The sequence below is a fragment of the Mycobacterium sp. P4_H6 genome, from assembly GCF_056400845.1.
In genome coordinates this window covers 1-176,571 of sequence record NZ_JBFUKN010000003.1, presented here as the reverse complement: position 1 = coordinate 176,571, position 176,571 = coordinate 1, and the positions used below count along the sequence as shown (strand labels likewise).

Genomic DNA, 176,571 nt, shown 5'->3' with positions numbered 1-176,571 from the left:
GCGTGCTCGGCTATCACCGCGGCTGGGTCGGCGACCGCAATGTCGTCAGCGTGGGGTTCAACTGGACGATGGGTGACCATGTCACGCCGCCCAAACCGCTTGAGCACGGCCACGTCATCCAGGTGTTCGGCCTACCGAATATGCGCACCGTATTGCACTGCCTGCCGCCCAAGGACTGGACCGAACCGGGATTCATGGGCCTGGGCATGATCTACACCGCCCTGCCGGTCACCAACGCGGTGCCCGCGGTGGTCGCCGCGGCCCCGGGCATCGCCACCCTCAAGGATCTGCCGCCGGTGACCGGTCGCTTCGCCGGTTAGGTCTCGGCGAGGCTGACGCACGCCCCGACGGCGCCGGCACCCACGTGGACGGCTGCGAAAATCATGCATCACGGTGAACACCGCCATCAACACGGATGATCCCGACAGGCCGCAGCGCGATCACATCGGCCGGCGATTCGATTCCCGCGTCCGACGTTCGGAGGCGGTGTGGTTCAGGTGGCCGCAGGCACCTGTATTGACAGCAGTGGGATGGCCTGTTCGGCTGCCGTCTTGACGGTCGAAGCCTGCGACGCTTGTGCGATTGACGGTAGCCGTTATGTACTAATCAGTCAGCTATCCGGAATTGCGGCACGAAAAGGCTCAGGCACTTGCGCTTTCGACGGACGGCACCAGCGTTCGCAGTTCCGCCAAAACGCGGGTGGTCACGGACCGAGCCCACCGACGCAGGGCCCAAGCGCTGAACTTGCCTTCGGCGCTTGGTTGCCGAGGCCGACTACACCGCGGTGTGGTCTCGGCGTGACCGCTCGACAACCTCCATGGCCTCCAAGGCTCGCCGGGCATGGTCGTCACCCGCGCGGATTGCCGGTGTACCTTCACCTTCACCGGTATCGATCCGCCAGAACTCGTGCGCGATCGCCCGGATGATCGACAAGCCATCGCCATCGTCGGCGACTCCCGTCGACAGCACCGTCACTGCATCGCCGTCGACCTCCACACGCCAATAGGGTTGTCGGCCGATCCGACTGCTCACACTCGGGTACCTGAGACTTCGGATATCCCTTGCGACATGTGTGGGTCGCTGCCCCACCGGCGCCGCCGGCACGTGCCCGGGCGCGGTCACACCGCTGCACACCAGCAGGCTCGGCAGGCCCGCAGCATTCGCACAAGCGATATCGGTGTCAAGCCGGTCGCCGACAACGAGCGGCGACTGAAACCGGCCACGTGCCAGCGCATCCCGCAGGATCTCCGGCTGCGGCTTTCCCGCAACGTCAGGAATGCCGCCGGTCGCCGTGCGCAGCGCCGCCACCATCGATCCGTTTCCCGGAAGCAGCCCACGTTCGGTCGGGAACGAACTATCGAGGTTGGTGGCCAGCCACCAGGCCCCGCCTCGAATGGCCAGCGCCGCCTCGGCGAGATCTTCCCATCCCGTTCGGGTGGAGTGGCCCTGTACGACCGCCACCGCATCATCGCCCGCCGCTCGAACCGGGCACAAACCGACATCACTCACTTCGGCACGAAGCGCGTCCGCTCCCACCACGAGCACCCGTGCGCCGGGACGCAGCCGGCTCGCCAGCAGCCGGGCCGCACTCTGTGCGCTGGTGACCACGTCGTCGTCCCGGAGGCTGAACCCCATCCGGCGCATCCGGGCCGCCACCTCACCGGGTCCGCGTGAGGCGTTGTTGGTGACGAAGAGGCTCTGCACACCGAGGTCGGTCAAGGTGGCGACGGCCCCGTCGACGGGTTCGGCACCCCGGTACACGGTGCCGTCGAGATCGAGCAACAGGCAATCGTGTTCGGACACCAGCGATCCGGCCGCGACGGTCATCTCGCCCACCACTGCTGATGGATGCGCTGACACATCGCGGCGGTGAGCGATTCCGGCCCATCGTATCCGGTACGCACGGCAGCCGCCGCCGTGAAGTCCTGCCCGCAGGTGTACCCGTTGGTGATCACCAATGTCGCAATCCCGGCGGCTGCCGCGGCGCGTAAACCGACGGACGAATCCTCCACCGCGATTGCCTCTTCGGGGCGAACGCCGAGCCGGTCGAGGACCTTGAGGTACACCTCGGGGTCTGGCTTGAGACGATCGACGTCGTCACCGGTCAGCACGGCATCGGCGACGCCGTGACCGATGAGCTCATCCACCAGTGGTTCCACCCAGGCGCGGCTTCCGGTGGTCGCCACCGCGATGGTGATACCGGCATCGACCAGGCTGATGACGAAGTCCCGCAGCCCGGTGCGGGGCCGCACCTCGCCGGCCAAGATGCGGTCACGGAACAAGGTGGTCTTGGTGGCATGGATCTCGGCGGCTCGCAGTTCTGCCTCCGCATAGCCCAAGCGGTGCAGTTCGGCCGCGATGCGACGGCGCCCGCCGGTCATTTGCAGCAGTCGGCCGTATTGCTCGGGATCCCATGTCACGTCGATGCCGTGCATGGCGAAGGCGTCGTTGAACGCGGGGCGATGCCCGTCACGTTCGGTGTCGGCCAGCGTGCCGTCGACATCGAAGATCACAGCGCACAGCGATGGGCGTTCGCACATCATCGAGAACCACGCATCATGTGATACCGCAACAGCATCTGTGTGATGGCCAACGGTGTACTTCGTATTCCGGTGCCGGTGTTCCCCAGACACGTCGGCACCTCGGTGTCGGGTTCGCCGAGCGCACGCCAGATCAGTAGCTCGGCCGCGGCGTTCTCCTCCGCCGGCGCATAGCCGTGGATGTGCAGACTGTCCACCGGCCTTCCATCGGTGTCCCGGGTCAACCGCAGGTGCGCGGTCCGGGTGAGTGTCCGCTGAAGGATCTGTGCCAGGTCCGGTTGTGCGATGGTGTTGCGCAGCAACACCTCTGCCGACAGCGGAGTCCCGGGCGGATCGTCACGTCCGTCGATCCCGGCGAACCGGACGACGATATCGGCCTCGGCGCGCTGCGGCCTTATCACCGACACCGATGCGCTCTCCGCGGCCGCGAACGATTCCTGCACCTGTTCGTCGGTGTATCCACGTTCCACGGTGTCTCGCCGCAGTTTCCAGCATCGGCGTAGGTCCTCGGCCGGGTCGAGGTAAACACTGACGTCGAAGCAGGCTCGCGCCAGCTTGCTGTGCAGCGGTAGCACCCCGTGCACGATGACGAAGTCGTTGGGTTCGACCAGTTCCGGCCGGGTGCGCAGACCGGTGGTGTGATCGTAGACCGGCTTGAGCACCGGCTGACCGGTCGCCAGCAACTGAAGATGCTGTTCCAGGATGGAGAGGTAGTTGCTGTCGGGATGCACCGGGGTCAGCGCCGTGCCGGTCCTTTCGGTGCGATCGAAACGCTGGTAGTCGTCGGCGGAGAAGACAACGCATCGATCTGTTCCGAGCGTTTGCGCCAGCCCCCGTGTGAGCGTGGCCTTTCCCGCGGCGCTGTCCCCGGCGATCGCGAGCATGACCGGCCGAGGGCGACTATCGGCAGCGCGGCTGATCTTAAACCTTTTGTCGGACACGGGCGGACCTAACCACGGTGATCGGACCGGGCCAGTGTCGCCAGCGCCGATTCGACGATCGCATCCGGAGTGAGGCCGAGGTGGGCGGCCACCTCCGGACCCGGCCCGCTTTCGCCGAACCGATTCAGCCCGATGACATCGTCGCGGTCCCGCGCCAGGGCGCGCCAACCGACGGTGACACCGGCCTCTATCCACACCGCAGGTACGTCGGGCAGGGCGACGCGTCGCTCGGACAGCACCGCGGCGAGCTGCTCACGCCACATCACCGAGATGACCGCCGCCCGCAGACCACGTTCGGCCAGGAGCTCGGCCGCCACAACCGCCAGTGACACCTCCGAACCGCTGGCACCCAACAGCACATCGGGTTTATCGAGGAAACCGCCTAACGTCCGAAATCCGTTCACGCGGAGGTCTTCGAGCCCATGTTCACCCAGATTCGGCAGACTCTGCCTGGTCAAGATCAGCACGGTGGGGCCGGTGAGGTTGCGTGCCGCGATATCCCACGCGACCGCGGTCTCTCCGCTGTCTGCCGGACGCAGCACCGTCACCCCGGGGATCAGCCGCAGCGATTCGATCTGCTCGATCGGCTGGTGCGTCGGCCCGTCCTCACCGACGTGGACCGAATCGTGGGTGAAGACGTAGATGACCGGCTGATGCATCAACGCGGACAGCCGCAATGCCGGGCGCAGATAGTCGGCGAACACAAGAAATGTGCTGCCGAACGGCCGCAGGCCGCCATGTACGGCGATACCGTTCATCACCGCCGCCATGCCATGCTCGCGGATACCGAAATGTATCGTCCGGCCGGAGAAGTCATCGGAACTCACGGACCCGCCGGGAATTCCGGTATTGGTCGACGCGGCCAGGTCAGCCGATCCCCCGACGAGTGCTGGGTACCGGGACGCCAGATGATTGAGCGCAATGCCGGAGGCCTGCCGCGTCGCGATGGGCTTCTGTGTCGGCGCGTCGATACCCGACGTCTCTGCTTCGGGCGGACCCGGCACCTGATCGAGCCGGTAATCGATCGCCAATCTCGAGTTGTCCACCGTCCATTCTGCGTAGTCGCGGACCCAGCCGGCCCGTGTGGTGGCACCTTCGGCGGCGAGTCGGCCCGCGCACATGGCGACCTCGTCCGGCACGTGGAACGCGGTGCTGGGCCAGCCGCAACGCGCACGCATTGCCGCGATCGTTTCGGCACCGAGCGGGTTGCCGTGCGCCTTGGAAGTGCCTTCGACACCCGGCGCTCCGTAGCCGATGGTGGTGCGTACCCGGATGAAAGTGGGAGCCGAATCATCCTTGCGGGCAATGGCCAACGCCCGATCGATGGCATCGACGTCGTTGCCGTCGTCGACCGACAGCGTGCGCCATCCGTACGCGGCGAATCGTGCTGTCGCATCGTCGCCGCAGCTGATGTCGGCGGTGCCGTCGATGGTGATGTTGTTGTCATCGAAGAGCACCACCAGGCGGCCGAGGCCCAGGCGCCCCGCCAACGACGCCGCCTCGTGGCTGATTCCCTCCATCAGGTCACCGTCACCGGCCAGGACCCACGTTCGGTGGTCGACGATCGTGTGCTGTTCGTCGTTGCAACGAGCAGCCAGCATCCGTTCGGCGAGTGCCATACCGACCGCGTTGGCAAGTCCCTGGCCGAGCGGGCCGGTCGTGGTTTCGACACCCGGGGTCTGCCCCAGTTCCGGGTGTCCGGGCGTACGGGACCCCAGCTGACGGAATCGGGCGAGTTCGGCGGCCTCCAAGCCGTAACCGAACATATGGAGTAGTGCGTACAGCAAGGCCGAACCATGCCCGGCCGACAAGATGAATCGGTCCCGATCGGGCCAGTCCGGGTGCGCCGGATCGTGCCGTAGATGTCGTGACCACAGTGTCCACACGGCGGGCGCGGCACCCAGTGGCAGGCCGGGGTGACCACTGTTGGCGGCCTGCACAGCATCAACGGCCAGGAAGCGCAGCGTGGTGATCGCCAGTTCATCGAGCTCCGGGGTGAGCTCTTGAAGCCCGGCGGCTGTCATACTGTCGGCGGTCATCGGCTCTCTGCCCCCGGTGCCGCGGCGCTGCGCAGCGCGCCGACGCGATCGGACATCGTTCCTGATCCCTTGAAGATCGAGGATCCCGCGCAGAACACGTCGGCTCCCGACCGGGCGGCGCCCTCGATGGTTGTCAACCCGATCCCCCCATCCACCTCCAGTTCGATACCGCCTCCCCTGCGGTCGATTTCGCGGCGCGCCGCGGCGATCTTGGTTTCCATCGACGCGATGTACTGCTGGCCGCCGAACCCCGGATTCACCGTCATCACCAGCAGCAGGTCGACGAGGTCGAGGACATTGACGACAGCCTCCAGTGGGGTGGCCGGATTCAATGCCACACCCGCGCGCGCCCCCAGATCGGCGATCGCAGAAAGGGTGCGGTGCAGGTGCCGGGTCGCCTCGGCGTGCACGATGACGATCTCGCAGCCGGCCTGCACCCAGGTGGCCAGCATCGGGTCCGGGTCGTTCACCATCAGATGCGCTTCGAAACCCATAGACACATGCGGACGTCCGGCGGCGATGACATCCGGTCCGAAGGTCAGGTTCGGCACGAACTGACCGTCCATCACGTCCCACTGGACACGGTCGACGCCCGCCTTCTCCAGGTGCCGCAGCTCCTGACCGAGGTCGGAATAATCAGCGGGCAGAACCGATGCGACGATGGTGGGCGAGCGCCTGTCCATCTAACCTCCTTGAGTCAACGCGATGTTAGGAACCTGCGTAGGCCCCGGGTTCCCCCGTAACGGGGGGTTGTGCGGGTGAGATTGCGTTCCGGGAGCCGAACTTGCGTGACTCCGTCGTCTTGCACTCCTATCGTGTTGCCATGATGACAGCGACGGTTGCGGGTCCGGTTCGGGTTGTGCTCGTCGACGATCACCAGATGGTGATCGAAGGTCTCAAGGCCATGCTCACCGGATTTCAGAGCAAAGTGCGCGTCGTCGGGCAGGCGGTGGGTGTCGAGCAGGCCGTTCAGGTTGTCGAGAGTCTGGACCCCGACGTCGTGCTGTGCGATGTCCGGATGCAGGGCTCCAGCGGACTGGACCTGTGTTTGACATTGCGGCAACGCAATCCCGATCGCAGAATCGTGATGTTGTCGGTGTACGACGACGAGCAGTACCTCTTTCAGGCGATGAGAGTTGGTGCGTCGGGCTATCTGCTGAAGAGCATCAGCAGCGACGATCTGGTGCACCAATTGGAGCTGGTGAAAAACGGCGAGATGGCAATCGATCCCGGCCTGGCAGCTCGCGCGGTCGACACAGCGGCCAGGTTGCAGCGCGACGAATTCTGGCCCGGCGCCCGGCAGGGACTGACGCAGCGGGAAAGCGAGATTCTGTCGTTCATGGTCAGCGGCTTGTCCAACCGGGCCATCGCGGTCCGGTTGGTCATCGGGGACGAGACGGTGAAAAGCCATCTGCGATCGATGTACCGCAAGCTCGGTGTCGGTGACCGCACGAGCGCCGTGGCAGCCGCGTTGCGAGAGGGCATTTTCCGGTGAAGAGTGTCGCTCCCCCACAACGGGTGCCCGGTCAGGCGAACGGGCAGAACGCAGTACGTGACTTCGTCGACGCTGACGGGGAACTGGCGCTGTTGCGCGCGCTCATCGAGGCCACGTCACGGGATCCGACCGTCGAGCCTCTCGCCGCCGCCGCGGCACGCATGATCATCGACACCACCGGCGCCGATGTGTGTTTCGTCCACGTTCTCGATGACGGTGACCGCTCGGTGACGCTCGCCGGAGCGACTCCGCCCTACGACAAGGAGGTCGGGCGCGTCCGACTACCACTCGGCGCGGGCATCTCCGGGTGGGTGGCGAGCCACCGGGAATCGGTGGTCATCACCGAGGACAAGGAGGCCGACGCACGGTACGTCCCCATCGCCGCATTCAGCACATCCGGATTCACCTCGATGGTGTCGGTGCCGATGGAAACCGACCCGGGTGGACTGGTCGGCGAATTGTCGGTCTACACCGTGGAACGACGGCAATTCACGCCGCGCGACGTCGAGCTGCTCAGGGTGATCGGCCGGCTCATCGCCGGCGCGTTGCATCAGGCCCGGCTACACCGGCAGCTGTTGGCTCGCCAGCGCGCTCACGAGAGCTTCGTCGAGCAGGTCATCGAGGCACAAGAAACCGAGCGCAGGCATCTCGCCGGTGATATCCACGACGGCATCTCGCAGCGGTTGATCACCCTCGCCTATCGTCTCGACGCCGCCGCAAGGGCCATGCACGATGATGTAGATGAGGCATCCGAGCAGCTCGGCGCCGCGCGCGAACTCGTGGGACTCACATTGGAGGAGGCCCGTGCGGCGATCAGTGGTCTGCGCCCGCCGGTCCTCGACGATCTCGGATTGGCCGGAGGGCTGGCCAGTCTCGCCCGTTCGATACCCCAACTCGACCTGGAGGTCCAATTGGCGGAAAGCCGCTTGGCCGAGCATGTCGAACTGGCCCTCTACCGCATTGCCCAGGAGTGCCTGCAGAATGTCGTCAAGCATGCCGCGGCCAGTGTGGCCAAGCTCAGTTTCGTGGTGCACGACGACATCGCGATTCTGGAAATCGTCGATGACGGAGTCGGTTTCAATGCTGCCGAACATGCCGGTGGCGACCCCCAGACGCGTGGTTACGGATTGTTGTCGATGACCGAACGCGCCGAGCTGGTCGGTGGCCGGCTCACCATCCGGTCACGCCGGGGATCGGGCACCGCAGTGACCGCAACCATCCCGTTACAGCCACCTAGCCTGGGCATTCTTGTCGACTGACGTCGACGTCGGAGAGCACTCTCCGGAGCAGCATTGCTTCCTCGGTGCTGACACGTTCCACGAAGTGGGCCAAGGCGGAGTAGCGGTCGCCGGACGCCGTCGCCTGCCCCAGTGCGTCGATCATCAGCGCTACCACCATCTGCTCGAGCGCGGTAACAGGGGCGTACCGGTCTGCTCGGGATTCCCTGTGCCGTAGGGCGACACCCTTATCGGCCAGCCTCCGCAGCACCGTCAACACGGTGTTATAGGCCACGGCGCGATCCGTGACCAGCATGCTGTGCACCTGTCGGACCGTCAGCGGTTCCGATGCGCCCCAGAGCTCATCCATCACCCGGCGTTCGAGTTTGCCTAACAGTCCAGCAGTGGGCATTGGCGCGCCCTTCCATGCACCTGGTCCGTGGTCCGATTCACCGACCATAGAACCGGCGAAGGGTGGCTCGCCTCACCCAGATGGTGGATTCCACGGTGAGACAATAAACCTAACCGTTGATATTCCTATGGTGATTCTCAATAGACATGTTCAGTGACCCGTGGCAGCATCCAGGCCATGGGACACTCGTTCGGGTTGAGCGCAGGCCAGCGGTCAGGCCCGCAACTGGCAGCCGAACCGGAGCCGCACGTCGAGCTGTTACCCGTCGACGCCGTCGTCGATCTCGCCGCTGCGCGCCGTGATACCGGCGTCGACGCGGTGCTCGACCGACTCGACAGCGAACTCGTTGGCCTAGCTCCGGTGAAGACCCGGATCGCCGAGATCGCCGCGCTGCTTCTGGTCGACCGGATGCGCAGTCAGTTCGGTGTCAGCGCGCCGCAGCCCAGCCTGCACATGTGTTTCACCGGTAATCCGGGCACCGGCAAGACAACTGTCGCCCTGAGAATGGCCGATATGCTGCACAAGCTCGGCTATCTGAGGCGCGGACAGCTGGTGAGCGTCACACGGGACGACCTGGTCGGCGAGTACATCGGCCACACCGCTCCGAAGACCAAAGAGATCATCAAACGCGCGATGGGCGGCGTGCTGTTCATCGACGAGGCGTACTACCTGTACAAGGTGGAGAACGAGCGCGACTACGGATCCGAAGCCATAGAGATCCTGCTCCAAGTGATGGAGAACCACCGTGACGACCTGGTGGTCATTCTGGCCGGCTACGCCGACAAGATGGACCAGTTCTTCTCGGCGAACCCCGGGATGCAGAGCAGGGTCGCCCACCATGTCTCCTTCCCCGATTACACGGTCGCGGAACTGGAGCAGATTGCCGGCCAGATGACCGAGCAGCTCGGCTACAAGCTGTCGGCCGGCGGACGAGAAGCGTTACAGCAGTATCTGATCCGAAGGATCGACCAACCGTGGTTCGCCAATGCCCGCAGTGTCCGCAACGCGATGGAGCGAGCGCGGTTACGCCACGCAAGGCGCCTGATGAACGGCGCCGAGCAGCAGGTGGACCTGGCGGCTCTCACCACGATCGAAGCACCAGACCTCCTCGCAAGCCGCGTGTTCGAGCAGACAGACATCACGGCGGACAACTCGTGACCACCAATGCCCGGTTACGCGCGCTGGTGGAACTGGCCAACAGCGGTTCGGTGCGGGGGGCGGCCGAGTCACTCGTGGTGACGGAGTCGGCGATCTCGTCCGCGATCGGCAGTCTCAGCGCCGAAGTGGGTGTACCGCTGGTGGACAGACACGGTCGAGGGGTGCGTCTGACTCCCGCCGGGAAACGCTATGTCGACTACGCGCGCACCATCCTCGGACTCCACGACGAGGCCATCCTGGCAGCACACGGGGAGGCCGACCCCGAGCACGGCTCGATCCGGCTCGCCGCCGTGACCACGGCGGGCGAGCTCTTGATTCCCGCCCTGCTGGCCTCCTTCAGATCCCAGTATCCGGGCGTCGACTGCAAGCTGGAGGTGGCCTCCCGCACCGCAATCTGGCCGATGCTCGCCCGGCATGAGGCCGACGTCGTGGTCGCGGGTCGACCGCCGTCCGACCTGCGTCAGATCCGGCTGCGCGCGGTCAGCCCCAACACGCTGGTGCTGGTCGGATCTGCTGACACGCACCGCCGCTTCGAGCCAGCGGAAGCCACCTGGCTGCTACGGGAATCGGGTTCGGGCACAAGGGCTACCACCATGACGCTGCTCGAGGAACTGGGTATCTCACCGCCGCAGATGGTGCTGGGATCGCATGGGGCCGTTGTCGCGGCGGCGGTGGCAGGCCTCGGCGTCACGCTGGTGTCACGCCAGGCGGTGCATCGCGAATTGCAGGCAGGCACACTATCGGAGTTGCCATTGCCCGTCGAAGCATTGGACCGGCCATGGCATGTCGTCACCCAGTCCTCGTCCACCGGGTCCACCGAATTGCTCATCGCGCACCTGCTCGGCCGCCGAGATCTCGGCTGGCGACCGGCGGGTAACCCCCTTCAGCCCACCTAGAAGGGGGATGGTCGGCAGCGCTGACCGAGTTAGCTCTGGTATGTACCCAACAAGGAGGCTGCCATGGCGAACTACAAGGATCCCACCGACCATTTCCGCACCACTCTGCCGCACACCGGTGAGCATTTCATCGACGTCTACAGCTGGCCGGGATACCTGTCCATCGTCCTCGGAACGATGTCACTCGTCGGGGGCGTGGTGGCCGCGGCATATCAGCGCCACCAGTGGATTCCCACCGCAGGGGCCGTCGGCGTTCTGGCCATCGCCGGAGGTGCTGCGTGGCTCGTGATCGAGCACCGTCGCGTGCTTCGAATCGAAAGTCTTTGGGAATCCGAACATCCGGACAATATCCGCCAACTTCGCCGACCAACAGCTTAATTCCGGAGATTCTCCTGCAGCAGCGCGCGCACTGCTTCCCGTAGTGCGACAGGATCGATGGGCGACATCACGACGGCATCGGCCTGTGACCAGCTGGCCAGCCAACGATCCGCCGCCCGGCTGATGACGAGCACCACCGGCAAGCGTTGCAGTAACTCGTCTTTGAGCTGCTTGACAACCCCCATACCTCCGAACGGCGACGTTTCAGCATCCAGGATGATCAAATCGACTGTGCCGGAAGATATCTCATCCATAAGAGCGGGCTGAGTCGCGTATGCACGCAACGTGGGCGTGCCGAGACGCGCATCCGAGAATCGACCGAGCGACAGTTCGACCTGCCGGCGAGTTTCGGTGTTGTTGCTGAAAACAAGGATCTGTAGCGGGGTATAGATACCCCGTCGGGTCAAAGACTGGCTCATGTCCGCATGCTAGCGATTGATCCGGCACGCGTGAATCCCCGTCCCCTTCCCCCACATTGGGGTAACCGACCGCATGGCGACCTAGGCATCGTGGTTCTCGCCAGAACGAGAAGAAAGGCAGATTGTGAATCTGTACACACCGGTCGCCGTGCTTGCGGCGATAGGCGCTGCGTTCGCAATCGGATCTGTCGCCATGTCCCTGCTTCTCGGCCCGTCCCACTACAACCGCGCAAAAAGTGCTGCCTACGAATGCGGTATCGAACCCGTGGAGCCGGGAGCTGCGTCATCGCGATTCCCGATGAGGTACTACCTGACGGCGATGTTGTTCATCGTGTACGACATCGAGATCATCTTTGTCTACCCCTGGGCCGTCTCGTTCCACAGCCTCGGCCTCTTCGCCCTGGCTGAAATGGCGCTGTTCACGTTCACAGTGTTCGTGGCCTACGCATATGTCTGGCGGCGGGGAGGTCTGAATTGGGACTAGAAGAGCAGTTACCCGCCGGAATCTTCCTCTCAACGGTCGAGACACTTGCCGGATATGTGCGCAAAGGGTCACTCTGGCCCGCCACTTTCGGCCTCGCGTGCTGCGCCATCGAAATGATGGCGACGGCTTCGCCACGCGTGGATATCGCGCGTTTCGGTATGGAGCGCTTCTCGGCCACCCCGCGACAAGCCGACCTGATGATCGTTGCCGGGCGGGTCAGCCAGAAGATGGCCCCGGTGCTGCGGCAGGTCTATGACCAGATGGTTGAGCCGAAGTGGGTGCTGGCGATGGGTGTGTGCGCAAGCTCGGGTGGAATGTTCAACAATTACGCCATCGTTCAGGGTGTCGACCATGTTGTGCCCGTCGATATCTACTTGCCGGGATGTCCGCCCCGGCCGGAAATGCTGCTGCATGCGATCCTCAAACTGCACGACCAGATCCAGCAGATGCCGCTTGGAGTGAACCGGCAAGAAGCGGTGCGCGCGGCCGAATCGGCAGCCCTTGCAGCCACGGGAACCGGCCGCCACGAAGGTCCACCGCGGTGACGCCCGACCGCACATCGGCCGGCATGTTCGGTGCAATCGGATCCGGCGACACCTCGGGGTATGGGCGACTTGTCAGAGCCTCCGCGCAGCCGGCCGGCTCCCCGAGACCCTATGGCGGATACCACGACGAGTTGATCGACACCCTGGCCGGCGCCGTCGGCCCCGACACGTTCGGCATCGCCGTCGAACACGTGACGGTGCACCGTGGCCAACTCACCCTCACGGTGGCCCGCCGGCATATCCGTGGGATCGCCGAGATCCTGCGCGACCATCCGAAACTGCGTTTCGACCTCTGCGCCGGAGTCAGCGGCGTGCACTACCCGACCCAGGCCGGCGCCGAGTTACACGCGGTGTACCCGTTGATGTCGATCACTCACAATCGTCGGATCAGCCTCGAAGTCACTGCCCCTGACAATGATCCACACATCCCGTCACTCTATGCGGTCTATCCCACCTGTGACTGGCATGAACGCGAGACCTATGACTTCTTCGGAATCATCTTCGACGGGCACCCAGCCCTGAGTCGTATCGAGATGCCCGACGACTGGGTCGGCCATCCCCAGCGCAAGGACCACCAGCTCGGTGGCATTCCGGTGCAGTACCACGGTGCTCAGGTGCCGCCCCCCGACCAGCGCCGGGCGTATCACTGATGGGCTCGCACATGCGCAATCCCGCTGTCATCGAAGTCGGTGGACAGGACTGGGACGAGGTGCTCGCCAACGCGCACAACGCTCAGGCCGGCGAGCGGCTTGTCGTCAACATGGGTCCCCAGCATCCCTCCACGCACGGCGTGCTGCGGCTCATCCTGGAACTCGACGGCGAGATCGTCACCCAGGCCCGCTGCGGTATCGGCTACCTACACACCGGGATCGAAAAGAGCCTCGAGTACCGCACGTGGACTCAGGGAGTCACGTTCGTGACCAGGATGGACTATCTGTCACCGTTTTTCAACGAGACCGTCTACTGCCTCGGGGTCGAAAAGCTACTCGATATCACCGATGACATTCCCGAACGCGCGACGGTGATCCGCGTGATGTTGATGGAGCTCAATCGCATCTCCTCACACCTGGTGGCGATCGCCACCGGCGGGATGGAGCTCGGCGCCATGGGCCCGATGTTCTACGGATTCCGCGAGCGGGAGCAGATCCTGTCGGTATTCGAGACCATCACCGGGCTGCGGATGAATCACGGCTACATCCGCCCGGGCGGAGTGGCGATGGATCTTCCGGACGGTGCGGTAGGGCAGGTCAGGGAATTGCTGTCGAGTCTGCCCAAAGGACTACGGGACCTGGRGGACCTGCTCACCGCCAACCGAATCTGGAAGGCCCGCACACAAGGGATCGGCTACCTGGACCTCAACGGGTGCTTGGCGCTGGGAGTCACCGGACCGATCCTGCGCTCCACCGGTCTCGCCCTCGATCTCCGAAAAGCGCAGCCCTACTGCCGTTACGAGACATTCGATTTCGATGTCGTCACCGATGAACAGTGCGATTCATACGGCCGCTACCTCATTCGGGTCGGCGAGATGTATCAGTCGCTCAAGCTCGTCGAGCAGTGCCTCGACCGGTTGCGGCCGGGTCCGGTGATGATCGATGACAAGAAACTGGCCTGGCCCGCCGACCTCGAGTTGGGCCCGGACGGTCTGGGGACCTCCGGGGCGCATGTCACGCAGATCATGGGTGACTCCATGGAAGGGCTGATCCATCACTTCAAGCTGGTGACCGAGGGCTTCCGGGTGCCTGCGGGCCAGGTCTACACGGCCGTCGAATCGCCCCGCGGCGAGCTCGGAGCCCATCTGGTCAGTGACGGCGGGACAAGGCCCTACCGGGTGCACTACCGCGACCCGTCATTCACGAATTTGCAAGCGGTGGCTGCGATGTGCGAGGGCGGCATGATCGCCGACGTCATCGCCGCGCTGGCCAGTATCGATCCCGTGATGGGAGGAGTCGACAGATGAAGACGTTCTTGCAACTAGGCCTCACAGCTGATGAGAGCCACCGATTCAGCGGACGCACCTCCTACCCCGAGCATGTGCTCGCCGGGCTGCAAGCGGATGCCGAGACGATCATCGCCAGATACCCGCACACGCGCTCGGCGCTGTTACCGCTGCTGCATCTGGTGCAGTCGGTGGACTCGTGCATCACGCCCGCCGGAGTGCGGTTCTGCGCCGACAGACTCGGCCTGACACGCTCCGACGTCAGCGCCGTGGCGTCGTTCTACTCGATGTACCGCCGCTCGCCCACCGGTGACTATCTGGTCGGCGTGTGCACCAACACACTGTGCGCGGTGATGGGCGGTGACGCGATCCTGGAGTCGCTACAGCAGCATCTCGGCATGCAGGCGGGCCAGACCACCGAGGACACCCGCATCACGCTCGAGCATGTCGAATGCAACGCCGCATGCGATTACGCCCCGGTGGTCATGGTCAACTGGGAGTTCTTCGACAACCAGTCACCACGTTCCGCCAGGGACCTGGTCGATGCGCTGCGCGCCGGTCATGGTGTCACGCCGACGCGCGGCGCCCCACTGTGCACGTTCCGGCAGACCGGACGCATCCTGGCCGGGGTCGCGCAGCCCATTACGGACGCGGACCTGTGACGCCCGGTGACGCAACGGCACTGACTCCGGTCCTGAGCCGGCACTGGGCGGACCCCGAATCCTGGACCCTGGCGTCCTATCGCGAGCACGACGGTTATGCCGCGCTGCTACGAGCGTTGCGTATGGACCCCGATGAGGTCATCGACACGGTCAAACGTTCCGGACTTCGGGGCCGGGGCGGGGCCGGCTTTCCCACCGGGGTGAAATGGTCCTTCATCAAACAGGATTCGTCGGACCCGACGCCGCCGCCACATTATCTGGTGGTCAATGCCGACGAATCCGAACCCGGTACGTGCAAGGACGTCCCGCTGATGCTGGCCGCCCCGCACCTGCTGATCGAAGGCACGATCATCGCCGCTTACGCGATTCGCGCCCACCATGCGTTCATCTATGTGCGTGGCGAGGTGGTACCGGTGGTGCGCCGCCTGCGACAAGCCGTGGCCGAGGCGTACCAGGCCGGCCATCTCGGCACGAATATCCATGGGTCGGGCTTCGACCTGGACATGGTGGTGCACGCCGGTGCCGGCGCCTACATCTGCGGCGAAGAAACCGCCTTGCTGGACTCCCTGGAAGGGCGGCGTGGACAACCTCGGCTCCGGCCGCCGTTCCCAGCCGAAGCCGGACTGTACGGATGCCCGACGGTGGTCAACAATGTCGAATCGCTCGCCTCTGTGCCGTCGATACTGGCCAACGGGGATGAGTGGTTCCGCACCATGGGGACCGAGAAATCCCCCGGCTTCACCCTGTACTCGTTGTCCGGGCACGTCACAACCCCCGGTCAGTACGAGGCCCCGCTGGGCATCACATTGCGTGAACTCCTCGGTTACGCCGGCGGAGTGCGCGCCGGGCGCGCACTGAAGTTCTGGACACCGGGTGGATCATCCACCCCCTTGCTGACCGCCGAACACCTGGACGTGTCCCTGGACTACGAGGGCGTCACGGCGGCCGGTTCGATGTTGGGCACCAAGGCCCTGCAGATCTTCGACAACACCACATGTGTGGTGCGTGCGGTCCGGCGTTGGACCCAGTTCTACGCGCACGAGTCGTGCGGGAAGTGCACGCCGTGCCGGGAAGGGACGTACTGGCTCACCCAGATCTACGAGCGTCTGGAACTCGGTTCCGCGACCTCGCAGGACCTGGGTGCGCTCGCCGATATCGCGGACAGCATCAACGGAAAGTCGTTCTGCGCCTTGGGCGATGGCGCCGCCAGCCCCATCGTGTCATCGCTGATGCATTTCGGCGATGAATACCGGGCCCACATCACGCTGGGTGGCTGCCCGTTCGATCCCGCGGAGTCCACCTTGTTGGAGACACAGGAGTCGAGAATCTGATGACGGTAATCGAGCCAGTCCACGAAGCGCCGACCCGGGCGGCCGCGTCGGTGCACCTCACGATCGACGGGCAGGCCCTGACAGTTCCCACGGGAACCCTGGTCATCAGAGCTGCCGAGCTTGCCGGTATCGAGATTCCGAGATTCTGTGATCATCCACTGTTGGAGCCGGTCGGCGCCTGCCGGCAATGCCTGGTCGACGTCCAAGGTCAGCGCAAACCGCTCGCGTCATGCACCACGGCCGTCGCCCCGGACATGGTGGTCAACACCCAACTGACCTCTACGGTCGCCGCGGACGCGCAGCGTGGCGTGATGGAGCTGCTACTGATCAACCACCCGTTGGACTGCCCGGTATGCGACAAAGGCGGCGAATGCCCGTTGCAGAACCAGGCGATGTCGGCCGGCCGCACCGAGACTCGTTTCACCGATGTCAAACGGACCTTCGCCAAGCCGATCAACCTGTCCACGCAGGTTCTGCTGGACCGCGAGCGGTGCGTCCAATGCGCACGATGCACCCGATTCGCCGACCAGATTGCCGGCGATCACATGATCGACCTGATGGAACGCGGTGCCGCCCAACAGATCGGCATCGCCGAGGGTGAACCGTTCGACTCCTATTACTCGGGGAACACGGTGCAGATATGCCCTGTCGGCGCCCTGACCGGCGCTGCCTACCGATTCCGGGCCCGGCCTTTCGACCTGCAATCCACGCCCAGTGTCTGTGAGCACTGTGCGTCGGGGTGCGCTCAGCGCACCGACCACCGCCGGGGAAAAGTGGTGCGCCGGCTGGCAGCCGATGACCCTGAGGTCAACGAGGAGTGGAATTGCGACAAGGGTCGGTGGGCCTTCCACTATGCGACGCAGCCCGACAGAATTCGTGAACCGCTGATCCGGGGCGAAGACGGCAAACTGAACACGGCATCGTGGTCAGAGGCGCTGACCACAGCGGCAGCCGGCCTTCGCCGGGCAAAGCAGAAGACCGGTGTTCTCGTCGGTGGGCGGGCCACCCTGGAGGACGCCTACGCTTACGCGAAGTTCGCCCGAGTGGCGCTGGGCAGCAACGATATCGACTTCCGGGCTCGCGCACACTCCGCCGAGGAGACATGGTTCCTGTCCAACCGTATCGCCGGGCGCCCGCTGACCGTGACCTACGCCGAAATATCGGTCGCACCGGTGGTCTTGCTGGTCGGGCTGGAGCCCGAAGAGGAGTCACCCATTCTCTTCCTCCGGCTACGCAAGGCCGTGCGCAGCGGCGGCCTGCCGGTCTATTCGATCGGACCATTCGCCAGCCGTGGCCTCACCAAGATGGGCGGGCAGCTGCTGGCTGCCGCGCCAGGTGGCGAGAGTGCGGTCCTCGACGCTCTGCACCGCGGGGACATTGCCGACCTGCTACGTTCCCCCGGCGCGGTGATCGTGGTCGGGGAACGTCTGTCCGCCAGTGCCGGTTCCCTGACGGCGGCCGCACGCCTGGCCGACGGCACCGGCGCCAAGCTGGCCTGGGTCCCACGCCGCGCCGGCGAGCGCGGCGCACTGGAGGCGGGTGCATTTCCCACGCTGCTACCCGGTGGGCGCCGCACCGGCCATCCCGGCCGCGACACCGGAGCCATCATCAGCGATGCCGCACAGGGGTATCTGGCCGCCCTGGTGATCGGCGGTGTAGAGCTCGACGATCTGCCCGATCCGCAGACAGCCCGGCGAGCACTGCAGGTAACCCCGTTCGTATTGAGCTTTGAGGTCCGCGAGAGCACTGTCACGCGGCACGCCGACGTCGTTCTCCCGGTGGCACCAGTCCAGGAGAAGTCCGGAACATTCTTGAATTGGGAAGGGCGGCAACGCTATTTCGCCGCAGCGATACCCGATACCGGAGCCATGTCCGATCTGCGGGTGCTCGATGCACTCGCCGCCGAAATGGGCGTCCCGCTGAGCCTGCCCGACGACGCCACCGCACGCGAGGACCTACGCCGACTAGGTGCGCGGCCCGCCGCGCAGTCGGTGAGTCCACCCGTCCCGGCGCCCACCGGCGCCCGCCCGGGGCCGGGGCAGGCCGTCCTGTCGACGTGGCGCGAACTTCTGGATGCCGGTCTGCTGCAGGACGGCGAACCGTTCCTGGCGGGCACAGCACGCGCCGCGGTGGCCCGGCTCTCCCAGGCCACCGCCGATGAAATCGGGGTCGCTGAGCACGAAATGGTGTCGATATCGACCGCCAGAGGCGCGATCACACTGCCCGCAAGGATCACCGATATGACGAATCGGGTGGTGTGGGTACCGATGAACTCATCCGGAAGTGCGGTCAATGCTCAACTCGGCGTCACCGCCGGAGCAGTGGTGAACATCGGGAGGGCCGACTGATGCCGGTTGCCGATCTGAGCTCCTTCGGCCACGACCCGTGGTGGCTGGTGCTGCTGAAGGCGCTCGGGATCTTCGCGTTCCTGGTGGTGACTGTCTTGGTGGCCATACTGGTAGAACGTAAAGTCCTGGCCCGCATGCAGATGCGGCTCGGCCCCAACCGGGTGGGGCCGCGGGGCCTTCTGCAGTCGCTCGTCGACGGGATCAAGCTCGCCCTCAAGGAGGGGCTCATCCCTGCCCGCGCGGACAAGCCGACTTATCTGCTTGCTCCGATCATTTCCGTGGTGCCGGCGGTCATGGCTTTTGCGGTGATCCCTATGGGGCCCGAGGTTTCGATATTCGGGCACACCACCCCGCTGCAACTGACAGACATGCCGGTAGCGGTGTTGTACGTGCTCGCCGTGACCTCGGTCGGTGTCTACGGCATCGTGCTGGCGGGGTGGGCGTCCGGTTCCACGTATCCCCTGCTGGGTGGGTTGCGTTCGGCGGCTCAGGTCGTGTCCTACGAGATCGCCATGGCACTTTCGTTCGCCGCCGTCTTCGTGACCGCCGGCACCATGTCAACCTCGGGAATTGTTACCGCCCAACAACACACGTGGTTCGTGTTCGTGCTCGCGCCATCGTTCCTCATCTACCTTACCGCGATGGTCGGAGAGACCAACCGCGCACCGTTCGACCTGCCCGAGGCCGAAGGTGAGCTCGTCGGAGGTTTCCATACCGAGTACTCGTCGTTGAAGTTCGCCATGTTCATGCTGGCCGAATACATCAACATGACCACGGTGTCCGCCCTGGCAACCACCTTGTTCTTCGGTGGATGGCAGGCGCCGTGGCCGCTGTCGATGATCGACGGGGTCAACCTCGGCTGGTGGCCGCTGCTCTGGTTCACCGCCAAGATATGGATCTTCCTGTTCTTTTTCATCTGGTTGCGCGGCACCCTGCCACGATTGCGTTACGACCAGTTCATGGCACTGGGGTGGAAGCTCCTCATCCCGGCCGCGCTGGCCTGGTTGATGGTCGTCGCTCTCTCGAGCAGCCTTCCCGATCAGGGAGCCCGTGTGCCCTGGACATCCCTGGCCGGCGCTACGGCCATCTTCGCCGCCGTGCTGACCGCCACCTTGCGCACACGTGTGCGGGCACGGCGCGGCCGCGCCATCGACCCCATATCGGACCTCATCGTCCACCGGAAGGAAATTGATGTCTAAACTCGCCGGCCTGGCCGGATTCGCCGTCACATTCAAAACCATGTTCAAAAAGCCTGTCACCGAACACTATCCGGAGAGCAAGGCCCCGACCGCGCCGCGGTACCACGGACGCCACCAGCTCAACCGTTACGACGACGGTTTGGAGAAATGCATCGGCTGTGAACTGTGTGCGTGGGCGTGCCCGGCCGACGCCATCTTCGTCGAAGGCGCCGACAACACCGACGAACAACGCTTCTCACCCGGCGAGCGGTACGGAAGCGTCTATCAGATCAACTATCTGCGCTGTATCGGCTGCGGGCTGTGCATCGAGGCATGCCCGACTCGCGCGCTGACGATGACGAACGACTACGAGATGGCCGACGACAACCGCACCGACCTGATCTATGGGAAGGAGAACCTGCTGGCGCCACTACTGCAGGGGATGACGGCTCCACCACATCCCATGGCGCCCGGCAGTACTGCCAAGGACTACTACGCTCGACCGGATCAGGCGTGACCACCCTGGTGGCGGAGGCCCTACCGGTCAGCTCGGCCGGTGACGCCGTGGCATTTTGGACACTGAGTACCGTCGCGGTGGCCGGCGCGATCGGCACGGTGACAGCCGTCCGCGCGGTGTATTCGGCCATGTTCCTCGGCATGACGATGATCACCCTGGCGGCGTTCTACGTGGCGCTCGACGCCGTGTTCCTCGGTGTCGTACAGGTTGTCGTCTACACCGGTGCCGTGATGATGCTGTTCCTCTTTGTGCTGATGCTCATCGGCGTCGACCTCTCCGAATCGCTCCGTGAGACGATCCGTGGACAACGTTGCGCATCGATTCTGGTGGCGATCGGGTTCTGCGTGCTGTTGGTTTCCGGCATCGGGCAATCGGCGGGAAGCCAGTTGGTCGGTACGGGGGCAGCGAACGCGGACGACAACGTCGTGGGCCTGGCGGTGCTGATCTTCACCCGATACATCTGGGCCTTCGAACTGACCGGCGCGTTGATGATCACCGCCGCGATGGCGGCCATGGTGCTGACCTATCGCGAACGGTTCGAACGCCGTCAGACCCAGCGGGAGTTGGCCATCGACAGATTCCGCCCCGGTGGTCGGCCCACTCCCCTTCCCAGTCCGGGCGTCTACGCCCGCCACAATGCCGTCGACTTCCCCGCACGGCTGCCGGATGGATCCGGCGCTCCCGACTCCGTGGCCGGCAGCCTGCTCCCCCGCCGGGTGCCTCCGCCACAGGCCCAGGCAGGCTCACAGCTTCGGCTGCAGTTGGTCACGGTGGTCTCCGACGAAGCGCCGGTGTGGGTGGAGCGTTGGACAGACGCGGCGCCCAACGACGGTGAGGCGTACCCGGGGTTCTCAGCGGAAGGCACCGACCGATGAATCATGACCACTACCTCTACCTCTCGGCGGTCCTGTTCAGTATCGGCGCATTGGGAGTGCTCGTGCGGCACAACGTCATCATCGTCTTCATGTGCGTGGAACTCATGCTCAATGCCGGCAACCTGGCCCTCGTCACGTTCTCCCGCGCACACGACAACCTCGACGGACAGATCGTGGCGTTCTTCACCATGGTGGTGGCTGCATGCGAGGTCGTCGTCGGACTGGCGATCATCATGTCGATATTCCGCACCCGCCGGTCGGTTGATGTCGACGCTGCCAGCCTGCTGCGGGGCTGACGACGTGGGACATCTGCTGTGGTTGTCGATCGCGCTGCCTGCCGCCGGCGCCATGCTGTTACTGCTGGGCGGAAAGCGCACCGACCGCTGGGGTCACCTCCTGGGCTGCGCGGCGGCCATCGCGTCCTTCGCGGTCACCGTACGGCTGTTCATCGGAATGCTGGACCGTCCCGCAGAGGACCGAACCATCAGCCGGCTGCTGTTCTCCTGGATTCCCGCCGACGCTCTGCAGGTGGACCTCGGATTGCACGTGGACCAATTGTCGATGTGCTTCGCCTTACTGATCACGGGTGTGGGATCGCTGATTCACATCTACTCGATCGGCTATATGGCCGACGATCCCGACCGGCGCCGGTTCTTTGCGTACCTGAATCTCTTCATCGCGGCCATGCTGCTGCTCGTGCTGGCCGACAACTATCTGGGCTTGTACGCAGGCTGGGAAGCCGTCGGCCTGGCGTCCTATCTGTTGATCGGATTCTGGGATGCCAAGCCTTCCGCCGCCACCGCGGCGCGCAAGGCGTTCGTCATGAACCGGGTGGGTGACGTCGGCCTGGCAGTGGCCCTCATGGTGATGTTCGGCGCCGTGGGATCGGTGTCCTTCGACGCCGTGTTCGGCGCCGCACCGGAGCTGGGGCACGGCACCCTGACGGTCATCGGCCTGTCACTCTTGTTCGCCGCATGCGGGAAATCCGCTCAGTTGCCGCTGCAGTCGTGGCTCGGTGATGCGATGGAAGGACCGACGCCGGTCTCGGCCCTCATCCATGCGGCGACCATGGTGACCGCCGGGGTGTACCTCATCGTGCGGTCCGGGCCGGTGTTCGACCTGGCCCCGGCGGCACAGACCGCCGTGGTCATAGTGGGCGCCGTGACCTTGCTCTTCGGGGCCGTCATAGGCTGCGCCAAGGACGACATCAAGAAGGCACTGGCGGCCTCGACGATGAGCCAGATCGGCTATATGGTGCTGGCCGCCGGACTCGGTCCTGCCGGTTATCCGGTCGCGATCTTGCACCTGATCACCCACGGCTTCTTCAAGGCGGGCTTGTTCCTGGGCGCCGGCTCGGTGATGCACGCGATGAACGACAACGTGGACATGCGCAGGTTCGGCGGTCTGCGCAGAGTTCTCCCCGCCACCTTCATGACATTCGGTTTGGGATATCTGGCCATCATCGGAGTGCCACCGCTGGCGGGGTTCTATTCCAAGGACGCCATCATCGAAGTCGCTTTCGCTGCGGGGGGGTTACGCGGAATCCTGTTGGGCAGCGCCGCACTGCTCGGTGCCGGTCTCACCGCGTTCTACATGACACGAATCATGCTGATGACCTTCGCCGGCCACAGGCGTTGGCCGGCCGACGCACATCCCCACGAAGCGCCGGCCACCATGCTGTGGCCGATGATCGTGCTGGCCATCGGGTCGGTATCCATGGGTGCACTACTGACTGTCGGTGGCACACTGCATGATTGGCTTGCACCCGTGGTGGGCGGAATCGACAACGAAACGCACGCCACCACGTGGACCGTCACGGCGATGACGCTGGTCGCGGTCGCTGCGGGCGTTCTCATCGCCATCCGAATCCATGCAGCACAGGGAGTTTCGGTACATGCACCAGAAGGGTCACCCGTGACCGTCGCAGCACGCCGTGATCTCTACGGCGACACCTTCAACGAGGCGGCTTTCATACGGCCCGGCCGGCGCGTCATCGCCATCGCCTCGGACGTCGGGGAACGAGGTATCAACGGCATAGCCCTGGGGATGGCAGCGCTCGTCAATGGGGTGAGTGTCAGGCTGGGCCCGCTCCAGACGGGCTTCGTGCGGTCCTATGCGCTCAGTGTGTTCGTCGGTGCCGCCGCGGCGATCGCGACCATCGTCGGAACGAGGATCTGGTGAACGGCATCCCCTGGTTGACCGTCCTGTGGCTGGCCCCGGCTGTCGGCGCATGCATTGTCGTGCTGGTGCCGTCCGACCGGAACACCTTCGCCAAATACCTCGGACTGGGCGCGGCGCTGACGCCGTTGGTGGTCTCAGCGGCGCTGACCTCGGGTTTCGACACCACCGGGGAGCAATATCAGTTCGTCGAAAAGCACAGTTGGATACCGTCATTCGGCGCCAGTTACATTGTCGGTGTCGACGGCCTCGCGTTGTCGATGGTGGTCCTGACGGCGGGGCTGGTACCGCTGTTGATAGTCGCAGGCTGGAACGATGTACCCGTCAGTGGGCGCGCAGTTCATACCTATGTCGCACTGATACTCGCCGTCGAGGCAATGGCCCTGCTGACCTTCGTCGCTCTGGACGTGCTGCTGTTCTACGTGCTGTTCGAGGCAATACTGATCCCCACGTATCTGCTCATCGGGCGTTTCGGCGGTCCGGACCGCTCCCGCGCCGCGATGAAGTTCCTGCTGTACAACCTGGCGGGCGGGCTGATCATGCTCGCCGCAGTCATCGGGATGTACGTGGTGACCGCATCAGGTGCCGCGAGTTTCGATATCCGCGACCTGGCTGCCGGTGAGCACGGATCGAGCACCACATCCCGACTTCTCTTCGCCGGCTTCATGTTCGCATTCGCGGTCAAGGCTCCGATGTGGCCGCTGCACACGTGGCTTCCCGATGTGGTGGCAACGGCGAAGCCGGCAACCGCGGTATTGATCATGGCCATCGTGGACAAGATCGGGACATTCGGGATGATGAGGTACTGCTTGCAACTGTTTCCGGAAGCGGCCACATATTTCCGGCCACTGATCGTCGGACTCTCGGTGATCGCGATCGTGTATGGCGCAGTGCTTGCCATCGGCCAGACGGACATGATGCGGTTGATCGCCTATGCGTCGCTGTCCCACTTCGGGTTCATCACCCTGGGTATCTTCGCCATGACCAGCCAGAGCCAGAGCGGCGCCATCCTCTACATGGTGAATCACGGTGTTTCGACCGCTGCGATACTGCTCATCGCGGGTTTTCTGGTGTTGCGTGGCCGCACGCAGAGCATCGGCGGATACGGTGGGGTCCGGCAGGTGGCACCTGTCCTTGCCGGCACGTTCCTGGTCGCTGGACTCGCCAGCCTGGCACTGCCCGGACTGGCACCGTTCGTCAGCGAGTTCCTCGTGCTGATCGGTACGTTCACCCGCTATCCGGTGATGGCGGTCTGCTCGGCACTGGCGCTTGTTCTGTCCGCGATCTACATCCTGTGGATGTACCAACGGATCATGACTGGGCCCGTCACCGACAACAGTAAGCGGGTCATCGACCTGCGTCCTCGGGAACTTGCGGTCTCGGCAACGCTTCTCGCAGTTCTGCTGGGATTCGGGGTATACCCGAAGCCGGTTCTGGAGCTGATCGACCCGACGGTGGCCAACACGATGTTCATTGTCGGAGAACATGACCGCACACCCACGGACTCGATGGCGGGGCATCCATGAGCATCCCCGCGCCCAGTATCGAATACAGCTTGCTGATGCCGATGTTGATCATGCTCGGCACCGCGGTCACCGGCGTGCTCATCGAAGCACTTCTGCCGCGCTCGATCCGCTACCGCACTCAGCTTGYCGTCAGCGTCACCGGTATGGTCGCCGCCCTGGGCGCGGTGATCTCACTGACTGGGCATCGCAGCAGCGCCGTCGTCGGTTCAGTGGCCATCGATGGGCCGACACTGTTCCTTCAAGGCGGCATCCTGGTGACCGGGCTCATCGCCATCGCCCCCGTCGCGCGGGGCCGCCTGGTCGCCTTCGCTCCGCAGGGCGCTCTGGCTCCGCGTAGTGCCGCCGAACGCACGGCGGCAGGTGCCGGCGTGATCCAAACCGAGATTTTTCCGCTTCTGATGTTCGCACTCAGCGGGATGTTGCTCCTCCCCGCAGCAGCAGACCTGTTGACGATGTTCGTCTCTCTGGAGGTCCTCTCGCTTCCGCTCTATGTGTCGTGCAGCTTGGCAAGTCGCCGCCGCGTCCTCGCGCAGGAAGCCGCTTTGAAGTACTTCTTGCTGGGCGCATTCTCCTCAGCCTTCTTCCTTTACGGCGTGGCATTGCTGTACGGCTACGCAGGCACGCTGAACCTCTCGGCTATCGCAGGCACGATCCAGCAGGGTGGTGGTGACACGACGATGGCGCTGATGGGCACCGCTCTGATCATGGTGGGACTGCTGTTCAAACTCGGAGCCGTGCCGTTCCACTCGTGGGTCCCCGACGTGTACCAGGGTGCCCCCACACCGATCAGTGGGTTCATGTCGGCCGGAACCAAGATCGCGGCGTTCGGGGCGCTGCTACGTCTACTCCACGTCGCGCTGCCCGGCCTCATCGAGGCCTGGCGGCCGGTATTGTGGGCGGTCGCGATCCTCACCATGGTGGTCGGCAGTGTTCTGCTTGTCAGTCAGTTCGACATCAAACGGTTACTGGCCTACTCCTCGGTGGCCAATGTCGGCTTCATCCTCACCGGCGCAACGATGCTTGCGGGGGGTCTGGCGCCGACGATGTTCTATCTCCTCGCCTACGGCATCAGCGCATTGGGCGCGTTCACTGTGGCGGGCCTCATCCACGGCCGCGACGACACCGAGGATGCCGACATCACCCATTGGCGTGGTTTGGGGCGACGATCACCTTTCTTGGCCACCGCGTTGGCCCTGTTTCTGCTTGCCGCTGCAGGAATTCCACTCACGAGCGGATTCATCGGTAAGTTCGGGGTGTTGAAGGCCGCCCTGGAGAACGGCGGCACGGCCCTGGTGCTGGTGGCATTGACGTGCAGCGTCATTGCGGCAGTCGCCTACTCACGGGTCATCGTCGTGATGTTCTTCGACCAACCCGGCGAAGGTACGGCAGTGCCGGCGCGGCCCGGGCCTCTGGCCGCCGTCGCTGTCACGGCGGCGGCCGCGCTGACCGTGCTGCTCGGGATCGCACCTCAGACGCTGTTGACGCTCGCCACCCAGGCAGCCGAGTTCCTGCACTGATCTGCAAGTCCCGACACCCGTGCGGACCCCCAATCGGGGGTCGTCTCGCTTCTGCTCAGCGGGCATGCTCACCAGTGGAACTTCAGCCAGGACAAGGGATCGGAGCCAGCCCATGATCACTACCGAAGCAATCGCTTGCACCGTACCCGTACTGGTTGCGGGCGACAGGGTTCGGGTGTCGCAGGGCATACTCGGTCGCGTCGGCCGAGTTTCCTCGACGTCACCGGGTTACATCTTCGTCCACTACGACGATGGCGCGCGTGAGCTCGTGGATCCCACGCGGCGCCAGATATGGCTCCTGCGATGACTTCTCAAGCCGGCACGGCGACCCGCAGCACCGCGCATTGGGCAATTCTCTGGTGGCTGCTCCGAATACTCGACGTGTTGGTGGTCGGCGGTATCGTCGCCGGATTGGTCTGGGGATTCGGCCAAGCCTGACCTCGGCACTCGTCACCGCTGCCATTGTTCACCGCCGGACACGGTGGGCGAAACCACCGAGGGGTCATCACACCTGTGATGACCCCTCGGGCCCACGCCACGCTGCGTGGACAGATGCCGGCCGCGGCCCGCATCGGAGATTTCGCTGTGCGTCAGCGCAATGCAGCGCGCAGACCCGCCGCGGCACCGTTGGCCTTGACCCGGTTGAGCAACGTTGCCTGGCCGTCGGATCGCCGATCCGGATCTCCCTGCCAGGCCGACAGAGCGGGCGACACCAGGGCGCGACCGAAGGAGAACGTCAGCGGCCACGGCGTGGAGTGCCGCTGCATCGCTTTCAAGTTGTCTGTCGCCCGCTCAGGATCCTGGCCACCGGACAGGAAGGCCACACCGGCCAAAGCTCCCGGCCACGAACGCAACACTGTGACAGTGGCTTCGGCAACCTCTTCCGGGCTGGACAACCTGCCGTGGCTCTCACCCTCGATCACCATATTCGGCTTCAGAATGATCCCGGCCAGATCGACGTTCAACAATCCCAGTTCGGCGCGAACGGCGGTGTGCACCTCCTCGGTGACGTCCCGGCACACCGCGAGATTGTGGCTGCCATCCATCAACACCTCCGGCTCGACGATCGGAACGAGCCCCGCCTGCTGGCATGCGGCCGCGTAGCGAGCCAATGCGTTCGCGTTCGATCGAATCGCGCCCTGGGTCGGCGTTTCGGAACCGATGGTGAATACGGCGCGCCACTTGGCAAAGGCAGCTCCCAATTCCGCATACTCGGCCAGTCGCGCCGGCAGGTCATCGAGGCCTTCCGTGATGGTCTCCCCGTCCAGGCCTGGGCAGGCCTTGGCGCCGGTATCGACCTTGATACCGGCGAGAATTCCGAGTTCCCCGACTGCCTGCGGGAACGGCGTACCGTCACTGAAGCTCTGCTTGAGCGTCTCATCACAGAAGATGATCCCGGAAATATCGTCGGACAACCCGGGCGCCGATGCGAGCATTTCCCGGTAGTGGCGCCGATTCTCTGCGGTCGGCTCCACTCGGTTGTCTTTCAGACGCTTCGACATCGTCGCGATGCTCTCGTCTGCGGCCAGAATACCTTTGCCGGGCGCCATCATTGCGGCTGCGATCTGTCGGCAGTTAGTCATGCGCGGTGTCCTTCTTCGGGTGTGGTTGACACAAGGACGCTATCCAGGTTCCGCGGCGCCGACCTCACCTAGGAGGTGGATACCCAGGGGGACACAGTCAACTGAACACTTGATGGTCAGTGGGTAATTCTCAATAGACATGTTCACTGTTCGCTGCCACGATCGGAGTCATGAGCGAACGATGGAATGCAGGAGTGATCCCCTACGCAGAGATGGGCTACTGGCAGCCCGACTATGTGCCCAAAGATTCGGATGTGCTGTGCGCCTTTCGCATAACACCGCAGCCGGGCGTCCCGCCCGAGGAAGCGGGCGCCGCGGTCGCCGGTGAGTCCAGCACCGCGACGTGGACGGTGGTGTGGACCGATCGTCTCACCACATTCGAGCACTATCAGGCGAAGTGTTATCGCGTCGAAGCTGTTCCGAATACGCCTGGGCAGTGGATCGCCTGGATCGCCTACGATATCGACCTCTTCGAAGAAGGCTCGATCGCCAACCTCACGAGCTCGATCATCGGCAATGTCTTCGGCTTCAAACCACTCAAGGCGCTTCGCCTGGAGGATATGCGAATCCCGACCCACTATGTGAAGACGTTCCAGGGACCCGCACACGGAATCGTGATGGAACGTGAGCATCTCGGTAAGTTCGGACGGCCGCTACTGGGCGCGACCACGAAGCCGAAACTCGGTCTTTCGGCCCGCAACTACGGCCGCGTGGTGTACGAGGCGTTGCGCGGCGGACTCGACTTCACCAAAGACGACGAGAACATCTGCTCCCAGCCGTTCATGCGGTGGCGCGACCGATACCTGTTCTGCATGGAGGCCGTCAACAGAGCGCAGGCGGCGACCGGTGAAATCAAGGGCCACTACCTCAACATCACCTCGGGCACGATGGAAGAGATGTACGAGCGCGCGGAGTTCGCCAAAGAACTCGGCTCCGTGGTGGTGATGATCGACCTCACGATCGGATACACCGCAATCCAGTCGATGGCCAAGTGGGCCCGCGCCAACGGTGTGCTGTTACACCTCCACCGTGCCGGGCACGGCACCTACACAAGACAAAAAGCACATGGGATCAGTTTCCGGGTGATCTCGAAGTGGATGCGCCTGGCCGGTGTCGATCACATCCATGCAGGCACCGTGGTCGGCAAGCTCGAAGGTGACCCGTACAGCACCGCCGGCTTCTACGACACGCTCCGGCTGGACAGCATTTCCGCCGACCCCGCCAAAGGTCTGTACTTCGACCAGGAGTGGGCGTCGATGCCCGGCGTGATGCCCGTCGCCTCCGGCGGTATCCACGCCGGACAGATGCACCAACTGCTCCACTACCTCGGTGAGGACGTCATTCTGCAGTTCGGTGGCGGCACCATCGGTCACCCCATGGGTATCTCCGCAGGCGCCGAAGCCAACCGTGTTGCACTCGAAGCAATGCTCAAGGCGCGCAACGAGGGTCGCGATTTCTACGCCGAAGGTCCGGAAATCCTCAAGAAGGCGGCGGCGCGCAACCGAGCACTCGACACGGCGCTCGCCACGTGGGGCGACATCTCGTTCAACTACGAATCAACCGACACTCCCGACGTCGTGGCGACGTCGACCACTTCCTGAGCCAGAGCGGAGAATACACATGCGAATCACCCAGGGCACCTTCTCATACCTGCCCGACTTCACCGACGACGAGATCACCGCGCAAATCACCTACGCATTGGACAACGACTGGCCGTTGTCGGTGGAGTTCACCGACGATCCGCATCCACGAAATGTCTACTGGGAGATGTGGGGCCTGCCGATGTTCGACCTGAAGGACGCCGCCGGAGTGCTGCTCGAGGTCAACGCCTGCCGCACCGCCTACCCCAACACCTATGTGCGTCTCAACGCCTATGACGCTCGTCTCGGTCGGCAGACCACCGCATTCTCCTTCATCGTGCAACGCCCGGCTGAAGAGCCGGGTTTCCGCCTCGACCGAGCCGAAGGTTCCGATCGCAGGATCGGATACACCACCTTCGCCTACGCCGCGACGAAACCGTCCGGCCAGCGATACGGCAATGACAACGGCACCGACTGACATGGAGCCCGTCGATCGCATGTATACGATCGACGGGCTCCCCGTCCAGGTCAGTGCACAGGGTCCGCCGGACGGCCGGACGGTGGTGTTGCTGGACATGTCCCGCACCGCCGGATCCCCTTATCAGGAACTCAGGGACCGCCTGCACGTGGCCAAGGTGCAGACCGTCGGCATCAGCGCGCGTTTCCGGCTGTCCGACAAAGCCATCGTTGCCATCCTCGACTCTCTGAGCATCCGCTGCGCCGTGCTCGTCGGCGACGGCCCGTGCGCCGAGATCGCCTGGCTGACCGCGGCGCATCACCCGCAGCGCATCACGGGTCTGGTGGTGATCGACGGCGGCCATCCCGGAACCGCACACATCGACAGCGGGGACCACCTCTGCCCACAGGTCTTCGCCGACACGACGGCTCTGGTCAGTTCACGTGGCGCCGGCTCGATTGCGCGTGCCAGCCGGCGCCACGTTCGCGGGGACTTCAGGATCGCTGATCTGGCCGGAACACGAGGTTCACGTCATTTCATCGCCCAGCTGAGTACCGAGATCGTGATGCACACCCTGTCGGTGTAGGACGATTCACCGGTCACCTTGGCCGGTCGGTCTTCCACTTCTCTTCGACGTGCGCGTACTTCCAAACCACAAGGGCCACGATCCATGTCGCAACGAAGACACCCACGACGACGAAGCCGACGATGTTGAGGTCGACTTCACCGACCCAGTCCCAGGCACCGCCGGTCCAGCCGAGCTGACCGACCAGCACGCCGAGCAGCTCGATGCTTCCGACGATCAGTGCGATGGCGACCGACATCGCCGTGAGAGTCAGGTTGTAGTACACCTTGCGCACCGGCTCGGAAAGTGCCCACCCGTATGCGAGATTCATGAACGAGCCGTCGATGGTGTCAAGCAGGGTCATGCCCGCCGCGAACAGCACCGGCAGGCACAGTATCGCGTACCAGGGAACGCCGGCCGCGACACTGGTGCCCGCCACCACGAGAAGCGCGACCTCGCTGGCGGTGTCGAACCCGAGGCCGAACAGCACGCCCAGCGGATAGGTGTGCCACGACTGCTTGATGGAACGCGTGAATCTGCCAAGGTATCGGTTAAGGAATCCGCGGTTGTTGAGGTGCTCCTCCAGCTCGGAATCGTTGTACGTGCCATCCCGCATCTGGGCGAACACCCGAACGATGCCGACCAGGATCACCAGATTCGCGATCGCAATGACGTACAGGAAGATTCCGGAGACGGCGGTCCCGATCAACGCGGTGTAGTGATGGAGTGCCGAGGAGTCGTCTTGTACGGGTCCCACCACGGCCGTCACTCCGAAAGCCAACAGTGCCGTGAGTCCGAAGACCACAGTGGAGTGCCCGAGGGAGAAGAAGAATCCCACCGCAAGTGGGCGCTGTCCGTCGCCCATCAGTTTGCGGGTGGTGTTGTCGATGGCAGCGATGTGATCGGCATCGAAGGCGTGCCGCATACCCAGTGCATAGGCTGTCATCCCGATACCCACGCCCAGAACCTTGTCTCCGACGCTGTAATGCGCTGGAACGACAACGAGCAGCAACGTCAGCCAACCCACCGCGTGTAGGACGAAGATCGCGAGGAACATCGATGACAATCGCAGCCATTCCCTCGACGTCAGTGCGTGCCGCAAGCTCGATGACCACAGGCGACGACGTTCAACTGCCCGATCGGCCATCCGTATTCCTCAAATCGTCCCCTGTCCGACATTCCTCGACCGACGGTCGGCGCACGCTTATCGAGCCACCAGTTCGGCCTTCCGCCGCTCCACGATCCGCAAGATCATCGGGGTGAAGATGAGCTGCATGGCCAGATCCATCTTGCCGCCGGGGCACACGATGGTGTTCGGCCTCGACATGAACGAATCATGCAACATGTCCAGCAGGTACGGGAAGTCGATGCCATGCGGGTCGCGGAATCTGATGATCAGCATCGACTCGTCGGCAGACGGAATACTCCTGGCAATGAAGGGATTCGAGGTATCCACCACCGGAACGCGCTGAAAGTTGACATCGGTGTGGGAGAACTGCGGGCAGATGTAGTTCACATAGTCGGGCATTCGACGCAGGATGGTGTCCGTGACCGCCTCTGAGGTGTACCCCCGGACCACCCGGTCGCGATGCAGTTTCTGAATCCACTCCAGATTGATCACGGGGACGACACCGATCCGCAGATCGGCGTGCTGCGCGACGTTCACGGTGTCGGTGACCACCGCTCCGTGCAGCCCCTCGTAGAACAACACATCGGTATCCGGGGATATCTCCTCCCAGGACGTGAACGTGCCCGGTTCCTGTCCGTAGGGTTCTGCTTCGGCGTCGTCGTGCAGGTACCTACGGAACTTTCCGGTCCCCTGTTCGGAGTAATTACGGAACAGATCCTCGAGTTCCTCGAACAGGTTGGACGCCGGACCGAAATGGCTGAAGGTGTGATCGCCGCGCGCGTACGCCTCGGCAATCTCCGCCTTCATCTCGAGCCGGTCGAAACGGTGAAAGCTGTCGCCCTCGACATAGGCGACCTTGACACCCTCGCGACGAAAGATCTGCTGAAAAGTACGCATCACTGAGGTGGTACCGGCTCCTGAGGACCCGGTGACCGAAACGATCGGATGTATGCGCGACATGGTCCTCAGCCCGCCACTTCACGGAACAGGCCACGGGTCCCGTACAACGGAAGTGTCGTGGGCGGTTCGTAGGGTTGATCGTGGTAAGACGCAACCCGTGCCACCTCCTCGCTGGCACCGAACACCAGCGAAATGCGTTGGTGGATATCAGTCGGGACGACATCCAGGACGCGCCCCCGGCCGGTGCTTGCGGAGCCACCGGCCTGCTCGATCAGAAACGCCATCGGGTTCGCCTCGTAGAGCAACCGTAATCGTCCCGCTTTCGCCGGCTCTTTCGAGTCGCGCGGATAGAGGAACACTCCGCCGCGGGTCAGTATCCGATGCGTCTCGGCCACCAGTGAGGCCACCCAGCGCATGTTGAAGTCCTTGCCCCGCGGCCCTGATCTGCCGGCCAGGCATTCTGACACATACTGTTGCACGGCCGGCTCCCAGAATCGCTGGTTCGACGCATTGATGGCGAATTCCCCAGTAGTGGCGGGAATCTTGATGGATTCACGGGTCAGGAAGAACTCGCCGAGACTGGGATCGAGCGTGAAAGCGTGTACCCCGGTACCCATCGAAAGAACGATCATCGTCGACGGACCGTAGATCGCGTAGCCGGCGCAGACCTGTTCGGTTCCCTGCTGTAGAAAATCCTCCCGTGCCGGCTCGGCACCGGGGTTCGGGGCACGAAGAATCGAAAAGATGCTCCCCACGGAGACGTTCACATCGATATTCGACGAGCCGTCCAGCGGATCGAACACGAGCAGGTACTTCCCGCGTGGGAAGCAGTCCGGTATCCGATACGGTTCCGCCAGCTCTTCGGAGACCATGCCGGCGACGTATCCGCTCCATTCCGTGGCGCGAAGGAAGTAGTCGTTGGCCAACACGTCCAGCTTCTGCTGGGTTTCACCCTGCACATTGACCTCGTCGGCTGAACCGAGGGCCCCGCCCAGTGCGCCTCCTGCCACCCGATTCGCGATCGCCTTACAGGCCAACGCGACATCCACCACGAGGCGGTTGAGTTCGCCCGACGCTCCGGGATGCCGTCGACGCTCTTCTATGAGAAATTGCACCAAGGTGGTGCGTTCAGTCAGCATGGCTCCGAGAATGACTCGCGGGAATCTATCAGCCATCCCCAATCTGGGTGGCGGCTCGGGTGGCTCATGGTCGGAGGGCAGACAGCCAGTCACACCACGCGTCGACGCCCACACCCGTACGGGCACTGGTCTCGATCACGGCGACGCCCGGATTGACGGCCTTCAAGTTGGCGTGAAATGCCGCCAGGTCGTAGTCGAGATGAGGCAACAGATCCATCTTGTTCACCAACACCAGGTCCACGGACCGGAACATCACCGGGTATTTCAGAGGCTTCTCCTCTCCCTCGGTGATGGAGTACACCATGGCACTGGCATGAGATCCGACGTCGAATTCCGCGGGGCACACGAGATTTCCCACGTTCTCGATCACCAGGAGATCGAGGTCTTGCAGCGGAACGCGTGGTAGCGCAGAACGCACCATGGGAGCGTCGAGATGACATTCCCCGCCGAACCCGTCGGCGGTGTTGATCAGAGCTACTGCTACGCCCAATCCGCTGAGGCGGTCGGCGTCGATACTGGTCTCGATGTCACCTTCGATGACTCCGGTGCGCAGCCGGCCCTGCAGTCGGCGCAGGGTCTCTGCGAGCAGTGTGGTCTTGCCGGCACCGGGTGAAGACATCAAGTTCACCGCCGTGACATCGGCCTCGTCGAAGTCACGCCGGTTGGCGGCCGCGGTCCTGTCGTTCTCCGCGAAGATGCTTTCCAGCACCACCACCCGGTCGGCTCCCGTCACGTATCCGGAGTGGTCGCCGTGCTCATACACCGGGTCCTGGTGGTCATGACCGTGGTCATGGTCGTGATCGTGATCGTGATCGTGTTCGGTGCCGTCCTCGTGCCGATGAAATCTGCCCATGGGCTCATACCTCCGCCAAATCGAGTGAAGTGATCAGGAATTCGTCGCCTTCGACCAGGTCGAGGTGTCCGTCCGGGCAACCCTCGCATTTGAGGACGGGTTGGTCGAGAATCTGCTCGCGGCCGCACACGCCGCATCGGATCTTGGCCGGGACACGCTGGACCAGGAGTTCAGCACCTGCCAGATCAGAGCTTTCGGTCACCAGCGACCAGCAGTAGACCAGGGTTTCCGGGACGATCTGCCGCATTGCCCCGATCCGGATGTTGACCGCGCGGACAGTCCGTCCCTGCGCATGACTCTGCACGATGCGCACCATCGAATTGCAGATAGACAGTTCGTGCACCTTGTCCTCCTCAGATGAGCGACCATACACCGCAGAATGCACTACTGCCGCAACGTTTCTGAAGGAGTAACCCCCCACCTCTTGCGGTACTCCGCGGCGAAACTGCCCAAGTGGTTGAAGCCCCACCGCGTCGCCACACCGGTGACCGTCACCCCGTCCCCCGGCATCGCATCGGCAAGATCGTGATGCGCCCGCTCGAGGCGCCGGTCACGCACGTAGGTCATCGGCGACATACCCAACTCGTCCCGGAAGCCCTGCTGGACGGACCGTACGCTCATATGGACGGCGCGGGCGATCAAATCCATGGTGATCGCCTCGGCCAAATGTGCATCGATGTATTTCATCGCGTCGGCGACCACGGGGCGAACGGATTGTACTGCAGGGCGGACGAACTCCTCGTGGTACGTCGAAGGCTGAATATGCAGGAGACTGTTCATCAACAATTCCTCGATCCCGCTGATCCCGTGGCCGTGCTGCACCAGCGATCCCTCGTGGTAAACCTCGGTGTGCAGCAACTGCACTGCCGCGTGCCAGCGCACCGCCACCTCACTTGTCAGATCGAACTCCGGATGAAAGACAAGCGGCCGCGACAGCCGCCGACCGCGCAGCCGGATCAGGTATTCGCGCATCGCCGGCTCCTCGATGCGGAACAGCAATTGCGGTGAATCCTCGTCGAGTTCCATCGTCAATGGCGTACCCGGGCTGGTCACCAGTGCACAGATTGTGGTCGCTTCGAACCGATGTCCGTTGTGCGCGCACACCGCGCGTCCGTTCATGGGCATGTGCACGCCGAAGTACGGGCCCAGCACCGGAATCTCCAGCGTGGCGCGCACGTGCAGGTCGACATACAGCATGCTGATATTGCGCAACCGCACCCCGTGCATGCTCGCCGCGAACCCCGAGTCCTCGCTCTCCACCGTTATGCGGCCGGGCGCGAGTGCCTTTCCCAGCAGGGCGGCGGCCTCTCGGACATTCTCGGTATAGAAGATCTCGGAGTTTGCCAGAGCTGGCGGCACACCGCGGGAACGCACCTTCCGCCGCACCGGGTCGCTGGTCCGGCGGGTGTCGATGAACCCGAGCCTGGTCAGCCGTGACATGACCGCAACCTAACTATTCCGCGGTAGACAAATGGACCAATCTGTTAAGAGTCTGCGGCGATCATTCAATATTCCGCGACCTATTGCGCGCATTTACGAGCCTATGTCTGCGCAATTCTGACAGGAATTGCGCTAATGCGATAGGCCCGCGCCCGCCCCCGGTCTACCGTGTGAGCACCGACACACTGAACGAGGAGGATTGAGTGGCTGTACACGCTGCGCTCGCACCGGGTGCCGGCGAGGCTGACCTCCTCGCCGAGACCCCGGGTGATCGACTAATCCAACGACTCGACGACCCTGGTGTCGCGTCATCGCTGTCGCTCATCCTCGACCACATTGATTTGCTGGCAATTCTCATCGTGTCGGTCGACGGGCTTGTCCGCCGCGCCGAGGTCATCGGCGACTCGGTATCGGCCACGGTCGCCGACGCCCGTCAGGGCCTGGTCGCCGCCACGGGCGAACGCTCCTTCCCCGATATCGACGTGGCCGCGCTCACCGATACGGTCACCCGCCTGGCGTCCGCGGCACTCGACGCCGCACCCGCCCTGGATCGGTTGCTGCACTCGGCACTGATCGACCCCCAGACCGCAGATGTGCTGGCTCAAGCCGGTGACGCGCTCTTGGAAGGAAAGAAGGCGGCCGAAGCCGATTCACGTGGCCCCAAGGGCGTCTTCGGCCTGATGCGAGTGACCAAGGATCCCGACGTATCACGAGGACTCGGCTTCATGATCCAGGTGGCACGCGCATTCGGTAAGCGGTTGGCGCCGCCCACCGACAGCCCGTAGCAGCGGTCCACATCGCTGACCGCGCCCGCCGAAGAAGTCACCAAAACCATCAAACAACCTGAATCCGACAATCTTTCGAGAGGAGTTCCCATGGCGTCCGTGCTCTGGTTGCAAGGAGGCGCGTGCAGCGGCAACACGATGTCGTTCCTGAACGCCGAGGAACCCAACGTCGTCGACCTCATCGTCGACTTCGGACTGGATCTGTTGTGGCACCCGTCGTTGGGACTGGAGCTCGGCGCCAATGCCCAGAAGGTGTTTTGGGATTGCGCCCGCGGTGAGCGACCGCTCGACATCTTCGTCTTCGAGGGTTCGGTCATCGAGGCGCCGAACGGCACCGGCCGGATGGACATCTTCGCCGACCGGCCGATGAAGGACTGGGTCGTGGACCTGTGCAACGCCGCACAGATCGTCGTCGCGATCGGCGATTGCGCGTGCTGGGGCGGCATTCCGGCGATGGAGCCCAATCCGTCCGGATCCACCGGCCTGCAGTTCCACAAGCGTAAGAAGGGCGGCTTCCTCGGACCGAACTTCACCTCGAAGATGGGTTTGCCGGTGATCAATGTGCCCGGCTGCCCGGCCCATCCGGACTGGATCACCCAGATCATCGTCGCCCTGGCGACCGGTCGGGCCGGTGATATCACGCTCGACGAGCTGCACCGACCCGAGACCTTCTTCAAGACCTTCACCCAGACCGGTTGCACCCGTGTGCAATTCTTCGAGTACAAGCAGTCGACGATGTCCTTCGGTGAAGGCACCCGCACCGGCTGCCTGTTCTACGAATTCGGGTGCCGCGGTCCGATGACCCACTCACCGTGCAATCGCATCCTGTGGAACCGGCAGTCGTCGAAGACCCGGGCCGGCATGCCGTGCCTGGGCTGCACCGAACCCGAGTTCCCCCATTTCGACCTGGCCCCCGGCACGGTGTTCAAGACTCAGAAGGTCAGCGGGATGATCCCCAAGGAGGTCCCGGAGGGAAGCGACCACCTGACCTACATGGCGCACGCCGCCGCGGCCCGCATCGCGGCACCGCAGTGGTCCAAAGAAGACATGTTCGTCGTCTAACACCGCCCAGCCGCAGCCCCAGAACCGAAGTCTCGAAAGGACACCCATGACCGCGCTCGATCTTTTTGTCAGCCCACTCGGGCGCGTCGAGGGTGACCTCGACGTGCGCGTGACCATAGAAGACGGGGTGGTCACGTCGGCGTGGACCGAGGCCGCCATGTTCCGTGGCTTCGAAATCATTCTCCGCGGCAAAGATCCGCAAGCCGGCCTGGTCGTCTGCCCACGGATCTGCGGCATATGTGGCGGCAGCCACCTGTACAAGTCGGCCTATGCTCTCGACACCGCGTGGCGCACGCATATGCCACCCAACGCGACACTGATCCGCAACATCTGCCAGGCCGCCGAGACGTTGCAGTCCATTCCGCGCTACTTCTACGCGCTGTTCGCCATCGACCTGACCAACAAGAACTACGCGAAGTCGAAGCTGTACGCCGAATCGGTGCGCCGGTTCGCGCCCTACGTCGGTACCAGCTATCAACCCGGTGTGGTGCTGTCGGCCAAACCCGTTGAGGTGTACGCCATCTTCGGCGGCCAGTGGCCGCACTCCAGCTTCATGGTGCCCGGCGGAGTCATGTGCGCTCCGACCTTGTCCGATGTGACCCGTTCGATCGCCATCCTGGAGCATTGGAAGGACAACTGGCTGGAAAAGCAGTGGCTCGGCTGCTCGGTCGACCGTTGGCTGGAGAACAAGACCTGGGAAGACATCCTGGAATGGGTCGACGAGAACGAAGAACAGCACAACAGCGACTGCGGTTTCTTCATCCGGTTCTGCCTGGATGTCGGCCTGGACAAATACGGTCAGGGAGTCGGCAACTACATTGCCACGGGCACCTATTTCAAACCGTCGCTCTATGAGAACCCGACCATCGATGGGCGCAACGACGCGCTGATCGGCCGGTCCGGGATCTTCGCCGGCGGCAAGTGGACCGAGTTCGATCAGGCCAGGGTCACCGAGGATGTGACACATTCCTTCTACGAAGGCGACCGTCCGCTGCATCCGTTCGACGGGGAGACCATTCCCGTCGACCCGGAGGCCGGACGTAAACAGGGCAAGTACAGCTGGGCGAAGTCACCCCGTTACGACGTGCCGGATCTGGGCACGGTGCCCCTGGAGGCCGGGCCGCTGGCCCGCCGGCTGGCCGCCGGCGGCCCGAATCCCGCTGCGCACCAGGACAACGACCCCCTGTTCGTCGATCTGTACAACAAGATCGGGCCCAGCGTGTTCGTCCGTCAGCTGGCCCGCATGCATGAGGCGCCGAAGTACTACAAGTGGACTCGGGAATGGCTCAACCAGCTCGACCTCAAGGAGAGCTTCTACACCAAGCCCACCGAGCACGCCGAGGGCAAAGGCTTCGGTTCCACCGAGGCGGCCCGCGGGTCGCTGTCGGACTGGATCGTCATCGAGGACAACAAGATCAAGAACTATCAGGTCGTCACGCCGACCGCCTGGAACATCGGGCCGCGCGACGGCGAGTCGGTGCTCGGCCCCATCGAGAACGCCTTGGTCGGCTCCCCGATCGTCGACGTGGACGATCCGGTGGAACTGGGACACGTGGCCCGTAGCTTCGACTCCTGCCTGGTGTGCACGGTGCACGCCTACGACGGGAAAACGGGCCGCGAGCTGTCGAAGTTTGTCATCAACGGAATGGTGTGAGTCCCACGTCAACAACCCCGGACGGCACGCATCCCGGTGAGTCGGATCCACTGCTCGACCCACCGGGATGCGACGTGCTGGTCGTCGGGTGCGGAAACCTGTTGCGCGGTGACGACGGAGTGGGCCCCATCCTGGTCCGTCACCTGTGGGAACGCGGTATGCCCGAAGGACTTCGGATCGTCGACGGCGGCACCGCGGGAATGGATGTCGCGTTCCAGATGCGCGGTGCGGGCAAGGTGGTCATCATCGACGCATCGGCCACCGGCGCCGCGGCCGGAACCACGTACCGCGTCCCGGGTGCCGAGCTCGCCGAGCTGCCACCGCTGCAGGGCCTCCATACGCACTCGTTCCGTTGGGACCATGCCATCGCGTTCGCACGCTGGGCGCTGGGCGACGCATGCCCCACCGACATCACCGTCTTCCTCATCGAGGCTGCCGATGTGTCGTTCGGAGCCGACCTGTCACCGGCGGTGACCACGGCCATGGAGCAGGTGATCGAAATACTGGAATCCGAATACATTTCACCGTTGCGACCGGTCGACCCCGACGAGACCACCGTCGAATTCACCGAGGACGGCTACCTGCGTCTGGGGGCACAGCTGTCCGCGGCCCGGTTCCCGTCACACGTGGCGGCCGGAATGGTGCGCGACGAGCAACTCTGGTTGCTGCCGCTGCGCGGGCCGCGTAGCGGCGGGCTGCTGCTCAAACAGCGCACCCCCGCCGGCGACCGCGCCCTGCTGGTGCGCGAGCTGCTCGACGACAGCATTCCCGCCGGTACCCGTCGGGCATTCTGGGACGACGTGCAGGGCGCGCTGCGCATCCCGCTGGAGCACCAGAAGTGCTGATCATGGCCGACCGATCCGATACCCAGCCGCACTCCGATGACAACGAGGGCGACCAGAACGACGGAAAACCCACGCCACCACGCACGCGCAGGCGCCAGGACAGCACCGCCGACGACGCACTGGCCGTCGAGACCGTCGTCGTACCCGAACGCGGCCGATGGGCTGTCGACATCATCGTGGTGTTCGCCGACGGCATCGTGCGCAAACGCATCGACACCCACCCCACCCAGGCCCGCGCCGAGCTTTCGGCACGCATGATCAAACGGGCCGCCGAACGTGACATCCGAGGACCTCTCAATGGTTGACGCACTGGTGCAATCCCAAATCGCGGTGCGGCCACAGCCGCTGGGCACATTTCCGCTGCCGCTCGGCTACCTGCTGATACCGGCCGGTGCCGACACCGAACAGGCCCGCGCCGCGATGCTGCAGGGCCGGCTCCCCGAGCACTGGCCCCCGGCCCTGCGGGCGCACGAACTGGCGGCGGCAGGTGATCGCGAAGCGGCCGTCCGATCGCTGGCGGCCGCCGCGGGTGACACCCCCGACCCGGTAACTCTCTACAACCGTTTCGTGCTCGACCCGGATAGCGTCGACGCCGGGCAACTGCGCGCCGAACTCGGCGAGTTCGCGGTTCTGGTCGACGTGGTGGAGTTCGTGCTCGGCCGCACCGACATCCCACCGCGATCCGACGACGCCGATGGCGAAGTGGCCGCGGCGGTGTTGGCCGCCCAGGCAAGCCACGCGCTGGGTGAGCAGAACCCCGCTGCGGCAGTCGAATTGCTCGACCGGGCCATCGAGCTGAGCACCACGGCGTCCACCCCGCTGACCGGGCTGCTGCGCGGCGCGGCAGCGGCGGTGTGCCGGGACATCGGCGATGCCAGTTGCGTCCCCCGCCTGCAGCGGGCACTGGCCGATCTGGACAATGCCGACGACTTGCGAGTGGAGCGCGCCGAAGTACACCTCTATCTGGCCGGCGCACTGCACGAACAGGCGGATGACCACCCAGAAATGCTACCGGCCGCGGTTCCGCACTATCACGCGGCGCTTCAGCTCATCAAATGTGAAGATGCGCCCACGATGTGGGCCGCCGCGCACTCCGGGCTGGCCACCGCGTACCTGACCATGCCGATGGTGGAAGCCTCCGGTCAGCTACGGCTGGGGGTGGCGGCACAGTCCTTGCGGGCGGCATTGACGGTCTACAGTCGCGAAACACATCTGCAGGAGTGGTCCAGCGTCCAGCTCAACCTGGCCAACTCGTTGGTGTACACGCCTTCGCGACATCAGAAAGAGAACCTGGTCGAGGCGGTCGAGATCTACGAGTCCGTTCTGCAGACCCGCGACCGCGACACCGACCCCCTCGGCCGGGCCAGAGTCCTGGCCAACCAAGGCAATGTGCTGGCCCATCTCGGTGTCTTCGACGAGGCGAAGGCGAAACTCTACGAGGCCCGGTTCCTGTTCGAGGACCTCGGCGACAACGACTCGGTGCGCACGGTGCGCGGCGTGCTCGACGAGATCGCCCGCCAGAGCGTGCTTTCCGGGACCGACTCGGAGGTGCCGGGATGACCACCACCGTGCCGCAGCTCACCGCCGCACCGCCGGCGGTGACCGCCGAACCGACCTTCGAACAGCTGGCGACCCGAGTCGACGACGCCGTCAAGGCGCTGGAGGCACTGGATCCGGCCGCGCGCACCGTTGCCGAGGAACTCAAGGCGGCGGTCGAGGCGATCCACCGCGCCGGTCTGGTGACCATCGTGCGCAGCCTGCGAGCCGGCGATGCCACCCGGCCGGTGTTGTTCGACCTCGTCGACGACCCGGTGGTGCATCTGCTGTTGTCACTGCACCAGATCGTGCGACCGGACCCGATGACGGAGGCCGCCAAGGCACTTCAGGAGGTTCGGCCACAGCTGCAGGGACACGGTGGTGATGTCACCCTGGTGCGTATCGACGACGGCATCGCATTCGTTCGCCTGACGGGCGCCTGCAACGGGTGTTCGATGTCATCGGTGACATTGCGCAACCTGGTGGAAAAGGCGCTGGTCGAGGGCGTCGCGTCGATCAACGGCATCGAGGTCGTCCCCAATGAGCCCGAGCAGACGGTGATCGCGCCGGAATCGCTGTTCTCGACCGTTCATGCCGAGGACGGTTGGGCGCAGGCCGGCGCCGTCACCGACATGCCCGACAACGGTCTGGTCGCCAAGCTGTTGGCCACACCGCCCACCGGGCAGGAGGTGTCGGTGCTACTGGTCAGCCAGAGCGGGCAATTGTCCTGCTATGTCAACGAATGTGCGCATGAGGCGCTGCCGTTGGACAACGCGGTGTTCGACGCCGAGAACGGCACCCTGACCTGTCCGTGGCACGGCTTCTGTTACGACGCCGGTTCCGGCGAATGCCTCACGGCGCCGGAAGCCCAGCTGGAGCAGCTGCCGTTGCGGGTGAACAACGGTCAGATCTGGATCCGAGTCGGTCCATGACGAGCCTCACGGTACGGACCAGTCTTTCCCGGGCGACACCGCGCCCTGCAGGTGCCGTCGGGCCCGACATGACGGGCGGCTGGGTTCCCGAGGTGTGGTTGGGGGCACCCGCGTCGGGCGGGCTGACGCTGCCGGCTGCCAGCCCCACCCCGGCCTGGATGTACTCCCCGCGCTGTGTGTTCTTCGACGACGATCATCTGGTCGCCGCCGATTCGGGCAATCACCGGGTCTTGATCTGGAACGGTGTCCCGACCCGAGACGGACAGCCCGCCGATGTGGTGCTCGGCCAGGCCGATGCCACGTCGGAGGGACGCGCCGCCGGCGGCCGTGGCCCCGAGAACGGGATGAATCTGCCCACCGGAGTGCTGATTCACCGTGGGCAACTCATCGTGGCCGACGCCTGGCACCACCGCATCCTGGTGTGGCGTGAAATTCCCGAAGAGCACGGCACCCCACCCGATCTGGTGCTCGGCCAACCGGACCTGTCATCCGTGGAACCCAACTCCGGACATGAGTGCAGCGCAGCAACGCTGTACTGGCCGTTCGGCGTTGCGATGATCGGATCGACATTCTGGGTCGCCGACACCGGCAACCGCAGGGTGCTCGGCTGGAGCGGCGGAATACCCGAACCCGGTGAACCCGCCGATATCGTGCTGGGCCAGCCCGATGCCCGCAACCGTGAGGAGAACCGCGGCGAAGAGGTGGGCCCGCACAGCTTCCGCTGGCCACACAGTCTCACCGGCACCGACCGGCTGCTGCTGGTCGCCGATGCCGGTGATCACCGGGTCCTGGGCTGGTCGCCGCCGCCCTCCGGCGACCAGCCCGCCGATCTGGTTCTGGGACAGCCGGATTTCACGACGGCCCAAGAATGGCCGTACGGCCCCCAGAAGGGCGACCGGCTCCGTTTCCCGTACTCCGTCTGCCTCGACGCCGCCGGCGCACCGGCGCAGCGGTTGGCGGTCGCCGACACCGCCAACAACCGCATCCTGCTGTGGGACGCATTGCCGGCCGACGGCCGCCCCGCCGATCACGTGCTTGCGCAACCCTCATTCGCCGCCAATGGCGAAAATCGCTGGGACGCCGTCACTCACGACTCCCTGTGCTGGCCGTACGGTGTGTGGTTGCGCGGTGACCGCCTCGCGGTGGCCGATTCGGGCAACAACCGCATCATGATCTGGCGGCGGCACTGATGTCACCGCAGGGATTGCCCGCAGCGGCCACCCGGCACCGATTCATCGTGACCGGTGTCGTACAGGGCGTCGGTTTCCGGCCGTTCGTACATCGGATCGCCACCGAACTCGGTCTGGCCGGCGTCGTGGGCAACGACTCGGCGACAGTGTTCATCGACATCGAGGGCCCCGCTGCCACCATCGCCGAATTCGGCAAACGACTGCGTCTGGATGCACCACCGCTCGCGGTGATAGACAATGTGTCGAGTCGGCAGATTCGCTCCGATAGTCAGTGGCACAGTGGTTTCCAGATCGCCACCAGCCGTACATCGGCATCGGTCCCCACCGCCATCCCGCCGGATGTGGCGATATGTGACCTCTGCCTCGCCGAGATGTTCGATCCCGCCGACCGCCGTCATCACCACCCGTTCATCACATGCACCGACTGCGGTCCGCGATTCACGATCATCCGGGGCCTGCCCTATGACCGGCCCGCCACCACCATGGCCGGCTTCCCGATGTGCGAGCGTTGCGCCGAGGAGTACGACGACCCGTCAGACCGCCGATTCCATGCCCAGCCCATCGCCTGCCCCGACTGCGGACCGTCCCTGTGGTTCACCGGTCCGGGCGGGCGGGTCGACGGTGTCGATGCTGCGCTGGCCGCCACCCGGCGGCGCCTGGCCGCTGGACACATCGTTGCCGTCAAGGGCATCGGCGGCTACCACCTCGCGTGCCGACCCGGCGACGATGGGGCGGTCACCGCTCTGCGACGACGTAAGGCACGGGGCGGCAAGCCCTTTGCACTCATGGTCCGTGATCTCGACGTGGCGCGACAGTACGCACATATCGACGCTGCGGAAGTGCGGGTTCTTTCCAGCTCGGCGCGGCCCATCGTGTTGCTGAGGCGCCGGGATACTGCGCCGGTCGCCGCCGGCGTGGCCCCGGGAAGCCCCTTGATCGGGCTGATGCTGCCGTATTCACCGATCCACCACCTGCTGTTGACGCCGGCACCGGACTCCGGCGCCGACGCGATCGATGCCATCGTGTTGACCAGTGCCAACCGCTCCGATGAACCCATCTGCTGCACCGCCGAGGACGCCGCTCGCCGCTTACCCGCGCTGGCCGATGCCGTGCTCGACCATGACCGGCCCATCCACATACCGTGCGATGACTCCGTCGTCCGTGTCGTGGACGGCCACGAACTGCCGATCCGACGCTCCCGCGGCTATGCGCCGCTGCMCATCGACCTGGGCCGGGATGGACCGCCTGTCCTGGCCGTCGGCGGCGAGCTCAAGAACACGTTCTGCCTCACCGACGGACGCCGCGCGTTCTGCTCGGCCCATATCGGCGATATGGGCAGTGTGGCCACGCTCAAAGCGTTCACGCAGTCGGTGCGCCAGCTCAGCGAGATCCGTCGCGAGCCGGCCCGCATCGCCACCGATCTGCACCCGCGGTACGTGACCCGGAACTGGGCCGAGCACAACACCGGCGGGCGGCCGCTGGATCTGGTGCAACACCATCACGCGCATGTGGTGTCACTTCTCGCCGAACACGGCATGCTCGGCGAGCCGATCATCGGGGTCGCGTTCGACGGCACGGGTTACGGATGCGATGACACCGTATGGGGCGGTGAGATTCTGCGCCTCGACCACGACTCGCATCGGTTCACCCGCGCCGGACACCTTGCCGCCGTGCCGTTGGCCGGCGGCGACGCAGCAGTACGCAACCCGTGGCGGATGGGGCTGGCCCACTTGTGGGAGGCCCGCGTGCCGTGGCACTCGGATATGGYGCCGGTAGCTGCGGCCACCAGCGCCGAGTTGCGGTTGCTGCGAACCCAGTTCGCGACCGGCCGCGGGTGCGTGCCGACAACCAGCATGGGCCGGTTGTTCGATGCGGTGGCCTCGCTGCTCGGGGTACGCCAGCACATCGACTACGAAGGTCAGGCGGCCATCGAGCTGGAATCGCTGGCCACCTCGGCCTGCGCTGACATCGCCGTGCCGGGACCGGTGCCACTGCGGGTGGACGTGCGCCCGGACGGCGTGCTCGATCCGGTGCCGCTGATCGCGGCGTTGGCGTCGGCCGCCTCCGACGGTGCCGACACCGCCGCACTGGCATCCGGGTTCCACCACGCCGTCGCGGTCGCCGTCACCGAAGTCGTCCAACAGGTCGCCGGAGCCACCCGCACGGTGGGTCTGACCGGCGGGGTCTTCCAGAATGTGCTGCTGCTCCGATCTTGCCGGCAGCTGTTGCAGGAGACTGGGTTTCGCGTGTTGATCCACCGCAAAGTGCCGCCCAACGACGGCGGACTGGCACTGGGTCAGGCGGCGGTTTCGGTGCTGACCGCGCTGGCCGAATCCGGGCCCGATACTGCACACCACCGACTCGGCGAAAGGACACCGCGATGTGTTTAGGGATACCCGGTCGCATCACCGAAATCTGGGATGCACCCACCGGTGGACGGTTCGCCCACGTGGCCTTCGGCGACGAGGTGAAAACCGCATCGTTGGCCTATCTTCCCGACCTGGCGGTCGGTGACTACACGATCCTGCACGCGGGATTCGCCCTGACTCGTATCGACGAGCAGTCGGCGCAACTGACCCTGGCCACCATGCGCGAGTATGGGGTCTTCGGCGAGCAGGAGGTGTCATGACCACCGTGGCGCCGCAGGGGATATCGGCCCCGCTGTCCGCCGACCTGGCCGGCGCATCGCTCGCGCTGGCGCGGCGGTTCTGCGATTCCGCCACGGCGTGGTGCGTCGCCCCGGCGTTCCCGCCGCACGCCCAGCACATCGCGGTGGAGTTCGTGCACCCGGTCATCGTCGGGAAGCGGGCCCTCCCGGCGGTCGCGCTGACCGGCACCGACCTGGTCGGGCAGGTGCGGGTGTCGGCCCGGCGAGGCGATGTGGTGATCGCCGTTGCGGCCGCGGACGATCCCGTGGTCTCGGCCATCATGCGGCGCGCCCCGGCCTGGGGTGTCACCACCATCTGGATCGGCAACGGTGCCCGCCCCGCTCCAGGCGCCGCCGACCACGTGCTCTGGCTCGACGATCCGGATCCCACGCTGCCCGCGACGGGCGAATTCGTCCTGATGTACCACCTGCTGTGGGAACTGACCCATGTGTGTTTCGAACACCCCGGGCTGCTGACCGTCTCGAAAGAGGAATGCACAGAAGAGGTGTGCATCACCTGTAGCGATGAGGGCCGCCTCGCCGAGGTGATCGCCACCACCACCGATGGAACGGCAACGGTGCGCTCTGCCGACGGCACCGAAACGGTGCTGGCGACGCTGGTCGGACCGCTGGCCGCGGGCGACCTGGTGTTGGTGCACGCCGGAATGGTGATCAGCACGATGGCCGAGGAGTGACGCGATGAGCCGGCAAGATTTCGACGTCGATCCGCTCGACGAAGCGACCAATTTCCTGTACCCGTTCATCGATTCACACGAATCCGACGCCGGCGCGCTGCTGGCCGACCTCAGCAGATCGGCTCAGGCCAAAGCCGCCGACAGTGCAGCCCTTCGGCTGTCGAGCGTGCAGGCCTGCCGTGAGCTGCTCGACAAAGCCGGCGCCGAGCTGGCCCGCCGGTTCACCGCCGGCGGCAGGATGTTCACCTTCGGCAACGGTGGCAGTTCGACGGATGCCGCGACGATCGCCGCCTTGTTCGCCCAACCGGCCGCCGGCCGGCCGCTGCCGGCCTGGTCACTGGCCGCCGACCAAGCGGTGCTCACCGCGCTGGGCAACGATGTGGGGTTCGACCTGGTGTTCGCCCGGCAGCTGATCGCCAGGGCGGGCCCGGTCGATATCGCGGTGGCGATGTCGACCAGTGGAAACTCTGCCGATCTGCTGATCGCCTTGCGGGAAGCGCGTCGCCGCGGCCTCTACACCATCGGATTCGCGGGCTATGACGGTGGTGCATTCGCCGACAACCCCGACGTCGATGTGTGCTTCGTCGTCGATTCTCAGAGCGTGCACCGGATTCAGGAGTCACAGGCCCTGCTCGGCTATCAACTCTGGGTCACCGTCCAAGCGGAGGTAGGGCCATGACCGAACACGTAGCCGAATATCTCTCCTCGGGGCCATCGTTCCGGGAAGGTGAGGTGATCGAACGGATCGAGGCGTTCCGCAGGCGGCGACCCCGGCTGCGGGACACTGTCGTCACCCTCGCCCACGGCGCGGGCGGCAAGTCGTCGGCTGCGCTCGTCGACGCGGTCTTCGTCGAGGCGTTTCGTAATCCACATCTGGACTCGCTCGGTGACGGCGCGGTGATCGACCTGCCCGGCGGCCGGCGGATCGCGTTCTCGACGGACTCGTTCGTGGTTCAGCCGCTTCGCTTCCCCGGCGGCTCGATCGGGCATCTGGCGGTGCACGGCACCCTCAACGATCTGGCCATGGTTGGTGCCGTTCCGTCCTGGCTCACAGCGGCATTCGTGCTCGAAGAGGGCTTTCCGATTGCCGACCTGAAGGACATCGTCGCGGACATGGCGTCCGCGGCCCGTGCCGCGTCGGTCCAGATCGTCACCGGCGACACGAAAGTCGTGCCACGCGGCGCCGCCGACGGGCTGTACATCACGACGGCCGGCGCCGGGCTCGTGCCTGCCGGACGGGAACTGACCGCTGACAAGGTGCTGCCCGGTGACAGACTGCTCGTCTCCGGCACCATCGGCGACCATGGCATGGCGGTGATGCTGGCCCGCGGGGATCTGGCGATCGAGGCAGATATCGAATCCGATACCGCGTCGGTGAGCGGACTGGTCGAAAGCCTGCTGGCCGCGGCACCCTCGACCCGGTGGCTGCGGGACCCCACCCGCGGTGGCGTCGGAACGGTCTGTAACGAACTGGCGCAGGCGAGCGGCCTGGCGGTGGTGCTGGAGGAGAATCGGCTCCCGGTGCGGCCGGAGGTCGCCGGGGCGTGCGAGATGCTGGGCATCGACCCGCTGTACGTGGCCAATGAGGGCAAGTTTCTTGCCGTCGTCGCGCCCGCCGAAGTCGATGCCGCGCTGGCCGCGCTGCGGGCTCAGCCGGGGGGCGGCGAGGCCATCGAGATCGGCCACATCGCCGAGGAACCCGGCGCCACCGTCGTATTGCGCACCGCTTTCGGTGGCACGCGCATCGTGGACATGCTCGTCGGCGACCCACTACCCCGCATCTGTTGAGGAAGGTCACGTCATGTGTTTGGGAATTCCGGGACGGATCATCGAGATCACCGATGTCGCCAATTGTTTGGCCAAGGTCGACGTGAGCGGTGTGCGCCGGGTGATCAGCGTGCGCCTGCTGGAAAAGGACATGCCAGAACCCGACGACTGGGTACTGGTCCACGTCGGCTTCGCGATGGCCAGGATCGACGAGTCCGAGGCGCTGTTGACGCTCGCGGCCGTTCAGAAACTCGGTGACGCCTATTCCGACGAGATTCAAGCATTCGATTCATCCGCCATCATCTGAGCTGGAGACCACCATGCGTTTCGTTGACGAGTTCCGCGACCCCGCGGCAGCGCGAAAGTTATTGTCCGCCATCACCGCACTGGCCGGCGCCGGCGGACCCGACGAACACTTCAAGTTCATGGAGGTGTGCGGCGGACATACCCACACCATCTATCGGCACGGTATCGAACACCTGCTGCCCGCCAATGTGGAGCTGGTGCACGGTCCGGGCTGCCCGGTGTGTGTGATTCCGATGGGACGTGTCGATGACGCCATCTGGCTGGCCCAGCGGCCGGGGGTCATCTTCACCTGCTTCGGTGACATGATGCGCGTGCCCGGATCCAATGGCAGCCTGCTGGACGCCAAGGCCAACGGTGCCGACGTCCGCTTCGTCTACTCGCCCCTGGATGCGCTGAAGATCGCCGTCGACAACCCGGACAAGCAGGTGGTGTTCTTCGCCATCGGATTCGAGACCACCGCGCCGTCCACCGCGGTGACCGTGGTGCGCGCCCGCGAACTCGCCGTGCCGAACTTCACCGTTTTCTGCAATCACGTCACGATAGTTCCGCCGATCAAGGCGATACTGGAGTCCCCCGATCTGCGTCTGTCGGGTTTCCTCGGGCCCGGCCACGTGTCCACGGTGGTCGGCAACCGGCCGTATCGGTTCGTGCCTGCGGTGTACAAGAAACCCTTGGTGGTAGCCGGTTTCGAACCGCTGGACATCTTGGCCTCGATCGCGATGCTGCTCCGGCAGATCCGGGAGGGCCGCTGCGAGGTGGAGAACCAGTACTCCAGGGTCGTCCACGAGGAGGGCAACCCGGCCGCGCTGGCACTGATGAGCGAGGTCTTCGCGGTGCGCCCGCACTTCGAATGGCGCGGTCTGGGTTTCATCTCGCAAAGTGCCCTGCGGTTGCGCGATGAGTTGGCACAGTTCGATGCCGAGCAGCGGTTCGCGCTGCCCGGCATCCGGGTGGCCGACCCGAAGGCCTGCCAGTGCGGCGAAGTGCTCAAAGGCGTCCTGAAACCATGGGAGTGCAAGGTGTTCGGCACGGCGTGCACACCGGAAACACCGATCGGGACGTGCATGGTCTCCCCGGAAGGCGCCTGCGCGGCCTACTACAACTTCGGCCGGCTGCACCGTGATGCCGCCACGCTCATCGGCCACGGTGCGCCGACGTGACCGGCGGTGCCACCGGCACCGACGGCGCACTGATGTTCGCGCACTATGCATATGCCCCGAACCGGCTGGGCTACTGCGGACCGTCGGACGCATCACGGCTGGTCGGCGGTACTCGTGCTGATATCGAGCGCGCGGCAAGGCAATTCACCGGCGCTTGGCCGTACCTGGTGGTCCTGTCCCGGATGACGGGAATCCCCGACCCACTCGATCACCGGATCGTCGAATCGTACTGGCTCGGCGGCGGCGTGGGCGCGGAGCTGGACCCGCACGCGTTCACCGCGGCGCTGCTCGGCGTGATCGGCCCTCAGGCCGGCCACTACTGGGCGCACCTGAGCGCCGACCTCGCCGAGGAGGCCGCACCGAACCACGGCTTCCATGTCCTGGGTGTGTACCCGTGGACCCGGCTGCTGGGCAAAGGCATGGACGAGCACCCGTTGGCGGTCTTGGACAATTGCCGGATCACCTGGGGCACCGTGCTTTCCAGTGATGGTGTGACTGCCGTCGTGGAGTGTCGCAAACTGGCCTGGAACGGCTCGGCGTTGTCCCTGCCCGCCGAGTCCACCGTTCGGGTGGATGTCGGTGAGGAAGCGCCGACGGACACGCCGGTGACGACGGGCGATCTCGTCGCGATGCACTGGGGACGGGTTTGTGCCAGGCTGACCGCCGAACAGTTCGCCGCGCTGGAAACGAGTACGCACCAACAACTGCAGGCCACCAACCGCCGCCTGCGCTGGTTGCGCTGATGAGACCGCGCATCGTTCAGACCGACGGTCAGATCGGTTTCTACTGGGCCGATTCGGCCGGCGTGCCCACTCCCCTGCAGCATCTGGTGGCCGGCGACGACGAGCCCGATCGCCTCGTCGCCACTCACCTCGAGGCACTCGACGACGCGCTGATCATCGCCGCCGGGCGATTCGGCGAGCTGTTGGGCGGCGGCAAGCTCCCCACCCCACCGGAACGCGACGACCTTGCCGCCCTGTACCAGTGCCTGGACCGGCTCGTGTACGAATACGCGTCATCTGCCGACGCGTGCGCTGTGATACCGGATGTGCGGGCCGGCAAGATCATCGGCACCGCGGCGCTCTTCTCCATCTGCGCGCGATTCGCTCTCGAACTGCTGGGGCCGGCACCCCTGGACGGTGAACTCGACGAAGCGCCCATCGGGGTCATCGCCGGCTACGGCGAGATGCAGTTGGTCGATCCGAGTATGCCCTGGAAGGGCGGTCGATGGATCCTTCGGTCCGAGACCGGACAGCGCTATCCATTGACGTTGTCCACCATGCTGTTCGACAGCTCCGGGGTGAACAAGGACGCCGCGCGGCGCGAGCACCGGGACGTCATCGAGGCGTGCGTGCGCAGTGGCGCCGAGGCGGACCCACTGACCGTGGCCTGCGCACTGGACTGGCTGCTGTACGACTGGTTGATGGCGCACCGCGAGGATCCCGACAGCGCCGCCATCACCTTCCCCAAGGGCCACGATTCCGATGCAGGGGTGCTGGTGTCGGCGGCGTCCGCTTCGGTGCGCACCCGGGCCCAGTTCGATCCCGGGCTCGCGATCACCGGGTAGCGCAGCCGCTACAACCGCGCAGCTGCATACGCCGCCGTGGCGCTGTCCAGCCAGCCGCGCGCTGTCAGCGCTTCCAAAAACTGGGCATAACGCCCGGTCAGTTCGGATGCCCGTGCGGTGTTCGGTGTTCGCTCCCCCCGCCGGCGCACCATCGTCGCGACGGCTTCTTTGGCGGAACGGCCACTCGACGTCGCCGCCAGAATCGCCATGCCGAGGGCCGGTTCGTTCTGTTCGGGTATGTGGACCTGCCTGCCGAGCATGTCCGTCCGCATCTGCGACCAATACTCGTTGCGGGTCGCCCCGCCGGTGAAGGTCAGGGTGCCGTGCGTCGGGGCACCCAGCATGGTGACCCGGTCGAAACAGAGCCGTTCCAGGCATGCGACACCGAGGAGCAGGGCGGCGAACACGCCTGGGCCGGTGTCCGGCCGACCGAGCAGGAACGTCTCGGCATCCAGTGCCCGGAAAGGGAACCTCTCGCCCTGCGCGAGAAGCGGATACGCCATCGGACCGATGGGCAACCTCGCCGCCCTCGCGGTCAGGTCAGCAAGGTCGGCACCCGGGAACCACTCGGTCACCACCCCTGCCCCGCAGTTCGAAGCACCTCCGGGCAGCCACGCTCCGTCGGGGCCGCGATGACAGTAGAGCGAACCGGCCGGGTCGTGAATCAGCTGGGCTGAAACGCCTTTGAGCACCAAGGTGGTGCCGAGAACGGAATTCCAGGAGCCGATCCCGACGCAACCCGCACCGAGTTGGGCCGCACAACCATCGGTCATCCCGGCCACCACCGGTATTCCGGCGGGCACACCGGTCACCGCGGCGGCATCGGGACCGACCCGGCCGAGCACTGTGCCGGGCCGAACCACTGCAGGCAGCAGCTGTCGCGGGATCCCGAGGATGGTCAACACCTCGTCGGGCCACCGCTCCCGGACAAGGTCGTACCCGGATTTCAGCGCATTGCTGGCGTCCGTGGGGACGAGATGACCGACGAACCGAGTGGTGATCAGGTCGGCCTGGTGGCACAGCCGCGGCGCATCGTCGACCAGTTCCGGTTGTCTGTTCAGCAGCCACAACAGCTTCGGCAATGCCCAGGTGGGCTGCATATGCGTGTACCCGAGGGAACGCCACAGTGCCGCGCCGGCATCGTCGACGGCGCCCGCTTCCGTCACCGCCCGCGCATCGTCGTACATCAACGCCTCGGTGCGAGGATTTCCGGCGCTGTCGACGAGCAGTACCGAGCCGGACGTGGCGGTGACCGCGAGGGCCGCTACCGCGTCCGCGGGCAGGCCCGCCAATGCCGCTCTGGTCGCGTCGACGACCGCGGCCCACCATTGCCGGGGATCTTGCTCATGGCGGCCGGCCCCGCGGGTACTCGTCAGCGGCGCCGATCCCGCTCCGAAGACGTGTCCGTCATCGTCGACGACGAGCGCGCGTGCCTGTTGGGTGCCCAGGTCCACTCCGAGCCACAGCGGACCCGTTGAGCGCGTCAAGCGCCCGCTCGGCGTCATCGTCGACTCCTCATTCCTGTGCGCAGCTGCGTCTCGGTCAACGCGCCCATGGTGCCGTCGGATCCCGTTCGGGTGCACCCCAGATCGGGGGGTCAACCGGGGGCTGCGGTGGTGTCGCGGTCGGCAGGATCCGGGCTCAGCTCCAGTCGACGCTGAGGTACTGCGTCTCGAGGTACTCCTCGAGGCCGGCGCGGGCGCCCTCGCGCCCGATCCCGCTCTGCTTGACGCCGCCGAAGGGGGCCGACGGGTCGGAGACCAGGCCCCGGTTGACGCCCACCATGCCGGCCTCGAGCGCCTCCCCGATGCGCAGCGCCTCGGCCAGCTCGCCGAAGACGTATGCCGCGAGGCCGTATTCGGTGTCGTTGACGGTGGCCAACAGCTCGTCGAGGTCGTTCCAGACGACGATCGGGGCCACCGGACCGAAGATCTCCTCGCCGAGGAGCGGGTCGTCGGCGGAGAGGCCGGTGAGTAACAGCGGCGGATAGAAGTGGCCGCTGCTGCTCTCGGGCACCGCGGCGCGGTGCGCGATGGTGGCGCCGCGCTCCACCGCCGCGTCGACGAGCCGAGTGACACCTGCCAGCGCCTTGGCGGAGATGAGCGGGCCGATATCGCTGCCCTCCTCGGCGGGGCCGACACGGAGCGCCTCCACCGCCGCACCGAAGCGGCCGATGAACTCCTCGGCCACGTCGGCGTGGACGTAGAAGCGGTTGGCCGCGGTGCAGGCCTGACCGCCGTTGCGGAACTTGGCGAGCATCGCGCCCTCGACCGCAGCGGCGATGTCGGCGCCGGCGCTCACCACGAACGGCGCGTTGCCGCCGAGCTCCATGGAGGTGTTCACCACCCGGTCGGCGGCCTGACCCAGCAGGATCCGGCCGACCCCGGTGGACCCGGTGAAGGAGATCTTGCGGACCCGGGGGTCCGCCAGCCACGCCGTCACGATGGCTGCGGCATCGGTGCCGGGCACCACGTTGACCACGCCGTCAGGGATCCCCGCCTCGGCCATCAGCCGAGCTATCGCCAGGGCCGTCAACGGGGTCTCACCGGCAGGCTTGAGCACGACGGTGCAGCCCGCGGCGAGGGCCGGCGCGATCTTGCGGGTGGCCATCGCGGCCGGGAAGTTCCACGGCGTCACGAGGGCGGCGACGCCGACCGGCTTGTGGGTGACCAGCGTGCGGGTCCCGCCCGCCGGCGAGGAGCCGTAGTCACCGTGCGGGCGCACGGCTTCCTCGGCGTACCACCGGAAGAACTCGGCGGCATAGCCGACCTCACCGCGCGCATCGGTCAGCGACTTACCGTTCTCGGCCGCGATCAGTTCGGCGAGCCGGTCGGCGTCCCGGAGCATCAGCTCACGCACGCGGCTGAGCAACTCGCTGCGACCGCGCGGCGGAACGGCCGCCCAGGCGCGCAGGCTCCCGGCGGCCGCGTCGACCGCGGCCACCGCGTCCCTGGCGTCGCCGTCGGCGACGGAAGCGATCACCCGGCCGGTGGCCGGGTCCTCCACGTCGAAGGCCCCGGCCGAGCCGGTCCGCCACTGCCCGCCGACGAGCACACCGTGCTCGGCGGCGAGCGAGGCGATGGTGCGGGAGAGCGAGTCGCCCTCACATCGGGTGCTCAGGTCGGTCACGGATAGAGGCCTCTCAGCTCGTGGGCTCGGTGGACGCGCTCGACAGCCATGCAGGTGGCGGCCAGGCGCAGGGTCAGGCGGCGCTCCTGGGCGTAGCCCAAGACGTCGCGCCAGGTGCGGGTCATCCGGTCGACGAGACGTTCGTTGACCTCGCCCTCGCTCCACCAGTACGACTGGTTGGCCTGCACCCACTCGAAGTAGGACACGACCACGCCGCCGGCGTTGGCGAGGATGTCGGGCACGACCAGCACGCCGCGCGACTCGAGGATCCGGTCGGCTTCACCGGTCAGGGGGCCGTTGGCGCCCTCGACGATCACCCGGGCTCGGATCTCGCCGGCGTTGCCGGCGTGCACCACGCCCTCGACCGCGGCCGGGACCAGCAGGTCGACGTCGGCGGTGAGCACGTCGTCGCCAGAGATCGGCTCGGCATCGGGGAAGCCGACGATGCTGCCGGTCTCGTCGACGTATCGCTCGAGGGCGGCGATGTCGAGGCCGCTGCGGTCGTGGATGCCGCCGTAGACGTCACTCACGGCGAGCACCTTCACACCCTCCTCGGCCAGGAAGCGGGCTGCGCCGCGACCCACCTTCCCGAAGCCCTGGACGGCGGCCCGGGCACCCCGCACGTCGATGCCGGCGTGGTGCAGCGCCTCGACGGCGATCGCGACGACACCGCGGGAGGTCGAGGCGGCCCGGCCCTTCGAGCCGCCCAGCGCGATCGGCTTGCCGGTGACCACGCCCAGCACCGTGTGACCGCGGACCGCGGAGTAGGTGTCCATCATCCACGCCATGGTCTGCTCGTCGGTGCCGATGTCGGGTGCCGGGATGTCGTTGTCCGGGCCGATCAGCGGTGCGATCTCCGAGGTGTAGCGGCGGGTGATCCGCTCCAGTTCGGCGGTGCTGTACCGCCGCGGATCGACCCGCACGCCGCCCTTCGCGCCGCCGTAGGGCACGTCGAGCAGCGCGCACTTCCAGGTCATCCACATGGCCAGCGCGCGCACCTCGTCGATGTCGACGCGGGCGTCGAAGCGCACTCCGCCCTTGCCGGGACCGCGCGAGTAGTTGTGTTGTACGCGGTAGCCGCGCAGCACCTCGCTGGTGCCGTCGTCGCGGCGTAGCGGGATGCTCACGCTGATCTCGCGGCGCGGTTCGGCCAGCATCGCGAACACCGACGGGCCGAAGCCGAGCGTCCCGACGGCACTGGCCAGCTGCTCGCGGGCGTCGTCGAGGACGGTCCGCTCGCCCGCTTCATGCGCCACCGCTGTCATCGGGCCCGCTCCAGGCCTTCGGCGACGATCGTCAGCGCCTCGTCGAGCAGTTCGTCGGAGATGCTGAGCGGCGGGAGGAAACGGATGACGTTGCCCCAGGTGCCGCAGGTCAGCGTGATGACACCCTGGGCCTGGGCGTGGGCGGCGACGGCCTTGGCGAGCGCGGCGTCTGGCTTGCCGGTTGCCGGGTCGACGAACTCGGCGGCGACCATGGCGCCGCGACCGCGGACATCGCCGATGCGCGGGTCGGACTCCTGCAGCCGGCGCAGCCGGCCGATGAGGGTTTCCTCGAGCCGGCGAGCGCGCTCGAGCAGACCGTCGGCCTCGATGGTGTCGATGACGGCGAGCGCGGCGGCGCAGGCGAGCGGGTTCCCGCCGTAGGTGCCGCCGAGACCACCGGCGTGGACGCTGTCCATGATCTCGGCGCGGCCGGTCACCGCGGAGAGCGGCAAGCCGCCGGCGATGCCCTTGGCACTGACCAGCAGGTCGGGCACCACGCCGTCGTGCTCGACGGCGAACCAGGTGCCGGTGCGGCCGAAACCGGACTGCACCTCGTCGGCCACGAAGAGGGCTCCGTTGGCCGTGCACCATTCGGCCAGCGCGGCGAGGAAGCCCGGCGCCGGGACGATGAAGCCGCCCTCGCCCTGGACCGGCTCGATGACCAGCGCGGCGACCTGATCGGCGCCGACCTGCGCCTCGATCATCGCGATGGCGCGGGCGGCGGCGAGCTTGCCGTCGACCTCCTCGGCGTCGCGGAACGGGTAGGACATCGGCGCGCGGTAGACCTCCCCGGCGAAGGGGCCGAAACCCGACTTGTACGGCATGGTCTTCGCCGTCATCGCCATGGTGAGGTTGGTGCGGCCGTGGTACGCGTGGTCGAAGACCACGACGGCATCGCGGCCGGTGCGGGCGCGGGCGATCTTGACGGCGTTCTCGACGGCCTCGGAGCCGGAGTTGAACAGCGCGGTGCGCTTCTCGTGGTCGCCCGGGGTGACGCGGGCCAGCTGCTCGGCGACCGCCACGTACCCCTCGTAGGGCGTGACCATGAAGCAGGTGTGCGTGAACGCCTCGACCTGCTGGTTCACCGCGTGCACTACGCGCGGGGCGCTGCTACCAACGGTGGTCACGGCGATGCCCGAGCCGAGGTCGATGAGGCGGTTGCCATCGACGTCCTCGACGATGCCGCCCTCCGCGCGGGCCGCGAAGACCGGCATGGTCGTCCCGACGCCGGCGCTCACGGCGGCGTGTTTGCGGCGCATCAGCGCCAGCGAGCGGGGCCCCGGGAGAGCGCTGACGAGGTGGCGGGTCTGGTCGAGCGGAGGAAGCGGCATGGGTCCATGCTCGACCGGGTTTCCCATGCTGTCCAAGACCTATTCGACAATATCTCCATGCTTCTGAGGCATGGATTGCATAGGGTGAGGCCATGAGCATCGACCTGCGACTGCTGCGCTATTTCGTCGCCACCGTGGACGAAGGCTCAGCGACGCGTGCCGCCGCCGCACTGCACGTCACCCAGCCCGTGCTGTCCCGGCAACTGCGCCAGCTGGAGATACAGGCGGGGCTGCACCTGTTCGAGCGCGACGGCCGGCGACTGCGGCTTACCCACGCCGGCGACGAGTTCCTGCTCGGCGCGCGGGAGCTGCTGCGTGCGGCGGACGCGCTCGGAGAAGCCGCTCACACGCTGGCATCGGGGCGCCTGCGACGGCTACATCTCGCGGTGCCGACCACGACGCTGACCGACGTGCTGGCTCCGTTCATCGCCACGCTCGGTCGCGACGACCCGGTCCCGCTGCTGCGCGGGCTGGACCCGCGCGGCGCCGAGGCAGCGATCGCTTCCGGAGCCGACCTCGCCATCGTGCACCGCCCGCCGCCGCGGGCGCTGGCGTCACGGCCGCTCGCGGTGCTCCCCGTGCTGGCGTATGTGCGGGGCTGTGACCCGTGGGCCGACCGCGGCCGGGTCGCGCTGGCGGAGCTGGTCACCCGCAGCCTGGTCCTGCTGACCGAGGAGTTCCGTACGCGCACACTGCTCGACGCGGCCGCGGACCATGCGGGCCTGACATACGGGGAGGTCATCGAGTGCGGCAATGCCCAGGTGGCGCAGGCGCTCGCCGCGGCCGATCGCGGCGTGGCCGTCGTCTCGGACGACCCGCGCTTCGACCTCGTCCCGCTCGGCATCGATGCGCCCGGCGGCCCCGTCCGGATCCGGCTCTACGCCGCCTGGGACCGCCGCCACCACGCCGCGGCGGTCCTGGCCGGGCTCGCAGACCGGCTGGCCGCGTTCTGCGTAGCCAGGTACGGCCAGGACGTCGCCGCCGGGTGACGCCGACGCCTCCCGCCCGCGGAAGGGATACGGGAGGAAGGCGCCGGCCGGTGGGAGCCAGGTCAGGAGGTCGCGGGCGTCGGCCCGGTGCTCTGAGCGTCGATGCTCATCTCGGGCGGCTCCTGCCGGAAGCCCCGGGTGAGCACGGCGAGGTAGGCGACGCCGAGCACCATCCAGACCAGACCGAGGTACATGGCGGTGTGGCTGAGTTTCGTCAGCAGATAGAGGCACACGGCGGCGCCCGCGACGGGGACCACGACGTGGCCGAACACGCCCATCGGCTCGCCGCTGCGCCGCTGACGTAACCACATCGCCACCACGCAGAGGTTGACGAGCGCGAAGGCCAGGAACGCGCCGAAGTTGATGAACGATGTCGCGGTCGCCAGGGAGAGGTTCGTGGCGAACAGGCCGACCAGCGCGATCAGCGCGAGGTTGAACAGCGGTGTGCGGTACCGCGAGCTGAGGTAGCCGAACGTGCGCCGGGGCAGGACTCCGTCGCGGCCCATCACGTACATCAGCCGGCTGGTGCTCGCCTGGATCGCCACGCAGGAGGCCAGTCCACCCAGCAGGCCGACGACATTGAGCACGTCGGCGAAGTGCTTGCCGCCGGCGGCGGTCGCGATGGCGTACCCGGCGGTCGACTCGTCCTCGAACACGGCGCCGGGGTGGACCCACTGCAGAACCAGCGCGATGACGAAGAAGATCGCGCCACCGATGACGACGGTGAGCAGGATGCCGCGCGGCACGTTGCGCCGGGCGTCGTGCACCTCCTCGCTGAGCGTGCTGATGGCATCGAAACCGAGGAAGGAGTAGGCCGCGACGGCGGCACCGGCGGTGACCGCGCCGATCGAGGTGACCGGGTTCCACAGCGCATGCCAACTCGGGCCTGCCGAGTCGCCGCCCAGGTGGTGCACGCAGACGGCGACCAGCACGATCAGGCCGAGAACGGTGAGGGTGAGCAGCACCTTGTTGACCCGGTCGGCCAGCACGATCCCGAAAGCATTGATCGCCGTCGTGACAGCGATGATGACGACCAGCCACGCCCAGACGGGCAACACCGGGAACTGGACGTTCAGGTAGAGCGCCATGATCAACCAGGCGACCATCGGCAGGAAGAAGTAGTCGAGCAGGATCGCCCAGCCCGCCAGGAAGCCGATGCGGGAGCCAAGCAGCTTGCGGGCGTAGGTGTAGACCGAGCCGGACCGCGGGAAGGATCGGGCCAACTTCCCATAGCTCAGCGCGGTCAGCGCCATGGCGACGGTGGCCACGAGGTACGCCGTCGGGGCGGCTCCCATCGAGGCGACGGCGATCACGCCGAATGTCGAGACCACGACACCGGGCGCCATGTAGGCCAGGCCGAAGACGACGACAGAGGGCAGGTTGAGGCGGGGGACGAGGCCGGTGCGCCGGCTCTCGGCGACAGGAGCGGAGGACATGTCAGGACCGCCCTTCGGTGTCGGCGACGGCACGGCCGGCGGCGCCGCGACCGGCGCCCCAGGTCTCGGGGTCGATTTTCCCCCCGTAGAGCGGCAGCGCGACCGGGGTGTCGCCGGGGCGGAACTGTTCCCAGAGCCGGTTGAGGCCGGCGGTGCCGTGAAGGCGTACCCGGGCCGCCTCCGCGAGGTCGAGGACGTCGGTGAGCACGGCTGTCTCGGCGCCCGTCACCTGGGTGCGGACCCGACCTTCGGGGTCGGCGAGGAGGCTGCGGCCGATGCCGGTGGGGCCGGCGGCGTTGACGCTGGCGACGAAGACCTGGTTGACGATCGCGTTGGCCCGGGCCAGCACGACCTCCTGCTCGCGGTCGACGGTCGGTGTCTGCACCAGATTGAGGATCAGGTCGGCGCCGAGCCAGGCGAGCTGGCGGGTGATCTCCGGGAACCAGGCGTCGTAACAGATGGTGAGGCCGATGCGGCCGTGCTCGGGGATGTCGAAGACGACGAATTCGGTTCCCGGCGTGGACGTCTCGTACGGGCGCCACGGGGCGATCTTGCGGTACGCCGCGATACGCTCCCCCTCCGGCGAGTACACCGGAGCCGTGTTGTAGACCAGTCCGTCGTCGGCGATTTCGTAGACGCTGCCCGGGACCAGCCAGATGCCGAGCTCGCCGGCGAGTGCGGCCAGCGCGGCGCCGCGCGGGCCATCGATCGGCTCGGCGAGGTCGCGCGGGTCGACCGCCGCGGCGCCGGGTTCGACGGCCGGGGTGTCGAGGTGCAGCTCGGGGAAGACGACGAGGCGCGGGCCGGCCCGCTGCGCGACCAGCGTGCGCACGTCGGCGGCGAATCTGTCGAGGTCGCGCGTGGGCAGGGCGGGCGCCTGCACGAGCGCGATCGGGAGCGGTGCTGCCATGGGGAGGCCCTTTCGTGGTGCCGGTCACACATTTGTTAAACAAACTTTAGATAACGAATGGCGGTCGGTCAATGGGCCGGCGGGCAGACAACGAACCCTGTGCCACGATGGAGCCATGGCCAGACCTCGCGACCAGGCCGCCCGACGGGCCCAGCTCGTGGAGGCGGCGGCGCAAGCGGTGATCAGCCGAGGCGCGGCGAATGCGCGACTGCGGGACGTGGCGGCCGAGGCCGGACTGACCCCGGCCTCGGTGCTCTACTACTACCCCGACCTGGCCGAGTTGCTGGCCGCCGTCTTCGAGCGCGGCACCAGCACCTACATCGTGCACCGGCGCGACAGCGTCAACGCTGCGCAGGGTGCCTGGCCGCGCCTGCAGGCCTGCATCCGGTCGGGCGTCCCATTTCCCGGTGAGGCGGAGATGACCAGCCGGCTGCTCTACGAGCTACTGCCCGTGACGTTCCACGACGACAACGCAAACCAGCAGCAACGCCGGTTCGTCGCCGACCAGACCGAGCTCTACCGGCAGATCCTGGAGGAAGGCTCCGCCAGCGGCGAGTTCACACTTGTCGACGAGGCAGCGTTCCTCGCCCGCGGCTTCGTCGCCCTCGAGGACGGCTACGGCATCGAGGTGCTCTCCGACGCGGCCAGCGCCGACCACGTGCACGACCTGCTCGTGCGGCACGCACGGCTGGTCACCGGCGTCGTCGCGGCCGCGCACGCCGGCTAGGTTGTACGTTTCCCGCGCGACACTCCTCGCGGAATAAAGACCGACGAAGTGGTGCTGGGATCTCACATGTCGACTCCCCCACTCGGGCGCTACGGTGCTTATCTACTCGTCCAGGACTTCGAGACACGATCCCTTGCGTCGCGCGTGAAGGGCCTCGAAGACAGCGGGTATGGCACGGTGTGGATTGCCGGAAATGCACCGGGAGACTTGGCCATCCCGGAAGCCCTGCTCGCCGGATCGAACTCGATCACGGTCGGCACCGCGATCGTGAACGTCTGGGCCGAGGATGCCGACGTGGTGGCGGAAGCCTTCCACCGGTTGGACGGCCGCCATCCGGGACGGTTTGTGCTCGGCGTCGGCATCGGACACCGTGAGATGTCCGGCGACGTCTACCAGAAACCGTTCCCCACGCTGACCAAGTACGTCGATCGCTTGCTCGAACTCGGCGTCCCCGGCGATCAGATCATTCTTGCGGCGCTGCGCTCGAAGGTGTTGGAACTGTCCAAATCCAAGACCGCAGGCGCACTACCGTATTTCACCACCGTTGCACACACCGAGAAAGCACGTTCGGCGCTGGGCACCGACCGGACGTTGGCGGTGGTGCAACTCGTCGCCACAGACAACGATCGCGACGTCAATCGTTCCACCGCCCGCGAACACTCGGCGTTCTACCTCGGCCTGCAGAACTACGTGAGCAATCTGCAGGAAAACGGGTTCCCTGATCTACACGTAGGCGACGAGCCGAGCGAGGAATTGCTGCAGGCACTGGTTCCGCTCGACGGAGTCGAGGGCAGCCTCCAACGGATCGGCGAGCACTTCGAGGCTGGGGCGGATCACGTGGCCATCATGCCCCTGCCCACGGCGCACGACCCGTTCCCGGCGTTCGAGCTGTTCGCCGCGAAGCTGCAGCTTTAGCCGCGCCGGCGCGCCACGGGAGGCATCTCAGTCGAGGACCGCAGACTGGACGAGATCGGCGTAGCGCTGGTGCAGCGCTGTGCTGTGCTGTGCTGTAAGAGTCCTCCATGAGACCGGCGAAAGAAAGACGTAGGGGATCTGACGTTCGAGATCGACCCAGAAACACGTTGAGCCCGAGCCGATTCCACCAAACGTTGCCGCAGAAGACGGGAGCCCGCCGCGCTCACCCCGAATGTCCGGATTTGCGCGCGTCAATCCTCATGACCGGAAGTCGGTACCGTCGTCACCGGCCCGGAGTCGATACAGGCGGAGGGCGAGGTGCGTGTCCAGGCTGCTGGGTGCGCGGCGCCAACTCCCACCCAGGATGGTGTCGATACGGTCGATGCGTTGCCGCACCGTGCTCACATGGACATGGAGGGCCGTCGCCGTCCTGGCCAGGTGTCCGCCGTTCTCCGAGTAATGCCAAGCTGTTTCACACAGCTGCGTGTGGCGATCCAGGTCGTAGGAGATCAGCGGACCGAGGAAACGGTCGATCAGCCGGGCCACCCACTTCTCATCTCGCACACCGGAAATCGCTCCGGCCAGACCTAGGCCCACGACGTCGGAAGATCCGTGAGATCGGCCCAGCGCTCGCATCGCCGATACCACGGCGCGCGCCTCGTCGTGCGCGGCCCGCACCGCGGCAACGCCGGACGMTCTCGCACTGCCGACCAAGACCGAAAGTCCTTCGGCTTTCAACGTATCGGCGATCGTCGCGCCCCGTTTGTGCGTTTCCATGGCGGGGCAGAGCACGCAGATGTGCCCTGCATGTACCGCGACAACAGCGGGAGTGCCGGCCGTCGCGGTCTTGATCGCCGAGACCGTCGAGCTCTGCTGCACCGACGCCGGCCCTTCGCACACGTGCACATCGAGAGCTTCACCCTTGGTGAAACCGTAGGACTGCAGCCGCAGTTGCAGCGCAGGCTCCGTGCGTTCGCGCATGTTCATCAGCAGTTCGATCAATTCGAACTGTTCCCGGTTGAACGAGGCCTCCAGCGTCCGCTCGAACAGATGGGCAGTCGACACGAAAACCGATGCACGGGAGATGATATCGCGTCTCCCCCGCGCGTCCTCCGCAACGAGAGTCGCGAGATGTTCCGCTCCCGCGGATACCGCCATGACGAGCAGTGCGATGTCACCGGCTTTGACTGCGACTGCGCCCTGTTCGCGATGGGAAATCGTCGCCGACGTCCTCGCCTCCGGCGTGCACAGCCACCCGTCGGCTGCTACGGACTGCCCGACAATGAGATTGCCATCAGGATCGTGGATGCTCACCGGTCCGCCGAGGAACTCGCCGAGCACGTCGATGATGCCCACCAGGGCGCTCGAGCCGCGTAGGGCGGCCATGAGACGGTCGTCGAGGAGTAGCAGTGACTCCAGTTCGTGCTGACGGCGCTCCGTCGACGACACGGTCTGCGACAGTGCGGCCCGGAGCCCGGTGGCTTCTCGCCGGATGCGCAAGTGTTCGAAGGCAACACCAGCCTGTGCGGCGATGTCGACCAAGGCGGCCACCGACTGTTCGGAGAACTCGTGGGGCCGTCGGCATGCCACGAGGAGCGCCGCCACCACTCGGCCGCCGACCCGGATCGGCGCCCCCAGGATCGAACGAACGCCTTCACCACGGACGATGGCATCGATACCGGGCAGATGGTTCATGTTCGGGTCCGTGAGGTAGTCGCTGGTCTGCACCGGTGCATTTCCCGCAGCGACGGCTCCCAGGATGCCGGTCCCGAGCGGCATCCGGATGGAGCGGTAGGCGTCGGTCTGCACACCGACGCCCTCTTCGATGCACGTCTCGCCGCTCTCCAGGTCGTTGACGCTGAGATATGCCATGTCGGAAGCCAAGAGGGTCCGGGCGCGACGCAAGATTCCCTGTAGTACCACTCCACGGTCCCGGACGCTGGTGAGGTCCTCCGCGCACTCGCGGAGCGCGCGGCGCACGTCGTCCGTCGAGGGAGGCGCCAGCACAGGCGCGCCGCCGATCTCACACATGTCATCTGCTGCCATCTTCTGAGTCTATATATGGCACTCTGCGCTGTATGCGAGCCCGCAATCTTCCGCCAGAGTGAGTGGCGCCACAAAAGTGAAGGAGATTGCAGTGGTCGATATGAAGGTGCACGTCCTCTCCACCGGCGTCATGGAGACGGACTTGACGTGGTTGCTGCTGAAGGGTGGCCGCACCATCCGCGACCGGAACCACAAGAACGACCCGGTGGTCTGGGGAGAATGCCCCACCCATGCCGTGCTGATCGATCACCCAGAGGGAAAGGTTCTGTGGGACACCGGAGTCCCACGCGACTGGGAGCAGCGGTGGGCACCGACCGGGTTTCACGAGTTCTTTCCGGTCAGCGATCCGGCGGACGGGCCGGGTTACCTCGACACGTCGCTGGCGAGCCTGGAGCTCACCGCCGGCGATATCGACATCCTGATCTTGTCTCATCTGCACTTCGATCACGCCGCCAACGCGAAGATGTTCGTCAACCCGAAGACGCGGATCCTCGCCCAAGCTGACGAGATCGAAGGCGCACGGGGCATCACCGGATACTCCAGCGGCGCGCACATCGTCAGCGATTACGACGGCCTGGATCTGGAAGCGGTCCACGGAGATGCCGAGATCCTTCCCGGCGTGAACGTGATCCACACTCCTGGTCACACATGGGGAACCATGTCGTTGCAGCTGGACCTCGAGAACGACGGCACCAAGATCTTCACCTCCGATGCGGTGTACCTCGGCGACAGTTGGGGACCGCCTGCCACCGGCGCCGCGATCGTCTGGGACAACGTCCGTTGGCTCGAGTCGGTGGACAAGCTGCGCGGTATCGCGGACCGCACCGGGGCGGAAGTGATCTTCGGACACGACGCCGCACAGTTCAAGACACTGCGGCTCGCGCCCGACAGCTACTACACCTAGACGGGTATTGGCACTTGATTCTCTACGACTTCGGCTGCGCGAACGGACACCGTTTCGAGCATGTCTTGCCGAGTATGAACTCCGCGGCACCCGACTGCGTCGTGTGCGGCAGCGCTACCCGACGGCGAATCTCGAACGTGCACATCGGCGGAATGGCGAAGGCGGGGCCCAGCCGCGAACAAATGCCGAACACGTGGCGGGCAGTGAGGCAGGGCGACAGGGAAACCGTTGCCCGTTGGCACGAGCTCGCCCGTAAGCGTGAGRCACTCGAAGAGCGGAACCCGGAGCTGGCCGGCGACCGCCGCCCCGTGCTCGCTCACGAAGGGATCTTCGCCGACAACCCCCTCCGCGCGGGCGACGACATCCAGGCATCCGTTGCTAGCGCGCTCGCGACATCTGCGGGCAGTCGCTGCGACGGCCACGCAACATCGAAACCCACTGCAAAGGAGCGTGATTCGGCGTGAAGGTCATCGGAGCCGTACTCGAGGAAATCGGCATGTCGCGGCCCTACGCCGAGTCCCGGCCGATCCGCCTCCGTGAGGTCGATCTGGATCCGCCCGGACCGGGCGAGCTTCTGGTCAAGATCGAGGCCGCGGGGCTGTGCCACTCCGACCTGTCCGTCGTGGACGGCAACCGGGTCCGTCCCGTCCCCATGCTCCTCGGGCACGAGGCTGCGGGGCGGGTGGTCGACGTCGGGCCGGGAGTGGACGACCTGCGCCCAGGCCAGCGGGTCGTGATGGCGTTCTTGCCACGATGCGGCGAGTGCGCGAACTGTCGGACCAACGGAAGACTGCCCTGCACCCCCGGTTCGGCCTCGAACAACGCGGGCGAACTGCTCGCAGGAGGCCGCCGACTGCATCGCGACGGCGAGGTCGTACACCATCACTTGGGCGTCTCCGGCTTCGCCGACCATGCGGTGGTCGACCGTCGTTCCGTCGTGCCGGTGGATGACGACATCCCACCGCAGATTGCGGCCGTCCTCGGCTGTGCGGTCCTTACCGGGGGCGGCGCCGTCATCAACGCCGGTGATCCGCAGGAGGGCGACACCGTCGTCGTCGTCGGGCTCGGCGGTGTCGGCATGGCCGCACTGATCACCGCGGTGTCGCTCGGGCACGGCCCGGTGATCGGCATCGACGCCGTTGCCGACAAACTGGAGCGCGCCCGCGAGCTGGGCGCGACCGCCGTGTACACACCACGAGAAGCGATCGAGGCCGGCCTCAAGGCACCGATCGTCATCGAGGCGGCAGGCAACGCCCGCGCCTTCGAAACCGCGGTACAGGTGACTGGCATGGGCGGCAAGACGATCACTGTCGGCTTGCCCGCGCCCACGGCAACGGCCACCATCACCCCGCTCGGGATCACCGCGGAAGCACGCACGATCGTCGGCAGCTACCTCGGATCGGCCGTTCCTTCACGGGACATCCCCATCTTCGCCCAATTATGGCGTGAGGGTCGGCTTCCGGTCGAGGTGCTCATCTCCTCGACGATCACGCTCGACGAGATCAACCAGGCAATGGACAACCTTGCCGATGGCGCCGCCGTCCGCCAGGTGATCCTGTTCGAGAACGGAGTAAACGCATGACCGCACAACTCGTTGGGCAGCAACGGAACACGACACCACGCGAGCGGGAACTTCTCGCGACGATCCCCACGGGACTGTTCCTCGCCGGCGAATGGCGTGAATCGTCGACCGGCTCGAGATTCCCGGTGGAAGACCCCTCCACTGCCCAGGTATTGGTGTCGGTTGCCGACGCCTCGCCGGAGGACGCACGTGCCGCGCTGGGCGCAGCCGCTGCGGCACAAGAGAAATGGGCAGCGACGCCGCCGCGAGTTCGCAGCGAGTTGCTGCGCAAGGCGTACGAGGCGGTCCTCGCCCGGGCTGACGACTTCGCGATTCTCATCTCCATGGAAATGGGAAAGTCGTTGTCCGAGGCCAGAGGTGAAGTCAACTACGGCGCCGAGTTCCTCCGCTGGTTCAGCGAGGAGGCGGTGCGCATCGACGGTCGGTACACGACATCACCCGACGGCAACTCACGTCTGCTCGTGCTGAAGAAGCCGGTGGGGCCCTGCCTGCTGATCACACCGTGGAACTTCCCCCTCGCCATGGCGACACGCAAGATCGCCCCGGCGCTCGCAGCAGGATGCACGATGGTCGTCAAACCCTCGGAGCTCACACCGCTGACGACCTTGCTGTTCGCACAGATCCTCGACGAAGTCGGCGTGCCCGCAGGCGTGGTCAACGTGATACCCACGACGCAGGCGGGAGCTGCAGCAGGACCGCTGATCGCCGATCCGCGGCTGCGGAAGCTGTCGTTCACGGGCTCGACGGCAGTCGGCCAGAAGCTGCTCGAACAGGCGTCCGCCAACGTGCTGCGCACGTCGATGGAATTGGGTGGCAACGCACCGTTTCTGGTCTTCGAGGACGCGGACGTCGACGCGGCGATCGAAGGCGCGCTCGCGGCGAAGCTACGCAACATCGGACAGGCATGCACCGCGGCCAACCGCTTCTACGTGCACGAGGACGTTGCCGGCGAGTTCGTGCAGCGCCTGGCCGCCCGTTTCGAGGCCAAACGCGTCGGCCGCGGCACCGAGGAAGGTGTGGATCTGGGTCCGCTGATCGATGAGAAGAGCCGCGGCAAGGTTGCGGCCCTGGTCGAGGATGCAGTGCGCCGGGGCGCCCAAGTCGCTACCGGTGGTTCCCCAGTTCCGGGCGACGGATGGTTCTACCAGCCGACCATCCTGACCGAGGTACCGAGCGACGCGAAGATTCTCTCCAGCGAGATCTTCGGCCCCGTGGCACCGGTCGTCACCTTCCGCACCGAGGACGAGGCCGTTGCCTTGGCCAATGCGACTCCGTTCGGTCTGGTCGCATACGTCTACACACGCGACATAGGACGCACGCTGCGCCTCCCCGAGCGTCTGGAAACCGGGATGCTTGGCCTGAATTCGGGTGTGATCTCGAATCCCGCCGCGCCCTTCGGCGGAGTGAAGCACTCCGGCGTCGGCCGCGAGGGCGGCAGCGAAGGAATCAACGAATACCTGGAGACGATGTACGTCGGCATCTCCGGACTGTGATCCACATCCGGTAGAGGTGCACGCACGACAACTCAAGTCCAACAACGTTTCTCACTATCCGAAAGAAGGAAATCCACGATGAGCGTCGACAACGAGCCGAAACCCGAAATCGATGCCCCACCATCGGGGCTCAAGAAGGTGGTCGGCGCATCCATGGCCGGCACCGTGGTCGAATGGTACGAGTTCTTCCTCTACGGAACCGCGGCGACGCTGGTGTTCAGCAAGGTGTTCTTCGCGGCCGGCGGCAACGAACTCGACGCGATCATCGCGGCGTTCGCCACCTACGCCGTCGGCTTCGTCGCCCGGCCACTCGGCGGCATCGTGTTCGGTCACTTCGGCGACAAGTTCGGCCGCAAGCAACTGCTCCAGTTCAGTCTCGTGCTCGTCGGCGCGGCCACCTTCCTGATGGGTTGCCTGCCCACCTACGGTCAGATCGGCTACTGGGCTCCTGTTCTGCTCGTCGCGCTGCGGTTCATCCAGGGATTCGCCGTCGGTGGCGAGTGGGGTGGCGCGGTCCTGCTGGTGGCCGAGCACAGCCCGAACCGGTCCCGCGCCTTCTGGGCGTCGTGGCCGCAGGCTGGCGTACCCGCAGGCAATCTCGTCGCGACCGTCGTCCTACTGATCCTGACGACGACACTGTCCGATTCGGCGTTCCTCGGCTGGGGCTGGCGCGTGGCGTTCTGGCTGTCGGCCGTGATCGTCCTCGTCGGCTATTACATCCGCACGAAGGTGACGGACGCCCCGATCTTCATCCAGGCGCAAAGGGAAGCCGAGCACGTCAAGGAGACATCGTTCAGTGTCTTCGAGGTGCTCAAGCGTTACCCACGCGGCGTGCTGACGGCGATGGGTCTGCGTTTCGGCGAGAACGTCATGTACTACCTCGTGGTGACGTTCTCGATCACCTATCTCAAGGTGGTCGTCCACACGGACACCGCGCAGATCCTCTGGTGGATGCTGATTGCGCACGCCGTGCACTTCGCGGTGATCCCGCTCGTCGGGCGCCTGTCCGACACCACCGGCCGCCGACCCGTCTACATGATCGGCGCGCTGACCGCAGCCACCTGGGGCTTCTTCGCCTTCCCGATGATGAACAGCGGGCACAACGCAGTCATCCTCGGATCGATCATCATCGGCCTGGTGTTCCACGCGTTCATGTATGCCGGCCAGCCGGCGATCATGGCCGAGATGTTCCCGACGCGCATGCGGTACTCGGGTGTCTCCCTCGGCTACCAGGTGACGTCGATCGTCGCCGGTTCGCTGGCGCCGATCATCGCGGCCACGCTGCTCAGCAGATACCACTCGTCCATTCCGATCGCCATCTACCTGGCGCTGGCCTGCCTGATCACCGGCGTCGCCGTCATCGTCGCCCGGGAAACCAAGGGCATCTCACTCGAATCCATCGACGAGGCCGACGCCCGGATCCTCGCCAACGAAAAGGCCCGGGCCCACGCATGAGCGACTTCGGCCATCGTGGATTTACTCCCCTGCGTCCCGGACCCCACACGTTCACGACCGAAGGCGCACTCCCACAGCATTTTTGCACTGTTTCCGCGCGAATCTCCGCCGAAGGGCGCCTTGCTCCCGCGGCCGCACCTTGACAACAAAGATGATGTGCATCGTCCCGAATACCGTCTCCAGAGCGCGGTCCCGCGCCGCCTACGGTCGCCAAGTCGAGCAGTATCTCGAGTTGCTCGCCGGATTGACCCCAGCGCGGACACGGCCGGTGATCGCCGACGCGCCTGCCTGGCACTCAGCGCGATGGTGGGAGCGATCGTCATGGCGCGAGCCGTCGGCGACGCCGGTCTGTCCGATGACATCCTGTCCGGCACTGCCGCGGCACTCAAGGATCTTTAATCGCGGCGCCCGCGGAAGCCGGCCCGGTGGTACCCCGTACGCGCAAGCTGACAGGAAAAACTCGCGCACCCGGTTGCTCTGGGATGCCTTGATCGATGCGGGCCAGAAGCAATCGAACGGCTTCGCCGGCCATATCGTCGATCGGTTGATGGACGGTGGTCAGGTTGATCATCGCCCAGTCGGCTTGTGGCGAGTCGTCGAACCCGACCACCGAAAGTCGTTCCGGCACCGGGACCCCGAGACGGGCGGCCGCGTCCAGAGCTGCGAACGCCAATTCGTCGGTGACGCAGAAGATCGCCGACGGCGGGCGTCCAAGCGACAGTAGTTCGGTGGCCATTCGCACGCCGTGTTCGTGCGTCAGTTCAGCGCGCCGGACGTAATTCTTGGGTAACGCGATACCGCGTCGTTTGAGCGCGCGACGAGCGCCGTCCTCACGGGCGGCACCATTGGTCCGGTCGCGGGGAACCGACAGTATGGCGATCTGACGATGGCCCAACTCGGCCAAGTGGTCGATGACCATTTCTCCGGCACCCTCGTCATCGGAGAGCACCGCCTCCAGGTCCAGCGTCGGGTCGTTACGACTCAGCAGCACGACCGGGGTGCTCCGTTCGAGGACTTTGCGGACCGTGCGCGATTGCTTTCGGGCCGAAACGAAGATCATTCCGTCAACGGTTGCCGGATCGAGAACGTCGACGCTGTCGAGTTCCTTGGGAACATCAGGATCCCGAATAAGCGCCATGCGGTATCCGGCGTGGGTCAACCGATGCTGGATGGCGTCGACCACCGTCGGGTAGAAGGGCGACTTCAGATCTGCAACCACGACCCCAATTGCCCTGGAACGCTTGGTGACCAAGCTGCGCGCGGCGGAGTTGGGCACGTATCCGAGCTCCCGCGCGGCGGCGAGTACCCGTTCGGTGGTCCGCTCGGTCACGGCTGGGTCGCCGCGCATGACACGCGAGACTGTCGACTGGCTCAATCCCAAGTAGGCAGCAAGGTCGACGCTCGTCACCACGTGCTCATCCTATCGTCTTCGGCTGGCCACGGCGCCGGCCGTCAGGCCGTGTTGCGGCCTCCACTGAGATCCAGCGTCTGGCCGGTCATGTAACTTGCCTCCGCGGACAACAGCCACGTCGCGAGGGCCGAGAACTCCGCCGTGGCACCCACGCGGCCCATCGGTACCCGGGAAAGCAGAGCGGCGTTGCGCTCGGGGCTGAGGTCTTCCAGCATTCGAGTCTGCATCAACGATGGAGCGATGGCGTTGACCGTCACATTGTCGCGTGCCACCTCCTTGGCGGCGGTCTTGACAAGAGACACCACAGCGGCTTTCGAGGCGGAGTAGGCAGCCTGGAACGGATTGCCCTCACGCGCCGAGATCGACGACAGCACCGCCACCCTGCCGTACCCCTGCGCGACCAGAACCGGGATCAGAGCTGCCAGTCCATGAAAGCAGCCGTCGAGATTGACACTCATGGTCTTGGACCATCCCTCGAACGCCATCGACGGAATCGATGTCTCCGGCCCTTGGATCCCATGTGCGAACAGAGCACCGTCGATTCGGCCGTGAACGGCCAATACTCGGCTCACGGTCTCGTCCCATGCCGCGCGATCCGTCACATCGAGCGTCCAGTTGCAGCCGCCCGCACTGTCCTCGTCGGTGACGGCGATATCCGTGCTGACCACCGACGCACCCTCACGGATGAGCCGTTCGACGGTGGCCGAACCCAATCCGCCCGCGGCCCCGGTAACCAGGATGACGCGTCCGGCGAATCGGCCGGCATAGAAAATCGACGGGTCTGCGGCGGCGAGTGCGGTCATTGCAGCACATTCCTTTGTTCGGTATCGAGGGTGGCAACAAGGTGTCGCGTGGACGTCATGAGGCGTTCCAGGTGCGTTCCGGTTCCCCACTTTTCGACGAAGGGAACGTCAGGGACTTCGACGCTGATCGGCACACCGGGCAGCTGGGCAATGATTTCACGCAGYGGGAAGTCGCCCGCGCCGGGAGCGAGACGCTTTGCGCGCGACTCGATCTGACGGTCAGACCCATGAGTATCCTGGCCGAGCGGCATGCGTGGCGGCGCGGGGTGATGAGGGACGACGGCGGGTCCGTCACATAGTTGGATGAGCTGAACCGTCCCCGCCGGAGCCGACGCCAGGTCGTCGATCGACCCACCCGCGCGAACGAAGTGCAGGACATCGAGCATGATGGCGCACCCCGTCTGTTCCGCGACAGAGACGGCCGCACCGAACGTATCGACCTTCTGATAGGAAATCGGCTCGATCATCGGAGTGATGCCGAATTCGCACGCATCCCGAACCAAGGCGGCCAGGTCGTCGATCAGCCGATTTCGTTGTTCGTCACCACCGATCACATTGAGTGCCCGGGCCCCGAGATAAGAACCCGCCGCGAGGACCGGCAGCCAATCTTCGCGGCCGCGGCTGCCGTCGAGGGTGAAAACCTCCACGTCGAACACGCTCAGATCCACGTCGGCAAGTCGCTCGACAGTCTGCGCCGCCATCGGCGAGCGCTCATTCATGGGGTACCTGGTCTCCGACGCCGTCGCAGGATGCACTCGAACGCCGATGGAGGCGAAACCGCAGTCGGCCGCAACGCCGACCAGCTCGGGTGGAGATAGGTGTAGAGCTGATAGGTGAGCCAACCCGATGGGTCGTGTCATGGGCATCCTTCGCGCGGTATGAGTTTGGCAGTTGACGCACAGGCCACGTCCTACCTATGCTGTGAATCACATCTTGACTACGTAGTCATTCAATCATCGCGGTTCCGTCGCCGCAAGTGACTACCCCCACTCCAGCACCACCCGACGAAAGCGAAAACCCGTGAACTCTTCGAATAGTCCAGCGCCGGAGGCGATTCCGATGACAGTTCGGGATGCTCTACCTGATGATGACGCCGGCTCGTCGAACAAGGCCCGCTCACGCCGCGCGGCCATGGCCAGCACGGTCGGTGCCATTGTCGACTGGTATGACTTCTTCCTGTACGGCACCGCCGCCGCACTGGTCTTCGGACCGCTTTTCTTCCCCAATGAGAACCCGACCGTAGGCACGCTCGCCTCCCTGGGTTCGTTTGCGGTCGGCTTTGTGTTCCGCCCGATCGGCGGTGCGATCTTCGGCCACTTCGGGGACCGGGTGGGGCGTCGAAAGATGCTGGTGATCACCATTTTGGTGATGGGTATCGCCAGTACCGCGATCGGCCTGCTGCCCACTTACGCCACGATCGGCATCGCCGCCCCGATACTGCTGATCCTGTTGCGCTCGGTACAGGGCATCGCGGTGGGTGGCGAGTGGGGAGGTGCAGCCTTGATGGCGGTCGAGAACGCCCCGAAGAACAAGCGCAACTTCGTCGCCAGCGGAGTGCAGATCGGGTCTTTCCTGGGCCTGTTATTGGGCACGTTGGCGTTTTCGCTCGTCACCACGTTGACCGATGAACAGCAATTTCAGTCCTGGGGCTGGCGTCTGCCATTTTTGATCAGCATCTTGTTCGCCCTCGTAGGGCTGTGGATACGTAGCGGTGTCCCAGAATCCAGGGAGTTCGCCGAACTCGAGCGAACGAAGAAGAAACAAGCTGCCCCGCTGCTGGAAGCGCTGCGGACCAGTCCCAAACAGATCCTCGCGATCATCGGCATGCGACTGGTCGATCAGAGCACGTTCTACCTCGGGTTCACGTTCTCGTTGGTGTACGTCAAGAGTTACACCGACACCCCGCCGAGCAGTGTGTTGACAGCGTCGATGGTGGCGTTGGTCCTGGCGGTGCCGGCCACTTCGTTGTGGGGTCTCCTCGCCGACCGGGTCGGCGCACGCTGGTTCTATGTCGTCGGACCGCTGTGTGCCGCGGCCGCAGGAATACCGTTCTTCCGCGCCTTGGATGACGGGTCGATTCCGATGATGATTCTCGGCTTCTTCATCCTGATCAATCTCGGACACAACATTTCGACCTCGGTACAACAAACCTGGTTCACGGATATGTTCGATGCGCGGATTCGTTACAGCGGAGCGGGTTTCGGTTACGCAGTGGCCGGGGCCATCGGCGGTTTCGTGCCACTGATCGCGACCAGTCTCCTTGCCGGCAGCGGCAACTGGTTCCCGGTCGCAGCTCTACTGGCCGCTGCCTGCCTCACGGCGCTTCTCACCTCGCTGTGGTCGTACAAATGGACCGGGCAGGGCGAACGATGACCGACATTGTCTGCGATCTCTTGGTCATCGGCGCCGGGGCCGGCGGGCTTTCCGCGGCGGTCACCGCAGCCCACCGGGGCGCCAAGGTGGTTGTCGCCGAAAAATCGGAGGTCTGCGGCGGTGCGACCGCATGGTCCGGCGGCTGGATGTGGGCTCCGCGCAATCCGCTGGCCGTCGCCGATGGTGTGCGCGAGGATGTCGAATCACCGCGGACGTATCTCAAGCATCGGCTGGGAGCGAACTTCGACGCCGCGAAAGTCGGTGCCTTCCTTGCGAATGCACCACGCATGGTCGAGTTCTTCCACGACGAGACACGGCTGCAGTTCGTGCCCGGGACCGGTATCGCCGATATCTACGGCGGCACACCGGGAGCGGGAACCGGGCACCGTTCCGTGGCGCCGAAACCCATCGACGGTTACACGATTCCCGCGGCGGTCCGGAAGAAGATGCGCTGGCAGCTCTATGAAACCTCGTTCCTGGGTATGGGCATCATGGCCGGGCCAGACCTGCAAGCTTTCCTCCATGCCACGCGGTCCCCCAACGCTTTTGGCCACGCAGCCCGTCGCGTCAGTCGTCATATCGTCGACATGGCGACCAGGCGTAAGAGCATGCAGCTTGTCAATGGAACCGCCCTGATCGGTCGCCTGATGGCGTCGGCCGACGAGTTGGGAGTCGATATCCGGGTCTCGTCGCCGGCGCGTTCGCTCATCACAGACGACACGGGGTCAGTCGTCGGCGCCCGTCTCGACGGACCCGAGGGACCGGTCACCGTCCACGCCGCACGCGGTGTCGTGCTCGCCACCGGCGGCTTCCCCGGCAACCTCGAGATGCGCAGGCAGTATTTTCCGCGCACGCCCACCGGGCGTGAACATTGGACCCTTGCCCCCGACACTGCCGACGGCGACGGAATCGCTCTCGCCGAGTCGGTCGGAGGCCGACTCGACACCAGTGTCGCCTCGGCGGCCGCGTATTGCCCGGTCTCCTTGGTCCCATACCGCAATGGCAGGACCGGGGTCTTTCCGCACATTCTCGATCGCGGAAAGCCAGGGGTCATCGGTGTACTGGCATCCGGCAGGCGATTCGTCAATGAAGCCGACGGCTATCACGACTACACCAGGGCGATGATCGACGCCGTCCCTTCGGGACAGGAAGTATCTTCCTGGCTCGTGTGTGACCACCGGTTCCAGCGCCTGTACCCGCTGGGGATGTCGAAACCACGCCCCATACCGGTCTGGCCCTATCTGAGGTCGGGATACCTCAAGCGGGGTCGCACCATAGCCGACTTGGCACGCAAGTGTGGAATCGATGCCGGGAACCTGCAGTCCACCATTGCGGCGTTCAACGAACACGCCCGACGCGGCATGGATCCGGACTTTCACCGCGGCGAAACACCTTTCAACCGAGGCTCAGGCGACCCGGACAATCCGTTCCCGAATCCGTCGCTTGCTCCCTTGGACAAGGGGCCGTTCTACGCCGTCAAGGTGGTCCCCGGCAGTTTCGGCACTTTCGCCGGCGTGGTCACCGATGCGTCCGCCCGCGTCCTCAATGACGCCGATGTCCCGATACCGGGCCTCTACGCCGTCGGATCGGATCAATCCAGTGTCATGGGCGGGCACTACCCCGCCGGAGGAATCAACATCGGGCCCGCCATGACGTTCGGGTATATCGCTGCAGAGCACGCCACGCAGTCCCAGCCCGCCGGTCGATCCGCGATGTGACCCGGGCTACACCGGTGATCACTCGCAACATGGTGTCAACCGAGGACCACTGCGCCCCAACCCGCTGCTCCGCTCGTCACGCCGCCGGTTCCCCTGCGTGTCATCCAGTGGATTAACGGCAATCGACGAGATCAGGATCACCGAGTCGGTGGACTGCTCGACCTACGAATCCGCGGAAACCCAGACCGCCATGGGATTCTCGCAGGACCCGGACACCCCGGGGCTGGCCGAGAGCGTGCGCCGGGAAAGTGAGGTGTTCGCCGAATCCGCGGCAATGATGGCCGACGCGATCGGCGCGAGGTTGGACCGGATGACCTTCGACGTCACCTTCACCGCCGCGACCGGCGACTCCGACCTCGGTTTCATGACGATCCCGAAGGGCACCGTCGCCRGCGTGCTCGGCTATCACCGCGGCTGGGTCGGCGACCGCAAYGTCGTCAGCCACCCTCAAGGATCTGCCGCCGGTGACCGATCGCTTCGCCGGTTAGGTCTCGGCGAGGCTGACGCACGCCCCGACGGCGCCGGCACCCACGTGGACGGCCAGCACCGCACCCATATCGCGCACCGTCAGCGACTGCAGCTGCGGTAGCCGCGCGGTCAGCGCCGCACCCAGCTCAGCGGCCGCATCGTGGTTGTCCACGTGGTGCACGGTGATCGAGGCGGAGCGCTCCCCCACCACCTCGGCGATCGAATCCACCATGGCGGCATGCGCTTTGGACACGGTGCGTACCCGCTGCGCCAGCACCAGCCGGCCGTCGACGTCCAGGTGCAGCAGCGGCTTGACCGACAACGCGGTGGCCAGCCAGGAGGCCGCGGTGCCGATGCGCCCGCTGCGGCGCAGGTTGTCCAGGCGGTGCACGACGATGAACACGTGCCCCCGTGGGACGGCGGCGCGGGCCGTGGCTTCGACGGCGTCGAGTTCGGCGCCGGTCGCGGCCGCGCGCGCCGCGGCCAGTGCGACGGACCCGACCCCCATGGCCGCCGACCGGGTGTTCACCACGCGCACAGCCGAACCGAATTCCCTGGCGGCCGCCGCGGCGGAACTGAACGTGCTGGACAGTGCCGCCGACAGATGTACCGCGACCACACCGTCACCGTCGCTGTCGGCCAATGCCTCCCGGTAGGCCTGCGCCAGGTCTGCCGGTGAGGCCCCCGAGGTCGTCACCTGGCCGCGGTCGAACACGTCGTTGGGAATGTCGTCGATGCCGTCGCGCAGGTCGAGGTCGTCGACGAGGACATGCAGCGGCACCTGGCGGATCGACCACTGCTTGAGTTCGTCCAGACTGAGCCGTGACGACGAATCCGTCACCACCTGGACGGTCATGACCGGTCGGAGGTGTCCGGTTGGTACGCACCGGCTTCGGCGAGACCCTTGAGCATCAGGTCGGCCACCGCGGCGTGCGCTTCGAAGTTCCAGTGGATGCCGTCGGGGTTGCCCCGCCCGCTCATCACTTCCGCACCGACGGCGGCCTTCAGATCCACCACGGGCACCTGATGCTCGTCGGCCCAACCGGTGATGGCCTTGACGATGGGTTCACGCCACCGGTGCGAATTGCCGTAGGTCTCGGCGATGTGCACCGAGGGAATGGTGGCGACCACGGGCAACCCGGGTCGGTTGAAATCCAAGGCGGCCCTGGTCATTTCCAGGTACTCCACGCTGAGGTGCGGGGGCAGCGCCGGCCGCGCCACCGGGGACAGTCGCGGCTGGAGCCAGCCGTAACCGTCGCGGGCCCACCGGCGCAGGAACGGCGGCCGGACGTAACGGATCAGTTCGCGCACCGCGGTGGGCAGCGGCGAGGGCAGCGAATCCATGCCGCAGGTCGCGAAGATCACCGCTCCGGCGCGCGGCAGAGCCGCCCAGGAACGCGGGTCCTGGGTCGCCGCCCACCACACGTCGCGGCAGGTCCACCCGATCCGGCCGATCAGTTCGGCATCCCAACCGAGTTGCTCGGCAACGATATTCGGCCAGATCCTGGGATCGTCGGCGGGCAGTCCGCCGGTCGGGCCGTAGTAGGACAACGAATCGCAGAAGACCAGCAGTGTCTTCCGGCGGGGGCTGTCAGAGGACATCGTTGGCCACCTGCGCCGAGGCGTTCCACACGTCCAGGCGCCACTTGATGGTGTCGCCCACATCGTGGCCGGACAGCTGCGCCCAACTGGCATTGCCCATACCGCCCAGCACCGGCCAGTTGTCCACCGGCAGATCCAGCAGTGCGGCCGTCAGCGCGGCGATCAGTCCGCCGTGCGCCACCAGCACCACCGGGCGATCGGGCTCGTCTGCACCCCAGCCCGGCTGTGCGGCAAGGATTTCGGTGACCAGCGGGACGCTGCGCTGTGCCACGTCGACCCGGCTCTCACCGCCGTGCGGGGCCCACCGGGCGTCATCGCGCCAGGCCAGCCGGGCACCCGGTGCCACCGCGTCGACATCGAGGTGGGTCAGGCCCTGCCAGTCGCCCAGATGGGTTTCGCGCAGCCGTTCATCGACGGACACCTCGACGCCGGACCGCTCGCCGAGTGCGGTGGCGGTGTCCAGGGCACGACGCAGATCCGAGGACACGATGACGAGGGGCTGGCGCTTGGCCAGCACCTCGGCCGCCGCATTGGCCTGCTCGCGCCCCAGGTCGGTCAGATCGGTGTCGAGCTGGCCCTGCATCCGGCTGCCGGCGTTCCACTCGGTCTGGCCGTGGCGCAACAGCACCAGCCGGCGCACGCTCACTCGCCGTCCTGCGGCGCGTCACCGGCTTCGAGATCCACCGGCACGACCGGGCAGTCCCGCCACAACCGCTCCAGCGCATAGAACTCGCGCTCGTCGGTGTGCTGGACGTGCACCACGATGTCCACGTAGTCGAGCAGGGTCCATCGCCCTTCCCGGGTGCCCTCGCGGCGCGCGGGCTTGTGCCCGGCGGCGCGCATCTTGTCCTCGATCTCGTCGACGATCGCGTTGACCTGACGTTCGTTGGACGCCGAGGCGATCACGAAGCAGTCGGTGATGACCAACTGTTCGGATACGTCGATGACGAGGACGTCGTTGCCGAGCTTGTCCGCGGCGGCGCGGGCGGCGACGGTGGCCATCTCGATGGCTTCCTGGGTGGCGGTCATGAAGGTGTCTCCTGTTTGTTGTCCCCGGTCGCTGCGCCCCTGCCCGCCGATGCGGGGTAGAGGTTGCGTTTGGACACGTACTGCACGACGCCGTCGGGCACCAGGTACCAGATGGGCCGGGACTGCTGGGCACGCAGCCGGCAGTCACTCGACGAGATCGCCAATGCGGGTACCTCCACCAGGGTGAGGGCGTTTTCGGGCAGTTCCTTCATGGCCTCGGCGATGTGCTCGCCGTCGAGTTCGTAGCCGGGCCTGCTCACCCCGACGAAACGGGCCAGGGAGAACAGTTCCTCCCAGTTCTGCCAGGACAGGATCGAGGCCAGCGCGTCCGCGCCGGTGATGAAGTAGAGGTCGGTGTCGGGATTCTGGGCGGCGAGATCGCGCAGGGTGTCCTTGGTGTAGGTGGCGCCGCCGCGTTCGATGTCGACCCGGCTCACCGAGAACCGCGGGTTGGCCGCGGTGGCGATGACCGTCATCAGGTAGCGGTCCTCGGCGGCGGTGACGTGGCGTTCGCGCTTCTGCCAGGGCTGCCCGGTCGGCACGAAGACGACCTCGTCGAGCTCGAACTGATCGGCCACTTCACTGGCGGCCACGAGATGTCCGTGATGCACGGGATCGAACGTCCCACCCATCACACCCAACCTGCGCCGTGCTGCCACGAAGAGCCAGCTTACGGCAGTGTTCGGGGCCGCTCGAACGTGCCGACGGGTCAGACCGGCAGCAGGGCGTCGATCACCGCGGCAAGCTGCTTGGCCGACCGGCATTCGTGCATCGGGATCAGGTCGGTGTAGCGCGGGACGGCGGAGTCGCCGCTGCCCCACAGGTGCCTGGGTTCGGGGTTCAGCCAGTGCGCGTGCCTGCTGGCGTTGACCATCCGGGTCAGCAGCTCGGTCTCGGGGTTGCGGTAGTTGTTGCGGGCGTCACCGAGGATGAGCAGCGAGGAACGCGGCGACAGCACGTTGGGGAAGTTCTGCGCGAACGACACGAACGCGTGCCCGTAGTCGGAGTGCCCGTCGCGGGTGTAGACGCCGGCCTCGCGGGTGATGCGCTGCACGGCGACGGCCAGGTCGGCGTCCGGCCCGAACATGTGGGTCACCTCGTCGGTGGTGTCGATGAAGGCGAACACCCGCACCCGGGAGAACTGCTGGCGCAGTGCCGACACCAGCATCAGCGTGAAGTGGCTGAAACCGGCCACCGAGCCCGAGACGTCACAGAGCACCACGAGTTCCGGCCGGGCCGGGTGTGGCTTCTTGAGGACGACTTCGATGGGTACGCCGCCGGTCGACATCGACTTGCGCAGCGTCTTGCGCAGATCGATCTGGCCGTGCGCGGACCGCCGTCGCTTGGCAGCCAGCCGGGTGGCGAGCGTGCGGGCCAGCGGCTGAACGGTCTTGCGCATCTGGCGCAGCTGTTCACCGGAGGCGCGCAGGAACTCCACGTTCTCGGCGAGCTGCGGCACGCCGTACATCTGCACGTGGTCGCGGCCCAGCTGTTCGGCGGTGCGCCGCTTGGTCTCGGCCTCCACCATCCGGCGCAGCTGCGAAACACGCTGCGCGGCCATCGCTTTGGCGATCTCCTCCTGGGTCGGAGTCGGCTCCTCGCCGTAGGGCGCGAGCAACCCGGCCAGCAGGCGTCCTTCCAGCTCGTCCAGCGCCATCGCCTTGAGTGCCTGATACGACGAGTACGAGGGGCCGCGGCTGGAGTTGTACCGTCCGTAGGCCTCCACGATCCGGGCGATCATGGCGGCCAACCGGTCGTCGAGGTTCTCCAGATCGCTGTCGGGGCCCAGCATGTCGATCAGTGCCGCGCGCATCGCATCGATGTCGTCGGGCGGCATCCCCTCCGGGCCGGCCTCGGGATCGGGTTCCTCGTCGATCACGGTCCGCGCGCCGTACGCGGCCGGCCACCACAGGTCGAACATGGCGTCGTAGGTGTCGCGATGGTCGGCGCGGCGCAGCACCGCGCACGCCAGGCCTTCGCGCAGGGCTTCCCGGTCGCCCAGCCCGAGCACGGTCATCACCCGGCCGGCGTCCACCGTCTCCGACGGACCCACCGCGATGCCCACACCGCGCAACGCCTCCACGAACTCCACCAGGTGTCCGGGGATTCCGTTGGGGGCCAGCGGCTGCGGCGGGCGGGTCCGGCGGGAGACCATCAGTTCAGCCTGAGCTCGCCGGCCGCCTTGACCTGATCGGACTGGTGCTTGAGGACCACTCCGAGCGTCGCCGCGATCAGTTCGTCGTCGATGGTGTCCATGCCCAGTGCCAGCACCGTGCGGCCCCAGTCGATCGTCTCGGCCACCGAGGGCACCTTCTTGAGCTGCATGCCGCGCATCACACCGATGATCCGCACCAGCTCCGAGGCGATGCGCTCAGGCAGCTCGGGCACCCGGGACAGCAGGATGCGCCGTTCCAGATCGGGGTCGGGGAAGTCGATGTGCAGGAACAGGCAACGCCGTTTGAGCGCCTCGGACAACTCGCGGGTGGCATTGGAGGTCAGCAGCACGAACGGGGTGCGTTCGGCCTTGATGGTGCCGAGTTCGGGCACGGTGACCGCGAAATCGGAGAGTACCTCCAACAGCAGGCCCTCGATCTCGATATCGGCCTTGTCGGTCTCGTCGATGAGCAGCACGGTCGGCTCGGTGCGCCGGATCGCGGTCAGCAGCGGACGGCTCAGCAGGAACTCCTCGCTGAACACGTCGGTCTTGGTCTGGTCCCAGTCGCCGGTGCCCGCGGTTCCGGCCTGGATCCGCAGGATCTGTTTGGCGTGGTTCCACTCGTAGAGGGCACGTGCCTCGTCCACGCCCTCATAGCACTGCAGGCGAACCAGTTCCGATCCGGTGGTCTGCGCGACGGCGCGGGCCAGTTCGGTCTTTCCGACGCCGGCGGGACCTTCCACCAGCAGCGGCTTACCGAGCCGGTCGGCCAGGAAAACGGCAGTGGCGGTGGCCTTGTCGGGTAGGTAGCCGGTTTCGGCGAGCCGCTTGGCGACATCGTCGATATCGGCGAACAGCGGGGCCGGGCGGGCAGGGAGGCTCACATGTTCTCTTTTCGCAGCGGTGTTCAGGCGGGGCGGGTCTGGCCGTCGCCCCACACGATCCATTTGGTGGAGGTCAGTTCGGGAAGCCCCATCGGCCCCCGGGCGTGAAGTTTCTGGGTGGAGATGCCGATCTCGGCGCCGAAGCCGAACTGCTCACCGTCGGTGAAGGCGGTCGACGCGTTCACCATCACCGCGGCCGCATCGACCTGCTCGGTGAACCGTTGCGCGGCAGCAAGTTCGGTGGTGACGATGGCCTCGGTGTGGCCGGTGCCGTATTCGTTGATGTGCTCGATGGCGCCGTCGACGCCGTCGACGATTTGCACCGCGATGTCCATGGACAGGAATTCCGCGCGCAACTCCTCGTCGGTGGGGTCGAGGTGCGCGGTGACCCCGGCGTCCTGCAGCGCGTTGAGCAGCCGGGGCAGCGCGGTGTCGGCGGCGGACCTGTCCACCAGCAGGGTCTCGGCGGCGTTGCAGACGCTGGGCCGCCGGGTCTTGGCGTTCAGCAGGATGCGTTCGGCCACATCGAGATCGGCCGCGGCGTGCACGAAGACGTGACAGTTGCCGACGCCGGTTTCGATGGTGGGCACGGTGGCGTCGCGGACCACCGCGGCGATCAATCCGGCGCCGCCGCGCGGGATCACGACATCGACGAGTCCGCGGGCCTGGATCAGATGGGTGACACTGGACCGGTCCGCGCTGGGCAGCAGCTGCACCGCGTCGGCGGGCAGCCCCTCGGCGACCAGGGCCTCGCGCAGCGCCCACACCAGCGCCGCGTTCGAGCGTGCCGCCGACGAGCTCCCGCGCAGCAGCACCGCGTTGCCGGATTTCAGGGTGAGCCCGAAGGCGTCGACGGTGACATTGGGGCGGCCCTCGTAGACGATGCCGACCACGCCGAGGGGCACCCGCTGCTGGCGTAGCTGCAGGCCGTTGGGCAAGGTGCTGCCGCGCAGCACCTCACCCACCGGATCGGGCAGGCCGGCCACCTGGCGCAGCCCGGCGGCGATCCCGTCGATGCGTTGCGGGTTCAGGGCGAGGCGATCCAGCATCGATTCGGCGGTGCCCGCGGCACGCGCGGCATCCAGGTCCTCGGCGTTGGCGGCCAGGATGTCGTGCGCGTGGGACAGCACGGCGTCGGCGGCGGCATGCAGCGCGCGATTCTTGGCGACGGTGCTCAGGGTGACCAGCGCGCGAGCCGCGATCCGGGCGGCCGCCGCAGCATCGTGGACCTGCTGCCGCAGGTCGGTCGTGACAGGTGTCTGCACACTCATTAAGCCAGGGTATCGGGCATCCCCGGGTCCAGCCCGGTGGGGTCCCGCGAGGTCACCCCAGGGGCGAGATCGAACACAGGGTTGCGATTTCTTCTTCGATCACGGGCCTGGACGACCCTCAGTTCGATCTCGCCCATGGGACGCCGATGGTGACTACGGTGAGCGCGTGGCGCGGGTGTGTGTGGTGGGCAGCGTGAACATGGACTTCGTTTTCGCCGTGCAGGCACTGCCTGCGCCCGGCGCGACGGTGCTGGCCTCCTCGATGGCCCGGTCCCCCGGCGGCAAGGGCGGCAACCAGGCCGTCGCCGCGTCCCGCGCCGGCGCCGATGTGGTGCTGGTGGCCGCGGTCGGCGAGGACGACACCGGTGCGGCGCTGCGTGCCCATCTCGAAGCCAACAGGGTCGACGTCGGCGGTGTCATCGCGCTGCCGGTGCCCAGCGGGACAGCGAGCATCGTGGTGGATGCGCACGCCGAGAACGTGATTGTGGTGGCGCCGGGTGCCAACGGACATCTCAGTCTGAGCTCGCCGCGTCTGCGCGATCTGGTCGCCGGCTGCGAGGTGCTGCTCATGCAGTTGGAGATTCCCATCGGCACCGCGCTCGCCGCGGCCCGGGTCGCCCGGGGCRCCGGCGCGGCGGTGCTGCTCAACGCCTCCCYGGTGGGCGCCGACCCGGCCGCGCTGGCGCAGCTGGCCGAGGTCACCGACGTCGTGATCGTCAACGAGGACGAGGCGCAGCGCTGGGACTGGCCGGTGCCCCACCTGGTCACCACGCTCGGCGCACGAGGAGCCGTGCACCGCAGCGCCGACGGGGAGGCCCGGGTCGCCGCCCCGGCCGTCGAGGCAGTGGACACCACCGGCGCCGGGGATGTCTTCGCCGGTGTGCTGGCCGCGGGCTGGGCCGCCGACCCCGCGCACGCGTTGCGCCGCGCGTGCGCCGCGGGCGCGCTCGCGACGCTGGTCCCGGGGGCCGGTGATTGCGCGCCCGATGACGAGGCGATCGAGGATGCACTGAACTGAACCACCAACAGTTGCCGTTATAGTCGGCTGCCATGACACCGCGACCGCCCGAGGGCGACTGGCTCGGTACCCCGTTCCTGAAATTCGAGCGGCAGGGCCCGTTCGGGGTGGTGCGCCTGGACCGGCCTGAGGCGCGCAACGCGATGACGCCTGCGATGTACTTCGGCATCCGGTACGCGATCAGTCATGTCGAGACCGATCCCGACCTGGCCGGCCTGTTGATCACCGGAACCGGCGACGTCTTCGCCCCCGGCGGCGATCTGGGCGGCGGTGACGGTTCCGATGACTGGATGACGTGGGGCTCGGCGCTGTCGATGGATGTGACGCCGTTCGAGTCGCTGCGCCAATCGGTCAAGCCGGTGGTGTCGGCGGTCAACGGCCTGGCCCAGGGCGGCGGCATGCAGATCGCGCTGTGCAGCGATATGGCGGTGGTCAGCGACCGCGCGACCTTCCGGGTACCCGAACTGTTCCGCGGGATCGCCGACACCTACTACAGCCAGATGCTGGCCCGGCTCATCGGCCCGGTGCGCACCCGCGACCTGATGTTCACCGGCCGCGTCCTGACCGCCGCCGAGGCCCTCGAGTGGGGTCTGGTGACCAGGGTGGTGGCCCATGACGATCTGCTCGCCGAGGCCAAAGAGGTGCTGGCACAGGTCTGCCGGACCGCCCCGGCGGCCCGTTCGGTGATCAAGTCCAGCCTGGACAACTACCTGGGTCTGTTCGACCGCATCGGCATGAAGGCCAGCTACAGCGGACCCGAGGCGCGCCAGGGTTTCGTGGCCTTCAAGGAGCGCCGCTCCCCCGACTGGGTGCACCCCGACCTTCGTGTCGACGGCCGGTTGTAGGACTAACTCTCCGGAATGTTGCGCTCGATCTCGTCGAGCCAGATGCGGGCGGACATGTCCGAGGGTGCCCGCCAGTCGCCGCGCGGCGACAGCGCACCACCGGCCGAGACCTTGGGACCGTTGGGCAGCGCCGATCGTTTGAACTGGGAGAACGAGTAGTAGCGCTGCGCGAAGACCTGCAACCAGCGCCGGATCTCCTTGAGGGAGTAGGCGGGCCGTTTGTCCAGCGGGTAGCCCAGCGGCCAGTGCCCACGTTCGGCGTCGTGCCACGCGTGCCAGGCCAGGAACGCCACCTTCGACGGACTGAATCCGAAGCGCAGCACCTGGAACAACGAGAAATCTTGCAGCACATAGGGCCCCACCTTGGCCTCGCTGCTCTGGATCTCTTCGTCCTCGCCGGTGGGCACGAGCTCCGGGGTGATTTCGGTGTCGAGCACCGACTGGAGCACCTCGTCGACCGCATCGTCGAACTGACCCGATGAGATGACCCACCGAATCAGGTGCTGGATCAACGTCTTCGGCACACCGCCGTTGACGTTGTAATGCGACATCTGGTCACCGACGCCGTAGGTGGACCAGCCCAGCGCCAGCTCGGAGAGATCGCCGGTGCCCAGCACGATGCCGCCACGCTGGTTGGCCAGCCGGAACAGGTAGTCGGTGCGCAGCCCGGCCTGCACGTTCTCGAAGGTGACGTCGTAGACCTTCTCGCCACGGCCGAACGGGTGGTCCATCTCGATGAGCATGAGCTGTGCGGTCTCCCGGATGTCGATCTCGGCGAACGTCACCCCCAGTGCCCGGCTGAGCGCGATGGCGTTGCCTTTGGTGCGATCACCGGTCGCGAACCCCGGCATGGTGAACGCGAGAATGTCGCTGCGCGGCCGGCCTTCCCGGTCCATCGCGCGAGCGGCGACGATCAGGGCGTGGGTGGAGTCCAGTCCGCCGGAGACGCCGATCACGATCTTGGGGAAGTTCAGTGCGCGTAGCCGCTGCTCCAGGCCGGCGACCTGGATGCTGTAGGCCTCGTAGCAATCCTGTTGCAGCCGAGTGGGATCCGACGGTACGAACGGGAACCGCTCCACCTGACGGCGCAGCCCGATATCACCGTCGGGCGGGTCGAGGGTGAACTCGACCGTGCGGAACGCGTCCACGGTGCCGCGGTGCGCACGGGCGTTGTCGTCGAAACTGCCCATCCGCAACCGCTCGCCGCGCAGCATCGAGACGTCGACATCGGCGACGCTGCGCCGCTCCCCCTTGGGGAAGCGTTCGGACTCGGCGAGCAGCACCCCGTTTTCGTAGATCATCGTCTGCCCGTCCCAGGACAGGTCAGTGGTCGACTCACCCTCACCGGCAGCGGCATAGACGTAGGCGGCCAGGCACCGCGAGGACGCCGAGCGGGCCAGCAGCTTGCGGTCATCGGCCCGGCCGATGGTGATCGGACTGCCGGACAGGTTGGTCAGCACCGTCGCACCGGCCAGAGCCGCCTGCGCGCTCGGCGGCACGGGCACCCACATGTCCTCGCAGACCTCGACGTGCAGCACGAAGTCCGGGAGGTCGGCGGCGGCGAACAGCAGATCGGACCCGAACGGCACATCACTGGCCCCCGTCGCTCCGCTCGCCCCGGCGTCCCCGTGGAGCCGGATCGTTCCGGTCACCCCGTCACCGGGCGCGAAGTGCCGACGCTCGTAGAACTCGCGGTAGTTCGGCAGGTAGGACTTGGGCACCACTCCGAGCACCGCACCGCGGTGAATCACCACGGCGGTGTTGTAGACCCGGTTGCGGTGCCGCAACGGTGCGCCGATGACCAGCACCGGCAGCAGATCCGCGGATGCGGCGACCACGGTGGCCAGCGCGTCTTCGACGGCGTCGAGCAGGGTGTCCTGCAGCAGGATGTCCTCGATCGAGTAGCCGCTCAGCGTCAGTTCCGGGAACACCGCCAGCCCGACGGACTCGTCATGGCATTCCCGGGCCAGCCGCAGCACCGATTCGGCGTTGGCAGCCGGATCGGCCAGGGCGGTGTGGTGTGTACAGGCGGCCACGCGGACGAAGCCGTGTCGGTAGGCGGAGTAGAAGTCCACCCGGCCATTCTGGCATTGCGCGCAACAACTCAGGTCAGGTCAGGGGCGCCGATGCCCGCCAGCTCGCAATCACCGAGGCCAGCCCATCTGCCAGCACGGGCAGCTGGGGCACCAACGTCGCACAGCTGATGAACTGCATGGCGCGGGCCGTGTCCATGAGGCGTTGCACCTGCGGATCGGTGGGCCGCAGCCCGAGCCGGACCGCGGCGGCGTCGTACTCGGCGACCGCTTCGGGGCCCAGCATCGCCAGATCCCATTCGACGGGACCGAGTGACACGTCCTCGAAATCGGAGAACTTGATGCCGTTGGTGGTGCGGATGACGTTGTGTGACGGGCCATCTCCCTGCACGGCCTGCACCGTGACACCGGGATGCCGCGCGGCGAACGCGGCCGGGTCGCAGAGCTCCGTGCGCAACGCGGCGTATTCGGCACGAGCCCGGTCGATGTCGGCGGAGCTCAACAGCTCGGACTCCTCGAGTGCGGCGAACATGCCCGGCGCCGCCTCGTTGAACGGCGCGAGGAACGGTAGCGGCGCGCGGTACCCGGAGAGCCCGGCGTGCAGTTCGGCGCTCTTGGTGATGGCCACACCGAAGTAGGGCTCGTGATCGGGTGCCACGTCGGCCAACTCCCAGAACGTCATCGGGAATCCGTCGTGGCGCACCGGGGTCCGCGGCACCAGCGGGCTGGGTGGTACGACCGGCACACCCTGGGCGTCGAGCCAGGCGACCACGTCGAGTTCACGCTGCTGACGGGCGTGCTGCAGGTCCGGCGTGTAACCCTGCGGCAGCACCACCGGCACCCGCGCCACCACGGGAGTCGGATCCAGTCGCACCACGACCGAGAACACGTCGTGCAGGACGGTCGCGGACTCGGCCTGCAGTCCGAGCGCACGACCGGCCGCCAGAGCCGCCGCCGCGGCGCGCCGGCAGCGATCGGCCAGCTGATCGGGTGAGAACCACGCCATGGGGCCACCATGCCATGCGTCGATGGGCTGGACGCGCCTATCCTCGATGAGGTGGATGCTCCCGAATTGGTCGCGGCTCTGACCGGATGCCGGGTGGCGGTCCTCACCGGTGCGGGGATGTCCACCGATTCGGGAATCCCCGACTACCGTGGGCCCGATTCCCCGCCCAGCAATCCCATGACGATCGGACAGTTCCGCTCCGACCCGGTGTTCCGGCAGCGCTACTGGGCGCGTAATCATCTCGGCTGGCGCCACATGGACGATACCGTTCCCAATGCCGGCCACCGCGCGCTGGCACGCATGGAGTCCGCCGGGGTGGTGACGGGGCTGATCACCCAGAATGTCGACCTGCTGCACACGAAGGCCGGCAGCACGCACGTGGTCAACCTGCACGGCACCTACGCCCAGGTCGTGTGCCTGAACTGCGGGCGCACCATGTCCCGCGAGGCACTGGCCGACGAACTGGAGGCGCTCAACCCGGGGTTCGCCGAACGTGCCGAACAGGTGGGCGGTATCGCAGTCGCCCCCGACGCGGACGCCGTGGTGGACGACACCTCCAGCTTCCGGTATCTCGACTGCCCGCGCTGCGGCGGCATGCTCAAACCCGATATCGTCTACTTCGGCGAGAGCGTGCCCAAGGAGCGTGTGCAGCAAGCTTTTTCACTGGTCGACGCCGCCGATGCCCTGCTGGTCGCGGGCTCGTCGCTGACGGTGTTCTCCGGCTACCGGTTCGTCCGGCATGCGGCCGCCGCGGGTATGCCGATCGCCATCATCAACCGCGGACCCACCCGCGGTGACGCGCTGGCCACGGTGAAGCTGGAGGCGGGCTGCTCGGAGCTGCTGACGCTGCTCGCCGGCGAGCTCGCATCCACGCCGACAGGCTAAAAAGTGCAGGGCATGGCCCGGATGGCGTGCACGAAATTGCCCTGCAGGTAGGCGGGTTCACCGGCGGCGATATCCGGCAACTGGTTCAGCAGCTCACCGAACAACGCCCGAAGCTGCGTCCGGGCCACATGCGCGCCCAGGCAGAAGTGCCGTCCGCCGCCGCCAAAACTCAGATGGGCGTTGGGTTTCCGGTTGAGGTCGAACCGTTCGGGGCGGTCGAAGACCTCGGTGTCCCAGTTGCCCGATGCGTAGAACATGACGACCTTGTCACCGGCCGCGATCTGCTGGCCGCCGAGTTCGACGTCGACGGCGGCGGTGCGCCGGAACGTCATCACCGGGCTGGCCCACCGCACGAACTCCTCGACTGCGCCGCCGATGCGGTCATCGAAATCCTCCATCAGCCAAGCCCGTTGGTCACCGAAGTCGGTGAGCGCCTTCAGCGCGTGGCTGCTGGCCTGTCGGGTGGTGTCGTTACCGGCGACCGCCAGCAACACGAAGAACGCCGACACCTCGGCGTCGGTGAGCCGGTCCCCGTCGACCTCGGCGTGTACCAGCGCACTGATCAGATCGTTGCCCGGGGTCTCCCGGCGATCGGCGGCCAGCGCCTGAGCGACCTGATGCAGGTAGAACTGGTTGGTCATCAGTACTTCCAGTGCATTGCGGCCGTCCAGGTAGATCGGATCGGCCCAGGACACCAACGCATCGGCAGCGTGGGCGACCTGCTGGCGCTCTGATTCCGGGATGCCCACCATGTCCGAGAGCGTGCGGATCGGAAGTTCCTTGGCGCACTGGTCGACGAAATCGACCCCGCTGCCTGCGGCCTTGAGCTCCTCGACGATCGCGCGGGCATTGGCCTTGATCGAGGTTTCGATCCGGGCCACCTGCCGCGGTGTGAACGCCGAATGCACCACCTTGCGGATCAGCGTGTGCCGCGGCGCATCCATGGCCAGGAACGACTGCGAGGCCTCCAGCAGCTCTTCGGGCACGGTGTCGAACAGCACGCCCTTCCCGGACAGGAACGTCTCGCTGTCGCGACTCACGGCCTGGATGTCGGCATGGCGCGTGACGGCCCAATAGCCGGGATCCTCGGGGTCGGGCAGGAGCGTCTCCTCGACCGGCCGGTGCCAGCTCACCGGTCGTTGCGCCCGCAGTTGAGCAAAGGACTTCTCTCGCTCAGCAGCCGTGGTCGCCCAGAACACCTTCGACGAGATGTCGATGGGGTCATATGAGCGCCGAGCGGTTGTGATCGGTGACACAGTCATGTTTGCGACAATAAGTCTAGACAGCGTGTCTAGTCAAGATGATGCCGTGGCCGATACGCTGGGCACATGGCATCGGTGACGCGGGCAACGCGCAAGTCGCAGGCCAACCGCCAGGAGCGCCGCGCACAGATCGAACGCCGGCTGCTGGACGCGACCGACCGGCTGATGGCCGATGGCACCAGTTTCACCGAGCTCAGCGTCGACCGCCTCGCCACCGAGGCCGGGATATCCCGGGCCAGCTTCTACATCTACTTCGAGGACAAGGGCGATCTGCTGCGCCGGTTGGCGCGCCAGGTGTTCGGCGACCTGACCGAGGACGCCGCCCAGTGGTGGACGGTGGCCGGACGCCGCGACCCCACCGACATCCGCTCGGCCATGGCCCGCATCATCGCCAGCTACCGGCGCCACCAACCGGTGCTCATCGCACTCAACGAGATGGCCGGCTACGACGCGCAGGTCGGTGAGACCTACCGCGAACTGCTCACCGGGATCGGCGCGCAGTTCGCCGGTGTCATCGAGGCCGGCCAAGCCGACGGATCCATCCGCGCCGCGCTGCCCGCGGCCACCACGGCCAGCAGCCTGGTGTGGATGGTGGAGCGGGTCTGTCAGCAGAACCTGCCGTCACAGCCCAGTTCCTATGACGCCGAACTGGCGGGCACGCTCACCGAAATCATCAGGGGCGCTTTGTATCTGGAGGGTTAGCCGATGCGGACGTGCTCAGAACCGCTCAGGGTGCCAGTAGACGTCCTCGGGCGTGCCCGACAGCGCATTGTCGACGGCCTGGCGGCCCTGGACGTAGCCGTAGTCCTGGTTCGACGACTCGTAACGCCAGCCCCCGAAGCGGCCCCGGCTGTAGATGCCGTGCGCGCGTAACCGCTCGTCGGCTTCGCGCAGGAGTCGATCCCGCCCCAGCGTGGGCACCGGGTAGCCGAAGTCCAGGGTGTCGGCGAAGCGGCCGACCACCCGTGCCGGGTCGGCGCCGAGCAGCTGCAGCGAGCGTTGCACACCCTCGACCGCGTCCTGCGCCGATATCGGGTCGTCGGCGAAAACCGGTACCTCGCACAGGATGTTCCACCGGCCGGGTCCGGCGTTGGCCGGGTCGTAATTGCTCAGCATCGTCGCGCGGTACCAGGGCACCGATTCCGCCGGGCAGTACAGCCAGGTCTTGTCCGCCAGCGTCGCCGGTGGCGGACCGTCATATCCCAGGCCGACTGCGTGAACTCTGCTGGCGCGCAGGGTCTGCGCCGGCTCGGACCAGCCGATCCAGCCCAACGCGGCGGTGACCGGGGCGGTGCTGATACAGAACCGGAACGCCACCGTGCTGCCGTCGTCCAGGTGCGCCTCCCGGGCGACGGGGTCCACATCGAGCACCCGGGTCCGCAGCCGGACCGAAGCCGGTGTCATCAACCGGTCGTGCACCGCCTGCCACAGCGCTCCGGTTCCCCCGACCGGATACGGAAACGTCGACGCCGGTGGCGGCGGCCCGCCGGCCAACCCGAGCACCGGGACATTGCGCGCGGCGCTTCCGCTGCGCAGCGAGGTCCATTCGTGGTCGACGTCCTCCAGCGGCAGGGTCCACATCTTGCGGTTGTACGGCTCGAAGAACTCGTCATAGAGCCGGCTGCCGAAGTTGTTGCGGTAGTAGTCGGCAAGATGGTCGACCGGGGCGTCCGGGTCCAGATCCGTGGGCAACTCGGTGAGCTGCTGCTGAATCGGCGTGGGCACCAGGCTTTGTGGCCCGTCGCCGTACAGCCACACCCAGCCGTTGCGGGTGACGTGGTTGAGCCGGACGCCGCTGGCCTCGACGGCACGGTCGAAGTCGGCGAAGTGACTGTGCAGCACATGGCCACCCAGATCCCAGGTGAAGCCGGCGTCGTCGGTGACCGAGGCGGACATCCCGCCGAGCCGATCCCCGGCGTCCACCACGAGGTGGTCGATACCGAGTTCGGTGAGGCGGACCGCGGCGCCGATACCGGTGGTGCCGGCGCCCACTACGAGAAACGTTGGCACAGCGACAGGATCGATGTTCGGCACAGCCTCAGAAATCGACGACCTGGCGGATCGGTTCGAAACCCTCGGCGAACGGGCGCCTGCACAGAAATCCGTAATGCTCGGCCGCGCTGCGCACCCACGACGCGCTGACCTTCTCGCTGGCCTCGGCCTGCGAGACATGGCACATCAGGGCCTCGACCTTCTTGTCGAGGGAATCGGAGATGTCGATGAACGAGGTGGGGTTGAAGCTGACCGCCGACGGTCCGCCGTAGGCCATGATGGTCGACACCCAGCGCGCCGCACCCATGGTGCACCGCGAGACGACCCGGTGATCCTGGTGGCTGTCATTGGCCATATGGGTGTAGATGACGGTGGCCGAAACCTGCTCGATGGCGTCCTCGATGAGGTGCACGAGTTCGAATTCCTGCAGTGACACCCGGCAGTCCAGGAACCCTTCGCCCCACAGCAAGGTGTCCACGCCGAGTACTTCGACGGCTGCCAGCTGCTCGGAAACACGTTGGGCCGACCGGCCGGGGCCTTCCTCACCGCGGGTCACCACCAGCATCGCGACTTTGTCACCGGCCGCGACATGCTTAGCCAAGGCGCCCCCGCAGCCAAGTTCGATATCGTCGGGATGCGCCCCTACCGCGAGTACCGATCGACGTGTCATGCCCCTACTTCCCCTTTGCTGACACTTTATTGGGAGGGAGCATACCGCGATATTCGGCACCATGGCGGCATTAGCTCATGGCATCGTCATGCAGGGGCATTGTGATCATGATCAGCGACAACGCGGGGCGAACGCAAAGTTGCAGGCAACGCCCCATTTGTCTGCGGCAAATTTGCCAACCAGAATTAGCTGGAATTCACAGGTACCTGTGAAATGCCGGATTCGGCGGTTTCGGGTCAGGTCGCGACGAGGTCGTCGGCGTGCACGGCGGGACGCCGCAATTCCGGTGGCAGTTCGCGGGTGGAGCGGCCGATCATGTCGGCCAATTCGGCCGCGTCATAGGCCACCACACCGCGGGCGACCGTCTCCCCATCCGGCCCGCGCAGTTCGACGACGTCATCGCCGTGGAATTTGCCGGATACCGCGGTGATGCCGGCGGGCAACAGCGATCGCCTGCCCCGCACGACCGCGTGCACCGCACCTTCGTCCAGTGTGAGCGCGCCGCTGGCCTCGGCCGCGTAGCGCACCCAGAACCGCCGCGCCGACATGCGTTCGGGGCGCGGAGCGAAGACCGTGCCCACCGACGCGTCGTCCAGAGCGGCCGCGGCATCGGCCGCTGCGGCCAACAGGACCGGCACCCCGGCGTCCGCGGCGAGCAGGGCCGAGGACAGCTTCGAGGCCATCCCTCCGGTGCCCAGACTGCTCCCCCGCCCGGCGATCACACCGTCGAGGTCACCGTCGGCGGCCACCTCGGGGATGAACCGGGCGGGCTTGTCGGCCGTGGCCTTGCGCGGGTCACCGTCGTAGAGACCGTCGATATCGGAGAGCAGCACCAGCGCGTCCGCGCCGACGAGGTGTGCCACCAGTGCCGAGAGCCGGTCGTTGTCACCGAAGCGGATCTCGTTGGTGGCCACCGTGTCGTTCTCGTTGACGATCGCCACCGCGTGCAGTGCCCGCAGCCGATCCAGTGTGCGCTGAGCGTTGTTGTGCTGCACCCGCATCGCGATATCGTGCGCGGTCAGCAATACCTGCCCGACGGTGCGCTCGTAGCGCGCGAACGCCGCGCTCCAGGCATTGACCAGAGCCACCTGCCCGACGCTGGCGGCGGCCTGCTTGGTCGCCAGATCGCTGGGGCGCCTGCTCAATCCGAGCGGTTCGATGCCCGCCGCGATCGCGCCCGAGGACACGATGATGACATCGGAGCCGGCCTTCATCCGGCCTTCGATGGCCTCGACCAGCCCGGCCAGTCGCCCGGCGTCGAACACCCCGGACGGGGTGGTCAGTGCCGTGGTGCCGATCTTGACGACGACACTGCGTGCTGTCCGGACGGCCTCCCGGTGCAGGCTCACGACTCGTCCACGTCGGGGAGACGACGCTCCCGGCGGGCAGCCTTACGTTCGGGCGCACCGATGCGGTCGGTCTGCTCCAGACGCAGATCGGTTCCGCGACCGGACATCTGGGTGTCGATTCCGGCCAGGGTCTGCGGCTCCCAGTCGAAGGTGACGTCGCCGATGGTGACCGCGCACCCGGGCTTGGCGCCCTGCTTGAGCAGCGCGTCCTCGACGCCGAGGCGGGCGAGGCGATCCCCGAGGTAGCCGACGGCCTCGTCGTTGTCGAATTGGGTCTGGTTGATCCAGCGCTCGGGCCGGGCGCCACGCACCACGAAACCGCCCTGGCCGTCCGGGGTCACGGTGAAACCGGTCTCGTCGATCGCGATCGGGCGGATCACGGGGCGGCGCGGAGCCACCTCGGGCTGCGCGGCACGGTAGGCGGCCACCATGTCCCACAAAGCGAAGATCAACGGCCGCAAACCATCCCGACTCACCGCCGAGATCTCCAGGACGGGCCAGCCGAACTTCTCGGCGACCTCCTCGTGGACGAAACCGGCGAGCTCGCGAGCGTCGGGAACGTCGATCTTGTTCAGCACCACCGCGCGCGGACGGTCGGCGAGATCCCCGAGCGTCGAGTCACCCTGCAGGGTCGGCTGATAGGCGGCCAACTCGGCTTCCAGGGCCTCGATATCGGAGATCGGGTCACGGCCGGGTTCCATGGTGGCGCAGTCGACGACGTGGACCAGCACCGCACACCGTTCCAGGTGACGCAGAAAATCCAGGCCGAGACCGCGGCCGGCGGAGGCGCCGGGAATCAGGCCGGGCACATCGGCGACGGTGAAGGTGTGGTCACCGGCGGACACCACGCCCAGATTGGGCACCAGGGTGGTGAACGGGTAATCCGCGATCTTGGGTTTGGCCGCCGAGATGGTGGAGACCAGCGAGGACTTGCCCGCCGACGGGAACCCGACCAGGCCGACATCGGCGACGGTCTTGAGTTCCAGGGTGAGATCGCGGGCCTGGCCCTTCTCGCCGAGCAGGGCGAACCCGGGGGCCTTGCGGGCACGTGAGGCCAGTGCCGCGTTGCCCAGACCGCCGCGGCCACCGACCACGGCTTCGAAGCGGGTGCCCGCACCGACGAGGTCGGCGATCATCCGGCCGTCTTCGCCGAGCACCACGGTGCCGTCGGGAACCCTGACCTCGAGATCGCCGCCGATGGCGCCGTCACGGTTACTGCCGGCGCCCGGCTTACCGGACGAGGCGACTATGTGCGGATGGAAATGGAAGTCCAGCAGGGTGTGCACCTGCGGGTCCACCACCAACACGATGGAGCCACCGCGGCCACCGTTGCCGCCGTCGGGTCCACCGAGGGGTTTGAACTTCTCGCGGTGCACCGAGGCACAGCCGTTGCCGCCGTTGCCGGCCTGCGCATGGATGACCACGCGATCGACGAAACGGGGCATGAGATAAGTCCTTCCGAAAAACGAAAGCTGCTGCGAGTTTCTTCAGAGAACCCGCAGCAGCTTCACGTTCGCAGAAAGTCCTCGGTTTATCAGGCTTCCGAGCGCACGAGACGGACGATGTTGACCGTCCGGCGGCCGCGCTTGGCGCCGAATTCCACGACGCCGGGCGCCGTGGCAAACAGGGTGTCGTCGCCACCGCGGCCGACGTTCACGCCCGGGTGGAAGTGGGTGCCGCGCTGACGGACCAGGATCTCGCCGGCCTTGACCACCTGGCCGCCGAAACGCTTGACGCCGAGCCGCTGGGCGGCTGAGTCGCGACCGTTGCGAGAGCTGGAAGCGCCCTTCTTATGTGCCATGTCTGTTCGCTCCCGTTCTTACTTGATTCCGGTGACCTTGAGCACCGTCAGCTGCTGACGGTGGCCCTGGCGCTTGTGATAGCCGGTCTTGTTCTTGAACTTGTGGATACGGATCTTGGGGCCCTTGGTGTGCTCCAGGATCTCGCCGGTGACGGCGACCTTGGCCAGGTCGTCGGCCGAGGTGGTGACATCGGCGCCGTTGACGACGAGAGCAACCGGCAGAGAGACCGACGAGCCGGGCTCGGACTCGATCTTCTCTACCTTGACAATGTCCCCGACGGCGACCTTGTACTGCTTGCCGCCAGTCTTGACGACTGCGTACGTGGCGTTATCGGCTGCCATCGTGGATCTACCTCTGCTTCGTTCGTCTGGGCGCGCGCAAATTTCGAACATGCGCGTGCGGGTCTTGGGTGCGGGCCGAGCCAGCAGTTGCGGCTGCAAGCCCCGCGACAACTGGTCAAGGGTACGTGACCAGCGGGTAGAGGGTCAAACCGCCTGTTCGATACCGTCTATCCGGCCGGTGGACCTGCCGGTCGGGCCGCCGCCCGCCTGCGGACCCGGCCCCTAGGGGCAGCCACCGCAGGCTCGTAGGCGGCCGATTCGGCGTCCTCGGAGTCGTCATCCTCATCGGAATCGTCCTCGTCGGAATCGTCGTCATCGTCGTCTGAGTCGTCCTCGTCATCGGAGTCGTCGTCCTCGTCCGAATCGTCCTCGTCCGAGTCATCGTCGTCGTCGAGGACCTCGATCTCGTCGTCGTCCTCTTCGTCGTCGTCATCGTCGAGGTCGAGATCGTCCTCGTCGGACTCGTCATCGGAGTCGTCCGAGTCCTCGGCGGTGCCGGACTCCTCGAAATCGGCGGTCGCTTCCTCGGTGTCGTCGGTCTCTGCACCGTCAACGGTCGGCTCGTCGGATTCGATGGCGTCGTCTTCGGCGTCGGCGGGCACCTCGTCATCCGGCCCGTGATGGCCGGCCGCCATCGCCTTGAACATCGGATGCTCTCCGGCCGCGTGGGCGGGCACCTTCGCCATCTGGATGTCGTCGGCGACCTCTTCGGGCTTGGCCGCCTTCTTGCCACGCTTGCTGCGCCGGCTGTTGCCGGAGCCCGGTTCGGACTTGCGCCCACCGCCATTTCCGGACGGCGCCGACGAGTCCACCGGATCGGCGTGCAGATGGATGCCGCGGCCCGCGCAATGCGTGCAGGTCGTGGAGAACGCCTCGATCAGGCCGGTGCCGAGCTTCTTGCGGGTCAGCTGCACCAACCCGAGCGAGGTCACCTCCGACACCTGGTGGCGGGTGCGGTCGCGGGCCAGCGCTTCGGTCAGCCGGCGCAGCACCAGGTCCCGGTTGGACTCCAGCACCATGTCGATGAAGTCGATCACGATGATCCCGCCGATATCGCGCAGCCTCAGCTGGCGCACGGTCTCCTCGGCGGCTTCCAGGTTGTTCTTGGTCACCGTCTGCTCGAGGTTGCCGCCCGAGCCGGTGAACTTGCCGGTGTTGACGTCCACGACGGTCATCGCCTCGGTGCGGTCGATGACCAGGGTGCCGCCCGAGGGCAGCCACACCTTGCGGTCCATCGCCTTGGCCAGCTGTTCGTCGATGCGGTGCACCGCGAAAACATCCGGGCCGTCGGGCGCGCTCGGCTCGTACTTGGTCATCCGCGGAACCAGTTCCGGCGCAACGGCATTCACGTAGTCACTGATAGTTTTCCAGGCATCGTCGCCGGACACGATCAGACCGGAGAAGTCCTCGTTGAACAGGTCGCGGATGACCTTGACCAGCACATCGGGCTCTTCGTAGAGCGCTATCGCGGCGCCGGCCTTCTTCTTGGTGACCTCGGCGGCGTTGGCCTCGATCTCTGTCCAGCGCTCCTGCAACCGGTTCACGTCCGAGCGGATGTCGTCTTCCTTGACGCCCTCGGACGCGGTGCGGATGATCACGCCGGCTCCGGCCGGGACGACCTCGCGCAGGATCTCCTTGAGGCGCTGGCGTTCGGTGTCGGGCAGCTTGCGGCTGATCCCCGTCGAGGACGCACCCGGCACGTACACCAGGTAGCGGCCGGCCAGCGAGACCTGCGTGGTGAGCCGGGCACCCTTGTGGCCGACCGGGTCCTTGCTGACCTGGACGACGACGTAGTCGCCGGGCTTGAGGGCCTGTTCGATCTTGCGCTGGGCACCACCGAGACCGGCGGCCTCCCAGTTGACCTCACCGGCGTAGAGCACGCCGTTGCGGCCACGGCCGATGTCGACGAACGCCGCCTCCATCGAGGGCAGCACGTTCTGCACGATGCCGAGATAGATGTTGCCGACCAGCGAGGCCGAGGCGGCCGAGGTGACGAAGTGTTCGACCACGACGCCGTCCTCGAGGACCGCGATCTGGGTGTAGCGGGCGCCCTCGTGCGGCGGTTCGGTGCGGATCTTGTCCCGCACGATCATGGTGCGTTCGACGGCTTCGCGGCGGGCCAGGAACTCGGCCTCGCTCAGGATCGGCGGACGCCGGCGCCCGGCGTCGCGGCCATCGCGGCGGCGCTGACGCTTGGCTTCCAGCCGGGTGGACCCGGAGATGCCCTGGATCTCGTCGGGGTCGCGGCCGGCCTTGGCCGCCTTCTCCCTGGGGGCACGCTCGTGCACGACGGTGTTGGGCGGATCGTCGGGTGCCACGGCCTCGTCGGAGTCGCCCGCACCCGACTTGCGGCGGCGGCGACGTCGACGGCGACGGCTGCCCGCCTCCGAGCCCGTGCCGTCCTCACCGCCGTCATCATCGGAATCGTTGTCCTCGCCCTCGGAATCCTCGCCATCGGAATCCTCGGAACCGGCCTGCTCGGCGCCATCGGTCGCGGCGTCGTCATCGGCGTCTTCGCCGTCCTCGGCGCTCTGCTCACCGCGTCCACGGCCACGGCCACGGCGGCCACGGCGACGCCGCCGGGCGGCGGGCCGTTCGGACTGGTCATCGTCGCCGGCATCGTCACCGTCAGCGCTGTCGGCTTCGTCGGTGTCGTCGTCGGCGTCATCGACGTCGTCGGGTACGGGTACCGGACGCGGCTTGAACGCCGTGACCGGCTGCGGCGCCACGAACAGCGGCAGGTACGGCGCGGGTTCAGCGGACTTCTCGGCATCCTCGTCAGCCGCCTCGGCGACCGGCGGGGCCTCCAGCAGCAGCCGGGACTCAGGCTCCTCGACGACCGGCTGCGCGGGCTCCGGCTCGGCGGCCGGCGCCTCCGCGGCGGGCGTCTCGGCCACCGGCGTCTCCGGGGCTGCGATGTCCGCCGGGGTGTCGGTGGCCGGGACCTCGACCGCGGATGCGGCGGCTTCGGCGTTGAGGACCTCGCGGACCTGTTCGGCCTGGGCCCGCTCGACCGTCGAGTGTGGGCTGCGCGCGCGACCGTCCAACTCGGCGAGTGCATCGACGATGCGCTTACTGGTGGTTCCCAGCACGCGGGCCAGAGAGTGGACTCTCAGCTTCGCGGGCAGCTCTTCGCTGCTCTGCGTGTTCTCGGACAGGTCTTGGGTAGGGGCATCTTCGGCCACAAATTCTCCTCAAGCCCCCGGGCGCGTCGTAATGACGCGGCCACGCGAGGGCTTCCGCTATGGGTCCGGGGAGCTTCTCCCGAACTTGTTATGGTCTCGCCCCGAGCGGTTCGCAATGAACAAACTCGGCGCCTGGCTGAATGATGGCTGGACGCTCTGGCGCCGCACCGCTAACGCGATGGTCGCGCTCGTCGAAGTCTTCATCCGGGTGACCGACCCTGTTGTGGCGCCGGTCTCCCGGGGTAAGTATCCCACACCGCTCGCCAGAATCTGACGAAGCGGTGAGAACGTGGGGTTAAGGGCCGGTCAGTTCCGGGAACCAGAGGGCGATTTCACGGGCGGCCGACTCGGGCGAATCGGAGCCGTGAACCAGATTGTCCTGGGTGACAAGTGCCAGGTCACCGCGGATGGTGCCGGGGGTCGCCTTCTCCACCGGATCGGTCCCGCCGGCGATCTGACGGAAGGCCGCGATGGCACGCGGGCCCTCGACGACCGCGGCCACCACCGGACCGGAGGTGATGAATTCGAGCAGCGAACCGAAGAACGGCTTGCCGTCGTGCTCGGCGTAATGCTGCCGGGCGAGGTCGTCGGAGACGACCTTGAGTTCGAGAGCGGCAAACGTCAACCCCTTGCGCTCGATCCGGCCGATGATCTCACCGATCAGGTGCCGCTGTACGCCGTCAGGCTTGATCAAAACAAGGGTCCGCTCAGTCACGGCGCACAGCCTACCGGGCAGTAATGACTAGTCCCGCTCGGGTGGCGGAGCAGCCTGCTGAAAGGGCAGCAGGCCGCGGTCCTGACGGCGTTTGACCTCGCTACGCAGGTAGATCATCAGCGCCCACACCCCGGCGAAGACCACGCCGATGAACCCGATCGCGCCGTGGATCAGCGCACCGGCGATGAACACCGCCTGGATCCCGAGGTTCACCCAGATGATGCCGGGCCTGCCCTGCACCCCGGACATCAGCACCAGCACCACCGCCATGCCGATCAGGAATGTTCCGCTCAGCGCGGTCAGACCGTTCTCCCCCGCCGACACCACCGGCAGGGCCAGCAGCACGACGATGGCCTCCAGGATCAGCGCGGCGGCCATGATGCCGCGGAAGCTGCGCCACGGGTCGCCGGGAACCGGCGCCTGCGGTGTCGCGTCGGGATCGGGCACATCCCCGCCCGGTGCGGTGCTCATTGCGGGTCCCGGCCGAACAGGGTGCGCGCTGCACCCGCCGTGACGACCGAACCGGTGATGACCATGCCGCTCCCCGAATATCCTTCGCCGTCATTGCCCGATTCTTCGACCAGAGCCGTCGCGGTCTCGATGGCATCGGGTAGCGCGGCGGCCACGACCACCCGTTCCGGGCCGAATCGTTCCTCGGCCTTGGCGGCGAGTAGTTCCACGTCCATCGCCCTGGGTGAACCGTTGTCGGTCACCACGATCATGTCGAAGGCCGGCTCCAGGGCCGCGAGGATGCCGTCGACGTCCTTGTCCGCCATCACCGACACGACGCCGACCAGATAGCGGAAATCGAACTCGTCGCCCAGGGCCTGGCTCAGCGCCGCGGCGCCCGCCGGGTTGTGGGCGGCATCGATGAACACCGTCGGCGCGCTGCGCACCCGCTCCAGCCGGCCCGGACTGCTCACCGAGGCGAAGCCGGTGCGCACCGCGTCGACATCGAGCTGACGGTCGGCGCCGGCCCCGAAGAACGCCTCGACCGCGGCCAGCGCGAGCACGGCGTTGTGCGCCTGGTGCTCACCGTGCAGCGGCAGGAAAATCTCCGGGTACACCCCGCCCAGGCCCTGCAGGGTCAGCAGCTGACCGCCGATGGCGACGTGGCGTTCCAGCACCGCGAACTCCGAATCCTCGCGCGCCACCGCGGCATCGGCGCGCACGGCCTCCGCCATCAGCACTTCCATCGCCTCGGGGACCTGCCGGCCGATGATCGCCACGGTATCGACGGGAACCAGGTCGTCCTCGGCCTTGATGATGATTCCGGCCTTCTCCCCGGCGATCTCGGCGATCGTGTCACCGAGATAGTCGGTGTGGTCCAGCCCGATCGGGGTGATCACCGCGACCGGCGCGGCGATCACGTTGGTGGCGTCCCAGCGCCCACCCAGCCCGGTCTCCACCACCGCCACATCGATCGGCGCGTCGGCGAACGCGGCGAAGGCCATCGCGGTGAGCACCTCGAACTTGCTCATGCGCGGACCACCGGCCGCCTCGGACTGCTGGTCCACCAACTCGATGAACGGTTCGATCTCCCGGTAGGTCTCGACGTACTGGGCCGGAGTGATCGGTTTGCCGTCGATGGAGATGCGCTCGACCGCCGACTGCAGGTGCGGGCTCACGGTGCGCCCGGTGCGCCGGTGCAGTGCGGTCAGCAGGGCATCGACGATGCGGGCCACCGAGGTCTTGCCGTTGGTGCCGGCGATGTGGATCGCCGGGTAGTTGCGCTGTGGTGAGCCGAGCAACTCAAGCAGTGCGGAGATGCGGGTGGTGCTGGGCTCGATCTTGGTCTCGGGCCACCGCTGGTCGAGCAGATGCTCGACCTGCAGCAGCGCCGCGATCTCGTCCGGTGCGGGTTGGGTCATTGCAAACCCGCGAGGCGGGCGGTGATCCGCTCGACCTCTTCGGCCGCCAACTGCCGGCGTGCCTTGATCTTGTCGACGACCGCGTCGGGCGCCTTCGCCAGGAAGGCCTCGTTGCCGAGTTTGCCTGCGGTCTGGGCGAGTTCCTTCTGCGCGGCGGCCAGATCCTTCTCCAGCCGTTTGCGTTCGGCAGCGACGTCGACGGTGCTCGAGGTGTCGAGTTCGACGAGCACCGTGCCCCCGGTCACCCGCACCTCGACGGCCGCCGACGGGGTGAACCCGTCCGCGGGCTCGGTGAGCCAGGCCAACGCGGCGATCGCAGGCAACTGGGCGTCCAGACCCACGGCATCGATACCGACCACCTTCGCCGGCACCCGCTGCCGGTCATTGAGACCCTGGTCGCTGCGGAACCTGCGCACCTCGGTGATCAGCTTCTGCATGTCGGTGATGCGTTGCGTGGCAACGGAGTCCACAGCGACACCGGATGGCGACGGCCATTCGGCGATGACGATGGACTCCCCGTCGGTGAGCGTCTTCCACAACGTCTCGGTGACGAACGGCATCACCGGATGGAGCAGCTTGAGCAGACTGTCCAGCACCGTGGCCAGTACCGTGGCCGTGTGGGTGGCATGGTCGTCCTGCCCGAACTGCACCTTGGCCAGCTCCAGGTACCAGTCACAGAACTCGTCCCAGGCGAAGTGGTAGATCGCCTCGCAGGCCCGGCTGAACTCGTAACCCTCCAGAGCCGAATCGGCTTCGGCGCGAACCTCTTCCAGCCGACCGAGGATCCAGCGGTCGGCGTCGGTGAGCTCCGAGGGTGCCGGCAGTGGGGCCAGCTCCGCACCGTTCATCAAGGCGAACTTCGTCGCGTTGAAAATCTTGGTGGCGAAGTTGCGCGACGCCCGGGCGTGATCCTCGCCGATGGAAAGGTCCCCGCCGGGGCTCGCCCCGCGGGCCAGGGTGAAGCGCAGCGCATCCGCACCGAATTTCTCCACCCAGTCCAGCGGGTCGATGCCGTTGCCCTTGGACTTGCTCATCTTGCGGCCGAACTCGTCGCGGATCAGCCCGTGCAGGAAGACGTTCTGGAAGGGGACCTGGGGCCGACCGGCTTCCCCCTCGGGCACTGTGCCATCGCCGGACACGAAGGTGCCGAACATCATCATGCGCGCCACCCAGAAGAACAAGATGTCGTAACCGGTGACGAGAACACTTGTCGGATAGAACTTCTCGAGCTCGGGTGTGCGCTCGGGCCAGCCCATGGTGGAGAACGGCCACAGCGCCGAGGAGAACCAGGTGTCCAGCACGTCGGGATCCTGCTCCCAGCCCTCGGGCGGGGTCTCGTCCGGACCGAGGCACACCTGCTGCCCGTCGGGCCCGTGCCAGATCGGGATGCGGTGGCCCCACCACAGCTGCCGCGAAATGGTCCAGTCGTGCATGTTGTCCACCCAGGCGAACCAGCGCGGTTCCAGGCTGGCGGGGTGAATCACGGTGTCGCCGTTGCGCACCGCGTCACCGGCGGCCTTGGCCAACGATTCGACCTTGACCCACCACTGCAGGCTCAGCCGCGGCTCGATCGGTTCGCCGCTGCGCTCGGAGTGCCCGACGCTGTGCAGGTACGGGCGCTTCTCGGCCACGATGCGCCCCTCGGCCGCGAGCGCCTCGCGCACCGCGACGCGGGCCTCGAACCGGTCCATCCCGTCGAACCGGGTCCCGGTGCCGGTGATGGCGCCGGCCTTGTCCAGGATCGACGGCATCGGCAAGTTGTGCCGCACCCCGATCTCGAAGTCGTTCGGGTCGTGGGCGGGGGTGACTTTGACTGCGCCGGTGCCGAACTCGGGGTCGACGTGGCCGTCGGCCACCACGATGATCTGCCGGTCCAGGAACGGGTGCGCCAACGTCTGGCCGACCAGGGCACGGTAGCGGTCGTCGTCGGGGTGCACCGCGATGGCGGTGTCCCCGAGCATCGTCTCCAGTCGGGTGGTGGCGACCACGAGGTGCGGCTCATCGTCCTTCATGGAGCCGTACCGGAACGACACCAGTTCACCCTCGACGTCCTCGTACTTGACCTCGAGGTCGCTGATGGCCGTCTGCAGTACCGGGGACCAGTTGACCAGCCGTTCGGCCTGATAGATCAGCCCGGCGTCGTAGAGCCGTTTGAAGATGGTGCGCACCGCGCGGGACAGACCCTCGTCCATGGTGAACCGGTCGCGGCTCCAGTCCACGCCGTCACCGAGGCGGCGCATCTGGCCGCCGATGGTGCCGCCGGATTCACGCTTCCAGTCCCACACCTTGTCGATGAACAGTTCGCGACCGAACTCCTCTTTGGACTTCCCGTCGACCGCGAGCTGCTTCTCCACCACCGACTGGGTGGCGATACCGGCATGGTCCATCCCCGGCAGCCACAGCACCTCGTAGCCCTGCATGCGGCGGCGCCGGGTCAGCGCATCCATCAGGGTGTGGTCCAGCGCATGGCCCATGTGCAGGCTGCCGGTCACATTCGGCGGCGGCAGCACGATCGAATAGGCGGGCTTGTCACTCTTGGGATCGGCAGTGAAATAGCCGGCGTCGACCCAGCCCTGATACAGCTCGCTTTCTACCGCGCTCGGCTCCCAGGACTTGGGGAGGGCATCGGCACGGTCACGCGGGCTGTCGGTCACCCGTCGATTCTAGGGAAACCGCGCCGGGCTATTTCTTCCCACCCAACAGGCCACCCAAAATGTCCCCGATGACATTGCCCTGATTGCCGCCCTGGCCGCCGCCACCGAGCACGCTGCCCAGGATGCTGCCCAGCGGATTGTTACCACCGCCACCGGCGCCGCCGAGAATGCTGCCGAGCACATCGCCGAGCCCACCGCCGGACGGCGCGGACTGCGGCTGCGTGGGGGCGGAGTTGCCGGAGAACTGCTTGCCGATATAGGCCAGCACGATCGGCGCCAGGATCGGCAAAAGCTTCTTGATCAGGTCGCCGCTTCCGGCGCCGGTGCCGGCCAGCGCCGAGGCGACCGAGTTGCTGTCGTTGCCGCCGAAGATGTTGGCGACGATCTTGTCGCCCTCACCGGCGTCCACATCGTCGACCTTGACCCCGCCGTCGAGCAGACCACTGGCCGCCTGCGAGCCCACCGCGGCCTCCAGGTCGGTCGAGTCGATGTCATCGGCCTGGACGTTGGCCTGCAATCCACCCACCAAAGCCGGCACCAGCGTCCGGATGGCGCTGTTCACCTCGCCTTGGTCTGCCCCCAGTTTCGCCGCAATGTCCTGTACGGGAATTTGTGCGAAGAGTTCATCCAGACCGGCCATTTCCCACTCACCTCTGTCGATGTCAGGTACCCCTGAGAGGGACCCTAGCCCTTATCGATCATGGCCCACAGGCGTTCGGCGCGGCCCCGATTCATACCGCCCGAATCAGTTGAGGCGAGCGGTCTCCAAAGTCACCCCTGCGGCGGGCAGCCGGGTCAGCAGCGCATCGCCCATGGCGGCGGCCGGGGTCAGCACCCCACGCAGATCCGAGAGCTTGTCGCGGTCGAGCGCGAGCGCGAGCCCGCACTCGCCGAGCAGCACCGCGGTGGCCTTGTACCCGGGGTCGCCCTGTTGGGCGATGGTGGCCCGGTACCGTGCGCCGGTGGTGGTCGTGGTGTACGTCTCGGCGCGGTAATGCCCCTTCTCCCGGGTGCGCTCGCTGGGACCGGTGCCGGCCTTGGGCAGCACGCGCTCGAGCAGGCCGCTGGGAACCTTGTTGATGTAACGGGTGCCCAGCCCGAACATCCCCACGTTGACCGCGGTGTCCAGCGCGGCAGCCACCGGCGCGATGACCGAGGAGCCCATGCTCATCTGCTCGGAGTACCGGAACGTGCGCCCGTACGCCCAGTCCAGCAGGGCATTGCTGCGCCGCACGATTCGCGAGTTGGGTGCGGCCATCGCGAACGCACCGGTCCAGACGCCATCGAGTTCGGGGGCGATCTCACGGCCGCGCCGCCACGGATTGTCGGACTGGTGGCCCAGATCCGGCTCGGCCCCGCGGTCGGTGGTCAGCGTGTAGGGGTCTGCGAGATCGCCGCGTGACTGCGGGTTCTCCGCGGCGGTCCGCATGAACTCGACCATCGAGGCAACGGTGCCGCCGGACACGCCTCCGGCGAACGAGCGCAGCACCAGGCTGGTCTCGGCGAGTTCGCCCGCGCCGTCCTTGCGCACCCGGTCGTGCAGCGCGTAGACGGTGATATCCGAAGGGACGGAATCGAATCCACAGGAATGCACGATGCGCGAACCGGTGTCGACGGCCTGCTTGTGGAACTGTTCGGCACTGTCCCGGATGAACAGCGTCTCACCGGTCAGATCGGCGTAGTCGGTGCCGGCCGCCACACACGCCTGCACCAGCGGCAGTCCGTACTTCGTGTACGGCCCGACGGTGGTGATGACCACCTGGGTGCGCGCCGCCATATCGGCCAGCGTGGACGGTTGCGCGGTATCGGCCTCGATCAGCGGCCAGTCCTGCGCCTCGGCGCCCAGGGTGTCCCGGACATCGCGGACCTTGACCAGCGAGCGACCGGCCAGCGCGATCCGGGCACCTTTCCCGGCCTCGGCGAGGTACTGCGCGGTGAGCTTGCCGGCGAACCCGGTGGCACCGTACAGGACGATGTCGAATTCGCGCTGTGAGGAGGTCATGGGTCCCGAAGCTACCCGAGGACTTCCGGCGGGCCCACCTCCCGACCGAACAGATGGTTGCCCAGGAATGCGGTGACCACCTGGTACCAGATCTTGGCGTGCTGCGGGGCCCCGACCCAGTGCCCCTCCGACGGGTAATAGAGGAACTGGTGGGCACTGTTGCCGTCGTCGTCGGCGGGCAGACCGGACAGGCTCAGCAGCTCGTACCAGAGCCGCAGGCCCTCCCCGATGGGCACGCGGTAGTCCTTGTCACCATGGATGACCAGCATCGGTGTGCGGATGTTCGCCACGTGGTGGTGCGGGGAATTGCGCTGCGTCATCTCCTCGGTCATCTCGCGCACCCACCAGTAGGCGCCGTCGGTCGTGTGCCCGAACTGATCCAGCGCCCACAGGCTTGCATGGGTGACGATGGCATCGAAGCGGTCGTTGTGTCCGGCGATCCAATTGGCCATGTAGCCGCCGAAGGATCCGCCCATCGCCGCGGTGTGCGACTCGTCGACCCGGGGGTGCGCGCAGGCGGCGTCGGTGACCGCCATCAGATCGGTGTAGGGCGCCGCACCCCATGCTCCCCAGCCGCGTTGGATGAAGGCCTGGCCGTATCCGGTCGACAGCGCCGGGTCCGGCAGCAGCACGGCGTAACCCTGCGCTGCGAGCAGCCATGGGTTCCACCGCCAGTGCCAGGCGTTCCAACTGGCCAACGGTCCACCGTGAATCCAGAGGAGCAACGGCGCCGGATCGGGACCTTGTTCGCCGGGGCCGTCGGGCAGCACGAGCCAGGACCGGATCGTGGCGCCGTCCTGCGCGGTGGCCGTCACTTCTTCGACATGCCCGGGCAACTCGGGCAGCTGGACGCAGGGCAGCACCGTGACGGAACCGCCGGGGTCGATGCGCACCGGGTGCGGCGGGCTCAGATAGGAACTGCGCAAGGCGAATATCGCCCCGCCTGCGGCGGCCTGCACATCGCTGTAGGTGAAATCGTCGGCGGTCAGCCGGGTCACCGCGGCCGTGCCGGGATCGACGGCGAAGACCGGTCCGCGCCCGCCCTCGTCGGCGGTGACGATCAACTGTGCGCCGTCGGCGGACCAGGTCACCGATGTCGGCCAGCGGTCCCAGTCGCCGAGTTCCACCCACGCCTCGCCGAAGCTCATGCAGCACAAAGTGATCCGCGGCGCCCGGGTCGGCGTGGAGGTTGTCTCGCGGAGAAAGGCCAGCCGGCTTCCGTCCGGAGAGATGGCAGGCTCCCCCAGATCGGCGCCGGGATCCTCGGCGACCGTGGTGTGCCGGCCGGTGGCGGCATCGATACGCACGAGGTGCGAGCGCAGCGCCACCCCGGGTGCCGCGGCGTTCCATGCGGTGACCACGAAACTGCCGTCGGCGCTGACATCGAGTGCCGTATCGCGCAGGGCGCCGCCCGGTCCGGGAGTCAGGTCGCGCTGGCCGTCGGCGTCGAACAGGTGCGGCTGGCCGGGTCCCAGGTCGTGATCCCAGTGCCGCACCGGATATCCGGTGTGCAGGATCGCCGACACCTTGTTGTCCTTGCGCAGCGCGCGCAGCCGCTTGTCCTCGTCCAGATCCCTCGCCGCGGGCAGGACCGGTGCGGTGACGACGGTCCGCGCGGCGCGCTGCGCGGTGTGCACCGCGGCGACCCCGCCCGGCAGCGCGAGCTCCTGGACCGCCTCGCCGCCGGCCGCCGGCAATCGCCACAGTGCCGCCGGCGGCTCGTCCTCCCCGGCCCGTGGCCGGACCGCGACGAACAACAGGTCACCGCCGGCGGTGAAGGCGGGTGCGGACTCTCCCTTGGCGCCGCGGGTCAGCCGTCTGGCGGGCTCGACGCCTTGTGGGTCCAATTCCCATAGGGCGGTGAGGTATTCGGTGCTGTCGTGGTTCAGTTCGCTGATCGTGGTCACCACCCGGTCACCGCCCGGGGCGACGGCGAGCCCGGCCACCCTGGGCAACGCGAAATAGGCATCCAGGTCATGGAACGGTGTCATGACATCACCGTATCGCTGGATCCCTCTCCCGGGTTCTCCGTGGCCTACAGGACCTCGGCGACCCGACCGGTGGCGTCCGCACGCACCTGCTTGTCACTGCGCTCACCCTGCACGTTGATGAGTATCTGCAGCTCATCGGCGAAGGGCAGATTGCGCTTGACGACGACGGACTGCACATCGCCGTCGGCGATACCGCTGGCCCCGATCGCATTGCCGATCGCGGTCATGATCGCGGTGGCGGGCACGTCGGTCACCGCAAACAGGTTCTGCTGCAGCGCCTCGGTGTCGTCGTCGTAGTCGACGGGGCGCAGGTCGCCGACGTGGCCCGCGGTGTAGGTCCATTGGTTGAGCTCCGTGGGCGCGGCCGGGTCGATGGCCTGCACGGTGATCAACTGCTGGGTGATGACGATCTCGACCACATTCATCGGGCCGGCACCGACACGCTCGGAGATGGCGCCGAGCGCCGTGTCGATTCCCTCGACGGTCACCAGGTCGCCGGCGGCGATCTCGGTGAGTCCGTCGGCGGTGTCGCTCAGTTGCTCGACGGCGGTGGTCGCGGCGTCGGTGATGGCCCTGATGTCGTCGATCTTGGAGCATCCGGTCAGTACCGAGATCGAGAGTGCGGTGGCGGCCAGGCCGAGGCCCAGGCGGGTGAATGTCGTCATGGCACAGAGCGTGTTGAGTGGCCGACGCTACCGATCCCAACTTCGGAGTGCGTCGCACCTCTTCACGCGGAATTAACTCGCCTTGACCGCTCGGACACATTCGCGCAGTTAGTTTCAATCCGGTACACCGTCAGTACCTCAAGGCCACTGTCGTTAAACGCAGTGCCTCCCCCACCCCATCCCCCAGAAACGATCGGCGGAGGTCCTTTTGACACCTGAAGTGGAGGACGCCCTCTCGACGATGGCGGCCGTCAACAACGAGTTCTTCTACTGGATGTCCATCGCCTTGATGATGCTCATCCACGCAGGCTTCCTCGCCTACGAGGTCGGCGCGTCGAGGTCCAAGAACGTGCTCGCCACGGCGATGAAGAATCTGCTGGCCTTCGCCACCATCGTGGCATCGTTCTTCTTCGTCGGCTGGTTCCTGTACAACGCGATGCCCAGCGGTTTCATCGAGATGACCGACGCCGCAAGGGCTGCGCTCCCGTGGAGCGACAATATGGGCCCGAACGTCCAGGACCCGGCGAGCGGCATCTTCTGGGGGGCCTTCGCGCTGTTCGCCGCCACCACCGGTTCGATCATGTCCGGTGCTGTGCTGGAACGCATTCGGACCAGCGGCTTCCTCGTGCTCACCGTCATGGTGGGGTCGGTCACGTGGATCATCGGTGCAGCCTGGGGGTGGCACGGCGCCGGTTGGATGCTCACCAAGCTCGGATTCCACGATGTCGGTGCGGCCGGGTGCGTGCACATGATCGCCGGTTTCGCGACGCTGGGCATCCTGATCAACCTGGGGCCGCGCATCGGGCGTTTCCTGCCCGACGGCACACCGGTGACCATCCGCCCGCACAACCTGCCGCTGACCATGGTCGGACTGATGATGATCTTCACCGGCTTCTTCGGCTTCCTGATGGGCTGTGTCATCTACGGTCCCAGCGGCTACGCCACCATCTACGGAAGCCCGACGACGTTGAGCGCCTTCGCCTTCAACACCCTGATGGGCCTGGCCGGCGGCATCATCGGCGCCTATGTCACATCGCGGGGCGAGCCGTTCTGGACCATCTCCGGTGGCCTCTGTGGCGTCATCGGCGTGGCATCCGGAATGGATCTGTACCACCCGGCGCTGGGCTTCCTCATCGCGCTGGGCGCCGGCGCCCTCGCGCCGTACCTCGGAAAGCTGTTGGAAAAGTTCAAGATCGACGATGTGGTCGGCGCGGTCTCCGTGCACGGCGGCATCGGCCTGTACTCGGTGCTGATGGCCGGCGTCTTCCTCTCGGGCTACCCGAACACCGACGGCAACCCGTCCGTCTCGTTCTGGGGCCAGGCGGTCGGCGCGGTGGTCTTCGCCGCACTCGGCTTCATCCCCGCCTATCTGGTCTCGCTGGGCCTGAAGAAGGTTGGGCTGCTGCGCATTCCGCCGGAGGTCGAGGAGCAGGGGCTGGATCTCAGCGAGGTTCCGGCCACGCCGTACCCGGAAGGTATCCCGATCACCGCGATGCGCACCAACGGTGCCGTGCTGGTGGTCACCGAGGAGGTCAAGTAAATGTTCAGTCCCATCGACAGCTACGACGACGCGGGCGTGGTCTTCACCTTCGGCGGATACTCGCTCGGCGTGTGGATCGTGTTCATCCTCGCGGTGTTGCTCTTCATCGGCTTCTTCGTCCGGATGATCCAGCACGAGAACGCCGCGTACCGGGCGATCATCGAGCACAAGCCGGTGGAGCCCGGCCCGGTGGCCGAAGGAGAACCGACGACCTACTGATCGAGCACACCGAAATCGCCCGGATCCTCGAGGATCCGGGCGATTTCTCGTACAGGCGGCCTGGCTGTCAGGCGGACCGCAGCCACTGGACCGCACGGTCGCGGTACCCGATGATGCCCTTGTAGTCGGCGATGTCCTCGGGCAGCTCGGCCAGCACCGCCGCCGCGCGCACCCGCCAGGCGTCGACGGCGGCGATATCGGCCAACGGCAACATATAGGTGCGGATCAGGAAGCAGATCGACCCCGACTCCGGCAACCGGATCAGGTGCTGCACCTCGACCCGAAGATGCACCAGCCGACCGAACTCCTCGTCGGTGACGCCGTTGATCATCGTGCGGTCGGGCCCCCACTCGTGATACAGCTCGGTCGAGACGTCAAGGCGGCGACCGATGGTCAACGTCCAGTTGGTGCGCCGGTAGGTCTCACCGGGCTGCAACCGCATGAGGAAATCCCTGGCGCGGGTGATCACGCCGGTGGCCCGCAGCCGGGGCACCGGCCCGTGGATCTCCAGGAACGTCATGCCGACGTCGAACCCGAACGACCAGTCCGCGGCGAAGGTGACCACGCCGGCGTCACCGAACAGGTCACCGTCGCGTTGGTCGAGCAGGACGATGTCCTCCTGCACCTGGCCGGCGATATAGGCAAGCGGTTCGGCGGGCAGCGTGCTCTCATCGCCGAGGATGAAGTCCTGTTCGATGCCCAGTCTGTCGTTACGCCAGCGCCACCCGGTGCCGTGTCGCTGCAGGGACATGCTGTCGGGGTAGCCGTTCGCGAGCTCGCGCATCAGGGTCAGCATGGCGTCCCAGCAGGCTGGGCGCATGTGTGGCAGCACCGCGTTGCGGGTGGGATCGGTCGCGAGAACGGCTGCCCGCTCGGCCAGTTCGTGTTCGTATTCGCTGTCGACATCGACCACCCGCTCACCCCAGCGCCCGACCGGGGTGGGGACCGCCGAGCCTGCGGGCTCGACATTGGTGCTGTAGCGGTAGGTGTCCGCGGCGAACGGGAAAGGAAAGGTACGAACGAGATCGGGTGTCGAGATCACAGTGCTACCTCCAGGGTTTCGTCGCCACCACGCGACACGCAGGCCATCAGCGCGTCGCCGGCCTCCTTCTCGGCGTCGGTCAGGTACAGATCGCGGTGGGTGATCGTTCCGGCCGAGACCGGGAGTCGGCATTCTCCGCACACCCCCCGGCGGCACAAATTGGGCACCTCGAAGCCACGGCGCTCCAACTCCTCCAGCAGCGAGACACCGGCGTCGACGACGAACTCCTCGCCGGTGGAGGTGACCCGGGCCGCGAACGGCTCACCCGGATCGAGCGCGTCGGATCCGAAGTGTTCCAGGTGAATCCGGCTGGCCGGCCATCCCAGATCCGCGGCCGCACCGGTGACGTACTCGATGAACGAGGCCGGTCCGCACACATAGAGGTGGGTGCCGAAGGGTTGGTCGGCCAGCGCGGCCAGCAGCTCGTCGGTGAAGGCCGCACGCGCGGTATGCATCGACGCATGCTCGCCGAGTCCTGCGACGACGTCGGCGTAGGCCGCCCGGCCCTCCCGGTGGATGTAGAGCACCCGGACGTCCCGTCCCCACAGCTGCGCGCTGCGCAGGTGCGACACCATCGGGGTGATGCCGATGCCCGCGGCGACGAGCAGGTGCCGGCGCGCCCGCAGCACCGGAGCGAACGCGCTGCGCGGCAGTCCGGCGGCGACGGTGTCGCCCAGCGCCAGCTCGTCGTGGATCCACCGTGAGCCCCCGGCGCCCTCGTCACAGCGCAGCACCGAGATCACATACGCGGTAGGCGAATTACCATCGCCGGTCAGTGAATAGGCGTTGGCACTGCCACCGCAGTCCACGACGATGTGGCTGCCGGGCGTGAACGACGGCAGGGCCGCCCCGTCGGGGTCGGCCAGGGTGAGGGTCCGAATGCCGCCGATCGTGTCATCGACCGCGGTGACGACGAGTTTGAGAGTGTTCACGAGACGGCCCCGGCCGGCTCTTCGGCATCGACCATGAAGCCCAGATATGTTCCGCCACGACGCGAAACATGGTAATAGACCAGGAGTTTCCGCTCGCACGATCCGCACGGCAGCACTTCGTCCAGCTGCACCCGCGCCCGGGTGACGGACCCGCAGTGCACACAGTGCACCGCGCGTGAATCGACCTCGGTGGACGCCACCGTCATCTCGTCGTCGGCGACACCGAGGCCCGTCGCGGCGCCGCGCAGGTGCAGGCAGGCGTCGGCGGGGCCGGCCATCATCAACCGCCAGCCCACCCGGGCATCGGCCAGGTCGGCCGTCAGCACCTCGATCGCCTGCCCGGCGTCGACCTGGTGCAGGCGTACCGCCGATTCACGACCGGCCGAGGCGATCTGGGCTACCCAGTCCCGTGCGATCTCGGCGCCGCCCGGCCCGAACGCGATGATGGTCCACGCACACCCGGACAGATCAGCATCGGGTCGGGTGGGGGTCAGCGCCCATCCGGGCACACTTGTCAGCTCGAGGTCCGGTCGCATGAGCCCTTTCCCGTGGACACCAGTGGTTGACGACGTTGCCCTTCAGGAAACCAAAGCTGCGTTTCGGTGATGTGACCTCGCTGTCTCGTCTGGTTGACGCGGCGCCCGATATGGTCGGCGGCATGTCCGAGCGCATCATGGTCGTCGGCGCAGGTATTGCCGGACTGGCCACCGCCGTCGCCCTGCGCCGGGTGGGCCATGACGTGACCGTGATCGAACAGCGCACGGACACCGCCACCGGTGCCGGCATCAGCATTTGGCCCAATGCCCTGGCCGCCCTGGACGTGCTGGGCCTGGGTGAGCAGGTGCGTGCCGCCGGCGGCAGGGTCAGCGCCGGTGCGGTGCGCTGGCGTGACGGCCGCTGGCTGCGCAGGCCGGCCGCCGACCGGATCGTGCGGGCCCTGGGCGAACCGCTGGTCATCATCCACCGCGGCACGCTCACCGAGATCCTGGCCGGCGCCCTGCCCGCGGGTACGGTGACGCACGGCGTGGCAGCCACCGCCCTCGAGGTGTCCCGCACCGGAGCCCGGATCACCGTGTCGGACGGGACCGTTGCCACCGTGGACGCCGTGGTGGGCGCAGATGGGGTCGACTCGCTGGTGGCACGCCACCTCAACGGCGATCTTCCCCGGCGGTACGCGGGGTACACGGCCTGGCGCGGAATCGCCTCGTACGCACTGGATCCCGATCTCGCCGGAGAGACCATGGGACCGGGGCTCGAGGTGGGTCACGTGCCGATGGGCCCCACGCACACCTACTGGTTCGCGACCCAGCGGGTGCCGCAGGGGCAGATGGCGGCGGGCGGAGAGCACGCACATCTGCAGCGTGTCTTCGGCGACTGGCCGGAACCGATTCCCGGCCTGCTGGCGTCCACCGACCCGGCGGCGGTGCTTCGCAACGACCTCTACGATCGCGCTCCCGCTGCCACGTGGGCGCGCGACCGCGCGGTGATCGTCGGTGATGCCGCGCATCCGATGCGTCCGCACCTGGGCCAGGGCGGCTGCCAGGGCCTGGAGGATGCCGCGATTCTGGCGGCGCTGACCGTCGGCGGGGAGACCGATCTGTCGAGCGCATTCGCGCGTTTCGCCGATTTCCGCAGGCGTCGGGTGCGCGCGCTGGTCCTCGAGTCACGGACCGTAGGCCGCGTCGTGAACATGCGACCGGCCGTACTCAGTGGGCTGGCCAGCCGGGCCACGGCTCTGATCCCGGAGGCGGTACTGGCCCGGCACCTGGCCTCGATCGCCGGGCGCTCGGCCTTCGTATTACCCGGCGACTGATATCAGCGCGGCTGGAAGGCCGCGGCGGCGGTCTCCACCATCTTGCACATCTTGCGGAAGTCGAAAAGCCCCAGCACTGCGCCACCGCGGATGGCCTGGCAGCCAACGGCGGCCGGAGCGGGAGTCTTGATTCCGGGGGTGCTGAAGACCGCCGGGGTGGCACCACGCGGCCCGCACTTGGGCCAGGCGCCGAGCCCCTGGGTCCGCAGCACGTTCTCGGCGACGCGGATCTGCTCGGTCCGCGAGGCCCCGGCCGGCGAGCCGACGCCACCGTTGGCGTTCCAGGTGGCCGGCTTGAACTGCAGACCGCCATAGTGGCCGTTGCCGGTGTTGATGCCCCAGTTGCCACCCGACTCGCACTGCGCGATGGCGTCCCAGTTGACGCTGTCGGCGGCGGCGGTGGCCGACATGGCCATCGGAGCCACCGAGAGCGCGCCGGTTGCGGCGGCCACCCACAGGCTCTTCGTCAGGATGTTCTTGAGGGCAATTCGGATGGTCTTCATTTGCGGTCCTTCCCCGACCGGTGACACGAGGGCCGCGAACCAGGAGTGAAGCGTTCTTGCGACGCGGTTATCTGGTGTTTCGGGTGACCGACATCACCCGTTACGGAGGGGACGGAAGTTTTAGCAGTTTCTTATGAGACAGGGGGATATCAGCGGTGTCTATGAGAAAACAATGGCGCCGGGCGTAAAGCCCGGCGCCATTGTGATTCGTCTGATATCGGGTTATCCCCGGCCACCGCAGGACGGCCAGGCACCGATGCCCTGGCTCTGCAGCACGTTCTCCGCGACGCGGATCTGCTCTTCGCGGCTGGCGGCGTGCGGCGCACCCGCGCCACCGTTGGAATGCCACGTGCCCATGGTGAACTGCAGGCCACCGTAGTAGCCGTTACCCGTGTTGATGGCCCAGTTGCCGCCCGACTCGCAGGCTGCAACGGCATCCCAGTTCACGGAGTCCGCATGTGCGGTACCTGTGGCCATAGCCATCGGGGCAACAGCGATCGCCCCGGCAAAAGTGGCCATACCGAACGTTTTGCGGATGTTCTTCAACGTCAATCCTCTCGCCAAGCGCGCGCCAAAGACGCCCGCGCGAACGCGGACGGAATGCCTGAATACACAGGCGGGGAATTTGGGGCGTGCCATCTCGGTCAGGCACGACAGTGGGAGACATAGGACGTCTCACCGGATGACACACCCGGTTGCCCGACAGGCATCTCATCCCGTCGTCGGCCCACTCACACGCAGGTTCTTGATTATGTAATTATTTGCTCCGGCTCTGGAGTTGAATTGAACGTACAAAAATCGCGCGGCGAAGTCACTTCGATGGAGAACGTGTCGCTTTCAGATCACAGGATGATCACGGCCGGGCATTCGCCCAGACCGCGCAGGTCAACACGGAATTCCATGGCGAAACCTGAATTGCAGGTCGAGACCTGTCTCGTGAGGCAGATCACAAGGTTTTTGTGAGCTGCGCCACCGGCGTCGCTTACCTACCGTGTGCAGATCGCAGGATTCCCCGAAAACGCCGCTCTTACACACCCGAAAAAGCCGCAGCGTCGCGATCTGTTCGCTGACCTACCAACCTACGCCCAGATTCAGCCGATCGGCCACTTTTGTTGCGGATGAACACCTTTGGATCGTCCGAAGTTAGATAGCGCAACTACATAGCAGCACAGCAATATTCGCATTGATTTGACCAAAACAGTTGCACCGCAGGCTTTTTCACCCCAGATAGGTGTGCAGCTGCACAGCTCGCCGACTCCCCTACGAGGCACCACCCCGAGGCGCGGTGCAAGCGGGCCGACAACCACGGCCTGCACACTTCGCATTAGGGCGCAACGGTGGCGACAACAGCCGAATCAGGCTGGTGCGCAGGACATTGACAGTCCGCGCCCCGGTGGTTCAAATCAACAGTGCGCCAGTGCATCTCGGGTAATCGGACCAGTTCCATACCGGTGGCGCAGCCGATTCCGACGTACGAGATATCTCATTCACGCGTTCGTTATTCGAACGTTATTGGAGCCGATAAACTCGGTTGAAGATAAATACGGCGAAATTCGCGTACGAATGTCAAATTTGCTGGATCAGTCGCCACAGCTGTGTACGCAATCAGCCCAGATCCTGCGGCGTGTTGACGTTGGTCAACTCGAGCCGTTGCTCCATGACGATGCGCTGGGTGTCGCCGTCATCGACCAGGGCGCGCATGCTGCGCTCGCCGGCCGCCACCAACTCGTCCGCCCGTACCGACAGCGCAGTGCGATACAGGCCGGCCAGGTAGTGGTCCCGCCCGTCCCAGGGCAGCACCACATCGGCCGCGGTCGATGCGGCGGCGACGGTCAGTTCATCGATGATGCGGGCGTTGAGGTGGGGCATGTCGACCGCGCAGACGAAGGCCCATTCCCGGCCCGCGTCCGCAGCGGCCCTCAGCCCGCGAGCCGTCGCCAACAGCGGGCCGACGCCGCGGACCTCGTCGCGCAGGATCTGGGCAGACAATTCGGGAAGCGCCTGGCCGGGCGCCGCGACGACAAACACCGGACCGCAGCGGGTGCCGACGGTGGTCACCACCCGTTCCACGAGTGTCTGACCCCGGATCACGAGGGTGGCCTTGTCCCGCCCCATGCGGCGCGAAGCACCCCCGGCCAGCACAATCCCAGCCAGGGCCGTACCGGTGGCGGGCCCCTGGGGTGCGGTCACCCCGCTGACGTTAGTCGACCGACCAGGTGTCCTTGCCGCGAAGCAGCGATTGCAGTGCGGCCGTGTCGTGCGCCTTGGCCTCACGTGCGGTGCTGATCTGCTGGCGCGCCGCGTCGTCGTAGGTCGGCTTGCTCACCTGGCGGAAGATGCCCATCACCATGTGGTCCAGGTTCTGCTCGGACAGCCGCGACAGGGCGAAGGCGTACGCCGGGTCGTCGATCGTCGCGTCGTGCACCACGAACTGATCGGCGGGCACATCGGCGGTCTTCGCGACCTCCAGGCCGAACCCGGACTTGACCACCGCATACTCACCGTCGGCACCGAAGGTGATCGGCTCGCCGTGGGAGACGTTGATCAGCCGGTCCTCGGCGCCTTCCTTGCGCAGCGCGTCGAACGATCCGTCGTTGAAGATCGGGCAGTCCTGCATGATCTCGACGAGTGCGGCACCACGGTGGGCTGCCGCGCCGCGCAGCACCTCGGTCAGGCCCTTACGGTCGGAGTCCAGCGCACGCCCGACGAAGGTGGCCTCGGCGCCCAGCGCCAGCGACACCGGGTTGAACGGGTAGTCCACCGAGCCCATCGGCGTGGACTTGGTGACCTTGCCGACCTCGGAGGTCGGCGAGTACTGACCCTTGGTCAGGCCGTAGATCCGGTTGTTGAACAACAGGATCGTGATGTTGATGTTGCGTCGCAGCGCATGGATGAGGTGGTTACCGCCGATGGACAGCGAGTCACCGTCACCGGTGACCACCCACACCGACAGGTCCTCGCGAGCCAGCGCCAGACCGGTGGCGATGGTCGGCGCGCGACCGTGGATCGAGTGGAAACCGTAGGTCTCCAGGTAGTACGGGAATCGGCTGGAGCAGCCGATACCGCTGACGAACGCGATGTTCTCCCGACGCAGGCCGAGCTCGGGCAGGAAGTTGCGGATCGTGTTGAGGATGACGTAGTCACCGCAACCCGGGCACCAGCGCACCTCCTGGTCGCTGGTGAAGTCCTTGCCCTTCTGCGGCTGGTCCGTCGTCGGTACCAGCGCAGTCTTGCTGAGGGCTTCGGTCAGGCCCAGGTCAGAGCCGATCAGGTCCGTCATGCGCTCGCTCCCACAGATTCCACGGTGGCCGCGGCCAACCGGGCGAATTTGGCCTTGTCAGTTTCCTTTTCGCGCAGCGTTCCGTCCAGCGCCGCGGCGATGATGCCCTCGACCTCGTCGGCCAGGAACGCCATGCCCTCGACCTTGGTGACCGACTGCACGTCGACCAGGTACTTGCCACGCAACAGCAGCGCGAGCTGGCCGAGGTTCATCTCCGGCACGACGACCTTCTGGTACCTGTTCAGCACCTCTTCGAGGTTGGCCGGGAACGGGTTCAGGTAGCGCAGCTGAGCGTGCGCGACCTTGATACCGCTGCGGCGGGCGCGCCGGCAGGCCTCGCCGATGGGCCCGTAGGAACTGCCCCAGCCCAGCAGCAGCAGTTCGGCGTCCCCATCCGGGTCATCGACCTGCAGATCGGGCACCGTGATGCCGTCGATCTTGAGTTGCCGCAACCGGACCATCAGGTCGTGGTTCTTGGGCTCATAGGAGATGTTGCCCGAACCGTTGGCCGATTCGAGGCCACCGATGCGGTGTTCCAGACCCGGCGTGCCGGGGATGGCGAACTGGCGGGCCAGCGTCTCGGGGTCACGCGCATAGGGCTCGAACGGCTCGCCGGACTTGGCGAACGTGTGCTCGATGGGCGGATAGGTGGTGATGTCCGGGATGCGCCACGGCTCCGAGCCATTGGCGATCGCGCCGTCGGACAGGATGATCACCGGTGTGTGATAGCCGATTGCGATACGTATCGCCTCGACGGCGATATCGAAGCAGTCCGACGGCGAGCAGGGCGCCAGCACCGCAACCGGCGATTCGCCGTTGCGGCCGTAGAGCGCCTGCAGCAGGTCGGCCTGCTCGGTCTTGGTCGGCAGGCCGGTGGACGGGCCGCCGCGCTGCACGTCGATGACGAGCAGCGGCAGTTCGGTCATCACCGCGAGTCCGATCGCCTCGGACTTCAGCGATACACCCGGACCTGAGGTACTGGTGACACCGAGGGCGCCGCCGTAAGAGGCGCCGATGGCCGCACCGATACCGGCGATCTCGTCCTCGGCCTGGAAGGTGAGCACGTTGAAATGCTTGTACTTGGACAGCTCGTGCAGGATGTCGGAGGCCGGGGTGATGGGGTATGTGCCCAGCACCACCTGGATATCGCCCAGTTGACCGGCTGCCACGATGCCGTAGGCCAGCGCGGTGTTGCCCGAGATCTGGCGATAGTCACCGGACTTCAGCTTGGCCGGGGCCACCTCGTACGTGACGGCGAAGGCCTCGGTGGTCTCGCCGTAGTTCCAGCCTGCCTTCAGCGCCAGCACGTTGGCCTCGGCGATTTCGGGCTTGCGGGCGAATTTGTCCCGGATGAAGGCCTCGCTGGCCTCGAGCTCGCGGCCGTACATCCACGACAGCAGGCCCAGGGCGAACATGTTCTTGGCGCGCTGGCCGTCCTTCTTGGTCGCACCGATGGCCTCGACGGCACCCAGCGTCAGCGTCGTCATCGCCACCGACTGCACGACGTAGTCGGAGAGCTCTTCGTTCTCCAGCGGGTTGGCGTCATAGCCGACCTTGGCCAGGTTGCGCTTGGTGAACTCGTCGGAGTTCGCGATGATCAGGCCGCCGCGGGGTAGGTCTCCCACATTGGCCTTCAATGCGGCAGGATTCATCGCGACGAGAACATCGGGACGGTCGCCGGCGGTCAGGATGTCGTAGTCCGCGATCTGGATCTGGAAGGACGACACACCCGGCAGAGTGCCCTGTGGTGCGCGGATCTCAGCGGGGTAATTGGGCTGCGTCGCAAGGTCATTGCCGAAGAGTGCGGCCTCGGACGTGAACCGGTCACCGGTGAGCTGCATGCCGTCACCGGAGTCACCGGCGAAGCGGATGACCACCTTTTCCAGCTTCTGCCGGGGCGTCCCCGTGTTGCCGTTCTGACCCACGACTTCCTGCCTTTCACACCCGCACGAATCGCGCTCAAGTCGCGGGGCGTTTGCGTCAAAAACTTTTGGTGTCACTGCCGGTAACCAGTATGGCACTTCTCTTAGGGTGACCAATGCCGGGCGAGCCGGCGACACGCGGGTTTCGTCGAGAAGAACTGCCTGTTCAGCGCAGTGAAGCAAGACGAGTTCCCGGCGCGATGTGGTCTTCATCACTTTTGGAGAATGTCATTCTCTAAGGAACTGGTTACCGTGCAGTAGCACTCTGCCGGTCAAACTTGACGGGTGTCAAGTGGATCGTTTCAACCAGGGCCTACGCCGGCGCCGAGCGCACCTGCACGCGCTTCTGCAATTCKCGGGCCACCAGCTCGCTGGCGATCTCGACGGCGCGGCGCGGATCGGCCCCGGCCGCGCGGTGGGCGACGTAACAGGCGGTGAACATGTCGCCGGCACCGGTCGTCTGCACGTCCATCACGCGCCACGCCGCGGGTACCCGCACCACGGTGCCGTCCTTATAGATGTCGCAGCCCTCGGAGCCGTAGGTCACCAGGATCTCGGGCACCCCAAGCGCCTGGGCCGTCGCGAGGTCGAAGGCGCCGTCGGCGACGATGACGGCCTCGTCCTCGGCGAGCTTGAGCACATCGAGGTGACGCAGCAGCTCCGGGGAAAAATGCCGGTCCAGTTTCAGCGGGCCGACGTTGTCGGCGCGCACCAGGCCCTGGCCGTCATAGGCGATCCGATGGCCGCGGGCCGCCAGATGAGCCAGGGTGTCGGCGGGAAAATCGGTACGCAGCAGCGGGGCCAGATGGATCCAGGTGGTGCGGGGATCGTCGGTGTCCACATCGCGCGGCGTCCACACCGGGCCGATCGCCTGGACGCCCATGTGCCGGTGATCGGTGTCGTCATAGTCCAGGCTGAATCCACTGGTCCGGTCCGACGGCAGTAGGCGCACCAGGGAGCCGAACCGCTCCAGCACCGGGTCGAAGAGCTCGTGATGCTTCTCCTCGCCCATCGCCACGATGTGGGCGGTGCCCGGCGCGGCCTCCAGCGCCACCCCGGCGAACGAAGCGCACCCACCTGGGCTCGGCGGAGCCCCATTGATGACGTCGATGGCCAGGTTCCCCAGCACTGTCACGCCCGGGACGAGCTCTGGCGCCATCAATCGATTCCCCTGCTTGTGGTTTGTCCTGTCGTCGGCACATGTTGACGTGGCCGTGCGCGGAAATGGTAGTCCGCGTCGCACCCTTTCAGCGATTCCGCAGTGTCGGCAACCGTGTGCCGATCATCACCCCGGCAGGTTGTACGGGGTGACGACCTGGATCGGAGTGGGCCGTACCGGCTCCTCGGGCAGGGCCCGGTGCTGCGCGAAGATGACCCGGATGGCCAGGCGCGCGTCGGCTCGCAGATCGTTGTGCAGCACCACCGAGAGCCTGCCCTGCCGGAGCAGCCTGCGGTTGTCGACATCCAGATCGTGGGCGACAAAGACCCGGCAGCGCCGATTCAGCGTGTCGAATGCCCCGACGGTCGCGTCGTTGCCACCGCCGGGCGAGTACACCGCCTCGATCCCGGGATGACGTTTCAGCGCGTCGAGTACCAGCCGTTCGTTGGTGGCGTCGATACCGTCGCTGTCGCTCACCTCCACGATCTCGCGTCCGGTGCCGCGCAGCCCGGACCGGAATCCCACCTCACGCTCGCCCTCGCCGCGGAATACCGTGCGACTCAACGTGATCAGCACCCCGGATGGCGCCTCACCGAGCCATTGATCCACCAGGAACGCCGCTGTCAGGCCGGCACCGTGATTGTCGATGCCCACATAGGCGCAGCGATCACTGTTGGCCACGTCGGTGGAGTAGGTGACCACCGGCACGCCGGCGGCGACGACCCGATCCACGGCCTCGGCGACCTCGGGTTCGTCCTGGGCCTTGAGGATGACGCCGTGGCTGCCTTTGATGCGGGCCAGCACATCCGCGGTCTGCGCTGCCGAGCCCGACTCCCACAGATGGAACCGGGCCCTCGGCACGGCCGGGGCAAAAGCGGGCAGTTCGGCCTCGATCGCCGCCCGGAAAGCGTCGGAGAACCGCTGCGGGGTCTGCATCACCACATCGATGAGGTAGCGACGACCGTTGAGCCGCAACTGCGCTCGCTGCTTGTCCAGGTCGGCGATGGCCTGCATCACCTCGGCCCTGGTGTTCTCGCGCACCCCGGGCCGGTTGTTGAGGACCCGGTCGACCGTCGCCTCGCTCAGGCCGGACTGCTGAGCGATCTCGCGAACCTTGTAGCGATGCATCCCGCCTCCCGCGGTGAGGTGTTTTTGACGGTTTTTTGCTGTTGATTGCGGTCGGTATCACAGCAAGACTAACTGCCATGCCCGCTTCACTCACCACTTCCGGTTGGATCACCGAGTCCGCCTGCGACCTCGCGGATTTCCGCCATCAGGTACTGCGCGATACCGACCTGGCCGACTACCCGCACGCCGTCGACGTACGGCGCAACGTCCTGGTGTACCCGGCCGCCGGTATCGCCGACGCCGATCGCCGGGCACTGCAGTCCGAGGTGATCCGCGCGCTGACCGACGGCCCCGGCGTCGTGGTTTTCGAGGGCGCTTTCGACGATGGGGTCACCGACCGCGCGTCCGCGGCGTTCGACGAGATCATCGCCGCCCAGCGTGCCCTGGGCGGGGTGGCCGGAGACCACTTCGGCAAGGCCGGCGCCAACGACCGGGTCTGGAACGCCGCGCAGAAGCTCGCCCTGCACGCGCCCGAGGTGTACGCCGAGTATTACGCCGCGGACACCCTGGCGCTGGTGTCGCAAGCCTGGCTGGGCCCGCGCTACCAGGTCACCTCACAGGTGAATGTCGTCAATCCCGGTGGCGCCGCGCAGGTTCCGCACCGGGATTACCACCTCGGTTTCGTCGATGTCGACCAGTTGACGCACTATCCGGCGCACCTGCACCGGATGTCCGCGGCACTGACGCTGCAGGGCGCGGTCGCGCATTGCGATATGCCGCTGGAGAGCGGGCCGACGATGCTGCTGCCGTACTCGCAGCAGTTCGAAGCCGGCTACGTCGCCTTCTACCGGCCCGAGTTCATCGAGTTCTTCGCCGAGCACCACGTCCAGGTGCCACTACGCAAGGGAGACGCGGTGTTCTTCAATCCGGCGCTGTATCACGGTGCGGGAGAGAATACTTCGACCGATATCAGCCGGATGGCCAATCTGCTGCAGATCTCGTCACCGTTCGGCCGGGCGATGGAATCGCTGGACCGGACGGCCATGGTCAAGGCCGTCTACCCGGCACTGCTGCGGATGCAGCGGGCCGGCCGCCCGGCCGCCGACCTGGTCAACACCGTCAATGCCACCGCCGAGGGCTACGCCTTCCCCACCAACCTGGACAGCGATCAACCGATCGGCAGCCTCGCCCCGCCCAGCCAGGTCGACACCGTGCTGGCCGCCCTGGCCGACGGACTCGAACTCGACGGACTCATTGCAGTACTGGACGCACAAGACGAACGGAGAACCCCATGACCACCATCGGCGTGATCGGACTGGGCCGCATCGGCGCATTCCACACCGAAACCCTCACCGGGCTGCCCGGAATCGACGGGTTGGTGATCACCGATGAACGCGCCGACGTCACAGCGTCGGTCGCCGCCAAGCACGGCGCCAGGGCCGTCGGCTCCGTCGAGGAACTGCTGGCCTCGGGCGTCGACGGCGTCGTGGTGGCCGCGGCCACTCCGGCGCACGCCGACCTCACCCTGGCCTCCGTGGAGCGCGGCATCCCCACCTTCTGCGAGAAGCCGATCGCCTCCACCGCCGCCGAGAGCGCCCGGGTCGCCGAAATCATCAGCGCCTCCGGCGTGCCGGTGCAGGTCGGTTACCAGCGCCGCTTCGACGCCGCCTTCGCCGCGGCCAAGGATGCGGTCGACGCAGGCACCTTGGGCATCCTGCACACCGTGCGGAGCACCACGATGGATCCCGCTCCCCCGCCGATGGACTACATCAAGGGCTCCGGCGGGATCTTCCGGGATTGCGCGGTCCACGATTTCGACATCATCCGCTGGATCACCGGTCAGAACGCCGTCGAGGTGTACGCCACCGGCACGGTGCAGGGTGACCCACTCTTCGCCGAGTACGGCGACGTCGACTCGGCTGCGGTGGTGGTGCGTTTCGACGGTGGCGCACTCGGTGTGGTCTCCAACGCCCGCTACAACGCCCGCGGTTACGACTGCCGCCTCGAAGTGCACGGTTTTCAGGACAGCGTCGCCGCCGGCTGGGATCAGGGTGTGCCACTGCTGAACACGGACCCGCGCAACGATTTCCCGTCGGGTCCGGCACACAATTTCTTCATGGACCGCTTCACCGAGGCGTTCCGCACGGAACTGGCCGGCTTCGTCGAGGTCGCCAAGGGTGGACCGGTCCGCGGCGCGACCGTGGCCGACGCCGTCGAGGTGGCCTGGCTGGCCGAAGCCGCCACCGAATCCCTGCGCCGGGGCGCCCGGGTGACCATCGCGGAGGTACGCAACGCATGAGCACGACCATCAAAATCGCTGGGGCACCGATCTCTTGGGGCGTGTGTGAAGTCCCCGGCTGGGGCTTCCAGCTCGAACCCGAACGTGTCCTCACCGAGATGCGTGGTGTCGGGCTGACCGCCACCGAACTCGGACCGGAAGGCTTCCTGCCCACCGACACCGACGAGCTGAAGTCCGTGCTGACGCAGCACGAACTGGCCTGCGTGGGCGGATTCGTCCCGGTGGTGTTGCACAAGGCGGACCACGATCCGGCCGATGACCTTGCCGGACCGCTCGATTCGCTGGTGGCCGCGGGCGCCGGCGTGGTGGTGCTGGCCGCCGCCACCGGTGCCGACGGGTACGACTCACGTCCGGTGCTCGACGAGTCGCAGTGGTCCACCCTGCTGGCCAACCTGGACCGGCTGGCCGGGATCGTCGCCGACCGGGGCCTGCTCGCCGTCCTGCACCCGCATGTGGGCACCACCGTGGAAACCCGCGCCGAGGTGGATAGGGTGCTCGCCGGATCCTCGATTCCGCTGTGCCTGGACACCGGCCACCTGCTCATCGGTGGCACCGACCCGCTGGAACTGGCCAAGGCGGTACCGCAACGCATCGCGCACACCCACCTCAAGGATGTGGACGCCGCGCTGGCCGCCAAGGTGCAGTCCGGCGAGCTGAGCTACACCGACGCCGTCAAGGCCGGGATGTACACGCCGCTCGGGACCGGTGACGTCGACATTGCCGGCATCGTCTCGGTGCTGCGCGACAACGGCTTCGACGGCTGGTTCGTGATGGAACAGGACACCATCCTGGACGGTGCGCCCGACGGCGACGGGCCGCTGGCCGATGTGCGTGCCAGCGTCACGTACCTGAACAGCGTCACGGCGTGACGCAGACCGGTCTGCGTATCGGGGTGCTCGGCGCGTCCCGCATCGCGGAGGTCGCGATCGTCGGTCCCGCGGCCGAACTCGGTCACCGCCTGGTGGCCGTGGCGGCGCGCGACCGCGGTCGCGCAGAGTCCTTCGCCGGCAAGTACGGCGTCGAGCGCGTCCTGGATTCCTACCAGGACGTGATCGACGATCCCGAGGTCGACGTGATCTACAACCCGCTGGCCAATGCGTTGCACGCGCCGTGGAATCTTGCCGCCATCGCGGCGGGCAAGCCGGTGCTGAGCGAAAAGCCTTTCGCCCGTGATCAGTCGGAGGCGGTCCGGGTGGCCGATGCCGCCCGCGCGGCCGGTGTCACCGTGCTGGAGGGGTTTCACTACTTCTTCCACCCGGTGACCCGGCGGGCGTTCCAGTTGGCGGTCGACGGTGAGCTGGGTGAGATCCGCCGGGTCGAAGCCCGGATGGCGATGCCCGCGCCCAGCGACGATGACCCGCGCTGGTCGCTGGATTTGGCCGGCGGCGCTCTGATGGACCTGGGCTGTTACGGCCTGCACATCATGCGGACCCTGGGCCGTCTGTGCCTCGGCGGTCCGGTCGTCACGGGATCGCGCGCCGAACTGCGCTCCCCCGGTGTCGACGCGCGCTGCGATGTCGAGCTCGCATTCCCCAGCGGGGCAACCGGGCTGTCCACCAATTCGATGGTGGCACCGGACTATTCGTTCACACTGAAGATCACCGGCAGCGCGGGTGAGGCCTTTGTGCACGATTTCATCCACCCGGCCCAGGACGACCGGTTGACCCTGAGCACCGCCGCCGGCACCACCGTCGAGCATCACGGCACCCGGCCCTCCTACAGCTATCAGCTGGAGGCCTTCACTGCGCACGTGCTGGGCGGCGCGCCGCTGCCGTTCGGCGCCGACGACGCCGTGGCCAATATGGCCCTGGTGGACGCCGCATACCGGGCGGCCGGCCTCGCACCGAGGTGACCCAACGGACGCAGGCCCCTGGGAACGCCCCCGGGCCTGCGCCGTCAGCCGTCACACGTCCGGGATGAGCTACCCCCGCGACGACATCCGCTTTGCCGTCCGGGAACCGGCGGCGCTGCGTGCGCCGGCCTTGGCACCCTTGGCGCCGCGTACCCCTGCGGTGACCTTTGCGCTGTCGACCTCGGAGTCGCCCGCCTCGACCGCACCCGGAACCGCCGTGTCGGTCTCGTCGACCTCCGCGTCGCCGTCGGTGCACTCATCGCCGTTCGACTCGGCGGCAGCATCGGTAGCCGGTTGCGTCACGACCGCGGTGGGCTCGGTCGCGCCGACTTCGTCCGGAATATCGGTGTCCGCGGTGACAGCCTCCGGGGCCGGGACCGCCTCGGGCGACTCCGCGCCCGACTCCCCCTCGGGCACGGCCGCAGCTGCGGGAGACGTCTCCGAGGCGTTCGCCGCCTGTTCGACTTCTGCTGCCGCCGCAGGTGTTTCGACACCGGGAAGGGTCAGCGTGACGACCTTCGCGCCCGCGGCGAGCGGCGTCGAGACCGCGTCGGCGACATCAGCGGTAGCCGCGGCGGCAGGGGCGGCCGGCGTGGCACCCAGTGCGGTGGCGACGGCACGAGGGATGGTCACCAGTAGCGTCTGGAGCAGGCCGCCGCCGAACGCGTCGTCACTGAAGGTCAGCAGGCCCGGATGGAAGCCACCCTGCGCGTCGGTGTAGCCGTTGAGGACAGCACCCGTCAGCTGGGCGGGAATGTTGATCGCGGCCGTGAGCGCATCGACCAGGCGCCCACTGCCCAGGGCCCCGACGACATCCTGCAGTGACCCACCGAGCGCATCGACGGCCCCCACGACCGGACCCAGCGCACTCGAGAGCAGCGGCAGCGCCGTGTTCAGCGACAGCAGCGCGGACACCACATCCGTGAAGTTCTGGGCCATCTTCGCCGGGATCTCGAGAAGACCCGAACCGGCCAGTGGCAGACCGATGATCATCATGATGGGCGTGGAGATCAGCCCCGCGGAAAGGGTGATGAACGCATCCGCGATCAGACCGGACCGCAATTGCCCGACAGCAGTATCGATACTGGCGGGCAGACTGTACGGATTGCTCGGCGACAGGTACTGCCCGACTCCGTCGACCACCGATCGGCCGGCGCCGACCGCGGTGCCGAGGTATCCCAGCTGATTCCGGACGAGCTGCCGCAGGATCGGCGCCGGGTCGGAGAGCACGTCCCCGCCGAGCGCGCCGACGTTGTCGATGGCGTCTTGGAGGACTGACACCCACAGCGCGATGGGGTTGGCCTGCGCAGTGAGCGTGAAGGCCTGCGACGAGACGGCCGGAACCGCCGGTACGGAGAGCAGCGGGTTCGACGGTTGAATGGGCATGACCGCGATCGACGCGGCCCCCACCAACGCGACTCCGGTTGCCAGGTACGGCCTTACTGCAGCGTGCATGGATCCTCCTCTGGTGTGCCCACACATGTGAACGCCGAGTAATTTACTCAGAAGTAAGTTGACAAGTGAGGGCTTCACGTCAAGTCGACGTGGCCTCGCTTCACCCCCGCGCACACCGGCAAATGCCCACTTCATTCGGTCCATTCACGGCGGGAACCGCCTGCTGCGCAGCATCGTTCGCGCGGGCAACCGTCACAGGAGGAGCGCCGGTCGCCGATTTCGGCACTGGCGTCCCAGGAAGATGGCCGGCGACCCAGGTATTTGTCATCGCAATGTTCCAGGTCGCACCGCCTTGCGCGGCGATCACCCGGCACCCTCGGATCCGACGTTTGCTGACGAACGCCGTCAGTGCGCCCGCAGTCGGCAACGACCGGCGGGCCACCCGGATCTGGTCAAAATTAACTAAAACGTAAATATCGGCAAACTGATGGCACTCACCGCGACTTTTCCGGGCCGCCGCGGATCAGATGTGTGCTCACGAACGAACCGCGCGCGCCCGCCGTGGGGCGGACGCGCGCGGTTCGAGGATGACTAGTGCGTTTCGTAGCGGTCGGCCAGACCCGTCAGCGTGGATTCGATGCCCTCGGCGTTCTTCTTGTGGAACCCGAGCAGTTCCACCACGAACGGCACCTTGGCCGTCGAGTAGTCGAACGTCTCGGTGACCTTCGTGGTGCCGGGACTCACCTCGGAGAGCTCCCAGCGCCAGCGGTGGCCCAGCGGGTGCTCCCATTCGACGAGGTGGTTCTCCTGGACCGCGGTCGCCTTCGAGGTGATCTTGTAGGGCAGGCCGTACTGCGTCATGGCGACGGTGAACTTGTCACCCTCGGTGAGCCGGTGCGGCCCCTGCACGTCGGCGTCCCGCACGGTTCCCGAACCATCGAGATCGTGGTGCCGGTGCGGGTCGGCGATCTGGTCGAACAGCGCCGCGACCGGTGCGGCCACCTGCACGCTGCGGCTCACGGTGCGCGGCCCGGCATCTTCTGTCTTCAGTGTTGACGTGGTCATGAGGGCCGGTATACCCGGCGGGCAGCGGCGCTACACGGCATGTGACGCGCTCAGCAGCACCTTGACCACATCGGTGGCCCCGCGCAGGTCGGCGAACGCCTGCGGGCCCGCACCGATCGGCTGAACTCTGCTGATGAGCGGGTCGATATCGAGGGCACCGCGGGCCAGCAGGTCGATGGCCATGCCGAACTCCTGCTCGTAGATGAAGCTGCCACGGATGGTGATCTCCTTGAACACCAGGTCGGGCGCCTGGTAGTACGGCGGCCTCGGCGCGACACCGGTGACCGTCAGCACCCCCCTGGGCCGCAGCACCCGCAGCGACGACTCGATGGCCGCCGGCACCCCGGAGGCTTCGAATCCGAACGCCGGTGCGGCACTGGGATCTTCGAACACAGCACCCGGATCGGTGGTGAGGGGGTCCATCACGTCGTCGGCACCCATCGCGACGGCCTTGGCGCCCCGCGCCGCAGAGGGCTCGAACACCGTGATCCGCCCGGCACCCATCGAGCGCAGCAGCGCGATGACGAGCAGGCCGATCGGTCCCGCACCGGAGACGAAGGCCGCGTCCCCCATGCCGATGCCCGAGTGCCACCCCGGCCGAGAATCCCTGCTGCTGGGCGTGCAGGTCGCTACCGCAGATGCCGCAGTAGTCGACGCGCAGCACCACCTCGTCGGGCGCCGGCGTCGGATCGGGGATGTCGCCGAGGTGCTCGACACCGTCGGCACCCAACAGGACTGCCTGCATCAGTTGTTCTCCGCCAATCCGCTCGGCCAGGATTCGGCGTGCACGTCGGCGGTGGCGGCCAGCACCTCGGCGAGCAGATCCTCGTCGATGGGGGTGCTCGCGGCCCGTACCGCCGAATCCAGGTGATGAGCCTTGGTGGTGCCGATGAGGGTGGTGGCGCAGCCGCTGCGCTGGATCGCGAACTGGTTGGCCAGGAACGCGATATCGGCTCCGCGCTGGGCACAGATCTCTCGCGCCCGGTCGGCCGCGGCGCGCATCTGTGCGCTCGCGGGCACGTCGGCCTTCAGTCCACCCGGGGTGAGCAGCCCGAGTGCGACCGCTGCCGCGTTGATGACCGCGGTCCCGTTCTCATCGGCGACCGGCAGCAGTCCGTCGGTGAGCTCCGTGTTGAGCAGGGTGAAGTGTGCGTAGTTCAGCACCACGTCCAGGTCGGTCTCGGTGACCGCGCGGCGCATGGTGTGCAGCGGGTACCCGGTCATGCCGATGAACCGGCACTTACCCTCGTCCTTGAGCCGCACCAGCTCGGCATATGCGTCCTCGAAAACCGTTCCCAGCCCGACGAACTCGATGTCGTGCAGTTGCAGCACGTCGACGTGGTCGCGTTGGAGCAGGCGCAGGCTGTGGTGGAAGCCTGCACGGATGCGTTCGGGCGAGAAGTCGAACTCGTCGAATCCGTACCGACCGGCCTTGGTGCCGATGATCACCGGTTCGCGGGTTCCCTTGAGCGCCAGTCCGAGTCGCTCCTCGGCCAGCCCGCCACCGTAGTAGGGCGAGGAGTCGAAGAAGTTGATCCCCGCGTCGATCGCGTCGTGCACGGCGACAATGGCCTGGCCGGCGTCGGCGGCGCCGAACATGTTCCCCAGTGGCGCGGTGCCGAATGACACCGCGGACACCTCGAGGCCGGTCTTGCCGAGGACGGCGTATTTCACGCGCGGCTCGACAGCAACGAATCTTGCAGGGCGGCGTCGGCCGCCTTGAGGACGTTGGCGGCCACTTCGATTCCCTCGATGCGACCGAGTTCGACGTCCTCGTGTTCGATGTTGACCATCATGTCGGGGTCCACCTCGTGCAGCGCGCGCAGGAACTCGGTCCAGTACGCGGTGTCGTGCCCCTTGCCCAGCGCCACGAAGTCCCATGCCGCATTCTTCGGCCATTCGTTGGCCCATTCGTCGCCGCCCAGGTTGGTGCGCGGCTCGTCCGGGGCCAGACGGCGGAAGCTGTTGTCCAGGACGCCGTTGAGCGCGGCGTGCTCGGGATTGACCCGCACGTCCTTGACCGCAGCGTGGAACACCAGCTCACCCAGGTGGCGCACCACCGCGACGGGGTCCATCTGCTGCCAGAACAGGTGTGACGCGTCGAGTTCCACTCCGACATTGGTCGCACCGGTGAGTTCCACGAGCTGGTGGATGGTCGCGCTGTTGAACACCACGTTCTGTGGATGCAGCTCGAGGGCGACCTTGACGTCATGGTCACGCGCGAGCCGGTCGGTGTCGCGCCAGAAGTCCGCGGCGAGCCGCCACTGGTGGTCGAGTACATCGAGGGCCGCCGAATTCCAGGCGTTGACAATCCAGTTGGGTCGGGTTGCGCCGGCTTCGCCGCCCGGCAGGCCGGACATCGTCACCACCCGGTGCTGCCCCAGTCGCTGGGCGAGCCGGATGGAACGCCGGATGTCCTCGGCGTGCTTGGCCCCGATCTCGGGGTTGGGATGCAACGGATTGCCGTTGCAGTTCAGTCCGGCGATACCGACACCCGAGCCCTCGAACTGGCCGAGAAAGTCGTCGCGAGCGGAGTCGCTCACCAGGATCTCGTCGAGCGTGGGGAGGTGCACCGGTGGCAGGAATCCGCCGGTGTTGAGTTCGATGCCGGTGAGGCCGAGATCGGCGATCACCGCAATCGCCTCCGGCAGGCTGCGGTCGTGCAGGATCGCGTTGTACAGGCCGAGTTTCATGATCGTGGTATCCCTAGGTGTCGGACGGAGTTCTAGACGACTTTGATGCTGGTGCCACCGGACCGGGCGGATTCTGCGACGGCGGCGACGACACGCAGGCCGTGCAGGCCGGCGTCGAACCCGGGCAGTGGCCCCATGGCTCCATCTGGGCGAGCGAAGCGACGGGGAAAGTCACAGTCGGCGATCTGGTCCAGGAAGGCGCGGGTCTGGTAGACGAACAGGTCCGCCACGCCGTGCCCGACGCCGCCGGCGTCCATCGGCAGACCGCCGCTGATGTAGGGGTGATCGGGGCCGATCAGCACCCGGCGGGCACCACCGATATCGGTGCGCACATCGTCGGCGGACAGGTGGAACTCCGCGGCCCGGTGCAGATCCCACGCCGCCGAACCCTTGGAGGCGAACAGCTCGAACGCCAGTCCGTCGGGCAGGTTGTGCGCGACCCGCGAGGCCGAGAACGTGCCGACCGCACCGTTGGCGAAGGTCGCGGTGAAGGTCGCCACATCCTCGTTCTCCACCGGTGCGAGTTCATCGCTGACCGCACCCTTGGTGTGCCCGTAGGTGATACCGACCGGCACCGGACGTTCCCGGATGACCGTCGCGAACGCCGCACCGGCGACCTCGGTGATCGGACCACAGACGAACTCGCCGAGGTCGATCAGGTGACTGCCGACGTCGGCAAGTGCCCCCGTGCCGGGTCCGCCCCGATACCGCCAGGTGATCGGCGAGGTGGGATCGAGCGCGTAGTCGCACCAGTAATGGCCGTTGAAGTGCACGAGTTCACCGATGGTCCCGGCGGCGAGTTCGCGGCGGATCTGCTCGACCGCCGGCGAGCGCCGGTAGGTGTAGCCGACGGCGGTGACCCGGTCGGAGTTCTCGGCGGCGACCACCATGGCCTCGGCCTCGGCGAGCGAACCGGCGAGTGGCTTCTCGCACAGCACATGCTTGCCGGCGGCCAGCAGTCCCTCGACGATCTCGCGGTGCAGGTGGTTGGCCACCACGACGCTGACGGCGTCGATGTCGGGCGCTTCGGCGATGGCCCGCCAGTCGTACTCGGCGCGCTCGTAGCCGTAGCGCCGCGCCGTGTCATCGGCAACCGCCTGATTGGTGTCGGCGATCGCAACCAGCCGCACATCGGGCCGATCGGTACCGAACACCGTTGTCGCGCCGCGATATCCCGCGGCGTGCGCGCGGCCCGCCATACCGCCGCCGATCACGGCGACTCCGATCGTGCTGGTCATCAGCGCACACCTTCCGTTGCGTAGGACGAGATCTGTTCCACATTCGTGTCGTCGATGAACGACGGTCCGGTCAGGATGGGCTGACCGCCCCCGAGGATGCTGCGGTTGTTCAGGTAATTGGCGAGCGTGTCGACGGCCTGATAGCCCTGCAGCCAGGGCTGCTGGTCGACGGCGAAGGCGACCTTGCCGTCCATGATGGCCGTCATGAGTTCTGGATTGGTGTCGAACGTCGCCACCGTGATGTCACGGCCCGTCGCCTCGGCGACCGGCAGCGCCGTCATCGCGTAGGAGGCGTTGAGCGTGATGATCGCGTCGATGGCCGGGTCCTGGGCGAGCTTCGCCTCGACAGTCGAGCGGGCCGAGGCCATGTCGAATCCGGAGAGGTAGACCCGCTCGGTAGGGCCACCGAACCCTGCCTCGACCCCGTTGCAGCGCTTGTCCAGAGCAGGCACGCCCTGCTCGTGCACCACGCACAGCACCTTGCTCGCGCCGGCCTGCTTGAGACGTTCGCCCGCCGCGGTGCCCGCGATGACCTCGTCCTGGCCGATGTACATCAGCGCGTCGGCGCGCTTCCAGTCGTCGTAACCGGAGTTGAAGGCGACGACCGGGATCCCGGCGGCGACCGCCTTCTTGGAGACCTCCAGGAGCGCCTCGGGATTGGCCAGATCGAGGGCGATCGCGTCGACCTTGGAGTCGATGGCGTTCTGCACCAGGGTGGCCTGTTTGTCGGGTTGCGGGTCCGAGGAGTAGCGCAGCTCGACATTGTTGGTTTCGGCGCCCTGGGCGGCGCCCTTGCGCAGGATGTCGACGAACGCATCACTGGGGTTCCAGTGCCCCACCATCGCGACGGTGTGCCGCGGCAGGTTTACGTTGACCGAGCCTTCCTCGCCGCCCTGGTCGGCAGGTTTGCCGCCGGTGCTGCTGCAGGCGGCCAGGCTCAGCGCGACGGCTGTGGCGGCCACCGCCGTCCTGATCAATCGGTTCACGACTTCCTACCTTCGTCGGTGCGGATCTAGTCCGGTCTATTTGACCGGTCTAACTCGATGGCACAACTATGAGGGCCGTCACACGGTTCTGTCAAGGGGGTGCCGCACCCTGTTCGGGAGATACTCAAATAGTTTGGCGTGCAGCGTCTTTCACGCTAGCGAGCGTTCGCGACCGGACCCGTGGTCGCCCGCGCCACCAGCCGGGGCTGCGACACCCAGGACTCCGGTTCGACCCGCCCGCCATCCAGCCGCGACACCACGGCCTGCACCGCCCGGTCGGCCTGTTCCTGCGGCTGTTGACTGACGGTGGTCAGATCGATGTGCCCCAGCCTGGCCAAGGCGCTGTCGTCGTACCCGGCGACGGAAACATCCTCGGGGACGCGGACGCCGGAGCGACGCAGGGTGTCGACGACCCCTACCGCGATACGGTCGTTGGCACACACCACCGCCGTCGCCGTCGACCCATCGGTCAGCAACTCGGTTGCCGCGGCCATCCCGGAATCCTCGGTGAAATCACCCTCGATGATCTCCGTAGCCTCTGCGAGCCCATGCCTGCGCATGGCACGCAGGTACCCGTTGCGGCGATCCGCGGCGATGACGCCGCCTCCGCCGGCAACGTGCACGATGTGCCGGTGGCCGAGTTCGACGAGATGATTCACCACCGAACCGATCCCGCGGCCGTCGGCGGTACGCACGACATCGAGCGAGTCCGCAGATATCCGCCTGCCGATGACGACGGTCGGTAGCCGCGAGCCGAGATCGGCCAGTGTCCGGGTGGACAGTTCCGAACCGATCAGCAGCAACCCCTCGGACCGGAAGTCCAGCAGGGTCTCGATCACCTTCGTCTCGTCATGGGTGGGTGTGATCGGCCCGAGCACCACCTCGTAGCCGGCCTTGTCTGCCGCAGCGACGATGTGCTCGACGATCTCGGCATGAAAGCTGTTGCGGATGTTGGTCGTTACGCCGATGAGGTGTGTCCGCCTGGCGGTCATCAGTGCCGCCGTGCGGTTCACCCGGTAGCCGAGCTCGTCGGCCGCCGCCAGCACGCGCTCGCGAGTTTCCGTGCTGGGCCCGGGCGCCTTGCGGAAGACCAATGACACCAGCGCCTTGGAGACACCGACCTTGTCGGCGATGTCCTGCATCGTCGGTCGATCCTGGCGGTCGGGCATGCACCGATGATCCGCGACAGAACTAGACCGGTCAAGCCGGACACGACTTCGGCGCGGCTCCCCGGGGTTAACCGGAGGACCGCGCCGAAGTCGTCAGTGCGTTATTTGCGTCCGAGCTCGTGGGAGAGCGCCTGCAGCTCATCGCCGCCGGCCATCTGCTGGGTCAGGTGCTCCAGCGAGATCTCGTCATACGTGCAGTCCAGCTTCTGCTTGCCACGGTTGAGCAACACGAAGTGATCACCGACCATGTGCGCATGGTGCGGGTTGTGGGTGATGAACACGACGCCGAAGCCGGCGTCCTTGGCGGCGGTGATGTACTTGAGCACCACACCGGACTGCTTGACACCCAGTGCGGCCGTCGGCTCGTCCAGGATCAGCACCCGCGCCCCGAAGAACACGGCCCGCGCAATCGCGACGCACTGGCGCTGGCCACCGGACAGCGACCCGATCGGCGCGTCCACATCGGGCAACTCGATGCCCATCTTCGACAGCTCGGCCAGCGTGGTGGCACGCATTGCGTTCGCGTCCAGCGACCACGGGAACGACTTCTTGCGCACCTCCTGGCCGAGGAAGAAGTTGCGCCACACCGGCATCAGCGGAACCACCGCGAGATTCTGATACACGGTCGCGATGCCTTTGCCGAGCGCATCAGCGGGTGACGAGAACTTCGTGGTCTCACCATCCACCAACAGTTCACCCTCGGTCTGCTGGTGCAGGCCCGCGATGATCTTGATCAGCGTCGATTTGCCTGCGCCGTTGTCGCCGAGGATGCCGGTCACCTGGCCGGCATGCACCCGCAGACTGATGTCCTTCAGCGCGGTGATGTTGCCGTAGGACTTCCCGACATTGCGGAGCTCGACCAGCGGCACCTTGCGATCGGCTGCGGCTTCGTTACTGGGAGATTCGACTGTTGCGGTCATCAGATCACTTCTTCGCTGCGTAGTTACGGAAGGCGTTGTTGGCGATCACCGCGAAGAGAAGCATGCCGCCCAGGAAGAACTTGAACCAGTCCGGATCCCAGCCCGCGTAGACGATGCCCTGGTTGGTCATGCCGAAGATGAACGCACCGATGGCCGCGCCGATCGCGGTGCCGTAGCCACCGGTCAGCAGACACCCGCCGATGACCGCGGCGATGATGTAGAAGAACTCGTTGCCGATCCCCTGACCGGACTGCACGGTGTTGAACGCGAACAGCAGGTGCATGCCCACGAACCAGGCGCAGAACCCGACGAACATGAACAGCCCGATCTTGACCTTGGTCACCGGAATACCGATGGCCCGGGCACTTTCGGCGTCGCCGCCGACGGCGAAGATCCAGTTGCCCATCTTCGTCTTGAACAGCACCCAGGTGGCCACCACGGTGAACAGGATCCACCAGAGCACGGTGACGCGGATTCCGATGCCGGCCACGGTGAACGTCGAGGAGAACACCTTCTGCGCGGAGTCCCAGCCGTCCATATCGCTGACGCTCTGGGTGGCGACCTGTCCCGCAACGAGTTTCGTCACAGCGAGGTTGACACCGGCCAGCATGAAGAACGTACTCAGCGTGATCAGGAAGCTGGGGATCTTGGTCTTCATCACCAGGAAGCCGTTGAAAAACCCGACCGCCAGCGCCAGCACCAGGGCCAGTGCCGCCCCGACCCAGAGGTTGAGGTGCAGGTTGAACGCGAGCATCGAAGCCGCCAGCGAACTGAAGGTCACCGCCACGCCGGCCGACAGGTCGAACTCCCCGCCGATCATCAGCACGGCGACACCGCAGGCCATGATGCCGATGGTGCTGCTGGCGTAGAGCACGGTCGCCAGCGACGACGCCTCCCGGAACGGAGCCGCCACGATGAAGAACGCGACGAAGATCCCGATAGCACCGATGCCTGCGCCCATCTCGGGCCGGATCAGGAAACGCTGTAGACGATTTCGTTCCTTGACGCGTTCGTCGCGGACGACCTCATGGTTTTCGAGGGTGACCTCGGTTTGAGTAGACATCTCTGCTCTTTCCGACACTGCTAGCGAGTTCCGCCCTTGGCCAGTTCGGCCACGGCGTCGATGTTGGACTTGTCGATGAAGGAAGGGCCGGTCAGCGTCGCCTGGCCGCCACCGATCAGGTTCTTGTTGGCGAGGTACAGCCACAGCGAGTCGATGGCGAGGTAGCCCTGCAGGAACGGCTGCTGGTCGACCGCCCACTGCACGTCACCGTTCTGGATGGAATCCACCAGCGCGGCATTGGTGTCGAAGGTGGTGATGTTCGCATTGCTGCCCGCGTTCGCCTTGGACTGCACCGCGGTCAGGGCGATCGGCGCACCCAGCGCGACGAAGGTGTCCACCGTGGGGTCCTGCTGCATCTTGGCCGTGATGGTCGCCTCGACCGACGGCATGTCCTTGCTGTTGACGTTCAGGATCTCGGTCTGGCCTCCGAAGCCCTCCTTGACACCGGCGCAACGAGATTCGAGGGCAACCTGACCCTGCTCCTGGATGATGCAGACGACCTTCTTGGCGCCGTCGGCGTTGAGCCGCTCGCCGGCCGCGATACCGGCGAGTTTCTCGTCCTGGCCGAAGTACTCCTGAATGCCCATGCTCTTGAAGTTGTCGAAGCCGGAGTTGAACGCGACCACCGGGATGCCCTTGTCGATCGCGGCCTTCACCGCGGGCGTCATCGCCTCGGGCTTGGCCAGGGTGACGGCGATACCGTCCACACCGCTGTCGATCGCTGCCTGCACCAGGTTGGCCTGGTTGGGCGCTTCGGGATCGTTGGAATAACGCAGTTCGATGTTGTCCTTCTTGGCCGCCGCCTCGGCGCCCTTGCGGATCAGGTCCCAGAACGAGTCACCGGGAACCTCATGGGTGATCATCGCAACGGTCATGCGCGGGGTGTCGACGGTGCCGCCGCCCCCACCCTCGCCGGCGCTGTCCTGCTTGCCGCCGCCGGACGAACAGGCCACCATCCCGAACGCCAGTACGCCCGCTCCGGCCAGTACCGCGAGCCGCTTCAACGCCATTGTTTCTCCTCGTTTCAAGATCGCCGTGTCGTCCACATCGGCCCGGCGGACCGAGTGCCGGACGCTACGCCTGCACGACTGATGTAATACGGCTCACACCCGAAAGTCAATACTTTGTCCTGACATTAGGACTGCAAGTCATTTGTTCGAACCATTTCCGCAGGCCGCCACCCCGGGAGCGCCCGTCGAACCGCGCACCACCAGTGTCGGTTCCCGAACCACATCCACCGCCTCGGCGGGCCCATCGGGATCATCGAGACGGCCGACCAGTCGCTGCACCGCGGCCGCGGCCAGGCCCATGGCGTCCTGGCGCACCGTGGTGAGGTCCACGTGGGCAAGCCCGGCCAGCGGGCTGTCATCGAATCCGAGCACCGACACCTGTTGGGGCACTGGGACTCCCGCTCGGATGAGGACATCCATGACACCGAGGGCGCACCGGTCGTTGAAGGCGAACACCGCGGTGGGCAGTTCGGATTCGGCGAGCATGGCGGTGGCGGCCGCGGCGCCTTCACGCTCGGTGAGTCCGCCGGAACGCACCTGAAGCGGCACCCCGGCGGCACCGGCGGCCCGCCGGTAGCCGCGCAGCCGCTCGGCGGCCCCCGGGGCTCGGCCACCGTCGAGATAGACGATCCGGCGGTGGCCGAGCCCGATCAGGTGATCGGTCCCGAGCACGGCGCCGGCGGCATCGTCGCTGCGCACGGCGTCGACACCGCGGACCTTGCGGGCAAGCACCACCACCGGTACCCGGGCGGCCAGCTCGTCGAGTTGCTGGGTCGGCGTCCCCGGTCCGACGAGGACCAGTCCTTCACACTGCTCATCGATCAGCGTGCGCAGCGCGCGGGTCTCGTCACGGTGCGGCGTGATACCGCTGAGCACCACGTCATAGCCGAGCTCCTCGGCCGCGACGTAGACGCCGTCGACGAGGTCGGCATGAAACTCCTGGCCGACGGTGAAGGTGACCCCGATGAGTTTGGTACGCAGCTGACGCAGCCGGCGCGCCCGGTGATCGGGCCGGTACCCGAGTTCGTCGGCCGCCCGGCGCACCCGGTCCCGGGTCTGCTCGCTGGCACCCGGCACATCACGCATGACGATGGACACCAGCGCGCGCGAGACTCCCGCGCGCGCGGCCACGTCTGCGAGCGTCGGACGTCGTTGCACGGCTGGATTCTAGAACGTTCTAGAAACATTGTTGACGAAACACGCCCGATCCGCCTACCGTCACTAGAACGTTCTAGTCGATCGGAGTCCCCCATGTCCTCCCCCCTGTCCTTCGGCCTCATCGGTGCCGGCTGGATCGGCAGCTTCCACGCCGAGACGCTGGCCGAGCGCCTGCTCAACACCCGGCTCGCCGCCGTTGCCGATCCCGTACCCGGTGCAGCAGAGAGGTTCTCGGGGGTGCGTGCCTACCAGGACCCGCTGGAGCTCATCGACGACCCCGATGTCCAGGCCGTCGCCATCTGCTCCCCCGCCACCAGCCATGCCGACCTGGTGGTCGCGGCAGCCCACGCGGGCAAGCACGTCTTCTGCGAGAAGCCGATGGCCTTGAACCTCCAAGACGCCGACCGGGCGATCGACGCGGCACGCGCCGCCGGCGTCGCGTTGCAGGTCGGTTTCAACCGGCGTTTCGCCCAGGATTTCGCCGCCATGCGGGCCCGCATCGATGCCGGCGAGATCGGCACGCCGCAGCTGTTGCGTTCGCTGACCCGCGATCCGGGTATCTCCGCCGAGGTCGCCGCCCGGGTCAAGCCATGGACGATTTTCAACGAGACGCTGATCCATGATTTCGACACGTTGTGCTGGCTCAATCCCGGTGCGCGGGTCACCGAGGTGTACGCGCAGGCCGATGCGCTGGTCCATCCGCAGTTCGCCGAGCAGGGCTTCCTGGACACCTCCGTCGTGCAGATCCGGTTCGACAACGGCGCGTTCGCGATCGCCGAGGCCAGTTTCCAGGCCGTGTACGGCTATGACATCCGCGGCGAGGTCTTCGGCTCCGGCGGTGTGCTGCAGGCCGGGCTGGCCCCCGAGCGCGCCGGCCGCATCAACACCGAACTGTTCGCCGACGCCTACACCGCGCAGTTCGCCGATTTCGCCGACCATGTGCTGGCAGGCACCGAGCCTTCCGTGACGGGCGTCGACGCCCGCATCGCACTCGAAATCGCCCTTGCCAGCCGTGAATCCGTCGAGACCAACGCGCCCGTCGCACTGAACGGAGTGCTGGCATGAGGCTCGCGGTGTGTTCGGAGATGGTCTTCACCGACCTGCCCATCGTCGACCGGGTGAAGCGGATCGACGAGCTCGGCTTCGACGTCGAGATCTGGAGCTGGCACGACAAGGACCTCGACGCGCTGGCCGCGACGGGCGCGCGGTTCTCGTCGATGACGGGCTACCTGCACGGCGACCTCATCGACCCGGACAGCGCCGAAGAGGTGGTGCGGACCGCCGAGCTGAGCATCAAAGCCGCCGAGGTGCTGGGCACTCCGCGACTGGTCCTGCATCCGGCCGAACTGGTCGACGGCCGGGCCGCCCGGCCGCGGCAACGCGCCACCGGTCAGATGTGGTCGACAGCGCTACGTGCCTTGGAACGCATCGGCGAACTCGGGGCGGCGGCCGGCGTGACGTTCTGCGTCGAGAACCTCAACACCATCGTCGACCATCCGGGCGTGCCGCTGGCCCGCGCGAAGGACACGCTCGCCCTCATCGAGGGCGTCGGGCACCCGAACGTGAAGATGATGCTCGACCTGTACCACGCACAGATCGGCGAAGGGAATCTCGTCGAACTCGTGCGGCGTTGCGGTGATGCGATCGGCGAGATCCAGGTCGCCGACGTGCCCGGCCGCTGCGAACCCGGCACCGGCGAGATCCACTACCCCGCCGTCGCGAAAGCACTGCGCGATATCGGGTATGACGGCACCGTCGGCATGGAGGCCTTCGCAGAAAGTGAGAGCACGGCAGCCCTGGAGGCGTTCCGCGCGGCCTTCTCCTGAGTGATTTCGGCGTGGTCGGTTGCGCTGAGCGCGTCCGATCACGCCGAAATCACCGGAAGTCAGCGGTCGACGAGCGTGGTCTCGAAGTAGTACCGCGAGGCGCGATAGCAGTGACTTCCGAACTCGACCGCACGACCGGAGTCGTCGAACGCCGTCCGGCTCATGGTCAGCAGCGGTGCGCCGGCTTTCTCGTCGAGCAGCCGCGCCTCGTTGCGGTTGGCCGGCTTGGCGCCGATGCGCTGCCGGGCCAGCCTGATGTGCACGCCGCGCCCGCGCAGGGCCTGGTAGAGGCCGCTGGCCTCGAGCTCCTCGGCATCCGGTGCGATCTCGACGGGCAGATGGTTCGTCATCACCGCGAGCGGCTCGCCATTGGCACACCGAAGCCGCTGGATGGTGACGATCTCGTGGTCCTTGCCGAGGTTGAGCTCGGCGGCGATCTCCTCATCGGCGATACCGCAGTGGTATTCGAGTAGCTGAGTCGTCGGGTCCTGGCCGGACTTCGCGAGGTCGTCGAACAGGCTGGTGAGCTCGACCCGGCGGTGCACGGGGTTCTGCACGACCTGGGTGCCGACACCGCGCTTACGGACCAGCAGACCCTTGTCGACGAGTTCCTGGATGGCTCGCCTGGTCGTCGGGCGCGACAACGCCAGCCTGCTCGCCAAAGCCAGCTCGTTCTCGAACCGGTCGCCGGGGGCCAGATCGCCGTTGCGGATCGACGCTTCGATCGCCTGGGCGAGCTGGTAGTAGAGGGGAACAGGGCTGGACCTGTCGAGCTCAACAGTCAAAGGCACGTCCACTCCGATCTGCGGCCGATGATCAGACAGATTAGCCGAACCATAGCATCATGACCGAAAGTTAGAATGTCAGGACAAACTATTGACATGAGTGAGTGACGCGAGGCACAGTCTTAAGAGAAGAGCCCGCCCACCATCTTCGGGAGCCACAGTGTCTTTTGAAAGGCCGTCCAGCACGGACCCGTTCGACGTCATCGCCATCGGGCGCAGCGGCGTGGACGTCTATCCCCTGCAGACCGGCGTCGGCCTGGAGGACGTCGCATCCTTCGGCAAGTTCCTCGGCGRCAGCGCGGCAAATGTCGCGGTGGCGGCCGCCCGACTCGGTAACCGGACCGCCTTGATCTCCGGCGCCGGCAACGATCCGTTCGGCCGGTTCGTCCGCAACGAGCTCGCCCGTCTCGGCGTCGACAACCGGTACGTGCACACCCACGGCGAGTACCCGACCCCGGTCACCTTCTGCGAGATCTTCCCGCCCGATGACTTTCCGCTGTACTTCTACCGCAAGCCATCGGCGCCCGACCTCCAGATCGAGGCCGCCGAGATCGACCTGGACGCCGTCCGCGACGCCCGGCTGTACTGGTCGACGGTCACCGGCCTTTCCGAAGAGCCGAGCCGAAGTGCTCATTTCGCCGCCTGGGAGGCACGCGGAAGGAAACCCCTCACCGTGTTGGACCTCGACTACCGCCCGATGTTCTGGGAGACGCCGGCCGCGGCCTCCGAGCAGGTGCAGCGCGCGCTGGGTCACGTCACCGTCGCCGTCGGCAACCGCGAGGAGTGCGAGATCGCCGTCGGCGAGACCAGCCCGCACAAGGCCGCCGATGCGCTGCTCGACCTCGGTGTGGAACTGGCCATCGTCAAGCAAGGCCCGCGCGGCGTGCTCGGCAAGACCAAACACAACTCCGTGACCGTCCCGCCGAACGAGGTCGATGTGATCAACGGGCTCGGTGCCGGAGATGCCTTCGGCGGCAGCCTCATCCACGGTCTGCTGCGCGGCTGGCCGCTGGAGAAGACGCTGCGCTACGCCAATGCCGCCGGAGCCATCGTCGCTTCCCGCCTCGAATGCTCGACCGCGATGCCGACCGCCACCGAGGTGGCCGATCTCGCCGAACAGACCGCTGTGGAGGCTGTCAATGTCTAGTCTCGCAAAAACCTACGCCGACGTGACCGATGTTCGTGCCGCCGATCCCGCCGCCGTGGCCAAGGCCTGGCAGGCCCGCACCACCCGGCCCACCGTGCGCGGCGACGGCCAGCTGATGATCGTCGCCGCCGACCATCCGGCCCGCGGTGCGCTCGCCGTGGGGTCTCGCCCCACCGCAATGAACAACCGGATCGATCTGCTGGACCGGCTGCGCGCCGCGCTCGCCGACCCGGGTGTGGACGGGGTGCTGGCCACCGCCGATATCCTCGACGACCTGCTGCTGCTCGGGGCGCTGGAGGACAAAGTGGTGTTCTCGTCCTTCAACCGCGGCGGACTGGCCGGATCCTCATTCGAGCTCGACGATCGGATGACCGGTGCGACTGCGGCCTCGACCGCGGCGGCCAAGATGAACGGCGGAAAGATGCTGTGCCGCATCGATCTCGATGATCCCGGCACGGTATCCACCCTGACGGCGTGCGCACAGGCCGTCGATGACCTGGCGGCCAACGGTCTCATCGCCATGCTGGAGCCGTTCATGTCGTCACGGGTGAACGGCAAGGTCAGGAACGACCTCTCCCCCGACGCCGTGATCAAGTCCGTGCACATCGGTCAGGGGCTCGGTTCGACATCGGCCTACACCTGGATGAAGTTGCCGGTGGTCGACGAGATGGACCGCGTCATGGAATCCACGACGATGCCGACGCTGCTGCTCGGCGGCGACCCCACCGACCCTGATGAGGCGTTCGCCAGCTGGGAGAAGGCACTGTCCCTGAACGCGGTTCGCGGCCTGATCGTCGGACGCACCCTGCTCTACCCGCCCGATGACGATGTCGCCGGCGCCGTGGCGACCGCAGTGAAGTTGGTGCGCTGACCGTGAAGAGCAAGTGGTACATCCCGGCCAACACCGCGGTCACCCCCTACACCGTCGACGTCACCCCGGAATCGGCCGGCTGGGCCGAGTCCAGCCTGCACATCGTCGACCTCGATGATGTGGAATCGGTCAGCAGGCGCACCGGTGACAGCGAAGTGATGATCCTGCCGCTGTCCGGCGGCGGCACCGTCACCTGTGATGGTGAGACCTTCGAACTGGCAGCCCGCGCTTCGGTTTTCGACGGACCCGCCGATATGGTCTACCTCGGCATCAACCAGGCCTACGTGCTGTCTGGGCACGGCCGGGTCGCCATCTGCGGTGCCCGTGCCACCCGGGCGTTCCCGAACCGCTGGGTCGCCGCCGCCGACGTGCCCGTCGAGTTACGCGGCGCCGGTAACTGCAGCAGGCAGGTGCACAACTTCGGCACGGCCACCGCCTTCGAGGCCGACTCCCTGATCGCCTGCGAGGTCATCACACCGGGTGGCAACTGGTCGAGTTACCCCGCCCACAAGCACGATGAGAACACCGAGTTCGAAACCCAGTTGGAAGAGATCTACTACTTCGAGATCGACGACAGCCCGGCTGGGACAACAGGGTTCGGCTACCACCGGGTGTTCGGCACCCCGGAGCGCCCCATCGAGGTGCTCGAAGAGGTCCGCTCCGGCGATGTCGTGCTGGTGCCGCACGGCTATCACGGCCCGTCGATCGCCGCACCCGGACACCACATGTACTACCTCAACGTGATGGCGGGTTCCGGTCCGGATCGCGCCTGGCTGATCTGCGACAACCCCGACCACACCTGGCTGCGTAGCAGCTGGGAACACCAGGAAATCGATCCGCGCCTGCCGATGCGCAAGACCCAAGGAGCCTGACCCGTGGTTTCCACCGCGCCGAAGTCAACCGAGAAGCTGGCCGCCACCGAGTCCTCCGTGCGACTCACCGTCGCGCAGGCCACCATTCGGTTCCTCGCCAACCAGTACATCGAACACGACGGCGAGCGCACCAAGTTCTTCGCAGGCTGCTTCGGCATCTTCGGCCACGGCAACGTGGCCGGGCTGGGCCAAGCGCTGCTGCAGGACGAGGTCGAATCGCGGCAAGCAGGCCGCGAACCCGGGCTGAAGTACGTGCTGGGCCGCAACGAGCAGGCCATGGTGCACAGCGCCGTCGCGTACGCCCGGCAGAAGGACCGTCGCCAGGCCTGGGCCGTCACCGCGAGCGTCGGCCCCGGCTCGACCAACATGCTCACCGGCGCCGCACTGGCGACCATCAACCGGTTGCCGGTGCTGCTGCTGCCCGCCGACACCTTCGCCACCCGGGTCAGCTCCCCCGTGCTGCAGGAACTCGAGCTGCCGGCCTCCGGCGATGTCACCGTCAACGACGCGTTCAAGCCACTGTCCCGGTATTTCGACCGGGTGTGGCGGCCCGAGCAACTGCCCGCCGCCCTGCTGGGCGCCATGCGGGTACTGACCGATCCCGTCGAGACCGGCGCGGCGACGGTGTCCATCCCGCAAGATGTCCAGGCCGAAGCGCACGACTGGCCGGAATCGTTGTTCGCCGAACGCACCTGGCACATCGCCCGGCCGCTGCCCGAGCGCTCGGTGATCGCCAGGGCCGCCGAGGTCATCGCCTCCGCCACCAAGCCGCTGATCGTGGCCGGCGGCGGGCTGCACTACGCATTCGCCGAAGAGGCGCTGGCCGCGTTCTGCGAGCAGACCGGTATCCCGGTCGCGGAAAGCCAGGCCGGTAAGGGCTCGCTGCGCTACGACCATCCGCAGAGTGTCGGCRCCATCGGCTCGACCGGCACCACCGCCGCCAACGCGCTGGCCGCCGAGGCCGATGTGATCATCGGGATCGGCACCCGCTACAGCGATTTCACCTCCGCATCCCGCACCGCGTTCAACAACCCCGATGTGCGGTTCGTGAACATCAACGTGGCCTCGCTGGACTCGGTGAAGCAGGGCGGCATCAGCGTGGTCTCCGACGCGCGYGAGGCCATCGAGGCACTGGGCCCCGCACTGTCCGGCTACACCGTCAGCGACGAATACCGCTCCCGGGTCACCGAACTCGCAACCGAGTGGGAGGACACCGTGTCCTCGGTGTATGCCACCGAAGACGGGGTGCAGCTGAACCAGAACCAGGTCATCGGCCTGGTCAACACGCTGTCCGACCCGCGCGATGTGGTGGTGTGCGCGGCCGGCTCGATGCCCGGCGATCTGCACAAGCTGTGGCGTACCCGCGACCGCAAGGGCTACCACGTCGAGTACGGCTTCTCCTGCATGGGCTACGAGATCGCCGGCGGTATCGGGGTACGGATGGGCGCGCCCGACCGTGATGTGTTCATCATGGTCGGCGACGGCTCGTACCTGATGATGGCCACCGAGATCGCGACGGCGGTGCAGGAAGGCATCAAGGTCATCCCGGTACTGGTACAGAACCACGGATTCGCTTCCATCGGTGGGCTTTCGGAGTCCCTCGGTTCGCAGCGGTTCGGCACCGACTACCGCTACCGCAGCGCCGACGGCCGGCTCGACGGCGACAAGTTGCCGGTCGATCTGGCCGCCAATGCCGCCAGCCTGGGCGCCGACGTCATCAAGGTCGCCACCGCCGCCGAGTTCGCCGACGCGGTCAAGGTCGCCAAATCCGCCGACGTGACCACGGTCATCTACGTGGAGACCGATCCCCGGATCTACGCCCCGGACAGCTTCTCCTGGTGGGACGTTCCCGTCAGCGAGGTGTCCACGCTGGAGTCCACCCAGACCGCCTACCAACGGTACTCGGACTGGAAAAAAGTACAGCGTCCACTCATCAATCCGTCCGACCGCTGAAAAGGAAACGTTCGATGTCGTCAATTCTCGTGGGCTCCGCACCCGACTCCTGGGGCGTCTGGTTCCCCGACGATCCACAGCAGACCCCGTACACCCGCTTCCTGGACGAGGTCGCCGAATCCGGTTACGAGTGGATCGAACTGGGCCCGTTCGGCTACCTACCCACCGACCCGAAGCAACTCTCCGACGAACTCGCGAAGCRCAACCTGAAGCTGTCGGCCGGCACGGTGTTCGAGCACCTGCACCAGGATGATTCGTGGGATGCCGTCTGGACCCAGATCGAGGACGTCGCCAAGCTGACGGCCGCGGTCGGCGGTAAGCACGTCGTCGTCATCCCCGAGATGTGGCGTGACCCGGCCACCGGCGCGGTCCTGGAGGACCGCAACCTCACGCCCGAGCAGTGGCGCAAGAAGACCCAGGGCATGAACGAACTGGGCAAGGCCATGTTCGAGAAGTACGGCGTGCGAGCGCAGTACCACCCGCACGCCGACAGCCATGTCGACACCGAAGAGAACGTGTACCGCTTCCTCGACGGCACCGACGGCGAGTTCGTCAATCTGTGCCTGGACACCGGGCACATCAGCTACTGCGGAGGCGACAACATCGCGATCATCCGGCGCGCCCCGGAGCGCATCGGCTACCTGCACCTCAAACAGGTCAACCCCGAGGTGCGCGCCAAGGTCGAGGCCGAAGATCTGCCCTTCGGCGAGGCCGTGAAGCTGGGCGCGATGACCGAACCGCCGCTGGGCATCCCGGAGATGCCGCCGCTGCTGGCCGAGATCGAGAAGCTCGGCATCGACGTGTTCGCCATCGTGGAGCAGGATATGTACCCGTGCGAGGTCGACGCGCCGCTTCCCATCGCCAAGCGCACCCAGAACTACCTCGGTTCGTGTGGCGTCCCATCCGTTCGTTTCAACTAGATCTGTAGGAGTTCAAGACATGTCCGAATTGCGTGTGGCCGTTCTTGGCGTCGGCATCATGGGCGCCGATCACGTCGCCCGCCTGACCAACCGGATCTCCGGTGCTCGGGTTGTCGTCGTCAACGACTTCATCACCGAGAAGGCCGAGCAGATCGCGGCCGGTATCGAAGGATGTCGCGCCATTGCCGATCCGCTCGATGCCATCGCCGACCCGGATGTCGACGCCGTGGTGCTGGCCACCCCGGGGCCCACACATGAGAAGCAGTTGCTGGCCTGCCTGGAACACGGCAAGCCCGTGCTGTGCGAGAAGCCACTGACGACCGATGTCGCCACCTCTTTGGAGGTCGTCAAGCGCGAGGCCGAGTTGGGTAAGCGCCTGATCCAGGTCGGCTTCATGCGTCGCTTCGACCACGAGTACGCGCAGTTGAAGGCGCTGCTGGACTCGGGTGACCTGGGCCGCGCGCTGGTCCTGCACTGCGCACACCGAAATCCCGCCGTCCCCAACGGATTCGACAGCGCGATGGTGGTGCGCGATTCGCTGGTGCATGAGGTCGACGTCACGCGGTTCCTGTTCGACGAAGAGATCGTCTCGATCCAGATCATCAAGCCGTCGGCCAATCCCGGTGCGCCGGAGGGTCTTGCCGACCCGCAGATCGCCATCCTGCGCACGGCATCCGGCCGGCACGTGGACGTCGAGCTCTTCGTGACCACCGGGGTCGCCTACGAGGTGCGCACCGAGGTCGTGGCCGAGAAGGGCAGCGCCATGATCGGCCTGGATGTCAACTTGGTCCGCTCGCGCAGCGACGGCAYCCGCGGCGGCCAGATCACTCCCGGTTTCCGTGAGCGCTTCGGGCAGGCCTACGACACCGAGTTCCAGCGCTGGGTCGACGCTGTCCAGCAGGGGTATCGAACCGGAGATTACACAGATGGTCCGAGCGCGTGGGACGGCTACGCCGCCGCCGCGGTCTGCGAGGCCGGCGTGAAATCGCTCATCAGCGGACTGCCCGTCGAGGTCGAGATGGTCGACCGCGCCTCCATCAAGGGGGCGTGAGGTGAAAATCGCCCTGGATCCCACACCGTTCCACCACGACTACGAGCTGTTGGACTTCCCGAAGCTGGTGGCCGAGCTGGGCTACGAGTACCTGCAGCTGACCCCGCACCGGGATTTCATCCCGTTCTTCAACCACCCGCGCGCCGATGACGATCTGGTGGCGAAGTTTCGCAAGGCCTGCGCCGATGCGGGTGTCGGCATCGCCTCGGTGCTGCCGGTGCTGCGCTGGGCCAGTCCCGACCCGGACGCCCGCGAGGCCGCGGTGCGTAATTGGAAGCGCGTCCTGCAGATCACCGTCGACCTCGGCGTCAACGTGATCAACACCGAGTTCTCCGGCCGTCCCGAGAAGGCCGAAGAATCCGAGCGGGCGTTCTTCCGGTCCATGGAGGAGCTGCTGCCCATCATCGAGCGTGAGGGCATCGACGTTCGCATCGACCCACACCCCGACGATTTCGTCGAGGACGGCATGGAGGCGCTGCGCATCATCCGCGGCGTCAACTCCGCCAACATCGGCATGGTCTACGTCGCCTGCCACAGCTTCCACATGGGCGGGAACATGGCCGAGATCATTCGAGCGGCCGGGGACACGTTGCGGCTGGTGCACGTCGCCGACACCATGGACCACCACCGCAGCCACGGCCTGCGTTACATCACCAACCCGCCGGGAAATCCGGTGCGGGTGCATCAGCACCTCAAGATCGGCGATGGCGATGTCAACTGGGACGAATTCTTCGGCGGCCTGGCCGAAATCGGCTTCTACGACCGCGAGGACACCGTGATGGTCTCATCGGTGTTCGCCGAGGACGAGACCGCGCACGAGGTGTCGCGCTACCAACTGAAGACCATGACCGAATACGTTGCGAAGTACGGAAAGTAGAAGCACATGAGCACCATCTCCCACTGGGCAGACAACAAGATCTTCACCGGCTCCTCGGATGCGACTGCGCCGGTGACGAACCCGGCGACCGGCCAGGTCACCGGCCAGGTCGCGCTCGCGAGCGTCGAGGACGCCCGCGCTGTCATCGATGCCGCCGCGGCGGCGTTCCCGGGCTGGCGCGACACCTCGCTGGCCAAGCGCACCCAGGTGCTCTTCGCCTTCCGCGAACTGCTCAACGAGCGCAAGGGTGAGCTCGCCGAGATCATCACCAGCGAGCACGGCAAGGTCGTCTCCGATGCCCTGGGCGAGGTCGCCCGCGGCCAGGAAGTCGTCGAATTTGCCTGTGGTATCCCGCATCTGCTCAAGGGCGGGTTCACCGAGAACGCCTCCACCAAGGTCGACGTGCACTCCATGCTGCAGCCGCTCGGGCCGGTGGGTGTGATTTCGCCGTTCAACTTCCCCGCCATGGTGCCGATGTGGTTCTTCCCGGTCGCCATCGCGGCGGGTAACACGGTGGTGCTGAAGCCTTCCGAGAAGGATCCCTCCGCGTCGCTGTGGATGGCGGCACTGTGGAAGGAAGCGGGCCTGCCCGACGGTGTGTTCAACGTGCTCCAAGGCGACAAGACCTCGGTCGACGAGCTGTTGACCAACCCGAAGGTGAAGTCCATCAGCTTCGTCGGGTCCACCCCGATCGCGCAGTACGTCTACGCCACCGGCACCGCCGCAGGCAAGCGCGTGCAGGCCCTCGGCGGAGCCAAGAACCACGCCGTCATCCTGCCCGACGCCGACCTCGACCTGGCCGCAGACGCCATGGTCAACGCCGGTTTCGGCTCCGCAGGCGAACGCTGCATGGCCATCTCCGCCGCCGTGGCGGTCGGACCGATTGCCGATGATCTGGTGGCCAAAATCGCCGAACGCACCACCCCGCTCAAGATCGGCGACGGCACCAAAGACTCCGATATGGGGCCCCTGGTCACCAAGGCCCACCGCGACAAGGTGGCCTCCTACATCGACGCCGGCGAAGCCGACGGCGCCAAGGTCGTCGTCGACGGCCGCAATGTGAGCGCCGACGGTGGCGCCGAAGGCTTCTGGCTCGGACCCACCCTGCTCGACAACGTCACCCCCGAGATGAGCGTCTACACCGACGAAATCTTCGGTCCCGTCCTCTCGGTCCTGCGCGTCGAAACCTATGACCAGGCGCTGGAACTGATCAACACCAACCCCTACGGCAACGGCACCGCCATCTTCACCAACGACGGCGGCGCCGCCCGACGCTTCCAGAACGAAGTCGAGGTCGGCATGGTCGGCATCAACGTTCCCATCCCGGTCCCCATGGCCTACTACAGCTTCGGCGGCTGGAAAGCCTCCCTGTTCGGCGACAGCCACGCCCACGGCATGGAGGGTGTGCACTTCTTCACCAGGACCAAGGCCGTGACCACGCGTTGGCTGGACCCCAGCCACGGCGGCATCAACCTCGGCTTCCCCGAGAACGCCTGACCTGACCCCATCTCCCGCGAGCGTGCGTGTCTGACGCCGGACACGCCGCTCGCGGGCAGTACTTTCCGCACGCTCGCGATCGAGGAGGATCCATGTCCACACCCCAGCTCGTCGCCACCGCGTGGACCAGCGCCGGCGATGTGTCACCGATGCACAACCCGGCGACGAGCCCGGTGCCGATCGCGGATCGGCTGTCGGCCATCGCCGAGGCGGGCTTCGTCGGCTTCGGACTGATCGCCGATGACCTCATTGCGGTCCGTGAGGGGATCGGATTCGCGGCGCTGCGGGACATGGCCGCCGACGCCGGACTCACCCACATCGAGATCGAATTGATCGAGCGGTGGTGGATCCCGCGCGGGCGACTCGGCCATTCCTATGATGTGCGTGATTTGCTGTTCGAGGCGGCGGACGTCCTGTGCCCGGCCTTCATCAAGATCGGCTCCGAACAGGCGGCCCGTGCCGAGGATCTCCTCGAATTGGTCGCTCCCCTGCGTGAACTCGGCGAGCAGGCCGAGTCGCGCGGCACCAGGATCGCGATCGAACCCATGCCGTTCTCGATCATCGACACCGTTCCGGTGGGCGCCGGGCTCGCCCACGCGGCCGCACATCCGGCGGTCGGGCTGGTCATTGACGCGTGGCATGTGTTCCGAGCCGGCACCACGATCGGTGATCTCGCCAGGTCACTGACCCCGGAGATCATCTTCGGCGTCGAACTCGATGACGCCGCCGAGCAGATCGTCGGCAGCCTGTTCGAGGACACCGTGCACAACCGGCTGCTGTGTGGCGACGGGTCGTTCGATCTGGTCGGCCTGGTGGAGCTGTTGCGCTACTTCGGGTTCCGCGGCCCGTGGGGCGTGGAGATCCTGTCGTCAGGGTTCCGGCAGCTCCCGGTGGCGCATGCGCTGAAGCTCGCCGCCGAATCCGCGGCCGCGGTGCTCGTCTAGACTGCGACGTCGACCCACGCGCCGTTCGAGTTCATCGACTCGACCAGCGCATCGGCCACCTGCGCCGCCCGCAATCCGTCGCCGGCGGTGGCGAGGGTGGACCGCCGTTGCCGGCTGATCGAATCGACCCACTCCTGCAGTTCGATGCGGTAGGCATCGGCGTAGCGCGGGATCCAGTCCGCCGGATAGTCCACGCCCCTGCGCCGTTCGGCGTCGGTGACGACGTGCGTCGGAAGGGTCAATGCCGCCGTGCCGGTCTCCATGACGACCTCGCATCTGGTGTCATAGCCGTACCGGGCGTTCAGGTAAAGCTCGACGGTGACCAGCACATCGGATGCCGTCCGGAGCAGGTAGATCTGCGGATCCTGCCGGGTTCCCGAGTGCACCGAGGATCTGCCGCGCTGGTAACTCACCTCCACGATCGGCGAATCCAGCAGCCACGGCACGATATCGAGTTCGTGGATGGCCGAGTTCGTGACCGTCGACGCCGAGTCACCGCCGGGATTGCTGCTGACGGTGCGGCTGACGCAGTGCGCCACCAGCGGGGCGCCGAGCTCGCCACCGGACACCCGCTCGCGCAGTGCCACATACGACGGGTCGAAGCGCCGCATGAAGCCGACCGTGACGAGGTCGAACGGAACATTCAGCGCCGCTTGCTCATCCACCAGTACCCGGCTCTCCGCGGCGGTGGGCGCGAGCGGCTTCTCGCACATGACGGGTTTGCCGGCGCGCAGCGCGGCGCGCACCAATTCGGCGTGCGTGTCGTCGCGGGTCGCGATAATCACCGCGTCCACGTCGGCGTGACCGATGAGCGTCACGCCGTCATCGTGCACACTCGCACCGAGTTCGGCCGCCACCGAGGAAGCCACGGCGGCGTCGAAGTCGCTCACCGCAACGAGTTCCGCACCCGACACCATGGTCGCGATCTTGCGGGCATGGTCTGCGCCCATCACTCCGACCCCGACAACTCCCACACGCACCGTCATGGACCGAGTATTACATACTAATGTCTTAACAAAGTGAGGCTTTGCCATCTATTCTGACGTCATGGCGAACACTGAACTGCCGCAAGCCCGCACGCCCGATCCGCGGGCAGCGCCCAGTCTGCGCTGGGGCATCCTTGGGCCGGGCTGGATCGCCCACCGGTTCGTTGAGACGCTGCTGGCCCAGACCACCCAGCAGGTGGTCGCCGTGGGCTCGCGCGGGAGGGACCGCGCCGAAGCCTTTGCCGCGCGATGGTCTGTGCCCACCGCCTACGGCAGCTACGATGCGTTGCTCGCCGACCCCGAGGTGGACGTCGTCTATATCGCCACCACACACCCGAGCCACCGTGACAATGCTGTCGCGGCACTAGACGCCGGTAAGCACGTGCTGGTCGAAAAACCCCTCGCGGTGGACGCCGTAGGTGCGCGCGATATCGCTGCCGCCGCAGCGCGCAACAATCGCTTCGTCGGCGAGGCGATGTGGACCAAGTTCCTGCCCAAATTCGACGTGATCCGTCAGCTGCTCGATGACGGCGCCCTCGGCGAGATCCGCACCGTCATTGMCGATCACGGCGAGTTCTTCACTCCCGACCACCGCATCTACGACGCCGGCCTGGCCGGCGGCCCACTGCTGGATCTCGGCACCTATACCATCGCGCTGGCACATTTCGTATCCGACGGGTTCACCTCGGTGCAGGCCCAGGGCCAGGAGGCCGAGCCCGGCCTCCACGGCCAGATCGCGGCGATACTGTCCGACGCGGCGGGCAATCAAGCGTTGCTGCACACCACGATTCTGTCCGACACCCCGACCACGGCGGCCATCATCGGACGCGACGCCACTCTGGCTCTCGACGGATCGTTCTACATGCCAGGCCCTTTCACCCTGACCCGGCACCGCGGCCACCCCAACGATCCGGGGCGCAGGCTGCGCTACGACGAAAAGCCCGGCGGCCACACCGATGGCTTGCACTTCGCCGCGGTCGACGCCGCTCGGTGCATCACCGAAGGCCGTACCGAGTCGGAGATCCATCCGTTGCGGTACGCGATCGCGACGCTGGAGGTCGCCGACGAGATCCGCAGGCAGATCGGCTGAGTCTCAGCTCAGGGTGCGAGGACGGACCCACGATCCGGTGCGTACCGATTCGGTGATCGCCTCGATGACCTGCGCAGCCGCGACGGCATCCCAGATGGTCGCGCCGACAGCCGATCCCGTCTGGACGGACCGCAGGAACCGGTGCGCCTCGATGACCTTGAGCTCGTCGTAACCCATGGCCATGGCCGACCCGGGTTGGAAAGCCGCGTACTCACCGTCGCCGGGCCCGACGAACCACGTCGTCACCGACAACCAGCGCATCCTCGACGTTGAGGCCCACCGGCCCCTCGATCATCTATCCGAAGCCGATGATGCCGACGGGGAAGTTGATCACGTCGGTGCGCACAGCGACCGAACACCGAGCATGTCCAGCATTTGTACGGGCGTGAGGACACTTGCTTCCATCTGGAGATCAGAGGGCTTACAGTGAGAGGCCCGTTCGCATCCATGTCACCGCAACGCGCCCTTTACGAAGGTCAGCAGCCGATAGAGGAAGCGATGCAACCCTGCCAACTCGGTGAGGGGCGTTGCACACCAACGACTCTCGCTATTAATCCGCGGTCGGGCTAGAACTCCAAGTCATGTGGACGCTGCTTCTATCAGTATAGGTCGACATCGTTGTTGAGGAATGTTCTGCCAGGGCCTGTGTGACGATGCCCGCATTCTCTGCGGAGTTGTGGCACTCCTTCAACTGGCTCATGACCGGCCGGTAGGAAATCGCGTCTCGGCGACTACGCGCGCGGATTGAAGGGATCGGTAATCGTGTTTCCGAGGTCGATCCACACCGTTTTGGTTTCGGTGTACTCCTCGACGGCGTGGGAGCCGTTCTCCCGGCCCAGCCCGCTTTCCTTGAAGCCGCCGAACGGGGCCACGTAGTTGGTCTTGCGGTAGTTGTTGATCCAGACGTTGCCGGCCCGCAGGCGTTTGGCCATGCGGTGGGCGCGGGCGACATCGCGGGTCCAAACCCCGGCTGCGAGGCCGAAGGGGGTGTCGTTGGCGATACGCACTGCATCGTCTTCGTCGCTGAACTTGATGACGACGGCGACGGGTCCGAACACCTCTTCGCGCGCGATGCGCATGTCGTTGGTGACGTGGGTGAAGACCGTCGGCTCGACGAACAACCCCTTGCTCAGTTCAGGACTAGTCGGCTTGGCGCCGCCGGTGGCCAGGCGCGCCCCGTCCTGTTTGGCGACCTCGATGTAGTGCAGAACCTTGTCAAGCTGGGATTGGCAAGCGACCGTTCCCATTTCGGTGTCCGGGTCGAGCGGGTCGCCGAGTTTGATCCGGGCGGTCCGTTCAGCCAGTGCCGCGCTGAACTCGTCGTAGATGTCCTCGTGCACCAACACGCGGGACCCGGCCATGCAGGTCTGCCCGGTGGCGGCGAAAATGCCGGAGATGACGCCGTTGACAGCGTTTGGCAGGTCGGCATCCGGGAAGACGATGTTGGGCGATTTCCCGCCCAGTTCCAGTGAGACACGGGCGAGTCGTTCGGCCGCGGTGACGGCGATCTTCTTGCCGACTGCGGTCGATCCGGTGAAGGCGATCTTGTCGACGTCGGGGTGAGCCGCCAGGGCGGCGCCTGCGGGTCCGGCGCCGGTGACGACGTTGATGACGCCGTTGGGGAAGCCGGCCTCCTGTGCGATGCGGGCCAGCACCAGGGTGGACACCGGTGTGATCTCGGAGGGCTTGATCACCAGGGTGTTTCCGGCGGCCAGGGCGGGGCACAACTTCCACAGCAACAGCGCCAGCGGACTGTTCCACGGGGTGATGGCGGCGACGACCCCGATGGGCTCACGCACGGTGAAGACCTGCATGTTGGGCACGCTGCTGGCCAGGGTCTCGCCGGTCGGGCTTTCGGCCACGCCGGCGAAGAAGTAGCAGTGATTCGCCAGCGCGAGGGTCTGGCCGGCGACCTCACGAATCAGTTTTCCGTTCTCCAGCACCTGGATTCGCGCGAGTTCGTCGGCGTTGCTGCGGATCAGGTCCCCGAGGGTGCGCAGCAGGGTGGCTCGTTGCAGTGGGGTGGACTGCGACCACGGTCCCGTGTCGAACGCACTGCGGGCTGCTGCCACGGCTGCGTCGACGTCGGCGTCGGTCGCCACGGGCACGTGAGCCCAGGCCCGGCCGTCGAAGGGGTTGATCGAGCTGAACGTGGCGCCGTCCGCGGCGGCCCGCCAGTCACCGTCGATCAGCATGGTGTAGAACTCGGATTCGTTTGTGGCTGTGCTGGAGTCAGTCATCAGGTCAGGGTCCTTTGAAAGAGTGATCAGGCGGAGGCGGTGGGTGCCGGCGACCGCGTTGGAGTGGTGTCGACTTCGATCCGGGGGCGGCGCGGGGTCAGCAGGATGGCGACCACCGAGATCAGCGCGGCGACGATCGTCATCAAGGCCAGCGGCCACCACCCGGTGCCGTTCTTGCCGACCAGAGCTTCGGCGATGAAGGGAGTCGGAGCGCTGAAAATCAGCCCACCCAACGCATTGCTCAGCGCGGTGCCGCTGTAGCGCACCTTGGTGTCGAACTGTTCGGCAATCAGGCTGGAGACCACCGAGTAGGTGGTCGCATGGGCACCGATCATCATGACGATGACGACAACGCAAGTCACCCAAACATTGTCACCGCGCAGCAACCAGAAGAACGGGATGGCGGCGATGATGGTGAACACCGCACCGGTGACGAAGACCCGGTGCGCGCCGAGGCGGTCACTCAGCGACGCCAGCAGGGGCAGCGCGGCCAGGTCGATCACCGCCGCGATCATCACGATGAACAGCGCCGTGCTGCGTTCGAGACCCAGCGAACTTGTGGCGTAGGTCAGGAAATACACCGAGATCACATAGAAGACGACATTGACGGACGCTTGCAGTGAGATACCCAGTGTCAGGCTCTTCTTCGCCTTGGCGAACACCTCACGCACGGGCAGCCGGGATGTGGCGCCGGCCGACTTGATCTCCGTGAACTGCGCGGATTCTTCGACGCCGAGCCGGATGGCGAGGCCGACGAGAACCAGGATGAAGCCGGCGAGAAACGGTATTCGCCATCCCCAGCTGAAGAGCTGCTCTTCGGGAAGGGTCGCCACGGCAGACATCACCGCGGTGGCCAGGACCAGCCCCAGCGGACTGCCCATCTGCGGTGCCGATCCGTAGAGGCGGACCTTCGACGCGGGTGCGTGTTCGACGGACATCAGCACGGCTCCGCCCCATTCGCCGCCGACCGCGAGCCCTTGCAGGAGGCGCAAGATGACGAGCAGCACCGGTGCCCACACGCCGGCCGTCTCGTAGGTGGGCAGCAGGCCGATCAAACCTGTGGCAGCTCCCATGATTCCGAGTGTGGCGATGAGGGTGCTCTTGCGGCCGAGCCGGTCGCCGAGATGGCCGAAGATCACGGCACCGACGGGCCGCGCCACGAAGGCGACCCCGAGGGTGGCGAATGCGGCGAGCCGGCCGCTGTGCTCATCGACGGAGGGGAAGAACAGGTCACCGAAGACCAGGGCCGCGGCGAGACCGTAGATGAAGAAGTCGAACCATTCGATGGTGGTACCGACGAGGCTTGCGATTGCTGCGCGTCGGGGTGAGCCGGCCGCACGGGTGGGAGCGCCTGAGGTGGTCGCCATGATTCCTCTTGGTGGTGGGTTGGGGGGTCAGTGGTCGAGGGCTGCAGGTGCGGATGCGCGGTTCGCAGCGGTCTGGCCGGCGATGCGGCCGAAGGCGAGAGCGCGCAGGACCGAGGTGGCTCCCGGGTACTTGTGGTGATAGATACCGGCGATCTCGCCGACCGCGTACAAACCTTGGATGGGCTCACCGGATGAATCGAGCACGCGCGTGTGTTCGTCGGTCTTTAGGCCGCCGAAGGTGAAGGTGATCGCACACGTCACGGGCCACGCGACGAACGGCGGTTCGTCCAGGGGGCGCGCCCAATTCGATTTGGGCGGTTCGAGTTCCCGGGTGGACACGCCGTCGATCGCGGTCACGTCAAGCGGTCCGGGGGTGGCCGCCGCGTTATAGCGGGCGACGGTCTCGACGAGAGCGTCGGGGTCCAGTCCGAGTCGACTGGCCAGAGCTTCCAGCGTGGAAGCCGATTCCGGGTCCCGATCAGTGAGCACGGCACGGGCGATGTTGTGCCGCATCAGTTTCTGGTCCGCGATCACGTAGGCGTACTGGTCGGCATCGCGCCAGATTCGGTAGGCGATGGCCTCGAAGGTGTTGTCCGGGGTGTCGGCGCCCTCGTCGACGAAACGTTGCGCATGGTGGTCCACCAGGATTCCATAGGGATAGACCATGATCAGCGCTTCCGCAGCGCGGGTGCGGGGATCGACGGGTTCACCGTGGAAGCGGTCGAACTGCCCATCGGTGTGGGCACCGGCGCGGATGCCCATTTCGATACCTTCGCCCTGGTTGGAACGGCCGCCGGGGGCGATCGGTGCCAATTCGTGGCCGCGGTCGCCGAGGTACCTGTCGAGCAGTGCGGGGCTGCCCTGGAATCCGCCGGAGGCAAGGACCACGGTGCGGGCGAGCAGAGACCGGCGGCGCCCCGCACCGTCGGTGGCTTCGACGCCGACGACGGAGCCGTTCTCATCCTGAATCAGGTCGTGCGCTGTGGTGTTGTATTCGATTGTGCCGCCGAGTTCTTCGACCCGTCTGGTGAAGGTCTCGACGATCGCGGCGCCACCGCCGGCAGGCATGAGTCGAGGGCCCTTGGAGGTCAGGAAGTACGTGATGTCCGACTTGGTGGCGACGCCGTTGTCGTTGAGCCACTGCATGGTCGGCTGCGCGAGTGCGGCGAGTCGGCCGACGATCGCCTTGTCAGTTTTGCCCTTGCTGAGTTCGACCATCCGGGACGCGAAGTCAGCGGCGGGAGAACCGTCTTCCTCGAGCCGAAAGAACGCACCCGTCCATGCGGTGTTGCCGCCGCGATTGGCCTTCGAGGTGCGTTCGAGAACCATCACTCGCAACCCCGGAGCCGATTGGAGTGCTTGCAGGGCGGTCGCCAAGCCACCGGCACCACAACCGACGACGACCAGATCCAGCTGATGTCCACTCACGACGACTACCTACTTTCCGTTCTGACCACGTTGGCCAGATCTGGTTCATCGGATCCGCTAGCTGGTTTGTGCTTTGCATCACCCATGGAAGCACGTCCATATTTCAGAGTCAACCCGTCTAATGGTGTACAGAAACCGTTAGGTGGTTTAGGGTGGTGGGCATGGCTGACACTGACACTGCGTCCACCCGGGCCGACGGCGGCGTTCGAAGCATCGCGCGCGCGGTCGAAGTACTGGAACTCTTCGACACCGAACATCCCGTCCGTACATTGCGTGAGCTGGTGTCTTCGACCGGGCTCCCGAAGACCACCGTGGTGCGATTGCTGTCGACGTTGGAGTCGTTGGGCTTGATCGCCGACCGTCGCGACTCCACTTATGGCGTGGGCGCAGGCTTCCTGCGCTGGGTCGCGCTGTCGCAGACCATGTGGGAGATCAGTGCCGATGCCCGCCAGATCATGACCCGGCTCGTCGACAAGTGCGGCGAAACGGTCAACGTGTACATCCGCCAGGACCTCAACCGTGTCTCCATCGCTCAGGTCGAGGGCACCACCACCGTGCGCAGTGTGGTCCAAGTGGGCGTGCCCTACGCGCTGGCCACCGGCGCGGCAGCCAAGATTCTTCTCACCGGCGCCCCGGAACACGTCATCGATAGTCTGGTCGACGCGCGCGCCGATCTGCAGCTCGAACAGTTGACCCGCGAGATTGCCGGCATCAGCGAGGCGGGGTACGCGGTCACACACGGCGAGCGGGAACTCGGCGCTTCCGCGGTCGCGGCACCGATCGTCGCCGCCGACGGCAGGGTGATCGCAGCGTTGTCGGTCAGTGGTCCGACGTCGCGCTTCACCGCGGATCGGGTGGGCCACTACGTGGACGCCGTGACGGCGGCAGCCGCGGAGATCAGCGCCGCCGGGCTCGGCAGTGTGGAGGTGTTCCTATGACCGCGAACCTGTTGGAGGGAGTCCGCGTCCTCGACTTGACCAATGTCCTGGCCGGGCCGTTCGCCAGCTATCAGCTGGCACTGATGGGGGCCGACGTAATCAAGGTCGAGCCCCCAGGCACCGGCGACCTGGCGCGTCAGCTCGGCGCCGACTCGGAGTTGAGCGCCGAGTACCTCGGCGTGTCGTTCCTTGCGCAGAACTCCGAAAAGCGTTCGGTCACTGTCAACCTTAAGTCCCCCGGCGGCAAGGAAGTCTTCGAAAAGCTGGTGGCCGAGGCCGACGTGCTGCTGGAGAACTTCCGGCCGGCGGTGATGGAACGCCTGGGCTTCGGCTGGGACCGGCTGCGCGAGATCAATCCCCGGCTCGTCTACTGCGCGGTATCGGGTTTCGGATCGACGGGGCCGATGCGTAGCCGCCCGGCCTATGACCAAGTGGTGCAAGGCCTGTCGGGCATCATGAGTATTACTGGCTCACCGGCAACCGCCCCGCTACGGGTCGGGTTTCCCGTCTGCGACAGCTTCGGCGGCATGGCGGCTGCCTTCGCGATCGTCTCCGCACTGCTGCGGCAACGTCGCACCGGACAAGGCGCCTTCCTCGACACCTCCATGCTCGATGCGGCGTTGACCTCGATGGGCTGGGTGGTCTCCGACCATCTCATCGGCGGCCGTGAACCCGCCCCGATGGCCAACGAGAACATCACTTCCGCGCCGTCAGGCACCTTCGACACCGCCGACGGCGCACTCAACATCGCCGCCAACAAACAGGAGCAGTACGAATCCCTGTGCCGCGTCCTGGAGCGTGACGAACTCATCGACGATCCGCGCTTCCGGACCAGGGATGACCGCAAACGCAATCGCGACGTGCTGCGCGCGGAACTGGAAACCTCGTTGAAGGAGCGCACGGCCGTCGAGTGGGACCGCGTGCTACTCGACACCGGCGTGCCTGCCGCCCCGGTGGTTTCGGTCCCGGATGCCCTGACCTCGGCTCAGGTCAACCACCGCGGCCTCGTCGCCACAATCGACTCACCCGCGGCTGCCGCCGACTCGCTGCGCGTTCTCGGGTCGCCGACACATGTTGACGGAACGGGTGCCTCGCCGCAGACACCACCCCCCACCCTCGGCCAGCACACCGACGAGATTCTGTCAGCCCTGGGCTATGAACGGTCCGACATCGCCCGTCTGCGTGAGGAGAAGGCGATATGAGTGCTGCCCGCGAGAAGGCCCTGGCACAGGCCTCGAGCAGCGATGTCACCGACTGGTGGTCGACGGCGATCTCCGACATCGAACCGGGGATCATTCGATTGCGCGGGTATCCCGTCGAACAACTGATCGCCGGCACCAGCTTCGCGCAGATGATCTGGCTGATGGTGCGCGGTGACCTGCCGGCGCCCGAGCACGCCAGGCTCCTCGAGCAGGCACTCGTCGCCGCCGTTGATCACGGTCCGCAGGCACCATCGATCGCCGCGGCCCGGATGGCAGCCACCTGTGGCGTCGGACTGCACGGCTCGATGTCCACCGGCGTAGGACTCCTCGGCGACATCCACGGCGGCGCAGGCCAACAATGCATGCAGCTGCTCGATGACATCCGCACCGCCACGGTAGCGGGCGACTTGGAGACCGCAGTGGCGCAGCAGGTCGCCGACCACCGGGCCACGGGCAGCTACATACCGGGTTTCGGCCACCGTTTCCACGCCCGCGACCCGCGCCGCGACCCCCTGTTGACTGCCGTCCAACAGCAGGTCGACACCGGTACCATCAGTGGCGACTACCTCAGGATCGCCGAAGAGTTGGAGCGACAACTAGCCTCAGGACGGGAACGCCCTGTGCCGATGAACATCGACGGTGCCACCGCGGTGATCTATGCCGAACTTGGCTTCGCTCCCGAACTCGGCCGCGGCCTGTTCATCCTGTCGCGCTCGGTCGGGATCCTGGCCCACTCATGGGAGGAACACCAGGGCAGCCGCCGGATCAAGGGGCCAATCCCACCGCCGCTGTTGCCGACCTACGTCGGAGCCCCCGAACGTGCCGTCGCGGCACCATCTTCGCCCTCGCAACCCCGATGACGGTAGACCTTCGGCGGCCCCTGCCCGGTATCGCCGACACCGACTTCACGAGCCTGCACGCAGCCCACGAGATCACCGGGCCGACTCAGCACCTTCCCTACTCGACACGGGCGCTGCTGGAGAACCTGCTGCAGCACCTCGACGACCACACGGTGACCATCAAGCACGTTCGCGCCCTCGTCGGCGGCGACACGTCAACGGCCATCCCGTTCTTCCCCGAGCGGATCCTGCTGCAAGACGCCTCAGGCATCCCGGTCCTGGCCGACCTGGTCACCCTGCGGGAACGCGCAATGGAACTGGGTGTCAACCCCACCGAGGTCGCACCTGGCAGACCGATGGACCTCGTCGTCGACCATGCCCTGGAACTCGACACCGCCGGCACCGCGGATGCCGCCGCAACAAACGTCAACAGCGAATACGAGCGTCACGGCGACCGATACCGATTCCTGCGGTGGGCGCAGACCCGCTTCCCGACCCTGCGGGTAGTGCCGCCCGGCATCGGCATCTGCCATCAGCTCAACCTCGAGGTGCTGGCCGACGTCGTCGCCGTCGCCCAGCATGGCGACCGTCGGCTTGCCCGACTGGACTCAGTAGTGGGCACCGACAGTCACACCACGATGATCAACGGGATCGCGGTCACCGGATGGGGTGTGGGCGGCATCGAGGCCACCGCTGCCGCGCTGGGCCAACCCATTCTGATCACGGTGCCAGGGGTGGTTGGCGTACGTCTCGCCGGTGCACTGGAGCCCGGCGTGCTGGCCATCGACGTCGCGCTCACCCTGGCCTCGGTGCTGAGGTCCCACGGGGTCGTGGGGCGCATCGTCGAGTTCCACGGACCGGGGCTGGCCCGGCTGTCAGTCCCCGACCGTGCGACCATCGCCAACATGGCCCCCGAGTACGGGGCCACCATGGCCTACTTCCCGGCCGACCCGCGCACCGTCGACTACCTGGTCACCACGGGTCGACCGGCGGCAACGATCACGACGGCACGGGCCTACCTCAACGCCCAGGGGTTGATGCACAACCCTGACCAATCAGCTTGCTACGACGAAGTTCTCATGCTGGACCTGTCGACGGTGCGGGTGACGATGGCCGGCCCCTCCCGGCCACACCAGACGTTCAGCCCTGCGTCACTTGCGCACACGGTGGACCGCGGGCCAACCCGCACCGCAGGCGGGCTCCGCGACGGCGACGTCGTCATCGCCTCGATCACGAGCTGTACCAACACATCCAATCCGCGAGCGATGGCCGCGGCGGGGTTGCTGGCTCGCAATGCCGTCGACCGCGGGCTGCGGACCGCGACGTGGACCAAGACCTCGTTGACACCGGGCTCTCGGGCGACCGCAGAGCTGCTTGCGTCAAGTGGCCTGCAGCATGCGTTGGACAAGTTGGGCTTTCAGATCGCCGGCTTCGGGTGCGGAACCTGCATGGGGAACTCCGGGCCGCTCGACCCCGACATCTCCGCCCAGATCCAACATCGCAAGTTGGCCGTCGCGGCAGTGCTGTCAGGCAATAGGAACTTCCCCGGCCGCATCCACCCCGACGTCACCCATTCCTATCTGGCCTCACCTCCGCTGGTGATCGCGATGGCGATCGCCGGGCGCACCAACATCGACGTGACCCAAGAACCGTTGGCCGTGGACAACTCTGGGACACCGGTGTACTTGCACGACATCTGGCCCTCCGACTGCGACATCGACTCCGTGGTCAGCGCCGGCGAACGATCCTCCCTCGGATTGAGTGGATCGCTCCCCCTGACGACCACCGCCTGGGACGAACTCGAGCACCCCGACGGGGAACACTACGACTGGGACGGCCAGGCAGGCATGATCCGGCGCCCACCATTCGCCGACGCGGCCCTGTCGCGTCCCATCTTCAACGGAAACCTCCACGGTGCCCGCCCACTGCTGCTGCTCGGCGACGGCATCACCACAGACCACATCTCGCCGGTAGCCCGGATCACCGCCGACAGTGCAGCAGGGCAGTGGCTCGCCGAGCGGGGTGTACGACCTGAATCATTTGGAAGTTACAGCGCTCGTCGCCTAAACCACGACGTCATGCTGCGAGGCGGCTTCGCGAATCCAACACTGCAGAACAGGCTGACGCCTGACCGTCGGGGCGCCTGGACCGCGGTTCAGCCCGACGGCACCATGCTGCCGATCCACGAAGCCGCTGCACTTTACGCCTCCCGCGGGATCGACACGATCGTCGTCGCCGGGAACCTCTACGGCGCCGGGTCGGCGCGGGACTGGGCGGCCAAAGTGACCAGGTTGCTGGGCATCAAGGCGGTGGTGGCCCGCAGCTTCGAACGCATTCACCGCACCAATCTGGTCGCCATGGGTGTGCTGCCCGTCGAGTGCCCCGACCTGCGCCCCGATGACCTCGACGGCACAGAGACCTTCGACATCACCGGGCTGACAGCCACGCCACTCACCCAGGCTCCACTACGCGTGACCGTGCACGACGCCACCACCGAGGAGCGTCAATTCGACGCCCGCGCGCGGATCGACACCACAGTCGAGGACACGTGGATACGATCCGGCGGGCTCATGGCGCACATTCTGGCCCTCGCCGGCTCCGCGCCACCACGCATCCCCTCCGGAGGCTAGCCATCCCAGGTCCAAATGTGGCAAGCCGCGATGGTTTGTCGGTACGGCCAGGCTTCGTGTTCTTCATAGATGCTGTGGTGGCTGAGGCAACCGTGCAGGATGCCGACAAGGCGGTTGCCCAAAGCGGGTAACGCTGGGCGGTGGATGTCTCAGGCGGTGCGGGGTTGGTCGTAGAAGGCGCGAGCGCCGGGGTTGCGAGTGATGGCACAGAAGGCCCACTGGTCGACGGCGTCGTAGAGTCCTTTGTTGCGAACGTGACGGGCCAAGACCGCGCGTTTTCGGCCTGACGCGATGGTCAATGGTGAGGTTCCGGCGTAGTTCATGCGATAGCTGCTACTGGTGCAGCAGACCCCCATCGCGATCATGGACGTTCATAATTCGGCAATGCACAGCCGCGGCCTGCGCACCTCGGATTCGCCCTCTCGCCAAGTAGGTAACACCGGTCTGCATTCGCGGTCACCGTGGCCATGCGTGACAAGTCGGATTGCACGCAACGAATCCGATCGAGTCGCTTAACGCCCGCTACCGCCGGGCAACCAGGACCACTTCCCCTCCTAGCGGACGCGCCCATATAGCACTACTTGACGCCCCGATCACTGCACGGGTCGGTATCGGTATCGGCAGGGCATGGTGGACGACGCAGTGAACGCACGCCCTTGAACGCGCGTTCGGGCGACTACCGTCCGCGACCGATTCCCGGCAGCCGGAGTTGCAGATCAAAACCGCCGTAACACCTTTGACGAGACGGCACGGTGGCAGCGCCTGACTGCGCGCTCCTCGATCACCCGAATCGAATTACGCTCCGGCACGGCCTGTCGGTGTTCCACAACGGGGTGCGCCCGCCTCAGGTCGGTGGTGCTGCCACGAACACGGGCGCGACCGACTTTCTGACCGCCCGGTTTCGCACCGGCTCTAGGTGGATTTGGTCTCCTGTGAATGCTGAATGACGTGTTGGACGAAGTCGGAGACGAGTGGCACCGAAGAGGCCTCCTTGAGTCGGCACACAGCAACATGGCGCCGGGCCCTGGGATCGTTCAACGAAACCCGGGTGACGTGTCCGAGCGCCTCGGGAGTCGGTGGCGCCAACGCCACTCCCATGCTCGCCGCAGCGAGCCCCACCGCCATCGCCATATCGTCAGTTTCCAGGATGACTTTCGGTCGAAACCCCGCAGTCTCGAATAGCTTGTCGGCAACGGCGCGGGCGTCGTAGCCGCGCTCGGAGAGAATGAAATTCTCATCGGCGAGTGCTGCCAGATCGACGGATTGTTCTCGCGCCCAGCGGCTCTGGTTCGATACGACGACATCAATCGTCTGCTCGAACAGAACGGTGGCCACCACCTCGGCCATTTCAGGCGGGGGCGCAATCAAAGCGATGTCGATTTCGCGGTCCACCAGCATCTGCGCGAGTCGGGTGCCACTGGCCTCACGAAAGGAGAACTGCACGCCGGGATGCTCTCCTGCGAAAGTCCCGACCACGGTCGGTACATACTCGGACCCTAGCGAGCGCAACAGACCGATACGAATGACCGGCCGCGCACTGGCCAGAGCTGCCTCACGCAGGCCGGTTCGTACCTGATTCACCGCGACACGCGCTTGCTGTGCCAGCAAGAGTCCCGCTGGAGTCAATTCTGCGGCCCGGCCGTGGCGCACCGCGAGTTCGATCCCGATGTCATGCTCCAGCCGACGGATCGACCTGCTCAATGTCGAAGGCGTCATCTTCAGTTCAGCCGCCGCGGCGGTGAAGCTCCCACAATCGATGACCTTCGTCAGATACGCCAAGTTGGGCGACAGGGCCAGAACGAGTCGCCATTCTCTCTCATGCATATTTGCACCGTATACGTGCAGAACTAGCGCTTGACGCAACATTCACCTGTTGGTTCACTTTTATCTACCGATTGATACGTCACACTCGGCCGGTGGAGGGATTTTCCTCACACCACACGGGGTGACGAGCGGCCGGTGGCGGCAGGCGGCGGGAGCGACAGCGTTCCGTCGCCGGTGCCGCCGATACTGAGAATACAAACACCCAAATTAGATCTTGAGGCGCGACATGCGCGTTCGGGATGGGGCCGCTGGTGGCCACCGAGCTCCTGCAGGGCCACCACCTGCTCGTACTCGCTCTAGCGAAAGGACAGTTTTGTCGAATACACACGCTCTCAGCGGACTTCGCGTGCTGGAGGTCGGAAACTACATCGCCGGCCCGTACTGCGGCACACTTCTGGCGGACCTCGGAGCACAGGTCACCAAGGTAGAAGACCCGACCGGCGGCGATGTGGTGCGCACATACGGAGCCATGATCGAGTCGGTCGCGGACAGCGCCGCATTTCTCACGCTGAACCGGAACAAACAGTCCATCGCGGTAAATCTCAAGACCGCCGAGGGTTGTGAGATCTTCCTCGCTCTCGTTGCAGGGGCCGATGTCCTCATCGAGAACTTGCGCCCGGGTTCCATGCGCCACTTGGGATTCGACTACGACACCCTCGCCGAAACGAACCCGGGTCTTATCTATTTGTCTGCTTCCGGATGGGGTCAGGACGGGCCGTTGGCAGCAGACGCGGGCCTCGACATCATGGCACAAGCCCGATCGGGATTGATGAGCATCACGGGCTATGCGGGCGGAGATCCCGTCAAGGCCGGAGTGCCGATCTGCGACATAGGCTGTGCGCTCTATGGCGCCATCGCCGTACTGGCGGCGTTGAACCACCGAAATGCCACTGGCGAAGGTCAGTTCATTGACGTGTCGCTCTTCGAAGCGGGCATGTCCTACGCGATCTGGGAGTTCGCCCGCTACACCGCCACCGGAGAGATTCCTCGAGCGCAAGGGTCTGTGCACCAGTCGGCCGCCCCGTACCAAGCCGTGCGCGCATCAGATGGTTGGTTCACTTTGGGGGCCGCGACCCCCAAGACATGGCTGTCCTTCTGTGAGGCGATGGGTTTGCAGGCACTCGTGGATGATGATCGCTTCCTCACCAACGCCGACCGTATGCGAAATCGCGACCAATTGATAGACATCATCGAAGCGCAGACCATCAAGCTTCCTCGCGAACATTGGCTCTCCTGCCTCGCCGCTGCGGGAGTTCCCACCGCTCCGGTGAACGACTACGAACAGGCGTTTCACGACGAGCAACTCGTCTTGCGGGACTACTTCTGGGATTCACAGACCCCCGACGGGGGCCATCTGCGTCAGATGGGTTCGCCCATGCGGTTCTCAAAGACCCCCACGGTCCGGGAGAGCGCGGGCCCGGCGCTCGGCGGCAGCACCCACACGGTTCTGACCGAACTCGGGTACACCCAGGACGCTATCGACCGCCTGACCGACCGCGGGATCGTCAGGACCGCAGAATTCGCCGAACTCTGATGGGCGCCAAGAGTTCAACGGTCACCGAAGATGCGGTGCTGATCACTGAGCAGACCGGTCCGGTCCTCACGCTGACGTTCAATCGTCCCTCCCGATTGAACGCCGCGACGAAGGACATGGAGGGCCGCCTGCTCGAAGCGTGCGCGTACGCGAACAACGACACGACCGTACGCGTGGTCGTGTTGCAGGGTGCGACCGGAAGTAAGCCCGCGTTCATGGCCGGAAACGACATCGCTGAATTCCGAGCTCTCGAGAGCGCGGACGACGTCAGAAAAACGGAAGCCGATGCCGAATGTGCATTGGTTGCCATCGAAACCCTGCGCGTACCGGTGATTGCGGCACTAGACGGTGCAGTAGTGGGGCAGGGCGCATTGCTCGCGGCCTGCAGTGACATCGTCATCGCCGGGCCAGATGTCCGGTTCGGCTTTCCGATCGCGCGAACAGTCGGAAACTGCCTGTCGACATTGAATCTCTCGCGATTGATCAGTTTCCTCGGCGCCCCTCTCACCAAGACGATGATCATGCGCGCTCAACTGCTGGGAACAGCTGACCTGCAGCGAGCGGGTGCGGCCTTTGCGACCGCTTCTACACACGAGGGTTTGCGAGATCTGACTCGGCGAGTGGCCTTGGAGATGGCGGAACTCGCGCCGCTCACGCTTTCGTACACCAAACGATCAATCCTGCAATGCCGTAGCACAATCGGTGACAACACCGATCTGGTCGTCGCCAGCTATTTGTCCCATGACTCGCGGGAAGCAGTATCCGCATTCCTGAACAAGCGAACACCCAACTGGGAAGGCCGTTGACCGTTCTACGCGGTCAAATCCCACAACACCTGATATAGGGAGCGACGCCATGCCAATCAGTCAGATCATCGCCATCTGTTGCTTAGTCCTCGTTTTCGTCATCGGCAGTCTCAGACACGTCCACGTCGGAGCACTGGCACTGGCCGCCGCAGTCGGCGTGGGCCTCACCCTCGGTGCGGAGTCCGTCACGGAGATCATGCGCGGGTGGCCTGCCGAATTGATGTTGATCCTGTTGGGAATGACATTTCTCCTCGCCATCGCGCGGGGCAACGGCACCCTCGACACCCTGGTCGACATGGCGGTCCGACGGGCCGGCACTCGGACGTTTCTCCTACCCTGGCTCATGTTCGCCATCGCCCTGTTCATAGCCAGTTTGGGCAACCCACTCGCCGCCATGGTCGTCATCCCCATTGCGATGTCGCTCGCTGCACAGAATGGTCGGGACCCGGTGCTGATGGCGCTGGGCGCTATCAACGGCTCTGTCGCGGGCTGCTTCGCCCCCACCAGCCTGTATGGGATCCTGACGGTCAGCATCGGCGAAGAGGGCGGTGTCAGCCTCAACCCGTACACCCAATTCGCTGTCGTACTGGCGATTGTCGTCCTGCTGCAGGTGGTCGCGCAGCTCATCTTCCGCCGGCACACCGAGGTGGTCACCCCGCATGATCCGGGCGCACCGGAAGGCTCTGGGGCCACGACTCCCGGTGTCCGATCGGACTCTGGGGTTGCGGTGGCCGATCAGATGACAGCCACGAGCACTCGTCCGACACTGGTCTCGACGCTGTCGGCACCGGCACAACGCGTCACGGTCGCCGGTCTCGTGGTTCTGGTGGTATCGGTGATCGGCTTGCCTCTGCTGGGCGTCAACGTCAACATCGGTGCCGTATCGATTGGGATCGCAGTCGCGATCTGTCTGCTGTTTCCGCGCGACTCACGGACCTCAATCGCCGAGATCGACTGGTCCACCATTCTCCTGGTGGGCGGTATCGTCACCTATGTCGGTCTACTGCAACGCATGGGGGCGATGGACAGCCTCGGAGTGCTCGCATCACGCATTCCCTGGCCCCTTGCCGCAGTGCTCACACTGTGCTTCGTCGGAGCGCTCGTGTCAGCGTTCGCTTCCACCACCGCGCTGCTGCCCGTCCTCATTCCGTTGTCACTTCCGCTGGTGGCCCTCGGGGACATCTCCGGTGTCGGCTTGATCACGGCCCTCGCTTTGTCGGCAACGCTGGTCGACTCGACCCCCTTCTCGACGTCGGGGGCGATTGCGGTAGCCAGTACCAGCGAAGACCAACGTCCCCGGGTCACGACGATGCTGCTGCGATGGGGTTTGTCCATGGCGGTGGTGGGTCCGGTGATCACCTGCGTTCTGCTGGTACTACCCAGTTATCTCTTCTGAAGACAAGCAACGCTTGTAGATCGTCAAGGCAGACCGCACTCGGATGGCACCGGTGCGGTCTGCCGGATTTTTCGCCGTCGGTCACTGGCGCAGCGCCTCGGAGTGCCGGCACAACAGCAGTAATTCGGCATGCACAGTTGCTGCCCGCTCGACGTCGATCACGCTGTCACGGCCCAATTCAGCACGCATCTCGGTGAATCGGCCAAGGGGTCGGACCGACATCCGCTGCCAGTCGTCCACGGCACGCGGGTCCCTTCCGCCGAGACGCACCACCGCTTCAGTCAACCTGTGATGGGTGTCGGCCAGCTGGTCTCGCATTGCCGCAGCGCCCATAGCTTCCCACCACGTGGAGGCTGTGCGGGTAGCGAGCCCGTGGGTTATCCACCCGAGGTCGAGCTCTTGATCCAAAGCCAGGTACACCCGCGCGACGTCGCAGATAGGTAGCGCCACATTGGTCGCTGTCTGACTGAGATCGAAGGCTTCGCGTTGGAGTTGCTCCCAGTGCTCGCCCGCGCCCGCAGCCAGTTCGTCGATGTGGGAACGATATCGGGCGATTGTGGCGTTGATATCTATACGTCCTCCATGGTGGCGCAACAGCCGTGCGGCGGTGTGTTCGATGAACTGCTGCACGTTGTGCAATGATTCCCACCGCCGGTCTGGGGCACCGTCGGCCTGCGCGCGTGCAGCCCGCCACATACTCCCTACACCGAACAGCTCGCGGATAACTGCATATGCGGCTGCGACCGCCGGAGTGGGCACGCCGAGGCGTTCATCAAGTTGATAGATCAACCCCGGCCCGACGTGGTTGATCAGATCGTCGGCGATCTGGGTCGCGATGATCTCGCGTGCAAGCCGGTGCTCGGCGATTTCGGTGCTGAGTCGATCTTGGAACCCGGCGGGAAAGTAGGAATGGAGGGCAGGAACAAAAATCGGATCGTCAGGAACCTGGCTGGCCAACAGTTCATCGCGCACGACGTTCTTCGAATGGGCCAGCAACACTGCGATTTCCGGACGAGTCAACCCACGCCCGTCGCGCGTTCTGGATACCAATTCGGCTCGAGTGGGGAGCATTTCGGCAGCGCGGGTGATACCACTGAATCGTTCGAAATTCTCGATCAACCGCTCGTGTCGGTTGAGCAGGTGCGCAGCTTGCGCCTCGGCCAAGCTGATCGCTTGCACCTGGTTCGCGCAGCCCCACAGCACCTCCTGCGCTACCTCGTGCTGCGCGTCGGTCAACAGGGTGCCACGCTCGCCTACGGTGATGCGCCCGGCCCGTAGGGCTGCATCCAAAGCGATCTTGAGGTTGACCTCCCGGTCGGAGGTTGCCACCCCTGCAGCGTTGTCGATGAAGTCGGCGTTGATCCGACCGCCGGCAAGGGCAAACTCGATGCGGGCTCGTTGGGTGAAGCCCAGATTCCCGCCTTCTCCGACCACTCTGGCCCGGAGTTCGTGTGCATCGATTCTGATTGTGTCGTTGGCGGGATCCGCTGCGTGAGCATGGCTTTCCCCGCTCGATTTCACATACGTGCCGATGCCACCATTCCACAACAAATCCACCTCGGCGCAGAGGATCGCACGAATCAACTCCGCCGGAGTGAGCGTTTCGGCAGTGATGCCCAGCGCGGCGCGCGCGGGTGCCGGCAGCACAATTCGTTTGGCGGTCCGCGGCCACACTCCCCCACCAGGGGACAGAGCGGCCGTTTCGTAGTCGGCCCAATTACTGGCAGGCAACTGCGCGAGCCGCTCTCGCTGAGCGTAACTGGTTTCGGGATCGGGATCGGGGTCGATGAAAATGTGACGGTGATCGAACGCGGCGACAAGGCAGATGGTGCGTGACAGCAGCATGCCATTGCCGAACACGTCGCCGGACATATCGCCGATCCCGACGGTCCTCAGGCGATCTCGGTCGACATCCAGGCCGAGGTCAGCGAAGTGACGTCGCACCGACACCCAGGCTCCGCGCGCGGTGATCCCCATCGCCTTGTGGTCGTAGCCGTCCGAACCGCCTGAAGCGAACGCGTCACCAAGCCAGAAGCCGCGCGCCACCGCAGCGTCATTGGCCAAATCGGAGAACCGTGCCGTCCCCTTGTCCGCGGCCACCACCAGATAAGTGTCTGGTCCGCCATAGACGATGGTGCGCGGCGGGGTTTCAACCGAGCTGCCGATGAGGTTGTCGGTGACATCAAGCAAACCGGCGATGAACGTCCGGTAAGCCTGCTCGGCGCTGATGGCTGGGTTCTTCCGGACGAAGGCGCCTTTCGCCCCCACCGGCACGATCGGGGAGTTCTTCACTGTTTGGGTCTTCATCAATCCGAGCACTTCAGTGCGGTAGTCCTCGGGACGGTCGGAGAACCGCAGCCCCCCTCGGGCGACGGGGCCGCTACGGGCGTGAATGCCTTCGACGTCGTCGGAATCGACGAAAATCTCCCGGAACGGCACGACCGGTCCGTGCGGTTGCAGTGCAGCCGAATCCAGCATGAACGAGGCGTGCCGCTTGGGTGCGCCGTCGGCGTCGAGCTGAAACCAGTTGGTGCGCAGAGTGGCTGAGGCGAAGGAAGCGTATGCACGCAAAATGCGGTCCTCGTCGACAGTCTTGGTGGCCTCGATCGGTGCGCTCAGGGCCTCCAGGGCCGCGCTTGCCACCTCGTTGCGGTCGCAGACATCGGGATCAAAGCGGGCGTGGAAGTACGCCACGAATGCAGACACGAAGTCGGGGTGCTCGTCCAAGGTGGCGATCAGGTAGCTCGGGGACATGCCCAGGCCCGCCTGGCGGAGGAAGCGGGCCGCCGAGCGCACCAGCATCACCGCGCGCCATCCCAGATCGGCCGACACGATCAGCCGGGCGAAGTCGTCGACCGCGAACCCGTCGGTGTCGCGGGCTTCGATGGCTTCTGACACTTTGGCGGAACTGCCCGGGTGCCATCTAGGCGGAGCCACGAAATCGAATACCGAAACCGTCACGCCGGTCCTGTGTGCTCCCACATCCAGGCTGCGCTGCCGGGCCACCTGCAATCCGAAGTGTTCGAAGAGCGCGCAGATATCAGTCAACAGCGGTTGCGGTGCCGGCCAGGCCACGACGGCGCGGACCAAATCCTTGGCTCCGGGGCGCTTGACGAACGACATCCTGGCGCCGGGAACGCCAGGGCCTCCGACAACCCGGCGGATCGCCTCGTCGATCTCGCCGTCCATATCGACTCGTGCGGCGGTGGCGACATCGTTGTCCATAACCTGCGTCCTTCCCTTGCGACGCAGACAGTGTCGGCCGGAGACACCGAAAAGTCGCATCGCCGTTATGGACAGTTGGAGCGTATGCACTATCCATTCCGTCTATAGGTGACCGGACGATCCCTTTCTACTCTCGAAGCAGACATCGACGGAAGGATGACCGAGATGACGGTGTTTGAGACCGAGGTGGGCGGCCCACAGTTACGCCAACAACGCCGGTTGATCACTGAGGTTCCGGGACCTCGCTCACAGCAACTTGCCCGCCGGCGCAACGCGGCCCTACCCGCCGGGTTGACCAGTGGCGCGCCGGTGTATGCGGCTGCGGTCGGCGGCGGCGTCCTCGTCGACGTCGACGGCAATTCGTTCATCGATCTGGGCAGTGGCATCGCCGTCACCACGGTCGGCAACGCCGCGCCGCAGGTGGTGGCCCGCGCCTCCGAACAACTCACCCGGTACACACACACCTGCTTCCTGGCCACCCCGTACGAGCCATACATCGAGGTCGCCGAGATCCTCAACCGGATCACCCCTGGCGACCACGAGAAGCGCACCGCGTTGTTCAACACCGGCAGCGAAGCGCTGGAGAACGCCGTCAAATACGCGCGCGCGGCAACCAAACGTCCCGCTGTCGTGGTGTTCGACCACGCCTTTCACGGTCGCACTCTGCTCACCATGACGATGACGGCCAAGAACCAGCCCTACAAGCACAGCTTCGGCCCTTTCGCTCCCGAGGTGTACCGGGCGCCGATGGCTTACCCCTATCGCTGGCCGTCGGGCTCGGATAACTGCTCGGCCGAAGCGTTCAGCCAATTCACCCAGCTCGTCGACGCGCAGATCGGCGCCGACGCTGTCGCCTGCGTGGTCGTCGAACCGATTCAGGGTGAGGGCGGATTCATCGTGCCCGCCGACGGGTTCTTGCGCCTGGTGGCAGACTTCTGCCGCGACCGCGGCATCGTGTTGATCGCCGACGAGGTGCAGACCGGAATCGCCCGTACCGGCGCGTGGTTCGCAAGCGAGCACGAAGGCATCGTCCCGGACCTGATCACCACCGCCAAGGGGCTCGCCGGCGGCATGCCCCTCGCCGCAGTCACCGGCCGCGCCGACATCATGGACGCCGCTCACTCGGGCGGCATCGGCGGCACCTACAGCGGCAACCCGGTGGCCTGCGCGGCCGCCCTGGGTGTCTTCGAGGAGATCGAGAGCCACAACCTGCTCGACCGCGCCCAACGCATCGGCGAGTTGATGACCAGAGAACTACGCGCCATCGCGGCGGGCACCGCCGTCATCGGTGACATCCGCGGCCGTGGCGCGATGATCGCCGTCGAACTGGTCACGCCTGGAAGCCGCAGCCCCAACAGAGACGCCGTGGCCGCAGTATCCCGACACTGCCTCCACAACGGCGTGCTGACGCTGACCGCCGGCACATTCGGC

Annotated in this window: 157 protein-coding genes and 7 pseudogenes; 83 read left to right on the top strand and 81 right to left on the bottom strand. The window is 66.3% G+C overall.

From position 1 onward, the window contains the following. Positions 1-320: pseudogene (locus AC1DTF_RS02645) on the top strand (dihydrodipicolinate reductase); the annotation flags it as partial. A gap of 454 nt (positions 321-774) precedes the next feature. Here the strand turns inward: AC1DTF_RS02645 and AC1DTF_RS02640 are convergent. Genes AC1DTF_RS02640 through rpe form a run of 5 tightly spaced genes read right to left on the bottom strand, consistent with a single transcriptional unit; the run spans position 775 to position 6,203 of the window. Continuing rightward, entirely contained in the window at positions 775-1,827 is a 1,053-nt protein-coding gene (locus AC1DTF_RS02640; protein WP_477472937.1) for an HAD-IIA family hydrolase, read from the bottom strand. Continuing rightward, complete coding sequence (locus AC1DTF_RS02635) at positions 1,824-2,513, bottom strand: HAD-IA family hydrolase (RefSeq protein WP_477472936.1); 690 nt, start codon at positions 2,511-2,513, stop codon at positions 1,824-1,826. Before AC1DTF_RS02635 ends, AC1DTF_RS02640 begins: the two co-directional genes overlap by 4 nt. A 26-nt stretch (positions 2,514-2,539) precedes the next feature. After that, positions 2,540-3,481, bottom strand: coding sequence for a phosphoribulokinase (locus AC1DTF_RS02630; protein WP_477472935.1), 942 nt, complete (start codon positions 3,479-3,481; stop codon positions 2,540-2,542). An 8-nt stretch (positions 3,482-3,489) separates the two neighbouring features. Next, positions 3,490-5,520 (bottom strand): transketolase, encoded by a 2,031-nt coding sequence (gene tkt, locus AC1DTF_RS02625; protein ID WP_477472934.1) that lies wholly within the window; start codon positions 5,518-5,520, stop codon positions 3,490-3,492. Further along, positions 5,517-6,203 (bottom strand): ribulose-phosphate 3-epimerase, encoded by a 687-nt coding sequence (gene rpe / locus AC1DTF_RS02620; RefSeq protein WP_477472933.1) that lies wholly within the window; start codon positions 6,201-6,203, stop codon positions 5,517-5,519. Before rpe ends, tkt begins: the two co-directional genes overlap by 4 nt. A 140-nt stretch (positions 6,204-6,343) precedes the next feature. Between rpe and AC1DTF_RS02615 the strand changes: the two genes are divergently transcribed. Both AC1DTF_RS02615 and AC1DTF_RS02610 read left to right on the top strand, forming a co-directional pair. Continuing rightward, entirely contained in the window at positions 6,344-7,015 is a 672-nt protein-coding gene (locus AC1DTF_RS02615) for a response regulator (protein WP_228032067.1), read from the top strand. Next, positions 7,012-8,274 carry a GAF domain-containing sensor histidine kinase gene (locus AC1DTF_RS02610; RefSeq protein ID WP_477472932.1) on the top strand — a complete coding sequence of 421 codons (1,263 nt, stop codon included), beginning with the start codon at positions 7,012-7,014 and terminating at the stop codon, positions 8,272-8,274. Before AC1DTF_RS02615 ends, AC1DTF_RS02610 begins: the two co-directional genes overlap by 4 nt. On the opposite strand, the gene AC1DTF_RS02605 is transcribed toward AC1DTF_RS02610, so the two are convergent. Beyond that, entirely contained in the window at positions 8,249-8,644 is a 396-nt protein-coding gene (locus tag AC1DTF_RS02605) for a BlaI/MecI/CopY family transcriptional regulator (protein WP_477472931.1), read from the bottom strand. The genes AC1DTF_RS02610 and AC1DTF_RS02605 overlap by 26 nt on opposite strands. A gap of 177 nt (positions 8,645-8,821) precedes the next feature. Between AC1DTF_RS02605 and cbbX the strand changes: the two genes are divergently transcribed. The 3 genes from cbbX (at position 8,822) to usfY (ending at position 11,076) form a co-directional block, all read left to right on the top strand. After that, positions 8,822-9,802, top strand: a complete 981-nt coding sequence (gene cbbX / locus AC1DTF_RS02600; RefSeq protein ID WP_477472930.1) for a CbbX protein — start codon at positions 8,822-8,824, stop codon at positions 9,800-9,802. Further along, positions 9,799-10,698, top strand: coding sequence for a LysR family transcriptional regulator (locus AC1DTF_RS02595; RefSeq protein ID WP_477472929.1), 900 nt, complete (start codon positions 9,799-9,801; stop codon positions 10,696-10,698). Before cbbX ends, AC1DTF_RS02595 begins: the two co-directional genes overlap by 4 nt. A 63-nt stretch (positions 10,699-10,761) precedes the next feature. Continuing rightward, positions 10,762-11,076, top strand: coding sequence for a protein UsfY (usfY, locus tag AC1DTF_RS02590; protein WP_477472928.1), 315 nt, complete (start codon positions 10,762-10,764; stop codon positions 11,074-11,076). Here the strand turns inward: usfY and AC1DTF_RS02585 are convergent. Beyond that, positions 11,073-11,495 carry a hypothetical protein gene (locus AC1DTF_RS02585; RefSeq protein WP_477472927.1) on the bottom strand — a complete coding sequence of 141 codons (423 nt, stop codon included), beginning with the start codon at positions 11,493-11,495 and terminating at the stop codon, positions 11,073-11,075. The genes usfY and AC1DTF_RS02585 overlap by 4 nt on opposite strands. Before the next feature lie 124 nt (positions 11,496-11,619). Between AC1DTF_RS02585 and AC1DTF_RS02580 the strand changes: the two genes are divergently transcribed. From AC1DTF_RS02580 to AC1DTF_RS02510, 15 genes and pseudogenes are all read left to right on the top strand, one after another. Further along, positions 11,620-11,979 (top strand): NADH-quinone oxidoreductase subunit A, encoded by a 360-nt coding sequence (locus tag AC1DTF_RS02580; RefSeq protein WP_477472926.1) that lies wholly within the window; start codon positions 11,620-11,622, stop codon positions 11,977-11,979. Continuing rightward, positions 11,970-12,524 carry a NuoB/complex I 20 kDa subunit family protein gene (locus AC1DTF_RS02575; protein ID WP_477472925.1) on the top strand — a complete coding sequence of 185 codons (555 nt, stop codon included), beginning with the start codon at positions 11,970-11,972 and terminating at the stop codon, positions 12,522-12,524. Before AC1DTF_RS02580 ends, AC1DTF_RS02575 begins: the two co-directional genes overlap by 10 nt. Positions 12,525-12,547: 23 nt before the next feature. Next, complete coding sequence (locus tag AC1DTF_RS02570) at positions 12,548-13,174, top strand: NADH-quinone oxidoreductase subunit C (protein ID WP_477472944.1); 627 nt, start codon at positions 12,548-12,550, stop codon at positions 13,172-13,174. Further along, a complete protein-coding gene (nuoD, locus tag AC1DTF_RS02565; RefSeq protein ID WP_477472924.1) occupies positions 13,174-14,481 on the top strand; it encodes an NADH dehydrogenase (quinone) subunit D in 1,308 nt (435 codons plus the stop codon). The genes AC1DTF_RS02570 and nuoD overlap by 1 nt, the downstream gene beginning before the upstream one ends. Then, positions 14,478-15,101 (top strand): annotated as a pseudogene (gene nuoE, locus AC1DTF_RS02560) (NADH-quinone oxidoreductase subunit NuoE); the annotation flags it as partial. The gene nuoD and the pseudogene nuoE, both read left to right, overlap by 4 nt. Positions 15,102-15,118: 17 nt before the next feature. Beyond that, positions 15,119-16,453, top strand: a complete 1,335-nt coding sequence (gene nuoF, locus AC1DTF_RS02555) for an NADH-quinone oxidoreductase subunit NuoF (RefSeq protein WP_477472923.1) — start codon at positions 15,119-15,121, stop codon at positions 16,451-16,453. Then, entirely contained in the window at positions 16,453-18,801 is a 2,349-nt protein-coding gene (locus AC1DTF_RS02550) for an NADH-quinone oxidoreductase subunit G (RefSeq protein ID WP_477472922.1), read from the top strand. Before nuoF ends, AC1DTF_RS02550 begins: the two co-directional genes overlap by 1 nt. Continuing rightward, the gene (gene nuoH / locus AC1DTF_RS02545) at positions 18,801-20,000 is read left to right on the top strand and encodes an NADH-quinone oxidoreductase subunit NuoH (RefSeq protein WP_477472921.1); all 1,200 of its coding nucleotides are present in this window, start codon (positions 18,801-18,803) and stop codon (positions 19,998-20,000) included. Before AC1DTF_RS02550 ends, nuoH begins: the two co-directional genes overlap by 1 nt. Beyond that, positions 19,993-20,496, top strand: a complete 504-nt coding sequence (gene nuoI, locus AC1DTF_RS02540) for an NADH-quinone oxidoreductase subunit NuoI (protein ID WP_477472920.1) — start codon at positions 19,993-19,995, stop codon at positions 20,494-20,496. Before nuoH ends, nuoI begins: the two co-directional genes overlap by 8 nt. Then, a pseudogene (locus AC1DTF_RS02535) lies at positions 20,493-21,242 on the top strand (NADH-quinone oxidoreductase subunit J); the annotation flags it as partial. The gene nuoI and the pseudogene AC1DTF_RS02535, both read left to right, overlap by 4 nt. Positions 21,243-21,367: 125 nt before the next feature. Continuing rightward, the gene (nuoK, locus tag AC1DTF_RS02530; protein ID WP_477472919.1) at positions 21,368-21,667 is read left to right on the top strand and encodes an NADH-quinone oxidoreductase subunit NuoK; all 300 of its coding nucleotides are present in this window, start codon (positions 21,368-21,370) and stop codon (positions 21,665-21,667) included. Positions 21,668-21,671: 4 nt separating this feature from the next. Further along, on the top strand, positions 21,672-23,552 hold the full coding sequence (gene nuoL, locus AC1DTF_RS02525; RefSeq protein WP_477472918.1) for an NADH-quinone oxidoreductase subunit L: 1,881 nt from the start codon (positions 21,672-21,674) through the stop codon (positions 23,550-23,552). Further along, positions 23,546-25,075: an NADH-quinone oxidoreductase subunit M gene (locus AC1DTF_RS02520; protein WP_477472943.1), complete on the top strand. Its 1,530-nt coding sequence runs from the start codon at positions 23,546-23,548 to the stop codon at positions 25,073-25,075. The genes nuoL and AC1DTF_RS02520 overlap by 7 nt, the downstream gene beginning before the upstream one ends. Next, positions 25,072-26,592, top strand: a complete 1,521-nt coding sequence (gene nuoN / locus AC1DTF_RS02515) for an NADH-quinone oxidoreductase subunit NuoN (RefSeq protein WP_477472917.1) — start codon at positions 25,072-25,074, stop codon at positions 26,590-26,592. The genes AC1DTF_RS02520 and nuoN overlap by 4 nt, the downstream gene beginning before the upstream one ends. 303 nt (positions 26,593-26,895) lie before the next feature. After that, positions 26,896-27,030, top strand: coding sequence for a hypothetical protein (locus tag AC1DTF_RS02510; RefSeq protein WP_477472916.1), 135 nt, complete (start codon positions 26,896-26,898; stop codon positions 27,028-27,030). A gap of 152 nt (positions 27,031-27,182) precedes the next feature. Here the strand turns inward: AC1DTF_RS02510 and AC1DTF_RS02505 are convergent, their stop codons facing one another. Beyond that, positions 27,183-28,175 (bottom strand): class I fructose-bisphosphate aldolase, encoded by a 993-nt coding sequence (locus tag AC1DTF_RS02505; protein WP_477472915.1) that lies wholly within the window; start codon positions 28,173-28,175, stop codon positions 27,183-27,185. A gap of 170 nt (positions 28,176-28,345) precedes the next feature. Between AC1DTF_RS02505 and AC1DTF_RS02500 the strand changes: the two genes are divergently transcribed. From AC1DTF_RS02500 to AC1DTF_RS02490, 3 genes are read left to right on the top strand one after another with little or no spacing between them, the layout of a single operon-like run. After that, positions 28,346-29,776: a form I ribulose bisphosphate carboxylase large subunit gene (locus tag AC1DTF_RS02500; RefSeq protein ID WP_477472914.1), complete on the top strand. Its 1,431-nt coding sequence runs from the start codon at positions 28,346-28,348 to the stop codon at positions 29,774-29,776. A 19-nt stretch (positions 29,777-29,795) separates the two neighbouring features. Then, the gene (locus tag AC1DTF_RS02495; RefSeq protein WP_149442816.1) at positions 29,796-30,233 is read left to right on the top strand and encodes a ribulose bisphosphate carboxylase small subunit; all 438 of its coding nucleotides are present in this window, start codon (positions 29,796-29,798) and stop codon (positions 30,231-30,233) included. A gap of 19 nt (positions 30,234-30,252) precedes the next feature. Next, positions 30,253-30,798, top strand: a complete 546-nt coding sequence (locus tag AC1DTF_RS02490) for an alpha/beta fold hydrolase (protein ID WP_149442815.1) — start codon at positions 30,253-30,255, stop codon at positions 30,796-30,798. A gap of 13 nt (positions 30,799-30,811) precedes the next feature. Here AC1DTF_RS02490 and nicT read toward each other — a convergent pair whose 3' ends face one another. The 6 genes from nicT to AC1DTF_RS02460 all read right to left on the bottom strand — a co-directional run bounded on the left by nicT (position 30,812) and on the right by AC1DTF_RS02460 (position 36,172). Further along, a complete protein-coding gene (gene nicT, locus AC1DTF_RS02485) occupies positions 30,812-31,924 on the bottom strand; it encodes a Nickel transporter NicT (RefSeq protein ID WP_477472913.1) in 1,113 nt (370 codons plus the stop codon). A gap of 57 nt (positions 31,925-31,981) precedes the next feature. After that, entirely contained in the window at positions 31,982-32,866 is an 885-nt protein-coding gene (locus AC1DTF_RS02480; RefSeq protein ID WP_477472912.1) for a phosphoribulokinase, read from the bottom strand. 5 nt (positions 32,867-32,871) lie between these two features. Continuing rightward, positions 32,872-33,945 carry a class 1 fructose-bisphosphatase gene (locus tag AC1DTF_RS02475; RefSeq protein ID WP_477472911.1) on the bottom strand — a complete coding sequence of 358 codons (1,074 nt, stop codon included), beginning with the start codon at positions 33,943-33,945 and terminating at the stop codon, positions 32,872-32,874. Positions 33,946-34,009: 64 nt separating this feature from the next. Beyond that, positions 34,010-34,798 (bottom strand): hydrogenase nickel incorporation protein HypB, encoded by a 789-nt coding sequence (gene hypB, locus AC1DTF_RS02470; RefSeq protein WP_477472910.1) that lies wholly within the window; start codon positions 34,796-34,798, stop codon positions 34,010-34,012. Between the two features lie 4 nt (positions 34,799-34,802). Then, positions 34,803-35,141: a hydrogenase maturation nickel metallochaperone HypA gene (locus AC1DTF_RS02465; protein ID WP_477472942.1), complete on the bottom strand. Its 339-nt coding sequence runs from the start codon at positions 35,139-35,141 to the stop codon at positions 34,803-34,805. A gap of 41 nt (positions 35,142-35,182) precedes the next feature. Then, positions 35,183-36,172, bottom strand: a complete 990-nt coding sequence (locus AC1DTF_RS02460) for an AraC family transcriptional regulator (protein WP_477472909.1) — start codon at positions 36,170-36,172, stop codon at positions 35,183-35,185. Between the two features lie 269 nt (positions 36,173-36,441). Between AC1DTF_RS02460 and AC1DTF_RS02455 the strand changes: the two genes are divergently transcribed. From AC1DTF_RS02455 to AC1DTF_RS02375, 17 genes are all read left to right on the top strand, one after another. After that, the gene (locus AC1DTF_RS02455; protein ID WP_477472908.1) at positions 36,442-37,023 is read left to right on the top strand and encodes a DUF1641 domain-containing protein; all 582 of its coding nucleotides are present in this window, start codon (positions 36,442-36,444) and stop codon (positions 37,021-37,023) included. A gap of 90 nt (positions 37,024-37,113) precedes the next feature. Continuing rightward, the gene (locus tag AC1DTF_RS02450) at positions 37,114-38,085 is read left to right on the top strand and encodes an NADH-quinone oxidoreductase subunit B family protein (protein ID WP_090363759.1); all 972 of its coding nucleotides are present in this window, start codon (positions 37,114-37,116) and stop codon (positions 38,083-38,085) included. Positions 38,086-38,131: 46 nt separating this feature from the next. Further along, entirely contained in the window at positions 38,132-39,739 is a 1,608-nt protein-coding gene (locus AC1DTF_RS02445; protein ID WP_477472907.1) for a nickel-dependent hydrogenase large subunit, read from the top strand. Continuing rightward, the gene (locus AC1DTF_RS02440) at positions 39,736-40,584 is read left to right on the top strand and encodes a hydrogenase maturation protease (protein WP_477472906.1); all 849 of its coding nucleotides are present in this window, start codon (positions 39,736-39,738) and stop codon (positions 40,582-40,584) included. The genes AC1DTF_RS02445 and AC1DTF_RS02440 overlap by 4 nt, the downstream gene beginning before the upstream one ends. A gap of 2 nt (positions 40,585-40,586) precedes the next feature. Next, positions 40,587-40,889, top strand: coding sequence for a hypothetical protein (locus AC1DTF_RS02435; protein WP_477472905.1), 303 nt, complete (start codon positions 40,587-40,589; stop codon positions 40,887-40,889). Then, complete coding sequence (locus AC1DTF_RS02430; protein WP_477472904.1) at positions 40,882-42,144, top strand: hypothetical protein; 1,263 nt, start codon at positions 40,882-40,884, stop codon at positions 42,142-42,144. The genes AC1DTF_RS02435 and AC1DTF_RS02430 overlap by 8 nt, the downstream gene beginning before the upstream one ends. After that, a complete protein-coding gene (locus AC1DTF_RS02425; protein WP_477472903.1) occupies positions 42,141-43,052 on the top strand; it encodes a NifU family protein in 912 nt (303 codons plus the stop codon). Before AC1DTF_RS02430 ends, AC1DTF_RS02425 begins: the two co-directional genes overlap by 4 nt. After that, on the top strand, positions 43,049-44,242 hold the full coding sequence (locus AC1DTF_RS02420; RefSeq protein WP_477472902.1) for an NHL repeat-containing protein: 1,194 nt from the start codon (positions 43,049-43,051) through the stop codon (positions 44,240-44,242). Before AC1DTF_RS02425 ends, AC1DTF_RS02420 begins: the two co-directional genes overlap by 4 nt. Continuing rightward, complete coding sequence (gene hypF, locus AC1DTF_RS02415; RefSeq protein WP_477472901.1) at positions 44,242-46,632, top strand: carbamoyltransferase HypF; 2,391 nt, start codon at positions 44,242-44,244, stop codon at positions 46,630-46,632. Before AC1DTF_RS02420 ends, hypF begins: the two co-directional genes overlap by 1 nt. Further along, a complete protein-coding gene (locus tag AC1DTF_RS02410) occupies positions 46,623-46,871 on the top strand; it encodes a HypC/HybG/HupF family hydrogenase formation chaperone (RefSeq protein ID WP_090363747.1) in 249 nt (82 codons plus the stop codon). Before hypF ends, AC1DTF_RS02410 begins: the two co-directional genes overlap by 10 nt. Next, the gene (locus AC1DTF_RS02405; protein ID WP_477472900.1) at positions 46,868-47,584 is read left to right on the top strand and encodes a HypC/HybG/HupF family hydrogenase formation chaperone; all 717 of its coding nucleotides are present in this window, start codon (positions 46,868-46,870) and stop codon (positions 47,582-47,584) included. Before AC1DTF_RS02410 ends, AC1DTF_RS02405 begins: the two co-directional genes overlap by 4 nt. A gap of 4 nt (positions 47,585-47,588) precedes the next feature. Next, positions 47,589-48,263 carry a D-sedoheptulose-7-phosphate isomerase gene (locus AC1DTF_RS02400; protein ID WP_477472899.1) on the top strand — a complete coding sequence of 225 codons (675 nt, stop codon included), beginning with the start codon at positions 47,589-47,591 and terminating at the stop codon, positions 48,261-48,263. Next, the gene (hypE, locus tag AC1DTF_RS02395) at positions 48,260-49,372 is read left to right on the top strand and encodes a hydrogenase expression/formation protein HypE (RefSeq protein ID WP_477472898.1); all 1,113 of its coding nucleotides are present in this window, start codon (positions 48,260-48,262) and stop codon (positions 49,370-49,372) included. Before AC1DTF_RS02400 ends, hypE begins: the two co-directional genes overlap by 4 nt. A gap of 13 nt (positions 49,373-49,385) precedes the next feature. Next, complete coding sequence (locus AC1DTF_RS02390; RefSeq protein ID WP_149442797.1) at positions 49,386-49,658, top strand: HypC/HybG/HupF family hydrogenase formation chaperone; 273 nt, start codon at positions 49,386-49,388, stop codon at positions 49,656-49,658. 13 nt (positions 49,659-49,671) lie between these two features. Next, positions 49,672-50,817, top strand: a complete 1,146-nt coding sequence (hypD, locus tag AC1DTF_RS02385) for a hydrogenase formation protein HypD (protein WP_477472897.1) — start codon at positions 49,672-49,674, stop codon at positions 50,815-50,817. Beyond that, positions 50,814-51,560 (top strand): DUF6390 family protein, encoded by a 747-nt coding sequence (locus AC1DTF_RS02380; RefSeq protein ID WP_477472896.1) that lies wholly within the window; start codon positions 50,814-50,816, stop codon positions 51,558-51,560. Before hypD ends, AC1DTF_RS02380 begins: the two co-directional genes overlap by 4 nt. Next, positions 51,560-52,384: a hypothetical protein gene (locus AC1DTF_RS02375; protein ID WP_477472895.1), complete on the top strand. Its 825-nt coding sequence runs from the start codon at positions 51,560-51,562 to the stop codon at positions 52,382-52,384. The genes AC1DTF_RS02380 and AC1DTF_RS02375 overlap by 1 nt, the downstream gene beginning before the upstream one ends. Before the next feature lie 8 nt (positions 52,385-52,392). Here AC1DTF_RS02375 and AC1DTF_RS02370 read toward each other — a convergent pair whose 3' ends face one another. The 4 genes from AC1DTF_RS02370 to gabT (AC1DTF_RS02355) all read right to left on the bottom strand — a co-directional run bounded on the left by AC1DTF_RS02370 (position 52,393) and on the right by gabT (AC1DTF_RS02355) (position 58,109). After that, positions 52,393-53,889, bottom strand: coding sequence for an FGGY-family carbohydrate kinase (locus AC1DTF_RS02370; RefSeq protein ID WP_477472894.1), 1,497 nt, complete (start codon positions 53,887-53,889; stop codon positions 52,393-52,395). A 136-nt stretch (positions 53,890-54,025) separates the two neighbouring features. Continuing rightward, positions 54,026-55,465, bottom strand: a complete 1,440-nt coding sequence (locus tag AC1DTF_RS02365) for an NAD-dependent succinate-semialdehyde dehydrogenase (RefSeq protein ID WP_477472941.1) — start codon at positions 55,463-55,465, stop codon at positions 54,026-54,028. A 44-nt stretch (positions 55,466-55,509) separates the two neighbouring features. Further along, positions 55,510-56,778 carry a Glu/Leu/Phe/Val family dehydrogenase gene (locus AC1DTF_RS02360; RefSeq protein WP_477472893.1) on the bottom strand — a complete coding sequence of 423 codons (1,269 nt, stop codon included), beginning with the start codon at positions 56,776-56,778 and terminating at the stop codon, positions 55,510-55,512. Beyond that, the gene (gabT, locus tag AC1DTF_RS02355; protein WP_477472892.1) at positions 56,775-58,109 is read right to left on the bottom strand and encodes a 4-aminobutyrate--2-oxoglutarate transaminase; all 1,335 of its coding nucleotides are present in this window, start codon (positions 58,107-58,109) and stop codon (positions 56,775-56,777) included. The genes AC1DTF_RS02360 and gabT (AC1DTF_RS02355) overlap by 4 nt, the downstream gene beginning before the upstream one ends. A gap of 92 nt (positions 58,110-58,201) precedes the next feature. Here gabT (AC1DTF_RS02355) and AC1DTF_RS02350 point away from each other — a divergent pair, with 92 nt between their 5' ends. Further along, positions 58,202-59,098, top strand: a complete 897-nt coding sequence (locus tag AC1DTF_RS02350; protein WP_477472891.1) for a LysR family transcriptional regulator — start codon at positions 58,202-58,204, stop codon at positions 59,096-59,098. A 62-nt stretch (positions 59,099-59,160) separates the two neighbouring features. On the opposite strand, the gene AC1DTF_RS02345 is transcribed toward AC1DTF_RS02350, so the two are convergent. Together AC1DTF_RS02345 and AC1DTF_RS02340 are read right to left on the bottom strand one after the other, a co-directional pair. Then, positions 59,161-60,534: an APC family permease gene (locus AC1DTF_RS02345; RefSeq protein WP_477472890.1), complete on the bottom strand. Its 1,374-nt coding sequence runs from the start codon at positions 60,532-60,534 to the stop codon at positions 59,161-59,163. Between the two features lies 1 nt (position 60,535). After that, positions 60,536-61,444, bottom strand: a complete 909-nt coding sequence (locus AC1DTF_RS02340) for a carbon-nitrogen hydrolase family protein (RefSeq protein WP_477472889.1) — start codon at positions 61,442-61,444, stop codon at positions 60,536-60,538. Positions 61,445-61,559: 115 nt separating this feature from the next. Here AC1DTF_RS02340 and AC1DTF_RS02335 point away from each other — a divergent pair, with 115 nt between their 5' ends. Further along, positions 61,560-62,171 carry a TetR/AcrR family transcriptional regulator gene (locus AC1DTF_RS02335; RefSeq protein WP_477472888.1) on the top strand — a complete coding sequence of 204 codons (612 nt, stop codon included), beginning with the start codon at positions 61,560-61,562 and terminating at the stop codon, positions 62,169-62,171. Between the two features lie 66 nt (positions 62,172-62,237). Continuing rightward, entirely contained in the window at positions 62,238-63,086 is an 849-nt protein-coding gene (locus AC1DTF_RS02330; protein ID WP_477472887.1) for a TIGR03620 family F420-dependent LLM class oxidoreductase, read from the top strand. A gap of 258 nt (positions 63,087-63,344) precedes the next feature. On the opposite strand, the gene AC1DTF_RS02325 is transcribed toward AC1DTF_RS02330, so the two are convergent. Then, complete coding sequence (locus AC1DTF_RS02325; RefSeq protein ID WP_477472886.1) at positions 63,345-65,132, bottom strand: helix-turn-helix domain-containing protein; 1,788 nt, start codon at positions 65,130-65,132, stop codon at positions 63,345-63,347. Between the two features lie 100 nt (positions 65,133-65,232). Here AC1DTF_RS02325 and AC1DTF_RS02320 point away from each other — a divergent pair, with 100 nt between their 5' ends. The 4 genes from AC1DTF_RS02320 to AC1DTF_RS02305 all read left to right on the top strand — a co-directional run bounded on the left by AC1DTF_RS02320 (position 65,233) and on the right by AC1DTF_RS02305 (position 70,566). Beyond that, complete coding sequence (locus AC1DTF_RS02320) at positions 65,233-66,036, top strand: N-acyl homoserine lactonase family protein (protein WP_477472940.1); 804 nt, start codon at positions 65,233-65,235, stop codon at positions 66,034-66,036. A 460-nt stretch (positions 66,037-66,496) separates the two neighbouring features. Continuing rightward, complete coding sequence (locus tag AC1DTF_RS02315; RefSeq protein WP_477472885.1) at positions 66,497-67,618, top strand: alcohol dehydrogenase catalytic domain-containing protein; 1,122 nt, start codon at positions 66,497-66,499, stop codon at positions 67,616-67,618. Continuing rightward, a complete protein-coding gene (locus AC1DTF_RS02310) occupies positions 67,615-69,111 on the top strand; it encodes an NAD-dependent succinate-semialdehyde dehydrogenase (RefSeq protein WP_477472884.1) in 1,497 nt (498 codons plus the stop codon). Before AC1DTF_RS02315 ends, AC1DTF_RS02310 begins: the two co-directional genes overlap by 4 nt. Before the next feature lie 78 nt (positions 69,112-69,189). Then, positions 69,190-70,566 (top strand): MFS transporter, encoded by a 1,377-nt coding sequence (locus AC1DTF_RS02305; RefSeq protein WP_477472883.1) that lies wholly within the window; start codon positions 69,190-69,192, stop codon positions 70,564-70,566. Positions 70,567-70,951: 385 nt separating this feature from the next. Here AC1DTF_RS02305 and AC1DTF_RS02300 read toward each other — a convergent pair whose 3' ends face one another. Genes AC1DTF_RS02300 through AC1DTF_RS02290 form a run of 3 tightly spaced genes read right to left on the bottom strand, consistent with a single transcriptional unit; the run spans position 70,952 to position 73,640 of the window. Continuing rightward, positions 70,952-71,977, bottom strand: a complete 1,026-nt coding sequence (locus AC1DTF_RS02300; RefSeq protein ID WP_477472882.1) for a LacI family DNA-binding transcriptional regulator — start codon at positions 71,975-71,977, stop codon at positions 70,952-70,954. Between the two features lie 41 nt (positions 71,978-72,018). Beyond that, positions 72,019-72,780 (bottom strand): SDR family NAD(P)-dependent oxidoreductase, encoded by a 762-nt coding sequence (locus tag AC1DTF_RS02295; protein WP_477472881.1) that lies wholly within the window; start codon positions 72,778-72,780, stop codon positions 72,019-72,021. Continuing rightward, positions 72,777-73,640, bottom strand: coding sequence for a sugar phosphate isomerase/epimerase family protein (locus AC1DTF_RS02290; protein ID WP_477472880.1), 864 nt, complete (start codon positions 73,638-73,640; stop codon positions 72,777-72,779). The genes AC1DTF_RS02295 and AC1DTF_RS02290 overlap by 4 nt, the downstream gene beginning before the upstream one ends. A 271-nt stretch (positions 73,641-73,911) precedes the next feature. Between AC1DTF_RS02290 and AC1DTF_RS02285 the strand changes: the two genes are divergently transcribed. From AC1DTF_RS02285 to AC1DTF_RS02275, 3 genes and pseudogenes are all read left to right on the top strand, one after another. Continuing rightward, positions 73,912-75,153, top strand: coding sequence for an MFS transporter (locus AC1DTF_RS02285; RefSeq protein WP_477472879.1), 1,242 nt, complete (start codon positions 73,912-73,914; stop codon positions 75,151-75,153). Beyond that, positions 75,150-76,871 carry an FAD-dependent oxidoreductase gene (locus AC1DTF_RS02280; RefSeq protein WP_477472878.1) on the top strand — a complete coding sequence of 574 codons (1,722 nt, stop codon included), beginning with the start codon at positions 75,150-75,152 and terminating at the stop codon, positions 76,869-76,871. The genes AC1DTF_RS02285 and AC1DTF_RS02280 overlap by 4 nt, the downstream gene beginning before the upstream one ends. 121 nt (positions 76,872-76,992) lie before the next feature. Further along, positions 76,993-77,313: pseudogene (locus tag AC1DTF_RS02275) on the top strand (dihydrodipicolinate reductase); the annotation flags it as partial. A gap of 42 nt (positions 77,314-77,355) precedes the next feature. On the opposite strand, the gene AC1DTF_RS02270 reads toward AC1DTF_RS02275, so the two are convergent. The 8 genes from AC1DTF_RS02270 to AC1DTF_RS02235 form a co-directional block, all read right to left on the bottom strand. After that, positions 77,356-78,195, bottom strand: a complete 840-nt coding sequence (locus tag AC1DTF_RS02270; protein WP_477472877.1) for a DegV family protein — start codon at positions 78,193-78,195, stop codon at positions 77,356-77,358. Beyond that, on the bottom strand, positions 78,192-78,941 hold the full coding sequence (gene octT, locus AC1DTF_RS02265) for a diglucosylglycerate octanoyltransferase (protein WP_477472876.1): 750 nt from the start codon (positions 78,939-78,941) through the stop codon (positions 78,192-78,194). The genes AC1DTF_RS02270 and octT overlap by 4 nt, the downstream gene beginning before the upstream one ends. After that, positions 78,931-79,587, bottom strand: coding sequence for a glucosyl-3-phosphoglycerate phosphatase (gene gpgP / locus AC1DTF_RS02260; protein WP_057169627.1), 657 nt, complete (start codon positions 79,585-79,587; stop codon positions 78,931-78,933). The genes octT and gpgP overlap by 11 nt, the downstream gene beginning before the upstream one ends. Next, a complete protein-coding gene (rsfS, locus tag AC1DTF_RS02255; RefSeq protein ID WP_057169626.1) occupies positions 79,584-79,970 on the bottom strand; it encodes a ribosome silencing factor in 387 nt (128 codons plus the stop codon). Before rsfS ends, gpgP begins: the two co-directional genes overlap by 4 nt. Then, positions 79,967-80,611: a nicotinate-nucleotide adenylyltransferase gene (nadD, locus tag AC1DTF_RS02250; protein ID WP_477472939.1), complete on the bottom strand. Its 645-nt coding sequence runs from the start codon at positions 80,609-80,611 to the stop codon at positions 79,967-79,969. Before nadD ends, rsfS begins: the two co-directional genes overlap by 4 nt. A gap of 68 nt (positions 80,612-80,679) precedes the next feature. Further along, positions 80,680-82,125, bottom strand: coding sequence for a vWA domain-containing protein (locus AC1DTF_RS02245; RefSeq protein ID WP_477472875.1), 1,446 nt, complete (start codon positions 82,123-82,125; stop codon positions 80,680-80,682). Next, the gene (locus tag AC1DTF_RS02240) at positions 82,125-83,009 is read right to left on the bottom strand and encodes an AAA family ATPase (protein WP_477472874.1); all 885 of its coding nucleotides are present in this window, start codon (positions 83,007-83,009) and stop codon (positions 82,125-82,127) included. The genes AC1DTF_RS02245 and AC1DTF_RS02240 overlap by 1 nt, the downstream gene beginning before the upstream one ends. Before the next feature lie 23 nt (positions 83,010-83,032). Then, on the bottom strand, positions 83,033-84,280 hold the full coding sequence (locus tag AC1DTF_RS02235) for a glutamate-5-semialdehyde dehydrogenase (protein ID WP_477472873.1): 1,248 nt from the start codon (positions 84,278-84,280) through the stop codon (positions 83,033-83,035). 166 nt (positions 84,281-84,446) lie between these two features. Between AC1DTF_RS02235 and AC1DTF_RS02230 the strand changes: the two genes are divergently transcribed. Then, entirely contained in the window at positions 84,447-85,298 is an 852-nt protein-coding gene (locus AC1DTF_RS02230) for a ribokinase (RefSeq protein WP_477472872.1), read from the top strand. 32 nt (positions 85,299-85,330) lie between these two features. Continuing rightward, positions 85,331-86,143, top strand: coding sequence for an enoyl-CoA hydratase/isomerase family protein (locus AC1DTF_RS02225; RefSeq protein WP_477472871.1), 813 nt, complete (start codon positions 85,331-85,333; stop codon positions 86,141-86,143). Positions 86,144-86,145: 2 nt separating this feature from the next. On the opposite strand, the gene AC1DTF_RS02220 is transcribed toward AC1DTF_RS02225, so the two are convergent. Both AC1DTF_RS02220 and AC1DTF_RS02215 read right to left on the bottom strand, forming a co-directional pair. Continuing rightward, positions 86,146-88,218, bottom strand: a complete 2,073-nt coding sequence (locus AC1DTF_RS02220; protein ID WP_477472870.1) for an NAD(+) synthase — start codon at positions 88,216-88,218, stop codon at positions 86,146-86,148. A 34-nt stretch (positions 88,219-88,252) separates the two neighbouring features. Next, positions 88,253-89,182, bottom strand: coding sequence for a phosphotransferase (locus AC1DTF_RS02215; RefSeq protein WP_477472869.1), 930 nt, complete (start codon positions 89,180-89,182; stop codon positions 88,253-88,255). 51 nt (positions 89,183-89,233) lie between these two features. Between AC1DTF_RS02215 and AC1DTF_RS02210 the strand changes: the two genes are divergently transcribed. Next, entirely contained in the window at positions 89,234-90,067 is an 834-nt protein-coding gene (locus AC1DTF_RS02210; protein WP_057169618.1) for an NAD-dependent protein deacetylase, read from the top strand. Here the strand turns inward: AC1DTF_RS02210 and AC1DTF_RS02205 are convergent. Continuing rightward, entirely contained in the window at positions 90,064-91,329 is a 1,266-nt protein-coding gene (locus AC1DTF_RS02205) for a cytochrome P450 (RefSeq protein WP_477472868.1), read from the bottom strand. The two genes, AC1DTF_RS02210 and AC1DTF_RS02205, sit on opposite strands and share 4 nt — an antisense overlap. A 66-nt stretch (positions 91,330-91,395) precedes the next feature. Here AC1DTF_RS02205 and AC1DTF_RS02200 point away from each other — a divergent pair, with 66 nt between their 5' ends. Beyond that, complete coding sequence (locus AC1DTF_RS02200; RefSeq protein ID WP_477472867.1) at positions 91,396-92,031, top strand: TetR/AcrR family transcriptional regulator; 636 nt, start codon at positions 91,396-91,398, stop codon at positions 92,029-92,031. A gap of 15 nt (positions 92,032-92,046) precedes the next feature. Here AC1DTF_RS02200 and AC1DTF_RS02195 read toward each other — a convergent pair whose 3' ends face one another. The 7 genes from AC1DTF_RS02195 to rne form a co-directional block, all read right to left on the bottom strand. Then, a complete protein-coding gene (locus AC1DTF_RS02195) occupies positions 92,047-93,339 on the bottom strand; it encodes a protoporphyrinogen/coproporphyrinogen oxidase (protein WP_477472866.1) in 1,293 nt (430 codons plus the stop codon). A gap of 28 nt (positions 93,340-93,367) precedes the next feature. Further along, positions 93,368-93,991 (bottom strand): PIG-L deacetylase family protein, encoded by a 624-nt coding sequence (locus AC1DTF_RS02190; RefSeq protein ID WP_057169615.1) that lies wholly within the window; start codon positions 93,989-93,991, stop codon positions 93,368-93,370. 236 nt (positions 93,992-94,227) lie between these two features. Then, entirely contained in the window at positions 94,228-95,340 is a 1,113-nt protein-coding gene (gene proB / locus AC1DTF_RS02185; protein ID WP_477472865.1) for a glutamate 5-kinase, read from the bottom strand. Continuing rightward, positions 95,337-96,785: a GTPase ObgE gene (gene obgE / locus AC1DTF_RS02180; RefSeq protein WP_057169613.1), complete on the bottom strand. Its 1,449-nt coding sequence runs from the start codon at positions 96,783-96,785 to the stop codon at positions 95,337-95,339. Before obgE ends, proB begins: the two co-directional genes overlap by 4 nt. Positions 96,786-96,874: 89 nt before the next feature. Continuing rightward, positions 96,875-97,141: a 50S ribosomal protein L27 gene (rpmA, locus tag AC1DTF_RS02175; RefSeq protein ID WP_019513236.1), complete on the bottom strand. Its 267-nt coding sequence runs from the start codon at positions 97,139-97,141 to the stop codon at positions 96,875-96,877. A gap of 18 nt (positions 97,142-97,159) precedes the next feature. Continuing rightward, positions 97,160-97,483, bottom strand: a complete 324-nt coding sequence (gene rplU, locus AC1DTF_RS02170; protein WP_057169612.1) for a 50S ribosomal protein L21 — start codon at positions 97,481-97,483, stop codon at positions 97,160-97,162. Positions 97,484-97,650: 167 nt separating this feature from the next. Then, positions 97,651-100,668 carry a ribonuclease E gene (rne, locus tag AC1DTF_RS02165; protein ID WP_477472864.1) on the bottom strand — a complete coding sequence of 1,006 codons (3,018 nt, stop codon included), beginning with the start codon at positions 100,666-100,668 and terminating at the stop codon, positions 97,651-97,653. 115 nt (positions 100,669-100,783) lie between these two features. Between rne and AC1DTF_RS02160 the strand changes: the two genes are divergently transcribed. Further along, positions 100,784-100,942: a hypothetical protein gene (locus tag AC1DTF_RS02160; RefSeq protein ID WP_156409346.1), complete on the top strand. Its 159-nt coding sequence runs from the start codon at positions 100,784-100,786 to the stop codon at positions 100,940-100,942. A gap of 21 nt (positions 100,943-100,963) precedes the next feature. Here the strand turns inward: AC1DTF_RS02160 and ndk are convergent, their stop codons facing one another. From ndk to AC1DTF_RS02120, 8 genes are all read right to left on the bottom strand, one after another. Continuing rightward, positions 100,964-101,383: a nucleoside-diphosphate kinase gene (ndk, locus tag AC1DTF_RS02155; RefSeq protein ID WP_477472863.1), complete on the bottom strand. Its 420-nt coding sequence runs from the start codon at positions 101,381-101,383 to the stop codon at positions 100,964-100,966. Between the two features lie 27 nt (positions 101,384-101,410). Continuing rightward, on the bottom strand, positions 101,411-101,854 hold the full coding sequence (locus AC1DTF_RS02150) for a DUF4233 domain-containing protein (protein ID WP_057169608.1): 444 nt from the start codon (positions 101,852-101,854) through the stop codon (positions 101,411-101,413). Further along, positions 101,851-103,254: a bifunctional tetrahydrofolate synthase/dihydrofolate synthase gene (gene folC / locus AC1DTF_RS02145; protein WP_057169607.1), complete on the bottom strand. Its 1,404-nt coding sequence runs from the start codon at positions 103,252-103,254 to the stop codon at positions 101,851-101,853. The genes AC1DTF_RS02150 and folC overlap by 4 nt, the downstream gene beginning before the upstream one ends. Further along, positions 103,251-105,908 (bottom strand): valine--tRNA ligase, encoded by a 2,658-nt coding sequence (locus tag AC1DTF_RS02140; protein ID WP_477472862.1) that lies wholly within the window; start codon positions 105,906-105,908, stop codon positions 103,251-103,253. The genes folC and AC1DTF_RS02140 overlap by 4 nt, the downstream gene beginning before the upstream one ends. Positions 105,909-105,936: 28 nt before the next feature. Next, the gene (locus AC1DTF_RS02135; protein WP_057169605.1) at positions 105,937-106,548 is read right to left on the bottom strand and encodes a DUF937 domain-containing protein; all 612 of its coding nucleotides are present in this window, start codon (positions 106,546-106,548) and stop codon (positions 105,937-105,939) included. Positions 106,549-106,653: 105 nt separating this feature from the next. Beyond that, positions 106,654-107,910 carry a saccharopine dehydrogenase family protein gene (locus tag AC1DTF_RS02130; protein WP_477472861.1) on the bottom strand — a complete coding sequence of 419 codons (1,257 nt, stop codon included), beginning with the start codon at positions 107,908-107,910 and terminating at the stop codon, positions 106,654-106,656. 11 nt (positions 107,911-107,921) lie between these two features. Beyond that, positions 107,922-109,901, bottom strand: coding sequence for a S9 family peptidase (locus AC1DTF_RS02125; RefSeq protein ID WP_477472860.1), 1,980 nt, complete (start codon positions 109,899-109,901; stop codon positions 107,922-107,924). Between the two features lie 44 nt (positions 109,902-109,945). Next, entirely contained in the window at positions 109,946-110,566 is a 621-nt protein-coding gene (locus AC1DTF_RS02120; protein WP_477472859.1) for a hypothetical protein, read from the bottom strand. A 208-nt stretch (positions 110,567-110,774) separates the two neighbouring features. On the opposite strand from AC1DTF_RS02120, the gene AC1DTF_RS02115 reads away from it, so the two are divergent. Together AC1DTF_RS02115 and AC1DTF_RS02110 are read left to right on the top strand one after the other, a co-directional pair. After that, on the top strand, positions 110,775-112,106 hold the full coding sequence (locus tag AC1DTF_RS02115) for an ammonium transporter (RefSeq protein ID WP_057169601.1): 1,332 nt from the start codon (positions 110,775-110,777) through the stop codon (positions 112,104-112,106). Next, positions 112,107-112,325, top strand: a complete 219-nt coding sequence (locus AC1DTF_RS02110; protein WP_057169600.1) for a hypothetical protein — start codon at positions 112,107-112,109, stop codon at positions 112,323-112,325. 67 nt (positions 112,326-112,392) lie between these two features. Here the strand turns inward: AC1DTF_RS02110 and AC1DTF_RS02105 are convergent, their stop codons facing one another. From AC1DTF_RS02105 to AC1DTF_RS02095, 3 genes are read right to left on the bottom strand one after another with little or no spacing between them, the layout of a single operon-like run. Beyond that, on the bottom strand, positions 112,393-113,367 hold the full coding sequence (locus AC1DTF_RS02105) for a heme-dependent oxidative N-demethylase family protein (protein ID WP_477472858.1): 975 nt from the start codon (positions 113,365-113,367) through the stop codon (positions 112,393-112,395). Then, positions 113,364-114,299 carry a PDR/VanB family oxidoreductase gene (locus AC1DTF_RS02100; RefSeq protein ID WP_477472857.1) on the bottom strand — a complete coding sequence of 312 codons (936 nt, stop codon included), beginning with the start codon at positions 114,297-114,299 and terminating at the stop codon, positions 113,364-113,366. The genes AC1DTF_RS02105 and AC1DTF_RS02100 overlap by 4 nt, the downstream gene beginning before the upstream one ends. After that, on the bottom strand, positions 114,296-114,835 hold the full coding sequence (locus AC1DTF_RS02095) for a dimethylamine monooxygenase subunit DmmA family protein (protein ID WP_477472856.1): 540 nt from the start codon (positions 114,833-114,835) through the stop codon (positions 114,296-114,298). The genes AC1DTF_RS02100 and AC1DTF_RS02095 overlap by 4 nt, the downstream gene beginning before the upstream one ends. Before the next feature lie 122 nt (positions 114,836-114,957). On the opposite strand from AC1DTF_RS02095, the gene AC1DTF_RS02090 reads away from it, so the two are divergent. Further along, positions 114,958-116,112, top strand: coding sequence for an FAD-dependent oxidoreductase (locus AC1DTF_RS02090; RefSeq protein WP_477472855.1), 1,155 nt, complete (start codon positions 114,958-114,960; stop codon positions 116,110-116,112). A gap of 161 nt (positions 116,113-116,273) precedes the next feature. Here AC1DTF_RS02090 and AC1DTF_RS02085 read toward each other — a convergent pair. From AC1DTF_RS02085 to AC1DTF_RS02055, 7 genes and pseudogenes are all read right to left on the bottom strand, one after another. Beyond that, positions 116,274-116,504: pseudogene (locus tag AC1DTF_RS02085) on the bottom strand (transglycosylase family protein); the annotation flags it as partial. A gap of 333 nt (positions 116,505-116,837) precedes the next feature. Next, positions 116,838-117,071 (bottom strand): annotated as a pseudogene (locus AC1DTF_RS02080) (transglycosylase family protein); the annotation flags it as partial. A gap of 1,149 nt (positions 117,072-118,220) precedes the next feature. After that, entirely contained in the window at positions 118,221-118,805 is a 585-nt protein-coding gene (mobA, locus tag AC1DTF_RS02075; RefSeq protein ID WP_477472854.1) for a molybdenum cofactor guanylyltransferase, read from the bottom strand. Positions 118,806-118,815: 10 nt separating this feature from the next. Beyond that, complete coding sequence (locus AC1DTF_RS02070; protein WP_477472853.1) at positions 118,816-119,895, bottom strand: 2-oxoacid:ferredoxin oxidoreductase subunit beta; 1,080 nt, start codon at positions 119,893-119,895, stop codon at positions 118,816-118,818. Next, positions 119,892-121,820 (bottom strand): 2-oxoacid:acceptor oxidoreductase subunit alpha, encoded by a 1,929-nt coding sequence (locus AC1DTF_RS02065; RefSeq protein WP_477472852.1) that lies wholly within the window; start codon positions 121,818-121,820, stop codon positions 119,892-119,894. The genes AC1DTF_RS02070 and AC1DTF_RS02065 overlap by 4 nt, the downstream gene beginning before the upstream one ends. A 310-nt stretch (positions 121,821-122,130) precedes the next feature. Further along, the gene (locus AC1DTF_RS02060; protein ID WP_200962244.1) at positions 122,131-122,976 is read right to left on the bottom strand and encodes a PfkB family carbohydrate kinase; all 846 of its coding nucleotides are present in this window, start codon (positions 122,974-122,976) and stop codon (positions 122,131-122,133) included. A gap of 126 nt (positions 122,977-123,102) precedes the next feature. Further along, positions 123,103-124,104 carry a LacI family DNA-binding transcriptional regulator gene (locus tag AC1DTF_RS02055; protein ID WP_057169592.1) on the bottom strand — a complete coding sequence of 334 codons (1,002 nt, stop codon included), beginning with the start codon at positions 124,102-124,104 and terminating at the stop codon, positions 123,103-123,105. 77 nt (positions 124,105-124,181) lie between these two features. On the opposite strand from AC1DTF_RS02055, the gene AC1DTF_RS02050 reads away from it, so the two are divergent. From AC1DTF_RS02050 to AC1DTF_RS02035, 4 genes are read left to right on the top strand one after another with little or no spacing between them, the layout of a single operon-like run. Next, on the top strand, positions 124,182-125,339 hold the full coding sequence (locus AC1DTF_RS02050; protein ID WP_477472851.1) for a phytanoyl-CoA dioxygenase family protein: 1,158 nt from the start codon (positions 124,182-124,184) through the stop codon (positions 125,337-125,339). Then, on the top strand, positions 125,336-126,343 hold the full coding sequence (locus AC1DTF_RS02045) for a Gfo/Idh/MocA family protein (RefSeq protein WP_477472850.1): 1,008 nt from the start codon (positions 125,336-125,338) through the stop codon (positions 126,341-126,343). Before AC1DTF_RS02050 ends, AC1DTF_RS02045 begins: the two co-directional genes overlap by 4 nt. Next, positions 126,340-127,212: a sugar phosphate isomerase/epimerase family protein gene (locus tag AC1DTF_RS02040; RefSeq protein ID WP_477472849.1), complete on the top strand. Its 873-nt coding sequence runs from the start codon at positions 126,340-126,342 to the stop codon at positions 127,210-127,212. Before AC1DTF_RS02045 ends, AC1DTF_RS02040 begins: the two co-directional genes overlap by 4 nt. Then, a complete protein-coding gene (locus tag AC1DTF_RS02035; RefSeq protein ID WP_477472848.1) occupies positions 127,209-128,195 on the top strand; it encodes a Gfo/Idh/MocA family protein in 987 nt (328 codons plus the stop codon). Before AC1DTF_RS02040 ends, AC1DTF_RS02035 begins: the two co-directional genes overlap by 4 nt. A 69-nt stretch (positions 128,196-128,264) precedes the next feature. Here AC1DTF_RS02035 and AC1DTF_RS02030 read toward each other — a convergent pair whose 3' ends face one another. The 12 genes from AC1DTF_RS02030 to AC1DTF_RS01975 form a co-directional block, all read right to left on the bottom strand. Continuing rightward, on the bottom strand, positions 128,265-129,650 hold the full coding sequence (locus AC1DTF_RS02030; protein WP_477472847.1) for a hypothetical protein: 1,386 nt from the start codon (positions 129,648-129,650) through the stop codon (positions 128,265-128,267). A gap of 531 nt (positions 129,651-130,181) precedes the next feature. Continuing rightward, the gene (locus AC1DTF_RS02025) at positions 130,182-130,655 is read right to left on the bottom strand and encodes an SRPBCC family protein (RefSeq protein ID WP_057169587.1); all 474 of its coding nucleotides are present in this window, start codon (positions 130,653-130,655) and stop codon (positions 130,182-130,184) included. Positions 130,656-130,685: 30 nt separating this feature from the next. Next, entirely contained in the window at positions 130,686-131,228 is a 543-nt protein-coding gene (locus AC1DTF_RS02020) for a zinc-binding dehydrogenase (protein WP_477472846.1), read from the bottom strand. 171 nt (positions 131,229-131,399) lie between these two features. Next, positions 131,400-132,329: an aldo/keto reductase gene (locus AC1DTF_RS02015; protein ID WP_477472845.1), complete on the bottom strand. Its 930-nt coding sequence runs from the start codon at positions 132,327-132,329 to the stop codon at positions 131,400-131,402. After that, a complete protein-coding gene (locus tag AC1DTF_RS02010; protein ID WP_477472844.1) occupies positions 132,326-133,348 on the bottom strand; it encodes a sugar phosphate isomerase/epimerase family protein in 1,023 nt (340 codons plus the stop codon). Before AC1DTF_RS02010 ends, AC1DTF_RS02015 begins: the two co-directional genes overlap by 4 nt. A gap of 32 nt (positions 133,349-133,380) precedes the next feature. Next, positions 133,381-134,589: a Gfo/Idh/MocA family protein gene (locus AC1DTF_RS02005; RefSeq protein WP_477472938.1), complete on the bottom strand. Its 1,209-nt coding sequence runs from the start codon at positions 134,587-134,589 to the stop codon at positions 133,381-133,383. Beyond that, complete coding sequence (locus AC1DTF_RS02000; RefSeq protein WP_477472843.1) at positions 134,586-135,572, bottom strand: substrate-binding domain-containing protein; 987 nt, start codon at positions 135,570-135,572, stop codon at positions 134,586-134,588. Before AC1DTF_RS02000 ends, AC1DTF_RS02005 begins: the two co-directional genes overlap by 4 nt. A gap of 155 nt (positions 135,573-135,727) precedes the next feature. Next, complete coding sequence (locus AC1DTF_RS01995; protein WP_477472842.1) at positions 135,728-136,741, bottom strand: LacI family DNA-binding transcriptional regulator; 1,014 nt, start codon at positions 136,739-136,741, stop codon at positions 135,728-135,730. 101 nt (positions 136,742-136,842) lie between these two features. Next, positions 136,843-137,661: an ATP-binding cassette domain-containing protein gene (locus AC1DTF_RS01990; protein WP_057169581.1), complete on the bottom strand. Its 819-nt coding sequence runs from the start codon at positions 137,659-137,661 to the stop codon at positions 136,843-136,845. A gap of 4 nt (positions 137,662-137,665) precedes the next feature. Next, a complete protein-coding gene (locus AC1DTF_RS01985; RefSeq protein ID WP_477472841.1) occupies positions 137,666-138,724 on the bottom strand; it encodes an ABC transporter permease in 1,059 nt (352 codons plus the stop codon). A 20-nt stretch (positions 138,725-138,744) separates the two neighbouring features. After that, the gene (locus AC1DTF_RS01980) at positions 138,745-139,734 is read right to left on the bottom strand and encodes a substrate-binding domain-containing protein (protein WP_477472840.1); all 990 of its coding nucleotides are present in this window, start codon (positions 139,732-139,734) and stop codon (positions 138,745-138,747) included. Between the two features lie 138 nt (positions 139,735-139,872). Then, the gene (locus AC1DTF_RS01975; RefSeq protein WP_477472839.1) at positions 139,873-140,892 is read right to left on the bottom strand and encodes a LacI family DNA-binding transcriptional regulator; all 1,020 of its coding nucleotides are present in this window, start codon (positions 140,890-140,892) and stop codon (positions 139,873-139,875) included. Positions 140,893-140,985: 93 nt separating this feature from the next. Between AC1DTF_RS01975 and AC1DTF_RS01970 the strand changes: the two genes are divergently transcribed. Then, the gene (locus AC1DTF_RS01970) at positions 140,986-141,957 is read left to right on the top strand and encodes a Gfo/Idh/MocA family oxidoreductase (RefSeq protein WP_477472838.1); all 972 of its coding nucleotides are present in this window, start codon (positions 140,986-140,988) and stop codon (positions 141,955-141,957) included. Continuing rightward, the gene (locus tag AC1DTF_RS01965) at positions 141,954-142,718 is read left to right on the top strand and encodes a TIM barrel protein (protein WP_477472837.1); all 765 of its coding nucleotides are present in this window, start codon (positions 141,954-141,956) and stop codon (positions 142,716-142,718) included. Before AC1DTF_RS01970 ends, AC1DTF_RS01965 begins: the two co-directional genes overlap by 4 nt. Positions 142,719-142,777: 59 nt before the next feature. On the opposite strand, the gene AC1DTF_RS01960 is transcribed toward AC1DTF_RS01965, so the two are convergent. Beyond that, positions 142,778-143,509 carry a GntR family transcriptional regulator gene (locus tag AC1DTF_RS01960; RefSeq protein ID WP_057169996.1) on the bottom strand — a complete coding sequence of 244 codons (732 nt, stop codon included), beginning with the start codon at positions 143,507-143,509 and terminating at the stop codon, positions 142,778-142,780. 154 nt (positions 143,510-143,663) lie between these two features. Here AC1DTF_RS01960 and iolC point away from each other — a divergent pair, with 154 nt between their 5' ends. From iolC to AC1DTF_RS01915, 9 genes are all read left to right on the top strand, one after another. Further along, positions 143,664-144,650: a 5-dehydro-2-deoxygluconokinase gene (iolC, locus tag AC1DTF_RS01955; RefSeq protein ID WP_477472836.1), complete on the top strand. Its 987-nt coding sequence runs from the start codon at positions 143,664-143,666 to the stop codon at positions 144,648-144,650. Continuing rightward, on the top strand, positions 144,643-145,521 hold the full coding sequence (locus AC1DTF_RS01950) for a Cgl0159 family (beta/alpha)8-fold protein (protein WP_477472835.1): 879 nt from the start codon (positions 144,643-144,645) through the stop codon (positions 145,519-145,521). Before iolC ends, AC1DTF_RS01950 begins: the two co-directional genes overlap by 8 nt. A gap of 2 nt (positions 145,522-145,523) precedes the next feature. Next, positions 145,524-146,393, top strand: a complete 870-nt coding sequence (gene iolB / locus AC1DTF_RS01945; protein ID WP_477472834.1) for a 5-deoxy-glucuronate isomerase — start codon at positions 145,524-145,526, stop codon at positions 146,391-146,393. 3 nt (positions 146,394-146,396) lie between these two features. Then, positions 146,397-148,346 (top strand): 3D-(3,5/4)-trihydroxycyclohexane-1,2-dione acylhydrolase (decyclizing), encoded by a 1,950-nt coding sequence (gene iolD, locus AC1DTF_RS01940; protein WP_477472833.1) that lies wholly within the window; start codon positions 146,397-146,399, stop codon positions 148,344-148,346. A gap of 14 nt (positions 148,347-148,360) precedes the next feature. After that, a complete protein-coding gene (locus AC1DTF_RS01935) occupies positions 148,361-149,266 on the top strand; it encodes a sugar phosphate isomerase/epimerase family protein (protein ID WP_477472832.1) in 906 nt (301 codons plus the stop codon). 19 nt (positions 149,267-149,285) lie between these two features. Continuing rightward, positions 149,286-150,317, top strand: a complete 1,032-nt coding sequence (locus tag AC1DTF_RS01930) for a Gfo/Idh/MocA family protein (RefSeq protein ID WP_477472831.1) — start codon at positions 149,286-149,288, stop codon at positions 150,315-150,317. A gap of 1 nt (position 150,318) precedes the next feature. Continuing rightward, the gene (locus AC1DTF_RS01925; protein WP_477472830.1) at positions 150,319-151,194 is read left to right on the top strand and encodes a sugar phosphate isomerase/epimerase family protein; all 876 of its coding nucleotides are present in this window, start codon (positions 150,319-150,321) and stop codon (positions 151,192-151,194) included. A 6-nt stretch (positions 151,195-151,200) separates the two neighbouring features. Beyond that, positions 151,201-152,691 (top strand): CoA-acylating methylmalonate-semialdehyde dehydrogenase, encoded by a 1,491-nt coding sequence (locus AC1DTF_RS01920; RefSeq protein ID WP_477472829.1) that lies wholly within the window; start codon positions 151,201-151,203, stop codon positions 152,689-152,691. Between the two features lie 92 nt (positions 152,692-152,783). Further along, positions 152,784-153,635, top strand: coding sequence for a sugar phosphate isomerase/epimerase family protein (locus tag AC1DTF_RS01915; protein ID WP_477472828.1), 852 nt, complete (start codon positions 152,784-152,786; stop codon positions 153,633-153,635). Here AC1DTF_RS01915 and AC1DTF_RS01910 read toward each other — a convergent pair. Continuing rightward, a complete protein-coding gene (locus AC1DTF_RS01910) occupies positions 153,632-154,621 on the bottom strand; it encodes a Gfo/Idh/MocA family oxidoreductase (RefSeq protein ID WP_477472827.1) in 990 nt (329 codons plus the stop codon). The two genes, AC1DTF_RS01915 and AC1DTF_RS01910, sit on opposite strands and share 4 nt — an antisense overlap. Positions 154,622-154,682: 61 nt before the next feature. Between AC1DTF_RS01910 and AC1DTF_RS01905 the strand changes: the two genes are divergently transcribed. Beyond that, positions 154,683-155,711, top strand: a complete 1,029-nt coding sequence (locus AC1DTF_RS01905) for a Gfo/Idh/MocA family protein (protein WP_477472826.1) — start codon at positions 154,683-154,685, stop codon at positions 155,709-155,711. 3 nt (positions 155,712-155,714) lie between these two features. Here AC1DTF_RS01905 and AC1DTF_RS01900 read toward each other — a convergent pair whose 3' ends face one another. From AC1DTF_RS01900 to AC1DTF_RS01885, 4 genes are all read right to left on the bottom strand, one after another. Continuing rightward, the gene (locus AC1DTF_RS01900; RefSeq protein ID WP_477472825.1) at positions 155,715-155,957 is read right to left on the bottom strand and encodes a Gfo/Idh/MocA family oxidoreductase; all 243 of its coding nucleotides are present in this window, start codon (positions 155,955-155,957) and stop codon (positions 155,715-155,717) included. A gap of 485 nt (positions 155,958-156,442) precedes the next feature. Next, positions 156,443-157,951 carry an aldehyde dehydrogenase gene (locus AC1DTF_RS01895; protein WP_477472824.1) on the bottom strand — a complete coding sequence of 503 codons (1,509 nt, stop codon included), beginning with the start codon at positions 157,949-157,951 and terminating at the stop codon, positions 156,443-156,445. A 26-nt stretch (positions 157,952-157,977) separates the two neighbouring features. Beyond that, positions 157,978-159,318, bottom strand: a complete 1,341-nt coding sequence (locus AC1DTF_RS01890) for an MFS transporter (protein ID WP_477472823.1) — start codon at positions 159,316-159,318, stop codon at positions 157,978-157,980. Positions 159,319-159,345: 27 nt separating this feature from the next. Beyond that, complete coding sequence (locus tag AC1DTF_RS01885) at positions 159,346-160,746, bottom strand: FAD-binding protein (RefSeq protein ID WP_477472822.1); 1,401 nt, start codon at positions 160,744-160,746, stop codon at positions 159,346-159,348. A gap of 161 nt (positions 160,747-160,907) precedes the next feature. Here AC1DTF_RS01885 and AC1DTF_RS01880 point away from each other — a divergent pair, with 161 nt between their 5' ends. The 4 genes from AC1DTF_RS01880 to acnA are packed head-to-tail and all read left to right on the top strand — an operon-like array spanning position 160,908 to position 166,355. Beyond that, positions 160,908-161,684: an IclR family transcriptional regulator gene (locus AC1DTF_RS01880; protein WP_477472821.1), complete on the top strand. Its 777-nt coding sequence runs from the start codon at positions 160,908-160,910 to the stop codon at positions 161,682-161,684. After that, positions 161,681-162,886 carry a CaiB/BaiF CoA transferase family protein gene (locus AC1DTF_RS01875; protein ID WP_477472820.1) on the top strand — a complete coding sequence of 402 codons (1,206 nt, stop codon included), beginning with the start codon at positions 161,681-161,683 and terminating at the stop codon, positions 162,884-162,886. Before AC1DTF_RS01880 ends, AC1DTF_RS01875 begins: the two co-directional genes overlap by 4 nt. Then, complete coding sequence (locus AC1DTF_RS01870) at positions 162,883-163,746, top strand: citryl-CoA lyase (protein ID WP_477472819.1); 864 nt, start codon at positions 162,883-162,885, stop codon at positions 163,744-163,746. Before AC1DTF_RS01875 ends, AC1DTF_RS01870 begins: the two co-directional genes overlap by 4 nt. Further along, positions 163,743-166,355 (top strand): aconitate hydratase AcnA, encoded by a 2,613-nt coding sequence (gene acnA, locus AC1DTF_RS01865; RefSeq protein WP_477472818.1) that lies wholly within the window; start codon positions 163,743-163,745, stop codon positions 166,353-166,355. The genes AC1DTF_RS01870 and acnA overlap by 4 nt, the downstream gene beginning before the upstream one ends. Here the strand turns inward: acnA and AC1DTF_RS01860 are convergent. Together AC1DTF_RS01860 and AC1DTF_RS01855 are read right to left on the bottom strand one after the other, a co-directional pair. Next, positions 166,352-166,681, bottom strand: a pseudogene (locus tag AC1DTF_RS01860) (IS110 family transposase); the annotation flags it as partial. The gene acnA and the pseudogene AC1DTF_RS01860 sit on opposite strands and share 4 nt — an antisense overlap. Positions 166,682-167,267: 586 nt before the next feature. Then, a complete protein-coding gene (locus AC1DTF_RS01855) occupies positions 167,268-168,179 on the bottom strand; it encodes a LysR family transcriptional regulator (RefSeq protein WP_477472817.1) in 912 nt (303 codons plus the stop codon). A gap of 226 nt (positions 168,180-168,405) precedes the next feature. On the opposite strand from AC1DTF_RS01855, the gene AC1DTF_RS01850 reads away from it, so the two are divergent. From AC1DTF_RS01850 to AC1DTF_RS01840, 3 genes are read left to right on the top strand one after another with little or no spacing between them, the layout of a single operon-like run. Continuing rightward, a complete protein-coding gene (locus AC1DTF_RS01850; RefSeq protein WP_477472816.1) occupies positions 168,406-169,713 on the top strand; it encodes a CaiB/BaiF CoA transferase family protein in 1,308 nt (435 codons plus the stop codon). Next, the gene (locus AC1DTF_RS01845; protein WP_477472815.1) at positions 169,713-170,519 is read left to right on the top strand and encodes an enoyl-CoA hydratase-related protein; all 807 of its coding nucleotides are present in this window, start codon (positions 169,713-169,715) and stop codon (positions 170,517-170,519) included. Before AC1DTF_RS01850 ends, AC1DTF_RS01845 begins: the two co-directional genes overlap by 1 nt. A gap of 49 nt (positions 170,520-170,568) precedes the next feature. Continuing rightward, positions 170,569-171,915, top strand: coding sequence for an SLC13 family permease (locus AC1DTF_RS01840; RefSeq protein ID WP_477472814.1), 1,347 nt, complete (start codon positions 170,569-170,571; stop codon positions 171,913-171,915). A gap of 81 nt (positions 171,916-171,996) precedes the next feature. Here AC1DTF_RS01840 and AC1DTF_RS01835 read toward each other — a convergent pair whose 3' ends face one another. Then, positions 171,997-175,140 carry an NAD-glutamate dehydrogenase domain-containing protein gene (locus AC1DTF_RS01835; RefSeq protein ID WP_477472813.1) on the bottom strand — a complete coding sequence of 1,048 codons (3,144 nt, stop codon included), beginning with the start codon at positions 175,138-175,140 and terminating at the stop codon, positions 171,997-171,999. Positions 175,141-175,305: 165 nt separating this feature from the next. Here AC1DTF_RS01835 and gabT (AC1DTF_RS01830) point away from each other — a divergent pair. After that, positions 175,306-176,571, top strand: a 1,266-nt coding sequence (gene gabT / locus AC1DTF_RS01830) for a 4-aminobutyrate--2-oxoglutarate transaminase (protein ID WP_477472812.1), incomplete at its 3' end; no start/stop codon positions are given.

What these genes read in the sequence shown, in the direction of transcription:
- AC1DTF_RS02640 (WP_477472937.1), bottom strand. Translation starts at nt 1,827, where the DNA reads ATGACCGTCGCGGCCGGATCGCTGGTGTCCGAACACGATTGCCTGTTG.
- tkt (WP_477472934.1), bottom strand. Translation starts at nt 5,520, where the DNA reads ATGACCGCCGACAGTATGACAGCCGCCGGGCTTCAAGAGCTCACCCCG.
- rpe (WP_477472933.1), bottom strand. Translation starts at nt 6,203, where the DNA reads ATGGACAGGCGCTCGCCCACCATCGTCGCATCGGTTCTGCCCGCTGAT.
- AC1DTF_RS02615 (WP_228032067.1), top strand. Translation starts at nt 6,344, where the DNA reads ATGATGACAGCGACGGTTGCGGGTCCGGTTCGGGTTGTGCTCGTCGAC.
- AC1DTF_RS02605 (WP_477472931.1), bottom strand. Translation starts at nt 8,644, where the DNA reads ATGCCCACTGCTGGACTGTTAGGCAAACTCGAACGCCGGGTGATGGAT.
- cbbX (WP_477472930.1), top strand. Translation starts at nt 8,822, where the DNA reads ATGGGACACTCGTTCGGGTTGAGCGCAGGCCAGCGGTCAGGCCCGCAA.
- usfY (WP_477472928.1), top strand. Translation starts at nt 10,762, where the DNA reads ATGGCGAACTACAAGGATCCCACCGACCATTTCCGCACCACTCTGCCG.
- AC1DTF_RS02585 (WP_477472927.1), bottom strand. Translation starts at nt 11,495, where the DNA reads ATGAGCCAGTCTTTGACCCGACGGGGTATCTATACCCCGCTACAGATC.
- AC1DTF_RS02570 (WP_477472944.1), top strand. Translation starts at nt 12,548, where the DNA reads ATGTTCGGTGCAATCGGATCCGGCGACACCTCGGGGTATGGGCGACTT.
- AC1DTF_RS02550 (WP_477472922.1), top strand. Translation starts at nt 16,453, where the DNA reads ATGACGGTAATCGAGCCAGTCCACGAAGCGCCGACCCGGGCGGCCGCG.
- nuoH (WP_477472921.1), top strand. Translation starts at nt 18,801, where the DNA reads ATGCCGGTTGCCGATCTGAGCTCCTTCGGCCACGACCCGTGGTGGCTG.
- nuoI (WP_477472920.1), top strand. Translation starts at nt 19,993, where the DNA reads ATGTCTAAACTCGCCGGCCTGGCCGGATTCGCCGTCACATTCAAAACC.
- nuoK (WP_477472919.1), top strand. Translation starts at nt 21,368, where the DNA reads ATGAATCATGACCACTACCTCTACCTCTCGGCGGTCCTGTTCAGTATC.
- AC1DTF_RS02510 (WP_477472916.1), top strand. Translation starts at nt 26,896, where the DNA reads ATGACTTCTCAAGCCGGCACGGCGACCCGCAGCACCGCGCATTGGGCA.
- AC1DTF_RS02505 (WP_477472915.1), bottom strand. Translation starts at nt 28,175, where the DNA reads ATGACTAACTGCCGACAGATCGCAGCCGCAATGATGGCGCCCGGCAAA.
- AC1DTF_RS02500 (WP_477472914.1), top strand. Translation starts at nt 28,346, where the DNA reads ATGAGCGAACGATGGAATGCAGGAGTGATCCCCTACGCAGAGATGGGC.
- AC1DTF_RS02495 (WP_149442816.1), top strand. Translation starts at nt 29,796, where the DNA reads ATGCGAATCACCCAGGGCACCTTCTCATACCTGCCCGACTTCACCGAC.
- AC1DTF_RS02490 (WP_149442815.1), top strand. Translation starts at nt 30,253, where the DNA reads ATGTATACGATCGACGGGCTCCCCGTCCAGGTCAGTGCACAGGGTCCG.
- nicT (WP_477472913.1), bottom strand. Translation starts at nt 31,924, where the DNA reads ATGGCCGATCGGGCAGTTGAACGTCGTCGCCTGTGGTCATCGAGCTTG.
- AC1DTF_RS02480 (WP_477472912.1), bottom strand. Translation starts at nt 32,866, where the DNA reads ATGTCGCGCATACATCCGATCGTTTCGGTCACCGGGTCCTCAGGAGCC.
- AC1DTF_RS02475 (WP_477472911.1), bottom strand. Translation starts at nt 33,945, where the DNA reads ATGCTGACTGAACGCACCACCTTGGTGCAATTTCTCATAGAAGAGCGT.
- hypB (WP_477472910.1), bottom strand. Translation starts at nt 34,798, where the DNA reads ATGGGCAGATTTCATCGGCACGAGGACGGCACCGAACACGATCACGAT.
- AC1DTF_RS02450 (WP_090363759.1), top strand. Translation starts at nt 37,114, where the DNA reads ATGGCGTCCGTGCTCTGGTTGCAAGGAGGCGCGTGCAGCGGCAACACG.
- AC1DTF_RS02445 (WP_477472907.1), top strand. Translation starts at nt 38,132, where the DNA reads ATGACCGCGCTCGATCTTTTTGTCAGCCCACTCGGGCGCGTCGAGGGT.
- AC1DTF_RS02435 (WP_477472905.1), top strand. Translation starts at nt 40,587, where the DNA reads ATGGCCGACCGATCCGATACCCAGCCGCACTCCGATGACAACGAGGGC.
- AC1DTF_RS02430 (WP_477472904.1), top strand. Translation starts at nt 40,882, where the DNA reads ATGGTTGACGCACTGGTGCAATCCCAAATCGCGGTGCGGCCACAGCCG.
- AC1DTF_RS02425 (WP_477472903.1), top strand. Translation starts at nt 42,141, where the DNA reads ATGACCACCACCGTGCCGCAGCTCACCGCCGCACCGCCGGCGGTGACC.
- AC1DTF_RS02420 (WP_477472902.1), top strand. Translation starts at nt 43,049, where the DNA reads ATGACGAGCCTCACGGTACGGACCAGTCTTTCCCGGGCGACACCGCGC.
- AC1DTF_RS02410 (WP_090363747.1), top strand. Translation starts at nt 46,623, where the DNA reads ATGTGTTTAGGGATACCCGGTCGCATCACCGAAATCTGGGATGCACCC.
- AC1DTF_RS02405 (WP_477472900.1), top strand. Translation starts at nt 46,868, where the DNA reads ATGACCACCGTGGCGCCGCAGGGGATATCGGCCCCGCTGTCCGCCGAC.
- AC1DTF_RS02400 (WP_477472899.1), top strand. Translation starts at nt 47,589, where the DNA reads ATGAGCCGGCAAGATTTCGACGTCGATCCGCTCGACGAAGCGACCAAT.
- hypE (WP_477472898.1), top strand. Translation starts at nt 48,260, where the DNA reads ATGACCGAACACGTAGCCGAATATCTCTCCTCGGGGCCATCGTTCCGG.
- AC1DTF_RS02390 (WP_149442797.1), top strand. Translation starts at nt 49,386, where the DNA reads ATGTGTTTGGGAATTCCGGGACGGATCATCGAGATCACCGATGTCGCC.
- hypD (WP_477472897.1), top strand. Translation starts at nt 49,672, where the DNA reads ATGCGTTTCGTTGACGAGTTCCGCGACCCCGCGGCAGCGCGAAAGTTA.
- AC1DTF_RS02375 (WP_477472895.1), top strand. Translation starts at nt 51,560, where the DNA reads ATGAGACCGCGCATCGTTCAGACCGACGGTCAGATCGGTTTCTACTGG.
- AC1DTF_RS02370 (WP_477472894.1), bottom strand. Translation starts at nt 53,889, where the DNA reads ATGACGCCGAGCGGGCGCTTGACGCGCTCAACGGGTCCGCTGTGGCTC.
- AC1DTF_RS02360 (WP_477472893.1), bottom strand. Translation starts at nt 56,778, where the DNA reads ATGACAGCGGTGGCGCATGAAGCGGGCGAGCGGACCGTCCTCGACGAC.
- gabT (WP_477472892.1), bottom strand. Translation starts at nt 58,109, where the DNA reads ATGCCGCTTCCTCCGCTCGACCAGACCCGCCACCTCGTCAGCGCTCTC.
- AC1DTF_RS02350 (WP_477472891.1), top strand. Translation starts at nt 58,202, where the DNA reads ATGAGCATCGACCTGCGACTGCTGCGCTATTTCGTCGCCACCGTGGAC.
- AC1DTF_RS02345 (WP_477472890.1), bottom strand. Translation starts at nt 60,534, where the DNA reads ATGTCCTCCGCTCCTGTCGCCGAGAGCCGGCGCACCGGCCTCGTCCCC.
- AC1DTF_RS02340 (WP_477472889.1), bottom strand. Translation starts at nt 61,444, where the DNA reads ATGGCAGCACCGCTCCCGATCGCGCTCGTGCAGGCGCCCGCCCTGCCC.
- AC1DTF_RS02335 (WP_477472888.1), top strand. Translation starts at nt 61,560, where the DNA reads ATGGCCAGACCTCGCGACCAGGCCGCCCGACGGGCCCAGCTCGTGGAG.
- AC1DTF_RS02330 (WP_477472887.1), top strand. Translation starts at nt 62,238, where the DNA reads ATGTCGACTCCCCCACTCGGGCGCTACGGTGCTTATCTACTCGTCCAG.
- AC1DTF_RS02320 (WP_477472940.1), top strand. Translation starts at nt 65,233, where the DNA reads ATGAAGGTGCACGTCCTCTCCACCGGCGTCATGGAGACGGACTTGACG.
- AC1DTF_RS02310 (WP_477472884.1), top strand. Translation starts at nt 67,615, where the DNA reads ATGACCGCACAACTCGTTGGGCAGCAACGGAACACGACACCACGCGAG.
- AC1DTF_RS02305 (WP_477472883.1), top strand. Translation starts at nt 69,190, where the DNA reads ATGAGCGTCGACAACGAGCCGAAACCCGAAATCGATGCCCCACCATCG.
- AC1DTF_RS02295 (WP_477472881.1), bottom strand. Translation starts at nt 72,780, where the DNA reads ATGACCGCACTCGCCGCCGCAGACCCGTCGATTTTCTATGCCGGCCGA.
- AC1DTF_RS02285 (WP_477472879.1), top strand. Translation starts at nt 73,912, where the DNA reads ATGGCCAGCACGGTCGGTGCCATTGTCGACTGGTATGACTTCTTCCTG.
- AC1DTF_RS02280 (WP_477472878.1), top strand. Translation starts at nt 75,150, where the DNA reads ATGACCGACATTGTCTGCGATCTCTTGGTCATCGGCGCCGGGGCCGGC.
- AC1DTF_RS02270 (WP_477472877.1), bottom strand. Translation starts at nt 78,195, where the DNA reads ATGACCGTCCAGGTGGTGACGGATTCGTCGTCACGGCTCAGTCTGGAC.
- octT (WP_477472876.1), bottom strand. Translation starts at nt 78,941, where the DNA reads ATGTCCTCTGACAGCCCCCGCCGGAAGACACTGCTGGTCTTCTGCGAT.
- rsfS (WP_057169626.1), bottom strand. Translation starts at nt 79,970, where the DNA reads ATGACCGCCACCCAGGAAGCCATCGAGATGGCCACCGTCGCCGCCCGC.
- AC1DTF_RS02245 (WP_477472875.1), bottom strand. Translation starts at nt 82,125, where the DNA reads ATGGTCTCCCGCCGGACCCGCCCGCCGCAGCCGCTGGCCCCCAACGGA.
- AC1DTF_RS02235 (WP_477472873.1), bottom strand. Translation starts at nt 84,280, where the DNA reads ATGAGTGTGCAGACACCTGTCACGACCGACCTGCGGCAGCAGGTCCAC.
- AC1DTF_RS02225 (WP_477472871.1), top strand. Translation starts at nt 85,331, where the DNA reads ATGACACCGCGACCGCCCGAGGGCGACTGGCTCGGTACCCCGTTCCTG.
- AC1DTF_RS02215 (WP_477472869.1), bottom strand. Translation starts at nt 89,182, where the DNA reads ATGGCGTGGTTCTCACCCGATCAGCTGGCCGATCGCTGCCGGCGCGCC.
- AC1DTF_RS02205 (WP_477472868.1), bottom strand. Translation starts at nt 91,329, where the DNA reads ATGACTGTGTCACCGATCACAACCGCTCGGCGCTCATATGACCCCATC.
- AC1DTF_RS02200 (WP_477472867.1), top strand. Translation starts at nt 91,396, where the DNA reads ATGGCATCGGTGACGCGGGCAACGCGCAAGTCGCAGGCCAACCGCCAG.
- AC1DTF_RS02190 (WP_057169615.1), bottom strand. Translation starts at nt 93,991, where the DNA reads ATGACACGTCGATCGGTACTCGCGGTAGGGGCGCATCCCGACGATATC.
- obgE (WP_057169613.1), bottom strand. Translation starts at nt 96,785, where the DNA reads ATGCCCCGTTTCGTCGATCGCGTGGTCATCCATGCGCAGGCCGGCAAC.
- rpmA (WP_019513236.1), bottom strand. Translation starts at nt 97,141, where the DNA reads ATGGCACATAAGAAGGGCGCTTCCAGCTCTCGCAACGGTCGCGACTCA.
- rplU (WP_057169612.1), bottom strand. Translation starts at nt 97,483, where the DNA reads ATGGCAGCCGATAACGCCACGTACGCAGTCGTCAAGACTGGCGGCAAG.
- AC1DTF_RS02160 (WP_156409346.1), top strand. Translation starts at nt 100,784, where the DNA reads ATGAACAAACTCGGCGCCTGGCTGAATGATGGCTGGACGCTCTGGCGC.
- AC1DTF_RS02150 (WP_057169608.1), bottom strand. Translation starts at nt 101,854, where the DNA reads ATGAGCACCGCACCGGGCGGGGATGTGCCCGATCCCGACGCGACACCG.
- folC (WP_057169607.1), bottom strand. Translation starts at nt 103,254, where the DNA reads ATGACCCAACCCGCACCGGACGAGATCGCGGCGCTGCTGCAGGTCGAG.
- AC1DTF_RS02135 (WP_057169605.1), bottom strand. Translation starts at nt 106,548, where the DNA reads ATGGCCGGTCTGGATGAACTCTTCGCACAAATTCCCGTACAGGACATT.
- AC1DTF_RS02130 (WP_477472861.1), bottom strand. Translation starts at nt 107,910, where the DNA reads ATGACCTCCTCACAGCGCGAATTCGACATCGTCCTGTACGGTGCCACC.
- AC1DTF_RS02125 (WP_477472860.1), bottom strand. Translation starts at nt 109,901, where the DNA reads ATGACACCGTTCCATGACCTGGATGCCTATTTCGCGTTGCCCAGGGTG.
- AC1DTF_RS02120 (WP_477472859.1), bottom strand. Translation starts at nt 110,566, where the DNA reads ATGACGACATTCACCCGCCTGGGCCTCGGCCTGGCCGCCACCGCACTC.
- AC1DTF_RS02110 (WP_057169600.1), top strand. Translation starts at nt 112,107, where the DNA reads ATGTTCAGTCCCATCGACAGCTACGACGACGCGGGCGTGGTCTTCACC.
- AC1DTF_RS02095 (WP_477472856.1), bottom strand. Translation starts at nt 114,835, where the DNA reads ATGCGACCGGACCTCGAGCTGACAAGTGTGCCCGGATGGGCGCTGACC.
- AC1DTF_RS02090 (WP_477472855.1), top strand. Translation starts at nt 114,958, where the DNA reads ATGTCCGAGCGCATCATGGTCGTCGGCGCAGGTATTGCCGGACTGGCC.
- AC1DTF_RS02070 (WP_477472853.1), bottom strand. Translation starts at nt 119,895, where the DNA reads ATGACGGACCTGATCGGCTCTGACCTGGGCCTGACCGAAGCCCTCAGC.
- AC1DTF_RS02055 (WP_057169592.1), bottom strand. Translation starts at nt 124,104, where the DNA reads ATGCATCGCTACAAGGTTCGCGAGATCGCTCAGCAGTCCGGCCTGAGC.
- AC1DTF_RS02050 (WP_477472851.1), top strand. Translation starts at nt 124,182, where the DNA reads ATGCCCGCTTCACTCACCACTTCCGGTTGGATCACCGAGTCCGCCTGC.
- AC1DTF_RS02045 (WP_477472850.1), top strand. Translation starts at nt 125,336, where the DNA reads ATGACCACCATCGGCGTGATCGGACTGGGCCGCATCGGCGCATTCCAC.
- AC1DTF_RS02040 (WP_477472849.1), top strand. Translation starts at nt 126,340, where the DNA reads ATGAGCACGACCATCAAAATCGCTGGGGCACCGATCTCTTGGGGCGTG.
- AC1DTF_RS02030 (WP_477472847.1), bottom strand. Translation starts at nt 129,650, where the DNA reads ATGCACGCTGCAGTAAGGCCGTACCTGGCAACCGGAGTCGCGTTGGTG.
- AC1DTF_RS02025 (WP_057169587.1), bottom strand. Translation starts at nt 130,655, where the DNA reads ATGACCACGTCAACACTGAAGACAGAAGATGCCGGGCCGCGCACCGTG.
- AC1DTF_RS02020 (WP_477472846.1), bottom strand. Translation starts at nt 131,228, where the DNA reads ATGGGGGACGCGGCCTTCGTCTCCGGTGCGGGACCGATCGGCCTGCTC.
- AC1DTF_RS02010 (WP_477472844.1), bottom strand. Translation starts at nt 133,348, where the DNA reads ATGAAACTCGGCCTGTACAACGCGATCCTGCACGACCGCAGCCTGCCG.
- AC1DTF_RS01995 (WP_477472842.1), bottom strand. Translation starts at nt 136,741, where the DNA reads ATGCCCGACCGCCAGGATCGACCGACGATGCAGGACATCGCCGACAAG.
- AC1DTF_RS01990 (WP_057169581.1), bottom strand. Translation starts at nt 137,661, where the DNA reads ATGACCGCAACAGTCGAATCTCCCAGTAACGAAGCCGCAGCCGATCGC.
- AC1DTF_RS01985 (WP_477472841.1), bottom strand. Translation starts at nt 138,724, where the DNA reads ATGTCTACTCAAACCGAGGTCACCCTCGAAAACCATGAGGTCGTCCGC.
- AC1DTF_RS01980 (WP_477472840.1), bottom strand. Translation starts at nt 139,734, where the DNA reads ATGGCGTTGAAGCGGCTCGCGGTACTGGCCGGAGCGGGCGTACTGGCG.
- AC1DTF_RS01970 (WP_477472838.1), top strand. Translation starts at nt 140,986, where the DNA reads ATGTCCTCCCCCCTGTCCTTCGGCCTCATCGGTGCCGGCTGGATCGGC.
- AC1DTF_RS01965 (WP_477472837.1), top strand. Translation starts at nt 141,954, where the DNA reads ATGAGGCTCGCGGTGTGTTCGGAGATGGTCTTCACCGACCTGCCCATC.
- AC1DTF_RS01950 (WP_477472835.1), top strand. Translation starts at nt 144,643, where the DNA reads ATGTCTAGTCTCGCAAAAACCTACGCCGACGTGACCGATGTTCGTGCC.
- AC1DTF_RS01920 (WP_477472829.1), top strand. Translation starts at nt 151,201, where the DNA reads ATGAGCACCATCTCCCACTGGGCAGACAACAAGATCTTCACCGGCTCC.
- AC1DTF_RS01915 (WP_477472828.1), top strand. Translation starts at nt 152,784, where the DNA reads ATGTCCACACCCCAGCTCGTCGCCACCGCGTGGACCAGCGCCGGCGAT.
- AC1DTF_RS01910 (WP_477472827.1), bottom strand. Translation starts at nt 154,621, where the DNA reads ATGACGGTGCGTGTGGGAGTTGTCGGGGTCGGAGTGATGGGCGCAGAC.
- AC1DTF_RS01895 (WP_477472824.1), bottom strand. Translation starts at nt 157,951, where the DNA reads ATGACTGACTCCAGCACAGCCACAAACGAATCCGAGTTCTACACCATG.
- AC1DTF_RS01890 (WP_477472823.1), bottom strand. Translation starts at nt 159,318, where the DNA reads ATGGCGACCACCTCAGGCGCTCCCACCCGTGCGGCCGGCTCACCCCGA.
- AC1DTF_RS01880 (WP_477472821.1), top strand. Translation starts at nt 160,908, where the DNA reads ATGGCTGACACTGACACTGCGTCCACCCGGGCCGACGGCGGCGTTCGA.
- AC1DTF_RS01875 (WP_477472820.1), top strand. Translation starts at nt 161,681, where the DNA reads ATGACCGCGAACCTGTTGGAGGGAGTCCGCGTCCTCGACTTGACCAAT.
- AC1DTF_RS01870 (WP_477472819.1), top strand. Translation starts at nt 162,883, where the DNA reads ATGAGTGCTGCCCGCGAGAAGGCCCTGGCACAGGCCTCGAGCAGCGAT.
- acnA (WP_477472818.1), top strand. Translation starts at nt 163,743, where the DNA reads ATGACGGTAGACCTTCGGCGGCCCCTGCCCGGTATCGCCGACACCGAC.
- AC1DTF_RS01855 (WP_477472817.1), bottom strand. Translation starts at nt 168,179, where the DNA reads ATGCATGAGAGAGAATGGCGACTCGTTCTGGCCCTGTCGCCCAACTTG.
- AC1DTF_RS01850 (WP_477472816.1), top strand. Translation starts at nt 168,406, where the DNA reads ATGCGCGTTCGGGATGGGGCCGCTGGTGGCCACCGAGCTCCTGCAGGG.
- AC1DTF_RS01845 (WP_477472815.1), top strand. Translation starts at nt 169,713, where the DNA reads ATGGGCGCCAAGAGTTCAACGGTCACCGAAGATGCGGTGCTGATCACT.
- AC1DTF_RS01840 (WP_477472814.1), top strand. Translation starts at nt 170,569, where the DNA reads ATGCCAATCAGTCAGATCATCGCCATCTGTTGCTTAGTCCTCGTTTTC.
- AC1DTF_RS01835 (WP_477472813.1), bottom strand. Translation starts at nt 175,140, where the DNA reads ATGGACAACGATGTCGCCACCGCCGCACGAGTCGATATGGACGGCGAG.